This window comes from Labrys sp. LIt4 (genome assembly GCF_017813775.1).
In the GTDB taxonomy this organism is placed as follows: domain Bacteria; phylum Pseudomonadota; class Alphaproteobacteria; order Rhizobiales; family Labraceae; genus Labrys; species Labrys okinawensis_A.
The window spans coordinates 1-224,604 of the sequence record NZ_JAGIPY010000009.1; the positions used below are offsets into that span (position 1 = coordinate 1).

The following is a 224,604-nucleotide window of genomic DNA, read 5'->3' on the forward strand; positions in this document are numbered from 1 at the left end:
CTTCAGGAGGAGATCAAGACCGACGAGCTTCTCACCAAGCTCGCAGTGGCAGGCGTCAACAAGAAGGCGGCCTGATCAGCGAGCCGGATGCGTTTGCGGTACCGCTTCGTTGGCTTCGGCGATAGGCCGGAGCCATTTTGCCGAGTCCGGCCATCGCTCTCATTGCCGAGCCCGGTGATGTCGGCGATGGCGGATCGGCTGTCCAGCTCGCGACAGCCTGTCGTTATGGCGTTCTTCGATTCGATGGAGACGCCAAGCATCGCGAAGACGCGTCGACGCAAAGAGCTAGAGCAAATAAGCGTTCACATTTGAACGTATTTCGCTCTGGCGCGCCGGCGGCACGCGAGGCGAACCTCAGGTTTCAAGAAGGGCGCCGAATGCTTAAGCGAGGCCGGATGCTTGGGAAGCGCGAAGATTCAGCAACTGCGAAACCCGGGTCTCGATCTGGGCCCTGATCTGCTCGGGCTTGCCATGGACGACGACGAAGTGCTCCACGTCGAAGTACAATGTCGAACTATCGCAATCATTGCCTTCGATATAGCAGATGCGTGTCACATTCACTTCGATCGGATGTCGATCGAAACTTCGTTCGAATGCGCAGAATATCGGGATATTGGCCTTCGTTCTCGTCCCTTCCGGCTGGAACGTCGTCTCCTGCGCTTCCTGCATTCCTACCATCCCACACAAACGCGAGCGCAACGATGGCTCTTCCAGTGGCGGAATTTAACGATGGCGTTTTCGGGTTCAATACCGCCTGAAACCCTACGGTTAAAAAATTTGCCCGCCGTGCACAGGAAGCAACGAGCGGGCAAATATGGAAGGCACTTGGGTGAACTCTTGGCCGGCAGTATCGTGCGTTATCTTCAGGCCGCTACGTCCGCTGGCGGGGTTATCGACGCGCACGTTTCGATGTGGCCGCGGGTCTCGGCGAGGTTACCCCTGACGACCACGAATTCGTCCTTCGCGAAATACATCGTCGTCGTGCCGTCGTCATTGCCTTCCAGATAGAGGACAAGGTTCACGTTCACCTCGATCTGGTGACGATCGAAACTGCGTTCGAAACTGCAGAAAATCGGTTTCACCGGTCCTGCTCCTTTCGGGTTAGCAGGCCCTGTACTAGGACCGTGGACACCATGCCCACTGCGTGTCGCTTCTCGCGTTCGCGAGCGCCCTTTACGCCTTCTCCTCCCGGAAAAGAATAGCCCGCTTGCCTCTCAGGCAGCGGGCGAGTTGGGCTGTCTAAAATCGACGAAGACTCAACCGATGAGCGAAGGCTTAGTTCCACGCCGGCGTCTAACAGGATTGATGGAGGACCAGGCCAGGCCTGCTTCTCGGCCTGGGCGGTTTTCTCTGGCTTGCGTCCTGGATGCGCATGCAGACGCTGAGCGCGTTGCCGTAGACCACGATGTATTCGCCATCGTCGAAGTGGATGGACGTGGTGTGGCCTTTGCCTTCCAGATAGCGGATCCGATTTATGTTCACATCGACAGGATGAAAGTCGCGTCCCCGCTCGAAGCGGCAAAAAGCAGGCGTCATGGGCTTTTCCTTTCGCAATGCGCGTGCCCAGAAGCGAGGCAGAAGAGCACCCGAACGTCGCCGTGCGCGACCCGGCAGCTTGACCGGATAGGGACAGTAGCACCCTGCGGCTTGGCGTCTATGGTGACCAAACGGCACTTGCGGTGAAAAGAATTCCCGTCGGCCACGATGCCGAGCCTGGGCCTGCCATTGAGGAACAAAACATCCGGGCCTGAGTTCAGCCGGAGGGTCTGGGGCAGCGTGCAGTTCGAAGACGGGATGAGCACAATGGCCATATCACCGAAGGTGAGCAGTGAATTACCGATCTCTCGGGATCGTCTTGCGGAATTATTGAACGAGGATCTTTCCCGCGAATATCAGGCGATTATTGCTTATGTCGTGTACTCGCAGGTCATCAAGGGCCCCGAATATATGAGTATCGCCGCCCAGCTGGAAGCTCATGCCCATGACGAACTGAAGCATGCGCTCATCCTGTCCCGTCAAATCGATTATCTCGGCAAGGTGCCGACCGTCGTGCCGAAGCCAGTGAAGACGTCCGAGGTGGCCCGGGAATTGCTGCGATACGACCTGGATAACGAGAATGAGACAGTACGCAATTATCGGGAACGCGTGCGTCAATGCGAGGCCTTGGGTGAGTTTGCCCTCGCCGAACAGATTCGTCAGATCCTCGTGGATGAACAGGACCACCAGATCGATCTTGCCACCGCCCTTGGGGAGGAGGTTCCTGATATGAGCAATCCCGTGAAGAAGTAATGTTCTGCTCGCGCTCGTGATCGTTCTCTGCAGAATAGACGGCAGTCCCGAGAAATCTCAGGACGATGGAAATTCTCGATTTCGAGCCATATCGACTTCTCGCCCGCGATGATATTGCGGAACATGTGGCGAACTCAGCTGTTATATACGATCAAACCTTACAGGAGGACCGGCCATGGACCACAGCTCCCATATCAGGCTTGCCGCCAGCGAACTGACGCCCGAATTTCTGGAAGGCGCGACGATATACGGACCGGGAGACGAGAATATCGGCAGTGTTTCCCATGTCCACGGTGTGGGCACGGACACGATTGTCGTTATCGATGTGGGTGGCTTCCTCGGCATCGGCGCCAAGCCCGTGGCCGTGAGGGTTGCCGACCTCGATTTCATGCGGGACGAGAATGGTCAGATACACGCGGTGACGCCCTGGACAAAGGATCAGCTCAAGGCCATGCCCGAGCATCAAGACTGAGGGCCGGCTTGCCCTGGGCCGAGCAGCTCTATCTGGCGCCTGTCGATCAGGCCTGACCGTTGTGCCACTTCTCCGCCTGCAGTGCGGTCCTGCCGGCCTCGGTAATCTCCCAGTAATTGGCCGATGGCCGAGGCTTGATCGCCACGAAGCCGAGGAAGCGCAGGCGCCAAAAGGTCCGCTGCGATCGAACGCCGTCGGGCATGTCTCCGATGGGCACGCCTCCGGGCGTCATCATGACTTCGGCCCCCGCCTCGAGCGCGGTCAGTGCACGGATCTGGGCGGGGGATAGCTTCGCCATCTCAGCATCGCCGTCCTGGCATGTGAGCGCCGATTCAAGCCTTGGGATGCGGCCTCAATACGCTCGCGACATTCATTCTACATGAGATCGGGCCGAAGCAGAGAGGAATTGCCTCTGGCTGCGCCGGCGGGTTGCTTGCGCTTTCCCGACACATCACGTGGAAGATCCTCTCGGTGTTTCCATCGTCCAAACAGCGGTCCAGGCGCCAAGGACTGCGCCCTCCCATTGCCCTTCCGTCCAGATGGGGTCGCCATCCGCCGGCTTTTCCATCGGCTTCGACGCATCGCTGAGGTTGAGAACGAGGCGAAGCATCGTTTCGCTCGTGCTCCGCCAATCAACGCAGACGATCCCGTCCTGGCCGATCCTATAGCGGCCGGCCTTCGGGAGCATCGGCATGAGCGGCATGATCCTGGCGGCCCGCACCGCCAGGATCCGCCGGTACCAATCCAGCATTTCGGCATGCAGGGGGCTCTCGCGTTCCTGCCACAGCAACTTGGCCGAGAGGAAGGTCTGTTCGCTGACGGGATCGGGAATGGCGTCGCGCGCTTGTGGTTCGGCATATTCGGGAAAGCGCGAGAATTCTTCGCGCCGGCCCTTGCGCACGGCATCGGCCAGTTCACCCTCGACATCGCAGAAGAAGGTAAAAGGCGTGGAGGCAGCCCACTCCTCGCCCTGGAACAGCATGGGGATCTGCGGTGCCAGGAGATAGGCGGCCGCGGCAGCCTTCACGGCCTGGAGTGGATGGCGGTGGTGAATGCGATCGCCCAGGGCGCGATTGCCGATCTGGTCGTGATTTTGCAGGAAGGCGACAAAGGCATGCGGTGGCAAATGGGCCGAGGGTTGCCCGCGGATGCTGCCGCGATAGGGCATCGTCTCGCCCTGGAAGGCGAAGCCCTGCGCCAAGGCGCGGCCGAGCAATTCGGGCCGACGGGCATAGTCGCCATAATAGCCGGCATCCTCGCCGGTCACGGCCACATGCAGGGCGTGATGGACGTCGTCATTCCACTGCGCGGTGAAAGTGGGTGTTCCATCCGGTTGCCGGGCGAGCCATTCGGCGCTGTTTTCCTCATTCTCCAGCACGAGATGAACAGGGCGATCGTCTATGACGGCGCCGACCGCGGCGCGGATCTCGGCAAGCAGATGGCGTTCACCCGCGTCCCGTATCTCGTGCACGGCATCGAAACGCAATCCGTCGAGGCGGAACTCCTTCAGCCAGTAGAGCACGTTCTCGATGGTGAAGGCCCGGATCTCCGCGGACCCCTCGTCGTCATAGTTGACGGCCGGGCCCCAGGGGGTCCGGTGGCGTTCGGTAAAGACGGGAGCATAGAGCGGCAGATAGTTACCCTCGGCGCCGTAGTGGTTGTAGACGACGTCGAGCAGCACCGAGAGGCCGAGGCCATGGGCTTCGTCGATGAAGGCCTTCAGGTGCTCCGGCCGACCATAGGCGGCGTCCGGGGCGAAGGGAAGGACGCCGTCATAGCCCCAGTTGCGTTGCCCCGGAAAATCCGCGACCGGCATGAGCTGAATGGCGGTCACTCCCAGTTCCTTGAGTCGGCCGAGCTGCTGCGCGGCGCTGGCGAAGGTGCCCTCCGGCGTGAAGGTGCCGATATGAAGTTCGTAAAGCACCGTTTCATGCCAGGCGCGTCCCCGCCAGTTCGTGTTGCGCCAGCGATAGGCCGTCGGGTCGATCAGCTCGCTCGGACCATGGACGTCCTCGGGCTGGAAGCGGCTGGCCGGATCAGGCACCGTCATGCCGTCTTCCAACACGAAGCTGTAGCGGGCACCGAAGTCGGCGGCCACCGGCAGGCAATGCCAACCGCCATGGTTTTGCATCGAGTAGGTCTTCTGGCCCAGTTGCAGGCCGATCCGGCGCTGCTTGGGTGCCCAGAGGCGAAACAATACCTTGCCGTCGCACAGGGCGGGGCCGAAGCGTGGTTCGTAACGGCCTGGGAACGTGGTCATGGCTGGGAATGCCGGATTGCGGGCGGTGTCTGCGGCACCAGCACGGCGGCGGGCAGCTCCGCCAGCAGCATCGCAAGATCGATGCCTTCCTTGCCGGGGGTGATCTGGCGTCCGGAGAGGATATCGCCATAGACCGGGTCGTGATGGGGAAGGGGCAGGAACCCATCGATGGGACCCCGGCCCGGAAACCGGGCAGCCACGACGATGAGGGCGCAATCGCCGTGCTGGCGCGAAAAGGCGATGAAGCGATCGCCTGCCATCTCGATGGGCCGATAGTCCCCTTCGGCAAACAAGGCCTCATGCCGGCGGCGCAGCGCGAGCAGATTGGCGATGACGGCCAATTTGGCGCTTCCGTCGAGCAGATCGTCTCGCGCGATCGGCCGAAGCTTCTCCAGGCCGTCCTTGCGCCAGGCCCAGTCGACCGGGCGGCGATTGTCCGGATCGACCAGGCTGAAATCATAGGCCTCGGCGCCCTGGTAGATATCGGGAATGCCGGGCACGGTGAATTTCAACACGGTTTGCGTGAGGCTGTTGGCGGCACCGAGTTCGATGACGCGCTTTTCGAAGCCGATGAAATCGGCAAGAAAATCCTGATTCGCGAAAGCGGTTGCAACATAGTCGTGCAGGCACTTTTCATAGGCTTCGTCGGGTGCGGCCCAATTGGTATGAATCTTGGCCTCGCGCGCCGATTTCAGCATGGCGAGCTCGAGGCGCTCCTGAAAACGCTGCAGCGCGCCGGGGTCGGCAGGGACGAGGCCCGGGGGCCAGGCGCCGACGAGCAATTGGAAGAACAGGAAGATGTCGTTGCCATCAGGCCCGGCCTCAGTTCCGACGAGCATGGTGCGCCAGCGGGCGGCGGCCTCGGCGAAGTCCACGGGAATCTCGCTGAGAACGGCCAGGCGCGCCCGGCAATCTTCGCCTCGTTTGGTGTCATGTGTCGAAGTCGCCAGCATGGCACCCGCATGGCGGGCGAGATTGGCGGCATGGAAAGCCTCGACGCTGGCGCCGAGGTGGCCGGGATGGCCTCCCACCTCGTTGGCCGCAATAAAGCGGTTGTAGCGATAGAAGGCGGTGTCCTCGACCCCCTTGGCCATGATCGGCCCGGTATATTGCTGGAACCGCATGGCAAAACCCAGGACGTCCTGTCTGCTGAAGCCGCTGCCGGGCCTTGCAACGGCCTCGCCGCTGAGCAGCGCGAACAGGAAGTCGAACACCGAACGATCGATGCCGCCTCCCGAGCGCCGTGCATGGGCGAAGGCGGTTTCGAGCTCCTTGAGGTCGGCCGCCGTGGCGCCATCCATGTCGACATAAGTGCGATAGACCCGAAACCCGGCGACGATTTCCCTGAGGGCGCGCTGCAGCACATTGCGGGTAAAATCGGCGGTACGCGGATTGGAACGAGCGATGCGGGCCGCTTCGCGAGCCAGGCCGCCGAGTTCACCGGCCATCTCGTCTTCCATGATGGCCAGCTTGCACTCGCGGCTGATGGCCTTGAAGCTGCGCCGCTCGCCGCTGAAGCGGCGATAGAGTTCGTCGAGCCTCGCCTGGCCGTTCGGGTCGATCAGGAGATTGGTGAGAAGGTTGGCGAATTCGTAGCCGGTGGTGCCATCGGCTTGCCAATCCTCGCGCAGTTCCTCGCTCTCTCCGAGGATCTTCTCGACAAACAGGTAGACTGGCCGGGGCGTTTTCTCGCGCAAGCGTCGGCAATAGGTCTTGGGGTCGAGCAGGCCGTCGATATGGTCGATGCGCAGCCCGTCCAGCACGCCCTTGGCAATCAATTCGAAGACAAAGCGATGGGCGTGCTCGAACAACTCCTCATGCTCGATGCGCAAGCCGGCCAGATCGCTGATATTGAAGAAGCGGCGATAGTTGATATCGTCGGCCGCTACGCGAAAATGGGCCACGCGCCAGTGCTGGTCGGCTATCAGATGGTCGAGCCGTTTCCAGCTCTCCAAGTCGCCGGCCAGGCCGGCGAAATGCCCCAGACGTTCGGCGACGGCCGCCGCCATCTTCGGATCCGCCGCGACCAGGGCGGCAAGGTCGGCCTTGAGTTCTCCGGCCCGGCGTCGTTCATGCGGGTGGAACCCCTCGAGGTGGGAGAAGGCATCGCTCAGTCTTTCGAGCTCGGCGTGATCGTTCCCGAGGATGCGGCCATAATGCCCGGGACGGATGGGAAGCTTGTGGGCGCCATGCGCCCAAACGGCGATCTCCCCGGCCGCGGCGTCGAGGCACAGCTCCAGGCCGCCGCCGGCAAGCACCGCGCCGTACTGGTCGCCGAGCACAGGGACCAGGACCTTGCCCTCGAGATGCGACGGTTCCGGCCGCCAGTCGATATCGAACCAGCCGGCATAAGCGGACTCCTGGCCCCATTCGAGCACGTCGAGCCAGTAGGGATTGTCGGCGCCGTTCACGCCCATATGGTTCGGGACGAAGTCGAGGATGAGCCCCAGGCCATTGGCGCGCAGCGCCTGCGTCATCCGGTCGAAATCTTCCGTCGTGCCGAGCTCGGGATTGAGAGCGGAATGGTCGACGATATCGTAGCCATGGCTGCTGCCCGGCCGCGCTTTCAAGAACGGGGAAGCATAGACGTGGCTGACTCCCAAACGGGCGAGATAGCCGGCTATGGCTTCGACTGCAGCAAAATTGAAGCGGGAGTTCAGCTGCAAACGGTAGGTCGCCCGCGGCGGCGGGCAATCAGCTTTCGACATGGGACCTTCCAGATCGCGTCTCGTCCAGGAACCAGCGGCGAGGCTGAAAGTTTCGTGCTCCGGAAAATCAGGTGGAGCCGAGCAGACGGCCCACCGCGACCAGGGAGAAGTGACCGCAGGTCACGGTGTCGACCAGGGCCGCAACCTGGATCTTTTGTGCCGCTCATGGGTTGTGAGGCCAGAGGGAGTAGAAGTGATGATTTCAACGTTCGATTACGACCCGGAAGAGATCGTCAGTTTCGAAGGCCATGATGTCAGTCTGAAGGAAGCAGTGATGCGTTATCGGCAGTCGAAAGCCCATCCAGACGTGTCCGCGGACTTTTCGGCTATTCGCGATCCTGGCAAGATACCTCAGCTGTTCGAAGCCGAACACTTCGAGGTACTCGCCGCGCTTCCGGAGTTTGAGCGCGCGGACTGAGTATTGCGCAGCGACGGACATAGCCGTCCGCGCGCTTGAAGATTGACCCCGGTGTCCGGAAGGATCATATCCATGGTTTCAAACACTCCCGAACCGATCGCGGTGGGTAGCCTCGTCACGTTCTCTGCCGCGCACGGCCAGAGCCAGCCCGATTTTCACGAAGGCGCCCTGATAACGCTCGTGCCCGGAGTGGGAGATCCCGTTATCGGCCGTATTCTCGTTCATACCTCCGAGGAAGTGTCGGTCGCCGTTGGGGACGCGCAATTGGTGCTGACGCCCGTAGCGCTGACCTTGGATGAGAATGAAGGCTTCGATTATACAGGGGCTTGGGCAGTTCGATCGACAAAACCCCTAGCCTAGAGCGATGTCGCTCGTGCTGGATCGGACATTGTCCATAATAAAAACGAGACGCGCTCGCGCACGAACAGGCCCGGCTCCGAATGCAAGGCTCGATGCGATTTTAGGGAACGGTCAGGCCTCGGAGCAGTTTGGAAGGGGCGAGGTCGTTAGGTTCTTGTGTCACTCTGGATGGACCTCGCAAGTAGAGTCCGACGGTCCGGTTCCTCGTTGCTGACCTTCCCTGAGGTCCGGGAGCCGGGCCGTTCCATTTTCCTCGGGGCTCATGCAACAACGACGACAAGCTGCAGCGCGCAAAGCGGCGGCCTATCGGATGACAATCGGGAACACTGGCTTCCCGCGGTGTTGCGCGAGAGTGCGGTGACGGACTGCCCTTAGAGGACATGCATACGATCGACGCCGCGCCTCCTTCTCTTGGCCGGCTGTGGGGAAGGCTCGATGACAGGTTTGTCATCCGCCTGGGCCGGATAGTCGACGCTGGGAGGCACGAGCGGTGTTTCTTCCGGCTGGCTTTCCTTGCCGCCAGGTTCTTTGTGCTTCGGGCCGGTGAGTGGTTTCCGACGCTTGGATTCGGGCATTCGGATCTCCTTCACGGCATGAGCCACCCGCGCGCTTCTCTACAGGCTCAGACGGTCTTTCTGGCATCCTCGGCGTCATTCATGCCGGCCGCCACATCGAACGGCCGCGCCGGGACATCGGGCGGGACGGCGCCGCTATGGTTTCCATTCCGGTCACTCTTGCTTGGGATCGACCAGAGGAGGCATTTCCGGCGGATTCGGCACATCCGGCATGAGCGGCGTATTGCCCGGAGGCGGCGGTATGATCGGCACCTCGTCGGGGGGCTTGGGATTGGGCTCCGGCATCGGCGGCGGACTTTCCGTGGGAGCCGGCGACGGCGATTTCGGTTCTTTCGGATCAGGCATTCCACTCTCTCCCTCAAGGCACGACGTGCATGCCGGATTCCTCGCAGGCTTCGATAAATGCCTTCCGGGCGAGGCTGGCGGGGATCGATCCGGCCAAGGCTTCAACACAAGCGCGTCTGGCGAGGAGATGCTTGTCCCCGCCTTCGGTCGGCCAATGGTTCAGGAGGAAATCGGAAGCTTCCTCCGCCGATGCAATCAGCCGGACCTGCCCGACAGGGGTTTCGAGTTTCACGGGGACACTCCAGAGTCTGACATTCATGGCGTAGCTCAGCAAATCGATCGTCGGCAGGGCGATAGGTTCAATAATTACCGGTTCGGCTTTTCCCACCCCATTTCTCGACGACATGCATTTCGAGTTGAATGCAGGCCTCGATGAATGCGGCACGGGCATCGTCGACCGATTCTGCCCCTTCAAGGGCATCCAAGAAGCCCTGACGTCCCGAAGCAGGCGCCCCGTCCGCATCGATGGGCCAATGCTTCAGCAAGAAGATGACAGCTTCGTCTGTCGAACCAATGATGCGGTAATCTCCGATATAGGTTTGGAGTTCGACGGGGCGCTGCCAAGCACGGTTGTACATATCGGTCCTCCACCGTCTCAACCGCCGTGGCCTCATTTCGTTCCGGCAAACGGGGGTTTATCTGGCAAGGATCACCCCAGCTTCTTCCGCAGCGAGCAGGAAGGCGGCCCTGGCGTCTTCGGGGTCGCGCTTGCCCTCGATCACCTCGAGGCAGACTCGCTTTGCGAAGTCATATCGCTCGCCGCTGTCGACGGGCCAGTTGTTGAGCAGATAGTCAGCCGCCGCGTCTGCATCGCTGATGGAGATACCGTCGATATCGATCGGATGGGTGAACGCTATGGAAGCCATGTGTTACCTCCTCCTCTGGGAAAACGGAAGGAGAGGGCGATGGTTCCAAGAGGGCGAGCGGCCGGCCAAGCGTTGCGGAATCTGGCCGATCCGGCCGTTCGCCGCGAGCAGCACATACGACAAGAAGAAGGCTACCTCGCCCTCCAAAACGTCCACGATCGGGAGCAGAATGATACGAGCAAGCTGGCGGTGTAACGGAACGAGGCGTTGGCAGGATGGCGAAACGATTTGAGATTGGCGATCACGTCACATGGAATTCGGAGGCAGGCCGTGTATCGGGGACGATTATCGCGGTCCACACCCGTGATTTCGACTATAAGGGGCATACGCACCGGGCGACGGAAGACGATCCCCAATATGAAATCAAGAGCGACAAGACCAACCATGTCGCCGCTCACAGGGGTGGCGCCCTCGAGCCGGCGTGAACTCGGGTGTGTGGAGCTGTCCGGCGCAGCAAGATGAGCACTGACGACGCGATCGAGCCACGGATGTCCGGAGAGCCCTGCTTTTCGAGAGCGAACGAGCGGGGTTCCCCGTTTGAGACGCTGGTGAGCAGCATTCGCGCCTGCCGCATTTGCCGCGATCACCCTCGTTACGGCGCGCCGCTGGCTCATGAACCGAGACCGGTGATACAGGCGTCTCAGGATGCCCGCATCTGCATAGTCGGCCAAGCTCCGGGAACCAGGGTGCATAAGAGCGGGCGTCCCTTCGACGACCCATCCGGGGTACGTTTGAGGCGATGGCTCGGAATTGATGAAGCGAGCTTCTACGATCCGGCGAAGTTTGCCATTCTGCCGATGGGATTTTGCTTTCCCGGCTTGGCTTCCAACGGCGGTGATCTGCCGCCGCGTCGGGAGTGTGCAGAACTCTGGCGCGCCAGGCTGTTCTCGCAAATGCCGCGGGTGCAGCTTTTGCTGGTCATTGGGTCCTATGCCCAACGTTGGCATCTCGGGCCAGAAGCCGCGCGATGGGGCGTCAATGAGACCGTCAGACGCTGGCGGGATGTCTATCGACGCGACCCGCGGATGCGTAAGTTTCCGTTGCCCCATCCATCCTGGCACAACAACAAATGGCTCAGCCGGAATCCGTGGTTCGAAACCGATGTGCTGCCGGTACTGCAGGCGGACATACGTGATGTCCTTCTCTGACGGCGGCGTGGGCCGACGGGAAAAGGCGGCCTTCCGACGGCCTCAGCTTGCCTCCAGCTTCGCCATGAACGTCTTCAATTCATCCGGCGGCATATGCACGATGTGCTGTTCCCGAGGATAGGCATTGGTTTCCACATCCGACACATATTCGCGGAAGGCCGCGATGCGCTCGGCCTGCAGGCGATCATATTCGGCGGCGAAATTGCGATAGACCTTGGAATGCCTGGGCATGTGGCCGCGATTCATGCCGAGGATATCCTCGGCGAACAGATATTGCGCGTCGCAGCCGGCGCCCGCGCCCATCGACAGCATGAAGAGGCTGGTGCGCTGCGAGATCGCCTCGGCGACCTCCACCGGCACCACCTCGATCTCGGCCCCGAAGGCGCCGGCCGCTTCGAGCTGCTTGACGGCCTCGAACACCTGGAGGGCACTGTCGGCCGTCTTGCCGACGGCCTTGAAGCCGCCGGTCCAGGTCTTGCGCGAGGGGATCAGGCCGACATGGCCGATGACGGGAACCGCCTCATCCGCCATGCGCTTGATCGTGGCATAGGAGGCGCTGCAATAGACGGCATCGGCGCCGGCCTTGATCATGCGGAACGACCAGCGCACGAAGTCGTCGGCCGTACCGATCTCGTAGAAATTATCGCCGGGCATGGAAAACAGGCTCGGCGCGGCATCGCGATAGTGCGGGTGGAGGATCAGCTCTGGCGGAATGGAGACGATGTCGACGCCCGCCCGCTCGGCGGCCTCGGCCTCTTCCAGCGTGGTGACGCGCAGCATGGTCAGCTGCTTCTTGCCCTTGAGGGCGCGCAGATCGGCGATCGTGGGTCTGGTGCGGGTCATTCCTAGTCCTCACTCGGCGGCCGTGGCCACGGCCAATTCATGGAATTCGGCGCGATAGGGCCGGGCCGTGGGCGGCAGTTCCCGCAGCAGGAAGTAATCCTCGTTGCGAAGCTGCCGCAGCACGACGGGAAACACCTCGCGATAGGCATGCCACATCGAGGGATTGGGCGCCGGCAGATCGTGCTTGATCAGCTCATGCAGCCTGGGCAAGGCGTGATAGGGCACCATCGGGAACATGTGATGCTCCACGTGGTAGTTCATGTTCCAGTAGATGAAGCGGCTGATCGGATTCATGTAGACGGTGCGGGTGTTGAGCCGGTGGTCCGTCACATTGTCGGCAAGGCCGATATGCTGGAGCAGGCCGGTCATCACCATGTGCCAGCAGCCATAGAGCCGGGGCAGGCCGATCAGCATCAGCGGCAGCCACGACCAGGTGGCGAGTGCCGCGATGATGGCGGCAAGATAGATCGCCATATGCCAGCGCGCCGCCGTCACGGCCCTGGGCCGCTCCATCTCGGGAATGAAGCTCTGCTCGTCGGGTGTCAGGATCCCCAGCGCGTTGCGGCTGAGGGCGATCAGCGAATACCAGGCGTCGATGATGCCCACGAAGTTCAGCACCAGCCGGATCAGGTCCGGCGGCCTCATCACGGCGATCTCGGCATCGCGCCCGACGATGATGGTGTCGGTGTGGTGGCGGGCATGGCTCCAGCGCCAGGTGACGGGATTGCGCATCAGCATGAAGCTGGCGATCTGGTAGACCACGTCGTTCATCCAGCGGGTGCGAAAGGCGGTGCCGTGGCCGCATTCGTGCCAGCGCGAGTCGCTCGAGGAGCCATAGAGAACGCCGTAGACGAAGAAGAAGGGCAGGCACCACCAGCTGCCCCAGAACCAGATACCGCCTGCCGCGGAGGTAAGGATGGCGGCAATCCAGATGATGGTGTCACGGATGGCAGGCCCATCCGAGCGTTGCATCAGCTCCTTCATGACCTTGCGCGGAATATCGGTATGGTACCACTCCGCGGAGGCCAGTCCCGTCTCGATGGCCTGGCGCGTGCTTTCGCCGACCAGGCTGTAGTCCCGTTTCCTATGCATCGTCGCCATGGCCATGCCGTTCATTTCGTGTGGTTGTCGCGGCCTCAGCCCGCGTCTTCCCGGTCAGCGCCGCCCCTGTCACGAGCGTCCCTCCAGGCGCGGAAACAGCCCGGATGGCAGGGGGAAATCCTGCTGGGGCTGCCGGGCGATGCCGGTGATGAGATTTTCCGCCGCCGCGATCTCATCGCCGCCGTCGAGGATCTTGAAGCGTGCCTGGTAGCGACGCTCCTCGCCATGCTCCAGCCAGATCATCTCGCCGCGCTCGCGCGCCGCGAGATCGCCGAGAACGTGATGCGTCGAGGGCTCGATGCCGAGGACATATTCGCCGGGCTGGAAGTTCTGCCATTGATAGAGGCAGGGCAGCTGGTCCTGCCGCGTCACCACCATCAGGCCCAGGCCGATGCGATCATTGACGAGAGCCACCGGCTGTTCGCCGGCGACATCGGCGGCGAGCCTGTGCTGCCAGACCTGCTCGCGGAAGCCGGTCTGGGGGGCAGGGGCAACGCGATAGCCGACCTCCTGCCGGCGATAGGCCTCGCCGGCATGGGCGGCCCAGATGACATCCTCGATGGGGGCGAGGTAGCGCGAGCCCTCGTCAAGCACGGGATGGCCGATATTGATGTGGTAGAAATACATGTGCGGCGTGCGACGGAAGCCGTGATTGACCACGCGGTCGCTGATGCGGATCTCGTTGCCGCCGAGATCGGCCTCGATGCGTCGCAGGAGATGCAGGTCCTCGCCGAACACGGCCGATTGCTGCACGACACCCTCCGCCCAGAGCACGCAGCGCTCGCCGTCCCAGCTCTCGCCATAGCCGGTCAGGCGGGCGGGGATGGTGCCGATGCGGCCATGCAGCGAGTGCCTGATGCTCTTCTTGCCCGGATAATTGTAGCTGTCGGCCGGCGTTTCTTCCGGCCCGAGGATATGATCGAGGCCGCAGGTCACCATGAGGCCCGAGAAGGAACGAGCCCAGGCGAGGCCGTTCTCCCCCTCATAATCATGCAGGGCCGGGTGCCGGAAACCGGTGGGGGAATGCCAGCCGATCGATCGTCCCCGATACTCGCAGTCGGCGATGTCGAGAGCCCGGTCGACCAGCGCGGTGAAACGCAGGCCCGTGCCGGTGCGGAATTCCAGCATGCGGATGCCGCGCTCGACGCCGTCGCCCAGCGTCATCAGCCGCACGCCGGCGAATTGCGAGAGCATGCCGGCCCGTTCGCCGATCTGGCGGCGCGTGAGGGTGCGTCCGAACAGTTCGACCATTCTCAATGCGCCTTCGCGTCCTTGAGCAGCGCCTTGATGTCGACGCCCATGATGATGCCCTCGACGGTGAGAAGATCGGTCTCCGCCACCGTCTTCTCCGCGACGACCTCGCCGCGGCGCATCACCACCAGGCGATCGCAGACTTCGAAGACGTGGTGGATGTTGTGGGTGATGAACAGCACACTATGGCCCGCGTCGCGCATGTCTCTGACGAAGCGCAGCACGCCATGGGTCTCCTCCACGCCGAGATTGTTGGTCGGCTCGTCGAGGATGATCACCTTGGCGGCGAACTGCATGGCGCGGGAAATGGCGATGGACTGGCGCTCGCCGCCCGAGAGCGTCGAGACCAGGGCGTCGGCGTCGAGCTTCTTGGAAATGCCGACACGCTTCAGCAGCGCGGCCGCCACGCGGCGCAGCTCACCGAAATCGATGGGCGCGAACACGCCGAGCCAGCCGAGCCTCACCGGCTCGCGGCCGAGAAACAGGTTGCGCGCGATGCTCAGATCCGGGGCCAGGGAAGTGTCCTGATGGATCGTCTCGATGCCGAGATCCATCGCGTCACGTGCCGAGCGGATGGAGGCCTTGTCGCCGCGCACATAGATGGCCCCGCCATCGCTCGGATGGACGCCGGAGATCGCCTTGATCAGGGTGGACTTGCCGGCACCGTTGTCCCCGAGCAGGGCGACGACCTCTCCTTCCCGCAATGTCAGCGAGGCGCCCTTCAGGGCCTGCACGCTGCCGAAGGACTTCTGCAGGTTTTCGAGCCGCAGCACTTCTCTTTCCATCAGCGCCTCCCGCCATTCTTCTGCAGCAAGGCGTGCAGGATCAGCATCACCAGGATGATGCCGCCGAGGAAGATGTTGTAAGCCAGGCCCGGCACGCCGATCAGCACGATGCCGTTGCGGATGGCGCGCAGCATGAGCACGCCGACCACCGTGCCGAGGATGGTGCCTCGCCCGCCTGTGAGGGCGGTGCCGCCCACCACGACCATGGCGATGACCTCGAGCTCATAGCCGGTGCCGGCCACCGGGGACGCGGCGGAGATGCGGAAGGCGCTGATCATGCCGGCGAGCCCGGCCAGCACCGAGGTGAGAATGAACAGCCAGATCTTCACGGCGTCGGCCGGCACGCCGCGGGCGACCGCGGCATTGCGGTTCGAGCCGATGGCGCTGATCCAATTGCCGAGCTTGGCATAGTTCAGGAGATAGATGCACACGGCCGTGAGGCCGATGAACCACCACAGCGAGGTGTAGAGCTTGAAGGCTCCGGCCTGGAAGCTGCCGGCCAGCAGCGTCACCAAGGGGCCGGGCTGGTCCCACGACTTCAGGGGAAACCCCTGGGTGATGTAGAGCGCCACCCCCCGCAGGATCAGCAGCATGGAGAGGGTGACGAGAAAGGAGGAGATGCCGATCTTCGTCACGATCACGCCATTGACCCAGCCGATCGCGACGCAGAGGAGGAGGCCGACCAGCAGCGCCAGGCCGATATCCATCACGCCCTGCTGTACCAGCAGCATCACCAGCACCGGTGCCAGCGCGAAGACGGCGCCGACCGAAAGATCGAACTCGCCTGCCGTGAGCAGCAGCGTCATGCCGAGCGCGATGATGCCGAGCTCGGGCAGGAACGCCATCATGTTGGTGATGTTGAGCGGGGAGAGGAAATTCTCGTCGGCCACCGCGAAGCCCGCCAGGACCACGAGGAGGATGACGAGCGATGCCATCTGCGGCGAGCGCGGGAGGTTTGCCCGCAGGCCCCTTCTGGGTGCGTTGTTTTCGGCGACCAAAGCCATGACGGTCTCATTCGCTCCGAAAAGGAGGGTGCCGGCCAAGGCCAGCTCCTCCGGTTACTTGCCGGCGTAGAGCTTCAGGATCGGCTCGACGCTGGAAGCGTCGTAGAGGCTGAACGTATGCACGTCGTAGCCGATGGGCTGGCCCGAGGCGGCGAGATTGAGGAGGGCGACCGGCATGAAGCCCTGCGCCGAGGGGTATTGCCAGGCGGCGGCGTTGACATACCCGGCCTTGACCGCCTCGGCCGTCTCCCGCGAATTGCCCCAGCCGACGACGGGGACCTGGCCCGCCGAAACGCCGGCGCCCTCGAAAACGCGCTTGACGCTGGCGGCCACGGAGTCGCCGAGGGCGATGACCGCCGGCGGTTTGTTGGCGACCATGTAGTCCGTCATCTTGGCGATGATGCCGGCAGGATCGGTGCCGCAATCGACCACGTCATATTTGATGCCGAGCGGGTCGAAGACGCTGGCGATGCCTTCCGTCTCCAGCTGTTGGTAGCTGGCGCCGGGCACCTCCACGGGCAGGAACACCTTGTCGCCCTGCTTCACCAGCTTCTTGTCGACCAGATATCTGGCCCAGGTGACGCCGGCCTCCTTGAGATCGGCCCCGACATAGGCCTGGCGGCCGGTGGCGACGTCATCGGTGTTGTAGAAGACGATCGGGATGCCGGCTGCCTTGGCGGCCTTCACCTCTTCGGTCCACAGGCCCGGCTGTGCGGAGGTGGTGGCGATGCCATCCGGCTTGGCAGCGATGGCCGAGTTGAAGGCCTCCTTCTGGGCAGCCATGTCGCCGCCGCTGAAGGAAATCTTGCAGGTGACCCTGAGCTGGTCGCAGGCCTTGGTGGCACCGGCGTTCCAGTCGATCCAGAACGCGTCGGAGGGCCCGCCATGGGAGAGAAGATAGAAGGTCTTCTGCTGTTCCTGTGCCTGCGGCGCGGTGATCGCCGCTGCCAGCAAGGCCGCCGCGGCAGCCAGTTTCAGTCCGAGGTTCATCATGTTCGCCTCCCTCAACCTTCAAAGACCGTTCTGGCGGAACTTGCCGTCGAGAAATTTCTTGGCGCGGGGCACGTCGTCCTCGGACAGGTGCTCGATGATCACCGGGATGTTGGGATGCTTCTGGGAAAGACGCTGCAGGTAGAGATCGTAATTGAGCGAGCCGAGGCCGGGGGCGGGCAGCTCGATCTCGCCGACGCCGCGGAAGGTATGGCTTTCGAGAGCGTCCGCGTCGCCGATATCGGCATGTTTCTCGCTCTTGTCGTCGCCCGAGCGCTTCACGTCCTTGGCATGGGCGATCCGGATCTTGTCGCTGAGCGTGTCGAAGACCTGGTTGAGGATCTGGTCCATCCGGTCGATGTTGTGGGTCTCGAAGTAATTGGTCGGATCCATCAGCAGGCCGAGGCCGGGATGATCGACCTGGGCGAACATGCGCACGGTCTCCTCGACCGAGCCGACGACATTGTTCACATAGGTTTCGAGCAGGAAGACCGCGCCGTGGTCATAGGCTGTCTGGGCGAGGTCGGCGATCACCTTGCGGCATTCCTCGAACCCTTCCTCGGTCTTGTTCTTGGGGTGATGCACCCAATCGGACTCGGTGTTGAAGGTCCCCGTCTCGGAGATCACATAGGGCGAGCCGAAATGGCGCGCATTGCGGATGATCTCCTTGAGATAGCCGACGCGCTTCTCGCGCTCGGCTTTGTCGGGATGGATGATGTTGGTGTAGCCGGAGATGCAGCAGATCGGCAGATGGTGGTCGCGGAAGGTATCGCGCACCTTCTTTGCCTTGTCCGGGGTGATCTGGCCGGCGGAGAGATCGACATCCTTGAAATGCAGGTCGAGCTGCACGGTGTTGAAGTCGAGCGAACGGATCTTCCTTGCTGTTTCCTCCAGGCTATAGGGAAAATAGCCAGTGAAGATACCTGCCTGCATCATGGTCGATTTCCTTCCCGTATCTGTATTTTTTGATTTTCAATGGATGGGTATTTCGCTGAGCCTGACGGTGCGACTTTCCTTGATGGAGCGGTATCCCGCTTCCACCAGCGCCATCGTCCTCACGTTGTCGGCGACCGAAAGAGCCGGGGCGGTTCCGGTTTCCACCGCGTGCTGAAGCTGCTCCATCACGCCGATGAAAGCGTGCGGGAACCACATGGTCTGCCATTGCGGCGTGACCCACTCGCCGCCCGTGGCCTTGGCCGAGGCGTAGCTGAAGGTGGAGGGGGCGCCGGTGGGCCAGCCGATGCTGCCCTTGGCCACGCCCTCGGTTCCCTCCACCCGCCAGGTGATGTGCTGGTCGTCGCGATAGCCTTCCTGCCTCGGACCCGACCAGACGTCTTCGAGCGACAGGGCCAGCACTCCGGAGGCAAAGCGCAGGGTCGAGACCGTGATGCCGTCGCGATGGTCGAAGGCGGTGCGAGGGTCCTTGCGGGTGAGGGTGGTGATCTCGTCTGGTTCGCCGAACAGGAAGCGCAGCACGTCGAGGTGATGCACGCTCATATTGGCGAGCGTCAGCCGGTCGTAATTGCGCAGGAAGGGCTGCCAATGGGGGATCGCATGCATGTCGATCTGGGCGAACACCACCTGCCCGAGATCGCCTGCCTCAAGGACCTGCTTGAGCACGCGCATCGACTGGTCGTAGCGCATGTTCTGGTTGACGGAGAGGATCTTGCCGGCGGCCTCGGCCTCGTCCCGCAGCTTGATGGCTTCCGCCAGCGAGAGGGCAAGCGGCTTTTGGGCAAGGATCGCCTTGATGTGCTTTTGCTTGAGGGCGTGACGGATGAGCGCCGGCTGCTGGTCGGGCGGAAAGGCAAGGTCGAGGATCTCGACGCCGCTGTCCTCGATCAACGCCTCGGGGGTGTCATGCACGATCGGGATCTGCCAGCGAGTGGCGACCTTTTCGGCATTGGCCCTGGTGCGGGAGGCGATGGCGACGACAGGGAAGCCCGCCTCCTTGTAGGCCGCCAGATGGCATTCGGCCATGATCATGCCGGCGCCGATGCAGCCGATCGCGTAGCGCCTGGTACGCACGGGGGCATCCGGCGCGAAACGCCTGGGTTCGTTCATGCATCCTCCCAAACGGTCTGTTTGTCCGACCTTTCGGGCGATATTGATGTTGATGGATTTTGATGTCAACATCATTTGAAATCATTGTAAATCATCCGGACTGGAGGATTTGGAGGAATTGTCGAAAACGCAAGATAGAACAAGTGGATAAATAGCTGCGTGCACTGAGGGAAGCGTAGGCGCCGCTTGCGCCGGCCTCGTAAAAAATCCATCATTTTCCATCAGAATCACAAAGTAGAAGGCGAGTCCCAGATTGCGTGCCACCCTGTCAGACGTTGCGCGAGAGGCCGGTTTCTCGTCGGCAACGGTGGATCGTGTCCTGAACGGGCGCCCGGGCGTGCGCGGCCGCACCCGCGAGATCATTCTCGAAACGGCCCAGCGCCTGGGCTATGTGCTCGAGGATACCGAGGTGCAGGATGCGGGAAACGGGCGCAGCCTGCGCCTCGATTTCGTGCTGCCCTCCCATTCCAATGCGTTCATGCGCAAGCTGTGCGGGCAGATTGCCGAGCAGGCGGCTTACCGCGCTGGCGTCGACGCGCGGATCCATACGGTCGACGACTTCACGCCGGACAGGCTCGCCCGCGCGCTCTACGAGCTGCAGGGCGAAACCAACGGGGTGGGGGTCATTGCGCTGGATCATCCCACGGTGCGCGAGGCGATCCGGTCGCTGGCGGCCACCGGCATCAAGATCGTGACGATCGTTTCCGACATCCAATCCGTGCCGCGCGTGGCTTATGTCGGCATCGACAACCGGGCGGCCGGCCGCCTGGCCGGCTATCTCGCCGGCCGCTTCATGGGTGTCGGCAGGATGGGCAAGGTGGGGCTGCTGGCCGGGTCACTGTCCTATCGCGGCCATGAGGAGCGCGAGATGGGCTTTCGCCATATCCTCGCCGAGGAGAATCCCGGTCTGCATATCGTGGAGCTTCGCGAAATGGGCGACGACAACGCGCGCGCCTACGCGGAAACCAAGGCCCTGCTGCAGCGCCATCCGGACCTTGCCGCCATCTACAATATCGGCGCCGGCATCCCCGGCATCGCCCGCGCCCTGAAAGAATGCGGCCGGGCGAACTCCGTCGTCTTCGTCGGCCATGAGGTGACGGAGGACACCAAACCCTTGCTGCTCGACGGCACGCTCGATGCGGTCATCGACCAGAACCCACGGGTGGAGGCGCGCGAAGCGCTGAACACGCTGATCCACTCCTTGCGGGACCAGCCGATCATTGCCCACCCGCCGCGCCTGCAGGTGGTATTCAAGGAGAATATTCCGGAGGTCTGAGAGGCGCAGCCGCCCGGAAGGGGGTTCAGGTCAGAGCAGGCCATATTGGCGCAGGAGGCTGGCGACCTGGGCATCCTGCTCATCGTTGGGCAGCAATGCCGGCTGGCGGCTGGCGCCAACGGACGCGTCCTGCAGATAGAGCGCGCGCTTGACCATGGCGGGAGCAAATCCAAGCGCATAAAGATCGGTGCGAAAAGCGGCGAAAACAGCCTGCTGCCTTTCGGCCTCGGCAATGTTGCCGGCATTGAAGGCGCTCAAAATGCCGGCCAGGACGTGCGGCATCGCATTGCCCAGGCCCGATATGCAGCCAGCCGCTCCGTTCTGGAGTGCCCACAGCACCAGATGATCGGGCCCGGAATAGACCTGGAACCCGTCGACCTCCTTGGAGACCTGAAGATAGGCCTCGAGCGTCTCCTTTGCGCCTCCCGAATCCTTGATGCCGGCAATATTGCCGTGATTGGCCAGGGTCCGGGCGGTCTGGGGTTCGATGTGGTTTTGCGTGCGCGCCGGGATGTCGTAGAGGTAGACCGGCGTCTGCACCGCATCGGCGACGGTCGAGAAATGGCGGATGAGGCCATCCTGCGTGCAGGCGATGAAGAAGGGCGTGATCACGGCAATGCCGTCGACGCCGACGCGGTCGAATTCGCGCGCCAGCTTCGTCGTTTCGAAGGTCGCCGGCATGCCGGCATTGACGATCACCCTGACGCGGCCGCCGACCTCATCCACCACCTCTTCAGTCAACCGCACCTTTTCCTCGAAGGTGAGCGCGGTGAAATCGCCATTGGTGCCGGCGCACATGATGTTGTTGCCGGCCTCGACCTGGCGGCGAACCTGGGCGCGCGTCGCCTTGTAGTTGATGGTTTCGTCCGCATTGAAGCAGGTCACGAGGGCCACGAAGGCGTGTCTGGACATGGGGTCTTCCTTGGACTGGGGCCGGCTCTTCAGGAGGCTATGCGCAGGCGGGCGGCGCGATGAGTAGCCTGGATATCCGGATCGGGATCGAGCGCCGCCGCGAGAAGGGCGCGGGTATAGTCCTGGCGCGGGGCTTCGAACACCTCGCGCACCGTGCCGAGTTCCACGATGCTCCCCTTCTGCATGACCATGACGTGATCGGCGAAGTCGCGCACCACCGGCAGGTCATGGGCTATGAAGATGAAGGCGATCCCGAGCTGCTGGCGCAGCCTGTCGAGCAGCGCGATGACCTGGGCCTGCACCGAGACGTCGAGGGCCGACACGGCCTCGTCGCAGATGATGAGCTGGGGTTCGAGCGCGAGGGCCCTGGCGATGGCGATGCGCTGGCGCTGGCCGCCGGAGAATTGATGCGGATAGCGGCCCATATGTTCGGCTCCGAGCCCCACCTGCATCAGGAGTTCGGCCACGCGCTCGCGCCATCTCGCCTTGGGCAGGATATCGGGATGGATGGCCCATGCTTCGGAAATGAGCTGGTATACGGTCATGCGCGTATTGAGCGACTGGGTGGGATCCTGGAACACCATCTGCAGGTCGCGGCGCAGCCTGTAGAGCTCGGCGGGCGACATCGTGAAAAGATCGCGTCCCTTCCACAGCGCGCTGCCGCTATCGGGCTCGTCGAGGCGCAGCAGGATGCGGGCGAGCGTCGACTTGCCCGAGCCGCTCTCGCCGACGACCGCCATCGTCTCCCCCGCCATGAGATCGAAGGAAATGCCCTTCAGGGCCTCGAAGGCGCCATAGCGCTTGCGCACGTCGCGCACCGACAGCACGGGTTCGGCGCGGGCGGCCGGTTCGTGCATCTGGCCCTTGCCGGGGGCCGCGGCGATGAGTTTGCGGGTATAGGGATGCTGGGGGTCCTTGTAGACTTGGCCGACAGTGCCTGCCTCGACCAGCTCGCCCTTTTCCATCACCACGACCCTGTCGGCGATTTCGGCGACGACGCCGAGATCATGTGTGATGATGAGGATGGCCATGCCGGTTTCCCGCTGCAATTCCTTCAGCAGGGCGAGGACTTCCGCCTGGACCGTGACGTCGAGCGCGGTGGTCGGCTCGTCGGCGATCAGAAGGTCGGGCCGTAGCGCGAGCGCCATGGCGATCATCACGCGCTGGCGCTGGCCACCCGAGAATTCATGCGGATATTTGCCGAGCGAGAACTCGGGATCGGGGATGCCGACCCGCGTCAGCAGGCGCAGCGTCTCGGCCCGGGCAGCGGCCGCATTGGTTCCATGGGCAGTGAGGGCCTCGCGGATCTGCCAGCCGACCGTGTAGACCGGGTTGAGGTGGCTGAGAGGATCCTGGAAGATCATGGCGATGCGGCGCCCGTTCACCTCGCGCCGTTCACGCGGCGGCATCGTCAGGAGATCGATCCCGTCGAGGAGGATTTCGCCCGAGGCTATGCGTCCCGGCGGCATGTCGATCAGGTTCATGATGGCCGACGATGAAACCGACTTGCCCGAGCCGCTCTCGCCGAGGATCGCCAGTGTCTCGCCCCGGTCGAGATGGTAGGAGACGTTGCGAACCGCCTTGACCACGCCCATCGCCGTATGAAACTCGACGGAGAGGTCGCGAACCTCCAGGAGATGATCAGCCATTCTTGCGTGCCTTCATTTCCAGGCGCCAGCGTTGCGTCGGATCGAGCGCGATGCGCAGCCAGTTCGACAAAAGATTCAGCGACAGGGTCGTCACTATGATCGCCAGGCCGGGCCAGAAGGACAGCCACCAAGCATTGGTCAGATATTGCCGACCCTGCGAGATCATCAGGCCCCAGGTGATCTCCGGCGGCTGAATGCCGATGCCGAGGAAAGACAAGGCACTTTCGGCCAGCATGACATAGGCAAAATCCAGCGTGGCGAGCGTGGTCAGCGTCGGCAGGACGACGGGCAGGATATGCCGGAAGAGGATGCGCGTTCTGGAGGCTCCCATCACCCTGGCAGCCTGCACGAACATGCGTTCGCGGATCTCGAGCACTTCGGCCCGCGTGGTTCTGAGGTAGACGGGAATGCGGGTGATTGCCAACACCAGCATCAGGTTCAGGATCGAGGGGCCCAGGATATAGAGCACGATCACGGCGATCAGCAGCGACGGGAAGGACATGATGACGTCCGCCAGCCGCATGATCACCTGGTTCACGCGCGCCGAGGAAAAGCCGGCCAAAAGCCCAAGCAGGGTGCCGATACCGGCCGACAGGGCGACGGCGCCGGCGGCCACCAGCAGCGTGTTGCGCGTGGCGACGACGATGCGAGCCAACAGGGGGCGACCGAGTGCGTCGGCGCCCATCCACCACACCCAGCCGCGTTCCCAGTCGAAGGGGGCTGCGTTGCGCCCGCGGAGATTTTGCTTGGTCGCGAGGTCGCCGAGCCAGCTCGGTCCTATGACGGCGAGGACCACGACCAGGAGCAGCAGGATGGCGGCGCAAAGGGCGAATTTGTCGGCGAGCAACATGCGAACCATGCGTGTCGCGAAAGAAGGTTCGGCTGTGATCGCGGTATGGATCGTGGGGTGGGTCATGGCCGCGGTCCTCAGTGACGGATCCGCGGATCGAGCAGTGCATAGGCAAAATCGATCAGGAGATTCATGAGGAAGATCGCCAGCGCCGTGACGAGGATCGCCGCCAGCACGACATTGAAGTCACGCTGCAGAATGGAATCGATCATCAGCTTGCCGATCCCCGGAAAGCCGAAAATGGTCTCGACGATGACGGCACCGTTGAGCAGGCTCGCGGCCTGGTCGCCGATCACGGTGATGACCGGCAGCATCGCGTTGCGCAGGGCATGGATGAAGATGATCGGCCCCGATTTGACGCCCTTGGCGCGGGCCGTCTTCACATAGGCCGAGGAGAGGGCGCCGATCATCGATCCGCGTACCACCTGCACGATGATGCCGAAGGGGCGGATGAACAGCACGCAGATCGGCAGGATCCAGTGCAGAAGGGAACCCGTGCCCGAGGTCGGCAGCCAGGCCAGCTTCACTGAAAACACGACGATCGCCACGATCGCGATCCAGAAATCGGGAACCGAGGCACCGAGCAGGGAGATGAGGGAGGAGAGCCGGTCGAAAAAACCGCCGGCGCGGAAGGCGGCAAGCGAACCCACGACGATGGCGGCACTGGCAACCAGCGTCATCGTGATGGCAGCAAGCCAAAGGGTCCATACGAAGGCTTCGAGTACGACGTCGAGGGCGGGCCGGGCCTTGCGCAGGGACTCGCCGAAATCACCGACCGTCACGTCACCGACATAGCGCAGGAACTGGACCAGCAGAGGATCGTTCAATCCATGCAACTGGCGGAACTGCTCCTTCATTTCAGCCGAGGCTTCGACCGGGAGGAACAGGGCGGCCGGATCGCCGGTCAGACGCGACAGGAAGAAGACCATGACGATCAGTCCGATCAGGGAGATCAGACTGGCCATGGCGCGTTTTCGGATGAAGCTCAGCATGGCGTCCTCGAGGAGGAGGGCGGTGGGATGACCCACCGCCCCGATGGCTGGTGCGACCGGCAAGCCTGTCGTTTGCCAGGGTAAGTCCAGTCGGGACAGGTCTATTTGATCTTGATCTCGGAGAGCTGGAGCATGGAGTTGGTCGCCATGGTCGGCTTGTAGTCCAGTCGCTCGGAAACCCGCGAGAAGCCGACCATGTGGAACAGCAGCACGTCGGCGACGACGTCGTCATGCAGATAGGCGAACAGCTCCGACCATAGCTTGGCCCTGTTCTCGCCGACCGCCGAGGAAGCGCGCTTGATCAAGTCGTCGACCTTCGGATCCGAAAAGCCGGACTGGGTGCCGTTGGTCGCATATTTGAAGAACATCGAAAAGGAAGGGTCGCCCTTGGCATTGTCGTGCATGGCGGCGACGATCTGAGGCCCGCGGCCCTCCTTGAAGGGCTTGGAATAATATTGTTCGTGCTCGGCGACCTCGACGAATTTCAGGTCGACCTTGAAACCGACATCCTGCAATTGCGCCTGGATGGCCTCCATGATCTCGGTGACGTTGGGAAAATTCGCGGTGCGGGCGATGATGGTGATCGGCGTGTCGAGCTTGACGCCATCGGCCTTGGCTTCCGCCAGCAATTTCTTGGCGCCGTCGGGATCGTAGGGGAAGACCTTGACGTTCGGGTTCCAGCCGAGCGTCGGCGGGGGCACGATCGCCGTGGCGAGCAGGGCATCCTTGGGAACCAGCGTGCCGAGGAAGGCCTGACGGTCGATGGCCAGATTGAGCGCGCGGCGGATGCGGACATCGTTCAGCGGCGGGATGTTGTGATCGATGCGCAGATAGACCGTTTCGCTGTCGAGATAGGAGAAATCGGTGGCTGGATTGGTGGCGTCGAGCTGCGATATCGACGGCGACAGATCGGCTTCCCCGGTCTGGACCATGGCGGCACGGACGGAAGGATCGGCGCGGAACAGATAGGTCGCCTGCGTCACTTCCGGCTTCGGGCCCCAGTAGTCGTCGCGGCTGGTGAGGACGATCTGCTGGCCCGGCGTCCAGTTGGTCAATTTGTATGGACCCGTGCCGACCGGCTCGCGCACGAATTGGAGTGGCGTTTCCTCGGGCACGATGGTGACGAGGGACATCAGCAGCGGCAGGATCGGCTGGGCCGGGTCGGCCTTGAAGTCGATGGTGTAGTCGTCGACGATGGCGGGGGTTATCGTCATGCCGCCGAAATAGCGACGCGATTCACAGGCGTTCTTGTCGCTCATGATGCGCTCGAAGCTGTGCTTGACGTCCTTGGCATCGAACGCCGTGCCGTCGGAGAATTTGACGCCATGGCGCAGATGAAAGCGCCAGCTGCCGTCGGCGTTCTGCTCCCATTTTTCGGCGAGGCGCGGCATCAGGCCCTTGTGGTTGCGCACGTCGAGCTCGGTCAGCGTCTCGCTGACATTCTGCATGATGACGCGCCCGATATTGGAGCGGGTCGCCATGCAGGGCTCCAGCAGGTCAGCCTCCTCGGCCAGTACGATCTTGATTGGTCCGGATCCGGCGAAGGCGGGCGAGAGGGCCGAGCCCAGCATCAGCGCCCCCAAGACAAGCATTTTCTTCACGGCAGTCCTCCCTCCGACGTCCTTTCGCCGGTTGCCCAAAACCATCTCCCTTTCCTATAAATTTGTCAATTTATTTCCTAATGTAAATCTTTGTGCGGTCATTATCAGAAATTTTCCTATTTTTAATCAATAAGTTAGTATAAATAATTCTATTTTTTGATCGATGCGGTAACATTGAAAAACTTGACAACTTTGTGTTTTTGGGGATGGTGGCCTCATATTGGGAGGGAGCGAATGGACCCCGAGGAAATAGCCCGGAACATGAATGGCCGGCTCCAGGGCGTGTCGCCAGGGCGCCAGGGGGCTTTGCTGCCTTCGCCCATGGTCCAGAATCATGCGGCCTATCTGCACCTGCTTCAGGATGGTGCCCTGGTGTGCGCCTGGTTCGGCGGCACGCTGGAAGGCAAGTCCGATATTTCGATCTTCGCCAGCGTATTGCCGAAGGGGGCACCATGCTGGGGGCCGCCGCAAAGGCTGAGCTTCGATCCCGCCCATTCGGAGCAAAATCCCGTGCTCTTCACCGCCCAGGATGGAAAGCTGTGGCTCTTCCATACCTCTCAGCCTTCCGGCAATCAGGACGAATGCAGGATCCGAATGGCCGAGATTCGCCGGGACGTCTCGCAGCCGCTGGCACTGACGGCCGGGGAGGGCAACTATCTCGATCTGCCGCGCGGCTGTTTCGTGCGCGCGCCGCTGGCGGTGCGCGACGACGGAGCCTGGCTGTTGCCCATCTTTCGGTGCGTCCAGCGGCCCGGTCAGAAATGGAACGGCAGCCATGACACGGCCGCCGTCGGCATCAGCCTCGACGAGGGCAGGACCTGGCGGCTTGAGGACCTGGACCAGTCGATCGGCTGCGTGCACATGTCGCCGGTCCGGTTGGGCGAAAGACGTTTCGCCGCCTTCTTCCGCCGGCGGCAGGCCGATTGGGTCTTCAGGAGCCAGAGCGTGGACGGAGGCCGGTCATGGTCCGCCCCGCAGGCGACCGACGTGCCGAACAACAATTCTTCCATCGCCGTGATACGCCTCGGCGACGGCAGGGTCGCGATGATCTGCAATCCGGTGAGCGCGGCGCAGTCAGCGGACCGGCGCGCCTCGCTCTATGACGAACTCGGCGAGGACGACCGTCGTCCCGATGCGGATCCAACCGGCGGCTGCACGCCCATTTGGGGCGTGCCGCGGGCTCCGGTCTGCCTGTGCCTGTCGGACGACGGCGGCGAGACCTTTCCGCTGCGCCTTGTCGTCGAGGACGGGCCCGGCACCTGCCTTTCCAACGACTCGACCGATGGCCGCAACAAGGAAATGTCCTATCCCTGGCTGCTGGCGGAGCCTGACGGTACCATGCATCTGGCCTACACCTATCATCGGCGTGCCATCAAATATGTCCGGCTGGCTTCGGGCTGGGACAAGGCTGCCGTTCGGAGTTCTTCATGAGCAATATCATTGGCATCACCATGGGCGACCCCTGCGGCGTCGGCCCTGAGATTTCAGTCCGTGCGCTCGCCGGCATGTCTGCCCAGGAGCGTGAGACGATCCGCATCTACGGCAATTTGCCGACGTTGGAGGCTGCACGGGCGGCGCTCGGCCTCGATGTCGATCTTGCCGCTCACGTGGTGGATCTGCCCGTCGAGGGTGCCCCGCTGCCCTGGGGCAGGCTGAGCCCGGTCGCGGGCGATGCCGCCTTCCGCTTCATCGAGAAGGCGGTGCGCGATGCCGAAGCCGGCGTGATCGGCTGCATCGTCACCGCGCCGATCAGCAAGGAGGCCCTGAACCTCGCCGGCCATCACTATGACGGGCATACCGGCATGCTGCGCAGCCTGACGGGATCGAAGGCGGCCTACATGCTGCTCGCCTCCGAACGGCTGAAGGTCATTCACGTCTCCACCCATGTCTCGCTGCAGGAGGCGATCCGCCGTTCGACCACCGAGCGCGTGCTGGCAACCATCCGTGCCGGCGATGCCCACCTCAGGCGCATCGGTTACGCCGCGCCCAAGATCGCGGTGGCCGGCATCAATCCCCATTGCGGCGAGAATGGCCTGTTCGGCAGCGAGGACGATGACCAGATCGCGCCGGCGGTCAGGGCAGCCCGTGCCGAGGGCATCGACGTCCACGGCCCGATTTCCGCCGATACCGTGTTCCATCGCGCCTATTCGGGCGTGTTCGACCTGGTTGTCGCCCAATATCACGATCAGGGGCACATTCCGGTCAAGCTCGTCGCCTTCGATACGGCCGTGAACGTTTCGGTGGAGCTGCCGATCGACCGCACGTCCGTCGATCACGGCACGGCCTTCGACATTGCCGGCAAGGGTATTGCCAATCACGGCAACATGATTTCGGCCATCGCCTACGCCCGCAAGCTGGTGTCTGGCGCGGCCAGGCGGGGATGACGCATGACCATCGCTCCAATCGTTCTCCATCAGCCCCGCCGTCTTGTCGTGGGTGCCGGCACGGCGGCTGAGGTCGGCAACTGGGCCGGCGATGCCGGGTCGGTCCTGGTGATTGCGACGCCGATCACGGCGGGCTTTGCCGATCGTCTGAAGCTGTCCGGCCGCGTCAGCGTGTTCGATGCCATTCCCGGCGAGCCGGATATCAAGACGCTGGATGCGGCTCTTGAAGCCGCGCGTGGCAGCAAGCCGGACCTGATCGTCGGTCTTGGCGGCGGTTCGGTTCTCGATGTCGCCAAGCTGGTGGCCGTGCTCTGGGATTCGCCGCAGACGCTCGCCGACGTCGCCGGGCCGAACCGGGTGGCGGGCCGGCGCACGCGCCTCGCGCAGGTCGCCACCACCGCCGGTACCGGCTCGGAGGCCGGCATTCGTTCCTTGATCACCGATCCCGGCAAGGGCAACAAGATTGCCGTCGAAAGCCCGCATATGATCGCGGATCTCGCCGTGCTGGATCCGGAGCTGACCTATTCGGTGCCCCCGGCGGTGACGGCGGCAACCGGTGTCGATGCCATGGCGCACTGCGTCGAAGCCTTCACCAATCGCCGCGCCCATCCGATGATCGACGGTTTTGCCCGCATGGGCTTCGGGCTGGTCGGCAAATATCTGGCGCGTGCCGTCAGGGACGGCGCCGATACCGAGGCACGCGAGGGGCTGATGCTCGGCTCCTATTATGGCGGCATCTGCCTGGGGCCGGTGAACACCGCCGCCGGGCATGCCATCGCCTATCCGCTCGGCACGCGGCTCGGCCTGCCCCATGGTTTGGCGAATGCGATCATCTTCCCGCATGTGCTGGCCTTCAACCAACCCGCCGCCGCCGGCAAGACAGCTGAAGTGGCGCATGCGTTGGGATTGGGACAGGATCTTTCCAGCACCGGGCTGGTCAAGGCAGCCCATGATTTTTGCCGAGGACTCGGCATCGAAATGTCGCTTGCCGCTCACGGCGCCAGGGAGGACGACCTGCCGCTCTATGCGCGCGAGGCACATGCCAATCGTCGCCTGATGGACAACAATCCGATCGACATGAATGTCGACGACGTGCTCGCGATCTACCGGGCAGCCCTTTAGGTTCTGCTGCGATTTATCTGCTCGCCTGGAACAGGCGGTCGCGAGACCCGGTAAGATGGTCATGCATGAGCTGTCTCGCTTTCGCCCCGTCACGGGTGGCGATGGCTTTGGCGATGGCCTCATGCTCGGCGAAGACCCGGGTGAGGCCGGTCGCCTCGCGTTTGACCGAGGCGCCGTGGAAGCGCATGCCGACGGCGATGTGATCCTTCAGGGCTTCCATCGCGGTGAAGAAATAGCTGTTCTGAGCCGCTCGCGCGATGGCGAGATGGAACTGGAAGTCCGCGTCTTCCCGGTGGGACTGCCGGTTTGTGGCGTCCCGCATGAGTTCCAGGGCCTGGCGAATGGCGGCCAGATTGGCTGCGTCGTGGCGCTCCGCCGCCGCGGCTGCCGCCGCCGGCTCCACCGTGAGCCGGAACTCGTAACAGTTCAGAAGGTCGGCGACGTTTTCCAGCTGTCCGAAGCCGAGCGGCTCCCGCATGCCGACCGCGCGCACGAAGCTGCCCGCCCCTCGCCGCGAATAGATGAAGCCCTGCTCGCGAAGCCGGCGCAGCGCCTCCCGGATGATCGGGCGCGAGACCTCGAATTCGATGGCCAGATCGTGTTCGGTCGGCAGGCGTTCGTCCGGCTTGTATGCGCCGGACTTGATGGCACGATGCATGCGCTCGAAGACGAGATCGCCGAGACTCCTGCGCGCTGTTCCGTTCTGCAAACCCATCTGTCATCCCGTCTTGCGGAGGATCTGGCCGGCGATCCTGCTCAGCGTATCCGGCTGCCCGAACCCCCCCGATTTTGCAATGATGCAATGACCTCGGGCATGGGCCAAGCCCAGCCCCGGCTGGCATTCGCCCAGGAGCCGAAAACGCCCGATTTCCATTTTTTCCAGCAGGGCCTGCGCCGTTTCCCCGCCTGACAACAGCAGCGTCGATACCTGCGCGAGGCTGGGAAATACACTCTGCGCGAGGGCTTGGGAGACCTCCCGCGAGGTCACGGTCTCCTCGCCCGGCACCGCCTGCACGAGGGTGATGGCATTGCCGTCGACGAGGGGCTCGGCGAGGCGGCCATTGGGCGCCGGCAGGTAATGGGGATCGAACGCGGCCCTGAGCGCATCGACCTGGGCAAGGGTGATCGGATCATGGGATCCAATCACGAACAGGGCGGGTCCGTCCGCAATCTCGGCCAAGCTCCCGACGGCCCGCCCCGTAAGGCGTTCGGCAAGCGCTTCCGCCAAGCCTCGTGCGCCGATCAGAAGATCGATGCCCTCCTCTTCCGATCGGGCGAGCCAGACGCGCAACCCGTCCTGGTCCGGAATGTCCGGAATTGTGGCGCGCACTGCGTGCGGGCCGAGCTTCTCGACAATGGAGATCGGTGTCTCCACGCCGAACCCTTGCACGCAGCCGGCTTTAACCACCCGTCCGAAGTCGGGAATCGCCGGGGCCATCAGTGCGGCGCGAAAGGGCAGGGCATCGAGTTCGGCGGCAACATGCCCCTTGAGGCGCGAGTCCACCTTCTTGAACAGGCGGGTCCCGGCCGGCAGGGCGGCCAAGGCTGCGGCGGTCAAATGCCGCGCCGTATCGGCGCTCAGTTCGCGTGAAGCGAGATTGATCGAAACCACGTCCGGACCTTCCCGGACGGCCTCGTCAATGGCATCGATCGTCAAGGCCACCTGCGCATGCATGCCCCGCGCCGCGAATGGCGCGGCGGTGTCCAACGCGCCCGTCAAATCGTCGGCAAGAATGGCCAGCATGGTCGTTTCTCGGAATTGTTGTTATCTTAGATTTTCTCTTTATCATTGAAATGTCAACAATTTTTGTGCATACATTACAAATGTACCGAAAGTCTTTCGCCCACCCGATGCCGCAGGAATGCCGTGGTTCATATACCTCCCGGCTGATGGACCGAGACAAAACAGGGCAGGCGAGGCGATGTTCGGGATGCCGCTCACGAAGCCAACCAGGGCGTGATGGCTGACCGGTTTCGTTTGGTGTTACCCTCGACACAACAGGTCCGACGATCCGTCCGTAAGATAACAAAGAACCGACTCCGGCCCTGCCAGGGCGGCCTGAAAGTCGAACGAGCCATTAGCGGCCACCCTCACAGGGAGCAGCGCGATGGAAGACGATCCAAGATCTGCCTTTCTGGAATAAGCCGCATGGACTTCGCGGGTTGCCGGCCGCCGCCATTACGACCTGAATGGTGCTGACGGGGCCTTTCCTTGCAGGTTCCCTTGCTCCTGCCGGTTCGGTCGCGGGCCTCGTGGCCCTGTACAAGCAGTCGCCGCGATGCGGCAGGACCGCGCCGCCTGTCTTGCCGGCCGGCTTGAGCGGGACTTGCCGGAAGGTCCTGCATTCGTTTGGAGATAGCCATGATCAAGCAACGCATCCTTGCCTTTTCGTGCTGTGTCGCCATCGCTCTGAGTGACTTTTTGGTGCCTGCTGCCGCCGCCAAGGCGGAGAAAGGCCCGCACGAGGATCTCCCGGCCTATTGCGCGCGGGTCGGTACCGACGACACTGTCCGCGACTATACGCCTGACCTGCGCGATCGGACGCTGCGTGCCTACAAGACATTGCAGAGTGGGTCTGGCGCGCAGAGCACTTCCCAGGCAGATCCGGGCGAGCTCGATGTCCATTTGAAGGCCGACGCCAACTATCGCTGCATGAACGGCAGGGTGATGGTCTGTTCCGTCGGCGCGAACCTGCCTTGCGTGAAGATCAACATGGCGCGCAACATCCCTGAGATCACGAAATACTGCCGGGAGAATCCGGGCGCCGACGACGGCCATGACCTGGCTCTCGCGATTACGGGTCATGATACGGGCCATAGTTTCCAATGTCGCCATGGGCGCGCCGTTGTCACCGGCACGACCTGGGCACTCGACAAGCGCGGCTTTGCCAAGAAGATATGGTCCGTTCTTCCCGACTAGGAGCCGCCCCGTGCGGGCGGGGTCGACTGCGCACAGTCTAGAATCTGTATAAATTATTGTTATTGCAAGAGAATTCAGAGAATGGCAAAGGGGATCGGGTTCCTCCTTCATATCGGCTGTCGTCGTGCCTCAAGCTCAGCGCCTCTTTCTCTCTTGCTTCGCGACGGTCTGCTTTGATCCATGCAAGCGGGTGTCGCGGCAAGACTTACCGCATGGTGCGATGGCAGGCGGGAATTGCGTCCTCATGGAGGGGCGCTAGATGGTGCTGGATATCCGCACGCTGTTTCTGCGCCACGCCAAGGAGGTCTCCACCGCCCTGCGGCGCAAGGGAGTTACGGCCGAGAACGCCGCCGATCTGACACAGGAGACCTTTCTCAGGCTGCTTTCGGCTGAAGCGCATGCCGAGTTGAATCATGCCAATCCACAAGCCCTGATCCACCGCATCGCGCGCAATCTGCGCGTGGATCAGCAGCGCCGCGAGCGACTGGTGCTCCGGGACGACCTCGCGGACGAGGCCGTCGCCGCGATTTCGGACGACAGACCGTCTCCCGAGACCATCGTCATCGACCGTCAGCGCCTTGCGATCGTCGCAGCGGCGCTGGCGGACTTGCCGGATCGCACGCGCCAGGCTTTCCAGATGCATCGTCTGGGCGAGAAGACCATCGGCGAAATTGCGCAGGAGCTTGGCCTGTCGACGACCAGGACCTGGACACTGATCCGGGAAGCCTATCTTCATGTCCGGGCCCGGCTGCAGGAGAAGGTGTAGGCGCGGCGAAAGACATCCGGTTTGCCGGATGAAGCCAGCAGCCGGCGGGCCGCTTCGCAGGCGTTCGGAAAATTGTTTCCGCTCATCCGTTTGATTGATGTAGTCAGGAATGGCCGGCCGGTGCCCGCTCGCCTGCCCAAGGAACGTCAATGAACGATACTTCCCCACAGGAAGATCGGCTGTTCGAAGAGGCGGCCGATCTCATGATCCGTCTCCAGAATGATCCGGGCAATCCCGTGTCGAGGCAGATGGTGAAGCGCTGGCGCGCCAGGGGCCCGGCCTATGAGAAGGCATGGCTCGAAGTTTCGGAAATCCATGGCCTGACGGGCCGGGTTCTTGTTCCCGCCTATCGGGCCGAACAGCGTTCCCGGCAGGGGCTGAGCCGTCGCAGCGTCGTGGCGGCGGGAGTGGCCGGGGCAGGGGTCTTGGCCGGCGGTTATATTGCCTTGCCCGCCCTTGTTCTGCGCGCCAAGGCCGATCACCTCACCGGGACAGCCGAAATCCGCCGTATTGCGCTTCCCGATGGCGGCACGGCGACACTGGGTCCGGACAGTGCCATTGCCCTGCATTACGACGGCCGCCGGAGAGAGGTTGCCTTGCTGGCGGGCATGGCATTCTTCGAGGTTGCCAAGGACCCCTCGCGCCCCTTCCAGGCCAGGACGTCCGAAATGGCCGCGACCGCCCTCGGTACGGCCTTCGACCTCAGCAACGATGCCGGCCTGGTTTCGGTTTCGGTCGAACATGGCTTGGTCGAGATAAATGTTCCCGGTTCAGGTCCCGCTGATGGCAACCGGCTGGCGGCCGGGCAATGGGCGACCTTCGACGAACGCACCCACCTTACCACGCGCGGCAACCGGGATGCCCGCCAGATCGGTGCCTGGCGCAGCGGCCAGATTCTGGTCGAGAACGAGCCAGTGCGGGCCGTCGTGGCGAAGATCGCGCGCTGGCAGCCTGGGCGCGTGATGATCGCCGATGCGGGTCTCGGCGCCAACCGCATCAGCGGCGTTTTCGATCCCGGCAATCCCTTGCGCGCTTTGGAAGCAGTGGTTCATCCCTTCGGCGCCCGCGTTCGTTCGCTCGGCCCCTACCTCACCGTGATATCGTCGGTCTAAAGCGTTTTCCAGAAAAGTCGATAGACTTTTCAGTGAGAGAAAACGCGTCAAAACAAGGAGTTAGAGCAATATGACGCTTCGGAGCAAAGTGATCCTGCTCTAAAAAACTTCGTAGAAGAGAGAAATTTCGCGGCTCCCATTCGTCTTCACTCAAGGGGGCGGGCTTGCGACGCGGTCGTCGAGCCCTGCAGCCCCTTGGTGTCGGTGAGAGAGGAGGGTTGTCGATGGAATTGGCTCGAGGCTTTCGTGGGGGCCTTTCCGGCTGGGCGCTGAGTTCCGCCCTGATGGCTTCGAGCGTTATCGTCTCCATGCCGCTCCTTGTTCCGGCCAACGCGCAGGCGGCGCAGGTTCAATTCACCATTGCGAAGGGACCGCTCAGCCAAGCCTTGGCCGCATTCGGGCGTCAGAGCGGCTTGCAGATTACCTATCTGCCTGCGATTGCACGAGGCAAGTCCTCGCCCGGCATCGCCGGTTCCGCCACGCCGCAGCAGGCGCTGTCGCGCCTTTTGCGTGGCACGGGTCTGTCCTACACCTTCACGAATTCAAGCACGGTCGCGATCACGGCGCCCATCGTCCGGGACGAGACGGCCAGTATTCCCGGCGCGATCGAGCTCGATCCGGTCGTGGTGGAGAGCGGTGGGGATGGCAGCACCGGCTACGTCGCCCGGCGCAGCGTGGCGGGCACGAAGACCAACACACCGCTGATCGAGACCCCGCAATCGGTGACGGTGCTCACCCGCAAGGAACTGACCGACCGCAATGTCCAATCCCTGACGCAGGCCGTCGCCTACACGCCCGGCGTGCGTACGGAATCCGCGGGTTTCGACTCCCGCTTCGACTCCTTCTCCATCCGCGGCTTCGACGTCACCTATAACGGGATCTATCGCGACGGGCTGCGCCTCCCAGGCGCCAACATGGCGGTCTTCAAGGTGGACCCCTACAATGTCGAGAACATCTCGGTGCTGCGCGGCCCGAGTTCGGCTCTCTACGGTCTGGGATCGCCCGGCGGGCTCGTCGACATCACCTCCAAGCTCCCGGTCGACACGCGCTTTGGCGAGGTGGCGCTGGAAGGCGGCAACAGAGACCACATCCAGGGCAATTTCGATATTGGGGGCCCGCTCGACGCTCAGCAGACCTTGCTCTATCGCCTGACGGGAACCCTCAGGGACGGCAAGACAGCCAATGTTTTGGGCGGCGGCGATGACAAGCTCGCCAGCCTGGCGCCGGCCTTCACCTGGCGGCCGAACGACCAGACGACACTGACCATCCTCGGCGAATATCTCCAGGCCAAGACGCCAGCCGCCTTCCCCTTTTACACATGGGCGGGTTCACCCTCCAATCAGTATGCGCAAAGCGATCCCGATTATAACAGCCTCGAGCAGAGCCAATATCGCATCGGCTATCAGTTCGAGCACAAGTTCGACGATACTTTCACGTTCCGCCAGAAACTGCGTTACGGCGCCGCCGATACGGAGGTGCGCTTCACCGGGATCACCAGCGTCGATACCGATGCGATGATCGCCAAGCGCTATACCGGCTATGTCCATGACAGATTGAAGGCCTTGGCGGTCGACAATCAGCTCCAGGCCGATTTTTCGACCGGTCCCGTCGAGCACAAGATGTTGGTGGGCCTGGATTATTCCAATCTCACGCTGCGCAGCGGCGTCGGCTACGGGACGGCACCCGATCTCGACCTGACCACCGGCGCCTCGCTGGGGGCTTTCACCGATCCGCCCTTCAATTCCTCCAACATGTCCCAAAGGCAGAACCAGCTCGGCCTCTATGTGCAGGAGCAGGCCAAATATAATAACTGGGTCCTGACTCTGACGGGCCGGCAGGACTGGGTCCGAACCAAGACCTATGAGCGCCTTTCCGATTCACGCCAGAGCGCTAACGACAATGCCTTCACCGGGCGCGTGGGCCTGACCTATCTGTTCGACAACGGCCTCGCCCCCTATGTCAGCTATTCCACCTCCTTCAATCCCAATCTCGGTTCCGCCGACGGCGTCGCATTCAAGCCCACGACCGGCCGGCAGATCGAAGGAGGCGTCAAATACGCCCCCGCCTGGTTCGACGGGATGGTCACCGCGTCCGTCTTCGACATCACGCAGGATGGCGGTATCGTGTCCATCGGCAATGTTTCGACGCAGCGCGGCAAGATACGCGGACGCGGCTTCGAGCTGGAAGCCGTGGCCAATCTCGGTGCCGGCTTCAGCCTGCGCGGCGCCTATACCTTCCTGGACCTGAAGACCATCACCGGCGATGTCGGCACCGTCGGCAAGGTGCCGACCGCAACGCCGCGCAACAGCTTCTCGACCTGGGTCGACTACCAGGCGCCCGGCGATATCGCCCTGGCAGGCTTCGGCGTGGGGCTGGGCTTGCGTTACATCGGAGAAAGCTACGGCGACGCCAAGAATACCTTCAAGAACGATGCGGTCGCGCTTGTGGATGCCAAGCTCAGCTACGATCTCGGGCAGATCAGGCGGGGGCTGAAAGGCTGGGACGTGCAGGCCAATGCCCGCAACCTGTTCGACAAGAAATATGTCACCTGCGAGGCCGGTTTTTGCTACCAGGGGGCTCGCCGGGTGATGACCGCCAGCCTGCGCTATCGCTGGTGACGCCTTGCAGTTCGGCAAGGCTTCCTGTCTCTCGCCCAGCCGGCGGACTTTCCTGACCGGCGGGCTGGCCGCGCTCGCTTCAGGCCTTGGTTCCGCCTCGGCAGCGCCAACGGGTTTGCAATCGGCTCCTTATCCCACGCGCATTGTTTCGCTCGACGATGGCCTGACCGAAACCCTGCTCGGCCTGGGCGTGACGCCGATCGCCATGCCGCAAGTCGAAGCCTGGAACGACTGGGTGGTCGAACCACGCCTGCCGCCCGGCATCGTCGATCTGGGGACCGACCGAGAGCCCAATCTCGAGCTGTTGGTGCGGCTTGCGCCGGACCTCATCATCACGACGCCCTACCTGGCTGCGATCGAACCCGTGATGGCGCGTATTGCTCCCACACAGACCTTCTCCATCTACGCTCCGCCGGGGGGGCACCCCTATGAACTGAGCATCAAGGAGACACTCCGGCTCGGCGCCTTGCTTGGACGCGACAGCCAGGCACAGGCCCTGATTGCCAGGGGGGCGGCTACAATGACGCAACTGCTCTCCCGTCTTCGCAAGGCTGCCGACAGGCCGGTGCTGATCGTCAACTTCCTCGACGAGGGGCATCTGCGCATCTACGGCCAGCGCAGCCTGTTCCAGGATGTGATCGACCGCTGCGGCCTCGCCAATGGCTGGACGCGGCCGACCAACTATTGGGGTTTTTCCACCATCGGGCTGGGGGATCTGGTCGTCAGTCCTGAAAGCCGATTTTTCTATTTCGAACCGGTCGCCCCAGGCATCCTCCAAAGCCTCGAAACCAACCCCGTGTGGAACAGCCTGCCGTTCGTTCGCGCCGGGCGCATCCATCGTCTGCCTGCCGCATCGGCTTTCGGAATGCTGCCTTCCGCGATGCGCTTCGGCACGTTGCTGAGCAGCCATCTTGCAGATGTCGAAAACACCCATGGTTGAGACTGCACGTCATAGGGGAGCCACCGTTCTCACCGCGAGCCTGCTCGTTGCAGCGGGCGCCTTGAGCTGGTGGCACATTGCCGGATACCTGCCTGCGGGGTTTGGGCTCGATGCCTTATGGGCAGGAAATCCCGCCGACACCGCACAGATGCTGCTCGCCTATAATTTCCTGCCACGCCTCGTCGTCAGCCTCCTGTGCGGCGCCACGTTGGGCCTGGCCGGCGCGCTCTGCCAGCTTTCCTTGCGCAACCCCATTGCCTCACCGACCACGCTCGGCATCGAGGCCGGGGCAAGCCTTGCCCTGAGCGTGGCGATGCTATGGGCGCCATGGCTGTTCGCCTTCGGGCGGGTCTGGCCGGCCCTGGCGGGCGGCGCGCTGGCGGCAGCGGGGGTTCTGGCCCTTTCGTGGCGGCGGGGCCTCGCCCCGATTTCGGTCATTCTGGCAGGACTTGTGACGGGGCTCTTCTGTGCGGCCCTCACGGCCATGCTGACCCTGTTCAAGACGGAGTATCTCGCCGGGCTCTTCATCTGGGGCAGCGGCTCTCTCAGCCAGCAGGGGTGGACGGTGACGGCCAAGCTCGTCCCTGTCCTCCTCGCGGCCGCGCTGGCCGCCGGCATGCTCGCGCGTCCCTTGGCATTGCTGGGACTGGACGATGCCAAGGCACGAAGCCTCGGCCTTTCCGTCGCGACGGCAAGGCCGTCCGCCTTGGCGCTTGCCGTGGTGCTCAGCGTCAATGTCGTGAGCGCGGTCGGCGTCATCGGCTTCATCAGCCTCGCGGCTCCCGTGCTGGCCCGTGCCCTGGGCGCGCGACGGGCAGGGCATCAACTGGCGTGGTCGACTGTGTTCGGTGCCGGCCTGTTGTGGCTCGTGGACCAGGCCGTCCAGTCGGTGGATGCTTTATCGGGGCTGAGCCTGCCGACCGGCGCCGTCACGGCCCTGCTGGGCGCGCCTCTCCTCATCGTCCTGCTCGTACGGCAAAGGAGCGTGCCGCTGGTGCCTCCGGCCGCCGCGGTGGAGAAAGCACCGCCGTCGACCGCGATCACGAGCCGTCTCATCGCCGTGGCAGTCCTCCTGCTCATCCTCCTGGCGCTCTCCACGGCGATTGGACGCGACGGCAATGGATGGCATCTGAGCCTGGGGCAGGAACTCGACAGGGTGGTGGCGCTGCGCCTGCCGCGTGCAATTGCAGCTCTGGCCGCAGGCGTGATGCTTGGCCTCGCCGGATGCCTGCTACAGCGCCTGACGGGCAATCCCATGGCCGGCCCGGAGGTCATGGGTGTCAGCGCTGGCGCAGCCTTCGGCCTCGCCATCGCCCTGTTCTCTCTGTCGACCGTCGGCCGGGGCATGCAATTGCTTGCAGCGGCGATCGGCGCCTTCGCCGCATTGGCGGCCATCCTGGCCCTCGACCGCAAGGCGAGCCCCGACAGGGCCCTGATCGCCGGCATCGCCTTCGGGGCCATGTTCGACGCGGTGATCAACGTCTTGATGGCCGGCGGAGATCCGCGTGCGATGCTGCTGTTGAACTGGATGATGGGCTCGACCTATGCGGTGGATACCACTGCCGCGCTCGTGAGCATTGCGACGGCGCTCCTGCTCTTTGGCGGATTGTTGCTGACCGTGAGAATGCTGACCATTCTGCCGCTTGGCAGGGGCATGTCGTCCGCTCTCGGCCTCAATCCCGGCCACAGCCACGTCCTCACCCTGGCTCTCAGCGCTCTCCTTGCCGCCGCGGCGACCCTGATCGTCGGGCCGCTCAGCTTCGTGGGGCTGATGGCACCGCATCTGGCGCGCCGCCTCGGCATGCGCCGGGTCACCGCTGAGCTGGCTGGGGCGGCCCTCATAGGGGCGCTGGTCATGGTCGCCGCCGACTGGTTCGGCCGCACCATCGTTTTTCCTCGGCAAATTCCCGCCGGACTGGCGGCATCCCTGATCGGATGTCCGTCCCTGATCTGGCTCCTAGCGCGAAGGTCCCCATCGTGAGTACAGCAGCCCTCATTGCCGACACGATCCATTTCGATCTGGCGCCTGCGTCGCAAATGCCGCCCTACCGCATTTTCCTGCGCATTCCCAGGGAAGCGCCGCCGCCCCAGGGCTGGCCGATCCTCTATTTCCTTGATGCCAACGCCATTGTCGGGACGGCGGTCGACATCATGCGCGTCCAGTCGGCCTATCCGCGCGGCACCGGCATCATGCCTGGGGTGCTGGTTGGCATCGGCTACCCGACGCCGGAAGCCTATGACAGCGTGCGCCGATCCTGGGACATGGGGCCGCCGCCCGGCCAGACCTACCCGCCCCACACCGAGGGCGGCCCCGAGGTGCGAACCGGCGGAGCCGACCAGTTCCTGGCGTTCATCGAGGACGAACTCAAGCCGGTGATCGCCTCCCGAGCCCCCATCGATGGGAGGCGGCAAGCCCTATTCGGCCACTCCTTCGGCGGCCTGTTCACCCTGCATGCCTTGTTCCGCAAGCCGGAAGCCTTCTCGGCCTGGGTCGCGGCCAGCCCGGCGATCTGGTGGGAAGGCGCGGGTATCGTGGGTGAGGCCGAACGTTTCGCCGCGCGAAAGGAGGCAAACCCTCCGGGACGCGTGCTGGTGCTGGCCGGCGAGTATGAACAGCGCCTGGCGCCATTCCAGCTCGGCGCGAGCGACGCGGCCGAGCGCGAGCGGGGCTATGCGGAAAGCCGGATCGTCGACAATGCACGGGCCATGGCCGAGCGCCTGGCGAGCGTGCCGGGTCTTGCGGCATCCTTCCAATTGCTGGAAGGCGAAAACCACATGTCCGTCCTGCCTGGTGCCCTCAATCAAGCGATCCGCTTCGCCTTCGGCTCACCCTGAGATCTCTCGAACGCGCAAGGGGCATCTCGCCTCCAGGGTCGCCATCCGCGACGGTGCGGTCAGTCCGGAAGGAGAGACGGCGGCGAAGCCCTGCCGCCGAGTGGGGGGAGCCGGGCCTGTCGTCCTGGAAGATAATGCGTTCGCCGGCCCCATCGAGATCCTCATACTGGTCGCTGCTCATCGACCAGAAGAAGGCGCCCAATGCGGCGGCGCCGAGGATGAGCGCGATCGGGACGAGGAAGACGAGGCTGTTCATTTTGCTGCCGCCATGCTCATGCGCTCCACCGGTATCGAGGCCACCTTTTCGACGGTTGGACCGGCAGGGCGGAGACGAAGGGCGTTGGCGACGACGATGATCGACGAGACGGACATGGCGAGCGCGGCCAGCAAAGGCGTGACATAGCCAGCCATCGCGACCGGGACGGCGAGCGCGTTGTAGACGATGGCGATCACGAAATTCTGCCGGACCAGCCGGTTGGCCCTGTGCGCTATGTCGAGAGCCACGGGAATGGCGACGAGGCTGTCGTGCAGAAACACGAAATCGGCTGCGCTGCGTCCGATGTCCGCCGCGGTCGCGGGGGCCATCGACACATGAGCGGCCGACAGGGCAGGAGCATCGTTGAGGCCGTCGCCCACCATCAGCGTGCGGCGCCCCCCGGCTTTTGCCGCGGCCAGCCGTGCCACCTTCTCGCCCGGCATCAGGCCGGCTGCAAAATCCTCGATGTCCAGGGCCTTGGCGATGCCGGCGACGGCACTTGGCCTGTCGCCGGACAGGATCTCGACGGAGAGTCCGGCATGGCGCAGCAGCTTCACCGTTTCGGCGGCGTCCGGGCGCAGTGCCTCCGCAATTTCGAAACGAGCCATCTCCCTCCCGTCGCAGGAAAGGACCGTGCCGTCCGGGGCATCCTGCATGCCGAGAGCCCAACTCGCCCGGCCCAACCTAAATCGCCGGCCGTCGAGATGGGCTTCAAGGCCGAGCCCCGCCTGCTCGGTCACGTCGGAGGCATCGAGCCGCCGCCCTGCGCCGCCGGGTGCCGCCATCGCGATGGCCTGGGACACCGGATGGTTCGAATGCCGCGCCAGTGCGGCCGCGATCTCCAGGGCTCCGGGAGATACGCCGCGAAGATCGACGCGAGGCGTGCCGATGGTCAAGGTGCCGGTCTTGTCGAAGCAGACGGCCTCGACCTCGGCCAGGCGTTCGATGGCCGACCCATCCTTCATCATGATGCCGGCGTCGAACAGGCGGCGGGCGGCGATGACCTGGACGATGGGAACGGCGAGGCCGAGGGCGCAGGGGCAGGTGATGATCAGTACGGCGATCGCGATGCTGGTGGCGTTGTGCCAGTTTCCGCTGGCGGCCATCCAGCCGAGGAAGGTCACCAAGGCGGCGAGATGCACCACCGGTGAGTAGAGGCGGGCCGCCCGGTCGGCGATCCTGCGGTAACGCGCCCGCCCGTCTTCGGCGGCCTCCATTAGGCGTGTCATTTCAGCAAGGAAGGAGTCTCGTGCACGCGCCGTGGCCATGAGCCTGACGGGCGCACTCAGATTGAGCGCGCCGGCTTGGACGAAGGAGCCGGCCGCCACGGCCACCGGCATGCTTTCGCCTGTCGCCAAGGCGCAATCGAGGCTGGAGCTCCCGGACACGACCTGCCCGTCCACCGGTGCGCGGTCCCCCGCGGCGAGGATGATCGCCATGCCCGGCTCGATCTCGCCGATGGGCAGATAGTCGCGGCTGCCGTCGGGGCGCTCGACGGTCGCCCCGCGAGGAGAGAGCCGCAGCAAGGAGCGAACCACGCTGCGCGCACGCTGGCGCATGGCGTGGTCGAGGGTGCGGCCGATCAGCAGAAAGAAGATCAGGCTGGTCGCGGCATCGAAATAGGCCTGGTGGCCCTGGTGCAGCGTATCGTAGAGGCTGAGCCCGAAGGCAAGCGTGATGCCGATGCTGATCGGCACGTCCATATTGGTGCGACCATGCCTCAGCGCGGTCCAGGCCGAGCGGTAGAAGACGCCGCCGGAATAGAACAGCGTCGGCAGGGCCAAAGCTGCCGATATCCAGTGGAAGGCCTGCCGGGTTTCCGCCTCGGCTCCGGACCAGATCGAGACCGACAGCATCATGATGTTCATGGCCGCAAAGCCCGAGACCGCCAAGGCGCGGATGAGGTGGACCATTTCCGGATCGAAGCTCCGATCTTCAGCCTCGTCCAGATGCGCCTTGTAGCCCACTGCCGCGAGCGCCGAAATCATGTCGGGCGGCGCCGTGCCGCGCCAGGTGACGGCAACGCGGCGCGTGGTCAGGTTGGCGCGGGCGCGTTCGACATGACGAAGCTGCGAAAGCGCCCCTTCGATGCTCTGGATGCAGGCGCCGCAATGCATGTCGGGAACGGACAGGCTGGTCTGCCACGATCCGTTGCCCAGATCGCGGCTGGCCAGCGCGATCTCATCCTGGGAACTCGCCCGCCCGATGGCGGCGGCGAGTTCGACGCCATGTGCACAGCAGCTCATTCGATGGCCCGATAGCTGTGCCAGGTCGCATGGCCGAGCAGGGGGAAGATTACGATCAGCCCCAGCATTCCCGTCGCGAGGCTGGTGAGAAACAGGGCCAGAACGATGGCGCCCCACATCAGCATGACCGGCAGATTGCGGAACACCATGGAGATCGAGGTGCCCATGGCCGTGAAGGCATCGACGGGCTTGTCGAGCAGCATGGGAATGGAGAAGGTGCTGATGGCGAAAGCGAAGGCGGCGAAGACGCCTCCGACGACGGTGCCGGTCAACAGCATGGCCCAGCCGATGGGCGTGGTGAACAGCATCTCGGCGACATGGTCGAGACCCGGGAAAGGGCGATAGCCGAAAAACAGGGCGTAGATGATGACGGCCGCCCGCATCCAGACCAGCATGAGCAGACACAGGATCGCCCCGGTATAGAGCACCTGGCCGCCGGATCGGGCCCTGACGAACATCATGCTGGCGAGTGTGAACGGTTTTCCGGCCTCCAGGGCACGGCTCTTCTCATAGAGGCCGATGGCCAGCAGCGGGCCGAGCACCATGAAGCCGGCCAGCGCCGGGAAGAGGATGTAGTCGAGGCCGAGCGCGCCGAGTGTCCACACGATGACGACCGAAACCGCGAAGACGACAAGGCCATAGGCCAGGCTGGGACCAGGCCGTTGGGTGAGGTCGCGCCAGCCGGCGGCAAGCCAGCCGAAGGCGGCGGATGCCGGCAGATGCCGTCGGCGCCTTTCAGCAGCGGAGAGCAGGATGGCTTCGAGTTGGCTGTTGGATTGCATCATGGAATCCCCCTCAGCATGAGGATTGGGCGGCGCCGAACGAACCCGCATCGCGTGCCTCGCCCGTTGCCTTGTCGTGGGCGACGCAATCCGGCCGCGAGGCGAAAGCCACGTAGATCAGATGCGCATTGGCACCGGCGAACACGGCGACGACCAGCGCGCTCAGCACGATCGCCGCCAGGCGCCACGGGCGGGGCTGCGGGCCGGCGGATCGCCCGGTCATGGCTTGGCCGCCTCGAGCGTCGAGACGTAGAGCGCCAGGATCTTCCGGCTCGTCTCCGACAGGCGGCCTTCCCAATGCGGCATATACCCCTGCCGGCCTCCATAGATGGTGGTGTAGAGTGTCTGGCTGTCGCCGCCATAGATCCAGAAGCGATCGGTCAGATCCGGTGCGCCCACATCCGTCTTGCCTTTCGCATTGGCGCCGTGGCATGCGGCGCAGTTGGCGGCGAACACCTCTTGCCCCGCCTTGATCTGCGGGCTGTCGCCCTGCTTGCCGGATAGCGACTGCACATAGGCGACGACATCCTCGATCTTCGCCGCGTCGAGCACGTGCTGGCGGCCGAAGGCCAGCATCTGGGAAACCCTTGTATCGGGATGGCCCGAATTGATGCCGATGCGAATGGTCTCGGCGATGGTTTCGGGCGAGCCGCCCCACAGCCAGCTCTTCGATGTCAGATTGGGGAAGCCGGGGCCGCCGGTCGCCTTGGCGCCATGGCAGGCCGCGCAATTGTCGCGAAAGAGGGTCTGGCCGGTTTCTCTGACCTTTTGCATCAGGGCGGGATCGGCCTCGATCGCGGCGAAATCCCTGGAGGCGACCTCTGCCTCCCAGCTGCTGCGCTCGACGGCTGCCTGCTTGACCTGGTCACTCACCAATTGCTGCTGGTCGATACCGAGCAGGCCCTTGGTATAGGTCGTGACCAACGGAAAAGCCGGATAGAGCAGCCAGCAGATCAGCGAGAATGCAAAACCGAGCGCCAGAAAGACGAACACTACCTTCGGCACCGGGGTGTCGAGTTCCTCGATGCCGTTCCAATCATGGCCGGTGGTCATCCGGCCCGTGACGCTATCGCGTTTGCCTTCCTGCATGGCTCACCGTCCCGGCCGATCAGTCGTATCGAGGATGCTGTTTGCGGCCCTGTCGAATTCCGCCTTCTTGGCCGGCCACAGGGCGTAGATCGTGACCGCGATGGAAAAGCCGATCAGGTAGAAAAGGCCCCAGCTTTTTGAAAATGCGACGACGCTCTGGTGATCGAAATCCATCTCACTTCTCCGCGACGGTCGGGGCCGGCTGCGTCGCGCCAGCCGCCGGCTTGTAGGGAATGTCGGTTTGTCGGCCGAGGATCTGCAGATAGGCGACCAGCGCGTCCATCTCGGTCAGCTCGCCTGGATTGCCGTCGAAATCCCGGACATTGGTGGCCTCGCCATAACGCTCCTTCACGCCGGTGGAGGCGTCGGCATCCGGAGCAGCCTGGCCATAGGCGTCTGCTGTCGCGTTCTTGACCATGGCGTCGGTATAGGGAACACCCACCTTGCGCTGGGCTGCGAGATTGAGCGACAGGCCGTCGATCGTCAGGGCGTTGGCTGCCAGCCAGCCATATCTAGGCATGACCGATTCCGGCACCACGGCTCGAGGATTGATGAGATGGGCCACATGCCAGGCATCCGAATATTTGCCGCCGAGACGCGCGATATCGGGGCCGGTGCGCTTGGATCCCCACAGCATCGGGTGGTCGTATTTCGACTCCACCGCCAGGGAGTAGGGGCCGTAGCGCTCGACTTCGTCGCGCAGGGTGCGGATCATCTGGGAGTGGCAGGCATAGCAGCCTTCGCGGATGTAGATATCGCGCCCCGCCAGTTCCAGCGGCGTGTAGAGGCGCATATCCGGCGCCTTCTCGACCGTCTGATCGATGGTGAAGAGGGGCGCGATCTCGATGAAGCCGCCGATCGACGAGACGACGAGGATGGCGGCCAGGAAGGCGATGGAGTTGCGTTCGAGCTTGCGGTGAATTTCGGGCATGTCGTTACTCCGCCGGCATCGAGGCAAGGCTCGGCACATCCTGGGCCGGGACATCCTGGGACGGCGCATCGTGTTCGCCCTTGCGCCCGGTTTCGGCCTGGCTTGTGCGAATGGTCATCCAGACATTGAGGGAGCCCACCACGGCGCCGGCCAGGAAGAACAGGCCGCCAATGGTGCGGGCGATGTAATAGGGGTGCATCGCGACCAGGCTTTCGACGAAGGAATATTGGAGCGTGCCGCTGTCATTGTAGGTGCGCCACATCAGGCCCTGGATGATGCCCGAATTCCACATGGCGAAGACGTAGATGATGGTGCCGGAGAGGGCGAGCCAGAAGTGCAGCTCGATGAGCCTGGGCGACCACATGGCCTCGCGCTTCCACATCCAGGGCACCAGGGCGTAGATCGAGCCGAAGGTGATCATCGCCACCCAGCCCAGCGCCCCGGCATGGACGTGGCCGATGGTCCAGTCCGTGTAGTGCGACAGCGCGTTGACGGGGCGGATCGCCATGAACGAGCCTTCGAAGGTCGACAGCCCGTAAAAGACGGCGGCGACCATCATGAAGCGCAGCGTGGCGTCGTCGCGCACCTTGTGCCAAGCCCCGTTCAGCGTGGCGAGTGCATTGCCGGCCGATGCCCACGAGGGGACCAGCAGCATCACCGAGAACGTCATGCCGAGGGTCTGCACCCAATGGGGGAGGGCGGTGTAATGCAGGTGGTGCGAGCCAGCCCACATATAGAGGAAGGTGATGCCCCAGAAGCTGATGATCGAGAGCCGGTAGGAAAAGATCGGCCGGCCCGCGCGCTTGGGCAGATAGTAATACATCATGCCCAGGAAGCCGGAGGTCAGGAAGAAGGCCACCGCATTGTGGCCGTACCACCACTGCGTCATGGCATCCTGCACGCCCGAGAACAGCGAGTAGCTCTTGGTCGAGCCGAGGGAAAGCGGCACGGCGAGATTGTTGACGATATGCAGCACCGCCACGACCAGGATGAAGGCCATGTAGTACCAGTTGGCGACGTAGATATGCGGTTCCTTACGGCGCGCGAGCGTGCGGATGAAGATCAGGAAATAGACGACCCACACGATGACCAGCCAGAGGTCCGCATACCATTCCGGCTCGGCATATTCCTTGGATTGGGTCACGCCCATCAGGTAGCCGCTGGCGGCGACGATGCAGAACAGATTGTAGCCGAGCAGCACGAACCAGGGGCTGACCTGGTCCGGCAGCCGGGCGCGCGAGGTCCGCTGCAGGACGTGGAAGGAAGTCGCGATCAGCGCATTGCCGCCGAAGCCGAAAATGACCCCGCTGGTGTGAACCGGGCGAAGCCGGCCGAAACTCGCCCAGGCGGCGTCGAAGGTGAGATCCGGCCAGGCCAGGAGTGCGGCCACCCAGACCCCGACGAACATGCCGATGACGGCCCAGATCATGGTTAGGACGATGCCGACCCGGGTCGGATCGTCGTAATACTCCTCCAGGCGCGACGCCGTCGGCTCGGGATCGAAGTAATGCCCGATCAATGCGAAGGTGAGTCCCAGGGCCGCGGCCACCACGATGAAACCGTGCACCCCCAGCGGCTCGCCGCGGCCGCCAACCGCCATCGCCAGGCCGAAGATACCGACCAGGACTACAATCGCCAGCGCCAGCTGACGTTCGCTCACTGTGAGGCGGGAGATCATGCCATCGGCTCCATCGGCCTTCCACTCCGTTGCCGGACCGACAGGTCAGGCCCGAGGATTGACGATTGGCAGATCGCTGGCGGTTCTCCCTTGATTTAGATCAACGTCGAGGCCGGGAAGCGGCCGATTCACAAAATTGACGCTTGGGGACGGTTGATCGGTGGTCCGGGCGTGGCAGCCGAGCTTTCGAAGCGGCCGGCAACTGGCTCGCGCCTACCTCGGTGACATCGCCGCCGATGATCACGAGGTCCGGTTCCGGCCTGAGCGCGTTGAGCGTTTCTACCGCTAGATCGAACATGGCATTGGAATCCACCAGTCCCTGATAGAGGTGACCTTTCTCTCGCAGGTGAGGATCGGACAAATGGGCGATCAGCAATCTTGGCCTCATCAAAAGTCGTGTGTCGAGCCGGGTCACGTTTGCGAAAAGGAGTGACGGATCCTCATGCCGTGGGGCTCTCGACATCCTCGTCGGCCTGCATGATGAAGATCAGCACGAGGAGGATGGTGACATAGAATCTGAAGGCGGGATTCTGGCCGTTCCAGGTCGATGATTGCCACATGGCAAACCACTCTCCGCCGATCACCATGAAGCCGAAGAACCAGACGAGAAACCCGATCGTGGACGCGATGACGGCGTATTTCTTGGCGGCATGAAAACTCTTTGCCGGTGCGTGGCGTGCTTTCCAGAGCGAAGCGACGGCAAGCAAATACAAGATGCAGGTCACGGCTTCGCCGGCTATGATGAGAATATAGGAGGCATTCCATAGCAGTGGATTGCTGATCGACCGATACATCAGGCTATTGCCGGGAAATGTACTGTCCATGGACAGGACATGCTTCACGAATTCGTAGTTCGAGCCGTAGTCGGTGATATTGCCAAAGGTGACGAGAAAGGCGAAAGCCGCAAGGCAAAGGCACATGACGATCTTGGCGTAGCGCGTGGACATAGGCTGTATTTCCTCGATTGAGACGGATGGGCCTTGACGTGAACAACTCTCCAGCCAACCCACCACGGAGTGGCCGCATCGTTCTCACGGCCAGTGCGAAGGCTTTTGCGGACGGGGCGGGCATAGGGAAGGCCCTTCTCGCCGTGAACCTGCCACCGGAATGCGCGGTCGGCGATTGGGTGACTGTCTCCGGCTTTGATTTTGCCGTGTTACGTCGCCGCTGGATCTGCGTGGACGATGCCGCCAGCCTGGAGATCACACTCGACCATCCCGCGGGTCGCGGCCCACGCTGACAGGGCGTGCGGAACTGCCTCCGCCGTCCGGCAAAATCGCTTTGCGGCATCGGGTCTCCATCGAGAAGCTCGGACATCCGAACACCTCAGGCGGTATTGCGCATGCGATCTGGATTGCGAAGTCGTTGAACACAGGTCAGGGCGAGGGCCCGCGAGGCGTCGACCACCAGCATGCCCTCCGGCACCACATCTTCCGCCGCGATGGGAAGCTCCGTACAGGCGAGAATGACCGCTTCCAGGCCCTCGTCCCTGCAGCGCGCGAAAGCCGACGCGCAGGCATCTTTCGCCTGTTCGAGGTTCCCCAATTTTACCTGGCGGATCGCATCGTCGACGGCGTTCTGGAAGGTTGGCGCCGCGGGATTACGGCAAGTGAAGCCTGCCTCCTGCAGGCGTTTCTGGTAGAAACCCGACCGCAGGGTCCCTCGGGTCGCCATCACGGCGGCGCGGTTCCCCTTGTACCGGCGATGCAACTCGTCGATTGCCGCATCCGCGATGTGAACGATCTCGGCTCTGGAGTCGGCAGACAGGGCATCGTACCAGTGATGGGCCGTGTTGCAGGCGATGGCGATGATTTCGACGTTGAGACTGTTGAGCATCTCGACCGCTTCGAGCAGCCAGGGGAGGGGCCTGTCGCTGCCCTCGCGGATCGCTGCCGACCGGTCCGGTATCTGCGGCACGCTCAGGATCGCCATGGAGATATGGTCGGCATCGTTTTCGGCCGGAACCGCGTCGATCGTCTTGCGATAGAAATCCGCCGTGGCAAGCGGACCGAGACCGCCGACGACGCCGAGGCGTGGCCGCAGGAGCCGCCCGGTCATGCCGCGGCTTCCGCTTTGGGCACGTTGAGGGCGAAGCCTTCGCTCTCATCGATCGGATGCTGCGCCGAATCCCTGGGCGCGATCGCCGCCGTCGCCGCGGCGATGGTCGATACGACCGTCAGCGTCCGCATGGTATCGGTCAGCGCGTCGATGGTGAGAAACAGCACGAAGGGCGCCTCGAACGGCAGATTGAGATGGGCGCACAGGATCGCCATCTGCGACAGCGTGACCGCGCCGCTCATCCCGGCGGTGGTCAAGCCCACCAGGATCGAAGCACCGGCGATGTAGATATAGTCGTTCGTGCTCAGCGAACGGCCGTAGAGCTGGGCAATGAACAGCGAGCCGCACACGAACAGCATGATCGGCCCGGTGCGCAGCATGGTGACATGGAGCGGCACCAGCATCTCCACGACGATGCGGTTGAAGCGCAGGCGCTCGCCCACCAGGCTGATGATCCAGGGAATGCTTGCCGTGCTGGAGCGGGTTGCGATGGCGATCATGAACAAAGGCTGATGCGCCTTGAAGGTTGCCCACAGGGTCTCGCCGCTGCGCAGCCATACCACGAGCAGCGAGATCATGATGATGATGCCGGTTGCGATGGCGAAGGTCAGGATGAAACCAACCATCAGCATCAGAGGCTCGACGCCGGTCGAGGCGGTCTGGCTTGCGATGATCGCGAAGGACGCGAGAGGCAGGAGGACGTTGAACCAACCCGTCATGATCAGGCAGGCCCGGTAGATCGTCTCGAGGGCGTTGGCGAAGCTGACGGAGGTAGCCGCCGGCACGCGGCCGATGCCGATGCCGAACAACAGGCAAAAGACCAGCACTTGCATGGTATTGCCCACCGACAGCGAGTTGAAGATATTGCTGGGGATCAGTTCCAGCAGGCCGGAGAACGCGCCCTGGTCCGGCGCGGCCTGGCTCGGCGGGGCCAATGTCATCTGCAGGTCCGTGCCGACGGGCCCTCTGCTGTTGAGCACGGTGCCAAGCTGGATGCGTTCCTGCACGTCGGTGATGACGCCCGGCTTCAGCAGCAATGTCACCGTGCCCGTGATCGCGACGGTTGCCACCGATACCACCACGATCGCCATGACCACCTTGGAAAGATAGGCGGCCGTTTGCGGATCCCGGGTCATCGACTTGATCGCGAAGACCGTCGCCGAAACGATCAGCGGCAGGACGATCATTTTCAGGAGGTTGAGGTAAGCGTCGCTGATCGGGGCGAGGGACTTGGCGAAATCCGGCAGATAGGCGCCGCAGAGGGCGCCGAGAACCACCGATGCGATCACCGTCCAGGGCGATTGGGAGATACGCCGCAAGCCTGCATTCCAGGTCCACGATTTGTGCTCGCTCGGAAGGGACACGGAGCTCATGGGGTCAGGCCTTGCGCAAGTAGCGATCCACCAGTTCGTCGGCCGTCATGGGCTTGTCGCGTCCCGACAGTTCGAGGAACAGATTGACGAATTCCAGGAGGTGGGGAGAGTCGCGGCGTACGCCGATTGCAATGGTGTCGGTCAGATCGGTCAGAGTAACCGATCGCGCCACGATGGTGAGTGACGGATCCTCGTGCAACAGGCGCTTGATTTCCAGATCATCGCGATAGGCCGCGTCCACATGGCCGTCCCGCACGGCTGTGACCAGTTCCTGCCAGGCCAGGAAAGTCCGCACCTTCGCCTTGGTGAAATTGTTTCGCGCGTAATATTCGAACGATGATCCGGCGATCACACCCAACTCGCCGTCGAAAGAGCGCACGACGTCTTCCGGCTGCCTGCCATCGGCGAGGATCGCGAAACGAACCCGATTGATGATCAGGGCATGGCTCAACTGGGCGTAGGGACGCGAATAACTGATGTTTCGCGCCCGGCCGAGGGTGCGGCTGAGCTTGGCGACCACGATGTCGGCGCGGCCCTGCTCGATGAGCGCGACCGCGCCATCGAAAGTGGTGGGACTGCGGTCGAGCACCAGCTTGACGCCGAGGGCTGCGGCAAGTTGCTGGCTGGTGTCGGCATCGATGCCCTGCGGCTTGTCGTTGCTCCCTCCAAAGAACGGAAAGGACTGGAAACCCGGCATGGCGACGACGAGGGTTTGGCGGGCGAGAATTGCATCGATGTCCCCGGCCAGCGGCGCTGCGGAAGGCCCATCGGGCTGCTCGGGCTGCGCTGCTGCCGCAACCGGCGGAATGGCAAGAACAGGTGCTGCTAGAAAAAGAACGCGCCTGCTGATCATGATGCCGTGCAATCCCGAAAAGAAACAAGACTCACATCAAATTTGAATAAGCAACGAAACCCGGGACTTCCCTGCAGCACAACGCGTCGCCTTTCCAATCTACACTACATTCCTAGCCGCAGCTCGAAGCCCAAAGGAGACGCCCCGTTATGATTCAAGCAATGAATGGCCGTCGATCCGATCGAAACCATGTCGGCGGAGAACTGGCTGCTCATGCTCTCGGTCCGAAACTCCCAAGCCTCGCATAACATTGCAGCTAGGCGCGTTTTGTAAATTTAAATCTAGTGTAGCTGCAGTTGACCTTAGATGATGATTGAATTTTTACAAGGTAGCGCAAGGACAAAATTTCCTGTGAGTGCAGCTGCCTATGGCTTTTTACGCATGCCGCTGACGATGCGTGCCCTAGGGGTATCGTCGGATCTTTTCCTTTCGAGAAAAGAGCTCCTTTGTTCAGGCATTTAAAGTTAAAATACACGTAAAGATATATAAATATTATCTAGTAAACTAATAATTTCAAACTTATATAAAACTTGAAATTATAGTTCTTTTATTGCTTCAAAAAATCAGGATGTTTTGTAAGAAGGCTTGGATAAGGGCCATACTGTCGGTCTACCGGGCCCAGGTCAGCTTCCGAATGGCCCGCTCCCCTGGCTTGAAGGCGCCATGAGCGCCATCTTGGACGGAAGCATCGATTTTGTCGCAAATTGTGCGGCGCAGCAAAATCGGCACATCCTTCGACAAACTCTGCCCTTGGCGGGCACACTTTCAGGACAGGCTTCGAGCAATCTGGCCCGCAACGAGGGCGTTCCGCAGGCGGAACGCCGGCAGATGCAAGGCTTGGAGCTCCGAATTGAAGAATGCAAAGGCAATCATAGGGTTGGCTGGCCTGGCAATCCTGGTGGGCGCGAGCGCAGCCGGATGGAGCCTGTATCAGGCGCGAGCGGCGGTGACGCAGGCTCCCGTCCGTCCCGCACCTTCGGTCGTGGTCTCCCAGCCCCTGAAGATGCGTGTCAGCGACATGCAGGAGTTCGCCGGTCGTTTCCAGGCCAGTGCAATGGTCGAGATCAGGGCGCGGGTGCCGGGCTATCTGGATGCCATCAATTTCGAGGACGGACAGCTGGTCGAAAAAGGCCGCGTGCTCTTCGTCATCGACCAGCGTACCTATCAGGCCTCGCTCGACATGGCCAACGCTCAACTCAAGAGCGCCAGGGCGCAAGCGGAGCTGGCCGGCCAGGAACTGGACCGAGCCCGTCAACTGGCCGGCACTGCGGCCGTATCACGTGCTACGCTCGATCAGCGGCTGCAGCAGAAGGCAGCTGCCGATGCCGCGCTCGAGACCGCACGGGCCGCCCTGCGCCGGGCTGAGCTGGATCTCGAATTCGCGACCATCCGTGCCCCTATTGCCGGGCGGGTCTCCAATCGGCGACTGGATGTCGGCAGCCTCGTCTCCGACAGTGGCACGGTGCTCACCACCATCGTGGCGCTCGATCCGATCGACTTCGTCTTCGACATGAGCGAACAGGATTTTCTGCGCCATGAGCGCGCCATGAAGGCGGGAGCCATGCCGTCCATGCGCGACAAGGGCGTTGCGGTCCAGGCTCGCCCGGATGGAGAGGCGGCTTGGTCCAATGACGGTGTCATCAGTTTCGTCGACAATCGATTGGAGCCGGGTGCCGGTACCATCCGTGCCCGCGCCACGCTCGCCAATCCGAGCCTTGCCATTACGCCCGGCCAATTCGGCCGGGTTCGCATGGCCGCCTCCGCCGACTATCCGGCGTTGCTGGTCCCGGAGACCGCCATCCTTACCGACCAGGCGACCCGCATCGTGCTGAAGCTGGGCGCCGACAGCACCCTTCAGGCCACGACCGTCGGCCTCGGTCCCAGCCGGCCGGATGGGTTGCGGGTGGTGACCAGCGGGCTCGGTCCGGACGACCGTATCGTCGTCAACGGCCTGCTGCGGGCGCGGCCCGGCCAGAAGGTCGCGCCCCAACCGGGCAGCATCGCAACTCAGACCGCAGGCCTCTCGGAGTAGACGATGCGCATCGCCCACCTTTCGATCGATCGCCCGATCCTGGCGACGGTCATGTCCGTCCTCGTCGTGATCATCGGCATCGCGGCCTTTTTCACCTTGCCGCTGGCGCAATACCCGGAGATCGCCCCGCCGACGGTCGTGGTTCAGGCGCAATATCCCGGGGCTTCGGCCGAGACGGTGGGCGATACGGTTGCCGTGCCGCTCGAGCAGGAGATCAACGGCGTCGAGAACATGCTCTACATGTCCTCGCAGGCGACCGGTGACGGCCAGTTGACCCTCACCGTGACCTTCCAGCTCGGTACCGACCTGAACGAGGCCCAGGTGCTGGTGCAGAACCGGGTGGCGGTGGCCGAGCCTCGCCTGCCGGAGGAGGTTCGCCGCCTCGGTGTCACCGTGCGCAAGACCTCGCCTGACCTCTTGATGGTCGTGCAGCTCTTCTCCCCGGACGGCTCGCGCGATCCCCTCTACATGGCCAATTATGCCACGCTGCGCATCCGCGACGCCCTGCTGCGCCTGGCGGGCGTCGGCGATGTCCGTCTCGTCGCGTCCCGCGACTATGCCATGGTCGTGTGGCTCGATCCGGACAAGGTATCGGCGCATAATCTCTCGGCGGGCGAGGTGGTGGCGGCCCTTCGGGCGCAGAATGTCCAGGTCTCGGCGGGGGTTATGAACCTTTCACCGGTGCCGCGGCAAGGGGCATTCGAACTGAATGTCGAAACGCTCGGGCGGTTGACCGACAAGGAGCAGTTCGAAAACGTCGTCGTGCGCACCGACGGGGCGGGGCGCGTCATCCGCATCCGGGACGTCGCCCGCGTCGAGCTGACGGCGCAGAGTTTCCGCGGCACGGCCTATCTCAATGGCCAGCCGGCCCAGCCGATCCAGATTTTCCAGCAGCCGGGATCCAACGCCATCGAGACGGCGGAACGCGTCACCGCCGCCATGGCGCGTCTCGGCGCGGAGATGCCGAGCGGCCTGCGCTATGCCATTCCGTTCAATCCCACCGAATTCGTCGCCGAGTCGGTTCGCGAGGTCTACAAGACGATCTTCGAGGCCATCGGCCTGGTCGTGCTGGTGGTGCTCCTCTTCCTGCAAACCTGGCGTGCCGCCATCATTCCCATCCTGGCGATCCCGATATCCCTGGTCGGCACCTTTGCGGTCATGGCGGCGCTGGGCTACTCCCTCAACAACATTTCCCTGCTCGGCCTGGTGCTCGCGATCGGCATCGTGGTCGATGACGCCATCGTCGTCGTCGAGAATGTCGAACGCCACCTCGCGGCCGGACTTTCGGCACGGGAGGCGGCACACCGCTCCATGGACGAGATCGGCGGTGCCCTGATCGCCATCACCCTGGTATTGTGTGCCGTCTTCGTGCCCGCCGCCATGATGTCGGGGATTTCGGGACAATTCTTCCGGCAGTTCGCCGTCGTCGTCGCGGCGGCCACCGCCATCTCCGCCTTCGTTTCACTGACGCTCAGTCCGGCGCTGTGCGCGCTCCTGCTGAAACCGCATTCAGCCGAAGAGCCGCAGCGACGGCGCTTCCTGCCGGTGCGCGTGCTCCAGGGCTTCTTCGGTCTCTTCAACCGCGGCTTCGACCGTCTGTCCATCGCCTATGGCAGTGTGACCCGGCGGCTCCTGCGCGTCAGCGTTCTCGTCCTCGCCGCCTATGCCGGCCTCGTCGGCTTCTCGGGCTGGCAATTGGCCCGTGCACCCACCGGCTTCATTCCGGTGATGGACCAGGGATACATCATCAATGCCGTGCAGCTGCCGCCGGGCTCGGCCCTCGGCAGGACCGATGCCGTGATGAAGGAGGTCTCGCGCCGGCTCCTCGCCACGGAGGGCGTGGCGAACGTCGTGGCCATCGCCGGGCTCGACGGCGCCACCTTCACCAACGCCTCCGGCAGCGGTATCGCCTTCACCATCCTGAAGCCTTATGCGGAACGCGAGCGGCAGGGGCTGACCACCGACCGGATCATCGCCTCGCTGCAATCGCGTTTCGCCGACCTCTACGAAGCGCGCATCATCCCGATCAAGCCGCCCTCCGTGCGCGGCATGGGCAATGCCGGCGGCTTCAAGCTGATGGTGCAGGACCGCAACGGCCAGTCGCCCCAGGCCCTGGAGGCGGCGGCCCAGCAGGTGCTGGCGGCCGCGGCGCAGGCGCCCGGCATTGCCAACGCCTTCTCGCCGTTCAACACCGCCACTCCCAGGGTCTATGCCGACGTCGATCGCATCAAGGCGCAGATGCTGGGAGTGCCCGCCGGACGCATCTTCGAGGCGCTCGAAGTCTATCTGGGCTCGGCCTATGTCAACGACTTCAACATGCTCGGGCGGACCTTCCAGGTGCGCGCCCAGGCCGATGGGCGCTATCGCACCGACCTTGCGTCGATCGGCAATTTCAGGATGCGCGGCGATAGCGGCGCCATGGTGCCGCTGAGTGCGGTGGCGAGTTTCCAGGAGCGCTCTGGACCCTATCGCATTCCCCGCTTCAACCAATATCCGGCGGCGGAAATCCAGGGCGCCGCGGCGGCGGGAACCTCGACCGGCGCCGCCCTCGACCGCATGGAGCAGATCGCGCGCGACAACCTGCCGGAAGGCTTCGCCTTCGAATGGACCGAGGTGGCCCTCCAGGAGCGGCTGGCCGGCAATACCGGCCTTCTGATCTTCGGCGCCTCCGTCGTCTTCGTCTTTCTCCTGCTGGCGGCCCAATATGAGAGCTGGACGCTGCCGCTCGCCGTCCTGCTGATCGTGCCCGTATGCCTGCTCTCAGCCGTGAGCGGCCTGCTGATCTTCGCCATGGATGTGAACATCCTGGCCCAGATCGGCTTCGTCATCCTGATCGGGCTGGCGGCCAAGAATGCCATCCTCATCGTCGAGTTCGCCCGACAGGCCGAAGCGGAAGGGCTCGGCCGCGTCGAGGCGGTGGTGCAGGGCGCACGCATCCGCCTGCGGCCGATCCTGATGACCTCGCTCGCCTTCATTCTCGGCGTCCTGCCGCTGTTCCTGGCCACCGGCGCCGGTGCCGAGATGCGGCAATCGCTGGGCACGGCCGTCTTCTTCGGCATGATCGGCGTGACCGCCTTCGGCCTTGTCTGCACGCCGGTCTTCTATGTGTTGTGCCGGCTGCTCGAAGGAGGGGCCCGCCGAAGACCCGTCGCGACCCCGATCGAGGTTTCCTAGGGCTCAGCAATTAGAGTTTCACGCCGGCGCTCGCCAGGAAGCTTTCCATGCGGTTGTCGACCTCAGCCTTCGTCTCCGCCCATGCCGGGAACGACTGGAGAAGATTGTCGTGCCAGGCGATCAGGTTCGGATATTCCTCGAACGGAAACTTTGCACGACCGACCTGGGAAAAGGGAGCCGCGATATCGATATCGGCAAAGGTCAGCCCATTGCCGACCATGAACCGGCGGCCTTCAAGATGCCGGTCGAGCACCTTCGCTGCGGCGCGGATCTTGCCCTCGGCAAATTTGATGAGGGACTCGTCCTTCGCAATGCCCATGACCGTCTTGCCCACGCGCTCATCGAAGATCGTCGTGGTGAAGGTGCGCCACTGCTCGCCCGACCAGAACATCCACTGAAGCACCTGGAAGCGCTCCTCCTGCGTGGTTCCGACCAGCGGCGAGTTCACCTTGCCGGCGAGATACAGATTGATCGCAGAAGCTTCCCAGAGAATGGTGTCACCATCCTCCAGAACCGGTGTTAGACCGTTGGGATTGAGACGAGACTTGAACTCGTCCGTCTGGCTCTCGCCCTTGAAGAGGTCGACGCTAACGCGTTCGAGTTGAATGCCCATGATCTTCGCGGCGGTGGTCACGCGACGCAGGCTGCCCGAGCCGGCATCACCATAGATCTTGATTGTCATGACTGTCCCTTTCGGTTCCGAGCCCGTGAACGGGTGGCCGAACGCCAGTTCTCATATGCCTACTGAGAATGAAAGCCGTGCTTGACGAATGCCATCTATTCTTTAACGGAATTTATTGTGATGGTCGCGACGGGAGGGATACAGGGATGGATAAGCTCGATGCGATGCGGATGTTCGTGCGCCTCGTCGAAAGCGGAAGCTTTTCGAAGGCAGCGCGAGACCTGAACGTCAGCCAACCCACGGTCAGCAAACAGCTGGCCGCGCTCGAAGCGCGGCTCGGGACCCTACTCCTCACGAGAAGTTCGCGCGCTCTTGCCGTGACGCCCGCAGGGCAGGACTATTACGAGGCCGCCGTCCGTATCTTTCAGGATCTCGACTTCATCGAAGAGAGAATCCTTCAAGGGCAGTCGGCCCCTTCGGGACTGGTCCGCGTGACTCTCTCGCCGGCTTTCGGGAGGATGTTCGTCATTCCCCGTCTGGCGGATTTCAGGACCCGTTTCCCTGATATCGCGATTGAGATGGAAGTGTCCGGGCGGCACGTTAATCTTATCGAAGAGGGAATAGACGTCGCGATCCGGATCGGTCGGCTCTCGGATTCCGCACTCGTCGCCCGGCATATCGGCGACATGCAGATGATAACCCTGGCCTCCGCCGATTATCTGGCCCAACACGGCACGCCGCAAACGCTGGACGAGCTTCGCACCCACCAGCGCATCAGCTATGTCTACCAGGGAGAAATCATCGGGTGGGGTTTCCAGGTAGACGGCCGTCAGGTCGCAGTCGACGGTGGGGGAGCGTTCCGCACGAACGACGCTGAGCATATCCGCGGCGCGGTCCTTGCGGGCCTCGGCATCACCCATCATGCGAGTTGGCTATTCACGGATGTGCTGGCCTCAGGCGCGGTCGTCCGAATTTTGGACCAGCATGCCCCACCGCCTTTTCCGATCAGCGCAGCCACCGTCGCCGGGCGGCGCATGCCCTCCCGAGTGCGGCAATTCATCGATTTCCTCGCTGCGATTTGCGCCGAGGAGCCGGAATTAAGGATCGGCGGGGGCTAGAGCAAAGTGCGATTTCTCCGAACCGCACTTTGCTCTCTAATTCCTTGTTTCGACGCGTTTTCTTAATCGAAAAGTCTATCAACTTTTCTGGAAAACGCTCTAGCGCCTCATGGAGCGGTCGGCTCCGGGTAGGTTGGCCCTGCGCAGCAGGGTATCGGAGGACGCTGAAAAGGGCCTTGTGCAGCATCTCGCCCGGTCGGCAGGAAAAGTGTCGCAAGCTATGGCGTGAAATCGGCCCGATACAATTGGATACAGTTCGGGGCGATTTGCCGGGCGGGCCGGTCTACCCAGCCCACGACGACGCCATTACAATGGAGCATGGAACAGGGGGCGATCGGTGCATCGCAAGGAGCCGGTCTTGTCCCGCTCGCCCTAGGCCGGAGTGTCACGCATGGAATCGGTACCCCATATCGTCGTGGTCGACGACCATCGTGACATTCGCGACCTCGTCGGCAAATATCTCGCCCAGCATGGCTACCGCGTCAGCGTGGCCGAAAACGCTGCGGCGCTGCGGCGTCGGCTGGAGCGCAATGCGCCCGACCTCATCATCCTCGACGTGATGATGCCTGGCGAGGACGGCTTGAGCGTTTGCCGCCATCTGCGCAGCACCACGGTGGTGCCGATCATTTTCCTCACCGCCATGGTCGATGACACCGACAGGATCATCGGTCTCGAAATGGGGGCGGACGACTATCTCACCAAGCCGTTCAATCCGCGCGAATTGCTGGCGCGGATCAAGGCGGTGCTGCGCCGGGTCAACAGCCTGCCGCCCCAGCGCGGTGCCTTGAAGGCCAAGACCCTGCGCTTCGATCGCTGGCAGCTCAATGTCGGCCGCCGCGAGCTGGCCGGTTCGGACGGTGTCGCCATTCCCCTGAGCACGGCCGAGTTCCGGCTGCTGACGGCCTTCCTCGACCATGCCGGCCTGGTGCTGAGCCGCGATCAATTGCTCGATCTCACGGTCGGCCGGGCCGCCGACACATTCGACCGCAGCATCGACAACCAGGTCAGCCGGCTGCGCAAGAAGATCGAGTCCGACCCGAAAAACCCCATGCTCATCAAGACCCATTGGGGCGGCGGCTATAGTTTCACCGCGGAGGTCGAACAGGCATGATGGCCTTGTGGCGGCGCAGCCTGGCTGCCCAGATCATAACATTCATGCTGCTGGCCCTGGCGGTATCGCAGGGCATCGGCTTTCTCGTCTCCTGGGACGAGCGCGGCCAGGCCATGCGCGCGGCGGCCAAGGGCGAGTTCTTCAGCCGGGCTGCTTCGCTGGCTTTGTCGTTGAATGCGACGCCGGATGCGGTCCATGGCGACATCCTTGCCGTCAGCGGCACCATTTATTCGCGCTTCTGGTTGTCCACCCAGGAGCCAGTCGACGCGACGGCCTGGGCCAAGGACGCCTGGAAGCGCCTTCACGAGCCCCTTCCGCCCGCCAAAATGCCCGGCCATCCCAAGCCGAACCGTGGCCCGGCCATGGCGGCGGTCCCGGAAATACCAACCGGCGCCGCTTTCGCCAGCGAACCGTCCCGCTGGATGGAGATCGCACCCCAGTCCTGGCTGCTCGCCCGCCCGGCCAAGTTCCAATATCTCGACACCGCGATCGGCATGGGCCTGGCCGTCCAGCTCGACCGGGGCATGTGGCTCAACGCCGCTTACGCCAAGAACTATCATAACGCCTTCTGGACCTCGCAATCGGCCCTTTCTCTCGGCATCACGGCCCTGGTGCTGTCGGTCATTGCCGTGTTGGTGGCCCGCGGCATCGCCCGGCCGATGCGGCGCCTGGCAACCGCGGCGGAACTGCTCGGGCGAGGCGAGGCCGTGCCGCCTTTGCCGGAGTCCGGGCCTGACGACATCCGCCATACCGCCGAGGCCTTCAACCGCATGCAGGCCCGGCTGCAGCGCTTCGTCGAAGACCGCACCCGCATGCTCGCGGCCATCGGACATGATTTGCGCACGCCGCTGACCTCCTTGCGCCTGCGAGCCGAATTCGTCTCCGACCCGGAGATCCAGGACAAGATGCTCAAGACCATTGCCGAGATCCAGACCATGACGGAATCGGCGCTGGCCTTCGCGCGCGAGCAGGCCACGGCCGAGACCACTCGCACGGTCGATCTCTCCGCCCTGGTGGAAAGTCTGTGTGACGATCTGGTCGAGATCGGCCAGAACGTGGCCTTTCTCGATGGTCCGAAGATCAGTTATCGCTGTCGCCCCGATGCGCTGCGGCGGGCCGTCCGCAATCTGGTCGAGAATGCCGTGCGCTATGGCGAGCGCGCGCGGGTCACGCTGGCGCGCTCGGCCGAGAGCATCGACATCGTCATCGAGGACGACGGGCCGGGCATACCCGAGGGCGTCGGCGACCAGGTTTTCGCTCCCTTCTTCCGCCTCGAGCATTCGCGCAACCGCGAGACGGGCGGAGTAGGACTTGGCCTCTCGATCGCCCGGGCCATCGCCCGCCACCATGGCGGGGACATCCGGCTCTTCAACCAGGCCAAAGGCTTGCGGGCGGTGATCGGCCTGCCGCTCGTCACGGCCCGCAATGCCCGGGCCAGGGCTTGAGCCACCAGGCATCGGCGTCGTCTTCCCCGGCCGGCATGTGAGGCAGAATCCCTGCCTGGAGCAAAGCGCGATTCGTTGAACCGCACTTTCTCTCTATCTTTTGCTGTGGCGCGTTTTCTTCGTCGAAAAGTCCATCGACTTTTCTGGAGACGCTTTATTCGACCATCGGCAGGGACATGTGCCGCGGCATCGCCGCCGCCGGATCGGCGATTGCAGCGACCGACGTAAGATGGGCCGAGCCTTTGGCATGGGGATCCGGTCCGACGAGCAGGCTCACGGCGATGATCACCGGAATCGAGGCGATGACGAGGATATCGAAAAGCGTCCCGCCCGCGCGGCGATAGGCGATGGCGGCAGGGCCGTCCAGTTTTTCATAGGCCGGATCTCCGACGAAAGGCACCTCATCGTCGACGACCTTCGATCGCGTGGAAAAATCCGCAAAGGATGTCACGGTCTTGCCTCCAGTTGCATGGCACGACCGTAAGCACCCTTTGTCGCGGGACTTCGCCGGCTGGGTCGAAATTTGTCGAAAAGCTTGTACCCGCGCGCCCTGTGACATTTGGATACCGCTCGGGGAGCCGCCAAGCGTTGGGGCTGCAGCCCCTAGCTGCATCAGTGCGATCGCTTCTGCGCTTCGGCGTGGTTCGCCTCGGAGCTCGTCTCGGATAACGATTGCATCCCGAATCCAGCAATAGCCAAGGCGACACCCGCTTTGGCGCAACGGGGGCCTGTGACACTTTCTTACAGAACCGCGGTCTTCCCGACAAACTTGTGAGGCAGTTCCCAGCTATTATCAAAACAACGGCGACAGGAAATACGTTGCCGGATCGAGGAGGGCGATTACAGGATCGATCTTGTAACGTCCTTCGCTGCGCTGATGAGGACGGGCATCATCGGTATCTTCGGATTACTTCAAAACCGCTCTTCATTGTTGCCAAAAGACGTTCATGGGCGGAGCGAAAACACATTTTGTGAGGCAAAATGAGCGATCAGATAATTTCCGTCATTCTTCCGGCTGCAAAATATATCTATCCGCTCACGGTCATATCTTTTCTGTCGATCCAGATTTTAATCACCTATCGCTATTATACAGATTAATTCAGGCATTATTTCCATCCCCTGGTGCATTTGAGCAGGAGACGTTTCTCGGCCCGTATCGGTGATACGGGCCGAGTGCGTTTTTGGAGCTGTGACGCTCACCGCCCTTTTCCCGTCATCGAGGGCGGCACCCTCCGAGATAGTTTTTCGGGAGAGGACCTAGCGCCCTTCCGCTTCCGGCGAGAACGTCGACATGACCGGAGGAAGGGCAAAAAGCGCATTGGAGAGGCAGAACAGATCGCCTTCGGTGACGATGTAGTCGTTATAGGATGCGATGAAGCGATAGCCATGCGGGCGCAGGAGCGAGTCGATCGAGATCAGGTCTCCCCCCATGGCATTCTCCTTGGGCTGCAAGTCGTTGAACTCCACATAGATGAACCTGATGGCCCGCCGTTCGAGCATGCCCCGGCCGCCTTCGAGAACGATGCGGTCGAAACCCTCGGTGTCGAGCTTGAGAACGTCGACCGTCTCGAAGCCGTTGCGCTCGCAATAGGCGTCGAGCGTCGTCGACGGCACGCTGATGCGGTTGGCCTGCTGGGGATAGCGCAGCGCATATTGCGCCCGGTCGCTGAGACTGTTGATCTTCGAAGAGGGGTATTCGAACATGTCGACGGTGCCGTCCTGCACGCCCAGCGCCGCATTGACGCCGGCAAACCGGCGCTCCCCGCCGAGTCGCCGCATCAGAAGGGCGAATGTCTCAGGGTGCGGTTCGAAGCTGACGATTCGCGCCCCGGGGAATTTGTGCAGGGCGAGGGCCGCCGTCTCGCCATCATTGGCTCCGACATCGAAGACGGTCGCGATGGGATAGTGCCAGGCTTCGGCGAGACGGCGAATGTCGGCCCAGGGATCGTGGCCGAATTTGGCTCCGGCCCTGATCAGGAGCAGCCCGTGCCGGGCCAGCATCCCCTTTACCAGCCTGGAGATTTGCGCGCGGAGAACGCCCATCGCCGTGTTGCACTCCAAGCTCGCCCGCTTTGACCGCCGGGCGGGCATGATCGATGACGGCTTATTACGGCATTTTCCCGGGCATGGCAGCCCCGTGCGCGCCATGGCAAGGTCGGTTCGGGGCGAAAGGGCGGAAGGGCAAGGCAGGCCCGGCGACGGCGCGTGGTTTGCCGCCGGATTTGACGACTCCCGAAAAATCGATAGTTTTCTTGGTCATGACAGTCTTGAAACACAGCGTCACGCTCGCCGGAGCAACAGGAATGCGGCTGTGACCGGCGTCTTGGTGGCGGGTGGCGCTGGATTTCTCGGCTCGCATCTGTGCGAGCGCCTGTTGAGAGATAATAAAGAAGTTCTTTGCGTTGACAATTTCTTTACCGGCTCACGGCGCAACGTGGACCAACTTATCGGAAACCCCGCTTTTAAGCTACTGAACCACGATATTACGACGCCTTTGCGCGTCGAAGCCGGCGAGATCTACAATCTGGCCTGCCCGGCTTCGCCGAAACACTATCAGTTCGATCCGGTCCAGACGACCAAGACGAATGTGCTGGGTGCCATCAATGTGCTCGATCTGGCGCGGCTCCTGAAGGTCAAGGTCCTGCAGGCCTCCACCTCCGAGGTCTATGGCGACCCGCATACCCATCCCCAAGCGGAGGATTATTGGGGGAACGTCAATCCAATCGGGGCGCGCTCCTGCTATGACGAGGGCAAGCGCTGCGCCGAAACCTTGTTCTTCGACTATATCCGGCAATATGACGTCCCGGCCAAAGTCGTGCGGATTTTCAACACCTACGGCCCGCGCATGCAGCCAGACGACGGGCGGGCGGTGTCGAATTTCATCGTTCAGGCGCTGTGCAACCAGGACATCACGATCTATGGCGATGGCGGGCAGACGCGCTCCTTCTGCTATGTCGACGACCTGATCGAAGCCCTGGTCCGCATGATGGCGACGCCGGCCGACATTCACGGGCCGGTCAATATCGGCAATCCCGTGGAGATCACCGTTCGTCACCTTGCCGAGCTGATCATCGAGCTGACGGGTTCGTCGTCCCGGCTCGAATTCAGGCCCTTGCCGACGGATGACCCACGCCAGCGCCAGCCCGATATCGCCAAGGCGCGCGCGCTTCTAAGGTGGGCCCCGTCCATCGGCCTTCGCGATGGCCTCGCCAGGACGATCGCCTATTTCGAGGGTCTGCTGAGATCAGACGAATATGGGGCGCTGCGCAGTCTGAGCCCGGCTCAATGAGGTCTCGCGGTCCTCCTCCAGGGATTGGCCGCGCTCTCAATGCGATTGTTGATCGGCGGGGCTTGGTCTAACTTGCGAGGCTAACCTGACGGGACTGGCGCCGGGAGAGGGGCATGAAATTTCTGCTCAAGGCATGGGGGCCGTTGCTTCTGACATTCGCCCTTGCTGTTTCGCCAATTCTGCTCGCACAGGCCCGCGCCCAGATCATCACCAACGGCGGCTTCGAAACGACGACGGGGTGGAGTTACAGCGGAGGGTCTACGCGGACGCAAGAAGGCACGATATTTCTCAACCCGCCGGCACATAGCGGGAGTTTTTATGGCACGATTGCCACAGGCGGCGGCACGATTTCACAATCCATCACTATTCCGACCGCCGGTACCTATCAATTGAGCTTTTATCTCGCTCCACAGATTTCTCTTTCTATTGGATTTTTGAATTTTAGTGTACAAATAGGTGGAGTCACCTATAATTTGACTTATGGAATTACGATTGTTGGCTTAGGTGGATATAATCTTTACACCCTTACAGTAAATTTGCCTGCTGGTGTAACAAATCTCGTCTTCACCAACTTGCCGGGCTTGCTGACAGCGCCCCTGCGTCTGGACGACGTATCCCTCGTGCAGATCCCGGGGCCCGTGCCGGGTACGAGCACGATTTCCTATTTGGCGGTGGCGTTCCTGATCCTGATAATGGGACGAAAGAAAATGAGGGACTGGCTGCGGTGGTTCAGGAGCCTGTCAGCGACGGGCGGTTCGTAATTGTGGCTTGTTAGCCGCGCTCCATTTCCAGGTCACGCGTCAGGGCAAAAATCGAAATGCCGTCTCCGTCCATCGAGGTTTCACTGATCATTTTCGTGATCCTGATGGCGATCGGTATCGCTGGCTTCTTTGCCTCGTCGCGCCCCTATAATATTTTTGCCGAAAGCTGGCGGCAGGCAGGCATGACGATCATACGCCAGCCGGTTCTCTTCTTTGCGGCCTGGCTGATTTTCGCCGTTCAGGAACTGGTGCCGCCCATGTCCTTCCTGGTGGCGTGGCCCTCGGGTCTGGTCCAGGTCGGCCTGCTCATCGCCTTCCATGCCATGACGACCTATCTCCTGGCGCGCATTGCGCTGCGCCTGCACCGAGGCCTCATCCATGGCGAATGGCGCCCTGTATTTCCCACCGGCGGGCGGGCGCGGCGCATGGGTTTCTATGTGCTCGTGTGCTGGGCCGTCATAGGCCTGCTCAAGCATCCGCCCTTGCCGGGCGCGCCCGTCGCGCACGAACAGCTGGTACGGGGGGCGATCCTGCTCTCCTATGCGCTCGGCTTCATGGCGACAGCGGGCCTGGCCCTGGTGGGGCCTGCCGCGTCCCTTGACGAGCGTCGGCCGATCCGGACCTCCCTGCGAACGGCGCTGCGCGAACCGATCACCCTGTTGGTCATCATCATCGGCATCAGCCTGCAGATCGGCCTCGTGATGGAGGCAGCCAATCTGGCCCTCAGCCGCTATCCGCAGATCGGCGGTTTTCGCCTCCTGGCAGCGCCGGTCGTCTGGGCGTTCATGGCGCTCGTCCTGTTCATGTCGGAATTCGCGCTGGTGATATTCCTTACGCGCGTGTGGGAGGATCGCTATGAAGAAGACACACGCAACGCGGCGCACAACTTCAACTGGACCTGAGCGCAGAATTCAGGATTCGCTGAGCAGGGATGACCAGTCGGGGCCGCCGCCCCGGCATTGACGGGGCGAGAAAATGGCGAGGCCGATGGAGTCCCAGGGGTTCGACCGGTAAAGGCCGAGCATGACGCCGAGCTTGCGTTGCAGCCAGGGCCAGGCGATGTCTCGAAGATGCAGGCTGGGCACGGCCGCACCGCCATAGACCGTGATCACTTCTTCATCGGCCCCTGCCATGCCGGCAAGGATCTGCATGGCATCGCGATGGATCGTTTCCGTCAACACCGCTCGCATCGGTATGGCGCAATCGGACCGCGTGAAGGAGAGCTCCGGGCCGAGCAGGGTCCGGCGCTGGGTCGCGAGCGAAAAGCCGGCTTTGGCAAAAACCGATGCGATCTGGGCTTCCGGGGCAGGCTGGGGGGGAAGGCGAGCCTGCCGGACAGCCAAGGCAAGGGAACACACCACCAGCGCCGCAGCCAGGATGTGGAACAGGCGGATCACGCGGAGGGCTGCATCTGCCGGGGCCTGGCCCGGTAATAAGCGAGGACGAGGATCAGAACGGCATAGAACGCTGCCAGGATATTCGCGCCCGTGCCTTCATGCCAGGTGAGATATCCATCCTTCGAGGCGCAGATCAGCACCAGGCGCAGCCAATTCAAGGCAAGGGTGGCGCCGGTGACGAGCAGAAATGCCGTGGAGTCGGAACGACGGAGCGGCCCCCCGAGACCGACGGCGATGATGGCGTAGGCCATGAGGTTCTGGACCAGGGTGGTCGAGCTGGCACAGCCCCACATCACGTCGAAGCCGATCGCGTCGGCGGGACGGAGGATGTAGGTGCCGTGGCCCGATACATCCTGTCCCGCCATCTGCAGTGCGGTTCGCACGATCGCCGCATCGAGCAGGCCGACGACATTGTGAAGGACGAGAAAGGGCCAGCCCAGAAGCACGAACTGGGCAATGAAGGCCAGCAGTGCGACGGACGAGGCGCGGCAGGACGGGCGTTTACGCAGGTGCCACGCCGCAAGAAGGGCGAGCGCCAGCGCGGCGGCGAGCGGTACCTGGCGCAGTACGAGGACGCAGAAAGCCATCGCCGCGAGGGTCAGGGCGGCCTCGCTCGCCTGGAAGGGAGCGTCACGCCGCTCGCGTCCGATCAGGCGAACGATCATCGCGATCTCGATCACTTCGAGGACGGAGATCACATGGGGCAGGTCGCCGATCTGGCGCAAGGGCTGCTGGCCCAGCCGATAATACAGCCACTCCATGCAGACGAGGACGAGGCACCAGCCATACACGGCATGGCAGGAGAGCGCGCGCGAGGGCGCCGCGGCTTCAGGGGCCGGGGAGGGGATCATCGGCGGCGTGCTGGCTGTCGGGCATGGCGGCCGGCCCGGCGGTCTGCCGGCGCTGGATCAGCACCTGCCCGAGCACGAGAATGTCCATGCGCGTGCGCAGGAAGCAGTCGAGCGCCTCGCGCGGCGTGCAGACAATCGGTTCGTTCTCGTTGAAGGAGGTGTTGAGCACCATGGGCACGCCGGTCAACGCGAAAAACGCGGAAATCAGGGCATGATAGGCTGGGTTGGCCTGCCGCTGCACCGTCTGCGGCCGCCCGGAGCCGTCCACATGGGTGATGGCGGGCACGAGGGCACGCTTGTCGGGCCGGACCGGCAGGACCTCGGTCATGAATGGCACCGCATCGATATCCTCGAACCAGTCGGCGGCATGCTCGGCGAGAATGGACGGCGCGAACGGCCGGAACGACTCGCGGCGCTTTATCTTGTGGTTGAGAAGCTGCTTGATGTCCGCCCGCCGGGGGTCGCACAGGATGGAGCGGCTGCCGAGCGCGCGCGGTCCCCATTCCATGCGCCCGTCGAACCAGCCGATGACGTGGCCGGCCGCGATGGCTGATGCCGTCTCCCGGCAAAGCTCGGCTTCATCCTCAAAATGCCGGATGTCGCAGTCCATGGCGGCGAGCTTGACAGTTTCGGCCGCCAGAAGCCGATCGATGTCATCGGGACCGTAGGCCGGACCCCAATAGGCGTGGTCCATCGGGGTTGAGCGGTGGCCCCCGGACTGGTGCCAGACGGCCAGGGCGGCACCGAGCGATCCGCCGGCGTCGCCGGCCGCGGGCTGCACATAGAGGTGCCGGAAGGCCGAAGTTCGTCTGATCTTGCCATTGGCCACCGAATTGAGGGCGCAGCCGCCGGCAAAAGCGAGGTTTGGCAGGCGATATTTGTCCCAGACGGCCTGCAGGATATGGTCGAGGACTTCCTCAAAGAGGGCCTGGGCCGACGATGCGATATCGTGATGGCGTTCGGTCAGTGCCTCATTCGGCGCTCTCGCGGGGCCGAGCAGTCCCTCCAATGCATCCGAGTAGAGCGGGGCGAAGACCGGGGCTCCGCCTTGCCAGTCGAACGCGATCTTCTCGCGATGGTGCCGGAAATAGCTGAGGTCGAGCGCGAACGTTCCCCCAGCCTCGAGCCTTACGAGGCGCCGCAGCCTGTCGAGGAAGACCGGCTTGCCATAGGGCGCCAGGCCCATGACCTTGTATTCGTCGCCATAGTGCGGAAAGCCGAGATGTTGGGTGAGCGCCTGATAGAACAGGCCGATGGAATGGGGAAACAGCACCCGTTTTTCGACGGTGACCGCGCCGGCGTGCCCGCTGCCCCACGCCGTGGAGGAAAAGTCGCCGAAGCCGTCGAGGGAGAGGACGGCCGCCTCCTGGAAGGGGGAGGCGAAGAAGGCCGATGCCAGATGGGCCAGGTGATGCTCGACCTGGTGCACCGTGCCCTTGAAACGCTGCCCGGCAAAGGCGGCTGCGAGTTCATCGGCAACGGAGAGGCGCTTGCGGCGGTTGCTGAAGCGGTCGAGGACAAGAGAAAGATCGGGCCTGTGACGCGCCAGATGAGCCAGGCGCTCGAGGCGATGCACCCTGGGATCGCTGTTGACCGCGGCATGGTCGACATCCCCGAGCCCGATACCTGCCTCCCGCAGGCAATAGGCGATGGCCTGGCTGGGAAAGCCCGCCCAGTGCTTGATACGGCGAAAGCGCTCCTCCTCCGCGGCCGCAACGATCTGCCCGTCCCTGAGAAGGCAGGCGGCGGCATCGGCGTGGTAGGCGTTGAGGCCGAGGATGATCAAGCCGGAACCCTTCCTGTCATTTCGCCAGGCGCCGATCGATCAGGGCCAGCGCGATCAGGCATTCGGCGATCACGCGCTGCAGGGTGTAGTACCAACCCGCCCAGCCATCGAGGACGGCGCCTTTCCGGAACAAGGTATAGAAGAATACCAGGAGCGGTGCCGGCCATGCCTGCAGCCTGAGGCGGTCGACCCGGCTCAAGTCCTCCTTCGGGCTGGCGAGCAGGTGGTCCGCCTCGATCTGCGCATAGCGCTTCTGTGAATCGACCCATCTGAGAAGGGGCTTGCGGTCGTCGTGATAGAGGGGGGCCGCCAGGGTGCCGACCTCGCCCGCCACGGTGACGCGGTGGCCATGGCCCTCGTCGCGGTAGCGCGCGGCCTGCCGGCGATAGAGCACCGTGCGGGGCGGATAGAGGGTTCCGCGCAGGGGCCTGCCATGGATGCGGTAGATGAAGGCCGCCGAATAGCCCTGCGCCGTCCCCTCACGGAGGGACTGGATTTCGCAAACGAGATCCTCGCTCAATTCATAATCGGCGTCGAGCGAGAGCACCCAGGGCGTATCGACGAGGTCGAGGCCGAAATTGCACTGGCCGGCGAAGCTGTCGAAGGGGCGATGCACCACCTCGACATTGGCGTATCGGCCGGCAATATCGAGCGTCTCGTCCGTACTGCCGCTGTCCACCAGCAGGATACGCGGCGCCCAGCCGAGCCGATCGAGGCAGCGCGCCAGGTTGGGAGCCTCGTTGAAGCTCAGGACCAGGACCGTCGTCCGCGGTGCGATCAAGTCAGACATGCACGGCTCTTTCGGCGGGAGCAGCTTCTCCCGCCTGGGCGAGGATAGCCTCCTGGTAGACATCGATCATGGCAGCCGCAATGCCGGGCCAGGAGAATTGCTCGCGAGCCGTCTTCTCGCCGGCCTGTCCCAGCCGGGCGGCAAAGTCAGCGTCTGCCAGGAGGGAGGAGAGCGCCGCGCCAAGCGCCGCAGGGGAGCCGTCGACGACAAGGCCGCAGCCGGCGTCGGCGACCACATCGGCAAGCCCCACTTCGGGGGTGACCACGACAGGGCGGGCGCAGGCCATCGCCTCCAAGACGGCGTTGCCGAAGTTCTCCGAATGGGAGGCCAGTGCGAAGGCGGCGCAGTTGCGCAGCAGGGACCATTTCTCCTCGCCATGTACGGGGCCGACGAAGCGGATGCGGGCGTTAACCCCCAATGCTGCGGCGCGTGGCCTCAGCCGGGCGGTTTCGCCCTCGTCGTCATTGCCGGCGATGACGAGATCGGCATCGGCGACGACCTGCATGGCGTCGATCAAGCGCTCGATGCCCTTCTTCCAGCTGATCCGCCCCAGAAAGAGGACATAGGGCCGGGCATGATCCCGCGAGAGGAGACCGGCATTGAGGGGCGGCATGTCGATGCCATTGGGCACCAGGGCGAAAGCCCGGGCCGGCAATGCCAGTTTCTCGATGTCGAGGCGTTCGGATCGGCTGGTCACGTGAATGGCGGCGGCCCCGGCGAGGTTGGCGCGGTCGAAGGCCCGGATCCAGGCCGATTTCAGCAAGCGGCTTTTGCGCCGGATCAGCGGGCCAACCAGCATTCCCCTGGGCGCCAGCAGATAGGGAATGCCGTTTCGCCGTGCGAATCGTGCCGCAGCGGTGGTCGGCCACAGGAAGACGGAATGGAGATGCACGATATCGAAGGAGGCGATGTTCTGCGCCAGCGCGCGGCCCATCGCCGGGGAGCGATAGAGGCGACGTCCGAGCCCGGCCGGAAAATAGTGGACGTTCACCCCATCGAGTTGCACCGGCCGATCGGTCGGGACCGGCAGGACACCGTTACCGTCGACATTCGTGGTGTAGACCTGAACGTCGCAGCCGCGGCCTGCCAAGGCGCGGCACAAGCCGTGCACGGCGTGAATAGGCCCGCCATAGCGCAGCGCCGGCAGATAGGTCGGCACCACATGGAGGCAGCGCAGGCTCAAGGCGTCAGACCTGCGGTGGTGCGGATCCGCATCTTGACCCGATGTGCCAGCGAATAGCCTTCGCGCCAGCCCAGCGCCTTCCAGGCGCGGCCGGCCATCGCCCGGCCGCCGGCCTCGTGAGGAAGCGCAACCAGCGTGGCGAGCAGGCGGTCGAGGAAGATCTCGGGTGCGAAATGCGCCGCGAAGACCCGGCGCGCGCGTTCGCCCATGGAAGCGGCCTTCCCGCGAGCCTCCTCCAGGATCTGCGGTATGCGCATGATGTCCTTTTCGGCCACAAAGAGGCTGAACTCCCGCCAGTCGATATCAGGGGGCGGCAGCCAGGCATCGGCAATGATCACCGGTGCACAGCCGAGGGCTATCGCCTCGAAAAGGCGGATGCTGGAGGCGCCGAAGCCGCGGGGGCAAAGGGCGAATTGCGAGCGGAGCAGCAACTCGCGATAGGTCCTGCGATAGTCGAAATCGGCGAAACGAGCCGGTGCTGCCGCCAGATCGAGGCACGGCGTATCCGGGCTGTCGAGGGCCAGGAGGCGCTCTCGTATCGGATGGGTACTGGTCCGGCCGAGAAAGGAGAAGAGATGGGCCGGTTCCTTCCGCGGTAGGAAGGCAGCAGCGGCGGGGTGGTCGGGGTCGGGGAGGTAGCTCCAGCTCCGCGCCCAGGGAAGGGCCTTGGTGAGGGACGGATAGGCCCCTGGCAATATGGCGTAGGGCCAGTCGGATTCCGAGAACAGGAAGTGCCGGGCCGTCGGGTGCTTCGTGATCTGTCGCCGCAATTGCAGCAGGTCCGCAAGGCCGATATAGCCGCTGTCGAGATGCAACACGATGTCGGGGGCCTCGTCGTCGGCGGCGATCCGGAAGGCCGAGGGCGGATGCAGCGCCGCCAGTCTGCGGGCTTTCGCGAGAGCGGGGTTTTCCCGTAGGGCCGTCAGGAGAACGCAGGGGCGCATGGCGTCGCGTCGATCGTCTTGTCAGCGCCCGACCGGCCGGGTTTCCAGCCAGGAGCGCAGGCGTGGCGCCGCCAGCCGGACGAACAGGGCGGTGAGGAGGACCGAAACCATCACGCCGCCCACCAGTTTGGCCAGGCTGACTTCCAGCAGGGCGGCCTGGGCCAGGATGGCGCAGGCCGAGGTAAAGCCGAGCAGCGGTCCGGCTCGCGGAGAATGCACCAGCCAGCGGTAGATGCGGCCATAGAGCCAGCCGAACAGCAGGATGACGGCCATCATCGGTAGGGGACCGAAATCGATATAGAGTTCGGCCATATAGCCCAGACTGATCGAGGTGCCGCGATAGGTGCCCGACAGGCCTCCCGTGTAGTAATTGGTGCGGCGGGTGTCGTCGACCTGGCTCTTGTCGGCAAACAGGATGCGCGGCATGAAGGGCCGGCTCGTCGCATCCAGGAGGAGCGCGCCCTTCTCATGGGGAATGGTCTGCGGCACGCGGGCGAGAACCACGGCGAACAATTCGACATAGGAGATGCGGTGGAGCATCTTCCCGGTCGCCTCCGATATCGAGGCGCCGTCCAGCCTGCCGAGGAGCTGGGCTATGGTGCCCAGCCGGTCGCCGAGGTCGAGCGTGACGGCCTGTGAGGCCGAGCCGCCGGAGGCCGCGTTGCGATAATCTTCCTTGATGGCCGTCCACAGGATCCCGCTGACGACGATCAGGCAGACCAGGATCGCTCCGCCGATGACGTGAAGCCCGCGCAGGCGCGTTCCGGCCATGGCCGTTGCAAACAGCGTGAAGAACATCACCGTCTTGAAATCGGAGAAATACCCGCCCGTGCTCATGGCCAGTTCGGCAAGAAAGGCACAGGAAAACAAGGGGTTGCCCAGCTGGTTTCGCACGAAGGATGCATAGGCGAACATCATGAAGAACGCCCATTTCAACCCGGCCAGAGCGAGGAGCGGCTGCGCCAGCCCGGGACTGAGCGCGGCGGCCTGGAGGGCGCCGACAGCGACGATCGAAGCCACGAGATACAGGGAAAACCAGGTGGCAAGCGGCCGGGCCAGTACCGCTTCCCGCGCCTGCCGGCTCGCGGCCCTGTCGGGCGGGCCGCTGCCGAGCTGCATGCCCAGCGCCAGGAAGAGCAGGCCGGCCAGGGTCAGCAGGATCGCCGACTTGTTGTCCCCGCCATAGATCGTATAGGCGCCGACGTCGATGCCGAGCCAATTGGCATGAAAGGCCGATATCGATGCCTGCAGCCATTGATAGGCGAAAATGAACAGCCCGATCGGCGGCTCGCCAGGCCGCCACAGCAGGGCGACGCCGGCGACGAGAACGACCAGGCTGAAGGTGGTGAGCAGGGCGTTCTCGGCCGGCAGGTTCAGGATGGCGAGCAGCACCGCGCCGACGATCACGACCCCTGGCAACGGGGCCGACGAGCGCGGAGAGGTGGCTGACATCGGCATCAGGTCAGCACCTCTGATGTCCGGCGATGGTCGGCGGTTCTCTTTGAGCAAGAAGCCAAGCCAGCCTCGATGCCGTCGGCGGCCGCACCGACGCCATAGCGGCAAGCGAGCGCGGCAAGGGCGCTCCTCGTGGCAGTGCCCGTCGGCAAATCGGCGAGGGCCGCGGCGAGCGCCCCGACATTGCCGGTTTCGAAGACGCGACCGGTGTCACGGTCCGCGGCGAGGTCGGGAGCGCAGCCGCACTGGTCCGATACGATGACGGGTCGCCCGCAGGCCTGTGCCTCATTGGCCACCAGGCCCCAGGTTTCCTGCCCCGAGGAGGCCAGCGCCAGGCCATCGCAGGCCGCATAGACGGCCGGCATTTCGCTCTGGTTGCGAAAGCCGAGGAAATGCAGCCGCACCCCGAGCTGCGTGGCGCGTGCCTGCACCGCCTCGCGCAGCGGGCCGTCGCCGGCAATCACCACCTCGATCTCGCGCCCCCCGGCACCGCACAGGGCGGCGGCCTCGATGAGGTCGAGGGGGCGCTTGCGCTCGACGAGTTTGCCCACGAACGCGATGGCCCGGCTTGCCTCGCCGATGGACAGGCTGGAACGCAGGGCCTGGCGCGCCTGCGTCGTCGCCCGTGCGGCAAACCAGTCCGTGTCGACGCAATGCGGTGAAAAATGCAGCCGCTCCGGCGGATAGCCATAGTGGCGGTAATAGGCTAGGGAGTTCTGTCCGACATAGAGCGCGGCATCGAAGAAGCGCAGCAGGCGGGGATAGACTGCCCGCTTGGTCCAGGCCTTCAGCCGCCGGCGCGGTGTCAGCAGGTGGCTGTCCCCCCTCACCAGGACGGGCATGGCGAGGCGCCGGGCGGCGGCAATGGCCTGCAGATAGGATTTGAGCGCCCAGCCGCAGACGAGCAGGGCATCGAAACTACCTTCCCGCAACGCCTGGGCGATGGCCGGCGTGTCGCAGCCGAAGAAATTGTCCACGCCTGGATTGCTGGCCTTGTTGGCGAGGAAGCGGTTGGGATAGCCGGCGAGGAGGTCGATATCCCAGTCGAACGCAACTCCGAAGCCGGCATCGGCCTGCTGCCGGGGTGTGGGGCGGTGCGCGAAGAAGACCTCCAGATCCATGCGCCTCGCAAGTTCCCGGAAGATCGGCGCCTGGTACTGGATGGGATGGGAGGTAAGGATCGCCAGGCGCATGGTCAGCGCAGCCCATCGAAAATCGCGGCGTAGCGGCCGGCGATCGCCCTGGCCGAGAAGGGTTCCAGGCGATCCTGCCGGGACTGACCGAGGCTGGCGGGGTCGAGGGCCAGGCGCTCCAATCCGGTGGCGATGTCCTGCGGCAGTCCGGCCAGGCCGTTCGCGTCGGTGAAGGAGAAATGGATGCCGCCGCCGGCTGCCGCCAGAAGGGCATGAGCGCCGGACAGGCGATGAAACAGCGAAAGATAGGGGCGCTTTGTCAGCAAGGCGGGATAGATCTTGGACGCAGTGTAGTGGGCTTCGTCCGAGCCGACCAGCAGCAGGCCGTGCGACCCGGCCATCAGCCCCAGCGCTTCGGCATAGGCCAGGCGCCGAGGGATCTCGGCGACGAGATCGGCGACCCCTTCCGCTTCGGCGAGCGGAAGAATGGAGAACGTTTCGCTGTCGTTGGCCTGGTTGCTGGTGCCGATGAAATGCAGACGAAGGCGCGCGGCAAGACCCGGCTGGCGTGCCCTCATTTCGGCAAGACCTTTGAAAAGGACCCGGAAAAGCCCCTGGGATCGCGGCAGGGCCGTGCCGACATAGCTCAGATTGATCATCGCCGGATCGAGCCGGCTCCGGCGGATGTCCGGCATGGCCCGAAGGAGGTCGAGATCGCCGGGATCCCCGCCGATGGGCAGCGCCGCCATGCGCGAAGCGTCGAGCCAGGAATGGCGCGCGGCCAATTCCTCGTTCTGGCGTGTTGAGACCGATGTCACGAAGCGGGCCTTGCGCAAAGCCGGCCCTTCCAGGCGAAGCGCGAGCTGGTGGGATAGCCCGGCCTTGCTCAATGGTTTCTGGTCCCTGCCCCAGGCCGATACCCAGGGGTCCTGGAAATCGAGCACCACCGGCACGCCGAATTTCGGCTCGATCCAGCGCGACATCAGCATGGGGTAGAAGGGCGATCCCGTGATCAGCACGGTGTCGATCCGCCTGGCCGAGAGCAGGTCGGCTGCTCGGCTGGAAAGGGCCGACCAGGCCCGCAGGCTGAGATCCCCAATGCCGAAACGGCGCGTCATGCGGGCCTGCAGGGCGGGAACCCTGACGATCTCCAGCTCCGGCGAGACCAGGCTGCCGAGCAGGGGATCGGGGTCCTGCTCGTAGAAGCGGTCGTCCACGCAGAGGATGATGGGTGTCCAGCCCGCGGCCGGCAGATGATTGGCCAGATGCCGGGCTCGATGCACGCAGGCCAGGTTGGACGGCGGGAAATAGGGGGAGACGATCAGAACGGTACGCGGCACGGTCAAGCCCGCCTCCGCGACGAACCGTCCAGGGATTGACGCACCAGATCGACCACGATCGTGCTTTCCCGCTCCCAATTATAGGTTTGCTGCGCGAGATCGAAGGCATTCGCACGTGCCTGCGCCAAGCGCGCCGGCTCCTGCAGCAGGCTGTCGAGGCTCGCAGCCAGGCTCACGGCGTCCTCGACGGTGAAAAGCGCGGTGGCAAGCGGATGCGAACCGGCGAATGCCTTTTGAGCCGGCGTATCGGAGAGAACCGCAGGGACCCCGGCCATGAGATAGGCGAACAGCTTGTTGGAGAGGGCGAACGCATTGTTGGCCGTGTGCCCCGGTTCGGCGCACAGGCCGAGATCATGGCTGGCGGCCAGGCGGACGAGCTCGCCGGGGAGCGCGGAGGGCAGGAAATGCAGGCGTTCCGGCACGCCCTCCTGTTGCGCGAGGCTCCGCAATTGGCCGGCATATTGCTCGCTTACATGGCCGCGCAGATAGAGATGAGGTCTGGCTGCGGCCCTCGCTATGGCCTTGATCGCGCATTCCAGGCCGCGATCGGGGCCGGTCACCTGCGAGAACCAGTAGAGCGAGGGACCCGGGGCCGCCGTGCCCCTGACGGTCGCGGCCTCCGGGGCCTGCGACAGCGGAAAGCTGTTCAGCACGACGTACGGGCGGGGCATTCCATAGGCCTGCGCATAGGCGCAAGCAATCTCGGGAGAGGCGGCGGTGATATAGCGGCACCCTGGCAGGGCGGCCGCCTCGATGGCGCGCAGATGCGAGCGGTTCGCCTCGGCTGCCGGGCCCTCGCGCCATTCGCCGAGATGGAAATCCTCGGCGTCATAGGCATAACCCGCGCCGAAGCGCTGGGCCGCGGCCCTGGCCGCCGGCAGGGCCGGCGGATAATGGGCGATGTAGAGATCCGCCGTGATGCGGCTGGCCGCGGCCATCAGGGGAGGCGTGAACACGCTGAACGCCCGGGAACCGAAAAGGCGCCTGCCGCTCGCGGCGTGCGCCGCGCCCGCGAGTTCCTGGCCGAGCCGGCGCAGGCGCCAGCCCGCCCGCGAGCGCAGGTCGAGGCGCTCGATCCGGAACGGTGCCTCGCGCAGGATGGATTGGTCGCGCGGCTCCACGCCCTCCAGCATGCGGGTGGCGACGACGGTGACGGTAAAGCCCGCCTCGTGCAGGGCATGGGCCTCCTTGACCACGCGGGGATTGGATCCGAGCTGGCCCGGCGTGAGGATGCAGATATGCGCCCCTGGGCGGCGGCCCGTCATGTCCGCTCCATCTGCGGTGCGGAGGCACCCTGACCGGGGCTGCCCAGGCGCTGCCCGAGCCCGCCGGCCAGGGCGGTGCGATAGGCCGGCCATTGATGACGGCGGGCCGTCTCGAGCGCGGCGGTGCGCATGGCCTGCAGGCGCTCCCGATTGTCGAGGCACCAGGCAAGGGCCTGGGTCAAAGCTTCTGTATCGGCCGAGGGAATGACCAGCCCGTTCTCGGGCGTGACGAGATCGGCCGCCCCTGCCATATCCGTGACGATCACCGGCAGGCCATGGGCCATCGCCTCGGCGACGACCATGCCGAAGCCGTCGGCAAGGCTTGGAAACACCAGGATATCGGCCTGTTCGAAGGCCCGGAACAGTTCAGCACGTGGCCGGGCTCCATGAAAGCGGATCGCGTTATCCGCCGGGGCGAGAAGGTCGGCAGGCAGCCCGATCCAGCCATAGATGTCCAGCCTGGCATGGGCGGCGGCCGGCAATCGGCGCCAGGCTTCGAGCAGATAGGGCACACCCTTGCCCAGGGTGACGTTGCCGGCATAGACCACCCTTAAAGGGCCCGTTGCCTTACCGTCCTGAGGTTGGGCGCGATCGAGGACGGGGGGAGCGCCGAGTGGCACGACCAGCATTTTCGCCGGATCCGCGCCCCCGGCGATATGGGAGCGGGCGGTGAGGGCGGAATTGGTGACGATGAGATCGGCGAGCCCGATCTCCGCATCGCGCCGCGCCTGCCGTCGGGCAAAACGATCCGAAAAATAGGCGGCGTTGGCGTCGTCGAGCTGCTTCCACCGCGCCAGTTCGCGCCGGCGGATGCTCTCGAAGTGCCGGCTGCTGAGCGAGGGCAGGTGCAGGATCCGCGCCGCCCCCTCCTGAGCGGCGCGCTGGAAGCTCGCCAGCGCCGTATATTCGAAGGCATGGATGGCGTCCGCGCCGGGCACATGGCGGCTGGCGACGGCGGCATCGAAGCGGTGGCTCGTCAAGTCCCAGAGGCGATCGACGATCAGCGGTCCGGCACCGCCCCTGGCCGCGATGCTGCGCAGGATTTCCCAGGCCGGATAGGCTTGCACCAAGTTGGGGGGAACCGTCTCGATCGAACGACGCAGCAATTGCTGCCTCAGCGCGGCGACCTGGCTCGAGGGCAGGGCGCGCAGCAGGCGGTCGCCCCAGCCTTGCGCGGAATAATGGAAACTGGTCACGAAGGCCTTCAGCCAGCCCTGTTCATGCAAGGCCAGGGCGATCTGCTGGGCATGCGGCATAGTGCCGGGATAGCTCAGCACCGATCTCATGCAGGACACCCCGAAGCCCGGCCTGCGATCATGGTCTCGTAGATCTGCAGATAGCGATCGGTGACCGCATCCTCGCTATAGAGCGTTTCGACCCGCTGCCGGCACGCGGCCCGCGAGATCGCCTCGAGCTTGGCAATGGCGGCCGCCATCTCCTCGACGGTGTCGACGACATAGCCGGTGCGGCCATGCTCGACCACTTCGGGGACGGCGCCGCGCCTGAAGCCGATGACGGGCGTGCCGCACGCCATCGCCTCGGCCATCACGATGCCGAACGGCTCTTCCCACAGGATGGGCATCAGGAGAGCCGCGGCGCCGCCGAGCAACTCGTCCTTCTGCCAATCGTCGACGGGCCCGACATAGTCGATGTCGCCGTCATGCAGATGGGGAGCGACGTGAGCCTCGAACCAGGCCCGGTGTTCCCCGGCCAGATTGCCGGCGATGACCAGCCGCCGGCCCGCCAGCCTGGCCGCTGCGATGGCCAGATGCGGTCCCTTGATTTCCTCCAAGCGCCCCAGGAACACCAGCGGCGCGTCTTCCGGAACTTCCTGCCTGAAGGTGTAGGTCTCGCTCGGCACGCCATTGGGAACGATGTGCCAGGCGCCGATATGCCTGACATGGCGCACCATATGCTCGCTGATGGCGGAAAATTGCAGCGTGCCGCGCGACAGGCGCTGTGCCAACCCGGTGGTGCGCGGGCTGATCTCGCGCTGATAGGTCATCAGTTTGGGGATCGCGCGCGGCAGGAGGGGCGCCAGATAGGCCAGTCGGGAGAAGCTGTGGATGATGTCGAAGCGCTGCCCGGCGCTCGCCCTCGCCAGTTCGCCGGCATTCCTGAGCGTGTCGAAACGAGAAAGGCTGCTCGCGCCCGGCCAGGGCCGTTTCGGCACCGGACATTGCGAGGAGGGATGCGCGAACAAGGTCAAGTCATGGCCACGCGCCATGAGGCGGCGCGCCAGCATGTCGACCACGCGTTCGATGCCGCCATAGAACCGCGGCGGCACCGGCAGCTCGGGATCGCAGGTCAGGGCAATCCTCATGGCGCGATTTTCACGAGCCGGTTTTCCCCGCCGAAGGCGGGTGGCAGCGACCGGTAGAGACGGATCATGTCGTCTGCGACATCGGCCTGGCTGCGCAGATGGCCCTGGAATTTCGGGAGGGGGCCCCGGGATTTGCGAGCGACGAGCTGCTCGATCGCCTTGGCCCAGTCCGGCACGGCGCCCGGCCGGAGCAATTCGCCGGCACCCGTCCCGGCCAGGAGTTCGGCGATGCCGCCGAGATCCGATCCCAGCACGTAGAGCCCGGCCGCCTGCGCTTCCAGCACGACCAAAGGACCGGTTTCCAGCCAGAGCGAGGGCACGACAAGGACATCGTGCGCAGCCAGGGTATCGGCGATCTCCGCATGAGGCCGGGGCGGGTGGAACCGGATGCGCGGATCGCCCGCGGCCAGGGCCCGCACTTCAGCCTCATAGCCATCGCCCTCAGCGGCGCCGATGGCATGGATGGCGAGTTCGACGGGCGTCTCCGCCGGCAGGCTGCGGAGTGCGGCGACCGCGACATGAATGCCCTTGGCCCGATCCCATCGTCCGAGATAGAGGAGCCGCAGCCCGGTACCCTCGGATCTCTTTCGAGCTGACGCCTGCTGGGTCTCCGCCAGATAGGAGGCGGCGAGGCCATGGCGGCTGAGCGCGAGCTTGTCGGGCGGCGCGCCATTGCGCGTCAGCGTGTCGGCAAGCCACCGGCAGACGGCGACAAGCTGGTCACTCAGTTCGAAGGCTTCGTCCAGCTCCTGCCCCTTCCCGATGGCGAGCGCCCTTGCCGAAAGCGCTGTGGCAAGGCGCGTGCGACCCTGCCAGGCCCTGGCGGCAAGGGCGCGGGGCAGCCGGCCGACCGCCCAGGCAGCAACGCGGGGGGCGCCGCGGCTCTCGGCCCAGCAGGCGCCGCAGCGGATCTCCTCGACGAGGCCATCGCAAGGCGCCTCTCCAAAGCGCAGCAAGGTACCGCGCAGGCACACGGTTCCGGCGACGTGAAAGGTCAGAACGGTTCTCAGCCCCTGTGCGCGGGCGGCGCGCAGATGGTCGAGACCGCATCCGGTTGTCCAGGAATGCTGGTGATAGATGGCGCGTGGATTCTGCCGGAGCAAAGCCTGGAAACGATCGAACTGGCCATGCCTGCGCGTGCCTGGTCCCGGCTGTCTCGCCTCGGGCAACTCGACCGGATAGGTCCACACCGTCGTGCCCAGGTGTTCGTAGCGGTCCGGCGCGCCCGGCGCTCGCGGCACGAGCACGGCACATGTCAGGCCTTTGTGCGAGAGTTCCTGCACCAGCCCTTCCAGATAGACTTCGGTGCCGCCGAGATCATATGGCGGATACCAGGCGGTCGCCATGACGACATCGGCTGGCTTCTCGCTCATGGCCGCCCCATCATCGACAGCAAGCCATACGCGGCGCGCAGCCCCAGCAGGCGGGCGAGCGGCGTTGCGATACGCGTATGCCGCGATTGGCGAAGGCCGAGCGTACGGCTTGCGGCGCTCGCTTCGAAAAAGCCCTGGTCCCGGCAGCGCAGCAGGCCACGCCCGGCATTGTCGTAGAGGTCGCACAATGTGGCGATGCGGTCCGAAGTGAGGGTGCCGCGCTCGCGCCACAGCGCCTCGATCTGCCGCCCATTGCGGAGTACGTCGCGCCAGAACTGCACCGGCTCACGCCGCGACAGGCTCTGTGCCGTGATCCGGTAGCGGGCGCCAATATGGGGGCTGGGCACGAAGCGCGCCCCGTGAAAGGCAGCATCGAACATGAAGCGGGCATCCTGGGTTACCGGCAGATCGGGGCGAAAGCCGCCGATCGCCTCGACCAGGTGCCGGCGATAGAGCAGAGCACCGGTGGTGACCCAGACGTGGCTGGCGATCGCTCTTTCCGCGTCCTGGCGCAGCGCCGGCCAGTCGATGCCGCGGGCCTGCGAGGGCATGGCAGCGCCCTGCTCGTCCGTGCCGAATTCCTGATAGTCGCAGGCGACCACATCGGCTTCCCCGGCGACGGCAAGGCGCCGTTCGATGGTGCCGGGCGTGAGCAGATCATCCGCATCCAGGAACAGCAGCCATTCGGAGGAGGTTTCGGCGATGCCGCGATTGCGCGCCGCCGAGACCCCGCGATTGGGGCCCTCGATGACGTGATCGGCAGGCAGATAGCGCCGGGCGATCTCGGCCGAATCGTCGCTCGAGCCGTCGTCGACGACGACGAGTTCCGTGAGGCCGGGCTGGCCGATGGCGCTTTCGAGGGTCTCGCTCAAGGTGCGGCCGGCATTGTAGCAGGGAATGATGACGGCAACGCCCGGCAGAGGTGACGGCATGTCAGCTTGCCCCTCCGCCGGAAGACGGCACATGGGCAAGGAGGGGCGAGCGCGCTGCGTAAATCAGGGCCACAGGAAGCGAGACGCCCAGGGCCGCGGCCCTCGTCAGGTGCGTGCCGCCGCGCAGATAACCGGGCCGGCGCGTCTCGCTGACGATCACGCGCAACAAGGCGATGAGCACATCCGGCCAGCTTCGTCCGGTCTTGCGGCGGAAATAGGCGGTCTGCCGCATCAGGCGCGCGGCCGCTTCCATCAGCGAACGGGAATACCAGGTACCGTTTTCCTGCCGGTCGTGGTGTTGAGCCTGCAGATCAGGATGACGGACGAGACGCAGCCCCTGTCGCTTGAGGCGATGGGAGAATTCGGCGTCCTCGAAATTACGATCGAGCCGCTCGTCGAACCCGCCCGTCGCCAGGAAATCACGCCTGTGCATGGCCAGTGCGCAGGTGGGCAGGAAAATCAAAGGGTCATCGCCACGCCCGGTCAACGGCCTGCCGTCCGCCCGTCCTATCACGCCCTGACCGGGCCAAACCGCGCCAAATACGCCCAGGGGCATCTCGCGCATCAGCGAGAGCACACGCGGAATGTAGGATCTTTCAAGTTCCATGTCGTCATCGAGGAACAGCAGGATGTCGCAGGACGCTGCTTTTGCGCCGATATTCCGAGCCCCGGAGACATTGGCGCGAGCGAGGCTGATGAATCTCAGGGAAGCGAAATGCTCCGAAAAGCCCTGCAGCGTCGAAAGGTCGGCTCCCGGCGTCTGGTCGACGATGATTACATCGAGATCGCAGGCCTGGTCGATCACTGACAGTCCTGCGAGCAGAGTGGGCAGCCGTTCGACGCGGCGGAAGGTCGGCACCACCACGGAGACGAGCGTCGGCCGGGGCATCCGCTTCAAGCCGATATCCGCCGCGCCCAAAGGTTCTCCTCCGGCACGTCCTGCTCGGGCGTGTAGGCAATACCGTCGATCGTCAGCAGTTCATATCCGAAGTCTGCAAAATACCCTGCCAGATGGGGGCTTGAGATCGCGTAGTCGAAGCGGGAGGGAAGATACTCAAACAGGATATGCCGCGGCCGAAGAATGGAACTGCGGAACATGTCGTCGATGACAGAGAGGTCTTGACCCTCGATATCGATCTTCATCACGGCAATGGCGTCGATCTCCAACCGTTCGGCGAGTTCTCGGATTCTGACGCCCATGGTGAGGAGGCGCCGCGTTTCATCCGGTCTCCTCGGCCTCATGGTGCCAAGCGCTCCGGCTTCCGGAAGGCCGAATTCGATGAAGCCGGTCGTACCGGCAAGCGGGGAGGTGACCGGCAGGACGCGATCCTGGACCTTGCTCAACCGGATATTGTCGAGGAGCCGGGCACACACGCCCGGATGGGGCTCGATGGCAATGACACGTCCGGCCGGTCCCACCATGCGTGCGGCTGCAACAGTGTATTGGCCGACATTGGCGCCGAGGTCGATCACCGTTTCACCGCTGCCGATCAGGGATTGAAACAGGGCGAGGCTCTTTGGTTCGTAGGAGCCGTGCAGGAACATGGCATGCTGTACATAGTCGACGAGGTCCAGCTTGAATGTCCCGAAGGCGAAGCGGGCCGTGACATGGCGGAAGAGGCGGCTGGCACGCAGCCAATCGTATAGCCGCAGTTTCATCGGATGGTCCGGCATGTGCCAGTAGCAGCGTAGAAGCCGGGCGTGCGGCGGCATCGAGGGGGCCGTGGTCATTCCTGCCTTTCAAAGGTGATCGGGACGGCCACGCATCCGCGTTCATAGGATTGCTGAAAATCGAAGCCCACACGCCCCGGATCGGACTGCACGACATCGAAGCAGATGGGTTGGGACAGGCGATGAAATTCTTCGACCCAGGGCTTGGACAGCCACAGGTGAAGCTCATAGCTTCCCCGTGCCAGCGGCAGGGCCCCAATCTCAAGCATCAAGCGATTGGTGCCGGGATAGATGTCGAATTCCTGGCCGTGCATGGGGGCCGTCGATGAATAGATCAGCTTGCGCCCCAGTCCGTCGTGGATCTCGACCTCGATCGCGGCGCGGCGTCGGTCCGGGGACTGGATCATGCAGGTCACGGCAAGCTTCTCGCCGAAGAGGATCTGGTTGGTGGCCAAGGTTGCGCTGGCAATATGCGGCCCCAAGGGGGGCCTGTCCTCGACCACGACACCATCCTCGCCCCGGAAAAGACCGGAATAATGCGCGATGGTGTCCGCGGCGGCGCCGTGATGGAGAATGCGTCCGCCGTCCAGCAGGATGGCATTCTGGCACAGGGCGCCGATCGCGCTGAGATTGTGGCTGACGAGCAGGACCGTACGGCCCTGGCCGGCGATCTCGTTCATCTTGCCCAGGCATTTCTTCTGGAATTCCGCATCGCCGACGGCAAGGACCTCGTCCACGATCAGGATTTCCGGCTCGAGATGGGCCGCGACGGCGAAGGCCAGGCGCGTATACATCCCGCTGGAATAGTGTTTGATCGGCGTATCGATGAATTTCTCTACCTCCGAAAAGGCGACGATTCGATCGAATTTGCGGGCCACCTCGCTGCTCGTCATGCCGATGATGGCCCCGTTCAGCCGGATGTTCTCCCGTCCCGTCAGCTCGGGATGAAAGCCGGTGCCAACCTCCAGGAGGCTGGCAATGCGGCCTCTCACTTCGATACGGCCCGCCGTCGGCGCCGTGATGCGCGAGAGGATCTTGAGGAGCGTGGATTTTCCGGCTCCGTTCCGCCCGATGATCCCCATCACTTCGCCGGGATGGACGTCGAATGAGACGTCGGACAAGGCGAGGAAGCGATCGTCCCTGGGGGCCGGCCTTGCCGAGGGGCGAAAACGCCCGGTGACGGCGCCGGCCAGTGCCTCTCGAAAGGTACGCAGGGACGGGTTATGGCCGCCCCTGACATATTCCTTGCTGACCCCGAGGGCCCGGATGCTCGGCGCGCTCATCGTGAACGAGCTCTTCGTTGGGCCTCAGAGGATATCCGCAAAGCGCCTCTCCACCCGTTCGAAGTACCACACGCCGAGGACGAAGAGCCCGAGCGACAGGAGCAGCGAAAGGCTGATCGACAGCCAATCGAAGGGGTGCCCGAGAAACGCCGAGCGAAAACCTTCCACCAGCCCGGCCATGGGGTTGAGGAACAAGAGCCAGCGCCAGGGTTCGGGCACCAGGCTGGCCGGATAGACAACCGGGGTGGCGAACATCCAGAACTGCAGCAGGAAGGGCACGACAAAGCGGAAATCGCGATAGGTTGCCGTGAGGGCCGAAAGCCCGATGCCGACGCCGAGCGCGCAAAGGATGGTCCCGGCCATCAGCAGAGGGGCCGCGAGAAGATTGATGCTCCAGCCGACGCCATAGACCAGCATCATCGCCAGCAATATGGCGGTCGTGACCAGGAAGTCGACCAGGCCTGCTCCCGTGGACGCGAGCGGGATGATCAGGCGCGGGAAATAGACCTTGCTGATCAGGTTGACGGAACCGATCAGCGATCCGGCTGCCGCGGCCAGGGCATTGGAGAAGAAGACCCAGGGCAGAAGGCCGGCATAGACGAAGATCGGATAGGGCGAGCCATCGGTAGGGATCTTGGCGAGATGCCCGAACAGCACCGAGAAGATCAGCATCAGCAAAACGGGCTGGATGATCGCCCAGGCGAAGCCCAGCACGGTCTGCTTGTAGCGGACCTTGATATCGCGCTCCGTCAGCACCCACGCGAGGTCACGATAGCGCCAGATCTCGTAAAGGTCGGCAAAGCCCCACAGCCGGTCCGGGCCGATGATCGTGACCGCCGGCGTTGGCTCCGGCCGGGGCCGGTCGGCTCCGACTGGATCAGAATCGGCTCGAAACAAGATGGTCGACCTGTGCGGCGAAATGGGAGAAGGCAAAGCGGCTGGCGCGCTCCGGCGTGGGCCTGTCTCGATCGAGGCTGGCGATGATCGCTTCGGCGAGGGAATGGGGCGCGTCGGGGTCGATGAGGGCGCCCAGTTTTCCGTCCGCCAGGGCATCGGTGCTGCCGTCCCCTCTGGCCGCGACGATCGGCAGTCCCGTGGCGGCCGCCTCCAGAAAGACGATACCGAACCCCTCTCCGGTGCTGGGCATGGCGAAGACATCGGCCAGGCGATAGATATCCGGCAGTTGGGCCTGTGAAACCGGCCCGGTGAAGCGGATGAGGTCCGATACCCCCAGCCGCTGCCCGACCCGGGCGAGGCGGTCGCGGTCATCACCGTCGCCGGCGATGAGGTAGAGTATCTCCGGATAACGGCTTCTGATCCGAGGCAGGGCCTCGATGACGCGGTCATGGCCCTTGTAGCGTTCCTGCGAGGACAGGCGGCCCACGGTGAGGATCACCCTGCGCCCCTGTGTGCCCAGGCGATCGGCAAGTGCGGCAGGCGGCGTGCCGGGCGAGAAGCGCTCGTCGACGGTGTTCGGCAGGACCCGCACGCACTCGGGTTCGCAGTCGAGCCAGGCCAAGGCGCGGCTTCGGGTCGCCCGGCTGACGGCGGTGATCAGACGGGCCCGCCGCGCAGCCTGCCGGATGGCGAGGCTCGGCCTGGCCCAGCTCTCAATGCCGTGCAGCTGCAGCCAGAGCGGCATGCGAGCCAGCCTGGAAAGCGCGGCCGCAAGCGGCGCCATGAAGAGGTGGCCGCAGAAGATCAGATCGTAGCGACGTGAAAGCGCCTGCTTGCAGGCAGCTACGCTGTAGCTGCCTCGGTCGGGGCGCGGCGCCAGCTGAACGAGACGGGCGGGCAGTCCTGCGGCGGCGTCATTGGCCCACCGGGGCAGCACCACGACATCCCCGACCGTGACGCTTCCGGCCAGAGCGGTGAGAAAATCCTGGTTGTAGCGGGCAATGCCGCCGGCCATGCCCCAGCCGTCGGTCAACAGGACCAATATCCTCAGAGGCCGCGAAGCCATGTCAGGCGAACTGGCGGTGGACAAGGCGGCTCCAGTCTCGGGCCCAGCCGTGCCGGTGGGGCTTGCGCGGGGCGGGCGCTGAACCAAAGGAGGGCGCCGGCATCCACTCGGCGATCGGCAGGGCGAAACCGGTCTTGGGACGGTCGAGAACGGCCTGCGGCAGGGGCTGGGCCGGCGACCGGGCAAGGACCGTTTTGCCGGCGATGCCCCGCAGATCGAGCCGGGCTGAACGCTCGAGCACTTCGCTGTCGACCAGGGGTGTCCTGATCTCGACCGAATGCGCCATGCCGGCCCAATCGGCGTCGCGGAGCAATTGGTTGCGCAGATAGAGGCTCGACTCCAGCGTGGCGATACGGGCGAAGGGCTCCCTCGGGCGTCCGTGCAGCTGGGCCTTGATCAGCTTCAAGGGCTGGAGGCGGCGCAGGCCCGCCTCGATGGTGTCGCGGTCGAGGACCTCGCCGAGCTCCCAGGGCAAATAAAGCCCGCGCTTGAGGAGATAGGCACCCGCATAGGATCCGCCATATTCGGGCAGGCCGGCGAGCTTGGGATGAAGGCGCAACCGCTCGGAGAGGGGCTTGCCGAGCCGGCGCAGACCTTTGCCGAGCAGCGGGATGCGCGAAGGCAGCTGCAAGGTTCTCACCCAGCGGGGAATGTCCCGGAAGGACGGGTAGCCGCCCAGAAGCTCGTCGCCGCCCAGTCCCGACAACACCGCCTTCAGGCCGAGCTCACGGGCCGTCTTGGCGGCAAACCAAGTATTGAGGCCATCGATGCTGGGCTGGTCCATGGCCTCGAAGAAATGCGGCAGATCGGCCTCGAACTCGCTTCTGGTGATCATGCGCGTGACGTGGCGCGTACCATAGAAGCGGGCGATCTGCGCGGCCGTAGACGTCTCGTCCGCCGGCGTGTCGGCGAATTCCTCAAATCCGATGGTGATCGTCCTGATCTGTCCGGCGCCGGCATCGCGCATGAGGCCGACAAGGGCAGCGGAATCGACACCGGCTGAAAGAAAGGCACCGACCTCGACATCGCCGGCCAGATGATGCCGCACCGAGTCCAGGGCGATGTCGGCAAAGGTCGCGGAACTATCGCGCTCTTCCCCCGGATCATGCTCCGCGGCGTCATAGACCAATGCCACCCGGTGATAGCTGCGCGGCACCTGGGCGCCGGCACGGTCGACCAGCATCGTCGAGCCCGCCGGCAGGGCCCGAACCTCACGGAAGCAGGTAAAGGGCTCGGGCACGCTGCCGAACAAATAGAAGCCGACATCGCCGGCCGGATCCCGGTCGCGGGAGACTCCGCCTCCAGAAATCAGGGTCTTGACCAGGCTGGCGAAGCGGAACACCCAGCCGTCATCGCTGTAATAGAGCGGCTTGATGCCGTAGGGATCGCGCGCCAGAAACAAGGTATGGGCGAGCGTATCGTAGATGGCGAAGGCGAACATGCCGCGCAGCCGCGTGACCATCGCCCCGCCGCAGCGGGCGTAGAGCTGCAGCAGCACTTCGGTGTCGGACCGGGTCCTGAATTCGGCGCCTTCTTTCTGCAGGGCTTCGCGCAAGGCGAGGTGATTGTAGATCTCCCCGTTGAAGACGATGACGTGGCGGCCATCGACGCTCGCCATCGGCTGTAAGGCGCGATCCGCGAGGTCGATGATCGCCAGGCGGCGATGGGCCAGACCCAGGCGCTCCGAGGGATCGAACCATTCGCCGCTGGCGTCGGGTCCGCGCCGTGCCATGTGACGGCTCATCGCGCTCAGCTCAGGGCGGCTGATGGCGTTGGCCGCATAATGATAGGCGAAGATGCCTGCCACGCCGCACATCAGGCAGGCAACCATGGGCTGGTGTGGGCGGCAGCGTTCATCATGGAGCCGCCCCCTCGGGCTGGGCAGGGGCGGCCGGGCCAAGACCGAGATCGTCGAGCCTTGCCTGGTCCATGCCGTCTGCCTGGCGCAGCAGCGGTGCGAGTTCGCTGCGCATGGCGGGGGCTGTCGACAGCGTCAGGCGCATGACCAGCTTGTCCGAAGTCTCCAGGCGCTCCCAGCCGCCGGCGATGTCCTGCGCTGTGCGACGGCGAAGGTCGCCGGGAAGCGCGGTCCACAGCGGCAAAGCGAAGAGGGCGCGGCTTGCCATCAGGACAGATTCATTCGGTCCCGTCAGGGCCGACATGCGCAGGGCCTTGACGACCTCAACCATGCCTTCTCCGGCGGCGAGCCGGGCAGCGGCCAGGTCGAGCCAGGCGCTGCTCGACAAGGGCCGGCGCGTCAGCAGCCGGATATCGGCCTTGATCGTGTCCGAGGATTGGCCCTGCGCGATGGCGGATTGCAGGCTTGCCTCCGCCAGGGCGCCCGTTTCCAGTATCGCGGCAAAGGGTCTGAGAGGAGTTATGTCGCCACTTTCTCCAGCCTCGCGCTCGGCGAGCGCAAAGCCGAGCACCGGCACCGAGCGCCAGACGGCAAAGCCGGCCACGGCCATGCAGAGGACAGCCGTGCCGATCCGCGCAAGCCGAGCGCTCATTTTTCGTAATATTTCCGGTAGTAGCGGCTGCCATAATAGTAGCCATAGGCAAAGCGGCCATATTTCTTGGCCTTGTCGTCCATGATGTGATTGAAAACGATGCCGGCCACCTTCTTCTGGCCGGCAATCTGGCGTAGCGATTGCTGCACCATTTCGCGGGCCGTCGCGGCCCAGCGCACGATATAGATCACCTTGTCGACGAGGTTGGACACGATCACGGGGTCGATCACCGGTCCCATCGGCGGCGTATCCACGATTACCACGTCAAACCGGCTGCGCACCTTTGCCATCAGCGCCTTCATGCGCTCGGAGGCCAGGAGATCGGGCTGGTTCTTGCTCTCGCCGCCCGCACATAGCGCCCAGATCCGGAACTTCTCGCTGTAGAAGAGCGCCTGTTCGAGTTCGATCTCGCCCAGCAGGCATTCGATCAGACCGGGACCCCGCTCGGTTCTCAGCTGCGCGGAGGCCGAGGGGTGGCGCAGGTCGCAATCGATGAAGAGCACATTCTGACCGGACTGGGCCGCCGAGGTCGCCATCATCAGGGCGATCGTGGTCTTGCCTTCGCCCGGCAGGGTCGACGTTACCTGCACCACCTTGGGCGGGCTGTCGACGTCGCTCATCTGCACGGCGCTGCGCAGGGAACGGATGGCCTCCGAGCTGCGCGCCAGAGGCATTCGCAGGGGATATTCGGGCAGGCTGAGGAGGCGGCCGTTTTCGTCCTTGGTGCGCGGCGAGAAGCGGGAGATCGAGGCGAGCAGCGGCATTTCAAGCAATGTCTCGATCTCGCGCGGCGTGGTGAAGCCGGCATTCAGCGCCTCCTTCAGATAGGCCGCGCCGATGCCGACGATCAGCCCGAGAATGAGCGAGGTCAGGATGATCTGCGTGCGCTTCGGGGAAGAGGGAACGCCGGGCGCCACGGCGGGCGTGATGATCCGCGCATCGCGTGCCTCGAAGGTCGACTGCTCCTGTGTGAGGCGTGCGCGCTGCAGGAAATCCTCGAACAGGCTCTTGTTGACGGCGGCGGTGCGCTCGAGCTCGCGCAGGCTGATCGTCTTGGAGGCGTCGAGGTCGGATTGGCCGGAGGCCTCCTTCAAGGCCTGCTCGGCCGCCTCCTGGCGGGCCAGGGCCAGATTGTAGTTGTTCCTGACATCGCTGGCGATCTGGCGCAGGGTGTTGGCGATGCTGCGGCGGACATCCGACAATTGCGCCCTGACATTGACGACCTGGGGATGGGCCCCGGTGTAGCGGGCCAGGAGATCCGCCTCCTGGCGGGACAGGTCGTTTTCCTGCCGCCGAAGATCCGCCAGCACGCCGGAACTGGCCGCCTCGGGCAAGGCGTCGAGCTTGCCGCGTTCGGCCTGGATCTTGTTCAGGAGATCCAGATGCGACTTTCTCTCGGCCGTATCGGCGCGTGCCGCCACCAGCCTGCCGTTCAATTGCGTGAGCTGCTCCTGGTTGAGCGTCGCGCCGGGCACGGCCTGCGCGAGGTTGTTGTCGGCCCGGAACTTGGTCACCGCTTCCTCGGAAAGGCGCAATTGCTGGCGTAGCTCCACCAGCCGGTCGTTCAGCCAGTTCGAAGCGCGCTTGGCCGCCTCGAAGCGGGCGTCGAGTTTGTCGACGACATAGGCATCGGCAATCGCATTGGCCAGTTGCATGGCCTTGGCCGGGCTATCGGAGGTGTAGGAAACGTTGATCACATAGGCCTGGCCGGCCCGCGAAATCGCCACCGCATTCTTGAGGTCTTCCACCGCGGCTACCATGGCCGGCGACATGGCGTCGTCGGCATCCCCGGCAGGAGCCGGCGATGGCGATGGCGGGGAGCCGGCGCTGTCCCGGGATGATCGGGCGGCCTCGCCGCTGCCATTGAGCAGGGCCTCCTTGAGGACTACGCGCTTGAGCAGGACCGTGGAGCGCATCACGGCGATCTCGCTCTCGACCACGGAGAGATCGAGGGCGGTGTCGGTATAGATGGAATCCGGACCGGCGGCCTTTTCCTTGCGGGGATCGAGCAGCAACTGGGTGGTGGCTGTGTAGAGGGGCGTCTGCCTGGCGATGTAGATCGCCCCCAGCAGCGCAGCCAGGATAGTCCAGGCCAGGATGAAGGCCCATTGGCGCCAGACGAAGTTGACGGTGTCGCGGATATCGAAACCGCCGCCCTGGGCTTCGCCGTCGTCCAATCCGCGCAACCTCGTGTCGAGACGGTTCAACATCTGGCGCAGCTCCGATCGTGATCAGGGATCCATCTGCAGGTCATGACAGCGCTAATCCGACAGGTTCACGCCGGAACTGGCCCATTGGGACACGCCGGCTCCGAGCAAGGCCATGAAGGTCAGGGAGATTGCCTGGATCTGCAGGCTGAAATCGACGAGCGCATGCACGCCCAGCATTATGCCGGCACCGATGGCGCAGACCAGCGGAGCCCTATGCCGGCGCCGGCGCAAAGTGCCGGTCACGCACAGTCCGAGCAGCCATGCCACCAAGGCTATCAACATGGTTCCGAATGCCAAGCCAAGTCCTTGTAAAGCCTCGAGATAAGTGTTGTGGGCCTTGTCCCATGCACCGGTCGTCGATATGGATTGATCGCGATAGATCGGAAAAATGTCGGTGAAGGTGCCGTAGCCGAAACCCGTCAGGGGAGCATCCCATAGGGAACGGACCATGATGCCGTTGACGGCCGCTCGGCTCGTATCGGTCAGGCCGGAAGCCGCGATGCGCCCGAAAACGATGTCGCCCATGAAGGCGACCGCGGCCCCAAGAGCCAGCAGGGGCAGGAGGAGCATAGAAATCCGCTGGAGGACGGATCCGTCAAATCGCGCGAACGACAGGGCCAGCACGCAGGCAAGACCGGCCGCCGTGGCGATGACACCGCCGCGCGAACCGCTCGCCATGAGCGCGCCGAGCGCAAGCAATCCCGCGCCGATCTCCGCCCAATGGAACCGGGCGGGCAGGCCAAGGAAACGGTCCGGCCGGTGAGCGCCGGGCGTGGACGCAGCCCCGGCCCTCAGCGCCCTCAGCCACAGGGTCACTGCGATGATGACGCCGATGCCGGCATAGGCTGCCAGGCTGTTGCGGTTGATGAAGGTCGATCGCACCAGGCCGGGCGCGGGACCGTCGAGATAGGGAATTCTCGAAGCCTCGAAACCCGCAAGGTAGAGCCCCAACCCTGCATAGGCTGCGATGATGGCCATGATCGCATAGAGCAGCAGATGCGCTCGGGGAGCGGAGCGGCAAAGCTGGAGCGCCAGCCAGAACACGCTGGCATCCGTGATCAGGCGCAGGAGGCCGAGCGCGCTCGCACCGGGATCGACGCTGATCGTGCCGGGAACGGGTTCGCCCAACGCCTGCGACGCCAAAGGCCAGATGGGATGAACCAATATTGGCGGCATCCAGGGGGAAATCTGCAGCAGGATCCAGCCGGCAACACATGTGAAGAGACCTATGGGCACGAGGAGGTGGCGTGCGGCGATTTGATGCGGCCGGTTCAGGACGATCCGGCTGAGTTCGTAAGCGATGACCAGCCCGGGGAACAGGATGCCGTTTACCCCCCAGGCCAGCATCCGGTTACTGCCGAGCCAGGCCGGAACCCAGGCAAGGCCGAGGATGAGAGCCGCCAGGAGAAGTCGCTCGATCAAGCCTGCCGCCGTTCTCGCGCCGGCAGGAGAGGTCGGGCGTTCATCTGCAAGCGTGCCGCTCGCCAATTCCGCCTGCCCCGATCTCGACATTGTCCGTTCTTGCCATGCTACCGCCGTTAGGGTGAAACGGCGTCTCACCCTTTTTCCGACATCTGATGGCCGGCATGAGCCGGCCAGCGTCAAACCGCCTCCAGCGCTCGCCTGGGCAGAGTGATCTCTACGGCCCGGCCCATGATCTCCAGCAGCACGCGGGCACGTTCATTGGGATCGAGGCGCATCAACGGGCCGATGCTTTCGGTAAACGGACCCAGCGTCACGCGAACGGTCTGCCCTTGGGCAAGATCGCAATCGAGCCGCGCAATGCCCTCGGCATCGACATAGGTCAGGATGGATTCGACCACGCCATCGGGTACCGGGAGCGGCAGGCTGGAGCCCATCACCACCTGCACCACGCCGATGGTGCCGTTGATCGAGCGCCAGCGTTCGCGTTCCAGATCGAGACGCACGAACAGATAGCCGGGAAAGAGAGCGTTCATCGCGGTCCGGCGCCTGCGCGCATGCAGGACGGTGCGAAGCGTGCGAGGCAGGAAGACCTCGAATCCCTGGGCTTCCAGATTGAAGCGCGCGGTTTCCTCCGAGCGGGCGCGTGTCTGCACGACATACCAGCGCTGCCCGTTTGCATTGACCCGGCGCAAGCAGGACTGGGACCGCCTCATCATGGCGTTCGGCTCAGGAGAGTGTTCGGAACCGGGGCCGCGATCGGGGCGCCGGGAATAGCAAGCGCGTCGGTGACGAGCGCATGGTTGTTGGACAACATGACCTCAAGCTCGCGGAAAAGAAGGGGGCTGGCAACCATCAATTTCGACTTATCGGCAGGTTGGAGGGGGCGGAAAGGGTCCAGCCCGCAGCGTTGTGAGGGCTTTGATAGACGGGCGCAAAACAGCCTCTGGGACGGCCCGAGGGCGTGGCAAGTGTTGCGAATTGCTGGCGGGCAAGCGCCGTCAGGAGGGAGGTGAGCGCGAGGTCGGCGCATTGCATCGCCGCCCTGACCGGCATGCCGCAGCTCGGTGAATATGGTTTGAGCCCGACCTTCTCCGGCGTGCAATCCTTGCGCACGGCATGAGGGGTCGTTGAATGCAGGCCGCGCAGCATCATGATCTTCTGCAGCCTGTCCATGCATCCCGCCCGGCACTGCGGACTGGAGTCCGCCAGTTCGTCGAAGGCGCGCAGCAAGCCGCGGGCGATCGCCGCCATTTGCTCGGGATTGGAGCGGTTGGCCAGGGCGACCAGCGCGAAAGCCTGCTCAGGCTGGGTGACGGCCGTTCGATAGGCGGTTTCCTCCAGGGTCTGTCCGCCATGCGGATAGGCCGAAAGTAGCCTGAGCATCTCCGGCGACAGGTTTTCCCGGGCCTGCTCGCAGCCAAGCGGGTCGGCTTCGGGCGCACAGGCCGACACCCGGGTCGATTGCGCCTGGGCAGCCGCGACAAGCCACAGGCAGGTAAGAATTGGCAGCGTGAGCCTCGCCAGCATGGTTGAGGGCTCCCTAGTAATGATAAGTCAATCCGGCTGAGACGACGTTCTGGCTGAACGCACTGGTGGAATTGGGAAGGACCGCCTGCCTGTATTTTGAGGTCGAATGGTTGAACTGATATTCCAGGGTCAAGGCCATATTGCGCCATAGATCATAGCGAATTCCGGCGCCGGCGGACCAGACCTGTGTTTGGGTGAGATTGGATGCGGCGCTGTAGCGCGTGTGGCCATAGCCGCCCTGGACATAGGCGGACCAGAGCTGGGACAGCGCGTAGTCGACCTGGATGCGGGACTGGAATGTCCGGCCCGAGGCCGATTGCGTGGCCGACGAGACGTTGCCGTTGCCCGTGGGCAGCAGAACGGGGGTCTGCGAGAAGGAGAGCGACTGATCGACCGAAGCGGCAATGGTGATGTATTGGGTCGGATAGTATGAAATTCGGCCGCCGAACGCCGGCTGGTTCGTCGAACCGGAAATGCGGCGCGATCCGCTGCGGGCCTGATAACCCACATAGATTTCGCCGCGCACGAGCCGGATGAGCTCCGAGCCGAGGCCTGTCGTCACGTGGTAGACGGAGTCGCCCTTGACGTTCCGGTCATAGCGATGGAAATCGGCGCCGCCCTCGACGAAGGCGTAGATCTGCGGGGTCAGCATGGTGGTGGCGCGAAGCGCCATATAGTAATCCGTGCCGTTGAACGGCATGGGGAAGCCGCTCTTTGCCGCGGCCTTGTCATCGGGGCGATCGAAGCTGGCATAGATGACGCCGCCGGACAGGCGGATGGAGGTTTGATCGGTTATTCTCTTTTCGACCGCGACACCGGCCTCATAGGTGTTGGTGAAAATCGAGGAATCGGTAAGTACGGCGCCCGGCCGCTGCCAGGTTTGGTAGGGCGATGACCAGAAGCCCGGGCTGAACATGCCGTTGGCGCGGGTGAAATCGCCGTGAAGCCTAATGGTAAGATCCGGCAGGGGCGAATAGGTCCATGCCCCCCCAGCCTTGGCGGTGATGCGGCTGCTGTCCTGATGCGACGGGTAAAGCTGGAAATCACCATTGGCATAGACCGCGAGGCGATGAATTCCGTCTTCCCATGCCGCGTCCAGGCGGGGCTGGATTTGCAACCCCAGGGATGATCGGCGTTGTCGGTCCTGGCCGTCGATATTGTCGTTGTAGACCGCGCCGAGGAACAGGGAGGGGTAGACCAGCCAGCCGCCGAAGGGCAGTCCTTCGACGAAACTTGGGCTGGCGCTGATGCCCAGGGTTTCGGCCGTAGCCTGGCTGGGGGTGGCGTCGAGCGCCGATGCAGGCTGCAGGCCGAAGCCCGGGATGAGCGTCGTCACCGATGCCAGGAAAATCAGTGACGATATGCGCAGCATGAACACCCCCGGCTCTCAGCTTCGAGCGGCTAGAAGTAGCGCATGGGGACGCGAATAAGATCGCCCGGCAGAACGGGAATATTCGATGAAATCGGGTATTTCTTGAACCCGCTTTCGCCGACATGCTGAATATCGATATTGGAGGTGCTGGCCCTGTAGGTCGTGCCGCCGGCCACGGCCAGAGCACTCACGATATTCAGACCGCTCTTGTAGTCGTATTCCCCCGGCTTGTTGACCTCCCCCAGAATATAGAAAGGCCTGAAACTGGCGAGGTCCACGGTGACCTTCGGGTCGCGCAGATACTCGCCGCTGAATTTGGAGGCGAGGGTCTTTTCCATTTGCTGCTTGCTCAGGCCCGCGGCCTTCACGGTGCCGGCGAGCGGCAGGGAAACGAAGCCGGCCGGATCGACCTGATATTCGCCGGTAAGACGGTCCTCCCCGAAAACCGTGACCCTGATCTTGTCGCCGGCCTGGATATTCGGAGCTGCGACCGCTGCTTTCTGGATAAGGGCTTCCTGGTCGGCTTTCGAGGCGACGCCGACCGTGTCGTTCGCACACGATGCCAGTAGCAGAGAGGAGACCAGAACGAGTGCCGAAAATGGTCTCGACTGAATACCCATACGCGACACTCGCAACCCCTCGCGCCTGAGATCGAACACGTAGACGCCGTAAAGATAGGCGTAAGCGTATTTTTTTGTCCAATAATTTCTCTCACTAGCCATATACTTTAGTTAGTTTCTTTAATTAACAAATTCGACCGGATTAACAAATTTGCGCTATCGATAAAGAATGATGTTGATAGTTCAAGCATCCAACAAAAATGTTTACACCTTTTGCTTATATCTCGTGTTGGTTATAGTTCACGGCGTCAGCAAGGGCGCGGGCGAGGGAGAAAGCGTGCCGGAAATGTCGCCTGGAATGAGAGTTTACGCCGTCGGCGACATTCATGGGCGGCGGGATCTGCTGTTGCGCATGGAGCGGCGGATTTTGGCCGATCTCGATCAGGAGACCGCCGAACCTCTCGTGATTTTCCTGGGAGATTATGTCGACCGAGGCCCTGACTCGGCTGGCGTGATCGAGCATTTGTCCTCGAGCCGGTTCGGCCCCCCCTTCAAGGCCCTGCGTGGCAATCACGAGGATCTGCTGCTGTCCTTTCTCGACGACCCCTCGGTTCTCGATCGCTGGCGCGGGGTGGGCGGCTTGGAAACGCTGCACTCCTACGGGGTCGACGTCAGCGAAGCCTTGCGCGGGCGCGGCTATCGCCAGGCCCGCGAGCAATTCGCCGAAAAACTGCCTGCCTCTCACCGGCGGTTCGTGGAAGACACGGTCCTCAGCCATACATGCGGCGATTATTTCTTCTGCCATGCCGGGGTGAAGCCGCATGTCGGTCTCGATCGCCAGGCAAGGGAAGACCTGCTGTGGATCCGGGACGAGTTCCTGTTATTCGAGGGCAGCTTCGGCAAGGTCGTGGTGCACGGCCATTCGCCGGTATCCGTGCCGGAAATGCGCGCCAATCGGATCAATGTCGATACCGGCGCCTTTGCAACCTCGCATCTCACCGCCGTCGTGCTGGAAAAGGCGGGCCGGCGCTTCCTGAGTGTCACGCCATGAGGAATGGCGGGACTAAACACCCCGGTTCATGTTTGCAGGGCCGCAAACCAGGGACACCGGGCAGAGGCAGCGATGTTTCATCGGAATTGCGTCAGAACTGCCTGTCGTATTTGTGGGGTGGCGGCATGGCTTCGTTGCGGTCATATCTATTGCCGGTCTGCAAGGAACGTTGAATGCGATCTCGTATCCCTACGTCATACAGTCCACGTAAGTTACGCCTATCGTTTTTTGACGTGATGTGGGTGATCGCTGCGCCGATATTGACGCTGGCATTGCGGGATATTGACCTTCTCGCCTGGCCGAACATGCCCTTCGATCTGCCGGGCCCGTATCTGTTCGTTTTCGTTACGATCGCATTCGCAGTCCCGGCCCTGCTCATCTGCCGTGCCGCGGACGCCATCCAGAACACTTTTTCGGTTCCCGATCTCTACGCGATCGGCGCGGTGATAGCGTTGACGATCGGCGCCAGCGGCCTGGTGCTCTTCGTGCTCACGCGGCTCGATGGCATACCGCGCTCGACCCCGATCATCTACTCGCTTGTCCTGGGAGCGGGCCTGGTGGGAGGGCGGGCCTTCTCGAGGCTGGTGTCCCACGAGCGCGCCAGGGTCAGTGCCAAACGCAACATCACCGATCTTCGCAAGGTCATCCTCATCGGCACGGACCAGTTCGCCTTGCTGGTGATCAAGCTGATCGAAAGTCAATCACCGGTCACCACGCAGATCGTGTCGGTCCTCGACGAGGGGCCGGCCGCGACAGGGCGGTCGCTCAATGGTGTCCGCGTGGCCGGGCGCGTGGGCGATCTCGGGCGGATCATCGATGAATACGCTCTGCACGGCGTGACCATCGATGCGGTGTGGCTGTCCATGGAGCCCGGCCAGCTGGAGTGCGCCAGCCTCCGGTTCGTCACGGAAGAATGTCATCGCCGAGGCATCGCGCTCAAGAGCGTCGCGCAGGCGCTCGAACTCATGCCCAAGGGCCTGGCAGGGGCACAGGCCCTGCCGATGGGGGCAGCCCGGGATGAGCAGGCGCAACCCGCGGCCGCGTTGCGACGCTATTTCGGCGTGAAGCGCTGCATCGACATCCTGGCCTCGATCGTTCTCATGGTTCTGCTGGCGCCCGTCTGGCTGCTGGTGGCACTTCTCGTGCTCTTCGACGTGGGGCGCCCCCTGCATTTCTGGCAGCAGCGGATGGGACGGGGCGGGCGGCATTTCTTCATCTACAAGTTCCGGACCTATCACGCGCCCTACGACGCCAACGGGCACGTCGTTCCCGGGCCCGAGCGTCTGTCGCCGATCGGGCGGTTCATCCGCAAGATGAGGCTCGACGAGATCCCGCAATTGCTGAATGTCCTGACGGGCGAGATGTCCTTGATCGGTCCGCGTCCGCTCCTGCCGGCAGACCAGCCGGCCAATCCCGGGCTCCGCCTGGCCGTGCGGCCCGGCATCAGCGGCTGGGCCCAGGTCAATGGCGGCAATCTCGTTACCCGCGAGGAGAAGGATGCTCTCGACGAATATTACATCGACAACGCATCCCTTGCCCTGGACCTCAAGATCACCGTCATGACCGTGATGTTCGTGTTTGGCGGCGAGCGCAGAGGAAGCGCCGCGCTCCGCCGCGCCATGGCCGCGCGCAGGGGCAGAAAGGCTCTGGCGCGGAGCTTGGCGGAGCAACACACTCCCCCGAATTACCGACGTTGATCGGAACGGCAGCGCTCCCGCATGGCTTCGAAACAGCGCCGCGTCCTCCTGGTCAATCGCTATTTCCACCCCGATACGTCCGCGACCAGCCAGATCGCGTCGGATCTGGCCGCCTTCCTGGCCGGGCAGGGCTGGGAGGTCGTCGCCATCACCGGTGCTGGCCGTTATGACGATCCCACCCGCAGGCTGGACCCCGAGGCGGTCCTGCCCGGCGTTTCGATCCACCGCGTCGGTCCCCTGGTGGAGGCCGGCCCGTCGCTGCTGCGGCGCGCTGCGGCTGCGCTCGCCATGCACGCGGCCCTGGCCTTCGAGGTCTGGCGGCGCGCGCGGGCCGGCGATCTCGTCGTGGTCAAGACCGATCCGCCGCTGCTGAGCGTTTCCCTGCTGCCGGTCGTCCTGGCGAGGCGTCTCAGGCAGGTCAACTGGCTGCAGGACATCTATCCGGAGGTTGCGGCAGAGCTTGGCGTAAAGGCGGGCAGGGGCCTGCTCGGGGGCGTTCTGCGCAGCCTGCGGAACGCCAGTCTCCGCCATGCCGTCATGAATGTGGCGGTCGGCGACGGGATGAAGACGAAGGTCGCGGGATTCGGCGTGCCGGCCTCCAGGATCGCCACGATCTGCAACTGGTGCGATGACCGGCGCATCCAACCGGCCGACACCGAACCCAACCGCCTGCGCCGTGACTGGGGGCTGCAGGACAAGTTCGTGATCGGCTATTCGGGCAATCTGGGCCGGGCGCATGAGATCGACACGCTCATTGGCGCCGCCCGCCTGCTCCGGGACGAGCCCGGCATCGCGTTCCTGTTCATCGGGAACGGTTATCTGATTCCCTGTCTCAAGCGGGCCGTCGCCGACCAGGGGCTGGAGACGATGTTCCGGTTCCGACCCTATCAGGACGCCGGCACATTGCCGCAGTCCCTGACGGTGCCGGATATTCACTGGCTCTCGCTCAATCCCCGCCTGGAAGGCCTGATCGTGCCGAGCAAGTTCTACGGTATCGCCGCGGCCGGCAAGCCGATGATTGCGGTCATGGCGCGGGACGGTGAGATATCGAGCCTGATCCGCCGGTCCGATTGCGGGGCTGTCGTCGCTCCCGGAGACAGCGTGGGCTTTGCCACGATCGTCCGTGAATGGCGCAGCCGGCCCGACCTCTTGGCGGAGAAGGGCCGCAACGCGCGTGCCCTGATCGATAGTGGGCTCGACCGGCTTTCCAGCCTGCACGGCTGGCAGGAGCTGTTGCTGTCCGTTGAAGGCCCGGCGAAAAGCCGAGCGCCACGGCCATAGATGAGCGGCGCGGTGCGGTTGCCCCGCACCTTCGAGTTGGGAGCTGCCGTACCCAATTGTCAATGTGACTGAACAATACCCGCGCCGCGGGCTGTTGCCTCGCCCGTTCGGGCCATGCTAGTCCTTCGTAGGGGGATACGACATCTTTCACCAGACTGGATAGCGCAATGCACCAGAGTCGTAGCCTTTTTCTTACCATTACTTGGATTGTCTTTGCGATAATCGGTTTGGCCCTCGGCGGTGGAGGAATCTGGCTGCTGCTGCTGGGCGGCTCCCCCTACTATGTCGTCGCCGGCCTTTTGATGCTGGTGACGGCCTTTCTGCTCGCCCGGCGACATTCCTCCGCGCTCGTCGTCTATGCCGTGCTTCTGCTCGGCACGCTCATCTGGGCGGTATGGGAATCCGGCTTCGATTTCTGGCTGCTGGCGCCGAGGGGCGACATCCTCGCCCCGCTCGGCCTGTGGCTGCTTCTGCCCTTCGTCACCCGCCCCCTGCGCTCGCCGGCGACCGGCGAGCTGAGCCTGGCGGCTCGCATGCCGCTCATCGTCGCGCTGCTCGCCTGCGCCGGTGTCCTCGGCTATTCGCTCACGCAGGATCCCCAGAGCCTTGCCGGCAATCTGCCGCCGGCCGCTTCACCCGCCCCGGTCGCAGCCGACGCCACCAACCTGCCCGAGGGCGACTGGCCGGCCTATGGCCGAACCCAGTTCGGCAATCGCTATTCACCGCTGGCCCAGATCACCCCGCAAAACGTCTCGCAGCTGAAAGTGGCCTGGACCTTTCGCACCGGCGATCTCAAGGGGCCGAACGATCCCGTCGAGCTGACCAATCAGGTCACGCCGATCAAGGTCAAGGACACGCTCTATCTGTGCTCGCCCCATCAGATCCTGTTCGCGCTCGACGCGGCCACCGGCAAGCAGAAATGGAAGTTCGATCCCAAGATCGCCTATGACAAGACCTACCAGCACATGACCTGCCGCGGGGTCTCCTATTTCGAGACCAAGGCCGATGCCCGCACCTCCGACGGCAATCCCCCGCCGGCGGAATGTCCGACGCGCATCTTCCTGCCGACCAATGACGGAAGGCTGTTGGCGGTCGACGCCCAGACGGGCACGCCCTGCGCACAATTCGGCAAGAACGGTTCGATTGACCTGATGGAAGGCATGGGCGTCACCCAGCGTGGTTTCTACTATGTGACCTCGCCGCCCGTGGTGACCGACAAGATCGTGATGGTCACGGGTTCGGTGATCGACAATTACTCCGCTACCGTGCCATCAGGCGTGTTCCGCGGCTTCGACGTGCATACCGGCAAGCTGGTCTGGGCCTTCGATGCCGGCAATGACGATCCAAACCAGATGCCGTCGGCGACGCATAAATTCGTCGACGCCTCGCCTAATTCCTGGATCGTGTCGTCCTACGATCCCAAGCTGAACCTGGTCTATATCCCGACCGGCGTGCAGACGCCGGACATCTGGGGCGGCAATCGGACACCGGCGAGCGAGCGCTACGCCTCCTCCATCGTCGCGCTCAACGCCGATACCGGCAAGCTCGCCTGGTCCTACCAGACGGTCCACCACGATCTGTGGGACATGGACGTGCCGGCCCAACCAAGCCTCGTCGACCTCGCCAGGCCCGATGGCAGCACGGTGCCCGCCCTCTACGCGCCGACCAAGACCGGCAATATCTTCGTGCTCGACAGGCGGGACGGCAAGCCGATCGTCCCGGCCCCCGAAAAGCCGGTACCGCAGGGTGCCGCCCCGGGCGACTGGGTCTCGCCGACGCAACCCTTCTCCGAGCTCACCTTCCGTCCCGAAAAGAAGCTGACCGATGCGGACATGTGGGGCGCGACCATGTTCGACCAGCTCGCCTGCCGGATCATCTTCAACCGGCTGCGCTATGAAGGGACCTTCACGCCGCCTTCGCTGCAGGGCACGCTGGTCTTTCCCGGCAATCTGGGCACCTTCGAATGGGGCGGCATCGCCGTCGATCCGGTACGCCAGGTCGCGATCGCCAACCCGATCTACCTGCCTTTCGTGTCCAAGCTGATCCCGCGGGGACCGAACAACCCGGCGGCGCCGGATGCCAGCCTGCCCTCGGGAACGGAGCAGGGCGTGCAGCCGCAGTTCGGGGTGCCCTTCGGCGTGACGATCAATCCCTTGCTGTCGCCCATCGGCTTTCCCTGCAAGCAGCCGTCCTGGGGCTTCATCGCCGGTATCGACCTGAAGACCAACAAGATCACGTGGATGCACCGCAACGGCACCATCCGCGACGTCTCGCCGATTCCGCTGCCCCTGAAGATCGGCATGCCGGGGCTCGGCGGCCCCATCGTCACGGGCGGCGGCGTGGCCTTCATGACCTATACGATGGACAATTATATCCGCGCCTATGACGTCACCACCGGCAGCCAGCTCTGGGAGGACCGCCTGCCGGCCGGCGGGCAGTCCACGCCGATGAGCTATGAGATCGGCGGCAAGCAATATGTCGTCACCATGGCCGGCGGTCACGGCTCGTTCGGCACCACGATGGGAGACTATCTGATCGCCTACAGCCTGCCATGATGCCGGTGGAACCCTGAACCCGTCAGGGCGGTGATCCCGCTATCCTGCGCCATGGCCGTGAAAGGGTGCGCGGTGCCACCGCCCCGTGCTTCCAAATTACGGGCTGGCGGGAGCCCCGGAAAGGGCGGCCCACGTCAGCCTTCGCGATAGTAGTAGCTGTAGCCGTTCAAGGCAGGCGCACCGCCGAGATGGGCATAGAGCACGCGCGAGCCTTCGGGGAAGAAGCCCTTGCGCGTCAGGTCGATCAGTCCCTGCATCGACTTGCCCTCATAGACCGGGTCGGTGATCATCGCCTCGGTGCGGGCGGCGAGGCGGATTGCCTCGTTGGTTTCGTCCGACGGCACCCCATAGGCCGGATAGGCATAGTCCGGGTTGATGACGATCTCGTGCTCGCCGATCTTGCGGCCGAGGCCGACCAGTTCCGCGGTATTGTCGACGATGGAGCGCACCTGTGCCCGCGTTTGCTCGAGAGTGCCCGAGGCATCGATGCCGATCACCCGATCCGCGCGCCCCTGCGCAGCAAAGCCGACGATCATGCCGCCCTGGGTCGAGCCGGTGACGACGCAGACCACGACATAGTCGAAGCTGAATCCCAGCTCGGCCTCCTGCTTGGCGACCTCCTCGGCAAAGCCGACATAGCCCAAGGCGCCGAACTTGTGCACCGACGCGCCGGCAGGGATCGGATAGGGCTTGCCGCCGGCCGCCTCGACCGACTGGATCGCATCCTGCCAGCTCTTGCGGATGCCGATGTCGAAGCCTTCGTCGACGAGCCGGGAATCCGCGCCCATCAGCCGGGTCATCAGGATGTTGCCGACGCGGTCATAGACGGCGTCGTAATGCGGCACCCATTTTTCCTGGATGACGACGCATTTCATGCCGATCTTGGCCGCTGTCGCGGCCACCATGCGGGTGTGGTTGGACTGAACGCCGCCGATCGACACCAGCGTATCGGCACCCGAGGCGATGGCGTCCGGCACGATATATTCGAGCTTCCTGAGCTTGTTGCCGCCCATGGCAAGGCCGGAGTTGCAGTCATCGCGCTTGGCATAGATCTGGACCTTGCCGCCAAGGGCCTGGGTGAGACGCGGCAGGTGCTCGATCGGGGTTGGACCGAAGGTGAGCGGATAACGCTCGAATTTTTCGAGAAGGGACATTGAACGGGCTCCATGAGACGGAACGGAGCCTAGTCGAAAAGCCCTGGAGGGTGCTTTCGAATTTGGCCTTCATCTTTTACGAAAGATCGAACCGAGTTCCTGCTTGGATGCCATTTGCTCCATCGAGAAGGGATAAAATGAAAGAACCTTCCATCTCCGATCTCGATCGCATCGATATCAACATCTTGCGGGCCCTCCATGCCGACGGCCGGCTGAGCAATGCCGAACTCGCCGCGCGGGTGAATGTCAGCCCGGCCACCTGCCACAGGCGCACGCAACGCCTGTTCGACGAAGGTTTCATCACCGGTGTTCGTGCGGAGGTCGCTCCCACCTCCGTGGCTCTCGGCGCTCTCGTAATGGTCGGTGTGGTGCTCGACCGTTCGACGCCCGAGAGCTTTGCGGCCTTCGAGGGCGCGGTTCTCAAGCTCAAGGAGGTTCTGGACTGCAACCTGGTTGCAGGCGATTTCGATTATCTGCTGAAAATCCGTGTCCGCGACATGGCGGATTTCAACAAGCTGCACGGGCAAAAACTGATCGCATTGCCGGGCGTCAGGCAGACACGCACCTTCTTCGTCATGAAGCAGGTCAAGGACAATGCACGCCTGCCGTTCTGACGGCAGGGCTTCGACGCATCAAGTACCGGCCTCCGCCGGCGGTCTGGTTCGTCGGTGACGGGTTCAGGCGTCAGGCCTGGACGAGCCGCATAATGGTATCGACGTTGAAACGGATCCGCTCTTCGAGGGCTTCCGGGGTCATCAGGTCGCGCTGAAAGACAATCGAACCGGTATAGCGGTTGGTGAAATAATAATATCCGATCGCCGCAATCGTTATGTTCAGTTGAACGGGATCGATGCCCGATCGGAATTCGCCGGTCGCGACGCCACGATCGAGCAACTTGCCGACCATGTCGACGAAGCGCGTGCTGACCTGCCGGACGACCTCGGATTTCTTTATGTGCTTGGCCTTGTGCAGATTGGCGCTGTTGACCAGCGTCAGGAATTCGGGGTTCTTGAGGTAATAATTCCAGGTAAATCGCACCAGGCGCTCGAGCGCCTCCCTGGGAGGAAGTTGTTCCAGGTCGAGTTTTTGCTCCGCCGTCCGTATGTCGGAATAGGCATCTTCCAGGACGCGCTGGAACAAATCTTCCTTGCTCTGGAAGTAATGATAGATCATGCGCTTATTGGCCTTGGCGCGTTCGGCGATGATGTCGACCCTTGCGCCGCCAAGTCCGTTCTTCGAAAATTCCTTTTTCGCGGCGGCCAGGATTCTCGCCTGGGTGGCTTCGGCGTCTCTGATCCGAGGGCGCTTGGGGGGCTTGGTGAGCATTCCTACCTCATTGGGCGTGGTCTGACGCGCCGCCATCCGTAATCCTATTCGGGGTAACGCGCCTCTTTCCAGTTGCATTTTGTCGGCTGCTCGCCGGATTCGCTCCAGAATTTTGGTAACTTACTGGTTACTTTGGCGCGGCGCCAGTGCCGCATGCACTTTCCCACTCTCCCTTGCTGCAAGGACTTCAGGCTGGCTTCCCGCGTCAGGCGGCGTTGACACGTCATCGATAACGAAGTAACTAGATAGTGCAATATCGGGAACGCGGCGGCGTCCAGTGACGCTCAGAAGCGCGGCGCGATGCGCAGGTCCGCAGGGAGGAAGACATGTCGTTCATCAAGAAATTCATCGAGCAGGAGACGGTCAATCGCCGCAATCTGCTGCTGGCATCGGCCTATGGCCTGGGAGGCCTGGCGGCACTCGGCGCGCTGGGGCCGAATGCCGTGCGGGCGGCGGCCGCCAATCCGACGATAGCCTGGAGCTATCGCGACAGGACCAATCCCTACTGGAACTACATCGTCTCGGGCGGTGAGGCCTTCGTCGAAAGCCTGGGGCTGCCCAAGACCGCCTTGGTCAATCTCATCAACGAGGGCTCCAGCGAAAAGTCGCTGGCGGACGTCAAGGCGCTGCTCGGCAAGAACGGCAGCAAGGTCGCGCTGGCGATCGATGCCAACGATGCGCCGAACTGCCGCCCCGTGGTGGAGGCCGTTGCCGCTGCAGGCGCCTATGTCTCGACCATCTGGAACAAGACCGACGACCTGCATCCCTGGGATTTCGGCGACCACTACGTCTCCCACATGACCTGGTCCGACGAAGGGCCGGCCGAGCAGACGGCCCGCATCCTCATGGACGCCATGGGCAAGAAGGGCGGCGTGGTTCACCTGGGCGGGATCGCCTCCAACAATCCCGCCATCGAGCGCCTCAACGGGCTCAAGAAAGCACTCAAGGATTATCCTGACGTCCAGTTGCTCGACGCGCAGCCGGCCGACTGGGATACCCAGAAGGCAAACCAGGTCATGGCCGGCTTCATCACGCGCTATGGCGACGAGATCAAGGGCGTTCACTGCGCCAATGACACGATCGCCTATGGCGTGCTCGAGGCGCTGCGCGCCGAAGGCATCGAAGGGATGCCCGTCGTCTCCTATGACGGCAACCAGCAGGCCGTGGAACTCGTTGCCAAGGGCCAGATCCTGGCGACGGTCTTCACCAATCCCTATTGGGGCGGCGGCATCAGTGCGGCGCTCGCCTATTATGCCGCGACGGGGGCGTTCAAGCCCTCGAACGAACCCAAGGAGCACCGTGAATTCTACGGGCCGACGATCCTGGTCACGCCTAAGGACGCCCTGGAATTCAAGGCTAAATATCTCGACACCAATCCCAAATATGACTGGAAGGACTTCTGGGGCCCGAGCAAGGGACAGATTCAGTACAAGTCCTGATCCTTTCCCTCCGCATCGGCCGCACGCCGCCCTCCAGAGCAAAGCGCGTTCAAGCATGAGCGCTTGTTTGCTCTGGTTCCCTGTTTCGACGCGTCTTTGCGTTTCTTGGTGATCCCGCCAAACCGCAAAACGCCATGGGGAGGGCGTGGGCCTGCGTCCCATTCCCTCTGATGCAAGAGCGCGACATGGATAGCCTGCTCACCAAGGACAATATTCAGAAATGGGCGCCGGTCTTGGTGCTCCTGGCGCTGGTATTGTTCTTCTCCTTCGTCAATCCCAACTTCCTCTCGGTGCGCAATTTCGCCCGCATCGCGATTTCGTCGACGCCGGCGCTGATGGTTGCGGTGGGGGTGACGTTCGTCATCCTGATGGGCTCGATCGATCTGTCGATGGAAGGCTCGGTTGCCGTGTGCGCGGTTCTGTTCGCCACGCTGTTCGGCGCGTTGGGCGGCTCCCTCGCGGGCTGGGGCTGGCTGGCGATTCCGGGCGCCATGGCGGTCGGGGCGATCTTCGGCGCCGTGACCGGCCTCATCCATGTCCGCCTGAAGATTCCCTCCTTCATGGCCAGCCTGTCCATGGGGTTCGTCGGCATCGGCCTTTCGCTGCTGATCACAGGGGGTGACCGCATCCTGGTCGAGGATCCTCTTTTCCGTTCGCTGCTCACCTATCGGCTCGGGGGTTTTCCGCTGATGGCCTATGTGGCGCTCGCGGCCTTGGTCGCCGGCTGGTTCATCCAGACGCAGACCACCATCGGGCGAAACTTCTATGCCGTCGGCGGCGGCGAGGACCTTGCCCACGCATCGGGGCTCAACGTCTCCAGGGTGCGGGTCATCTGCTTCATGATCGCCGGCGTCTTCTATGCCCTCGGCGCAATTCTCGCCGTCGCCCAGATCGGCATCGCCGAAACCGTGACCGGCCGCAACTTCATGTTCGTCTCGATCACGTCGGTCGTCGTCGGCGGCACTGCGCTGTGGGGCGGCGCCGGCGGCGTCTGGAACACGCTGGTCGGCGTGCTGATCGTCAACGTCATCGGCAATGGCATGGTGGTGATCGGCCTGCCGAGCTACGTCCAGGACGGCGTCCTCGGCCTCCTGGTCATCACCGCAGTCTATCTGTCCACCGATCGTCGATCGCTGGCCTTCGTGAAATAGGCGCGCCATGTTCGAACTTCGAAACGTCGAAAAACGCTTCCCCGGCGTCCATGCGCTGAAGGGCATCAATTTCCAGATCGACCGCGGCGAGATCGTCGGGCTCGTCGGGGAGAACGGTGCCGGCAAGTCCACGCTGATGAAGGTGATCTACGGTGCCGTCCAGCATGACGGCGGCGAGGTTCTCGTCGACGGCAAGGCGGTCCGTTTCCAGAACCCGCGCGAGGCCATGGATCGCGGTGTCGGCATGGTTTTCCAGGAGCAGTCGCTCATTCCCAACCTGACCGTGATGGAGAACATCTTCCTCGGCTTCGAGAAGCAGTTCGCCCGTTTCGGCAAGATCGACTGGAAGCGCATGGCGAAGGCGGCGGGCGAGCAGCTAAGGAAGGTCAAGCTGCAGATCGACCCCCGGACGGTCACTTCGAAGCTCTCCTTCGCCCAGCGCCAGCTCGTCGAACTGGCGAAGGTGCTGACGCTCGAGGAACGCGTGCATGGCCATTTGGTGATCCTCCTCGACGAGCCGACCTCGGTGCTTTCGAAGGAGGAGATCGGGCTTCTGTTCAGCCTGGTGCGGGACCTGCGCAAGCGGGCCTCCTTCATCTTCGTCTCGCATCGCCTCGACGAGGTCATCGAACTGTCCGATCGCATCTATGTCTTGAAGGACGGCGCGGTGGTCGATGTCGTCAAGGGCGCCGAGGCCAAGGCCGAGAGCATCCAGCAGCGCATGGTCGGCCGCGACATCAACCAGGAATATTACCGGGAAGAAAAGCAGCGCCCCTACGATGTCCAGAGGCTGCTCCTGCAGGCGGACCGGATCAGCCTGCCCGGCCATTACAAGGATATTTCCGTCAAACTGCATGCCGGCGAGGTCCTGGCGCTCGTCGGGGTCGAAGGGTGCGGAAGTGAGGCGATCCTGCGCACGATCTTCGGGCTCGAGAGGATGCAATCGGGCACCCTGTCGCTCCATGGCAGCCCGGTGCACGATTTCGGTCCTTCCCAAGGCGTCGCCCGCGGCATCGGCTATGTTCCCAGGGAGCGCAAGATCGAAGGCATCGTGGGCGGCATGAACGTCTTCGAGAACATGACGCTCTCGCAGCTCGGCAACTATGCCCGGGCCGGCGTTCTGGACATCGGCTCCGAGCGCAAGCTCGCCCGCGACTGGATCAAGCGTCTGTCGATCAAGGCCTCCTCGGAGAATGCCGATTGCGGAAACCTCTCTGGCGGCAATCAGCAGAAGGTCGTGCTCGCAAAATGGCGCAGCGGCGGCTCGACCATCATCCTCCTCGACCATCCCACGCGCGGCCTCGACATCGGCGCCAAGGAGGACGTCTACGAAATGATCCGTGAGATGTCGGCCGACGGGGTGGGCATCGTGCTCATCGCCGATACGCTCGAAGAGGCCATCGGCCTCAGTCACACCATAGCCGTTGTCAAGGATGGCGAGATCCAAAAATGGTTCAACTGTCAGCCAGGCGCAAAGCCCTCCCTCTACGACCTGCTTCATCACATGACGTGAGTGCCAGGGTGATGAGCCTCCACCAGCTGAAACGCCACTTCCCGTGGATCACGCTCGTCGTGCTGATCCTGCTCGTCGGGGCCATGGACCCCACCTTCCTCAGGCCGCAGAACCTGATGGAACTGGGCGCCGACATTGCGCCCCTGTTCATCATGGCGCTCGGCATGACGCTCGCCATCTATATCGGCGGCATCGATCTTTCGGCCCAATCCGTGGCGAACATGACCACGGTGCTCGCCACCTTGTCGCTGCCTTATCTCGGCGTCTTCAGCGCGCTCCTGATCGCAGTGGTCGGTCTGCTGTTCGGCGCCGTTTCCGGTCTGGTGACGACGAGGCTCAAGGTACCCTCCTTCATCGCCACTTTGGCGGTCGGCGGCCTTGCCCTTTCGGTCGGCCAGTTCGCTTCGGGCCAGCGCGCCTTGCACATGGATGTGGCTGCAAGGGACCAGGCGTTCGGATGGATGTTCGGCAGAACCGCCGGAATTCCCCACGAACTCGTCGTTTCCCTGGGGCTGCTTGCGATTGCCTGGTTCATTCAAAGCCGGACAACCGCCGGGCGTACGCTGAAGGCCGTGGGGGCCGGCGAGCTTGCCGCCGTGGCATCGGGCATCCGCGTCGAGCGCTACAAGGTCCTGGCCTTCGCCCTTTCGGGGCTGTTTGCGGCGATCGCGGGGCTGATGTTCTCGGTCAAGTTGTCGGGCGGCTCGCCGACCCTGGCCGAGGGCTTCCTCCTGCCGGCCATCGTCGCGGTGCTGGTCGGCGGCACCCCGCTCACGGGTGGCGTCGGCGGTGTCGTCAACACGCTCATCGGCGCGATGATCGTCGCGGTCGTGCGCGCGAGCATGCTCTATCTCAACATCCCCGCGACGGGGCAGCAGATTTTCTTCGGGATCGTGCTGATCGTCGCGATCGCCCTCACCATCGACCGCTCGAAGATGCGGATCGTGAAGTAGGGGAGAGCGACATGGAAACCATGCGAGCCGCCGTGCTCACCCGCCCCGGGGCATTCGAAGTCCGGGAGGTTCCCATCCCCTCTATCGGCCCGGATGATGCTCTCATCAGGGTCGAGCGCTGCGGCATCTGCGGCACCGACATCCACATCTTCAAGGGCCACTACGCTGCCGACACCCTGCCTTTCATTCCGGGGCATGAGTTCACCGGCACGGTGAGCCGCGTGGGGGACAGGGTCGAGGGCCTGCAGGTCGGGCAGCGCGTCGTCGCGGATGTCAATATCGGCTGCGGACATTGCTACTTCTGCCGCCGCGGCGAGGTGCTCAACTGCCAGGCGGTCAGCCAGATCGGGATCCATCGTGATGGCGGTTTTGCCGAGTTCGTCGCGGTCCCCGCGCGGCTGGTCATTCCGGCGCCCGGCGAGGCCAGCCCTGAGCTGCTGGCGCTGACGGAGCCGGTTGCCTGTGTCGTCAGGGCAGCGCGCAAATCCGGCATCGGTTTCGGCATGTCGGTCGTCGTGCTCGGCGCCGGGCCGATCGGCAACCTGCACATCCAGATGATGCGTCTCGTCGGCGCCGCTCCGATCATTGCCGTGGAGCCCTCGCAACCTCGCGCGGCGCTCGCCGAAAAGGCCGGCGCCGATCTCGTCGCCACCGACCCCAGGCAGGCCCGCAGGCTCGTCGCCGAGATGACGCAGGGGCGCGGAGCGGACGTGGTGATCGAAAGCGTTGGTGCCACCGCTCTCTATGCCGAGGCTTTCAGGCTCATCCGCCCTGGCGGCCATGTCGCCGCCTTCGGCATCACGGGACCCAATGACAGCGTGCCGCTTCCCTTGCTCGAAACGGTCCTGCGGGAAAACTCGGTCAAGGGCTCGGTGGCCGGCATCGGCCAGGACATGCACGATGCCCTGACGCTGCTGAGCCATGGGCGTTTCCAGGTCGAGCCCTTCATTGGCTCGGTCGTACCGCTGAGCGCGATTCAATCGGCATTCGAGACGATTCAGGACCGTCCGGCCGTCCTGAAAACGCAGATCGACACGACCGCATGACGGCGCCGATCGTTCGCGCCGCACCGACGAAATAACTTGCGCCCCGGCGCACTCACACGATTGCTCATCACTCGAGAGGATTCACGACATGGATCAGGTCGTCGCCAGACAGTCGCTTCCCGACACGCCCCGGACGTTTGGCTTTTTTGTCGACGGAAAGCGGATGGAGGCCGGAGAACGAGCTTATTTCGAGCGCCGCAGCCCGGGCCATGACGTGCCGGTGACGCGCATTCCAAAATGCACCAGGGAAGACCTCGACCTTGCCGTGAAGGCGGCGCGTCGCGCTTTCGAGGACGGGCGCTGGTCGAGGATCCCGGCCGTCGAGCGTGCGGATGTCCTGCTGCGCGCGGCGCAGATCCTGCGCAGCCGCGCCGGGGAACTGGCCTATTGGGAGACCCTGGAGAACGGCAAACCCATCAGCCAGGCGCGGGCGGAAGTGGATGGCTGCGCCGGCATGTTCGAATATGCCGCCGGCCTGGCCAGGACGCTGCATGGCGATGCCTTCAACAATCTGGGGGATGGCATGTTCGGCCTGGTCACCCGGGAGCCGATCGGCGTGGTCGGGCTGATCACGCCGTGGAACTTTCCTTTCCTGATCCTCTGCGAGAGGGTGCCCTATATCCTCGCTGCCGGCTGCACCATCGTCGCAAAGCCTTCCGAGGTGACGTCTGCCACGACTCTCATGCTGGCCGAGATCCTGTCGGAAGCGGGGCTCCCCGATGGCTGCTACAATGTCGTCACCGGTTCGGGCAGCGTCATCGGCCAGGCCATGACCGAACATCTGGATATCGACATGGTGTCCTTCACCGGCTCGACCGCGGTGGGGAGGCGCTGCGTCGAGGCAGCCGGCGGCAATTTCAAGAAACTCGGCCTGGAACTCGGGGGCAAGAATCCGCAGATCGTCTTCGCGGATGCTGATCTGGAGGATGCCGCGGATGGTGTGGCGTTCGGCATCGGGTTCAACACCGGCCAATGCTGCGTGAGCGGCAGCCGCCTGATCGTAGAACGCTCGGTGGCGAGCGAGTTCGAAAAGCTGGTTGCCGCCAAGCTGGCCAAGGTCAGGATCGGCGATCCGCTCGATCCGGCCACGCAGATCGGTGCCATCACGACGACGGCCCAGAACAGGACCATTCTGGACTATATCGCGAAGGGCAGGGAGGAGGGGGCGCGGCTGGTCTGCGGCGGGGGAGCGCTCGACTTCGGCCGCGGCCAGTATATCGCACCCACTCTGTTCGCAGACGTCACCGGCGCGATGGCGATCGCCCGCGAGGAGATTTTCGGTCCCGTGCTGGCGGTCATGCCCTTCGACAGCGAGGCCGAAGCGATCGCCATGGCCAACGACACCGTCTATGGCCTGGCCGCGAGCGTGTGGACCAAGAATATCGACAAGGCCCTGAACGTCACGCGCCGTGTTCGCGCCGGCCGTTTCTGGGTCAACACCACGCTGGCCGGCGGCCCGGAACTTCCGCTGGGCGGGTTCAAGCAGTCGGGCTGGGGACGCGAAGCTGGCTCCTACGGCATCGAGGAGTATACCCAGATCAAGTCCGTCCATATCGAGATTGGCAAGCGCGAGCCTTGGGTGCGCTGATGAAGGAACTCGGCTACGACTATGTGATCGTCGGCGGCGGCTCGGCGGGCTGCGTGCTTGCCGCGCGCCTCAGCGAGAACCCCGCCGTGCGCGTATTGCTGCTGGAGGCCGGCGGCCGTGACAGCAATCCCTACATTCACATGCCGGTCGGCTTCGCCAAGATGACGGCGGGCCCCCTGACCTGGGGACTCAAGACGGCTCCCCAGCGCCATGCCTGCGGCCGGGAGATTCCCTATGCCCAGGCGAAGGTGATCGGGGGCGGCTCCTCGATCAATGCGGAGATCTATACCAGGGGCCATGCCGCCGATTTCGACCGCTGGGCGGGCGAGGAGGGAGCCGCCGGCTGGTCCTTCAAGGAGGTGCTGCCCTATTTCATCCGCTCCGAGGGCAACACCATTCTATCGGGCGAGATGCACGGGGCGGATGGGCCGCTGGGCGTCTCCAACCTGCCCGATCCCCAGCCGATGTCGCGCGCCTTCGTCCAGGCCTGCCAGGAATTCGGCATGCCCTATAATCCCGACTTCAACGGCAGGGCGCAGGAAGGCGCGGGTATCTACCAGACCACCATCCGCAATGGGCGGCGCTGCTCGGCCGCCGTCGGCTATCTCAGGCCGGCGGCGAAGCGGTCCAATCTCACCGTCGAGACCGGCTGTCTGGTCCGGCGCATTCTGTTCGAGAAGGCGCGCGCCATCGGCGTCGAGTTCGTCAGGAATGGTCAGCTCGTCACCGCCAGAGCGGAGAGCGAGGTTCTCGTTACGTCAGGGGCGATCGGATCGCCCAAGATCATGATGCTGTCGGGCGTCGGTCCCGCCGATCATCTTAGGAAATTGGGAATCGAGGTGGTCGAGGACCTGCCCGGTGTGGGCGAGAATCTCAACGACCATTTCGGCGTCGATATCGTGGCGGAGCTGAAGGGACCGACCAGCCTGGACAAATACAACAAGTGGCATTGGATGCTGTGGGCTGGGCTCCAATACCTGCTCTTCAAGTCCGGGCCGGTGACCTCCAACGTCGTCGAGGGCGGGGCCTTCTGGTATGGCGATGCCGATTCCGCGATACCGGACCTGCAATTCCACTTCCTGGCCGGTGCGGGCGCCGAAGCCGGCGTGCCCACGGTGCCCTCCGGCTCCGGCATCACGCTGAACTCCTACACCCTTCGCCCCAAGAGCCGCGGATCAGTCCGGCTGGCGTCGTCGGATCCTGCCATCAATCCGATCGTCGACCCGAATTTCCTGGCGGAACCCGATGACGTTCGCGTTTCCGCCGAGGGCGTGCGGATCAGCCGGGAGATCTTCGCCAAGCCTTCCCTGCAGAAGTTCATCAAGCGCCTGCACCTGCCGGAAGACGATATCAGGACCAATGCCCAGTTCGCAGACTATGCCCGCCGCTATGGCAGGACCTCCTATCACCCCAGCGGCACCTGCAAGATGGGCATCGATGCCATGGCCGTGGTCGATCCGCAGCTGCGCGTGCGGGGCCTCGACCGCATCCGCATCTGCGACAGCTCGACCTTCCCCAGCCTCATCGGCTCGAACACCAATGCGGCGGCGATCATGGTCGGCGAGAAGGCGACGGACCTGATCCGCGGGAATATGTAAGAGACGGGTTTCCCGGGAGTGCGGACGTCCTCGTCCGCTCTTCTATCGGCAAGCGGAGTGCTTCCAAGTGCGGACGAGGACGTCCGCGCTCCCAGGAAGAGCCGGCAGCCACCTCAGTCCCATTCCGGCGCCCAGGGGATGAGGTCGCGTCCGACGATGCGCAGGTTCTTCTGGGTCTGCGCGTCGATCCGCGCCATGTCGATGCTCGACAGGGTGAAATCCATGATGTCGAAGTTCGAGCGGATGTTCTCCGGCTTGGTCGACATCGTGTTCAGCGGCACGCCTTTTTGGAGAATCCAGCGCAGGACGATCTGCCCCGCCGTCTTCCCATAGGCCTGGCCGATCTCGGCGAAGAGCGGTTGTTCGAAGACCTTTCCTCGGGCGACAGAGCAATAGGATGAGAGCGGGATGCCGGTCTCGTTGGCGGCGGCCAGCAGGATATCCTGATTGAGGAAGGGGTGAAACTCGACCTGGTTGGCGACGAGGGGGGCGTCGGCGATCGATCTGGCCTGCCGCATCATGCCCGCCGTGTAGTTCGAGACGCCGATGTGGCGGGCGAGCCCTAGTTCCCGTGCCTTTTGCAGGAGCCCGAGCGAGGGGGCGATATTGCCGTCGGCCGGCGCCCAGTGCAGCAGCAGGACGTCGACGAAGTCGACACGAAGGTCCCGTAGGCTTTGTTCGACCGATGGGAGAAAGCGCTCATCGGAGAAATTGTGGATGCTGACCTTGGTGGTGATGCAAAGCTCGTCCCGCTTCACGCTGCCATTGGCCAGGCTTTCGCCGACCTCGGCTTCGTTCTCGTACATCTGTGCGGTATCGAAGGCGCGGTATCCTGTGGCCAAGGCCGTCTCGATCGCCTGCCGGCAGGCGTCGCCGCGCAGGGGGTAGGTGCCGAACGAGCGCTGGAACGTCCGCGCGAAATAGATGCTCATCCTTGTCGTTTCCTTTTTTATCGCACTATCTAGTTACTTATATAACGTGTGCCGGCGGCCGGCAAGCCGTCGAATTCGGCCGGCGGATAAAAGGAGTTGAAGGCGCTAGCGCTATAAGGTACTAACCATATAGTTACTTACAAGAATCCTCGCGAGGAGACGATGTCCAAGATCAAGAGCGCGCTCGAGGCGGTGCGGCGCATCGGCGACAAGGCGGTCGTTGCCGTGAATTCCTCCAGCGGGCTTTGCTGCCCCGACCTGGTTCTCCAGGCGCTGGGAGAGCGCTATCGCGAAGAGGGCCATCCCCGCCAGCTCACCATGATCCACCCGATTGCCGCGGGCGACATGTTCGGCACCAAGGGCGTCGACCATCTGGCCCAGGACGGTCTCATCGATACGGTCATCGGCGGGTCCTATCCATCCGGGCCCTCTTCGGCAGAACCGCCGCTGATCTGGCAGATGCTCGGCGAGAACAAGATCAGCGCCTACAACGTGCCCAGCGGCATCCTGTTCGACATTCTCCGGGAGGCGGCCGGAAAGCGCCCTGGCGTCCTGACCAAGGTCGGGCTCGACACCTTCGTCGATCCGGCGCTCGATGGCTGCGCCATGAACGATCGCGCCCGGTCGCGGCCGATCGTGCGCAGGGTCCAGTTCGAGGGCGACGAGTGGCTCTATTTCCCGGCGATCGCGCCGGATGTCGCCATCATCCGGGCCTCGACGGCGGACGAGCGCGGCAACCTGACCTTCGAGCATGAAGGCGCCTATCTCGGCGCCATGGAACTGGCGCTGGCTGCGCACAATTCCGGCGGTACCGTCATTGCGCAGGTCAAGCGGATCGCCCAAGCGGGCACGCTGCGTCCGCATGACGTGCGAGTGCCCGGCATCCTCGTCGACATCATCGTCGAGGCGCCGGACCAGTTGCAGACGACGGCGACGGCCTATGATCCCGCGATATCGGGCGAGCTGTTCCGCCCCCTCGATACCTTCACGATCCCGGCCTTCGACGCGGCCAAGGTGATGGCCCGGCGCGTGGCGATGGAGCTCGAGAGGGGCTGGGCCGTGAACATCGGCTTCGGCATTTCGGCGAATGTCCCGCGCATCCTGCTGGAGGAAGGCAGGCACGGCGAGATCACCTGGGTGATCGAGCAGGGGGCTGTCGGGGGAATCCCGCTGCTCGACTTCAAGTTCGGCTGCTCCTCCAATGCCGAGGCGTTCGTCGCCTCGCCGCATCAGTTCACCTATTTCCAGGCCGGCGGCTTCGATGCCTCCCTCCTGTCCTTCCTGCAGATCGGGCAGGATGGCTCCGTCAACGTCTCCAAGCTGGCGGTGCGCCCGCATGTGACGGCCGGCGCCGGAGGTTTCGTCGACATCACCGCCCGCGCCAGGAAGATCGTGTTCTCGGGCTATTTCAATGCCGGTGCGAAACTGTCGGTGGCCGATGGCAAGCTGAGGATCGACAGGGAAGGCAAAGTCGCCAAGCTCGTGCCCGAGGTCGACCAGGTCTCGTTCTCCGGCAAGCGCGCCACGCTGCAGAACCAGGACGTGACCTATGTCACCGAGCGTTGCGTGCTGAAGCTGATCGAAGGCCGGCTGACCGTCACCGAGATTGCGCCCGGCGTGGATCTCAAGCGCGACATCCTCGACCAGGCCGCCTTTCCGCTCGCCGTTGCCGAGCCCCTCCTGTCGATGCCGGCCGACCTCTTCCTGCCCGATCGCCGCGGCCGGCCGGCGGTCACCAGAGAGGCGGCCGAGTGATGGGCGAGGATGGCGTCCGCCTGAGGGTCGAGGGACCGGTTGCGACCATTGTCATCGAACGCGAGGGCAAGCTCAACGCCTTCGATGCTGCCATGGTGGCGGAACTCCAGCGTCTGTGCGCCCTCATCGAGCGCGATGCGGCCATCCGCGTCGCTGTCATGACCGGAGCAGGGGCGAAGGCGTTCTCGGCGGGCGGCGACATCGAGGCCTGGAGCCGGGAGACACCGGAGGATTTCGGCCGGTTCTGGGTGCGCGAGGGGCACGCCGCCTTCGATGCGCTAGCCCGTCTGCGCCAGCCCCTCATCGCCGTGCTGAACGGCCATGCCTTGGGTGGCGGCCTGGAGCTTGCCGCCTGCGCGGACTATCGCATTGCGGAGGCTCACGCCAAGATCGGGCAGCCGGAGACCGGGCTCGGCATCATTCCGGGATGGTCGGGTACGCAGCGCGCGACACGCCGCTTCGGTGCCCAGGCCGTCCGGCGCATGGCGATCTTCGGCGAGATTCTCACCGCCGGGGAAGCGCGCGAACTCGGCATCGTGGACGAGGTGGTGGACACCGGCCAGGGGTTTGCCCGGGCGACGGTGCTTGCCGAAAAGGTGTGCTCGCGCGCGCCCCTGGCAACCGAGATCGCGAAGATGCTGGTGAATGCCGCCGAAACGGAAGAGACGGAGCGGGTTTTCGACTGCCTCGCCGGCATGGCCGCCGCGCAATCGAGCGAGTTGCAGGCCGGCCTTGCCGCGTTCCGCCAAAGGCGGCCGCCGAAATTCTGACAAGGCAATGGCGTCGGGTTAACACCACCCCACAGAATAGGTGATACCAACGGTATTGATGCTTGACCGATGAAGCACCGTCATTGCGAGCGCAGCCGTTGGCCCAGAATTCCCTTCCCGCCGCTTTCGGGGGCGCCGGAATGACAGCGGTCCATCTCAACGCACCGGTTCAGACCGGCAGCTTGTTCTGCTTTCGCAGGGCTTTGTCAAAGGCGGATTCTGGAACGAGACGGCGCAAGAAACTGATCCGGCGCGCCATTTTCCCCGCTGCATAGCGCCTTCTCGGCACAGCGACGGTCGCGGCCTCCACAACCGTCTTGGCGACGACTTCGGGGGCATCCCCTGTTTCGATGGCCTTGCGCATGACCTCGCCCACGCCAGCCCGTGCCGAGGCATAAATGTCGAGCGCTCGATCCGGCCTTGTGAGATTTTCCTCGAACGACGTCCGCGTATAGGCGGGCTCGACCAACACGACCCGAATTCCGAATGAGCGCAGCTCGTGATCGAGCGATTCGGAATAGCCTTCGATGGCATGCTTGGTCGATGCATAAAGCGCGGAATAGGGAGCAGGAATGAAGCCGAGAACGGAGCTCAAATTAACGATTCTGCCGCTTCCCTGCCGGCGCATGATGGGCAACACGGCGTGGGTCACGCGCAAGACACCGAAGACGTTTACGTCAAACAGGGCCTGCGCCTGCGCAGTCGAAGAGTCTTCCGCGGCGCCGAGCAGGCCAATGCCGGCATTGTTGACGAGCAAATCGATACGGCCGGCCTCGCCTAGAACCGTGTTGATCAGTTCCGCGACGGATTCCTCGTCGGTCACGTCACAGGGCAGCATTGTAATGCCGTCCACGTTTTCGGCGCCGGGGCGACGGCTGGTTCCAAATACGCGAAAGCCCGCCTGCTGCAGAGCTTTGGCTGTTGCACGCCCGATGCCGGTGGATGCACCAGTCACCAGGGCGATGCCGGGTTTGGTCGTGGTCATGGTAATGGTATCTTTCTTGAGGTTGTAAGGGCCGTTGCACGGTCCTGCGCGGCAGTTCATCGAGACCCTGACGTGCCCGTCAGCCTGCTGCCGCCGTGGCCGACAGCGGTCTCCGTCATCGTTCACCGTCATTGTTCACTCTAGCGACGGTCTCACGGATCTGACGCTCAGCCGCGGTCAGAAAGCCTTGTGCCAGTTCGGGGTCGTTGACCACGCGAGACAGCGTCAATGCGCCGAGCATCGTGGAAAGAATGGCCATTGCCTTGTCCTTGGTTTCCTTGCCCTGCGGCGCGGGAATCATGGTGGCGAGCGTGTCGAGATAGGCCCTGATCCCTGTTTCGAACGACGCCTTCACGGTGCTGCTCTGTCTGGCAGCATCCGAGCCCAGCGCCGCAACCGGACAGCCGTCCATCCTCTCCTCGCGATGTCCCATGCTGAGGTAAAAGCGGAGCACGGTGCCCAGGGGGTCATCAGGATTTTCTGCGATGGCGGCGGCCCATATTTGCGCGGCGCTCTCCATCGCCCGTTTGGACGCCTGCGCCGCCAAGTCTTCCTTCGATGCGAACTGCTTGTAAAAGGCGCCTTGCGTCAGCCCTGCACCCTTCATCAAGTCCTTAAGCCCGATGCCGTCAAAACCGTGCTCGCGGAAGAGGCGGCCTGACACGTTGATCACGGCTTGGCGGTTTTCCTCGGCTTGAACGCGACTGACCCGCATCATTGATCCTCGTATTTAGATTGCATTCGAAATCTATATCACTTATAGAGGTCGAACGCAATCTATCTCTCGATGAGGGCACGGACATGAAACTCAAACCCATTCTGGTGGGGGGAAGCGCGCTGATCGCAGTACTGGCCGCGGCCGGGTTCGTCGTGCTTGTCGCGCGCCCTCACCAGGCTTCGGCCGAAAGCGATCCCAGGCAGGAGCCACCTCTGGTCAAGGTGATGGCGGCAAGCGCCATGGCCGGCAACGAGCGCAGCTTTACCGGTCTCGTCGGCGCCAGGGTGCAGAGCAATCTCGGTTTTCGGGTTGCCGGCAAAATCCTGGAACGGCTGGTAAACGCCGGACAACACGTCAAGGCCGGTCAGCCCCTGATGCGGATCGACGAGACGGACCTGCGCCTTGCATTGACAGCAAAGCGCAACGCCGTTGCGGCGGCACGGGCGGTCCTGGTGCAGGCAAGTGCGGACGAGAAGCGGTATGCAGCGCTTGTCAAGAGCGGACTGGCCGCGACCCCGCAGCGTTACGAACAGGCCAAGGCGGCGTTGGACACGGCCACGGCGCAGCTTGCCGCGGCAGAAGCAGAAGCGAAGGTTGCAGAGAACGAGGCGACCTATTCCGTTCTGGTGGCGGATGCGGACGGGATGGTGGTCGAAACACTCGGCGAGCCGGGGCAGGTTGTCTCTGCCGGCCAGCCGGTGGTTCGGATCGCGGAGGCCGGCCCTCGCGAAGCCGTGGTGGCGCTGCCTGAAACAATCCGGCCGGCGATCGGCTCGGCGGCCGAGGCGGGCCTGTATGGGGCCGATGGGCGGCGCTATGCCGCCCATCTGCGGCAGTTGTCGGATGCCGCCGATGCCCAGACCCGTACCTACGAGGCCCGTTATGTGCTCGACGGCGAAGCCGCTGCGGCACCGCTCGGCGCGACGGTAACCATTCGGCTTGCGAACCAGGCGAGCCAGCCGGAAGTCGAGGTGCCGCTTGGTGCGGTGCTCGATGATGGCAGGAAGACCGGCGTCTGGGTCTTGGACAATGCCGCTTCGACCGTGCACTTCCGGCCCGTCAAGCTTGTGCGCGTGACCGGCGAAACCGCCATGATCTCCGGCTTGAATTCAGGGGATCCTGTCGTTTCGCTCGGCGCCCATCTGCTGCAGGAGGGCGTTCGCGTCCGCATCGCTTCTCAAAGCGGGGGCGACCGATGAGCCTCAATCTTTCCGCGATCGCCGTCCGCGAGCGGGCGGTCACTCTGTTCTTCATCCTGTTGCTGGTGGCCGGCGGCGCCTATGCCTTCCTCATGCTCGGACGGGCGGAGGACCCGAACTTCACCATCAAGACGCTCACGGTCACAACGGCATGGCCGGGCGCGACGGCGCGCGAAATGCAGGATCTCGTCGCGGAGCCGTTGGAGAAACGGATTCAGGAACTGACCTGGTATGATCGGGTCGAGACGACCACGCGGCCAGGTTATGCGTATATGACGGTCACGCTGAAGGACAGCACACCGCCATCCGCCGTGCAGGAAGAGTTCTACCAGGCTCGCAAGAAGCTTGCCGACGAAGCCCGCAACCTGCCTTCCGGCGTCTACGGCCCCTTCGTCAATGACGAATATTCGGATGTGAGCTTCGCCCTCTACGCGCTCAAGGCCAGGGGCATGCCGATGCGCGAGCTGGCCAGGCAGGCCGAGGTGATCCGCCAGGACCTTCTGCACGTGCCCGGTGTCAAGAAGATCAACATTCTCGGTGAACGTCCCGAACAGATATTCGTCGAATTCTCCTACGCCAGGCTGGCGACCCTCGGCGTGTCGGCACGAGATATTGTCGCCGCCTTGCAGCGGCAGAACACCGTCACCCCGGCGGGCTCGATCGACACGCGCGGGCCGCAGGTCTTCATCCGGATCGATGGTGCTTACGACAGCGTCCAGGCGATCGCCGATACGCCGATCATCGCCGCGGGGCGAACACTGAAGCTTTCCGACGTGGCCGAGGTTCGCCGCGGCTATGAGGACCCGCCCGGCTACCTCATCCGCCATCAGGGCGAACCCGCCGTCATGCTGGCGGCGGTCATGCAGGAGGGCTGGAACGGCTTGGCGCTCGGCAAGGCGCTGGAGGAGAGGACGGCGGCGATCGCACGGACCCTGCCGCTCGGAATGACGCTCGACAAGGTGACCGATCAGGCCGTCAATATCAGCTCGGCGGTCGACGAGTTCATGATGAAGTTCGCCATGGCGCTCGGCGTGGTGCTGCTCGTGAGTCTCGTCAGCCTGGGCTGGCGCGTCGGCATCGTGGTGGCGGCCGCCGTACCCCTGACGCTTGCCGTCGTCTTCCTGATCATGCTCGAGACCGGCCGCTTCTTCGACCGCATCACGCTTGGCGCCCTTATCCTGGCGCTCGGCCTTCTCGTCGATGACGCCATCATCGCCATCGAGGCGATGGTGGTGAAGATGGAAGAGGGCATGGACCGCATCAAGGCGGCCGCCTATGCCTGGAGCCACACGGCGGCGCCGATGCTGTCCGGCACGCTCGTGACGATCGCCGGCTTCCTGCCGGTCGGCTTCGCGCCTTCGACGGCCGGTGAATACGCCGGCAACATCTTCTGGGTCGTTGGCTTCGCCCTTATCGTCTCCTGGGTCGTCGCGGTGGCCTTTACACCCTATCTCGGCGTCAAGATGCTGCCCGAGATCAAACCGGTCGAAGGCGGTCATCATGCGATCTATGGTTCGCCGAATTATCGGCGCCTGCGAAGGCTGATCATCTTCGCTGTGCGCCATAAATTCCTGACCTGCGCCATCGTCGGCGTTGCGTTTCTGCTTGCTGGTGCCGGCATGGGCGCCGTCAAACAGCAGTTCTTCCCGACATCCGACCGTCCCGAGGTGCTGGTGGAGGTTCGCCTGCCGGAAGGCACCAGCATCGAGACCACCACCGCGGCCGTCGAAAAGCTCGAACATTGGCTGCGTGAACAGCCGGAGGCCAAGATCGTGACGAGTTATGTCGGCCAGGGCGCTCCGAGGTTCTTCCTGGCGCTGTCGCCCGAGCTGCCCGATCCCGCCTTCGCCAAGATCGTTGTGCTAACACCGGATGCCGAGGAGCGCGAGCGCCTGAAGCACCGGCTTCGGCAGGCGGTGGCGCAGGGGCTCGCGCCGGAGGCCTATGTACGCGTCACGCGGTTCGTCTTCGGTCCTCCCTCGATCTTTCCGGTCGAGTTCCGGATCATCGGGCCCGATCCCGCACAGCTCTACGCCATTTCCGACAAGGCGCTCGAAATCATGCGGAGCGTGCCCGACGTGCGGGAGGCAAACCGCGACTGGGGCAATCGTACGCCCGTGCTGCGCTTCGTACCGGATCAGGATCGGCTGAACCTCATCGGCCTGTCACCGGCCGAGGTGGGCCAGCAACTCCAGTTCCTTCTCACCGGCATTCCCGTCACGCAGGTCCGTGAGGACATCCGCAACGTTCCCATCGTGGCGCGCAGCGCCGGGGCTGAGAGGCTCGATCCGGCGCGTCTCGCGGACTTCTCCCTCACCACGCGCGATGGACGTTCGATCCCCCTCGACCAGATCGGTCATTCGGAAATCCGTCTGGAAGAGCCGATCCTCAAGCGCCGCGATCGCATGCCGGTCATCACCGTCCGCTCGGATCTCAATGAGGCCACGCAGCCTCCGGAGGTCTCCAAGCAGGTCATGCAGGCCCTGCAGCCGCTGATCGCATCCCTTCCGTCCGGCTATCGCATCGAAATGGGTGGCTCGATCGAGGAGGCGGCCAAGGCCAATGCGGCGCTTGCGAAGATCTTCCCGGTCATGATCGCCGCCACGCTGATCATCATCATGCTGCAGGTGCGCTCCTTCTCGATGATGGCGATGGTCTTGCTGACGGCGCCGCTTGGCCTCGTCGGCGTGGTGCCGGCGCTGCTCATCTTCAACCAGCCTTTCGGGTTCAACGCCATTCTCGGCCTGATCGGATTGGCCGGGATCCTGATGCGCAACACGCTGATCCTTACCGAGCAGATCAAGGAGAACCGTGCGGCAGGGCTTGATGACTATCACGCCGTCATCGAAGCCACGGTGCAACGCACACGTCCCGTGATCCTGACGGCGCTCGCCGCGGTACTCGCCTTCATCCCGCTGACGCATTCCGTCTTCTGGGGATCGATGGCCTATACCCTGATCGGCGGCACGGCGGTCGGTACGGTGCTGATCCTGCTCTTCCTCCCCGCCCTCTACGCCGCGTGGTTCCGGATCAAACCGACGGCCGATGAGATCGACATGTCAGCTTCTTCCGACGAACCCATGAAGCTGCATGCCGTAAGGGCTGCCGAATAGAGCGGGATCGCCGCGGCCGTCCGTCCGGGTTTGCGGTCCGGAGCAAGTGCGATCTTTCTGACCCGCACTTGCTCCGACTCATTGTTTTGACGCGTTTTCTCAATCGAAAAGTCTGTCGACTTTTCTGGAAGACGTTCGAACGGCGACCGGTGTCGGGTAGGGCCTCGGTCATGCCGGGATCGGCGCGTCCTCGCGCAGCAACTGCTTGCTTTTCAGTTCGGCCCAGAAATCCGAGGGAATGGGGTGGCTGAACCATTCCAGGTTCTGGTCGAGCTGCTCCACCGTGCGCGTTCCCGCGCAGAAGGCCGGGATGGCCGGGTGGGCGACCACGAATTGCAGCGCCGCGGCGGCAAGCGGCACCTTGTGGTCACGGCACACCGCCTCGATCCTGGCGACCTTTTCCATCACCGCGGCCGGGGCGGGGGCGTAATTGTATTTCGCGCCGGGTATGGCTCCGGTTGCCAGGATTCCGGAATTGAAGCCGCCGCCGACCAATACGGCAGCGCCGCGCTCCTGGCAAAGCGGCAGGAAGCCGTCGAGGGCCTCCTGTTCGAGAAGCGTGTAGCGACCGGCGAGGAGGAAACAGTCGAAGTCGCGCTGCTTGAGCGCCTCGTGGCAGACTTCCCATTCGTTGACACCGACGCCGATCGCCTTCACCGCGCCTTCCGAGCGCAGGCGTTCCAGGGCACGCCAGCATCCGTCCATGGCCTGCCTGAACACTTCCGGCTGATCGTCGCCACGCGTGAAGCGGTCGATGTCGTGAATGAACAGCATGTCGATGCGTTCGAGCGCGAGCCGCTGCAGGGAATCCTCGAAGGCCCTCATCGTGCCGTCATAGCTGTAGTCGAAGCTCATCGTATTCGGCGCCGCATTGACCCAGGGCGCGAAGTCGATGTCGGCACGCCTGGCCGGGTGCAGGACGCGCCCTACCTTCGACGCGACCACGAAGTCGTCGCGCCTCTTCCAGCGCAGCGCCTGCCCCAGGCGCAGTTCCGAAAGGCCGTGCCCGTACATCGGTGCCGTGTCGTAGAAGCGTACGCCGGCATTCCAGGCGTGCTGCACCATTTCGTCGGCAACGGCCTCGCTGATCTCGCGCTGGAAATTCCCGATCGGCGCCGTCCCGAAGGCAAAGGCGGTGACCTCGATGTTGCTGCGGCCGAATTTCCGCTTTTCCGATGGCTTCATGGCTTCCTCCGTTGTCATCGTTCTTCTCTGGCCTGCCCGACCCGGCCTCTCTTCGATCGCACGTCGACCGATCGGTTCCGAGGGGCTCGTCAGGCTTGACCCATTTGATCCACGTGCGTTATAGCAGTAACTAGATAGTTACAAAAGGGGAGAAGCGCATGTATCCGAGCGAAACGCAGATGCAGGTGCGCGACATGGCGCGGCAGTTCGCCGACGAGGTCGTCAAACCGCTGGCAGAGGGGCTCGATCGCGAGGAACGTTTCCCCCACGAGATCTATGAGCAGATGGGCGAGCTCGGGCTGTTCGGCATCGGCGTTCCCGAGGCCATGGGCGGCCCGGGCTTCGACACCCTGACCTACGCGCTCGTGATGGAAGAGCTTGCAAGGGGCTATGCCTCGGTTGCCGATCAATGCGGCCTGGTGGAGCTCATCTCCACGCTGCTGGTCAGGCATGGCACGCCGGCCCAGCGTGAGACCTGGCTGGCTCCGGCGATGCGCGGAACCAAGCGCGTGGCTTATTGCATTACCGAGCCGGAGGCCGGAACGGATGTTTCCGGCATCAGGACCACGGCGGAACGGGACGGGGAGGGCTGGCGCCTCAACGGCGGCAAGATCTGGATCCACAACGCGCCGGTCGCCGATGTCGGCTTCGTGCTGGCCCGGACGGATAGGGATGCCGGCCATCGCGGCATGAGCATCTTCATCGTCGATCTCAACGCCAAGGGCGTCGAGCGCGGTCCCAAGGAGCACAAGATGGGGCAGCGCGCCAGCCAGGTCGGCGCGCTCAATTTCACCGATGTGGCGCTCGGGCCGGATGCCCTGCTGGGAGAGCTCGGCAAGGGGTTCCACATGATGATGAGCGTGCTCGACAAGGGCCGCGTCGGCATCGCGGCGCTCGCCGTCGGCATCGGCCAGGCCGGCCTCGAGGCGGCCGTCGACTATGCCCGCCAGCGCAAGCAGTTCGGAAAGGCGATCGCCGAGTTCCAGGGCGTGCAATGGCTGATTGCCGACATGGCCAAGGACATCGAGGCGGCCCGTCTCCTGGTGCACAGCGCGGCGGTGAAGATCGATCGCGGGGACAATGCAACGAAGGCCTGCTCGATCGCCAAATGCTTCGCGGGCGACATGGCGGTTGCCCGCACCGCCGATGCCGTGCAGGTCTTCGGCGGTTCCGGCTATATCCGCGGCTTCGAGGTGGAGCGCCTCTATCGCGACGCCAAGATCACTCAGATCTATGAGGGCACCAACCAGATCCAGCGCATGATCATCGCCCGAGAGCTGTTCAAGCATGGGGCGCTGGCATGAGTGCGCCACTCCGTCAGGCGGCTTTCATCACCGGCTCGAGTAGGGGCATCGGCCTGGCAGCTGCCGTCGAACTGGCCAGGCACGGCTTTGCGATCGCCTTGAACGGGCCTGTCGACGACGCGGAACTGCGGCACGCCGAGGAGCGCGTGCGCGCCCTCGATGTACCCGTCACGCGCGTCGCCGGCGACATAGCCGACATCGGCGCGCATGAGGCGATGCTCGACCTGGCCGAAAAGGCGCTGGGGCCGCTCTCGACCCTGATCAACAATGCAGGCGTATCGGTCCTGAACCGCGGCGACCCGCTCGATGTCAGCGAGGAAAGCTATGACCGCTGCCAGGCCGTCAATGCCAAGGCGCAATTCTTCCTGTGCCAGAAATGGGCGAGGCGCGTTCTTGCGCGGGACCGCAATGACGGCCGCTTCTATTCGATCGTGAATGTGTCGTCGTCGAATGCCGATGCGGTCGCCGAGCCGCGGGCGGAGTACTGCGTCTCGAAGGCCGGCTCGGCCATGGTGAGCAAGGTGTTCGCCGTGCGCCTGGGCCGCGAGAACATCGCCGTCTACGATATCAGGCCGGGCCTGATCGAGACCGCGATGACGCAGTCGGTGACGAGCCTGTATCAGCGGCGCATCGACGAGGAGGGCCTGACGCTGATGCGGCGCCTGGGCCGGCCCGAGGATGTCGGCGCGGTGATGGCGACGCTCGCCACCGGCAGGCTCCCCTATACGACAGGTCAGGTGATCGCCGTGGATGCCGGCATGCTGGTGCCGAGATTTTGAGGAAACTGCAATGATCCGTCTTCCCGACACCAATGGCGCTTTCTCCGACTATCGGCTCAGCGGCAAGGTGATCCCGGCCGCCCGCTTGCCCGCCGGCGCGGCGCGCGTCGTGTTTTCGGCGGCCCATGTCGTGGCCGATCCTTTCACGGCCAATGATCCTTCCGGGCCTGCCACCATCGACTGGAAGGCGACGATGGCGTTTCGCCATCATCTGAACGATCTCGGCCTCGGCATTGCCGAAGCGATGGATACCGCCCAGCGCGGTATGGGCCTGGACTGGCCGGGGGCCCTCGAACTCATCCGGCGCACCCGCGAAGAGCTTCCGCAGGCGCTGATCTTCAACGGATGCGGCACCGACCAACTGGAACCGAGCCGGGCGCGGAGCCTGGACGACGTCCGTCGCGCCTATCTCGAACAGGTGGAAGCCATCCAGGCCCTGGGAGGGCGCCTCATCCTGATGGCGAGCCGCGCCCTTGCCGCGGTGGCCGGTTCACCGGACGATTATGTGAAGGTCTATGGCGATGTCCTGGCTCGCTGCGACCGGCCCGTCATCCTTCACTGGCTCGGCGACATGTTCGACCCGGCGCTCAAGGGTTACTGGGGCAGCGGCAGCTTCGAGGCCGCCATGGAGGTGGCGCTGCGCGTCATCGAAGAGAACGTGGCGAAGGTGGACGGCATCAAGATTTCGCTCCTGGACAAGGCCAAGGAAATCGCGATGCGGCGGCGCCTTCCTGCCGGCGTCAAGATGTATACGGGCGATGACTTCAACTATCCGGACTTGATTGCCGGCGACGAGGTCGGCTTTTCGCACGCCCTTCTCGGGATCTTTGATCCCCTCGCGCCGGCTGCGGCCTTCGCCATCCAGAAACTGGGGGAGGGCGACATCAGGGCCTTCCATGCGGTGCTGGATCCCACCGTCCCGCTGGCCCGGCTCATCTTCCGGGCACCCACGCAGTTCTACAAGACGGGCGTCGTCTTCCTCGCCTGGCTCAACGGCTTCCAGGAGCATTTCGTCATGCTAAGCGGGGCGCAGGCGATGCGGCCGCTGCCCTATTTCGTCGAACTCTTCAAGCATGCCGATGTCTGCGGCCTGCTGCGCGCCCCGGACCTGGCAGCCGATCGCATGCGCAAGCTGCTCGCGCTCTACGGCGCCTGAGCCCCCGCGATGCGCGATTTCTCGACGGATCATTCGGCGCTCGCCCTGAATACCGCGACGCTCGGGCATAATCTGGATGGCCATGGCGCCGGCTGGCCGGTCGAGCGGGTCATCGATGCCTGTGCCGAGCGCGGCTTTGGCGGGATCGTGTTCTGGCGCCGGGAAATCGGGGATCGAGCCATCGAGATCGGCAATCGTGCCCGCAAGGCAGGCCTCACGGTGGCAGGTCTCTGCCGCAGCCCCTTCCTGGTGGGTCCGATGGCGCCACGGCCTTCATCCGCTCTGCGCGACGACTTCCAGGCCTCGATCGACATGGCGGCAGGGCTCGGGACCTCGATCCTGACCATCGTCGTCGGCGGGGTCGAGCCGGAAAGCCGGGGGGTGGAGGACAGCCTGAAACGGGTGGCCGAACGGGTCGCCGAGGCCGCGCCCTACGCGGCGCAGCGGGGCGTGGGCCTGGCGCTCGAACCGCTCAACCCCGTCTATGCCGGCAACCGCTCCTGTCTCGTCACGGTGCGGGACGCCATCGATTTATGCGAAGCCATCGACGCGGCCAATGTCGGCATTGCGGTCGATGTCTATCACGTCTGGTGGGACACCTCGCTTGCGCGCGAACTCCGGCGCGCCGGCAAGGACCGCATCCTGGGATATCATCTGTGCGACTGGCTCGCCGAGACGCGCGATGTGCTGCTCGATCGCGGCATGATGGGGGACGGTGTCGCCGATCTCAAAGCGCTGCGTGCAGCGGTGGAGGCCGCGGGCTATCGGGGTTTTTGCGAGGTCGAGGTCTTCTCCGCCGAGAACTGGTGGAAGCGCGATCCGGCGCAGGTGCTCGACGCCTGCGTCGAGCGCTTTCGCTCCGTCTGCTGAAGCGTCCGACAAGATGGCAGTCGTCGATCATAAATCGTCGAGCGGCTGATCTTCGAGAAGCCTTCCGGCGATGGCCAGGCGAAGCCCTCATGACCGTTCGGCACTTCGCATCGCAGTGGCGACCAGGCGATAGCGGGCCTGGATCACGCGATAATCGCGATACCAGTTCACGAGGTCACTCCAGGGATCGTTGATCTTGGCGAGCCCCGAGACGAAGGCGACGACCGTGCCGATTTCCGTCTGGCCCTGGACGACGAGATAGCCGCCAATGCCCAGAATGATTGCCGTGCCCAGGGAATTGAGCCAGTTCATCGCGAAGTTGAGCGCGAATTTGAGCCGGTAAATGCTCATGTTCAGCCGAAAGACCTGGTCGACGCGCCTGGACTGGGAATGATTGGTCTTTTCGTCGCGCTCGACCGTGTCGACCAGCATCACGCTGATCTTGCGCAGCACCCAGATGCGGGCTCCCACCCGCCGGTTTATCGCGCCTTGCAGCAGCGGTACCAGGAAACATTGCGGCAGAAAGACGAGAATGCCGACAAGCGCCATCAGTGGCTGGAGATAGGTGAGATAGCCAAATACAGAGAGCAATATGCCGATCTGGAGGATTGGATCGGAAAGGCTTGCGCCGACAAAACCGCCGATCGGATCGACCTCGGCGACGACGATGGCAATTTCAACGCCGCCGGCCTTGCCGGAGGGCAGCACCGAGTCGGGCCGCTGCGCGACATGCGAGATCTCGTTTCGAAGCCATCGTACCGCCGACTCGCCGATCCAGTTGCGATAGAGATTGAGTCCGATCTTGATCAGGCCTTGCAGCAAGGTGAGAGCGGCGAAGGCGATCGCCAGGGTCAGCACGACGTAGAGATCGCCTCCCTTCACGGCGGAATTGACCAGCCGCCGCTGCACCTCGAGCGGCACGGTGTCCGCGATGAACAGCAGGACGGCCCCCAGAGCGATCCAGATCTGATGTCGGCCTGAAACCCAGATGATGAAGCCGATCAGGGTTTCCGGCATTGGGGCATTAGGCGAGGTATGCGGGCTCTCATGCGGGCCCACCTGCGCCGTAACCAGTCTGTAGGCTGCCGCCAGGAATTGTCGAAGCACTGCTCTGCGACCTGAAAATGTTGCGCCTTTCAACGTCGGCCGGAGGCTAGCTGTTCCAAGGCAAGGCAGCACTTCGTGATCAACGCCCTCCAATTCCGGTCAGGCGCTGGCCATCGAGGAGGGCAGCCGGAATCGAGGCCCGGAGCCATGAAACCCCGGACCAAGGCTTCCGTGGCAAGGCCTCAGTAATAGGCCGTGCACACCCTGTTGCCATATTCGTCATAGCCGACCCGTGCGCATGAACGCCCGCCGTCGGGGGGCGCCGTCGCGGCGCCTACTGCGGCACCTCCCACGGCGCCGACGGCACCGCCGATGAGCGCGCCGCGTCCAGGGTGCCGGTTCGAGACGGCAGCACCCACCGCAGCGCCGCCAATGCCACCGATAACCGCTCCGCCAGCGGCGCGATCGCCGGGACTGTCACTCGCACAGGCTGCGACGGACATGGCGATACCGGCCGCCGCGAGGATTCTAAGCAATTCAGCCATGATCGTTATCCCTGGTTGCAATAGTGCAAGAACCCCGCACTGTAGGGATCGTTCCATTTCGAAACAGCGATGTAGGGACGCTTGAGCTCGGCGGCTTACCCGATCAAAGCAAGCAGGCAAGGCAAGCAGGCAGGTCAGACCTGCACGGGCGGGAACAAAGCTCGGTTGACGAGGTTTGATAGCACCACAGTAAAGAGGTGCCGCCATGCTTCACTGGATCCTCATTCTATTGATCATTGCCGCCGCGGCCAGCTTGCTGGGACTGCCGGCACTCGCGGGGGCTGCCGCAACGGGAGCCCGGGTCCTGATCGGGATCGCGCTGATCCTGTTCCTGCTCGTGCTGCTGGGTGTCCTCACCGTTGCCTAGGGCAAAGCGCGCTTAGGCGTGAACCCTGGCTGCTCTGACGTTTTGTCTCGTTTTGACGCGTTTTCGGAATATCTATCAGCTCTTCTGGAAGAACGCTTTCGGCGCGCCTACCGCCCCGCGTCCAGCCACATCCCCCAATGCCTGGCGCGGGTCTCGGGGCGTCATGGCACCGCCTCCGTTGCACCGCCGGCCGCACCGATGTTTCGATGGCCATGTCTGTTTTCAATGGCCATGTCTGTTTTCAATGGTCGTGCCTGTTGACGCGTGTGCGCCGCCCAATCAAACATCGGTGGGACGCAATCGTTCAAACGGACGGTTGCAGGCCTTTGGATTGCTGCCGACGTGGTCGCATATCCGCCTGACACTGCGCGTCGAGAAGTCACCGATGCCCAAGAAAACGGGACCACCTCGACCGAACAGACCTTTGTCCGCGGGAACGAACCCACCGTCGGGCGGGGCCGGCATCGGTGGCCTTCTGCTGGTCATCGAATATCAGGATGCCGCCGGCCGCCGGCGGTTTCGGCCGGTCACGCTCTGGTCGATCAAACCAGGACGGGACGGCGTGCCCCGTCTTCTCGGCTACAGCCACGATCAGGGGGACCTTCGTTCCTTCCGGCTCGACAGAATCCTGTCGATCGCCGACGCCGATGGCGTGCTTCAGGAGCCCCTGGACGTGTTCTACAGGCAGGTGCTCGGCGTATCCTGGTCACCGGCGCGCGCTGAAATCTCCGCAGCCGATCGGGCAGGGGAACGTTGGGCCGTGATCCGCAGGGTCGCGCGGGAGAATGGCCTCGTTCTCGCCGTCGCTGTCGCGAGGGCCGACCTGCAAATGTCGGGCGAGGAGGTGACGGTCATGCTCGATCGTGTCGAAGCCGCCTGCGCCGCCGGGGGTATCGACCTGAGTCCGGACGACTTGGAGCGGGCCGGCCGGTGGATCCGGCGTATGCGCCCGTCGGCGGATGCCGTGGGCAAGAACCTGCGCGAGCTCGATGCGGCTGCGCCAGCGGTGAAGGCCAAGCTGATCGAATTTTGCCTGGCGGTGGCCGACAGCGATGGTTTTCGTCATCATCGGGAGCTTACGCTCATCGACCAATTCTCGCGTGCCCTTCTCGGGGAAAGCCTCGCGTTGCGCCGCGCTTTCGGGGGCGACGGCCAAGCCGGCTGAACATCGGATCGCTGCCGAACTTGCCGACGAACTCCACAGCTTGAAATTTTGATGGGTTAGTCAAGAATTGCGAAGGCTTTTCCAGCCGGTCTGGTGAGCAGTCCTGGACACAAAGAGTTGCTCTAGTGCCGTTTGAAATACTGGATCTCGCGTTCGTGTTTTTGGGCGGCTTCCTTGGATTGGAACGTGCCGAGATTGCGTCTTTTGCCGGTCTTGGAATCCACCTTTCGCGAGTAGATGCGATATTCCCCTGATTTCAATTTTCGGATCATCGCGCGAATTCTCCCGTCTGTCTCGAAGATATCCGTCGGCGATCTGCTCCCAAACACTGGAGCGACCGCTGCGGCAGCCGAACGGCCCGACCCCGGGGATCTCGGGTCGATCTGTAGGGGCCGAGCCGCCACGGCCGATGCTGCATCGGCCGAACGAAGCCTGGAGCGCCGGGCGTTCCGTGCTTCGCCCTTTCCCAACCCGATTTTGGCCGCATCGTTCCATCTTGGGTTTCCCGACATGCCGGCATCCGGGGATCGACCGAATGTTCATGTGGACGCGGACCGGAACGAATGTCCTTGGCTTGCGTTCAAAGTCCACGCGGCAATTTGGCCTGGAGGGACTGGAAATGATCACCGGCAGCCTGAAATGGTTCAACTACGACAAGGGCTATGGCTTCATCGCGCCCGATGACGGCAGCGTCGACGCTTTCGTGCATATCAGGGAACTCGAACGCAGCGGCATCGGCACGGTGCGGGAGGGCCAGCGCATGAGCTATGACCTGGTGGTCGATTCAAAGACCGGCAAGTCGAAGGCCGGCAATCTCAAGATCCTGCCCTCCGAGGGAATGGCAGGAGTCTGAGCGGCGATTGCCGGCGGCTCGGCGCTATGAGGCGATGACCAGCGTCACTTCGTCCGTGTCGTCGAACGTCATGGCGATCACCGAGGACGGCGCCGACCCGTACTCTTCCAGTGCGGCTTGCAGGCGAGGCGTCTCGGCGATCACCTTTCTCATATGCCGCAGCTCGCCCGGGCCCGTTTCGGCGATCTGCTGATTGGCGGCGATCCGCTGCGGGATCGACAGCTCGTCGAAGGTGGCGACAGAGACCGTCCGGATCTCTCCGGGTGCACGCTCGATTACCCCGTCACTGGCCGAGCCCGCCGGATTGGTCAGGGGCTGGGCGAGGCCAACGGCACCGCCATAAGCCAGGATGATCGCTGCGAATGTCGCAGACAGAAACTTGCGCATGATGTCTCCTTTCCCGATCGTGGTCAGGGATCATCATTGGAGAGCTTCGCACAGCATCGGTTCGATCATTTGCCGTCCGGATGGCGATTTTGTGGGATCGACTCCGCTGCGGGCGGCTCGGGTCAGGCCTCGCCTCGCCGTGGCGCAGTCCCGGCATGCCAGCCGGGCGTTTCCGGGGCGGTTCAGCGAGGTGCGGTGCCACCGGCTGGAAAGGACGGATTCTTGCGGATGCCGTGGAGCAATTCAATCGCGGCGTTGAGTTGCACATCGTCCTTTTCGTCAACGGGGACATAGGCAGACGAGCCCCCCTGCTCGGTATCGCCCTGCCCGCCGAGATGTCCCTTGAGGCCGGCTTCACCGCCGGCGGCATCCTGGATCTTCGTATTGGCCGGAATATTCTGCTTCACCACGATTTCCGGATCGATGCCCTTGGCTTGGATCGATCGGCCCGATGGCGTGTAGTAGCGGGCGGTCGTCAAGACGAGAGCGCCATTGTCACCAAGCGGAAAGACGGTCTGAACCGATCCCTTGCCGAAAGAACGCGTCCCCAGAATTGTCGCGCGGCGGTGATCCTGCCACGCACCTGCCACGATTTCGGCGGCAGAAGCCGAGCCCCCGTTGATAAGCACGATGATCGGCTTGGTATGAACGAGGCCACCTTCCGTGGCGCTATAGCGCAGGGAATCGTCGGCTCCCCGTCCGCGCGTGGAGACGATTTCTCCCCGCCCGACCAGGGCACCGGCCACCTCGACGGCCTGGCTGAGCAGGCCGCCTGGATTGTTGCGCATGTCGATGATGTAGCCGGCAGGAGTCCGGCCTCCCTTGTCGGCCCCGGCTTGCGTCATGGCTTTCAGGAAGTCGTCGGATGTGTTGCCGCTGAATTGGGCGATGCGGATATAGGCGATGTCGCCGCCGATCTTCCTGGTCCGTACGGAAGACAGCTTGATGGTATCGCGGATGAGCTTGACGTCTACCGGCTGGGCATCGCCGCCGCGCCGGACCGTGAGGGTGACCGTGCTGTTCTCGGGCCCGCGCATTTTCTGGCTGGCTTCCTGCAGCGGCATGCCCTGTGTGGATTTGCCGTCGATCGCCGTGATGATGTCGCCGGAAAGAAGGCCGGCCTTTGCCGCGGGCGTATCGTCGATGGCGGAGACCACCTTGAGCCGTTCACCCTCGAGGGTGACTTCGAGCCCAATTCCCGAAAAGGCGCCCGAAGTCTGGGTCTGCAAGTCCCGAAAACCGGCGGCATCGACGTAGCGCGAGTGCGGATCGAGGGCGGACACCATGCCGTTGATGGCGCCTGCGACAAGCTGGGCGTCGTCAGGCTCGGTCACGTAATTGGCGCGCACCTGCTCATAGACATCGCCGAAGCGATTGAGCTGCCGATAGGCGTCATCGGCGGAAGCGTTGGCGTTGCCGAGCAGACCGGAATGCGTGAGGGCGAATGCGGTTGTCGCGCCCATTGCGATGCCACCCAGCAGGAGCGAAACTCTGCCATACATTTGCGCACCTCTTCCCGAAGACGCGAAAGCTATCCGCTTCGCAAACAGCCGAGCTTAAACGGCGGGATGAAGCAGGCCGGCCGCACCGGCCTGTCGCGAAATTGGCGCCGGTATCAAGCCCGGAACATCCTATCTCAGGCTGCCTTGCTCAACATGACCACGGTGTCGGTCTGCTGCGGCAGCTGCGGCACCAGGCTGGAATGATATTCATCGCGCCAGTGGGCGAGCCTCACCAGCCGAGCCACTTCCATCTTCTGGGCGCCGTCCTTGTCCGATGCCATCGGCTCAACGATGTTGAGCCCTTCGTCGTCGACAAAGAAAGTATGCTCTCCGAACAGTCGGGCGAACTGGTTGTATACGGGATGATTTTCGGCGACGGGCTCAGCCCTGATCTGATTCAGTGCTTGCGTCACATGAGTGGGCGACAGCTTCATTGGAACAACTCCCAGGCTGCAGCCACCATAAAGGCGACCAATCGGATGTCTGCCGACGGCCAGGGAACGTCATAACGCCCTTCAAAGCCTAAGGCCTCGCACGACGAGGCAATGCAGTTCCCCAAGCGCCAGGACAGACCTCACGCTCTATTCCACAAAGCTGCCACATCAATCCGGCCATATTCTGGCCGCTGGAAGGCAATTGCATGAAGGGACAATACTCGGAGTTTGAGTTCCAGCATTTCGAGAGAAGAAGACGGCAAGCGGCCTGTCTAACCCGCTTTCTTGGCGTCCCTCAGGGCTCTTTGGAGCTTGAAGGCAAGTTCGAGCAAACGTTGCGGAATGGGTTCCCGCTCGACGCGGGCCAGGATACGCGCCACTTCCTTGTCTGCGGATGTTGCCTTATCTTCCTTGTCTGCAGGTCTAGCCTTGCCGCTCTTTTGATCGTCATTCACTGGACTGCTCGTCTCGCCGTTGGTCAGGGGCAACTTGCACGAGCCGAAGAACGTCAAGGAGCGGTTTCCCCGGTCGCCTGCCAACAGACTAGGAGGTTTGTGCTGGGAAGTCACTTGCAAAGGTCCTGTCGCATTTGCCGCCCGCGCATGGCCGGTCCGGAATCGATATGGCCTTGCTAACCATCCTCCCTCGACAATGTTCCCAGCATGGGGAACAGTCCGCCTCCAGCGGGCGAGGAAGAACGACGCGTCCGCGATTATGGCGGGCACGTCGTGATGCCGGGAGGATTCAAGTAGTCGGCGGGTATTATCTCAATCGGATGGCCCTTTGACTTTCACGCCCTGGTTTCCAATCGTAATCTCTACGGTATTCTTGTTCCTTTCATGGTAGACATAGGCACCGATTCCGGCGGCTGCCACGATTATGACTACCAACAAAATAAGAGTGTTGCGGCTCATATCTTCTTCCGATGCGATTGACTGTCGGACACTAACGCATCGTCACCCGCTACGGTTCCGCTACCCTCGCGGCCGCCAGCCCTGGGTCGAAACTCCCGGTGAAAAATTCAGGTCACGCATTCAGTCGAGCAACTGGTGACCCACAACCGTAAAGGTCCTGTCCAGGATGTCGCAAAGCCATGGAAGCGTATCCTGGTCCGGTGGCTTGCTGTCCGCCAGGTCGATGGCGGCCAGCAGTGTTTGCTCGACCAACCGGTCGGCGGCCGCCTTGCCGTGAAGATGTCGGCGTGCTCTGAGCCTGAGTTCGGGAAGGAAGCCGGCGACGTCCGTGGTCGGGTCCGCCGCGGCGGTTTCGTTTTCGTCCTGCGCCCTGCGGCGCGCCACGAACAGGGTCTCCAGCAGGGCGTGACGCCCTCCCGACTTGCCAACCTTCTCGACATGTCTGAGATGGGTGGGAATGACGTCTTCGTCGTAGCTGCTGAAGAAGACGAACGGAATACCCAGCGCCAGCAGGCGGTCTGCGATGGGAAAGACCATCTTGCCATTGATGTTGACGTCGAGAATGGCTGCGTTGGCCGAGGTCACATGATCTTGCGCGGCCTCGATCGTCGGTGCCGGCCCGAGGATGACAGCCCCTTTCTCTTCGAAATAGTCAGCCAGATCGCCGGCGAGAAATATCTCGTCCTCGACGATCAGGAGACGCATGCCATGGAGTTGTTGCATGGGTCGTCACTCACTTTGAGGCAGTTAGGCAGAACGCGGATGTCGTATTTTCCAACGTGGCGAAGCTGTCCTTTCGGACCGGCCTTCGTTCCGCGTTCCGCTCACCCGGTACTCGTGTGTAACGATGCAAACTTGCACATGTTCCCCGTGACGATCGGGGACGGTTACAGTACCGTTACGGTAGGTTGTTACTCTCTGGTCAGACGCGCAATGGTTTCGAGCAAGGCCTGATGCTGGACGGGTTTGCTCAGCACCGGCGCGTCGGGAACCTTTTGCCGCAGGGTGTCGGGGAGCATCTTGCCCGTGCAGAAGGCGATAGGAATGCCGCGGGCTGCAAGCAGATCGACCACGGGCTCGCTGGTGTCGTTGCCGAGGCTGATGTCCAGGACAGCCGCCGTGATGGCCTGCTGTTCGGTGACTTCCAACGCCGAGGCCAGGGTCAGACACGGGCCGGCGATGCGGGCGCCGGCCGACATCAGCGTATCTTCGATGTCGAGCGCGATGATGATTTCATCGTCGGCGACCAGGATCGTGTGGCCCTCCAGGATACCGCCGGGGACTGTCTCGGTCGTGGTCATGGCATTTTCCTCCCGCCGGCCCGCATGGATTCGCTCAATTTCCTGTGGCTCGACGAACAAGGCAATTCGAAAAATGGTGCGGCTATGGCGATGCCTGAGCCATCGCGGCTTCTTCCCACCTCTTCCCTCCATATAAGTGTGACCGCCGGCACAGGCAGGCCGGCGGCGTGAGGCACAAGGAGGACCTAGAACGTCGCCTGGCTGTGTTCGCCGCCCGGGCGGGCAATCTCGCTGAGAGCGGCCCCAGCCTTGTCGGTTTCGTGGGTGCGCGCGAGATCGCTCAGGGAGACGATGCCGACCAGGCGCTTGTCACGATTGACCACGGGAAGTCTGCGCACCTGGATCTCGCCCAGATTATCAAGGACATCCTCTATCTCTTCATCGTCAAAACAATATTTGACGTCCGCGGTCATGACATCCCGGACAAGGCTCTCCGCGCCCCGCCCTGCGGCGACGCCGCGGACGGCGATATCGCGGTCCGTGATCATGCCCACCAGCCGATCGGCGTGCGCGACGGGAAGCATGCCGATGTCGAGGCCAAGCATGAGCTGCGCCGCTTTCTGGATCGTCTCGTCCGGCGTGGCGACGCAGACTTCGGTCGTCATGGCTTGCCTGATTTTCATCATAACCTCCTTTGCCGTTCTAGCGTCCGCCCGGCTCACTCCCCGTGCCGGCCGAACTGTCGAATTGAGCGCGCTGTTGCGCGGGCTCGGAGCCGGTCGCAAGGGCCTCGGTATCTTCCGGGCCTTCCGGAAATTCGACGGAGATGTTGACGTTTCGGCGTTCCTTGAGGTCCAGCGAGGCCGCGGCCACAGCGGTTTCGAAAGCTGCCTCCGGAAGCTCGTATCCGCCGCCACGCTTGCCATCGTGTTCGATGACCCAGCCATCGGCTCTGCCAATGATGCGATAGGATGCTTGAGACATCATCGATCTCCCTGTCGGATCGGTTGCGATACAGACGAAACGCGGGCCTGCGGATCCCTATCGAGTACCTGCGGCCGTTCCGATACCTGCTTGCCTATCAAACGACACCCGCGGAGGAGGGTTCCATCGCCGGGAGCCCTTTTTGCCAGCCTCGGGGCTGCGATGACGGTATCGTGCGGGTTGTGGCGGAACCTTCGGAGCGCGAAATGGTTGTCGCCAGCAATGGAATACCGAGGGGATCGACAGGTACAGGATGAACGACCAAACGGGTTGGCAATTTCTCAATCACGGCGGCGATATGCTGCCCTCCGTCCGCGTCGACGGATACAATATCGGCCTGCGCGACAAGGAGGGTTTTGTCGGCGACAGGGCTAATACGGGTGCTTTTCTCGAAAAGCTGGAGGAATTGCGCCTGCTTTACCGCAAGGCCGGCGAAGATCCCCTGGGCGAGGAAGCCACCGAGGAAATCAAGCGCAAGCAGATCGACGAGATGTTGACAGGCGACGATCTGAACAGCGCCGCGCTGGTGCATGGAGCGCTGGAGGAGTTTGCCCGCTCGCTGTCGAGCGTGATCCGCCGTTTCCTGCGAACCGCCTCCTGGCAGCGCACCGAGCGGATCGTCATCGGCGGAGGTTTTCGGGAAAGCCGTGTCGGACGGCTGGCGATTGCGCGGACCCAGGCCCTGCTCAGCGGGGAGGGGATCAAGGTGGAAGTGGTGCCGATCGCCAATCACCCCGATGAAGCGGGACTGATCGGCAGCCTGCACATGCTGCCGCCCTATGTGCTGGCCAATCATGACGGCATGCTGGCGGTGGATATCGGCGGGCGCAACATCCGCGCCGGAATCGTGCTGAGCCAGGTGGACAAGCAAGCCGACCTTGGCCGGGCCAAGGTGGAAAAACTGGTGATCTGGCGTCATGCCGATGACGAACCGGCGCGGACGGCGGCGATCGGCCGTCTTGGCGAGATGCTGCAGGACCTGCGTTCCCGCGCGGAGAAGAACAAGATCAGGCTTACCCCTGTAATCGGCGTCGGCTGTCCGGGCGCTATCAAACCCGACGGTTCCATCGCGCGAGGGGGCCAGAATCTGCCGGGTTCCAACTGGGAAGGCGCCAATTTCAATCTGCCGGCCGCCTTGCTCAAATTCGTGCCGAAGATCGGCGGGCAGGCGACCCACATCGTTCTTCACAACGATGCGGTCGTTCAGGGCTTGTCGGAGGTGCCCCGCATGGGCGACGTCAAGCGCTGGGGCATATTGACCATCGGCACCGGGCTGGGCAATGCGCGCTTCACCAACAGGCAGACGGAAAAGGGCAAAGGCTCCGCCCGGTGATGCCCCCGCAAGGCCTAGGCCCCATTGGAACCGAATTGCTACCGGACCGTTCAGGAAGTCCGTACCTCAGCGGAGTGGAGCACGATGTCCGAGAAAAAGATCAAGACGAAGGAGCCTCTGGGACGCCCCAACGACAACGGGCGGAACGAAGAGGCGGAAAAGCTCAAACATGGCGAAACGCCGAAGGATCAGACCGGAGCGCCCAAGGGCAGAAACCGCAGCAATGCCGGCGAGACCACTTCGTGAAAAGGCCTGGCCGGACCAGGGGTGCTGACCGGCTCCGATTTCCATGCCGGTGAACCGCGGTGTCTGCCCCTGCCGGAGCTGTCGAAGACTTGGCCGCCTGTGTTTTGGATTGTATTTATCCGAGCCGCTTGGCTATTGTGCTCGCCATATTGCAGCGCGCTTCGAGGCAGGGTGGATGCATTTCCTCCGCCAGCCGGTTTCGGAGCGGATATTAAGCGATAGTTCTGGGTCTTTGAGGCAATTGAGGCTGTGTCGGCGTTGAAAACCGGAAAGGAGCCGAGCGGCAGGCCGGCGCTCGCGTTTGGCGTAGCGGATCCTGCCCAGGATGAACCTGTGCCGCTGGCGCATCGCGTGCTTCAGCAAAGCGCGGTTTTTCAATTCACCGATCTGCTGTATCGCGCGCGCAGCCTCGACCAGATCTACGACGCCGCTTTCGATGCCATCAACGACATGCTGGGCTGTACACGCGCAGCGATCATGCGCTTCGATGACAGGACCGCTCTGCGCTTTGTGGCCTGGCGAAGACTATCGGAAGACTATCGAGCCGGTGCCCAGGGCCATTCGCCGTGGCAATCCGGCGAGAAGGAGCCGGCGGCGATTTATGTGGACGACATCGGCAAGGCCGACCTTCCGCCCGACCTTATCGCCCTGATCCGGCACGAGGGTATCGGCGCACTGGCCTTTATTCCGATCATGGTCGGCCAAGACATGGCCGGCAAATTGGTGTTCTACTACGACACGCCCCATCCCTTCACGGATGAGGAGCGTGGAATGGCGCTCATCATTGCTCGCCAACTGGGCTTTGCGATCGAGCGCTATCATAACGACCAGACCGCCCGCCGCTTTGCAGCGCTGGTGGAATCCTCAGACGATGCGATCATCTCCAAGAGTCTCGAAGGGGTCATCGTCAGCTGGAATGCCGGGGCCGAGCGTCTGTTCGGCTATACCGCCTCCGAGGCGGTCGGCCGATCGGTGATGATGCTGATTCCGCCCGACCGACATAATGAAGAGCCGGCGATATTGGCACGGATTCGGGCGGGTGAGCGGATCGATCACTACGAGACCATCCGCCGGCGCAAGGACGGCAGCCTGGTCGATATCTCGCTGAGCGTGTCCCCGATCAAGGATGCCGGAGGCGTGATCATCGGGGCCTCCAAAATCGCCCGTGACATCACCGAGCGTCGCAGGGCCCAGGAGCAGCAGCAGCTTCTCCTGCATGAGATGAATCACCGGGTCAAAAATCTGTTTGCCCTTGCCACCAGCATCGTCAATTTGAGCGTGGCTTCCGCCGAAACGCCGGCCATGCTCGCCTCGATCGTGGCCGATCGACTGGGCGCGCTGTCGAGGGCGCATGCGCTGACCCTTGCGTCGAGAACCGCCGATAACGGCTTCAGGAAAACGGCGACGCTGCATGCACTGATCGAAGCGATCCTGGCTCCCTATGTGGAAGGCCCGCAGGGGGAGCGCAGGCGGTTTACGGTCGAAGGGCTGGATATCGAACTTGCGGAGAACGTGGTGACGCCGGTTGCGCTTCTCCTGCATGAGTTCGCGACGAATGCTGCCAAATATGGCAGTTTTTCCACGCCGACAGGCCGCGTGGCCATCGAGTGCCGGCGCCGGGGCGGCGATGCCGTGATCGTATGGCGCGAGACCGGCGGTCCACAGGTACAACCATCGGACGCCGAGGGTTTCGGCAGCCGTCTCGTGCGGCTGGCCGCCAGCCAGTTCGGCGGATTTTCACGCGAATGGCATCCTGAAGGACTGGTCATCGAACTGACGATGGACCTGAGCCGGGTCGGCCCCTGAGTCCGGCCGGGCATACCAGGGGAACCTAAAGCCTTCTGCTTGGTTCTTGTTGCGCATTCGGAACATGAGGGATGCGCGATGGGAAGAATAGTCGGGGCCCTTGCCGGCCTTTTGCTTCTTGCTGGTGTGGCGAGTGCGCAGACCACCAGCACCGCTCTACCCCCACAGGGCAGTCTGAAATTGTCGCAGATCATCGCCAAGGTCGAAGCTCGGGATGGCTTCGCCTATATTTCTGAGATCGAGTGGAGCCAGAGCGGCTATTATGAGGTCACCTATATGACCACCGACAAGGCCAAGGTCGAGCTGCATCTCGATCCCATGTCCGGCGCGACGCGATAGGGCACTCCCCCGCCTGAGAGCGGGCACCGGCCGCGCCTGGCTGAAGAACATGCCGGGACCGGCCGGTGTCATGCAGCGACTTGCCAGCGGGGTGATTGCTCGGCGCGAGCCCCCTCACCAACAAGGACATTGGCGCGATGGAAGAGCGGATCATCGATGGCGAGGGGGTGCGGATCCGGACTCAGGCCTTTGGGCATCTGGACGATCCACCCGTCCTCCTGATCGCCGGCGCGTTCGCATCGATGGTCTGGTGGCCGGAAGATTTCGTGGAATTGCTTTCCTCGGGCGGGCGCTATGTCATCCGTTACGACAACCGGGACACCGGCGGGTCGACGGCGTATGCACCCGGAACGGCGAAGTACACGATTGGAGACATGGCCAAGGATGCCATGGCCGTGCTCAGCGGCTACAACCTCCAGGCGGGTCATCTGGTCGGCATGTCGATGGGCGGCGTCATCGCCCAAATGGCGGCCCTCATCAGGCCGCATCGTGTCAGGACGCTGACCGTCATCAATTCCACGCCGCTCGGCGTCGAGTGGCTGCCGCCTCCCCGAGAGGACTACAGGCAGCACATGGCTGCCCTCGGCCATCTCGATTGGAACGACAGGGATCAGGTGGCGGATTTCCTCGCCCGCGACGCCGCGGCTGCTGCCGGCAGCCGCCACCCGCATGATGCCGATGCAACCCGTCGTCTGATCGAAAGGGATCTGGCCAATTCGCCGTCCTTTTCGAGCCTGCAGAACCATTTGGCGGTGGCGGCGCCATCGCCTGTTCAGGCCAGGGCGGCCGATATCCAGGTCCCCACTTTGATCGTGCATGGCACGGCCGACCCGGTGTTTCCGATCGCCCATGCCGATGCCATGGCGACGGCGGTCAAGGGCGCCCGCCTCGTCGCCATCGAGGGTGGCGGCCACGACCTGCACCGCGAGGACTGGCCGCAAATCGTGCGGGAGATCATGCTCCACACCAGCATCATTCACGTCGGAAGGTTGTGAGAGCCGGGCTTGCTCCCCGGGGTCCGGTGCTGAATGCCGTCTGAACGCTCCTCGCTCAGCCGCTTGTGGCGATGCCACAGAGGCAGGACATACCACAGCCCCAGCAGCAACGCGGCCGAGAGGCCGGCAAGCAGATGAGCGAGCCCGTCGCTTCCGGTGATCTTCTGCACGACGACATGGATATCCGCGCACAAGCCGAGAGCCAGAAAGACGGTGGCGGCCAGGACGAGCCGGCTCGCCATCCTGTGAAACTCTTCGGTGTCGCGTCCCCGATAGCCCAGCCGATGGTAGGCCGCCGGAGCCATCAGCAGGATGGTGGACAGCGTGATCAGACCAAGCGCCAGGCCATGCAGGAGCTTGGCGTCCGGCGGGAGGCGTTCGAAGCCCTCGGTCAGGACGATGGCCAGTTGGAAGCCCAGGAGCGCCTGCGCGCCGGGCAGGACCACGCGCGCCTCAGTGAGGACGTGCTCGACCTTGGTGCCGATGGAAGTTTCCTTGGTGGCCGCCATGGGTCGTTCTCGCTGTTGCCTGGATTGAAGGAGCGGCAAGCCGTACCAGAAGCCCAATGCAACGATGGTTGCAGCCGTCGCCGCCGCCACGCCGGTTGTGAAACCGATGACGCGATTTCCGGCTATGTAGAGGTCCAGCCCCAGCGCCGCTGCAAAAGGCAGCAAGCTCGCACCCGTGGCCCATCTGACCGTTTCCTCGACGCCCGGAGCCGCATGCCCTCCATAGGCGATGCGATGATGCGCACTGGGAAGGACGAGCAGACCCAGGACCAGCACCATGATGCAGAGCACGACGATCTCGATGGTCTTCTCACTGGGGGTGAGATGCTCGAATGCATTCTGGAAAGGAGCCTGCAATTGGAACCCGATCAGGATTTGCGCCCCGAGCATTAAGGTACGGGATTCGTCGAGAGCTGCCTTGATCTTGCCCATCTGTGCCTCGCAGCCCGATCGGCAGGCTCATCCGGTGGCGATCGCCAGGGTGGCCAGGCAGAAGGCCAGCACGGCGGCTCCGGGCTTCCAGTCCAGGCCCGGGACCGCAGCGCCGATCACGGCGGCCACGATCGACAATCCCAGTTCCAGACAGGCCAAAAACCACATATGGGCCACTCCCCCTACGGCGAGCGCGACAAGATGGGAAAGCAGCAGAAAGACTGCGATCAGCGTCAGCCTCACGAAGCCTTCGTAAGCCTGACGATGCTCGGCGAAGTCGAAGGATTTTCTCTCCGGTTGCATCATTGCAGCCTCCGTCGTCCACGTATGAAATCTGGGCCCGATCCTCTCCGGCAGCCGGAGGCCCATACTGCTTCCAGGGTCATGGCGGGCCGGGCCCCGGGCATAGCTGGTGATGGCGGTTGCCGATCGCTTTTCTAAGCCGGCTACGGCACGTTTGTTCCCCGCGCATCGACAGATTGTCTGAAGGCAGGGTCGTCGGGGCGTTTGCGATCCGGCTGCATCTCGGCGATCGCCTTATTTCCCGAGCACGCCGTGGATCTTGCGCAAATCCTCGATGAAGGCAGCGCGTGCGCGTTCGGCCGCATCGGAGTCAGGAATACGCAGCAGGTAGCTGGGATGGACGGTCACGAGGATCTGAAGCCCGTCAGGACCGGGCAGGATTTGGCCGCGCTGCTTCATTACGCCCACGGCCCGCCCCAGTAAGGCCCGCACGGCCGTCGCGCCAAGGGCCACTGCCAGGCGGGGCTTGAGGATCTTCAATTCCTTGTCGAGCCACCATTTGCAGGCCTGGACCTCACCGGCATTGGGTCTTTCATGGATCCTGCGTTTGCCTCGGCGCTCGAATTTGAAATGCTTCACGGCGTTGGTGACGTAACATTCGTCGCGGTCGAGTTCCGCTTCCTGGAGGCATTGGTCCAGCAGGCGCCCGGCCGGCCCGACGAAGGGGTGCCCCTGGCGATCCTCCTGATCGCCCGGCTGCTCGCCGACCAGAACCAGCCGGGCGTGGTCGCTGCCTTCTCCCGTCACCACCTGGGTGGCATGTTTGTAAAGGTCACAGCGCTGGCACCCGGCAGCCAGCCGACGGATTTCGGCCAGCGTGGCGATCTCTCCCGGATCGCCATCCCGGGATTCCGCCGCGGTTGGGGAAGGCGTAGACGCGTCCCTTCGAGCTTGCCGAGCCATCAGCGATCCGAACCATCCGCAGGGCGGGGGGGAGGCCCTTTGTCCGGTGCTCGTTTGACGCCTCCGCCGGGTTTGCTATGGGCGCGACGTTCCTCCGGATCGGTCGGGGGTTTCACCTTGTCGAACCGATATTCCTCACGCTCGGTGCTGTAGGGCTGGTCACGTTCCCTGTCCGTATGCTTCGGCCGTCGGGTCATGATGTCTTCCTCACACGTCAGACACGGCATCAGGCATTGTGGGCTTCATGGCGCTTGCGCGTGGCAGCGGCCTTCTTTGCGGATGCGGAGCGCTCGGCCGCCGACCGGGAGGCGGAAGCTTCCCCTCCCGCCTTGCCGCCCTTGCGGGACGCCGGATGGCTGGTGGATTTGCCGTGTCCCGAGCCGCCTGCTTTCTTGCCGCCGCCATCATCCTTGTTGACGGTGGCCCAGGCGCGCCTTTCGGCCTCCTTTTCGGACACGCCGCGTGCTTCATAGCCTTCGGCGATATGATCGGCCTTGCGTTCCTGCTTGTCGGTATATTTCGATTTGTCTCCACGGGGCATGATGCGCCTCCTTTATGCGGACCTTTCTAACCGGCACGGCCGTGCCTGGTTCCCGATTCTGCTCGGCATAGTGGTCATCGCGGCTTGCGCGGGATGGCGGCGGATGGAGGAACCGGCGCCGCCATCGGCGGTTCGGACATCATGTGCAAGCCCGCCGAAAGGAGATTTCCATGCCCGATATCAGGCAAGCTCGGATCCTCATTCTCGCCACGCATGGCTTCGAACAATCGGAACTCGTCGAACCGCGTGATCAACTGCGCAATATCGGGGCCGAGGTAGACGTCGCCACGCCCGATGGCCTGCCTATTCGTGGCTGGAATGCGACCGATTGGGGGGAAACCGTCGAGGCGGATCTCAAGATAGGGGAGGCCAGCCCGGAAGACTATGACGCTCTCGTGCTGCCCGGCGGCGTGATGAACCCGGATAAGCTCAGGACGGACGACACGGCCATCGACACCGTCCGCAATTTCATCGATACCGGCAAGGTCGTCGCGGCCATCTGCCACGCGCCCTGGCTTCTGGTCCAGGCCGATGCCATTCGAGGCCGCGACGTGACATCCTATCAATCCATCCGGAGGGATGTCGAGAATGCCGGCGGTCTGTGGATGGATCGGGACGTCGTCGCGGATAACGGCATCGTCACCAGTCGCGGACCACAGGACATTCCGGCTTTCGTGGCGAAGATCGTCGAGGAAATCCAGGAAGGCCTACATCACCGGGCACGGGCGATCTGATCAGACTGTCTGCTCCTTGGTCACCAGAAGATGCAATGCCGCTTCGGCGCGGCGCCGATAGCTGCTCGAACGGGCTTTCGTGAAGGCGTCGTGCAGCCGGCCGGTCTTGAAGGAGTCGATGATCAGAGCCGGCACGTAGCTCTTGCGGGCGACCGCCGGCGTGTTGACGAGATGACCTGATACCTGCCGCATGACGGCGGCGATCTGGCGTTTCCGGCCGGCTATGCTGTTGGCCGGCGTCAGGGCCGCCAGTTCCTGAACGGCCCATTTGCTAGCGCCGAGCAAACGCAGATCCTTTGCCGTAACGTCGAGGCCGGAAATGCTGCGCAGATAGGCGTTGATGTCCTCGGCCTCGATGGGATGGCGGGTACCGTCTGCATCGACGAACTGAAACAGCCTGGGGCCGGACAGGGTCCGCATGCGATTGAGAGCACGGGCGAGGGCGGGATCTTCCGTCCTGCGGCGTATGGGCTTGCCGCCCTTGCCGCGAAAATTCAGTTCCACCCGGCTTGCCGTGATGGTGACATGCCGTTTGAGCAAGGTAGCGGCGCCATGGCTGCCATTGTCCCGGGCATAGGCGGCGCCCCCGACCCGGATATGCGTGCTGTCTATCAGGGCGACCGCACAGGCAATGGCCTTGTTCCGATCGAGTTTCGGGGAGGCGAGATCGCGGCGGATGGCGGCGCGGATCCTGGGAAGCGTGCGCACCAGCTTCATCATGTTCAAGACTTTGCGGTTTTCTCGCCGGCGTTCCCACTCGGAATGATAGCGATATTGCAGCCGGCCTGCTTCATCCCGGCCGATCGCCTGGATATGGGCCCATTCGTCCGAAGCGATGCGCACCTGGGAATAGGCCGGCGGAATCGCCAGGGCGCGAAACCGTGCCAGGGCCGCCTCGTCCGTAATGCGCCGGCCCGCCGCGTCGACATACAGGAACCCACGCCCGCAACGGCGCCGGCGCACGTCGAGCCGATCGGGCGAGACGATCTTCAATCTTGGCATCGCTTCCTCCACGCAGCAGGTCAACGGCAGAAAAGGGATGGGCTCCGAATGCTGCGGACGGAGCAAGGCCTCCGCTGCGCCGGGAACTCACATGGTCATAAGAGGTTGGGAAAGGAATGCCGCGCCATGGCGCGGTTCAGGCTCTAATGCGAAGGAGCGACTCATGAGGTCCAAACAGGACGGAACCGGCATGCCCCCCTATGCAGCCGAGACCCGGCGTGAAGTCCGTACACTCGGCCCCGGCGGAAGGGGAAATGCTGAAAATCTGGCGGATTCCATCCGGCGCGGCGTTACGCCGGCACGCGTCGGAGAGGCTGCCGAAAGATCGGTCCCCAAACCGGGCGATGCGGAAGAAGGCGGCGCGAACCGCAAGGGGGCGCCGTCGTCTTCCCGGCCGCGCTAAATCATAATCGGCCGAGCAGGAGGAGCAGAAGCAGAATGACGACGACAAGGCCGAGACCGCCGCTGGGCCAATACCCCCAACTGGCCGAATAAGGCCATGTCGGCAAGGCGCCAAGCAGTGCAAGTATAAGTATGACGAGGAGAATTGTGTATAGCATGGCGATCTCCTTTCGATTGGCAGCATATAACTGTCTCTCGTGGGAGATGGTTCCATCGCTGATGTAACTACTGATAAGTTTCTGAATTTTAATTCGGAAACCTTGAAGGCTGTTGGGTGTTCCTTGTGTAGTCTGGCGGAGGTCGGTACCCATTGAGGGCGAGGCCTTGAACACAGGCCGATAATCGGCTCGTCAGTATCTCTCTAAGTGAGGAGAATGCCATGTCCGGTCTTCGTCTTCTGGTGTCGCTGGCGGGTGCTTTCACCATCGCCAAGCTCCTGGATGAAAATCGCCGCTTGCGGATGGAACTCGATGGTCGAATCGCCCGCGAAGCCGCCTTGGATGAGAAGGCCAAGCGCGGATTGGGCGGGGAGCGCCATGCCGGAACCGAGGCGATGCGCTATCCTCCCCGGCAATGGGACGAAGTGGATGAGGCGGCCGATGAATCCTTTCCCGCCAGCGATCCTCCCGCCTTCACTGCCCGCAGCACGACATAGCGGGGCTGCAGAACATTTCGGCTCCTGGAGAGTTTGGTGACGGTCTGGACTATAGGAGGACGACATGGATTGGAATCGTGTGGAAGGAAACTGGAAGCAGCTCAAGGGCCAGGTGAAGGAGCAGTGGGGCAAGCTCACCGACGACGACCTTGATGTCATCGCGGGTCGGCGCGACCAGCTCGAAGGCAAGCTCCAGGAGCGCTATGGCCTCACCAAGGACAGGGTCCGTTCGGAGATCGATTCCTGGTACGCCAACCAGAAATGGCAGTAGACCAACCGCCCCGGCTCACTGCTCGCGTGAGCCGGGGCGTTTTCATGTCTTGAGCGAAGTCAGTGCCCTGGGGTGCGGACCCGTCAATCCACGACATAGATGAAGCGGGTCCGACCCCGCCCGTCGCGGCACCACCAATAGCCGCGCAGCGTATCGTAGCCGCGATCACCCTCGGACGCTTCGATTTCCTTGCTGGCGCGGCTGCGCGCTTCCTCGAGCGTCTCATAACTTTTCTCGTGCACGATCCGCTCATTCGAACCGGGGCCGAGTTGGATGATGTGAAATGCCATGACCTGCTCCTTTCGGGTCAGCGCGGCAGCTGTGGCCTCAAGCCGCGGAAGTGAGGCGCCGGACCGGCTGCCCCAACCGCTCCATCAAGGCCTGAGCGTCATGCGGCGCCTGCAGCTTGTCGGTATTGTCGAAGAAGACGAAGACGTCGCGCCGCTGCGATATGTCCCTGGCCGGCCCTATGAACCGGCTTTCTGGGGGCTTCCTGCCTTGAGCCCATGCCTTGGCCCGTCTTGCCCACAGATCGAGTGCCTTGGCGCCATAGGCACTGCGATAGAGTTCCGTCGACCCATGCAGCCGGCAATAGGTGAAGCTTGACGTGGCGTCCATGGCAAGGGGCCACTCCACGCTGTCGGCACAGACCAGCGCCACGTCGGCGTCCCGCAGCAGGGTGATGAAATCGTCGACGAGGAAACTCTCGTGTCTGATTTCGAGAGCATGCCGTATCGGCTGCCTGGCCGGCGCCTTCAGCCATGGTTCGACGCGAAGCTTGTCGTCATGCTTCCTCGCGGCGTGCAAGGCTGCGTCGGTGTCCCGAGGCAGCTGTTTCAGGAAGGCTGCAAGCAGATCCCGATCGAAGCGGAAATTGGGCGGCAGCTGCCACAGGATCGGCCCCAGCTTATGCCCCAGCCGCAACAGGCCGGAGGCGAGGAAATTGGCGAGCGGCGCCGAAATGTCGCGCAGTCGCTTGACATGGGTGATGAAGCGCGGGCCCTTGACGGCGAATACGAAATCTTCTGGGGTTTGGTCGAACCATCGCCCGTAGGTCGGCGGGGTCTGCAGGCGATAGAAGGTGCTGTTGACCTCTATCGTCCTGAAGACGCGGCTGGCATGGGCAAGCTCTTCCCTGTGCGGCAATCCTTCCGGATAGAAGTCGCCGCGCCAAGGCGCATAGTTCCAGCCCGATATGCCGATACGAATATTTCCCTGGCCCATGCAGCGCCTCCGATGCCTCCGGCCTCGTCAACCAAACCTGCATCGGCCCATGCTGTTCCGGCCTGACGGAGCGGATTCATCGCCTCCGGCGACATGACCCTATGAAGTTCGACATAGGTACGGAACAACCACCGCGATCTTCGCGTTGAACCGGAACATCCCACCATCTCTGCTGTCAAATGAAGGGGATTTTCCTTGTTGGACAATCACGTGACCGAGAACGCGGAGCGGGCTGACATCGTCAAGCTGATCCCAGCCTTGCGGGCCTTTGCGCGCACCTTCTGTCAGGAACCCTCTGACGCCGATGACCTGGTTCAGGAAACTCTTCTTAAGGCTCTCGCCAATATCGACCAATTCGAACCGGGAACCCGTTTGAAGTCCTGGCTCTTTACGATCATGCGCAACAGCTATTGCACAAGAGCCAAGAAGCGCAGCCGCGAGGTGCTGCGTGGGGACGACACGCTATTCGACAGTGCGGCAGTACCCGGCGAGCAGGAATGGAATGTGAGGGTCGGCGAAGTGGGCCGCGCGTTCCAGAGTCTGCCGGACAAATACAAGGAGATCATCGCCCTGATCGTGATCCTGGGCGAGTCCTATGAGAGCGCGGCTGTGATCTGCGGCTGTGCCGTGGGCACGGTCAAGAGCAGGCTCAACCGGGCGAGGGCTCGCCTGAGCTGCGAAATGGGCGAGGTGGATTATAGACAGGCAAGCTAGCGGTGCCCCAGGAGTTTGCTTGGCCCAGCCATGTCGATCCACCCGCTTCCGGCGGGTGGAAACAAGGCCGTGACATGGGTCTCCTTCAGGGCAGGACGCCGATTTCGGCTTCCTTGCAGGCCTCGAGGAAGGCGGCTCGAGCATCGTCGGGCCCCCCGATGCCGGCCATAACATCCAGGCAGGTACGCTGCGCTTCGATGAATTTCGGCCCGATATCGACGGGCCAGTCATTCTGCAGATAGTAGGATGCCTCCTCGGTCGAAGTCAGAATTTTGACGTCTCCGCCCGCAGTTTCGAACTGAACCGGGCGGCTCCAGGGCTGGGTGTCCATGTCATACCTCCTGGTCAACAACCCAAGCAGGGTCGGATGGTTCCGATGAGGCAGGAACGGGGATTGACCCGGCTGCAGCGGAGACGCCTGGGTGGCGCCAAAGGCATCGGGCGGGGCTGCGCTTTTGAGGAACGTATGCGTCAGAAAAAAGTTGGACCGAGAGGCAGATGGAGAAAAGGAGGCTGACATGACCCCCACGGTCGAAAAGGATAATGTCCAGCCGGCACCGCCCGAGGGGCGCGATACGCAAAACATTACGACGGATACCGTCCGGCAGGGGCCGGCGGGATGGCGGGTTCTCTATGTGCTGGTCCTGGGATCGATCGGTGCGGCCCTGGCCTGTTTCGTTGCCTACCTCATCTGGACCTATGTCCGATAGGAGCGGGTTCCACGGCCCTTTCGCTGTGTCGCAGGAGGGCTGCCGTTTGGCGCGGCCCCGACATCGGTGGCCTGCTGGAACAATCGCGCCGACGCCCGGTTGAGGGACGGTTACGAGCGTCGGCTCAAAAGTCTCTCACAACCTTCATCGTCGAGCCCGGAGGTCGATCCATGGCACCACGAGCGAATTGGAAGGGGTTCTTGAAAATCGCGGAGGTCGCGTGCCCGGTTGCGCTCTATACGGCGGCATCGGCTTCCGATCGCATCGTGTTCCACACGCTCAACCGCGCAACCGGCCATCGTGTCCACCGCGTCTTCATCGATGGCGAGAGCGGCAAGACCGTACCACGGGAGGAACAGGTCAAGGGCTATGAGACGGCACCGGGGGAGTATGTCGTGCTGGAGGCCGAGGAAGTCGCCTCGGCGGTGCCGGAAAGCGACAAGACGCTCGCCGTCGAGGCTTTCATTCGATGCCGTGAGATCGACGACGTCTATTTCGACAATCCCTATTATCTCGCGCCAGCCAACAGCGAGGCCCAGGAAGTTTACGCCGTGATCCGCGACGGCATGAGGGCCAGCCAGGTTGCGGCACTGGCTCGAACGGTGCTGTTTCGACGGGTCCGGACAGTACTGATCCGGGCGCACGGAGCGGGGCTGATCGCGACCACGCTCAATTTCGATTATGAGGTGCGCCCGGCCGAGGAGATTTTCGACGAGGTGCCGGATCTCACCATCAAAGGCGAGATGCTGGAGCTGGCCGAGCATATCATCCGGACCAAGTCCGGCAGGTTCGATCCATCGAAATTCGAGGATCGTTATGAAGAGGCCCTCGCCGATCTGGTCAAGGCCAAGATCGAAGGAAAACCGGTCCCGATCCGCAAGGAGCCTGTCCGCGAGAAAGTAGTCGACCTGATGGCCGTGCTGCGGGAGAGCGCCGGACTGGCCGGACGCAAGCCGGCACGCCGGTCTTCGACGCCCGCCAAGGTCGCGCGCAAGACGCCCGCGCGCAAGCCCCGCACCGCCCGGCGCAAGGCGAGCTGACATGGGCACGCTCGAGCCCTATCACCACAAGCGCGATTTCAGGGTGACGCCCGAACCGAAGGGACGGGCGGGGCGCAAGCGCGGCAACAGCTTTGTGATCCAGAAGCACGACGCCAGGCGGCTGCATTATGATTTCCGGCTCGAAATGGATGGCGTGCTCAAAAGCTGGGCGGTGACCAAGGGGCCCAGCCTGGTCCCCGGCGAAAAGCGCCTCGCCGTGCATGTGGAGGACCATCCGCTCGATTATGGAGATTTCGAAGGCACCATTCCCAAGGGGGAGTATGGCGGCGGCACCGTGATTGTCTGGGATCGCGGGACCTGGCAGCCGATCGGGGATCCGCATCGGGGTTACGACAAGGGGCATCTGGAATTCGAGCTGAAGGGCGAAAAGCTCGCCGGCCACTGGCACCTGATCCGCATGCGCGGCAAGCCGCGCGAGAAACGCGAGAACTGGTTGCTGATCAAGGGCGAGGATGAAGCCGCGCGTCCGCCGGACGCTCCTGACATTCTGGAGGAGCGGCCGGAATCGGTGAAGACGGGGCGCGAGGTCGCCGAGGTCGCTGGCGAAGAGCCGGGTTGGTCATCCAAGACGGGCAGGATTGCGCCCAAGCGTAAGGCCAGCCGGCGGTCGGGAGGTCGCCATCAGCCCGGCGCCGTTTCCGACCCGGCCTCCATCAAGGGGGCCAAGAAGGCGCCGATGCCGGACTTCGTCGAGCCGACGCTCGCGACGCTGGTTGCCAAGGCCCCGACGGGTTCCGACTGGATTCACGAGATCAAATTCGATGGCTATCGCCTCCAGGCGCGCATCGAGGCGGGACGGGTCAAGCTTCTGACCCGCAGCGGGCTGGATTGGACCAGAAAGTTCGGCGAGCCGGTACGGGCTGCGCTGCAGGCCTTGCCGGTCGGCTCGGCGCTGCTCGACGGCGAACTGGTGGTCGAGGCTGCGACGGGCGCCTCGGATTTTTCCACCCTGCAGGCGGATCTGAGCGAGGGGCGCTTCGACCGCTTCGTCTATTACGGCTTCGACCTCCTCTATCTCGACGGCTATGACCTCAGGGCGCTGCCGCTCATCCGGCGCAAGGCGCTCCTGCAGGAATTGCTGGCTCGGGCCGCAAAGGAAATCCGCTTTTCCGATCATTTCGAGGAGAGCGGTGCCATGGTCCTCCGCCATGCCTGCCGGCTGAGCCTCGAAGGCGTCGTCTCCAAGCTTCGCGTCGCGCCCTACCAGTCGGGGCGGGGCCGGAGCTGGGTGAAGTCAAAATGTTCGGCACGCCAGGAATTCGTGGTCGGCGGCTATGTGCCGTCCACCACCTCCCGAACGGCGATCGGATCGCTCGTTCTCGGCGTCTACCAGGGGGACGACCTGGAGCCGGTCGGCCGCGTCGGTACCGGCTTCACCCGTTCGGTCGCCGAAGACTTGTATCGGCGCCTGGAGGGCATGCGGGTCAAGCAAAGCCCGTTCGGCCGGCCGCTCACGGCGGAGGAGGGCCGGCAGGTGCGCTTCACGCGCCCCGAACTGGTGGCCGAAGTGGAATTCCGGGCCTGGACGGCCGATCGTCATCTGCGCCATGCTGCCTTTCGCGGCCTTCGAGAGGACAAGCCGGCGAAAGAAGTCGTCAGGGAGACCAGGAAAAAGGCAGGGACCATGGCTGGAGTACCGCGCCGAACCGTGAAGCTCACCCACCCAGACCGGCTCTACTGGCCGGAGCAAGGCGTGACGAAGGAAGGACTTGCCGATTATTACGCCGATGTGTGGCGCGTCGTGGCGCCCTTCGTAGTCGGCCGGCCTCTGGCCTTGCTGCGCTGCCCCGATGGGATAGAGGGACCTCGTTTCTTCCAGAAACATGCCTGGAAGGGCCTGAACGAGCATATTCTCGAGGTGAACGATCCCAAGGACCGCGACGGCCAGCCCCTGATCGCGATCGAGGATCTCGACGGCCTGATCGGTCTGGTCCAGGCGGCTGTCCTGGAGATACACCCCTGGGGATCGACGCTTGCCGACTGGGAGCGGCCCGACATGATCACCATGGACCTCGATCCCGGTGACGACGTCGCCTGGACCGAGGTGATCGCGGCCGCCGAAGAGGTCAAGGAACGTCTCGAACAGGCGGGGCTCGCCGCCTTCGTGAAGACGTCGGGCGGCAAGGGGCTGCATGTTGTCGCCCCCCTCAAGCCGAAAGCCGGCTGGCCGAAGGTCAAGGCCTTCACCAAGGGCCTTGCCGACGCCATGGCGGCTGACAGTCCGGATCGTTTCGTCTCCACCATCACCAAGGCGAAACGCCATGGCAAGATCCTGATCGATTATCTGCGCAACCAGCGCGGCTCCACGGCGGTCGCGCCCTATTCGACGCGGGCGCGCCCTGGCGCGGCCGTCTCCATGCCTGTCGCCTGGGAGGAACTGGCGCCCGCGATCGGGCCCGCCTATTTCACCGTGACGAATACGCCGACGCGGCTGGCGGCTCTTGCCGCCGATCCCTGGGCGGATTTCCGCGAAGCGGCCGTGCCACTCGAGACCCGCGCTGCGCGCAAGGCGGCTTGAGAAGGGTACGCGGCCGCGATCGGCGCGGGATCAGTGCCGTGCCTCGCGCGCCAGGCTCTTGCGCAGGGCATCCATGATGCTGACGACCTTGCCGGGGGCTTCGCTCTTGGGCCGGGCCGCGGCCCGAGGCCGTCCTTTTTTCTTGGCGGCGATAATTTCGAGGAGGCGCTCCTGCACAGGGTCGCGGACCATGCTCCGGTTCCAGGGCCTGGTGCGCCCGTCGATCAGTTTTTGCATGAGCTGCATCGTGGGGCGATCGGGGCTGACATCGCCGAGATTGCCGAAATAGGCGTCCGGGTTGCGCACCTCGTCACCGTAACGCAGGGTCCACACCACGATGCCCTTGTCGCGAGGTTCCAGCATCACCGCGCGTTCGCGCCGGTACATCACCAGGCGGGCAATGCCGACCATCTGCGTCGTCGCCATGGCGTCGCGAATGACCGCGAAAGCCTCCTCGCCGACAGGATCGTCCGGCGTCAGATAATGAGGCTTGTCGAGCCAGATCCATTCGATCTCGTCACGCGGCGTGAAGAGATCGATGTCGATGGTGCGGGTGCTCTCCAGGGCGACGGCCTCGATCTCGTCGTCATCGAGCATGACATAATCGTCCTCACCGCGCTGATAGCCCTTGATCTCGTCTTCTTCGTCCACGCGTTTGCCGGTGACCGCATCGACATATTGGCTGACGATGCGATTGCCTGTCGCCCGGTTGAGGGTATGGAAACGCACCTTTTCGCTTTCCGAGGTCGCCGGCGTCAGGGCCACCGGGCAGGTGACCAGTGAGAGCTTGAGGTAACCTTTCCAGAACGCGCGAGAAACCATGGGGTTTTCTCCTGGGGCCGAACAAATGTTTAGGCCTGAATGCCTGTTTGTGCCTGCACTGTGTTGCGATCGATCCTCACGGCGGCTTCCCCTATGGCTCCCGCAGGAAGGTTTCGGCGTTCGTCGTCACCGCATGCGGCCAGGCACGCTCGGTGATGCGTGCTTCCGGATCGAGCTGGCCATCGGAGATGACGTGCCAGACCGTGTTGAGGCGGTCGCCGCGCAACAATCCGCTGTAGGAACACAGAAGATCCCCGCCGACGGTCGAGGCCGTGAAGGCAAAGCTGATGCAATGTCCCAGATGGGTGCCGCAGACAGCGATTTCGGTGCCGTAGAAGCCGCTCTCGAGGAGTGCCGTCTTGAAAGTGCCGGCGATCCTGCCATCCGCGTCCTCGGTCACATTGAGGACCGATCCATATTGGTTCTTCCATCTGCCGACCCAACCCATTCCAGTCCTCCTGATCAGCTCTCCGACGTCGCCGGCGCCGTCCCGCCGGGCAAATGAGGCGATGGCACCGATGGGATGGCGTGCTTTGGGCACGTTCGCCAAAGATATTCCTGAAGAAGAACGAGCTTCGGCGAGGATTGTTTCATGCCGCGGCGGACGCCCGGGGCGCTTGGGAGGAGCAGCGGCAAGGCCAGATACGCTTGCCTCTGGCGACGGCCGGGAACTTCACCTCCATCGGGTGGTTAGAACCAGGCTTTCACGTGAGTGCACCGCAATGATGGATATCCGCGAAAATATGGAAGTCGTCGATGCCAATGATCAGCATGTCGGCATCGTCGAAAAAGTCGAAGGCACCATGATCAAACTGAGCAGCGAGGAGATACTGGATCCCAGGAAACCTTTCCTAGACATCTCCCAGGTTTCCGCCGTCGAGGGAAACAAGGTCAAGCTGCGGCAGAAGGTGTCGGCCGTCGCGACGCGTGCCTTCCTGTCTCCCGAGGAATAGGCGCTGAAAGGCCGATCTTCCGGCAATCGGCCTGGAGGCGGGGCCATGCTCCAACCACGTGCTCTCCTCCAGGTCGTTGCAGCAGCCATCTCGCTGCAGCAGGCATCGGCAAACGGAGCAGATGAAGTCAGGAGCGTTTTCCGCCTACCCTGAGAGCGCAAGGTACAAGGAGAGCGTCGCGACGGACAAGACGGTCGTTGCCAGGACGACACGGCTGGTGACCAAGGCTTGCCGTCCGTAGAATTCGGCGAGCATGAAGGGGCCCGTGCCGGTCGGCAGGGCCGCGAGAAGGACCGCGATGCGGACCGCCTCCGGTGCCAGGCCGAGGATGGGCGCCGCAATCACCCAGGTCACGACGGGGTGGGCTACCAGCTTCAGTCCGATCAGCAGCGCCTCGACCCTTTGTCCCGCCTTCGCACTTCGGCCGGCGCTGTCCGCCAGGAAAAGCCCGAGCGCGATGAGCGCACATGGGGAAGCGGCGCCGCCCAGCAATTTCAAAAATTTATCGAGGGTCTGAGGAAGCGGCCAGCCCGAAACCATCACCATCGCTCCGAGAGCCGGCGCGACCAGCAGGGGATTGCGGATCAAGGCGAGCAGCGTCTTGCGGGCGATGTCCCGCCGGCGCGCCTGGGACTGGAGGCTGGCCTCGATCAGCACGATGGCCACGGCAAACAGGACACAGACGGTCACGATGGTCGCGACCAGGGTCGGCGCCATGCCGGATTGCCCGACGACCGTGAGGATCAGCGGGAAGCCCATGAAGCCGGTATTGGCGTAGCCGGCGTTGAGGCCATCGATCGCCGCATCGGCCAGATGGGAGCCCTGCCTCAAGCGGATCCCCAGCGCGAGGACGAAGATGAGGGCGCAGCCCAGGGCAAAGGCCAGAATGAAGCCGGGCTGCCAGATCTGGGCCGGATCTGCATTTGCCATGATGTCGAACAGCAGTGCCGGCAGCGCCAGATAGACCACGAGCCGGTTCACCTCGCGCGTGGCATGCGGACCAAGCGCGTTGCTGCGCCGCGCGAGCCAGCCCGCGAGGATCAGCGCAAAGACGGGCAGGACGATGAGAAGATTGGAAAGCATGGCATGCCCGATCAGGGTGCCTTCTTTCATAGGAGCGGCAATCGATATAATCCAATCCAATCCGAGGCCCCTATCAATGCGTTGGAGGTATCGATGGATTCGCGCCAGATGCGCTATTTCGTGGCACTCGCCGAGACCTTGCATTTCGGCCGGGCGGCCGCCCGATTGCATATGACCCAACCGCCTTTCAGCCGGCAGATCGCCAATCTGGAGCGCGAGCTCGGCGTGCAGCTGGTGGAACGAAGCTCGCGCCATGTCACCCTGACGCAGGCCGGGGAAAGGTTCCTGGCGGATTCCCGCGCGGTCCTTGCCCGGTTCGAGGATGCCTGCCGCGACGCCAGGCTGGTGGCGGAAGGCCAGAAGGGCGAATTGCGCCTGGGCTTCATGATGCATGCCGCCCATCGCATCGTGCCGCAGATCGTCAGTTCCTATGCCAGGCTGAGGCCGGAGATTCGCGTCGTTCTCCTGGAGACGACGCCCGCCGAGATCGAGCACAGGCTGCTCGGCGGCGAGCTCGACGCCGCCATCACCTTTGCCGGCCGGCCATTTCCCCGATTGCGCACGGTGCCCGTCATCACGGACCATCTGTGCCTCATCGTTCCCAGCGGACATCCTCTCGCCGGGCGGGATTCCATCGTTCCTCACGATTTGGAGACCGAGGAATTGATCGCTGCTCCCGCAACCGTGGCGCCGATACTGCGCGAGGCCATCGCGGGCTATTTCGAGAAGGCCGGCATCGTTCCGCGATTTCGCTATGAACCCCAGTTGCAGCACACCATCGTCCGCCTCGTGGCGGCTCGACTGGGCGTGGGCCTGGTGCCGGCATCAATATGCGACGAAGCGGTCGTGGACGTTGTACCCCGAGCCCTTGTGGCTGCGCCGACCTTGAAGGTGGTTCTCTCGGTTCCGGTTGACTCCGACAATCCCGCCATCGCACCCCTGATCGACATCGTCCGGGATCGGAAGGAGCCGGCGGCTGCCGAAAGGCCCGTGACCCGGTCGAGGCGCTGAGCTGAATGCCCTATGACGGTAGTCGTCACTACAATCGCGACACCGTTTCCTTCGTCATTGCGAGCGCAGCGAAGCAATCCAGTCTCGGTAAAATGCGTGGCTCGTGGCTCCTGGATTGCTTCGCTGCGCTCGCAATGACGCGACCCCAGGGTCTCTGCCACATCACGACAATAGGGCTATGCGGCCAGGCCGCCTTGCCGCTCGATGAAGGCGATGACGTCGTCGAGCCCGATGCGCCGGCGCATGTCGGTGAACACGAAAGGCCGCTGGCCGCGTTGCTTCTCGGTATCCGCGCGCATGACATCGAGGTCGGCGCCGACATGGGGGGCAAGATCCATCTTGTTGATGATCAGGAGATCGGAGCGCGTGATACCGGGGCCGCCCTTGCGCGGGATTTTCTCGCCTGCTGCGACGTCGATGACGTAGAGCGTGATATCGGCGAGGTCCGGCGAGAAGGTCGCCGCCAGATTGTCGCCGCCGGATTCGATGAAGACGACGTCGAGGTCGGGAAAACGCCGGCGCATTTCGGCGATCGCCGCCAGATTGATCGAGGCGTCCTCGCGAATGGCGGTATGGGGGCAGCCGCCTGTCTCGACACCGATGATGCGGTCCTGGGGAAGCGCCTGCACCCGGTTGAGGATGAGCTCGTCTTCTTTGGTGAAGATGTCGTTGGTGACGACGGCGACCGAATAGCTTTCGCGCATCGCCTTGCACAGCATTTCGGTGAGGGTGGTCTTGCCGGCGCCGACCGGGCCGCCGATGCCCACCCGCAAGGGACCATTGACCGAATTGGGACCGTTGCTGGCATTCATGAGCGGAAAATCCTTGAATATTGGGTTTCGTGCCGCATCGAAACGATGTCGGACATCAGGGTGCAGGCGCCGAGGTCGTCGAGCGTCGCCAGCGAGGCGCGTCGTGCCGTCGTCAGGATGATCGGTTCGAGCGCCGCGAGTGACAGGACCCCGTCGCGCTGTCCGAGCGGAACCAGCCGGATGGCGGCCTGGATCAGATTGGCGGTGAAGGCGTGAAGGAAGCCGGCCAGCGCCTGGTCGAGCGCGATGCCATGGCGCGCGGCGGCCTGGCCGATGGCGACGGCATAGGGAGTGGGTCCGATTGCCTCGCCGGTCCAGTGGGCGACGGCTTGCCCGAAGGCCTCGCCCTGCAGCATGGTTTCACGATGGCGCTCGCGCGTGCCGGCCATGGCCTCGGCGAGTTCCGCGATGGCGGCGCAACTCTCTCCTCGCGAGGCCAGGCGCCAGGCCTCGGCCAGGAGTATGGCGTCGTTCCAGCCGGAGCCCGACTGGACGATTTCGCTCAGCCAGTCGGTGAGCGCGGATCGGTCCTCGATCAGGCCATCGTGGACCGCTCGTTCCAGGCCATGGCTGTAGGCGAAGGCACCGACCGGGAAGGCCGGCGACAGCCAGCTCAGCAAGCGCACCAGATGCGCCGTGCCGTCAGTCATGACGATGCCCGTGGTCGTGATGGTGGCCGTGGGCGTGACCGTGGTAGGCGCCGTGCACGGGCTGGAAGCCGGCGACCACCTCCTGGATTTCGGCTCCGAGGCCTTCCAGCATGGACCGGATCACGCGGTCGCGTTCGATCAGGATGACGTCGGCGCCGATTTCGGCGGCGAGATGGCGGTTGCCGAGGTGCCAGGCCAGATGGGCAAGCGGACAGTGCCGGCCGGGCCTGACCGCGTAGAGCTCCTCGGGCGCTGCGAGGATGGTCAGGGTGCGTCCGTCTTCCAGCACGAGGGCGTCGCCATCGGCGAGCAGCACGGCTTCAGGCAGGTCGACCATGACGATATCGCCCTGATCGGTGATGAGCCGCTTGCGCCGCAGATGGCGGCCCCTGTGGTCGAGCGTGAGGGTGCCGACGGGGAGCCGGCTGTCATGGCGGCAGTGGGATGTGGCGTGCAGCATGGTCAGAACAGGAAATAGCGTTGGGCCATCGGCAGTTCGGTTGCCGGCGGGCAGGTCAGGAGTTCGCCATCGGCGCGGACTTCATAGGTCTCGGGATCGACTTCCATGTGCGGCAGGGCATCGTTCAGCACCATGGAGCGCTTGGAGATGCCGCCGCGCGTGTTCTCGACCGCCGCCATCGGCTTGGCGACGCCAAGCCGTTCCTTAAGTCCGCCGGCAAGCGCCGCTCTGCTGACGAATGTCAGGGAAGAGGCGGCCGGAGCACCGCCGAAGCTGCCGAACATCGGGCGGTAATGCATCGGCTGCGGCGTCGGGATCGAGGCGTTGGGATCGCCCATCGGGGCCGCGGCGATGGTGCCGCCCACCAAGACCATCTCCGGCTTGACTGCGAAGAAGGCCGGGTTCCACAGGACGAGATCGGCGCGCTTGCCGACTTCGATCGAGCCGACATAGGCCGACAGTCCCTGGGCGATGGCCGGGTTGATGGTGTATTTGGCGATATAGCGGCGCACCCGGAGATTGTCGTTGTCGCCGCTCTCGCCGGGCAGGCGCCCGCGCTGCAGCTTCATCTTGTGGGCGGTCTGCCAGGTGCGGATCAGGACCTCGCCGACGCGGCCCATCGCCTGGCTGTCGGACGAAATGATCGAGAAGGCGCCGATGTCGTGGAGGATGTCCTCCGCCGCGATGGTCTCCTTGCGGATGCGGCTTTCGGCAAAGGCGATGTCCTCGGCTATCGCCGGCGACAGATGATGGCAGACCATCAGCATGTCCAGATGCTCGGCGATCGTGTTGTGGGTATAGGGCCTGGTCGGGTTGGTCGAGGACGGCAGCACGTTGGGCAGGCCGCAGACCTTGATGATATCGGGCGCATGGCCGCCGCCGGCGCCTTCGGTGTGGAAGGCATGAATGGTGCGCCCCTTGAAGGCGGCGACCGTATCTTCCACGAAGCCGCTCTCGTTGAGCGTGTCCGTGTGGATCATCACCTGCACGTCGTAGTCGTCGGCCACGCCGAGGCAATTGTCGATGGCCGCCGGCGTCGTGCCCCAGTCCTCATGCAGCTTGAGCGCGCAGGCGCCGCCCTCGATCATCTCGACCAGGGCCTCCGGCCGCGAGGTGTTGCCCTTGCCAGACAGCCCCAGATTGATCGGGAAGGCGTCGAAGGAGCGGATCATGCGGGCCAGGTGCCAGGGGCCGGGCGTACAGGTGGTGGCGAGCGTGCCGTGGGCCGGGCCGGTGCCGCCGCCCAGCATGGTGGTGACGCCCGACATCAGCGCTTCCTCGATCTGCTGCGGGCAGATGAAATGGATATGCGCGTCGACGCCGCCGGCCGTGAGGATCTTGCCTTCGCCGGCAATGATCTCGGTGCCGGGCCCGATGACGATGGTGACGCCGGGCTGGATGTCGGGATTGCCGGCCTTGCCGATCGCCACGATCAGGCCGTCCCGCAGGCCGACATCGGCCTTGACGATGCCCCAGTGATCGAGGATCAGCGCATTGGTGATGACAGTGTCGACGGCGCCGGCGGCCCGGCTCGCCTGGCTCTGGCCCATGCCGTCGCGGATCACCTTGCCGCCGCCGAATTTCACCTCCTCGCCGGGTATGGTGAAGTCCTTTTCCACCTCGATGAAAAGCTCGGTATCGGCCAGCCTGACGCGATCGCCGACCGTCGGCCCGTACATTTGCGCATAGGCGGCGCGGGAAAGAGAAACGGGCATCACAGGGCTCCCATGATCTTGCTCTGAAAGCCGAAGATGACGCGCTTGCCGCCGATCGGGATCAGCCGCACCTGCCGCTGCTGTCCCGGCTCGAAGCGAACGGCCGTGCCGGCGGGAATGTCGAGCCGCATGCCGCGCGCCGCGTCCCGGTCGAACAGCAGCGCCGCATTGACTTCGAAGAAGTGATAGTGGGAACCGACCTGGATGGGCCGGTCGCCGGAATTGGCGACCACCAGAACGCTCGCCTGTGCGCCGGCGTTCAGCTCGATGTCACCCGCCATCGGCAGGACTTCGCCCGGGATCATGGTCTAGCCTCCCACCATCAGGGCCAGGCCGGCGAGGGCGGTCAGCCCCCCGGCGAAGCGCGTGACGAGCCTGCCGGCCTTGTCGCCGGCGAGGCGGGCGATCGCGGGCCCGAGCAGCACGCCGGCCGCATGCAGCAGGGCCGTCGCCAGGGCAAAGCCGACAAGGAAGGGCGTGGCGCTTGCTTCACCCAGTTCGCTGCCATGAGCGAAGCCGTGGAACAGGGCGAAGAATCCGACGACGATCATGCCCATCGGCATCGGTACCTTGAATGCCGTCAGGGCGAGCAGGCCGAGCACCACGACCGAGGCGGCGATCGCCGGCTCGATGAAGGGCAGGGGCATGCCGGTGAGGGACGCGCCGAAGCCGGCCATCATGACCAGGACGAAGGTCGCCGGCACCGCCCACAGCGCCCGCCCGCCGAGCTGGGCAGCCCACAGGCCGACTGCGACCATCGCCAGCACGTGATCCGCGCCCGAAAGAGGATGCAGGAAACCGGTGGAGAAGGAGGCATGCTCGGCCGGATTGATATGGGCCATGGCCGGCGTGGCACTGAGCATGGCGGCGAATGCGATGAGATATTTCTTCATTCTAGCCTCTGAAGCGTTGCCCTTGCCATGCCCGGGCTTGAACTGGGCATCCAGGGATTTGGGTCGTCATTGCCCGAAAGAGGGGCTGAATTGCCGGGTCAAGCCCGGCAATGACAAAGATCGAGTTTGTTCGGTTCACCTGTCCTCCGGCGACCTATCGGATGGGTTCGTGCACAGTGACCAGCTTTGTCCCGTCCGGGAAGGTCGCTTCCACCTGCACGTCGTGGATCATCTCGGCGATGCCGGGCATGACCTGTTCGCGCGTCACCACATGGGCACCCGCTTCCATGAGATCGGCGACGGTACGGCCGTCCCGCGCACCCTCGACCACGAAATCGGTGATGAGGGCGATCGCCTCGGGATGGTTGAGCTTGACGCCGCGTTCGAGGCGCCGGCGCGCCACCAGGGCTGCCATGGCTATCAGGAGCTTGTCTTTTTCGCGGGGCGTGAGGTTCATGCGGGGTCCGGTGGTTGGAGGCAGAGCGGGCGCTCACCTTGCAGGCGGTGGCGCTGGGTTGGAGTGTCGATCTTCAGATCGACATCCCTTTCTTGCAAATGTGAGGTTTTCGAGAATGTCGATCTGAAGATCGACATTCCACCTTCCGTGCGTTTTCGATTGAGGGAACGGCATCATGGCCTCTAGAGCTGCCACACTTTCGGCAGGGGACGGCCGGCGAGCAGAAACGACAGAAGGGGCTCGAGGCGACGCCGGAGCGCCAGGCTGTCTTCGGCCAAAAGGCGCACCAGGAGCTTGCCGCCCCAGGCGCTGGCGCCGCCATGGCTGCCGATGATCTCGCGCACCTCTTCGACCCGCTCCTCGGGCTCCGGGCAGATGGCGAGAACCGTGGCCATGGCTCGTTTTCCTCCCAGCGTCGCGGAGGCGGCAAGGCGGCTGGCGATATCGCCCTCGATGCGGAAATCATCGGCGAAGATCGGCTTGCCGCTGTGGCGCACCCGCCAGCGATCCTTGAGCGCGCCGCTGCGCACCACTTCGCCCATGGCGGCGCGGCCGAACAGCACGGCCTCGACGGCGAGCAGTTCGGCGCCGTCGGCCAGATCGATCTCGAGACGCCGGACGAGGCGGCCGCCGTCGAACAGGATAGTCTCCTGCGGCAGCCATGCCAGGCGGGCGCCGGCCTCGGCGACCAGCCGGTTGACCACCACCGCGTCCTCGCCCGTCGAGCGGTAGATGCGTTCGCAGGCTTGGGTTGTGATGGTGGCCGAACTCCCCGGTCCGGCCACGACCTCGAAGGAAAGACTATCGCCACCGGTCAGCCCGCCCGCCGTGTTGATGAGGATGGCCTCCGGCTGTGCTCCAGGCAGCGGTTGCGGCAATCTTACCTTGGCGCACCCCTCCTGATAGAGGGTCGCGAGCCTGGTAGCCCCGGCACGCCGGCGAAAGGCGAGGCGCGCGACGCCTTCGGCCCGTTCGAGGCGGGGCGAAGCCTTCCTGAGCTCAGAGCAGGAGATGTCGGCGTACATCTGGCTTGTCCAGGTCGGCGGCATCGCCAGAAAAGACGATCTCGCCGCGATCCATGATGACGATACGATCGGCCAGTTCGCGCGCGAAGTCGAGATATTGCTCGACCAGGAGGATCGTCATGCCCATTTTGTCGCGCAGGAACGCGATGGCCCGGCCGATATCCTTGATCACGGAGGGCTGGATGCCTTCCGTCGGCTCATCCAGCAGCAGGAGCTTGGGCCGGGTCACCAGCGCCCGGCCGATGGCGAGCTGCTGCTGCTGGCCTCCCGAAAGGTCGCCGCCCCGGCGCTGCAGCATCTGGGCGAGCACCGGAAACAGGTCGAATATATGGGCCGGAATGCTGCGATCGGCACGTTTGAGCGGGGCGAAGCCGGTCTGAAGATTTTCCTTCACCGTCAGCAGGGGAAAGATTTCACGGCCCTGAGGCACGAGGGCGATGCCGAGCCTGGCCCTGTCATGGGCGGGGCTGCGGCCGAGTGGCTTGCCTTCGAAACTGACGGTACCGGCGCTCGGCCGGTGCTGGCCGGCGATGGTGCGCATCAGGCTGGTCTTGCCGACCCCATTGCGGCCGAGGATGCAGGTGACCTTGCCGGCGTCGGCCTGCAGCGACACGCCGCGCAGCGCCTGGGCGGCACCATAGTGAAGAGTGAGATCACTGACGGACAACAACATCTGCCCTATCTTCCCAGATAGACTTCGACGACCCGCGGGTCCGCCGAGACATGGTCGAACCGCCCCTCGGACAGCACACTTCCCTCGTGCAGGCAGGTTACCTTCACACCGAGTTCGCGCACGAAATGCATGTCGTGCTCGACGACGACGACCGAATGCGAGCGGGCGATCTGCCGGAGTAGATCGCCGGTCTGCGCGGTTTCGGCGTCGGTCATGCCGGCTACGGGCTCGTCGATGAGCAGGAGCTTGGGGTTCTGGGCCAGCAGCATGCCGATCTCCAGCCATTGCTTCTGGCCGTGCGACAGAGCGGCAGCCTTGTCGTTCCGCCGCTGCTCCAGGCGAACGGTGGCAAGGATCTCCTCGATGCGCTCGGTCTCGGACCGCGAGCGCTGGTCGAAAAGGGCGGCGAAGATGCCGCGCCGGCCCTTGAGGGACAAAGCGATATTGTCCTCGACCGTATGTGTTTCGAACACCGTCGGCTTCTGGAATTTGCGGCCGATGCCGAGATTGGCGATATCGGTTTCGTCGAGCCGGGTCAGGTCGTGCTCGCCATCGAAGAAGACCTCGCCGGTATCGGGCCGGGTCTTCCCGGTGATGATATCCATCATCGTGGTCTTGCCGGCCCCGTTCGGACCGATGATGGCGCGCATCTCACCGGGCTCCAGGATCAGCGAGAGATTGTTGATGGCCTTGAAGCCGTCAAAGCTGACGCTGACGCCGTCGAGATAGAGGATGCTTTGCGGATGCTGGATCACGATATGCCATCCTGCGCTGCTTCGCTTCGGGGGGCCGCCTGGACCGTCGCAAGCGTCTGAGGCGCTGAAGTCTTGCGCGGCCGCCTCGAGCCCCGCCACTGGTCGAGGGCGCCGACCAGGCCTCGCGGCAGCAGGAGCGGCATGGCGACGAAGAGGGCGCCGAGGGCGAACAGCCACAGATCGGGCAGGGCGGCAGTAAACCAACTCTTGGCCCAGTTGACGCCGATGGCGCCGATCACCGGTCCGACCAGGGTGCCGCGGCCGCCGATGGCGGTCCAGATCACCACCTCGATGGAATTGGCCGGCGAGAACTCGCCGGGATTGATGATGCCCACCTGCGGGACATAGAGCGCGCCGGCGATGCCGGCCATCACCGCCGAGAAGGTGAAGGCGAACAGCTTGATGTTCTCGGGCCGCCAGCCGAGAAAACGGGAGCGATATTCGGCGTCGCGCACGGCGACCATGAGCTTGCCGAGCTTGGAAGCGGTGATCATGGCGGTGAGCGCGACGAACAGGGCCAGCATCAGGGCGCTGGCGGCGAACAGGCCCGCGCGCGTGCCCGGCGCCTGCAGGGAAAAGCCGAGCACATCCTTGAAGTCCGTCAGCCCGTTATTGCCGCCGAATCCCATGTCGTTGCGGAAGAAAGCGAGCATGAGGGCATAGGTCATCGCCTGGGTGATGATCGAGAGATAGACGCCGTTGACGCGGCTGCGAAAGGCGAACCAGCCGAAGGCGAAGGCGAGCAGGCCGGGTACGGCCATCGCCATCAGCGCGGCGAACCAGAACCGGTCGAAGCCGTACCAGAACCAGGGCAGTTCCTGCCAGTTCAGGAAGACCATGAAGTCGGGCAGGACGGGATTGCCATAGACGCCGCGGTCGCCGATGCCGCGCATCAGATACATGCCTATGGCATAGCCGCCCAGCGCGAAGAAGGCGCCGTGGCCGAGCGACAGAAGGCCGCAATAGCCCCAGACGAGATCGAGGGAGAGGGCGAGCAGGGCATAGTTGAGATATTTGCCCATGAGCGCCACGACATAGCTGGGAATGTGGAAGGCGCTGCCCTCCGGCACGGCCAGGTGCAGGAGCGGCACCAGCACCGCCGCCGCTACCAGAATGGCGATCAGGATGGACAGGCGGCGATCGAGACCGTTCTTGAGGAGGGTTGCGAGGATCATGCTTCCACCGCCCGCCCCCGGGGCGCGAACAGGCCGCGCGGGCGCTTCTGGATGAAAAGGATGATGAAGACGAGCACGATGATCTTGCCCAGGACCGCACCCGCATAGGGTTCGAGGAATTTGTTGGCGATGCCGAGCGTCAATGCGCCCAACAGCGTGCCCCAGAGATTGCCGACGCCGCCGAACACCACGACCATGAAAGAATCGATGATGTAGCCCTGGCCCAGATTGGGCGAGACATTGCCGATCTGGCTGAGGGCGACCCCGGCGATGCCCGCGATGCCGGAGCCGAGGCCGAAGGTGAGCGCGTCGATCCTGGGCGTGCGGATACCCATCGAGGATGCCATGCGCCGGTTCTGGGTGACGGCGCGCATCTGCAGGCCCCAGCGGGTGCGATTGAGGATGAGGCGCAGGGCGATGAACACGGCGATCGAGAAGGCGAAGATCCACAACCGGTTGGCGGTCAGGGTCAGTTCGCCGACGCTGATGCTGCCGGACATCCACCCGGGATTGGAGACCTCGCGATTGCTCGGCCCGAAGATCACGCGTATGGCCTGCTGCAGGATCAGCGATACACCCCAGGTCGCCAGCAGGGTCTCCAGCGGGCGGTCATAGAGAAAGCGGATGATGCCGCGCTCGATGACGACACCGACGGCACCCGCAACCAGGAAGGCGAGGGGCAGGGCGATCAGCAGGGACATGTCGATGAGGCCGGGCGCATAGGCGCGCACCGCCTCCTGCACGACGAAGGTGGTGTAGGCGCCGATCATCACCATCTCGCCATGCGCCATGTTGATGACGCCGAGCACGCCGAAGGTGATGGCAAGGCCGATGGCGGCCAGCAGGAGCACCGAGGCCAGCGAGATGCCGTACCAGACGTTCTCCGCCAGATCCCACAGTTTCAGGCGCGCATCGATGGTGCGGATGCCCGCGGCGGCTTCATCCTTCAAGGCGCCGTCGGCGCCGCCCGCGAAACGGCCCAGCAGCGCGGCGGCTTCGCGGGTGCCCAGGGATGCCACCAGCCCGATGGCGGCACTCTTGTCGGCCTGGGGTTTGTTGGAGAACAAGGTCGCCGCGGCGCGCGCCGTCTCCAGCCGGGCCTTGACGATCGTATCGGTCTCCTTGGCGATGGCGCTGTCGAGAGCCGGCAGCGCAGCTGGATCGGGGGTCTGGGTCAGGGCGGCGGCGGCGGCGAGGCGGGCCGCCCTGTCGCTGGAAGCCAGCGTGAGCGAGCCGCTCGCCTCTTTTATCGCCCGTCTTATGGCGTTGTTGACCTTGATCCTGACGAGTTCGGTCTTGGCTGCTTTGCCCAGGTCGGCGCCGGTGAGCGGATCGGCGATCGTGAGCGGATCGCCGCTGCCGGAGGCGATCAGGATCGCCTTGTCCGACTGACGCCAGCAGAGATTGCCATCGGCCAGCGCCGCGAGCGGGCGGGCTGCCAGCGCATCCCCGCTCCCGGCCAGTTCGCGCACCACCGCCTCGACCTGCTGGAAGTTTGCAGCACCGGCCAGCTTGGCCAGGCCGGCTCTGGTGCCGGCTTCATCGGCGTGGACGAGGCCGGGCATGAGCAGGCAGGCCCATAGGGCCAGGATGAGGAAACGGCACCCACCCATGGCGGAGCGCAAGCGGAGACGGGAGGGTTCGCGGGAGAACATGCCAGCGCCTAGTTCGTGCCCTGGCCGCCGCATTTGCCGGTGGCGACGTTGAAATTGCCGCAGGACAGCGGCTTGCGCCAATCGGCGATCAGATCCTTGGAGTCCGGCAGGTAATCGGACCATTCATCGCCCACCACCAGTCCCGAGCTCTGCCAGACGGTCTGCATCTGGCCGTCGGCCTGGATCTCGCCGATCAGGACCGGCTTGGTGATGTGATGGTTGGGCATCATGGTCGAGTAGCTGCCCGAAAGATTGGGCACGGACACACCGACAATGGCATCGATCACCGCGTCGGGATCGGTGGTGCCGGCTTTCTCCACCGCCTTCACCCACATGTTGAAGCCGATATAATGGGCTTCCATCGGGTCGTTGGTGACGCGCTTGTCGTTCTTGGTGAAGGCGCGCCAGGTCTTGATGAACTGGGCATTGGCCGGCGTGTCGACCGACTGGAAATAGTTCCAGGCCGTGAGGTGGCCGACCAGCGGGCCGGTGTCGAGGCCTGCCAGTTCCTCCTCGCCCACGGAAAAGGCGACGACGGGAATGTCCTCGGCCTTGATGCCCTGATTGGCGAGTTCCTTGTAGAAGGGCACGTTGGCGTCGCCGTTGATGGTGGAGATGACGGCGGTCTTCTTGCCGGCCGAGCCGAATTTCTTGATGTCGGAGACGATGGTCTGCCAGTCGGACTGGCCGAAGGGCGTGTAGTTGACCATGATGTCGTCCTTGGCCACGCCCTTGGATTGCAGATAGGCCTGCAGGATCTTGTTGGTGGTCTGAGGGTAGACATAGTCCGTTCCGGCCAGCACCCAGCGCTTCACGCCTTCTTGGCTCATCAGATAGTCGACGGCCGGGATGGCCTGCTGGTTCGGCGCGGCGCCGGTGTAGAACACATTGCGCTCGCTCTCCTGGCCCTCATATTGCACCGGGTAGAACAGGAGGCCGTCGAGCTCCTTGAAGACCGGCAGGACGGATTTGCGGCTGACCGAGGTCCAGCAGCCGAACACCGCCGCCACCTTGTCCTTGCCAAGGAGGTCGCGGGCCTTCTCGGCAAAGAGCGGCCAGTTCGAGGCGGGATCGACCACCACGGCTTCCAGCTTGCGCCCGAGCACGCCGCCTTTCTTGTTCTGCTCGTCGATCAGCATCAGCATGGCGTCCTTGAGCGTCGTCTCGGAAATCGCCATGGTGCCGGACAGCGAATGCAGGATGCCGATCTTGATGGTGTTCTCTTCGGCCCGGGCCGCGCCGCAGACCATCAGCATCGCCACGATGCCGCCCGACAGGTAATGCCCGAATTGTCCTCGCTTCGACATGACGCCTTCCCTTTTGCTCTTGGATCCCAAAGGGAGGACTAGCAAGCGGCGTGCCAATCGCGGCGGAGCGGTCTCCGACAACGCCGGGCCTGCCGCACGGCATAATGGAAAGGCGATGACTTCCGGACTTGCCGGCGCCGGACCACAGGAGCCGGCGCCGGCTTGAGGCGGACAAAAATTTATGCATGCTCAATAATTAGGCGAACTGCTGCCTTTCGGGGCCGTTCCCTCGCGGAAGGCGCTGTTCCGCTATCGCGCAGGCTTGTAGGTCACGATTTCACTCGCCGCATTTTCGACTGCGGATCTGGAATAGAGCAGGGGTACATAGCGCCCGTTGGCCCACAGCGGCGCCAGATCGCGATAATGAGGGCTGAAGGGATTGCCGGATTGCCCCGGCGTGTTGATGGCGCGGCTGGCGTCCCAATTGCCGACATCCAGCACCATGCGGAAGGAGGCGCCGGAGGTCAGGCGAAAGTCCGAGCTGCGATAGCTTGCGGCATGGGGCACGTTGCTGGCGCCGCCGAGCTCGAGCGGGCCGACGCGCATCTGCGCCTGCGTCGAGGGGTCGGCGAGTGGCAGCAGCGCGTGATCGAACTGGGCATGGTGCAGCCTGCCCCAGCGCCACTGGCTGGTATCCTCGCCGAGAAGCTTGGAGACATCCGCGACCGCGGCGCCGATGCTCTGCAGCAGCAACGTGTCCCGCGTCTTGGCCGGGTCGGCGCCGAAGGAGGCGTCCGGCTTCTCCAGAAGGTCGAACATCGCGCCGACGCTCGGCTTGGGAATGAGGGAACGAGCGGCTTGCGGCACGGTGGCGTTCACCAAGGCAGGGCCGATATGCTTGCTGATCCACACCTCGAACAGAGCCGCGGCGGCGCTGTCGCGGTCGTCGCTCGCATTCCAGTCGCACAGGAGCTGGAGCCCCTTGGCGATTTGGGGATCGTCCGATCGCAGGGGTTTGAGCAGCGCGATCAGCCGGCGTCCCAGCATGCTGGTGTCGTCGTTCTGCAGGTCCATCGCGTCGGCAAGGCTGAATTTCTTTTTGTCCTGCAGCACCTCGACGATGCGGTCCCAGCGGGCAGGGTTGGCCCAGGAATCGAAGCCGATGCGCCGCTGCTCGATGGGGTAGCCCGGCGGCAGATTCATCTGGTTGGCGGTGGCGAAATAGCCGGCCTTCGGGTTGAAGACGCTCGGCAATTCGTCCAGGCGCAGGAAACCCTGCCATTCATAGCGCCCGTCGCCCGGCACGGGGAGGAGCCCGTCATAGCTCAGGCGGCGCGGCGCCATCCCGCCCGGCTGCCAGCCGATATTGCCCTTGGTGTCGGCATAGACCTGGTTTTCCGAAGGGGCGCCCCAGCGCTTCATGGCGGCCTGGAATTGCGGCCAGTTCTTCGCCGTCATGTAGTCGGACGAGCCGAAATAGGCCGAGGTTCCCGGCTCGAACCACACGGAGCGAAGGGTGAAGGCGAGATTTCGCTTGGTATCGGTGGCGAGCACCGGCCCGTGCCGGGTGAACCGCATTTCGATATCCTGCGGGGTGCCGCCCCTGACCTCGACCTTTTCGCGCAGGATCCGGACCGGCTCCCAGTTCCCGCCGAACCTGACCTGATCGGGGTTGCCTGGATTGAGCGTCTCGACATAGAGATCTTCCTGATCCATGCCGAAGATCGTCAACCCGAAGGCGATGCGGCCATTATGGCCGATCGAAATGCCGGGAAGCGCCGGTTCGCCGGCGCCTATCACGTTCATGCCCGGTGCGATCAGGTGAACGATATAGCGCAGGGACGGCACGCTGTGGTCGCGATGCGGGTCATTGGCCAGGATCGAGCGGCTGGTTGCGGTGCGCCTGCCGGAGACGACCCAATTGTTGGAGCCGATTGTGTCGACCTTGGCCTGTGCCTGCGCCAGCAGGACATCAGGGTCATAGGCCTGCGCCGCCTTCTTGCCCGCGCCGAATTTAACCGGATCGGTCGCGAGCGTGTAATCCTTGAGCACCTCCCGCGGTATGGAACAGGGGTCGAGGCCGTCTGGCAGCTTCGCGGTCCATTCGGGTTCGAGCTTGGCCTGGAGCCTGCCGGCATCGAGCCCGGCGGCGCAGGCAATTTGCGCACGCTGCACTTCGAGCTCGACATTGCGTGTCAGGCCATGGCTGCGGATGCGCACGATATCGTCGACATGCCACTGGTCCGGACGCGATCCGGCGATCTTGAACTCCTCGGGCAGGGGCTGCGTGCCGTCCCGCGTTTCCTGGACATAGGCATTGACGCCGTCGATGAAGGCGTTGGCATAGTCTTTGGCATTGGGACCGTAGGATTGCCATTCCTTGTCCATGTCGCCGCGATAGAGGAACAGGCGTGCCGCGCGGTCCTGTTCGACATAGGCCGGGCCGAAATCCTTGGCCAGAAGTCCGAGGCCGCGCTTGCGCCACAGATCGATCTGCCACAGGCGGTCGCGCGCGGCATTGTAACCTTGCATGAAGAATGCATCGCGCCGGTTGGCGGTATAGAGATGTGGGATGCCCCAATGATCGAGGATCATCGTAGCGGGCTGTTGCAGACCGCGGATATCATGGCTCTGTTGCCGCACACCAGATGAGATTTCGGCAAGAGCAGGCGGAACCCAGGCGACCAACGCAACAGAGCTGAGAAAGATTGCCAGGCTACGAAGCATATCAATGACCTTATTTTTCTATACGGTACACTTTTGAAAATTATGGTTATTTTTGACGTGACCCGGATAGTGCAGCGGTTTCAGGCGCCCGACAAGAAACTTGTCTTCATGATCTCGCAGAATGTTCACCGCAGGCTCTGCGCATTGCTGGGAGTGGGGACAGCGAGATCGGCGGGGAGAGCAATTACAATCTAAATTACCAAAAAGACTATAATATCAGTTACTTATGAAATAATACTAAACTTATATATCACCTATTGTGCAAGTCGCCATTCTTAAGCGTACTGCCTTCTTTGGAACCGTCCGCGACCACGAGGAAGCGTGCCGATAGCGGCAGGCTGGCGCCGCCGAGCACGCGGGCATGGATGCCCACCGTTCCCTCGCGCACATGGGGTGTTCTCAATCCTTCCACATCGATCCGGCCGAGTGCGTCGCGCACGGCGCCGACCAGGCGCGCCCTGACCTCGGCCGGCATCCAGCCATCGATGACGGCCGCTTCGAAGTCGATCACGGCGCAGGATGAGACGATGGCGTAGGCCAGGGCACCGGCCGCCCTGCCGATCCAGATGTCGACGTCCTCGCCCAGCTCGCCCCACGCCTCGGGCGAGGTCCAAAGATGCGCGGCGTCGATGCCGCGTGCCTTAAGGGCCTTTTCCAGCATGGCGATGGAGGCGACGTCGATGAGCTGTGTCGGCTTGCCGTCGGGGCCGGGGACCGGCATGGAGCCGAGCGCGCCGGCATTGCCGGTCTGCCCGCCGAACAGGCGGCCATTCAACACGATGCCGCCCCCCGCAAAGGCCCCGATATAGAAATAGACGAAGTCGCGCACCCCCGAGAACTGGCCGAAGACGAGCTCGGCGCCACAGGCGGCGGTGGCGTCATTCTCCAGATAGACCGGAAAATCGCAGTTCGACTGGAGGTCGGCCTGGATGCTGCGATGACGCCATTCGTCCAGGATGTCGGGAGGAGCGCCGGCGGCATCCGCCCAGTTCCACAATTCGAAAGGCATGGCGATGCCGAGCCCCGCAATGCGCTTGTTCTCGGCCGGGCTGAGCGTCGCCCTGACGGAGGCGATGCCGTCGAGCGCGAAGCGGATCGTTTCGCCGGGGGCGGGGTAGAGGTAGGACTTGTGCAGCATCGAGCGCACATTGCCGAGGAAATCGATCAGCACGAGGTCGGCACTGCGCCGCCCGATCTTCAGGCCGAGGAAGAAGGCGCCTTGCGGATTGAGCGCCATGGGAATCGAGGGCTGGCCGATGCGTCCGCGCACCGGCTCCTGGCGCGTCAGCAAGCCCGCTTCCTCCAGCTCGCGCATGATGACGGATACGGTCTGCAGCGACAGGCTGGTCATGCGGGCGATGTCGGATTTGGCTAGGGCGCCGTGTTCGCGCACGAGCGAGAGCACGATGCGCTCATTGTGGTCGCGCATGCCGCTCTGATTGGTGCCGCGATGATGGCGGCTCTCGGCCAGTTCCGGCGAACCGGCCTTCTGGGTGCCAGCCTCCATCCCATTTCCTCCCCTCGAGCAAAACGCGCCCATTTGTGGCGCGCATTTTCTCTAACTCTTTGTTTTGACGTGTCTTTGCGAGTCTGGATGATTCCGTCTCATCCCAACGCTATAGGGCGATATTCTTCCTTCCGCCAGAATGGGCGCTTCGTGCAAGGACGTCAACAAATTACTAAATAAGACTTATTTATTTATTGACACGGCGGGCAGGTGTGGTGTTTTTTAATGCAGGCGCCGCGGCAATGAAGGCGCCCCGAAAGCGAGGCCGGGAAGCCGGCCTGGCGTTCCAAAATGGGAGGAATATGATGAAGAAACCCGTTCTGAAGTCGGCTTTGCTCTGTGCCAGCGTCCTGTCGCTGGGCATCTTCGCCACCCCAGGTTTTGCCGCCGATGTCGGCGCCTGCCTGATCACCAAGACCGACACCAACCCCTTCTTCGTGAAGATGAAGGAAGGTGCGACCGCCAAGGCCAAGGAACTGGGCGTCAACCTCAAGGCCTATGCCGGCAAGATCGACGGCGACAATGAGAGCCAGGTCTCGGCCATCGAGTCCTGCATTGCCGACGGAGCCAAGGGCATCCTGCTGGTGCCTTCCGATTCCAAGGCCATCGTCGACTCCGTCAAGAAGGCGCGCGCCGCCGGCATCCTGGTGATCGCGCTCGATACGCCGCTGGAGCCGATCGACGCGGCCGACGCCACCTTCGCCACCGATAATTTCAAGGCCGGCGAATTGATCGGCCAGTGGGCCAAGACGACGCTGGGCGACAAGGCCAAGGAGGCCAAGATCGCCTATCTCGACCTCAATCCGAGCCAGCCGACGGTCGATGTCCTGCGCGATCAGGGCTTCATGAGCGGGTTCGGCATTTCCAAGATCGAAAATCCGACCAAGATCCAGGATTGGGGCGATGCCCGCAACGTCTGCCACGACGTCACCAACGGCAATGAAGAGGGCGGCCGGGCCGCCATGGAGAACTGCCTCCAGAAGGACCCGATGATCAATGTCGTCTACACCATCAACGAACCGGCAGCCGCTGGTGCCTATGAGGCGCTCAAGGCCGTCGGCCGCGAGAAGGACGTTCTGCTCGTCTCCGTCGATGGCGGCTGCCCGGGCGTGAAGAACGTCGCCGAAGGCGTGATCGGCGCGACCTCGCAGCAATATCCGCTCAAGATGGCCGCCATGGGCATCGAGGCCATCAAGAAATTTGCCGATGGCGGCGAGAAGCCCAAGCCGAGCGAAGGCAAGGCGTTCTTCGATACCGGCGCCACTCTCGTCACCGACAAGCCGGCCTCCGGCGTCGAATCCATCGACACCAAGAAAGGCAAGGATCTGTGCTGGGGCTGAGCTGAGGCCAGCCCGAACGTTCAATCTTTTTCCTAGGGAGCGGCCGCCGCGCCGCTCCTTTTACGAGGGGCGACCACCCCACGGGAGGAGACCAAAGATATGACCGATCCTTCGGCCAATGTCGGACGTCCGCAGGACTTCGAGAAAGTCCTCTCGGGCAGCGACACCAGCGTAGCCAGCTTCGACGTTCACAACAAATCGGCGCTGGAGAAGGCACAGCATTTCCTGCACGGGAACCCGGCCATGGTGCCGCTGATCGTGCTGGTGCTGTCCACCGCCATCTTCGGCGTCATCCTGGGCAGCAAGTTCTTTTCCGCCTTTTCATTGACTCTCATCCTGCAGCAGGTGGCCATCACCGGCATCATCGGTGCCGCCCAGACCCTCGTCATCCTGACGGCCGGCATCGACCTGTCGGTCGGAGCGATCATGGTGCTGTCATCGGTGGTGATGGGCCAGTTCACCTTCCGGTACGGCCTGCCGGCTCCGCTATCGATCTTGTGCGGCTTCGCCTGCGGGGCTCTCTGCGGCTACATCAACGGGCTGCTTGTCTCCCGCATGAAGCTGCCGCCTTTCATCGTCACGCTGGGCAGCTGGCAGATCATCCTGGCCGCCAATTTCCTCTATTCGGCCAATGAGACGATCCGCAGCCAGGACATCGCGGCTCAGGCCCTGCTGCTGCAGCTCTTCGGCGCGAGCTTCCGCTTCGGCGGAGCGGTCCTGACGGCTGGGGTGGTGGCCATGGTGCTGCTGGTCGCGGTCCTGTGGTACGTGCTCAACCACACCGCCTGGGGCCGGCATGTCTATGCCGTCGGCGACGATCCCGACGCCGCCGAGCTCTCGGGCGTCGGCACCAACAAGATGCTGCTCCAGGTCTACACGCTCTCCGGCATCATCTGCGCCCTGGCGGGCTGGGTGCTGATCGGCCGTCTCGGCTCGGTTTCGCCGACCTCCGGCCAGTTCGCCAATATCGAGTCGATCACCGCGGTGGTCATCGGCGGCATCTCCCTGTTCGGCGGCCGAGGCTCGATCCTGGGCATGATCTTCGGCGCCCTGATCGTCGGCGTGTTCCAGCTCGGCCTCAGGCTGGTGGGCACCGACCCGCAATGGACCTACCTGCTCATCGGCGTTCTCATCATCGGCGCCGTGACCGTCGACCAGTGGATCAGAAAGGTTGCAGGCTAATGGCACAGGAACCCATTCTCAGCGCCCGCGGCCTGGTCAAGCGCTACGGCCGGGTCACCGCTCTCAACAATTGCGAGTTCGACCTCTATCCCGGCGAGATCCTCGCCGTGATCGGCGACAACGGCGCCGGCAAGTCCTCGCTGATCAAGGCCCTGTCTGGCGCGATCACGCCCGACGAGGGGGAAATCAGGCTCGACGGCAAGGCCGTCAGCTTCAAATCCCCCATCGATGCCCGCGAGGCGGGGATCGAATGCGTGTACCAGAACCTGGCCCTGTCGCCGGCCTTGTCCATCGCCGACAACATGTTCCTGGGGCGCGAGATCCGCAAACCCGGCATTCTCGGGCAATGGTTCAAGATGCTCGACAGGCCGGCCATGGAAAAGCGGGCCCGCGAGAAGCTGACCGAGCTCGGCCTGATGACCATCCAGAATATCGGCCAGGCGGTCGAGACCCTGTCCGGCGGGCAGCGCCAGGGCGTTGCGGTGGCGAGGGCGGCCGCCTTCGGCTCGAAGGTGGTGATCATGGACGAGCCGACCGCCGCTCTCGGCGTCAAGGAAAGCCGCCGCGTGCTCGAGCTCATCCTCGACGTCAAGCGGCGCGGGCTGCCGATCGTGCTGATCTCGCACAACATGCCGCATGTGTTCGAAGTGGCCGATCGCATCCATATCCACCGGCTCGGCCGCCGGCTCTGCGTGATCAATCCGCGCGACTACACGATGTCCGATGCGGTCGCCTTCATGACCGGCGCCAAGGCCCCGCCTGAGGAACTGGTCGCGGCCTGACGGGATCGGAAGGCCGTCTCCTCGACGAAGCCAATGGGAGGACGATGTGTCGTGCAAGCGGCGGCATCGTCCTCCAACGAATGAAAGGCTGCCAAGGTGCTGAACTCGACGCTCGCACGGGTCACCGATCGGATCGCGGCGCGATCCGCCGCCCTTCGCCGTCCCTATCTCGAGCGCATGGCCCGCGCCCGCGCGGCCGGCACCGTCCGCGCCCATCTGTCCTGCGGCAACCAGGCCCATGCCTATGCGGCCATGCCGGCGGACGACAAGGCGGCCCTGGTCAAGGGCAGCGCCGGCAATCTCGGCATCATCACCGCCTATAACGACATGCTCTCGGCCCACCAGCCCTATGAGAGCTACCCCGACCTGATCCGCGCGGCGGCGCGCGCCGCCGGCGGCACGGCGCAGGTGGCCGGCGGGGTGCCGGCGATGTGCGACGGCGTCACCCAGGGCCAAGCCGGCATGGAGCTGTCGCTGTTCTCGCGCGATGCCATTGCCATGGCGGCCGGAATCGCGCTCAGCCACAACACTTTCGATACCACGGTCTATCTCGGCGTCTGCGACAAGATCGTGCCGGGCCTCGTCATCGCGGCGGCCGCCTTCGGCCATCTGCCGGCGATCTTCGTGCCGGCCGGGCCGATGGCGAGCGGCATCGCCAATGACGAGAAGTCCAAGGTGCGCCAGCTCTTCGCCACCGGCCAATGCGGGCGCGACCGGCTGATGGAAGCGGAGATGGCGGCCTATCACGGGCCGGGCACCTGCACCTTCTACGGCACGGCCAACACCAACCAGATGCTGATGGAGTTCATGGGCCTGCATTTGCCGGGTTCGAGCTTCGTCAACCCCCATACGCCGTTGCGCGACGCGCTCACCGTGGAAGCCGCCAGGCGCGCCCTGGCGATCTCGGCGCTCGGCAACGAGTATACACCGGTTTGCGACGTGCTCGACGAGCGCGCCTTCGTCAACGGCATCGTCGGGCTCAATGCCACCGGGGGCTCCACCAACCTGCTCATCCACATGATCGCCATGGCGCGGGCGGCGGGGATCGTGCTCGACTGGCAGGATTTCGCCGATCTTTCGGATGTGACGCCGCTGATGGCGCGGGTCTATCCGAACGGACTTGCGGATGTGAACCATTTCCACGCCGCCGGCGGCCTCGGCTTCATGATCGGCGAACTTCTCGAAGCCGGGCTTCTCCACCCCGACACGCGCACCGTGGCCGGGGAGGGGCTCGCACGCTACACCAGGGAACCCAAGCTCATCCACGGCGCCCTGGTATGGTCGGAGGGGACGAGCAGGTCGCTGAATCCCAAGGTTCTGCGGCCGGCCGGAGAGCCCTTCCAGCCGACGGGCGGGCTCAAGCGGCTCCAGGGCAATCTCGGCACCGGCGTGATGAAGGTCTCGGCCGTGGCGCCGGAGCGCCATCTCGTCGAGGCGCCGGTCCGCGTCTTTGCCGACCAGGAAGCGGTCAAGCAGGCCTTCCGTGCCGGTGAATTCACCGGGGACACCGTGGTGGTGGTGCGCTTCCAGGGGCCGAAGGCCAACGGCATGCCGGAACTGCATAGTCTGACCCCGATGCTTTCCGTCTTGCAGGACAAGGGGCTGAAGGTCGCCCTGGTTACGGATGGGCGGATGTCGGGCGCCTCCGGCAAGGTGCCCGCGGCGATCCATGTCAGCCCGGAGGCTCTCGACGGAGGGCCGCTTGCCAGGCTCAGGGATGGTGACCTCGTGCGTGTCGACGCGGTTGCGGGCACCATCGACGTCCTGACGCCGGGCGCACTCGAGCGTACCGATGTCCAGCCGGATCTCGCCGACAACGAATTCGGTGCCGGCCGCGAGCTCTTCGGCCTGTTTCGCCGGCAGGTCTCGGCCGCGGAAAACGGCGCCTCGCCCTTGTTCGGCTGATAGGAGCTGCATCGCGGAAGGCGCGCCGGCGCGAGCACGGATGGCGGGCACGTTTTCGCGCTCGGTGCATTCGCGTCGTTTGTCCGCTCGGTGAAGGCCGGCGAATATTGGCTGTACAGCTTGGCAAGTCTGGTGTGCGTATTGGAATAATTTTGTTTCGCCATCCAAAATCCTTCGCCAGGATCGGCGGCGTTCGAGTAGGGGTGCGAGGAACAGATGCCGGATGCCGCAGAAAAACCGACCGTATCCGAAACGCCGTCCCCCGGGCGTAGCCTGCGGTCGCGCTGGCTCTATCCGGCCTTGCGTGTCGGCTTCCTTCTGCTTGCGGCGTGGCTGGTCTGGTATGTTGCCGGCAACTGGAACCGCTGGACCGGCGCCGCCCGCCTCGCGGAGACCGACAATGCCTTCATCGTGGGCGACGTCACACCCTTGTCGGCCCGTGTCTCGGGCTACATCAAGGACGTTCCGATCCACGACTACCAGGCGGTTGAAGCCGGCGACCTGATCGCCGAGATCGACCCGTCCGACTACCAGGCCCAGCTCGCGCTGGCGCAAGCCAATCTCGCCGCCGCCGAGGCCAGCCTCGCCAATGTCGCCAATCAGAAGAACGTGCAGAATGCCCTGATCCGGCAGGCCGGTGCCAATATCGATGCGGGCAGCGCGGATGTGCGGCGCTACCAGCTCGAAGCCACCCGCCAGCGCGACCTGCTCAAGACCGGCACGGCCGGTACGCAGCAATCGGTCGAGCAGGCCGATGCCAATGCTCAGCGCGCCTTGGCGCAGAAGGCGCTCTACGAGGCCCAGCTCGATCAGCAGAAGGCCCTGCTGGCCGGGCTCGACGTGCAGGAGCAGCAGGTCCAGGCCCAGATCAAGGCGGCCGAGGCCCAGGTCACGCTCGCCACCAACAATCTGGGCTACACCAAGATCCGTTCACCGGCCAAAGGGCTCGTCGGCCAGCGCCAGGTTCGCCCGGGCCAGTTCGTCAATGTCGGCACGCAGGTGATCGCGGTGGTACCGCTGCCCAACATCTGGGTGGTGGCGAACTACAAGGAAACGCAGATGACCAATATCCGCCTTGGTCAGCCGGCGCATGTCACCGTCGATGCCTTTCCCGACCTGGTGCTGACCGGACGGGTCGAAGCCTGGTCTCCCGGCACCGGCAGCACCTTTGCCTTGCTGCCGCCCGACAATGCCACCGGCAACTTCACCAAGGTCGTGCAGCGCGTTCCGGTCAAGATCGCCCTCGATGCCAATCCGGCGCTGGGAACCCTGATCCGACCGGGCATGTCGGTGGTAGCGACTGTCGATACCGGCGACCGATCAGGTGCCGCGGCGGCAGCGGCGCCATGACCACGGCAACGGCAACCTCAGCCGCGCCGCTGACGGCGACCGGCGCGGCCCTCGAGCCGGCGACCCAAGCGCCGCCGCGGTTTCGCGCCGATACGCTGCGGCCCTATATCGGCATCCTTGGCGTGCTGCTCGGCTCCATCATGTCCACGCTCGGCAGCCGCGTCACCAGCTTCGGCCTTGCCGATCTGCGCGGCGGGCTGCATCTGGGCTTCGACGAGGGGGCGTGGATGACCACCACCTTCGCCGTCGGCCAGATGCTGATCGGGGTGGCCTGCCCCTATCTCGGTGCCATTTTCGGGGTCCGGCGCATGCTGCTGCTGGGCATCGTCCTGCTTTTCGTCGCAAGCCTGCTCGCGCCCCTCTCTCCCAATCTCGAAGCCTTCCTGGCCGCACAGTTCCTGGCGGGGCTCGGTTCGGGAACGTTCATTCCGCTCACCATCAGCTTCATCGCCCGCAGCCTGCCGCCGCGCCTGATCATCTATGGCATCGCGGTCTACGCCATGAATTCGGAGCTCTCGCAGAATGTCGCGGCCTCGCTGGAAGGCTGGTACGCGGACAATCTTTCCTGGCGCTGGATCAGCTGGCAATATTGCGGCCTGCTGCCGCTGATGTTCACCTGCGTGTGGTTCGGCATTCCGCGCGAGGATGTGAAGACCGAGCTCCTGCGCCATTTCGACTGGCCAGGCCTCGTCTATGCCGGGGCCGGCTTCAGCCTGCTCTATGCTGGGCTCGACCAGGGCAACCGGCTCGACTGGACCAATAGCGGCCTGGTCAACGGCCTGCTGATCGCCGGCGGCTTGGTGACGGCAGCCTTCGTCGTGCGCGAGCTATGGGTCAGCCGCAGGCCCTTTCTCAATCTGCGGCTCCTGGTGCAGCATCACCTCCTGCTGTTGCTGCTCCTGCTTGCGGGCTTTCGTTTCATCATCCTGTCGACCGCCTATATCATTCCCAATTACCTGCAGACGGTGCAGAACTTCCGCGAGCTGCAGGTCGGCGCCGTGCTCTTGTGGATCGCCTTGCCCCAGCTCATCATCGTGGTGCCGCTCGGCTATGTCCTCAAGCGCGTCGACGGACGATGGGTCCTGGCGACAGGCACCGCCCTGATCGGCATCGCCTGCCTGATGGCGGCCCAGCTCACCAGCGCATGGGCCACCGACGATTTCCTGCAATCCCAGATCCTGCAGGCCCTCGGCCAGTCCTTCGCCCTCACGGCGCTCATCGTGCTGGCGGTGCAGTCGATCAATCCGGCCGATGCGCTGACGATCGGTGCCTTGCTGCAGATCAGCCGCATGTTCGGCGGCGAGATCGGCACGGCTTTCATGCAGACCTTCGTGCGCGTGCGCGAACAGGTCCATTCCAATCTCATCGGCCTGCATGTCGACAGCCTTGCCGGTGCAACGGTCGACCGCCTCGCGGCCTATCGCAATGCCGTCGGCGCCCATACGGCGGATGTGGCGATCGCCAGCGCCCGGGCGACGAGCCTGTTGTCCTCGGCCATCGCCAAGCAGGCGGCGGTGCTGTCCTATATCGACGGTTTCCTGGCCGCTGCAGGCGGCGCTTTCGTCTGCCTGCTGCTGATCGCACTGCTGCCCAGGCCCAACCGCCTTCCCGTCTGAAGAATAATTCAATTCTCCTAGAGCAAAGCGCGTTCAAACGTGAACGCTAATTTGCTCTAACTCATTGTTCTGACGCGTCTTTGCGATTCTAGGTGACTCCGTCTAATCGCAAAACGCTATAGTTTTGTTGGGCTTATCGGAATAGCCTGGCCTTTTCTGTCAACTCAGAACTTCCAAACGAAGTTTCCCCTGACGCTCTGGTCGATGGCCTTTTCGCCGAATTGCCCGCTATAGGACACGCCGAGGCTGGCCGCGTGCGACAGCGCCACGCTGATTCCGGTATCGACCACCACGGCGTCGCGCGCAATCGGCGTGCCGCTGGCGGTGAAGGCGGAGCCATTGGCCAAGGCGAGGGCGGCCGTCGGCCTGACATCGCCAAAGGCATGGCGCCAGCCCAGGGTGGCCTGGAGGGTGGCGCTGGTGCCTTCGGTGAGATCGAAGCTGGTGGCTGCACGCAGCCCCAGAGTGGTGAAGCCCAGATTGCTGGTGTCGCCTCTGCCGGTCAAAGCCGCATCGCCGCCGGTCTCCCGGAAGCCGTCGGTGTGCAGGTTGAGATAGGCGGCATTAATGAAGGGCTCGAGGCGGAAGGCCTGGCTGTCGATGCGATAGCCGAGTTCGCCGAAGAGCTGGGCCGTGCCGGCATCGTAGCTGGTGCTGAGCCTGTCGGCAAAGCCCGGCAGCGCCACGGCGCGGTCGCTGTCGATGTCGTGCCAGGTGTAGGTTGCGCCCAGCCGCAGGGCGAGGGCGTTCCACTGCCGGCCGGCATAGAGGCCGACATGATAATTGTCGGCGGTGCCGGAGGCGGCGCGGGCATCGACGTCGAAGCTGGAATGGCTGTAGCCGGCCAAGGCGCCCAGGCGCCAATCCTGCAGGAACGAGCCTTGGACCAGCGTGTCGAAGCCGATGAGGAAGCCGCCGGTGTCGTGATCGATCCGGGCATCGCGGCCGCCGCCGCCGAGATGCCCCCAGGACCCGAAGCCCTTGGCCCAGAGGCCGGACAGGGCTGTCGGCGTGGCCGAGCCGAACGGCGCCGGCGCGGCCGCCGGCATGTTCCCGGCATAGGCCGTCGGGCCTGGGAGCATGGCTGCGGGTATGATGGCATCGAGATCGGCGCTGTAGAGCCGGTTCAGCACCGCATCGCGGATGAGGCCGCTGTCCTGGACCAGCACGCTGCGGGCCGAGGCATGGACGTCGCCGGACAGGGTCGCGAAGGCCTGGCGGGCGCTGGCGATATCCGGCGCCTTGGCGACGGCCTGATAGAGCGCGTTGCCGCTCGCCAACGTCTCCACGCTGTCGGCGACGGCGTGCTGGCTCTGGCTGGCGGCCACCGTGTCGAAGGCGACATCGTTGCGCGTCACCTTCAGATAGATGTTGTTGGCATTCTGGGACAGGCCGAGATCGACGAAGGGGGCGTTGTCGACCACCTTGGAGAACTGGCCGGTGATGCCGCCATTGGCGGTGAGAATCTTATAGGTCTGGCCGATCGTATAGGTGCCCGTGGCGGGAATCACCGAAACCGTTCCGCCGTTGATGGTGGCGGTGCCGGTGGCGTGAATGAAATCGTTCTGGCCAGCGGCATTGATGTTGACCTGGATGGTGCCGCCGTCATTGACGAAGTTGCGCACCGTCAGCGTGGTCGGCCCGCCGGCCTGGAAAGCGATCTTGCCGGCGTTCCTGACCGTGCCGGTCACGGTGGAATTGCCGCCGCCGGGGATTGCCCACAGGGCCGCGGCAGAGCTCAGCACGACGGTTGTCGCATTGCTCGCCGAGCCGATCCAATGGGCAGAATCGGCCAGGGTCACGCTGCCTCGCGAAGTACCGTTCACCGTCAGATTACCGGTCCATGTCGTGGTGCCGCGCAGACTGGCCGACAGGGTGTTTGGCCCATCCGCGGCGGGCGCCTCCACCGCCATGTCTCCGGAGAGCGTGGAATCGATCACGCTCAGGCTGAGCGCGCTGGGCAGATGGAAGATCCGGCCGGTTCCGACATTGGCGAGCAAGCCGCCGCTGCCTTTGAAGGCCGTCACGTCCGAGCCGGTCAGGCGCACCGTGGCTCTTCCGCCATCGGCATAGATGGCCGCTCCGGCCGAGTTCATCGTGAGCTTGCTATCGTCCAGAACGACGGTCGCATTTTCCGTCACGGCATTCGAGACGTGGATGGCCGAGATCGTACCCCCGGAATTGGCGCCGTCCAGCTCGCTGTGGGAGATCCTGATGGTGCTCGAACTGCCGGCGCTCAGCAGCGAGGTGCCGCTGCTCTGGTTGGTGTCGGCATGGATCGTCATGCCGGTCGCCGTCAAAACTCCGTCGGCGGCGGCCGAAAAAACACCCTGGCCTGCTCCGGTCAGCGAAATGGTTCCGCCGCCTTTCAAATCGACCCGGCTGCCATCGCTGCTGTTTGCGATGTAGAGCCAGGCACCACTGGCATTGATCGGGCCATTCACGGTGATAGTGCTGCCGGACTGGGCAGAAAGGCCGTCCGACCAGGCACCGTGGCCCACCAGGGTGGTTTGGCCGCTGAACGTCATGCGGCTGCTGCGGGAAGCTATCGCACCCCTGGCAACGTCCGCGACGTCGAGGCTCAGATCGGTCGCATAGATCGTGGCCCCCGCTACGTCGCCCCAATTGGCTTGGAGTCCGGTCGAACCCCCGCCAACGCGAACAATCCCCCCACCCTTCAGATTGATGGTGGCCCCATCCTCGGCGAAGATGCCGATATCGTAGTCATCGCCATTCAAAGCGGGTGGCACCGTGACATCGATGGGGGTGTCGGCATTGCTGTAGAGCAATGAGCCCGGGTCGATGGCATGAAAGCAGATCTCGTTCTTGCAGGTGGCCTGGGCAGGTGTGATCCGCACCGTCTGTCCGCCGCTGGCTGTCACCTGTGCATATGCGGATTGCCACAGCATGACGGCGCCGGTTGCCAGAAGAAAGCTCAGGGGCGAGCGCCGGGGCTTCCCGGAAGGAAGCGGCGCGTTTCCGATCGGCGTCATGGGGTTCCTCCTTCCACATTGCCGCGTCAATTCAGGTCTGCGCAACCGCCTGACGAGCCTGTCCGATGCCCTTGGAGAAGACATGCCGAACAGCGGGACAATGAGATATATCCCATGATTCCTTAGAATATGAATCAAAATTATCTTGATGTATTGATACTGAGAAGTGTGTGATTTTTTCTGATAAGTCGATATTCAAGAATTGGCTGGAATTGGTATAATAGTAGTCTCAAATTGAATTGATACAATCGGCGGCCACCGTCGAATCGTTTGCCGATCGTGGAAATTTTGTTGAAATTCGGCGTTTGGCAGGTGTTATCGTCACCGCGCATCGACGCGAATGCTGAATGGTTGGTTTTGCGCATCCGCGAGGAAAAAGCTGGGCTCCGGATGGCTTTGGCCGAGCGGTGAGACGGGCGGTTCCCGGTATCGCCCATCGAGAAGGGTGGCCCCGCCACCGGACGCAAGGGTGGACGGACCGCGGAGCGTACCTGCTCGCCCCCTGCTCAGGAGGCCGATTTTTCGAAGTGAAGGCGGTGGCGAGCCGCGAGAAGCGCCCGCGTTTTTGCCAGTTCTTCGTCGCGTCGAACCGCATCCCAGCCGAGAGCCGTGGCCAGGATATCGGCGATCGTCGCCAGGTCGCGGCCGCTGAGGCGGCCGGTGATGGCCAGGGTGCTGCGCCGCATCACGATATCCTCGAGCGCCACCACCTGTTCGTGGCGCGCCAGCCAATCGATTTCGGCCAGGGAATAGTCCTGGGCATCCGCCAGCCGGACCGCCTGCGGCCCCTCATGGGCGAGTATGGCCTGTGCCGTCGTGCCATAGCGTCCCAGCAGTTCGGCGGTGCGCACAGTCGATGCACCCGTTGCCTTTGCTGTCTGTTCGATCCAATGCGCGCGGGCGGCCGGATCGGCCGGATAGTCCCGTCCGCCGCCGATGGCGAGGTCTCGTGTGCCGCGCCGGCGCGCCTGGCCAAGGCGGCGCAGGATGAGATCGCTGACCTCTTCGGCAAAGCCGCGAAAGGTCGTCCACTTGCCGCCCACCAGCGAAATGATCGGATAGGCCCGGTCCTTGGCGGGCTCCAGCACGGGCGCCGAATGGTCGCGGCTGATCAGTCCGGCCGCCGTATTGCCGGAGGCGGGCAGGGGACGGATACCGGAATAGGCATAGACGATCTGGTCGCGCGAAAAGGCCAGGCCGGGCAGGAGATCGCGCAGGCTCTGCAGGAAATAGTCGATTTCCTCGTCTTCGCAGCGGACGGTGTCGGGATCATCGGCGCGGATGTCGGTCGAGCCGACCAGGGCCCGGCCGAGATAGTCGTAGACCAGGCAGATGCGCCCGTCATTGGCCTCGAAATAGATCATGCGACCGTTGAGGGCTTTCAGAAGATCGGGATGGTCGAGCAGGATATGCGAGCCCTTGGTGCCGCCGATCATCCGGGTGGGCGATCCGAGGGCCTGGTTGACCTGGTCGATCCAGGGGCCGGCCGCATTGACGACGATCCTTGGGCGAACGCTCCGCTCGGTGCCGTCGGCCCCACGCAGGCTTATGCTCTCGTTCTCGGCCGACACCAGGCTCGTATAGTTCAGGGCCTCGGAGGCCGGGCTGGCCGCCATGCCGTCCTGCAGCAGTTCCAGCACCAGCCGCTCCGGACAGGTGACCTTGGCATCGTAATAGGTGCCGGCGGCGACGATCTTCGGCGTCATCGGCGCGATTTCGGTGAGCGCGCGACCGCGGGACCACAGGGCATGTTTGGGCATGACGCGATGGCGGGCGCCATAGAAATCATAGAGCGCCAGGCCGATCTTGATGAGCACGGCGCCACGGTTGCGCGGCGCCGTGGTCGAGCCGAACAGCGTGCGCAGTGCGGCCGGTATGCCCTGCAGCCAGGAGAAGATCGGGATCACGGTCGGCAAGGGCTCGACCAGATGCGGCGCATTGCGCAGCAGGAGGTTGCGTTCCAGCGTCGACTGCGCGACGAGCCGCAATTCCCCCGTCTCCAGATATTTGATGCCGCCATGGATGAGCCGCGACGGGGCGGCGCTGGTGCCCGAGCCAAAATCGGCCTTGTCGGCGATCAGGCAGGTCAGGCCCTGCTCGCAGAGATCGCGAAACAGGCCCGCACCGTTGATGCCGGCGCCAAGAATGAGAACGTCAATGTCTTTGGTCATGTCAAATACCGATAGGACTGTGCCGAGCGAGCCAGGGTGCTAGGCCGTCTGCGAGGCCAGGGCCTCGATGCGCGGCCAGAGGGGCGCAAGCTGCGCGGCGATGTCGCAATGCAGGGCATAGCGCTCCTGCAGCTGCCGGCTGCGCGCGGGATCCGGCCGGTAATGCCGGGCGAGAGCTGCGAGATCGCGCGGATCGTCCGTCGGTGACGCATAGAGGCCCGCACCGGCGCCGGCGCACAGGGCAGCGCCCCAGGCGGCGGCCTCTTCCGTCTCGTTCACGGTCACCGGCAGGCCAAGCGCGTCGGCGAAGATCTGGGCGTAGAGGGGCTTCCTGGAAATGCCGCCCGTGAGGCTGATGGTGTTGGGAGAAAAACCTTCGCGCAGGGCGTCGACATGCACCCGATGGTTGAAGGCGATGCCCTCGATCACGGCGCGCAGCATGTCGCCGCGGTCATGCCAGCCGCGCAGGCCGAGAAAGCCGGCGCTGGCGGTCGCGCCGTGCGGCGAACCATAGAGATAGGGGTGAAAGAGCACGGTGGAGGGCCGGGCGAGCGCGGCCTCGATCTCGGCGCCGACAGCCGAGTGGATGGAGCTGTTCGTCTCCTCGGCCGTGCGGCGTTCGACGGCACACAGCGTATCCAGGAACCAGTCGTAATTGGCGGCCGACGCCGGCGATATGCTCATATGGTTCCATTCGCCCGGCTTGATGCCGTTGCGGCAGAACCATCGTGCATCGGTCTTGGGCGTGCTGGCGATCGTCTCGTTGATGGAGTAGGTCCCCGCCACGATCGCCACCGTGCCCTCGCGATGTCCGCCGATGCCGAGGGCGGAAGCGACCACGTCGTGCACCCCGGCCACCACCGGGGTCCCGGCCGCGAGGCCCGTCGCGGCGGCCGCGGCCTGGGAGACCGTACCGATGATCTCGTCCGGCCGGGTCACAGTGGGCAGGGCGCCGGCAAGGCCCTCGAGGCCGAAGATCGACAGGACGTCCGGCTCATAGACCTGGCTTTCCACCGCCGTGAACGACGTGCTCGCCTCGGTGAGATCGGTGCCGAGCGTTCCGGTCAGGCAAAAGCGCAGCCAGTCCTTGCAGGCCAGGACATGGCCGATCCGCGCGAAACGCTCCGGCTCGTGCCGTTTGATCCAGGCCAGCAGCGCCGAGGGGGCGGAGGCATGGGCGACCTGCCCGGTGCGGGCGAGCGCGGTGGTGGAGGTGCCGTCCCCGTCCCATTCGGCGACGATGGCGGCCGCCCGGCTGTCGAGCGAAAGGATGCCGTTGCCGAGCGGCCGGCGCTCCGCATCGAGAAGGTAGACGCCGTCGCCATGGGCGGTCGCGGCAACCGCCGCCACATCGCCGGCAGGGCGCCCCGCCTTTTCGAGTGCTTCGGCGATGGCCTCGGCCGTCGCCTGCCAGAGGACCGCCATGTCGCGTTCGACATGGTGGGGATGCGGGATGATCTGGGGAATGCGCCGGCGGGCAACCGCCAGCAGCGTGCCGTTTTCATCGAAGACGGCTGCCTTGGTCACCGTCAACCCATTGTCGATTCCTATGAGGGTCGGCATCGGCAGGCACTCCGTCGCGAAGGGTTGTTGCAGACAATGCGAGACCGCCGGACGAAATGCCTGGTCATGTCACGCGGTATGGGATGCGCGCTGCTTGAGCGGCGCTATCACGATGTTGATGCCGCGCGAGCGCAGCAATTCGATCTGGAGCGGGGCCATGCCGTCATCGACGATGATGGCATCGAACTCGCTGAGATTGCCCATGGCGTGCAAGGCGCGGCGTTCGAACTTGGTATGGTCGGCGAGCAGGATCCGCTTGGCCGCGCTGTCGAACATGGCCCGCTTGGTCTCGACCATCTCCGCGGACTGGTGGAACACCATGTCGTCGGTGATGGCGGACATCGACAGGAAGACGCAGTCGGCGCGAAGGCGGCGGATCTCGGCCGTGGTGGCCGGGCCCATGAAGGCGTTGCACCAGTTGTAGTAGCGCCCGCCGAGGCCGAGCAGGGTCACATCGTTTATTTCCTTCAACTCGTTCATCAGGGGGATCGAGTTGGTGATCGCGGTCAGCGGAACGCGGGCCGCGATATGGGGCGCCATCTGCAGCACGGTGGTCGAATCGTCGAAGAAGACGGCCTGTCCGGCTTCCAGGAACTGGGCGGCGACCTGGGCGATGGCGCGCTTTTCCACGGCCTGGCGCATGGAGCGGTAGACATCGCTCGACTCGACCAGGCTGGTGGGCGTGGCCGATACGATCCCCCTCGACTTGCGCAGCAGGCCGCGATTGATCAGTTCGTCGAGATCGCGGTGCACCGTCATCAGGCTGATGGCGAAGCGTTCGGCCAGTTCCTCGATGCGCATCGTGCCTTCGGCCATCACCGCCTGCATGATGAGCTGGCGGCGGGCAAGCTGCCTGGCATGGCGGCTGTCACTCGGCACCTGATCGGCGATGATCTGGTCCAGCGTTTCTTCCTGCGTGGCTCTCGTCGATGTCATGTCGGTCAGTTTCCGGATTGAGCGCGGACAGGATATCCCGAAGTGCCGGAATATGCCTGCCTGCGGCAATCACCGCTGTGGAAGGACGCGTCATCGACCTCCGGGCGTATCGTAAGTCATGGTTTGGAGCCATAATTGGCGGTACGCCCCGGGGAGCCGGGATAGCCACAAGCCATCCCGGCGTCGTCATTACTTGGCGAGCGTGAAGGCCGAGACATACTTGTCGACATTGTCCTTGGTGATCAGGACGCAGTCGAAGAGCTGCTTCTCGGAGGACGCGCCGGTCTTGCCGGTCTTGATGAAGTTGTCGGCCTGGACGACCGCTTCCTTGGAGAAGACCGCGACCGGCTGCAGGACGGTGTATTGCAGTTCGCCGGCCTTGATGGCGGCGACCGCGTCGGGCGAGCCGTCGAAGCCGCCGACCTTGACCTGCTTGAGCTTGCCGGCCTCCTTCAGCGCCGCGATGGCGCCCAGGGCCATCTCGTCATTGCCGGAGATCACGCCGACGATGTCGGGATGGGCCTGCAGCATCGACTGCATCTTCTGATAGCCCTGGGCGCGGTCCCAGTTGGCGACCTCCTTGGCGGCCTTGGTCAGGTCGGGATATTGCGTCAGCACGGTTTCATAGCCGTTGGAACGCGTGGCGGCGTTGTTGTCGGCGGGGTTGCCGAACAGCTCGACATATTTGCCGGACTTGGCGACCGAATTCACCCACTGCTCGGCACCGACGGCGGCGCCCTGCGCATTGTTGGAGACCAGCTGGGCCTTGGCGAGGCCTTCCTTGTTGATCTCGGCATTGACGAGGAACACGGGAATGCCGGCATCCACGGCCTTCTTCACCGCGCCGACCGAGCCGTCGGCATTGGCGGGGTCGAGGATGATGGCGGCGGACTTGTTGGTGATGGCGGTGTCGATCAGCGTGCTCTCGGTGTTGGTGTCGCCCTTATGGGCGGCGACCGAGGCGGTGTAGCCGAGCTGCTCGGCGGTCTTCTTGGCCACCTCGCCTTCGGTGTACCAATATGGATTGGCCGGATCGGTGACGATGATCGAGATCAGGCCGGCCGCCGAGGCCGATCCGATCAGCAGTGGGGTCACGGCGGCGGCCGCGACCAGCAAACGCATGCCTTTTTTGAACATTGGGCATCTCCCTTGATTGGTGAAGTAGTCTGCCGTCGCAAGACGGCAACGTTCCCACTGCAGATCTGTTGTTGTTGCCGAAATGGGAAAGTTTCTGTCCGAAGTCCCTAACCTTGCCGGCCGCGGGCCTTGTACTGGATCGAATTGAGCAGGACGGCGAGCACGATCACCGTGCCGGTGAAGACGGTCTGCCAGTAGGAGGACACGCCGATGATCACCAATCCGTCCGACAGGAAGCCGATGACGAAGGCGCCGAGCATCGTGCCCTGCACCGTGCCCCGTCCGCCGGTGAGTGCGGCGCCGCCGATCACCACCGCCGCAATGGCCGTGAGTTCATAGGTGGTGCCCGCCGTGGGGCCGGCGGAGGTCAGCTGCGAGGACAGCACCAGCCCTGCGATCGCCGACAGGATGCCGGAGACGGTATAGACGGTGATCTGCACGCGCTTGACCGGCACGCCCGACAATTCGGCGGCCCGCGCATTGCCGCCCGAGGCGTAGAGCCAGCGGCCGAAGGCGGAGCGGCCGAGCACCAGCGCCGTGACGATGGCGAGCGCCGCCAGGATCACAACCGAGATCGGCACGCCGAACAGGCGATTGAAGCCGAGCCATTCGAAGCCGGTATTGCCGAGATCGTCATGGCCGGAGAGATTGTTGTAGGTGAGGCCATTGGTCATCAGCAGCGCCACGCCGCGGGCGACATACATCACGCCCAGCGTCGCCACGAAGGCAGGCACGCGGAACCAGGCGATGAGCACGCCGTTCAGCGCGCCGACCAGACCCCCCACCACCAGGGTCAGCACCACGATGGCCCAGACCGGCGGATAGAGGATGACGCCGGCCACTTGCAGGGTGACGCCTCCCATCAGGAAGCCGGCGACGCAGCCGGACAGCGCCAGCACGGAACCCACCGAAAGATCGATGCCGCCATTGAGGATCACCAGCAGCATGCCGAGTGCCAATACGCCGTAGATGGCCACGTGCGAGGCCATCGTCAGGAAATTGCCGACTGTGAAATAGTTCGGCGACAGGAACGAGAAGACCGCGACGATGAGGATCAGCGCGAAGAAGGCCCGTCCTTCGAGAAGCAGTCGGCCGAGGCCGGGGCCTGATTTCTGCCCCTTGGCGCTCGTACTTGCAGTGGTGTGCGACATGGGCAGGCCTCCTAAAAGCCTAGGGCGCTCTGCGATGTGCCGGCATCGGCAGCGCTCGCAAAGTCGCGTCGAAACGAAGAGTTAGAGCCAGGATGCGATTTCATGCGAATGCGCCTTGCTCCGGAGGATCCATCAATGGACCACGGCTTCGCCGGAGGCGGCCATGATCTCGTCCTTGCTTGCGGTGGAGCCGAATTCGGCGACGATACGGCCCTTGCGCATGACGATGATGCGATGCGCGACCGAGAGGCATTCGCCGACTTCGGAGGTGGAGTAGACGACGGCGAGGCCGCGGCGCGCGCCCTCGGCGAGGAGCCGGAACACCTCGGCCTTGGCGCCGATGTCGATGCCGCGGCTTGGCTCGTCGAGGAGGATCACCTTGGGATTGGTGGCCAGCATCTTGCCGATCACCACCTTCTGCTGGTTGCCGCCGGAGAGCGAGCCGATAGGCGCTCCGCCTCCCGCGGTCTTGACCGTGACCTTGCGGATGGTGTCGTCGATCAACTGCTGTTCGATCCTCAGGGAGGTAAACAGGCCGCGGGTGAAATCGGCGATCGAAGCCAGGGAGAGGTTCTGGCCCACGCTCATGGTCTGCACCAGGCCATCGCGCTGCCGGTCCTCGGGAACCAGGGCCAGGCCGGCCCGGATGCGGCGGGCGATGGTCAGGCCCGAGACCTCGTCGCCTTCCAGCAGGATCTGGCCGGAGGAGGCCTTGAGGCGTCCGGCCAGGGTCTCCAGCAATTCGGTCCTGCCGGCGCCCATCAGGCCGTAAATGCAGACGATCTCGCCGGCCTTGACGTCGAGCGACAGCTTGTCGACCACATTGTAGCCGCCGCCGGCGGGATCCGGCACCGTGAGTTCGCGCACCGACAGCGCCGTGGCGCCGAAGTCGTAGCCCTCCGGCGGGGAGCCGAGATCATAATTCTCGCCCACCATGTTGCGCACGATCCATTTGAGGTCGATCTCGGAACGCGGGGCATAGGCCGTCATGGTGCCGTCGCGCAGGACCACGGCATGATTGGTGATTTCGAGCGCCTCTTCGAGATGATGCGAGATATAGACGATCGACACGCCCCGGCTGGTGAGGTCGCCGATGACCTTGAACAGCACGGCCACCTCGCTCGCCGAAAGGGCGGAGGTTGGCTCGTCCATGATCAGGATGCGGCTGCGGACCGAGAGCGCGCGCGCGATCTCGACGATCTGCTGCTGCCCGAGCCGCAATTCGCCGACCGGGGTGAGAGGGTCGATGTCCTCCTCCAGTTCGGCCATCAGAGCCCGCGTCTCTTCTTCCTCCCGGGCGAAGTCGACGCCGGTGCGGCCCATGATCTCGCGCCCCATGAAGATGTTGTCGCGGACCGACAAATTCGGCGCGAGGGAAAGCTCCTGGTGGATGATCGAGATGCCGCGGTCGCGGGCGTCCGACGCCGAGGAAAATACGACGGGCTCACCGTCGAGAAGGATCTCCCCGGATGTCGGGGTCACGATGCCCGACAGGATCTTCATCAGCGTCGATTTGCCGGCGCCATTTTCGCCGAACAGGGTCGTGACCTGACCGCGATGAATGTCGAAGTTCACGCCTTTCAGGGCGTGCACATTGCCGTAGGACTTGGCCACGTTGCGCGCGGCCAGCACGACCTCGGGTGCCTGAGCGCCGGAAGGGGAGGATTCGCCGCTCATTTCACCGTCACCGCCACGGGTGTGATCAGCCAGTTTTCCGGGTTCACCAGCCGGAAGGCACCGACGATCTCCAGGGTCTTGCCGGTGAGATTGGCGGTGTCGATGCCGGCGAGAACCTGCTTCTTCATCTCGCGGTTGATGGCCGAACCGGCGTTCTGGTACTCGATCTGGTTCTTGAACTGGCCGAAGGCGATATCGCCCGGCGCATCGCGAAGATCGGTTCCGTTGATGGCGGGCCCGGTCTGCACGCGCACGCCGATGGAGGCCGGCAGCCCGTCCACGGTGAGCTTGTAGATGCCCGCCTTCTGCTCGCCGGCAACGCCGGTCAGGCGGACGGGGATGATCGAGCCCGTCGAGGCCGCGGTTCCGTATTTCGCGGCGGCCGCGGCCTTGTCGGCCAGAATCTCCGGTGCGAGGGTCTTGGCCTCCACGGCGCGCTGTTCGATGGCCGCCTTGATTTGCGGGAAATGCTCGGCGCCATAGGTGTCGGGTGAAAAGGCGGCCTGGCGCACGTCGTCCTTGGAACCGATCTGCACGATCCGGGTATCGAAGGCGATTCCCGCGGCGACGAGAACCGCCAGTGCCGGCACGATCAGCCGGGCACGCCGGCCGGTGTTGGGCGCCCTCACGGATGCACCATGACTATTGCTCATGACGAAACCCACCCTGTTCGCTGCGAAGGAGCGGGATGCATGGGTGAGGGGTCGCCCGGCCGAGGCTAGCCCCGGCTTGCGCCGCAAGCACGGGCCCGGTGCGCGGATTGCGCAGCATGGCTCCTCCCATTCTGCCGTTGATCGGACCCGCTTTCACGGGCCGGAAACGGCTCTCTCGCTGATCATTGAGATATGTTATATATGTGTTTTATAAAACGTCAACAGAGTTATAATCTCGACTCGTGGATTTGACGAAAAACTTTCCTAAAAAGGATACTCTCCCGATGCGGGGGCTTCGATGGTGCAGTGTGTCCTCCAACGCGCCGCGTGCGTCCTTGCAGAGTGGGCGGCCGGGCGAACTGGCGGGACCAAAGAATCGTCAATATTGAAGTTTATATATTTAAATCAAAGAGATAGTACGATTTTTCTGACCGGTAGGGCGGGGTGCCCGGCGATTTTTTCTTGCTTCCCGCTAGGAGGGGCTGGTTGGCGGCCGCAGCTTTTTGGGCGCAACGTCCTTTCCCGTTAATCGACGGGGTCGCCTGAAATAATATCTTGTCTCAGCAATAAATTACGTGACGTATGATATCTTTGTGATATATAGGTCGCAGAGATCACAGATCGATCCGCACGGCGTATACCGCCGGCGATGAGTGGGAGGCCTGGCCCTGCCTGGGAGGTGGATCATGCGCGGAACTGTCGACCTGTCCTTTCGCGAGGGATTTTGCGATGCCCGCTGATCTGCTGATCGGGGTGGATGCCGGAACGTCGGTGATCAAGGCGGTCGCTTTCGATTTTGAAGGCCGTCAGATCGGAGCCTCCTCGGTACCCAATCGATATCTGCGCGGGGACGACGGCTCGGCGACCCAGTCGCTGGAGACGACCTGGGCCGATTGTGTCGCTGCGCTGCGCGGACTCGCCGGCAAGATCGAGAACCTGGCGGCGCGCACCGCAGCCCTCGCCGTCACCGCCCAGGGCGACGGCACCTGGCTGGTCGGAACAGACAATGCACCCGTGGCCGATGCCTGGCTGTGGCTGGATGCGCGGGCGGCGCCCACGGTGCGCAGACTGGCGGCCTCCCCGATGAACCGGGCGCGTTTCGAGGCCACCGGCACGGGGCTCAATACCTGCCAGCAGGGCTCGCAAATGGCCCATATGGACAGTCACGACCCGTCCTTGCTCGACAGGGCCGAGGTGGCACTGCATTGCAAGGATTGGCTCTATCTGAACCTGACGGGCGTGCGCGCCACGGATCCGTCGGAAGCCAGCTTCACCTTCGGCAATTTCCGCACCCGCCATTACGACGATGGCGTCGTGGAGGCTCTCGGCCTGACCCGCCGGCGCAAATTGCTGCCAGAAATCATCGACGGCAGCCAGGTCACCCATGCCCTCACGACGCATGCGGCGGAGCAGACGGGATTGCTGGCGGGCACGCCGGTGAGCCTCGGCTATGTCGACATGGTGATGGCCGCCCTGGGGGCGGGCGTCTATGGCGGTTCCGGTGATGCGGCATGCTCGACCATCGGCTCGACCGGCGTCCACATGCGGGCCAAGAAGGCAGCCGAGGTCCATCTGAACGCGGAAGGAACCGGCTATGTCATCGCGCTGCCGGTGCCGGATGTCGTCACCCAGGTGCAGACCAATATGGCGGCCACACTCAACATCGACTGGGTCCTGACCATCGCGGCCGACATTCTCGCCCAGATGGGCCAGAAGGTCACGCATCAGGAGCTGGTGAAGCGCATCGACGGCTGGCTGGCCGACAGCCGGCCGGGATCGCTGCTCTATCATCCCTATATTTCCGATGCCGGCGAACGCGGTCCCTTCGTCGACGCCGATGCCCGGGCCGGCTTCATCGGCCTCTCCGCCGGGCATCGCTATGCCGATCTGGTGCGCGCCGTCGTGGAGGGGCTCGGCATGGCCATGCGCGACTGCTATGCAGCCATGGGCGACCTGCCGGCCGAACTGCGCCTCGCCGGCGGCGCCGTGCGCTCGCGCGCTTTGCGCAGCGTATTGTCGGCCGCGATCAACGCCCCGCTGCGCGTCTCCTCGCGTGAGGAAGCCGGGGCCGCCGGCGCGGCCATGATGGCGGCGGTCGCGGTCGGCGCCTTCAAGGACATGGATGCCTGCGTCGCCCAGTGGGTGACGCCACTGCTGGGGGCTCCCGAGCCTCCGGATGCGGCGCTGGCCGCTCTCTATGACCAATTATTCCCCGCCTTCAGGGCCGCGCGCCTCGAATTGACCCCAGCGTGGAATGCGCTTGCGACCGCCCGGCACGGTGCCGCCGGCGGAGCGGGCGCTTCGCCGGCTGCGGGAAGGAGCCTTGCAGTATGAGCGATATGATCGACCTCCTGGTGATCGGTGGCGGCATCAACGGTGCCGGCATCGCCCGCGACGCGGCAGGCCGTGGCCTGTCCGTCACGCTGGTGGAAAAGGACGATCTGGCCCAGGGCACGTCCTCGCGCTCGGGCAAGCTGGTGCATGGCGGCCTGCGCTATCTGGAATATTACGAGTTCCGCCTGGTTCGCGAAGCGCTGATCGAGCGGGAGGTCCTCCTGAACTCGGCGTGCCACATCATCTGGCCGATGCGGTTCGTGTTGCCGCACAGCCCTCAGGACAGGCCCGCCTGGCTGGTGCGCCTCGGCCTCTTCCTCTACGACCATCTGGGCGGCCGCAAGAAGCTGCCGGGCACGCGCGTGCTCGATCTCAGGCGCGATCCGGTCGGCGCGCCCATCCTCGATCAGTATGCCAAGGGCTTCGAATATTCCGACTGCTGGGTGGATGACGCACGCCTCGTCGCGCTCAACGCGCTCGGGGCCGCGGAAAAGGGCGCCACGATCCTCACCCGCACGGCGGCGGTTTCGGCCCGGCGGGAAGAGGGGGCCTGGACGGTCACCACCCGCAATACCGTATCGGGCGAAATCCGCACGCATCGGGCGCGCTGCATCGCCAACGCGGCGGGACCCTGGGTCTCCGACGTCATCGCGCAGGTGGCGGGCTCCAACTCCACGCGCAATGTGCGCCTGGTCAAGGGCAGTCACATCATCGTGCCGAAGTTCTGGGAGGGGCAGCAGGCCTATCTGGTGCAGAACCACGACAAGCGGGTGATCTTCATCAATCCCTATGAGGGCGACATGGCGCTGATCGGCACCACGGATATCGCCTATCAGGGCGCGGCCGAGGACGTTGCCGCCGACGAGAAGGAAATCGACTACCTGATCACGGCGGTAAACCGCTATTTCAAGCAGAAGCTGCGCCGGCAGGACGTGCTGCACGCCTTTTCGGGCGTCCGGCCGCTCTTCGACGACGGCAAGGGCAATCCGTCCGCGGTCACGCGCGATTACGTCTTCGATCTCGACGAGACCGACGGGGTGCCGTTGCTCAACGTCTTCGGCGGCAAGATCACGACCTTCCGCGAGCTTTCCGAACGGGCCATGCACAGGCTCGGCAAGTTTTTCCCGAAAATGGGCGGCGACTGGACGCGAGAGGCCCGGCTGCCGGGCGGCGAGATCGAGAATGCCGATTATGTGAGCTTCGTCGAGAGCCTGCGGACGGCCTATCCCTGGATGCCCAACCGGTTGCTTCAGCATTACGGCCATGCCTATGGCGCGCGGACGTCGCAGGTCGTGGGCACGGCGGCCGGCATCGCCGATCTCGGCCGTCATTTCGGCGGCTGCCTCTTCGAGGCCGAGGCGCGCTATCTCGTCGCCAAGGAGTGGGCGCGCACCGCCGAGGACGTGCTGGTGCGCCGGACGAAGCACTATCTCCATCTGAGCGATGCCGAAAAGGCGGCTTTCACCGCCTGGTTCGAGCGCGAGGTCGCTGCCTTGGGCGCAGCGGCATCGACGTCCTACTCCAACGCTTCTGCCTGAGGGTCCGATGCCTCTGACGCTGTCCCTCAATACCAACCCGCTGGTGAACCGCTTTGCCGATCCCGACGATCTGATCGACACGGTGGCGCGCGATCTCAGGCTGCGGGACCTGCAGCTCACGCACGAATTCATCAATCCGAGCTGGCCCGCGCCGACCATAAGGCGCCTGGTGCGCCAGATGAGCGGCGCCCTGGCCCGCACCGGCGTGCGCGTGACCAGCGGCATGACCGGACCCTATGGCCGGCTGAATCATTTTGGACATCCCGATAAAGATGTGCGGCGCTACTATGTCGACTGGTTCAAGACCTTCGCCGACATCATCGGCGACCTTGGCGGTTCATCGGTCGGTACCCAGTTCGCCATTTTCACCTTTGCCGATTATGACGATACTGCCCGGCGCGAGGAGCTGATCCGCATTGCCATCGACTGCTGGGCCGAGGTCGCCGAGCACGCCAAGGCTGCCGGCCTTACTTCCGTTTTCTGGGAGCCGATGAGCATCGGCCGCGAGTTCGGCGAGACCATCGAGGCCTGCCTGTCGCTGCAGCGGCGGCTGACAGCCGCCAATATGGCCGTGCCCATGTGGATGATGGCCGATATCGATCATGGCGACGTCACCTCACCCAACCCCGACGACTACGACCCTTATGCCTGGGCGCGGGCCGTGCCGAAGGTTTCCCCGATCATTCACATCAAGCAGAGCCTGATGGACAAGGGTGGCCATCGCCCCTTCACGGCGGAGTTCAATGCCAAGGGCCGCATCCAGCCCGAACCGCTTCTGGCGGCGCTGGCCGAGGGCGGGGCTGAAGACAACGAGATCTGCCTGGAACTGAGCTTCAAGGAGCGCGAGCCCAATGACCGCCAGGTGATTCCCCAGATCGCCGAAAGCGTCGCCTTCTGGGCGCCTTTCATCGAGACGGGTGCGAGGGATCTCCATGTCTGACGCGGCACTGATGGCACGGCAAGGCGGGGCCGGACGAACCGTCACGGAGAACGAATTGGAGGAGTCTCTGGCTCGCCGCGCGGCCTGGCTGCATTATGTCGGCGGCCTCACCCAGGCGGCGGTCGCCAAGCGGCTCGGCCTGCCCTCGGTGAAGACCCACCGCCTCATTGCGCGTGCGGTGGCGAGCGGGGCGGTCAAGGTCTCCATCGACGGCGACATCATCGAATGCGTCGAACTGGAAGAAGAGCTCTGCCGGCGCTTTCACCTCGATCATTGCGAGGTCGCCCCCGATCTCGGCGAGGAGGGCATTCCGCTGCGCGCGCTCGGCCAGGCCGGGGCCGGGTTCCTGCGGCGCGAGATCGAGCGTGGCGACCATCGCACCATCGGCCTGAGCCACGGGCGCACCCTGACATCGGCGGTCGCCCACATGGCCCGCATCGCGGCCGGCGAGATGCGGTTCGTCTCGCTGCTCGGCGTGCTCACCCGCAATTATGCGGTCAACCCGCATGACGTCATGCATTCGATCGCCGAGAAGACCGGTGCCCAGGCCTATGTGATGCCGGTGCCGTTCTTTGCCAACTCCGCCGAGGACAAGGCGGTCCTGCTCGCCCAGCGCGGCATCAGCGAAGTGCTCGCCATGGCCAATGGCGCGGCGCTGAAGGTGGTGGGCATCGGCTCGGTCGATGCGGATGCCCAGCTCGTTTCGTCCGGTATGATGCATCCGCAGGAGATCCGGGAGATCAAGGCCGAGGGCGGTGTGGGCGAAATGCTCGGCTATTTCTTCGATGGCCAGGGGCGCGTGCTCGAAAATTCGCTGACCTCGCGGACATTGGGCGTGGCCCTGAACGGACGGGCCGACGATCACATCGTCGGCATTGCAGGCGGGGCGCACAAGCTCGGGGCCATCCGGGCCGTGCTGCTCAGCGGCCGCCTGAGGGGGCTGATCACCGACGAGGCCACGGCGCGGGCGCTGCTCGGTTAGGCCTGTCTGAAACACGGATTTGCAAGCCGGCCGGCAGGGTCGGCATGGAGTTACAGGGAAAATGACACGTCATTGGGTCGGCACCAGCTGGAAGATGAACAAGACCCTGGAGGAAGGGTTGGCTTTTGCAAACGCCCTGGCCCGAGCGCTGGGCTCGGTCGACGATCGCCTACAGCCTTTCGTCATCCCGCCCTTCACCTTGGTCCGCGAGGTCAAGCAGGCATTGGCCGCCACGCGCGTGAAGGTCGGCGCGCAGAACATGCACTGGGCCGACGCAGGAGCCTGGACCGGCGAAATCTCGCCGCTGATGCTCAGGGATTGCGGCCTGGATCTGGTCGAGCTCGGGCATAGCGAGCGGCGCGAACATTTCGGCGAGACCGACCGCACCGTCGGCCTCAAGACGGCGGCGGCGATCAATCATGGTCTGATTCCGCTGATCTGCGTCGGCGAGACCCTGGCGGAACGCGAGAGCGGCAAGGCCGAGGAGGTGCTCTCGGCCCAGGTCGAGGGGGCGCTCTCGCAGCTCGGCAGCGGCAAGCCTGGCGTCGAAATCATTTTCGCCTATGAACCGGTCTGGGCCATCGGCGAAAACGGCATTCCAGCCAGTGCCGACTATGCCGACCGCCAGCAGGCGCTGATCAAGAAGGTGGCGGCGAACCGGCTCGGGGCCGCTCCTCCGGTTCTCTATGGCGGCAGCGTCAACCCGGCCAATGCCGCCGACCTCATCGGCCAGCCCCATATCGACGGGCTCTTCATCGGGCGCTCCGCCTGGCAGGCCGAAGGCTATCTCGACATCCTCGAACGCACGGCCCGCGCCCTGTCGGCATAGCCGCCAGTGCAACCGATCACACCCATAGAAGGAAGGAAGAGCGTCATGAAAATCGCACTTGGAGCCGACAGCGCAGGCAAGCCCCTGCTCGACGTCATTGCCGCGCATCTGGCCAATCGCCCGGACCTGGAGGTCACGGATCTCAGCCAGTCGGGCTATTATGCCGATCTTGCCGCCAAGGTCGGCCAGGACGTCGTCGATCACAAGCATGATCGCGCCATCCTGTTCTGCGGCACCGGCATCGGCGTGTGCATCTCCGCCAACAAGGTGCCGGGCATCCGCGCGGCCCTTACCCACGACACCTATTCGGCCGAACGCGCCGCCAAGTCGAACAACGCCCAGATCATCACCATGGGAGCCCGCGTCATCGGTCCGGAACTCGCCAAGGCCATCGTCGATAGCTGGCTGTCGTCGAATTTCGACCCTGAGGGACCTTCCGCCGGAAATGTGGAAGCCATCAATCAGCTCGACGCCAGAAAGTGACCAACCACCCGGCGGGCGCGGGAGGTTTTACCCGCCCAGCGCCCGTCCCCCCAGCTTCGGAAACAGCCGGCGCGCGGAGCCATGGGCGACCGCCGCGCGAGTGCGGTCGTCTACGAGCGGAGAGCATGCCAGCTGGCTGATCGAAAGCGCGGCCGCCGGCACCGTCCCGAAAGGCAGGTCCGATCCGAACAGAAGCTGCGAGGGCGCGGCCAGGGACAACAGGGCCGCCAGAGGCTCCGGCGTGGTGGCGAAGGCGGTGTCATAGTAGAAGCGGCTGAGATAGTGGCGCACGGGGTGGGCAAGCTCGAGGCCGGGAATGCGCTGGCCCATATCGAGGCGGAAGGACAGGAAAGGCAGCGTTCCCCCGCCATGGGCGAGGATGACCGGGATGTCGGGGTACCGGTCGAGCGTGCCGCTATAGATGAGATGCATCGCGGCCCTCGTGGTGTTGAACACGAATTCCAGGATCCAGGGGAAATAGGCGAGCGGCGCGTCATAGGCAGGCATCGCCGGATGAAGGAAGACGGGCAGCCGCCGCCGCGATAGCTCGGCGAAGAGCGGATCGAAACGCGCATCGCCGAGATAGGCATCGCCATAGTTCGACAAGAGGGCGACCCCGCAGAGACGCAGCCGGTCGGCGGCATGGTTCAGTTCGGCGAGGGCGTCATCGACATCCGGCAGGGGCAGCACGGCGAGGGCGCCGAAGCGGCCATGGGCCTGTGCGGCTAGGCCGGCCAGGTATTCGTTGCATTCCCGGGCAAGTTCGCGCCGGAACCCGGGATCGCCGATCGAGGCGCCGGGGTCGGAGAAGGATAGCAGGGCGGCGGCGATGCCGAGTTCGTCCATCTGGCCGAGCGCGCCTTCCGGACTCCATTGCAGGCTCGGCTCGTCCGGCGAGCGCCCGCCGAGCTTGGCAAGGCCGGCATCGGCCAGCCTTGCCAGATACCAGCGCGGCAGCGGATGCTGATGAACATCGATGATCTGGCATGTGTCGCCCATTGGAATCCCGCTCCTTGCCGATAGGGACTTGCCGGACAAAACCTAGAGCAAAGCGCGTTCAAGCGTGAACACTTATTTGCTCTAACTCATTGTTCTGACGCGTCTTTGCGATTCTTGGTGAGTCCGTCCAATCGCAAAACGCTATAGGGCTGGCAGGCTGCGCCCCACAGAGGGATAGTGCGCAACGGCGTGTCCGATTTTTTGGACGATCGGGCAGGGTATGTTGCGATCCGGCGGAACCGCTCGAAATCGCCGAGATGGATCGACAGGAGTTGAGAGCTGCGGCGTTCCGGCCTGAACGCGCTGGGTTCTCCCGATGCGGGGCGTGACGATGATCTATGAAGACATGGCGATATTCGCCGCCGTAGTCGAGACCGCCGGCTTTGCCGCCGCCTCCAGGCGCCTGCGCATGTCCAAGTCCACCGTCAGCCATCGTGTGGCGGAGCTGGAGGCCCGGCTCGGCGCCCGCCTTCTGCATCGCAACACCCGGACGGTGCGCCCCACCGATATCGGCCTGTCCTATTACGAGCGCTGCGTGCGGATCCTCGCCGAAATCGAGGCGGCCGAAGCGGAGGTCCGGGACCAGCAGGGCCAGCCCACCGGCGTTCTCCGCCTGTGCCTGCCCATCGAACTGGGCATGCACATCATCGGCCCGGCCATTGCGCGATACCGGCGCGAAAACAGCCAGGTCGACATCGATGTCGAGGTGACCAGCCGGCATATCGACCTGATCGAGGAGCGCTTCGACCTGGCCTTCCGGGTCGGCATATTGGCCGATTCACGCTTGATCGCCCGCAAATTCCTGACGGTTCCGCGTGGCGCCTATGCAAGCCCCGACTATGTGGCCGCGCGCGGTGCGCCCACCCGGCCGGCCGACCTCGCCGAGCACGACTGCCTGCATTTCTATTCGCCCTATGTCCCGGCCGACTGGACCTTTTTCCGGGGCGGGGAGCAGGCCATCGTTTCTCCCCATGTGGTCGTCCGCATGAACAATCTGACGATGCTGCGCGACATGGCGCTGGAAGGCCAGGGCATCGCGGTGCTGCCACGCTATATGTGCGCCTCGGCCCTGCGCAAGGGAACGCTGGTGCCGCTCCTGCCCGAGTGGCAGCCGCCCGGCGCCGACGTCTACGCGCTTTATCCGAGCGGGCGGCATTTGCCGCTCAAGGTGCGCAGCTTCCTCAAATTCATCGAACGCCAGTTGCGTGCCACGGCCAGGCAGATCGTCGAGATGGCCGATGTCTCGCTCGACATCGAGGACAGGATTCCGGCCGGCCCTGCCGGGGCCGTATCGCTTCGTCGGACGGAAGGATGAGCCTTCGGCGTTCTCCCGTCAGTCGACGATGAAGGCCAGGGCGACGAAAGCCTGGCCGTCATGGCTGAACTCGCCGACCGGTGCCATGCCGAGCTGGTCGATATGGGCCGCAAGGGAACGGGGATTGTCCTTGGCCACGAAGGCCGTGCCGGCCTGGTAGCGTTGCCGGACTTCCGGCAGCATGGTGGTGAAGAGCCGGCGCAGAACTCCCTTGCCGCGGGCCGGGACATCGATGCAGACCGGCCCATAGGCGAAGCAGCGCCACGCCGACAGCGCCCTGCCACGGAAGAGCCACGCATCGAAATGGGCGCTCATCGTGCGGTAGGGCGGCGGCAGGGCGGGCGAAGCGCTGTCGTAGCAGCACAGGCAGGCGAGGACCTGCCCCCGCGAAACGGCGACGAAAACCCCGATTTCCTCGGCCATCTCCCGCAGCTGGGCCGGTGTGAACAGGGCAGAGATGAAGCCGTCCCGACGTTGCTCGGGGCCGAGCCGATCGACATGATAGCGGTTGAGAAGCTCGCTTGCGGGGCCGAAATCCTCCTGGCGGGCCTTACGGCAAACGATTTCGGCTTCGGCGGCAAGCTGGTCCTGCATGACGGACTCCGTGGTTGGAGGAAGCATCTCGATACAACGGATCGAGGGCCTGAAGCGTCCAGATTTCTGGACACGCCATTCCGCCGGCGCGGCTTCCGTCCCCGGTCCGATGCCGATACCCAAGCCGGCAGTGCACTCGATGGCAAGGACGGCCGGGCATGCACCACGAGGCGGCTGCGAGATCGAGGGGCTCGGCCTGCTCGTCAATCCGGTCCGCGCGGCGGCCTGATCGGCGCTCCCGCATAGATGCAGGCGACTTCCACGACAGGAGACGGAGATGGCCAGAACGAGAGTGGTCCGCAATGGCGAAGGGGCAGTGGTCGCTCCCTGGCGGGTCAAGTCGTCAGGCGACTTGAGCGACGGGCGCTTCGACCTCATGGTGGGGGAGGTGCCCTATCGCAGCGGTCCGCCCCTTCATCGGCACGAGGACCAGGAGGACACCTTCTACGTGCTCGAAGGCGTCCTCACGGTCCAGGGCGACGACGAGATCTTCGAGGCGGGGCCCGGCGACTTCGTGACCTTTCCGCCCGGTGTGGCTCACACCTTCGACAATCTCGAGCCCGGCCAGCCGCCGGTCAGGGTGCTGAACATCATGACGCCCGGCGGCTATGACCGCGCCATCGCTGCCTTCAACGAGCTGGGCGCCCAAATGGCCGATCTTGCCAAGGCGCAGGCCGCCGGCAAGCGCTTCAAGGTGGAGATCGTCGGGCCGCCGATCCATGAGAAACTGAGCTGAGGCGCCCTAGCCAGTGGTTGCGACGAAGGAACATGGCTGCGAAGAATGACAGGCCCGTCGATGACATTTCCGCAAGCGGGCTTAAATGGAACAGACGTCCCTTCCCGGCGCCGGGCACCCCGGCCGGAACGTTGTTCTGAAACAGGTGGAACGGCGGCTGGCTCGATCATGACGACGTCAACTCTCATCAATCGGCGAATTGTGCTCGCCTCCCGGCCAGTCGGAGCGCCTTCCCCTGACGATTTCAGGTTCGAGGATGGGCCGGTCAGCGAGCCCTCGGACGGTGAACTCCTTCTTCAAATCCTCTATCTCTCGCTGGATCCCTATATGCGCGGCCGCATGAGCGACGCCAGATCCTATGCCAAACCCGTCGCGATCGGCGATGTCATGGAAGGCGGCACCGTTGCCCGTGTGATCCGCTCGCGCCATCCCGGGTACCGGGAGGGCGATATCGTGCTCTCCCATTCCGGCTGGCAGAGCTTTGCGCTTTCCGACGGCACGGGGTTGCGCAAGCTCGACGCCCAGGCGGCGCCGGTTAGCACGGCGTTGGGCGTGCTCGGCATGCCCGGCTTCACCGCCTATGCGGGCTTGCTGACGATCGGTCAGCCCAAGCCCGGCGAGACCGTCGTCGTCGCCGCTGCGTCTGGCGCCGTCGGTTCGGTTGTCGGCCAGATTGCCAGGATCAAGGGCGCCCGTGCCGTGGGCATCGCCGGCGGCGCCGACAAATGTGCCTTCGTGCGCGATGAACTCGGCTTCGACGCCGTGGCCGACCATCGCGCTGCGGATTTTGCCGCCCAACTCGCTGCCGCCTGCCCGGAGGGGATCGACATCTATTTCGAGAATGTCGGCGGCCGCGTATGGGATGCGGTGTTTCCACTGCTCAACGATTTCGCACGTATCCCCGTCTGCGGCTTGATCGCGCAATACAATGCCGGCCCCGATGCCTATCCCGGCCCCGACCGCCTGCCGTCGATGATGCGGGGTGTCCTGAGCAGGAGCCTTCTCATTCGTGGCTTCATTCAGCGCGAATTCGTCGACCAGCGCCCGGCCTTCTATCGCGAGGCCGCGGAATGGATCGCCACGGGACGCCTTCGCTACAAGGAGGATTTCGTGGACGGCCTGGACAGGGCGCCGGAAGCCTTTATCGGCCTGCTGGAAGGGCGCAATTTCGGCAAGCTCGTGGTGCGTGTCGCCCCCGAATAGGCGCGGGTTCCTGGGTGCGAAGACGTCTCGTTCGCCTTTTCCGGCAAACCAGCCGCAGCGATTCCAAGAGCGGACGAGACCGCCGCGCGTCCGCAGGTCCGTCCGACATATAATTGACTAATTCAATAGACTTTCTATAGTTGGGAGGAATTTGCACAACAAGCAGGTGTTTGATGAAGCGTCATTTGCGGGCGGTTGCTGGTCTTCTGGCCGGCGCAGGATTGCTGATCGCCTCGGCGGCACAGGCTGAAGAGGGCAAGCTGCGTATCGCCCAGCAATTCGGGGTGGTCTATCTCACGCTCAATGTCGCGCAAGCGCAGAAGCTGTTCGAAAAGCACGGCAAGGCTGCGGGCGTCGACATCGATGTCGAATTCGTCAAGCTCTCGGGCGGCGCGGCGGTGAACGATGCGCTGCTGTCGGGCAGCATCGACATTGCCGGGGCAGGGGTGGGACCATTGTTCACCTTGTGGGATCGCACCCATGGCAAGCAGAACGTCAAGGGCGTCGCCTCGCTCGGCAATTTCCCCTATTACCTCGTCACCAACAACGCCAATGTGAAGACGATCGCCGACTTCACCGACAAGGACCGCATCGCGCTGCCGGCTGTCGGCGTGTCGGTGCAGTCGCGCATCCTGCAATGGGCCTCGGCCAAGCGTTGGGGCGATGCCGATTATGCCAGGCTCGACAAGATCTCGGTCGCCTTGCCGCATCCGGAGGCTGCCGCGGCTGTGATCAAGGGAGGCACCGAGATCACGGCCCATTTCGGCAACCCGCCCTTCCAGGACCAGGAACTCGCCGAAAATCCCAAGGCGCACGTGGTTCTCAAATCCTATGATGTGCAGGGCGGGCCGGCTTCCTCGACGGTGCTTTACGCCACGGAGACATTCGTCAAGGAAAGCCCCAAGACCTACAGGGCCTTCCTCGACGGCCTTGACGAGGCCGCCAAGTTCATCCGCGACAATCCCGAGGCGGCGGCCGATATCTATCTGGCGGTGACGGGCGCCAAGACCGACCGCAACCTGCTGCTGCAGATCATCAGGAATCCGGAGGTGAGCTTCAAGATCGCGCCTGACAACACGCTGGGGCTCGGCCAGTTCCTGTACCGCGTCGGTGCCATCAGGAACGAGCCGAAAAGCCTGTCGGACTATTTCTTCGACGAGCCTCGCATATCCGGCGGCAGTTGAGCGCTTCGTTCCGAGCATAATTCCGAGATAGGTGATCGGTAGACCGCATGACGGACAGCCTCCTGCATGGTTTTTCCAAGCCTGCTTTTCCCGGGCCTGCTTTTTCCAGGCCGCATGACGGTCCGCATGCCCTGCATCCTGCAGCGGCCTTGCCGGCCCCTTTGCTGCAGGCGCGTTCGGTGACCCTGGAATATGCGACCCGCCATCGGGTCGTCCGGGCCACCCACAGGGTGGATCTCGATGTCTACGAGGGCGATCGCTTCGTCCTGCTGGGGCCTTCGGGCTGCGGCAAGTCCACGCTGTTGAAGGCGGCGGCAGGGTTCATCCAGCCGGTCGAAGGGGATTTCGTGCTCAGGGGAAGGCCGATAAATGCGCCGGGGCCGGACCGTATCGTTGTCTTCCAGGAATTCGATCAGCTGCCGCCCTGGAAGACGGTGCTGCAGAACGTGGCCTTCCCGCTGGTCGCCTCCGGACGCCTGCCGCGCCACCAGGCGCGGGAGCGGGCCCTGCATTATCTCGACAAGGTCGGGCTCGCCGCCTTTGCGGACGTCTTCCCCCACCAGCTTTCGGGAGGCATGAAGCAGCGGGTGGCAATCGCCAGGGCGCTTGCCATGCAGCCGGAGATCCTTTTGATGGACGAGCCCTTCGCGGCGCTCGATGCCTTGACGCGGCGCAGGATGCAGGAGGAGCTGCTGCGGCTGTGGGACGAGGTGCGCTTCACCCTCCTGTTCGTCACCCACTCCATCGAGGAAGCCCTCGTCGTCGGCAATCGCGTGGCGCTGCTCTCGCCAAGGCCGGGCCGGGTGCGCGCAGAGATCAACAGCCATGAGTGGGACCTGGCCAGCATCGGCGGGACGGCCTTCCAGGCCGCAAGCCAGCATATCCACCGCCTGTTGTTCGAAGAGGAAACCGAAGAGGTGCGGGCATGAGCACGGCCGTGAACGGGTCGCTCGTTCCGCCGGTCCGCCCGGAATTCGAGCGTGACCTGCCGCCCTTCGTCGAAATGGCGCTGGAACGCCGGCTGCCATTGGCGACCCGCGCGTGGCGGCAGGGCTGGCTGCGCAAGAGCCTGATACTCGTTGCCCTCGCGTTGCTGTGGGAGGTCCTCGCCCGATACCAGGACAATGACCTGCTGCTGCCGACCTTCACCGCGACCGCGCGAGCCTTCGTCGCCGACATGGCCAGCGGCGAGCTGCCAGAGCGTGTAAGGCTGTCGCTTCTCGTGCTGGTCCAGGGATATCTGGCCGGCATCGTGCTCGCCTTTGCCCTGACTACGCTCGCCGTTGCGACCCAACTGGGCCGCGACCTGTTGTCGACGCTGACGGCCATGTTCAACCCGCTGCCCGCCATCGCCCTCCTGCCTCTGGCGCTGCTATGGTTCGGGCTTGGCGCCGGCAGCCTGATCTTCGTGCTGATCCATTCGGTGTTGTGGCCGCTTTCCCTCAACATCTTCGCCGGTTTCCAGGCCGTACCCGAGACGCTGCGCATGGCGGGCCGCAATTACGGCCTGCGGGGCGTGCGTTACGTCTTCCAGATCCTGGTGCCCGCCGCATTGCCGGCGATCCTTTCGGGACTGAAGATCGGCTGGGCCTTTGCGTGGCGGACGCTGATCGCGGCGGAACTGGTGTTCGGCGCCTCGTCCGGCAAGGGCGGGCTCGGCTGGTTCATCTTTCAGAACCGCAACGAGCTCTACACCGACCGTGTCTTCGCCGGCCTCGCTCTGGTGATCCTGATCGGCCTCGTCATGGAGAATGTGGTGTTCGCGACACTGGAAAGGATCACCATCCGCCGCTGGGGGCAGGTGCGCTGACCCGGCTCACCGTCCCGGAGGCAGGTCCTCGGCGGGCGGGTCGCCTTCAAGGACATCAGGAATGCTTACGGAAAGACCGATCATGTCGAGTAGCAATGCGCGGCACGCCGACAATCATGACGGCTTCGCAGCCGCGGGCAATGGCGGGCCGAAGCCATGAGCGGGACCGGCGAATATCTGTGGTACATCCCCAACGACGTCAGGGCCGGCCATCGCGGCGACGCGGCAGCCGAAGATCACAACAGCCTGGAAACGCTGACCGCCCATGCCCGGGCCCTGGAGGAATACGGCTGGAAGGGGGCGCTGATTGGAACCGGCTGGGGCCGGCCCGACACCTTCACCCTTGCCACCGCCCTTACCGTGCGGACCTCCACCTTCGAGCCGCTGATCGCCATCCGGCCCGGCTATTGGCAGCCCGCCCAGTTCGCCTCCGCCGCGGCCACGCTCGATCATCTGAGCGGCGGGCGGGTGCGCGTGAACGTCGTGTCGGGCCTGGACAATCTAGCGGCCTATGGCGATGCAGAGGGAGAGCAGGCACATCGCTATGCCCGCACCAGGGAATTCATGCGCCTGGTGCGCAGGCTGTGGACCGAGGAGAACGTCACTTTCGAAGGCGAGCACTTCCGGGTTGCCGGCTCCACCGCGGCGCCGCGCATTCCTCCGCGCGGCGGGCGGCGGCGCCCCAGGCTCTATTTCGGCGGTGCCTCCGAGGCGGCGGAACGCGTGTCCGCCACCGAGGCCGATGTGCAGCTCTTCTGGGGAGAACCGCTCGGCGGCGTGCGCGAGCGGATCGAACGCCTCAAGGCCTTGAGCAAGGCGCTCGACCGTGATCTTCCGCCCCTGGAGTTTGGCCTGCGGATCACCACACTGGTGCGTGACACCAGGGAACAGGCCTGGGCCGACGCAGAGGCGAAGGTCGCCGAGATGGCCAGGACCAACGGCGCCGGCTGGCATGATCATCGCCAGGCCGTCGCCGAGGGCCAGCGCCGGTTGCTCGATCTCTCCTCGCGTGGCGACGTGCTCGACGACAATCTCTACACCGCCCCCGGCAGGTTCGGCGGAGGCGGAGCCGGTACGACCTGGCTTGTCGGCTCGGCCGCCGACGTCGCCAATTCGCTGCGCAAATACCGTGAGCTCGGCATCATGCATTTCGTGCTTTCCGATACGCCCTATCTCTCCGAGATCAAGCGGCAGGGCAAACAATTGCTGCCACTGCTGCACGATTGATGCCGGCAGCGAACAACTTGCCATAGCTCGTTGTTTTGGCGTGTTTTTCCATCGGCATAACGATCAATCTGGGCACGCTCTAGAACAGCCTGAACTGGCCGACATCGGCATCGGCATCGAGATCGGTTATCAGCATATGTCCAGGCGTGTTGGTGATGAACATCTCCGGCGTCGAGCATTTCAGCACGCTTTGCGCCGTCAGGCCGGAAGCCCAGAACACGGGAATCTCGTCGCGATGGACCTCGACGGCATCGCCCCAGTCGGGGTTGTCGACGTCATCAATGCCGATCTCGGCGGGATCGCCGACATGGACCGGCGAGCCATGGGCATGCGGAAAACGCGCCGTCATGGCCCGGACCCTGTCGACGAGATCCTTCCGGATCGGCCGCATCGAGACGACCATGTAGCCACCGAACACGCCCACGCTCTGGGTGCGGATGGAAGAGCGATAGAGGGGTACGTTCTGGCTCATGGCGACATGGCGCACCTCGATGCGGTTCTGCTGGAGCATATGCTCGAAGGTGAAGGTGCCGCCGAGCGCGAAGGCGACCAGATCGTCGCGCCACAGGCTGATGATGTCGCTTCTGCTCCAGGTCCGCGGGCCGGCATGGAAGACGTCATATTGCGGCAGGTCGGTGCGCACGTCGATGTCGCCGAGCGTCGGCAGGCTGGGGTCTCCGGCCTGGTTGACCCCCACCAGGGGCAGCGATTTGGGATTGCGCATGCAATATTCGAGGAAGTCGTCGGCGAGGCCGTTCGGCAGGATGACCACGTCCGCCTGCAGCTTGCCATCCGCCAGGCCGGCGGTGTGGCCGCGATAATGGCCGAGCCGGATCGCTTCGCGCAGACTGGTCGCGCCGACCATGCGGAATTCTTCGTACCTTGTCGCGATATGTGGACGTCCCATTGGTCTCTATAGCCCCCAGCTTGCCGCAGGAATGGAGGAATCCTGGGCAAGCATCTAGAATTATTATATTTTTTGGTTCTCTCATTGGATGGAACGGCTCTTTGTTGTTCGGCTGCCGGCCCGAGCGCTTGCACAGGTTCCATATGACCGGGCAGTCTGTTTTTGTCTTTGCGACCATCGCTACCTCGCTCCACCGACAAGCGCCTTGAGGTCGTTCACGCCCTGATTCAGGAAGGCGAGGTCGCCGGTCATGTAGTGAACGAGGAAGGCGGCGTAGAGCACTGAGACCAGGCTGAAGACGAGGGTCTTCACCACCAGCGACAGGGCGAAAATGTTGAGATGCGGCGAGGCGCGGGCGAGAAAGGCCAGCACGACGTCCGAAAGCAGCAGGCTGACAATCAGCGGCGCCATCAGCGTCAACGCCATGCCCAGGATTCTCGTCAGCAGGGTCAAAAGAATGGCGCCGGCATCGCGGCTGAAGATCGGCGAAAGGCTGTCGATCGCCCACAGCGCATAGCTGTCATAGAGCGCGCTCAACGTGTGGTGGAGCCCGCCGGCGGCCAGATAGATGCCTACCATGACGATCATCAGAAGCGTGCCCGTGGCGCTCGTCTCATGGGTCATCATCGGATCGATCAGCGTGCCCATGGTCGAGCCGCGCTGCAGGTCGACGATGTTGCCGGCCGCCTCGGCCGCCCAGAACGGAATACCGAGCACGAAGCCGAGCAGGGCACCGATCACCACTTCCTTCAGCATCAGCATGAGCATCATGGGCGCATCGACATGGCCGCGCCCGGCAATGTCGACGGTCATCGGGATCACCGGCAGCGCCAGCGCGAGCGCCACGCCGGTGCGCAGGATCCCCGCCAGCCGGGTTCGGGAAAACAGCGGCATCAGCGCGACCAAGCCGACGATGCGCGCCGTGGCCAGCGCACCGGCCAGTACCAGGGTTTCCAGCCCCTTGAGCGATGCGAACAGGTTTTCCATCACCGGCGCGTCACGACAGGAAACTCGTCCATGACCTTGGACGCCTCATTGGCGATCTGGTAGCCGAGGAGCGGGCCGACCAGCAGGATGACCACGAGCACCACCACCAGCTTGACGGTCTGCGGCAGGCTCTGGTCCTGGATCTGGGTCAATGCCTGTGCGAAGCCGATGAGCAGGCCGACCACCAGGGCCGCCACGATGGCCGGGCCGGAGAGGATCAGCACCATCCACAGGGCGCTCTGGACCTTGGCGAGAATGAAATCATTGGCCATCGGGCGGTCCTTGCGGTGCAACCTTCAATTGTAGCTGAGGATCAGGCCGTGCATCAGGCGCGACCACCCGTCGATCGCCACGAACAGCAGCAGTTTCAGCGGAATGGATATCAGCGTCGGCGAGACCATGATCATCCCCAGCGTCATCAGCACATTGGCGACGACCACATCGATGATGAGAAAAGGCAGATAGAGCAGGAAGCCGATCTCGAAGGCCCGCGTCAGTTCGGAGGCGACGAAGGCCGGCACCAGGATCTGCAGGTCGTCATCCCGGACCTCGGCGCGTGCCTGTTCGGGCCATAGCCGCTTGGTGCCGTCCAGGAAGAACTGGCGTTCCTGGGGCTGGGTGTAGCGCAGCAGATGCTGCTTGAGCGGTTCGCGTGCCAGTTCGCCCGCGCGCGTCAGGTCCTGCGTGGTCTGGAACTGGATGTTTTCCTGCTGCAGGCGTCCCGAGATTTCGCCGATCAGGGGCGTCGTCACATAGACCGTCAGCACCAGGGCGATGCCGTAGATCACCAGATTGGGCGGTGTCTGCTGGACGCCGAGCGCATTGCGGATGAGGAAGAGGACGACGGAAATCTTCAGGAAACCGGTCATGGTCACCACGGCCAGCGGCAGAATGCCGACCAGGCCGACCGCGACGAGAAGGCCGAGAAGATTGGGCGAACCCTCAAGCATCGGCGGAGATGCGAACGATGCGCACTCCCATGCCGTCGCCGACCTTCACGATCTCTCCGCGGCCGATGCGCCTGCCATTGGCCACGAGATCGACCGCGGGCTCGGAAAGCTCGGGAAGCGGCACGATGGATCCGGCGGCGAGCCGGCTGACCTCACGCAGGGGCATCGTCATGCGTGCGAGTTCGAAGACGACCGTCACCGGCAAATCCTCCAGGCCCGTATCGTCGGGTTGCCCGTTTGCCGATTGTGGTTCTTCCATGATCCATCCCCATCTCGTTTTGCTGAGCGGCGTCGGCGCCGAAACAAGTCTGCCGCTCTGTCCGATCGGCTCCGCCAGCGCTGCCCGGCGCTCGGCCAGCACCACCAGGACCGTCTGCGCGCCGCGGGTCCAGCCATCGGTCATGACGACATCGCCGGGCTGGAGCGAACGCAGTTCCCCTAGGGAGAGGCTGGTCGCGCCCCACCAGAGGCTGACGGGCAGCGGCAGTTCGAGCCGGTGGGCGGCAGGCCTGCCCGATGCGTCGTCGAGGAGGCGGCCGATCCTGGCGGCCAGCGCGGCGTCGGCCTGCAGGAGGCAGATGTTTTCGGCCTGGCCACTGCGGAGTACGAAGGCGAAGGGCATTTCGGCCGCGCGGTCGAGCGGTGTGGCCGCAATCAGCTCGATCGTCCCGTCCAGCTGGCGTTCCAGCCAGGCGATCTCTTCGCGCAGGAACGATTCCAGCAGGAGGGCGGCATGTCCGGGGGCGGGCGGGCCGGCGGTGGCGCCGGGATTGGCCCGTGCCAGCCAGCCCTCGAACAATGCATGCGTGAGGCAGAGCCGGCCCGTTGCTGCCCCGACCTTGAAGTCGATGGCGGTGGCCGTGCCTTGATCGATCACCGGCTGCCACAGGACGGACAGCGCGAACGCCTCGCCGGCAAGGCGGATCTTCACCGGCGGACGATGGCGGTAGAAGGCGTTGAACGCCGCGGCATCCGCGGGCGTGATCGCCCGCAGTCGTGCCGCCGAGACCGTGGGTTCGGCCGCACGGCGCTCTCGCGTTTTTCCAAGTGCCGCTAGTCTCTGATGCATGCGAAAATCACACTCTTCCTGGCTTGGGCTTCGACGCGGCCGCGAGTGTTGCTTCCTCCTCGATCATCATTTCCTCGATTGTCTCCAGCCGCCGCCTGCCGCGCGATCTCATCTCGTCGACGAGTTGGGTCAGTTTCTCGACGGCTTTGCGCCGGACGTGATGGTCTTCGCGCGCATGAGCCAGCTTTTGCTGCAGCCCGGCTTCAGCCTGCCTTGCCTCTTCGCTTGCCTGCCGCAGCTGCTCCACTTCGCTTGCGGTCATCTCGAAGCGGCCGCGCAGCGCCAGCAGGCTTTGGGCCGTGAGCGGCTGGCCCATGAGGCCGGCGAACGAGGCTCGTTCGTCGGACGCGGCCCGTTCGAGCCGGCTGTCGAGAGCGGCAGCCGCCGATTGTGTCTGGCCCTGCGCTTCGCGGACGAGGCGTTGCTGGCGGACAACCGCTTCCGAGGCGCGCTGCTCGCGCAAGCTGCGGATCCTGTGGAGCTGGGAAATCACCGTCTGCCTAGCCATTGACGATGTCCCGCAAGCGCCTGGTGGTGTGCTCCATGCTTTCGTGCTGGTCGGAGGACTGGCGCAGGAAAGCGTTGATCCTGTCGATCTTGGCGACGGCCTCGTCGGCGACGGCGTCGCTGCCCTTCTGGTATTCACCGATGCGCACCAGCAGTTCCACCTCGGCGTGACGCGACATCAGCTCGCGTATATGCGTTGCGTCGGCCCGATGCTGCTGCGAGATCACCGCATTCATCAGGCGGCTTCTGCTGCGCAGGATGTCGATCGCCGGGAAATGGTCGCGCCGGGCAAGGTCGCTCGACAGGAAGACGTGGCCGTCGAGCAGGGCCTGCAGTTCCTCGGCCACCGGGTCGAGCGTGCCGTCGCCTTCGAGCAGCACGCTGTAGAGGCCGGTGATGGTGCCGGTCTGACCGGGGCCGGCCCGCTCGAGCAGGCGCGGCAACGCCGCGAACAGGGAGGGCGGAAAGCCGCGCCGTGTCGGCGGTTCGCCCGAAGCCAGGCCGATTTCGCGCTGGGCCCGGGCGAAACGGGTGATGTTGTCCATTGCCAGCAGGACGTGCTGGCCCCGATCGCGGAAATATTCGGCGATGGTGGTAGCGACAAAGGCGGCCTTGACGCGCTCGATGGCCGGTCTGTCCGAGGTTGCGGCGACGATGACGGTGCGCGCCATGCCTTCGGGACCGAGTGCATGCTCGACGAATTCGCGCACCTCGCGGCCGCGCTCGCCCACCAGAGCGACGACGGCGACATCCGCATCGGTGCCACGCACGATATTGGCGAGCAGGGTCGATTTGCCGATACCCGGCTCGCCGAACAGGCCGATGCGCTGGCCGCGGGCGCAGGTGAGCATGCCGTCGAGCGCGCGGATGCCGAGCTGGATCGGCTCGCTGATCATCCCCCGGGAGAGCGGCGAAGGGGGAAAAGCGTGCACGGGGCGCCGGTCATCGAGAGTGCCGGCGTGAAGAGGCCGGCCGTCGAGCGGCTCGCCGAGGGCGCTCACCACGCGGCCGAGCAGGCCCGGGCCGACGCCGATCTGCAACTGGGCGGCCACGGGAATCACTTCGGTCAGGCTCGACAGGCCTGCGAGGTCGTCGAGCGGGACCAAGACGGCCGAACCATCGGCAATGCCGACGACCTCCGCTCTGACGCGGCGGCCCGTTTTCGGGTCGACGAGGTCGCAGATTTCGCCGAGCCGTGCCTCTTCTACCGTGGCATGGATGATGACGCCGACGACTTCGCGCACCCGCCCGCTGCGGCCCCGCTGATTTTCCTCGCGCAGCCGCTTGCCAAGGCGCGGCACGATATCGGCGAGCTTCGCATCGATGTCGAGGGGGGCGCCGGTCATGACGCTGCCTTTCTCGCCGATCCGAGCGCGGCGGCGATGGCATCGAGCTGGGTGCCGACGCCGGCATCGATCACGGCGGCTTCGCTCGCCACGATACAGGCATCGCGCGCGAGGGTGGGATCGGCCTCGATCTCGAGGGCAAAGCCGAATTGCCGCTCGCGTGCGAGCGTATCCAGTTCCGCGCGAACCCTGTCTTGCGCGTCGGGATGAACGGTGAGCCTGAGATATTTGGCCTGCCGGACCTCGGTGACGGCCTGGCGGGCGATCTTGGCGACGAGTTCGTCGAGGTCGAAGCTGCCCAGCAGGCGCCGGGTGACTTCCAGCACCAGCTCGCCAACCTCGCTTTCGACGCCCTCGAAATAGCGGTCGAGCTTGGCCGTCGTCTCGGCGACGAGGCGGGCGGCTTCCCGCTTGCCTTCGGCAATCCCGTCCTCATAGCCCTGCGCATATTCGGCGGCATAGGCCCGGCGGCCGGCCTCGCGCAGGCGTTCGGCGTCCTGCCGCGCGGCTTCCAGAAAGCCATAGCCGTCCTGCCAGGCCTTTGCCTCCGCCGCGCGCAGGATGCGCCCGGTCGGGCGCTTGGGTCGATCGGCCAGGGGCCCTGTGTCCTGCCCTGCCATTCCCCTACCTCGAGCCAGCGGCCCGCCGCACGATCGGCGGGCCCAATTGTGCAAAAGGCGCGGGTGCCGTGCCGTCGAGGTCGGGACTGGGCGGCAGCTTGAGGCGGACCCGCACACCGACACCTGCCGGCATGGCGTCGCACCAGGCGCCGAGGCAGCGCCAGCCATCGGCCGCAACCCGCTCCGCGAGATCGGCGATCGGCTCGAGGACCTGTTCCGGGCCGGCGAGGTCGCGGTTGAGCACCGCGTATTCGCACAGCGCTTCGCCGAGTCGGGCATGCAGCGCCGCCGTCGTCTCGCGGCGGATCACGCCGGCAAACGATGCCGCCCAATAGATCGCGCCGGCTTTCAGCGCGAGATCGGCCAGCCGCTCGGCATCGCAGAGTGCGATCGCCCGGTCCTCTTCGTCGACCTGCGCCTCACCAGCGGAAAAGCCGTAATGCTCGCCGATCAGGCGCGAAAGCCTGGGCTCCAGCCGCTCCGCGGTGAGCATATGCGCGCAGGCCTCGTCACCTAGGGTGCCGCCGAAACACGGAGCCAGGCGGGAGGCAATCGTATGAAGGGCCGGCTTGTGCACAAAGGACCGCCAAGCCTCGGCGGCATCGATTTTGCCGGTCATGGCGCCCTCTTCACGGGGCGAAGAGGGGGTGATCCGTCGAGGGCGTAGACGTCGCGTCGCCGCCGCCAGTGAAGATAGGCCAGGCGCCCGGCCAGAAGCACGACCATGGCGGCGAGCCCATAGACGATCCACATGGCACGCGCGAGGTCGTCGGGATGCAGCCAGATGCCCAGGAAATTCGTGAGGCCAGGCTCGCTCGTCGTCGCCGGCTCGACCGGTGCCGCGACCGGCACGAGAATGACGGAGACATTGTCATAGGTCAGCCCGGCCACGCCGTTGGCGACCAGCATCTTCACCTGCGGCACCAGTTCCTTCATGTCGACCGAGGTGCGATGACGGATGAAGACCGATGCCGAGGACGGCACCAGCTGCTGCTTGAGCGGATCGTTCTCCGGCAGTACCAGATGCACGCGCGCGGACAGGACGCCGTCAATGTCGGAGATGGTTTGCGAAAGCTCCTGGCTGAGGCCGTAGATCATCGCCGCGCGTTCCTCCACCGGGGAGGAGACGAGCCCGTCACGCTTGAACACCTGGCCGAGGGTCGCGAATTTCTCCTTGGGCAGGCCGATCGCATCGAGCACGGCCATGGCTTCGGCGAAGCGGGCCTTGTCGACGAGAACGGTCACCGTGCCCTCCTTGTCGATCTGGCGCTGGGCGGGAATGCCCCGTCGCACCAGTGCGGCAACCACCTCGTTGCCCTGGCGCTGGCTGAGCCCTGTGTAGAGTTCCACCGTGCAGGCCTGCAGGAACAGCACGCCGACAAGGGCAAAGACGGTGCCGAGCCGGCGCAGCCAGGCCGGCAACCGATGCATCGATACTGGCCTCACGGAGCCCCCGCCACGCACTATTGCTGTTTGATCAGCGTGTTGACCGAGCCAGTCGCGGCCGTCACGCTGTTGATGGCGACGGAGACATTGGCGGCCGCCCACATGAAGGAAATGGCGCGATCCAGCGTCAGATCCGTGTTCGGCTGTCCCGGTGCCCGTTCATTGCCAGCTGCGGCATTGCCGCTCCCCTCACTGGCTGGCGAGGCGAGACCTGCCTGCGGGCCGTTCTTGGCAAAGGCCGACTGGGCCTGCTGCACCACCCCTTCGAGCGAATGCAGCGCACCGCCGACGAGAGCGGCGGGATCATTGGGCAGCCCGGCCTTCCCGACGCTCTTTTCCATCTCCACGAGATAGTCGAAGAGCTGATGCTCGACATTCGCCTGGGGCTGGGGCGGCTGGAACTGGGTCGGTGCCGCCGAAACCGCACCTATGGCAGCGTCTGCAAGCTGCATTGTTCATTCCTCATCGATCGCCGATTGGGTGCCTGCCTCCCGGTTCCGGCTCAGCCTTCCTCGTTGCGGGCCTGCTGCATGCCTTCCAGGGCCCGGTCACCCTGTTGCTGGGCCATGCTCACCGCGAAATTGGCGAGGGTTTCTTCCATCTGCTTCTGCAGGGCCGCTTCCTGGCTTTCCTTGCTCGGATCGGGCTGACTGGTCGGGCTGATTCCGTTGCTCTCGATCTTCATTTGCTCTCTCCTGGATGCTTGGCGGTGGGCGGGGTCTCGACCTCGGCGCGCCGGCCTCGGAAAACACGAACCGGCACGACATTTTCAGCCGAACCGTCGACTTCACGCGCCCGTGCCGGGCCGGACGGCCCGGTCAACACGCCGAGCGCCTTGCGCACGGCGTCGATATAGGCGGGCGGGCCGGAAACCGAGACGACCCGCTCGTTCTGGGCGATCTTGATGGGGTAGCGTGCGTCGGCGATGCCGAGTTCGCGCAGCCGGCCGGGAATGCCGGGCAGGGTGGCCGCGTCGACCTTGAACATGTCGGTGCGCATTTCGGCTTCGGTGGCCACGGCCAGGCTGGCGCCATCATAATACCAGACCAGGCCATAGCGGTCGCAGACCCATTGCAGGAACTCGCGCGCCGTTCCCATCGGCATGCCGGCACTCAATCGGCCCTTCACCCCATCGCTGAGCTTGACCGGAACGTGGATGTTTCGGCCGAATTCGGTCAAGGCGTCGCGTACCGACTGGTCGATGGTGATGTATTTGTACGGGCCGGCGGGCCAGTCGGGCTCCGCTGCGCGCACGGGCAATGCCGCCATGCCCAGGCAAAATCCGATTGCGAAGCCGAGAATGGCGGGAGACCGTCGATGCGTCCCCATGGCCACCCTGCTGGTCTCAAATTCCATGCCCCTTACCTGTGCAACGACGCATTCGCTCTTCGAGCGTTGAGTCCCGGGCGGCGTGATTTGCCTGCCAAATCGTGCAGCACATTATCGTGATCGTCGCTGAAATGAAAGTCCAATTGGATTATAGAGCCATGAGCAAGTGCCAAATGCTTCAGATTCGCATCGGCCTTGGAGGTATCTTGTTACAGTTTTCAAACGAGGCTGCGAACAGGGGGAGCACCGGGAATGGCGGTTGATGCAGGACGTCTTCATGCGTGTCGCTCGCTGCGGGGCAAGCGCGTGATCCTGCATTCGCTCCTGCGCAGAGCCGGGATGGCGGCCGGCATCGTCGGCATGGTCTCAGTGTCGATGACGGGTATCGCCGCGGCCCAGGCGGATGGCTACGATCCACGGACCTGGACCTATGACGGCGAGCAGGACATCGTCATCGCGCCTTCGGGCAATCCGCAGGGGGACGTCGTCGACGAGCCTGCCACGGGCCCGGCCCGCCTGCCCGCAACAAGGCGTGCGCCGCCGATCGCCCGCCAGATCGTGGCATTCGCCGAACCCCATCCCAAGGGATCGATCGTCGTCGATACCCGCGAGCGCCGGCTCTACTACGTGCTCGGCGAGGGCAGGGCGCTCAAATATGTCATCGGCGTGGGGCGCGAGGGCTTTGCCTGGTCGGGCCGGGATCGCATCCTCGACAAGAAGGAGTGGCCCGATTGGCGCCCGCCCGCTGAAATGCGGGAAAGAGAGGCCGCACAGGGGCATTATCTGCCGGTAAGGCTGGCTGGCGGCCCAAACAACCCCCTCGGCGCACGCGCGCTCTATATCGGGAACACGCTCTATCGCATCCACGGCACCAATGCGCCCTGGACCGTCGGCACGGCCAATTCTTCAGGCTGCATCCGCATGACGAACGAGGATGTGATCGATCTCTATCAGCGCGCTTCGATCGGAGCCGAGGTCGTCGTGCGATAGGGCTGCGCGTTTGGGTGTGGGGCGCCGCTTCGATGTCATTCTCCGAGGCGGTCTGCCGTCGCGATTCCGGCGTGAGCCGGGCCCATCGCATGCCGATCTGCTGGAGGTATAAAAATACTGAAGAATTCCTGCAGAAATTGTCGGCGAAGGCCTGCCGCAACCGTTCCGGGTGGCCCGTCGGTCTCCGGCCGGAACGGTCCATGGGCCGCGGGGTATTCAATCAGAGGGCTGCCTTCTCCTGGGATGACTTGTCCTAACTCGTTGTTTCGACGCCAGGTTTGGCAGTTCTTCCGCGGATCTCGACCGGAAGAATCAGGTCTTTTTGCCTCCGGCCCAGAATGCGGCGACGACGCCAATGGCGATGAAGATCATCATGGCGAAGAACACCTGGGCGATCTGGAAATTCAGGGAATCCCTGGCCACGAAAAGGGCGGCGACGGGCGCCGCCACGAACAGCAACAGTCGGATAATCAGGCTCATCGGCACCCCCACCGCTCACATCGAAGCTATGGGAGCGCAGATTGGCTCTGTCGCGGGCGTCCCGCATTGACCTGAATCAAGGCGGAACGGGCTTGCGCGGGAGGCGGGCGCTTCCGAGCTCAGATCATGCCGTCCCACCGGGCAGATAGATGCGATCCCCGGCAAAGATGATGTCGGGGATAGCGATGTGGCCCATGTTCAGCAGCACCGTTTCCCGGACATCGGCAGAATGGCTGCGTGCGATGCCGCCCATCGTGTCGCCATCGCGGGCGATGATCGGCTGGTAGCCCTGGCGTTCGAGTTCGGGATTGAGGCGTCCCTGGCCATCCTGCGCGCCGGTCGGATGCGCCTGCACGAAGCTGGCCTCGACCCAGCCTTGTTGCTCGCTCCCGTCCGCTCCACGGGCGCTGACGGGAATCCAGGTCTTGCCGGATCCATCGGATTTGGAAACGCCCGTTTCCTTAATCAGGGAGCCGGGCTCGATCACTGTGACGACATTCGAATCGCCTGCCGGTTCTCGCCTCAGATTGAGGCCGTCATCAGCCGAGACGACGAACTGGGCCGGCGTCGCCTCGGGGTTGCCGGGTTCTTTGGGCCGGGGCTTGTTCGGGCTCGTCTTGGTGGTGGTCGGCGAGGGCGAGGGGGTCGAGGAGCTCGTGGCCGAGGGGGAGGCCGTCGGTGTCGGCGCCGTCTTTGACGGCGTCGGGGTTGGAACTGTCGTCGTCGGCGTCGGTGTTGTCGGCGTTGGCGTGGGATTGTTGTTGCCCGGGGGCTGCATCCCGGGAGCATTGGCCTTGCTCTGCTGATCGAGCCAGTTCGCGACCACGATGCCGCTGAACAGGATCATGCCGCCGCCGAAGGTGACACCGAAGACGACACGATCGAAGCCCGACATTTTGGG

At 64.0% G+C, this 224,604-nt stretch carries 219 protein-coding genes and 1 pseudogene (1 of these 220 only partly in view); 83 read left to right on the forward strand and 137 right to left on the reverse strand.

Annotated features, from left to right (window positions below):
• Positions 1-381: 381 nt before the first annotated feature.
• From J8I29_RS17350 to J8I29_RS17360, 3 genes are all read right to left on the reverse strand, one after another.
• Complete coding sequence (locus J8I29_RS17350) at positions 382-669, reverse strand: hypothetical protein (RefSeq protein WP_209432616.1); 288 nt, start codon at positions 667-669, stop codon at positions 382-384.
• 194 nt (positions 670-863) lie between these two features.
• Positions 864-1,082 carry a hypothetical protein gene (locus J8I29_RS17355; protein ID WP_105860125.1) on the reverse strand — a complete coding sequence of 73 codons (219 nt, stop codon included), beginning with the start codon at positions 1,080-1,082 and terminating at the stop codon, positions 864-866.
• A gap of 211 nt (positions 1,083-1,293) precedes the next feature.
• Positions 1,294-1,536 carry a hypothetical protein gene (locus J8I29_RS17360; protein WP_105860126.1) on the reverse strand — a complete coding sequence of 81 codons (243 nt, stop codon included), beginning with the start codon at positions 1,534-1,536 and terminating at the stop codon, positions 1,294-1,296.
• Between the two features lie 267 nt (positions 1,537-1,803).
• Here J8I29_RS17360 and J8I29_RS17365 point away from each other — a divergent pair, with 267 nt between their 5' ends.
• Positions 1,804-2,289 carry a ferritin-like domain-containing protein gene (locus J8I29_RS17365; RefSeq protein WP_209432617.1) on the forward strand — a complete coding sequence of 162 codons (486 nt, stop codon included), beginning with the start codon at positions 1,804-1,806 and terminating at the stop codon, positions 2,287-2,289.
• Between the two features lie 175 nt (positions 2,290-2,464).
• Positions 2,465-2,761, forward strand: a complete 297-nt coding sequence (locus J8I29_RS17370) for a PRC-barrel domain-containing protein (RefSeq protein ID WP_209432618.1) — start codon at positions 2,465-2,467, stop codon at positions 2,759-2,761.
• A 46-nt stretch (positions 2,762-2,807) separates the two neighbouring features.
• Here J8I29_RS17370 and J8I29_RS17375 read toward each other — a convergent pair whose 3' ends face one another.
• The 3 genes from J8I29_RS17375 to treY form a co-directional block, all read right to left on the reverse strand.
• Complete coding sequence (locus tag J8I29_RS17375) at positions 2,808-3,059, reverse strand: hypothetical protein (protein WP_209432619.1); 252 nt, start codon at positions 3,057-3,059, stop codon at positions 2,808-2,810.
• A gap of 153 nt (positions 3,060-3,212) precedes the next feature.
• Entirely contained in the window at positions 3,213-5,021 is a 1,809-nt protein-coding gene (gene treZ, locus J8I29_RS17380; protein ID WP_209432620.1) for a malto-oligosyltrehalose trehalohydrolase, read from the reverse strand.
• The gene (treY, locus tag J8I29_RS17385) at positions 5,018-7,729 is read right to left on the reverse strand and encodes a malto-oligosyltrehalose synthase (RefSeq protein ID WP_209432621.1); all 2,712 of its coding nucleotides are present in this window, start codon (positions 7,727-7,729) and stop codon (positions 5,018-5,020) included. The genes treZ and treY overlap by 4 nt, the downstream gene beginning before the upstream one ends.
• A gap of 196 nt (positions 7,730-7,925) precedes the next feature.
• On the opposite strand from treY, the gene J8I29_RS17390 reads away from it, so the two are divergent.
• Positions 7,926-8,147: a hypothetical protein gene (locus J8I29_RS17390; RefSeq protein WP_209432622.1), complete on the forward strand. Its 222-nt coding sequence runs from the start codon at positions 7,926-7,928 to the stop codon at positions 8,145-8,147.
• Positions 8,148-8,219: 72 nt separating this feature from the next.
• On the forward strand, positions 8,220-8,507 hold the full coding sequence (locus J8I29_RS17395; RefSeq protein WP_105860132.1) for a hypothetical protein: 288 nt from the start codon (positions 8,220-8,222) through the stop codon (positions 8,505-8,507).
• 371 nt (positions 8,508-8,878) lie between these two features.
• Here the strand turns inward: J8I29_RS17395 and J8I29_RS17400 are convergent, their stop codons facing one another.
• From J8I29_RS17400 to J8I29_RS17420, 5 genes are all read right to left on the reverse strand, one after another.
• Positions 8,879-9,082: a hypothetical protein gene (locus tag J8I29_RS17400; protein ID WP_209432623.1), complete on the reverse strand. Its 204-nt coding sequence runs from the start codon at positions 9,080-9,082 to the stop codon at positions 8,879-8,881.
• A gap of 153 nt (positions 9,083-9,235) precedes the next feature.
• Entirely contained in the window at positions 9,236-9,427 is a 192-nt protein-coding gene (locus J8I29_RS17405) for a hypothetical protein (RefSeq protein ID WP_209432624.1), read from the reverse strand.
• 13 nt (positions 9,428-9,440) lie between these two features.
• Complete coding sequence (locus tag J8I29_RS17410; RefSeq protein WP_209432625.1) at positions 9,441-9,755, reverse strand: DUF982 domain-containing protein; 315 nt, start codon at positions 9,753-9,755, stop codon at positions 9,441-9,443.
• Complete coding sequence (locus tag J8I29_RS17415; protein ID WP_209432626.1) at positions 9,727-10,005, reverse strand: DUF982 domain-containing protein; 279 nt, start codon at positions 10,003-10,005, stop codon at positions 9,727-9,729. Before J8I29_RS17415 ends, J8I29_RS17410 begins: the two co-directional genes overlap by 29 nt.
• A gap of 57 nt (positions 10,006-10,062) precedes the next feature.
• Positions 10,063-10,293: a DUF982 domain-containing protein gene (locus J8I29_RS17420; RefSeq protein WP_105860137.1), complete on the reverse strand. Its 231-nt coding sequence runs from the start codon at positions 10,291-10,293 to the stop codon at positions 10,063-10,065.
• A gap of 215 nt (positions 10,294-10,508) precedes the next feature.
• Here J8I29_RS17420 and J8I29_RS17425 point away from each other — a divergent pair, with 215 nt between their 5' ends.
• Together J8I29_RS17425 and J8I29_RS17430 are read left to right on the forward strand one after the other, a co-directional pair.
• Positions 10,509-10,718 carry a DUF2945 domain-containing protein gene (locus J8I29_RS17425; RefSeq protein WP_209432627.1) on the forward strand — a complete coding sequence of 70 codons (210 nt, stop codon included), beginning with the start codon at positions 10,509-10,511 and terminating at the stop codon, positions 10,716-10,718.
• A gap of 123 nt (positions 10,719-10,841) precedes the next feature.
• Entirely contained in the window at positions 10,842-11,441 is a 600-nt protein-coding gene (locus tag J8I29_RS17430; protein ID WP_348536060.1) for a uracil-DNA glycosylase family protein, read from the forward strand.
• Positions 11,442-11,483: 42 nt separating this feature from the next.
• Here J8I29_RS17430 and J8I29_RS17435 read toward each other — a convergent pair whose 3' ends face one another.
• The 8 genes from J8I29_RS17435 to J8I29_RS17470 all read right to left on the reverse strand — a co-directional run bounded on the left by J8I29_RS17435 (position 11,484) and on the right by J8I29_RS17470 (position 19,479).
• On the reverse strand, positions 11,484-12,284 hold the full coding sequence (locus J8I29_RS17435; protein WP_105860139.1) for a 3-methyl-2-oxobutanoate hydroxymethyltransferase: 801 nt from the start codon (positions 12,282-12,284) through the stop codon (positions 11,484-11,486).
• Between the two features lie 9 nt (positions 12,285-12,293).
• Complete coding sequence (locus tag J8I29_RS17440) at positions 12,294-13,385, reverse strand: fatty acid desaturase family protein (protein WP_209432628.1); 1,092 nt, start codon at positions 13,383-13,385, stop codon at positions 12,294-12,296.
• Positions 13,386-13,454: 69 nt separating this feature from the next.
• A complete protein-coding gene (locus tag J8I29_RS17445) occupies positions 13,455-14,636 on the reverse strand; it encodes an aldose 1-epimerase family protein (protein WP_209432629.1) in 1,182 nt (393 codons plus the stop codon).
• Between the two features lie 2 nt (positions 14,637-14,638).
• Positions 14,639-15,421 (reverse strand): ATP-binding cassette domain-containing protein, encoded by a 783-nt coding sequence (locus J8I29_RS17450; protein ID WP_209432630.1) that lies wholly within the window; start codon positions 15,419-15,421, stop codon positions 14,639-14,641.
• Positions 15,421-16,425: an ABC transporter permease gene (locus J8I29_RS17455; protein WP_105860143.1), complete on the reverse strand. Its 1,005-nt coding sequence runs from the start codon at positions 16,423-16,425 to the stop codon at positions 15,421-15,423. The genes J8I29_RS17450 and J8I29_RS17455 overlap by 1 nt, the downstream gene beginning before the upstream one ends.
• A 54-nt stretch (positions 16,426-16,479) precedes the next feature.
• Entirely contained in the window at positions 16,480-17,418 is a 939-nt protein-coding gene (locus J8I29_RS17460) for a substrate-binding domain-containing protein (protein WP_209432631.1), read from the reverse strand.
• A gap of 18 nt (positions 17,419-17,436) precedes the next feature.
• Positions 17,437-18,351 (reverse strand): sugar phosphate isomerase/epimerase, encoded by a 915-nt coding sequence (locus J8I29_RS17465; protein ID WP_209432632.1) that lies wholly within the window; start codon positions 18,349-18,351, stop codon positions 17,437-17,439.
• Between the two features lie 36 nt (positions 18,352-18,387).
• On the reverse strand, positions 18,388-19,479 hold the full coding sequence (locus tag J8I29_RS17470; protein WP_209432633.1) for a Gfo/Idh/MocA family oxidoreductase: 1,092 nt from the start codon (positions 19,477-19,479) through the stop codon (positions 18,388-18,390).
• A 253-nt stretch (positions 19,480-19,732) separates the two neighbouring features.
• Between J8I29_RS17470 and J8I29_RS17475 the strand changes: the two genes are divergently transcribed.
• Complete coding sequence (locus tag J8I29_RS17475; RefSeq protein WP_209432634.1) at positions 19,733-20,755, forward strand: LacI family DNA-binding transcriptional regulator; 1,023 nt, start codon at positions 19,733-19,735, stop codon at positions 20,753-20,755.
• A 30-nt stretch (positions 20,756-20,785) separates the two neighbouring features.
• On the opposite strand, the gene J8I29_RS17480 is transcribed toward J8I29_RS17475, so the two are convergent.
• From J8I29_RS17480 to J8I29_RS17500, 5 genes are all read right to left on the reverse strand, one after another.
• The gene (locus J8I29_RS17480) at positions 20,786-21,667 is read right to left on the reverse strand and encodes a dihydrodipicolinate synthase family protein (protein WP_209432635.1); all 882 of its coding nucleotides are present in this window, start codon (positions 21,665-21,667) and stop codon (positions 20,786-20,788) included.
• A gap of 29 nt (positions 21,668-21,696) precedes the next feature.
• Complete coding sequence (locus tag J8I29_RS17485; RefSeq protein ID WP_209432636.1) at positions 21,697-23,316, reverse strand: ABC transporter ATP-binding protein; 1,620 nt, start codon at positions 23,314-23,316, stop codon at positions 21,697-21,699.
• Complete coding sequence (locus tag J8I29_RS17490) at positions 23,309-24,232, reverse strand: ABC transporter permease (RefSeq protein WP_105860150.1); 924 nt, start codon at positions 24,230-24,232, stop codon at positions 23,309-23,311. Before J8I29_RS17490 ends, J8I29_RS17485 begins: the two co-directional genes overlap by 8 nt.
• A gap of 11 nt (positions 24,233-24,243) precedes the next feature.
• Positions 24,244-25,158 (reverse strand): ABC transporter permease, encoded by a 915-nt coding sequence (locus tag J8I29_RS17495; RefSeq protein ID WP_105860630.1) that lies wholly within the window; start codon positions 25,156-25,158, stop codon positions 24,244-24,246.
• A 101-nt stretch (positions 25,159-25,259) separates the two neighbouring features.
• On the reverse strand, positions 25,260-26,759 hold the full coding sequence (locus J8I29_RS17500; protein WP_209432637.1) for an ABC transporter substrate-binding protein: 1,500 nt from the start codon (positions 26,757-26,759) through the stop codon (positions 25,260-25,262).
• Between the two features lie 234 nt (positions 26,760-26,993).
• Between J8I29_RS17500 and J8I29_RS17505 the strand changes: the two genes are divergently transcribed.
• Genes J8I29_RS17505 through J8I29_RS17515 form a run of 3 tightly spaced genes read left to right on the forward strand, consistent with a single transcriptional unit; the run spans position 26,994 to position 30,265 of the window.
• On the forward strand, positions 26,994-28,190 hold the full coding sequence (locus tag J8I29_RS17505; RefSeq protein WP_209432638.1) for an exo-alpha-sialidase: 1,197 nt from the start codon (positions 26,994-26,996) through the stop codon (positions 28,188-28,190).
• A complete protein-coding gene (pdxA, locus tag J8I29_RS17510) occupies positions 28,187-29,143 on the forward strand; it encodes a 4-hydroxythreonine-4-phosphate dehydrogenase PdxA (RefSeq protein ID WP_209432639.1) in 957 nt (318 codons plus the stop codon). Before J8I29_RS17505 ends, pdxA begins: the two co-directional genes overlap by 4 nt.
• A 3-nt stretch (positions 29,144-29,146) precedes the next feature.
• The gene (locus J8I29_RS17515) at positions 29,147-30,265 is read left to right on the forward strand and encodes an iron-containing alcohol dehydrogenase (protein WP_105860154.1); all 1,119 of its coding nucleotides are present in this window, start codon (positions 29,147-29,149) and stop codon (positions 30,263-30,265) included.
• Between the two features lie 13 nt (positions 30,266-30,278).
• Here J8I29_RS17515 and J8I29_RS17520 read toward each other — a convergent pair whose 3' ends face one another.
• Complete coding sequence (locus J8I29_RS17520; RefSeq protein ID WP_105860155.1) at positions 30,279-30,980, reverse strand: FadR/GntR family transcriptional regulator; 702 nt, start codon at positions 30,978-30,980, stop codon at positions 30,279-30,281.
• A gap of 3 nt (positions 30,981-30,983) precedes the next feature.
• A complete protein-coding gene (locus J8I29_RS17525) occupies positions 30,984-32,009 on the reverse strand; it encodes a four-carbon acid sugar kinase family protein (RefSeq protein ID WP_209432640.1) in 1,026 nt (341 codons plus the stop codon).
• Positions 32,010-32,627: 618 nt separating this feature from the next.
• Between J8I29_RS17525 and J8I29_RS17530 the strand changes: the two genes are divergently transcribed.
• The 7 genes from J8I29_RS17530 (at position 32,628) to J8I29_RS17560 (ending at position 41,456) form a co-directional block, all read left to right on the forward strand.
• A complete protein-coding gene (locus tag J8I29_RS17530) occupies positions 32,628-33,185 on the forward strand; it encodes a hypothetical protein (RefSeq protein WP_209432641.1) in 558 nt (185 codons plus the stop codon).
• A gap of 259 nt (positions 33,186-33,444) precedes the next feature.
• Positions 33,445-33,951 (forward strand): sigma-70 family RNA polymerase sigma factor, encoded by a 507-nt coding sequence (locus J8I29_RS17535; protein ID WP_209432642.1) that lies wholly within the window; start codon positions 33,445-33,447, stop codon positions 33,949-33,951.
• Between the two features lie 149 nt (positions 33,952-34,100).
• Positions 34,101-35,063, forward strand: a complete 963-nt coding sequence (locus tag J8I29_RS17540) for a FecR domain-containing protein (RefSeq protein ID WP_209432643.1) — start codon at positions 34,101-34,103, stop codon at positions 35,061-35,063.
• A gap of 224 nt (positions 35,064-35,287) precedes the next feature.
• Positions 35,288-37,681, forward strand: coding sequence for a TonB-dependent siderophore receptor (locus J8I29_RS17545; protein ID WP_209432644.1), 2,394 nt, complete (start codon positions 35,288-35,290; stop codon positions 37,679-37,681).
• A gap of 4 nt (positions 37,682-37,685) precedes the next feature.
• The gene (locus J8I29_RS17550; RefSeq protein WP_209432645.1) at positions 37,686-38,621 is read left to right on the forward strand and encodes an ABC transporter substrate-binding protein; all 936 of its coding nucleotides are present in this window, start codon (positions 37,686-37,688) and stop codon (positions 38,619-38,621) included.
• Positions 38,614-40,602, forward strand: coding sequence for a Fe(3+)-hydroxamate ABC transporter permease FhuB (fhuB, locus tag J8I29_RS17555; protein WP_209432646.1), 1,989 nt, complete (start codon positions 38,614-38,616; stop codon positions 40,600-40,602). Before J8I29_RS17550 ends, fhuB begins: the two co-directional genes overlap by 8 nt.
• On the forward strand, positions 40,557-41,456 hold the full coding sequence (locus tag J8I29_RS17560; RefSeq protein ID WP_209432647.1) for an alpha/beta hydrolase-fold protein: 900 nt from the start codon (positions 40,557-40,559) through the stop codon (positions 41,454-41,456). The genes fhuB and J8I29_RS17560 overlap by 46 nt, the downstream gene beginning before the upstream one ends.
• 112 nt (positions 41,457-41,568) lie before the next feature.
• Here J8I29_RS17560 and ccoS read toward each other — a convergent pair.
• The 10 genes and pseudogenes from ccoS to J8I29_RS17610 form a co-directional block, all read right to left on the reverse strand.
• Positions 41,569-41,712, reverse strand: a pseudogene (ccoS, locus tag J8I29_RS30055) (cbb3-type cytochrome oxidase assembly protein CcoS); the annotation flags it as partial.
• Entirely contained in the window at positions 41,709-43,958 is a 2,250-nt protein-coding gene (locus J8I29_RS17570; protein ID WP_209432649.1) for a heavy metal translocating P-type ATPase, read from the reverse strand. The gene J8I29_RS17570 and the pseudogene ccoS, both read right to left, overlap by 4 nt.
• Positions 43,955-44,740, reverse strand: coding sequence for a DUF2189 domain-containing protein (locus J8I29_RS17575; RefSeq protein WP_209432806.1), 786 nt, complete (start codon positions 44,738-44,740; stop codon positions 43,955-43,957). The genes J8I29_RS17570 and J8I29_RS17575 overlap by 4 nt, the downstream gene beginning before the upstream one ends.
• Before the next feature lie 13 nt (positions 44,741-44,753).
• Positions 44,754-44,963, reverse strand: a complete 210-nt coding sequence (locus J8I29_RS17580) for a hypothetical protein (RefSeq protein WP_209432650.1) — start codon at positions 44,961-44,963, stop codon at positions 44,754-44,756.
• The gene (gene ccoP, locus J8I29_RS17585) at positions 44,960-45,829 is read right to left on the reverse strand and encodes a cytochrome-c oxidase, cbb3-type subunit III (protein ID WP_209432651.1); all 870 of its coding nucleotides are present in this window, start codon (positions 45,827-45,829) and stop codon (positions 44,960-44,962) included. The genes J8I29_RS17580 and ccoP overlap by 4 nt, the downstream gene beginning before the upstream one ends.
• Positions 45,830-45,832: 3 nt before the next feature.
• Positions 45,833-46,003 (reverse strand): cbb3-type cytochrome c oxidase subunit 3, encoded by a 171-nt coding sequence (locus J8I29_RS17590; protein ID WP_105860168.1) that lies wholly within the window; start codon positions 46,001-46,003, stop codon positions 45,833-45,835.
• A gap of 1 nt (position 46,004) precedes the next feature.
• On the reverse strand, positions 46,005-46,760 hold the full coding sequence (gene ccoO / locus J8I29_RS17595) for a cytochrome-c oxidase, cbb3-type subunit II (protein WP_209432652.1): 756 nt from the start codon (positions 46,758-46,760) through the stop codon (positions 46,005-46,007).
• A 4-nt stretch (positions 46,761-46,764) separates the two neighbouring features.
• Positions 46,765-48,438 carry a cytochrome-c oxidase, cbb3-type subunit I gene (ccoN, locus tag J8I29_RS17600; RefSeq protein ID WP_209432653.1) on the reverse strand — a complete coding sequence of 558 codons (1,674 nt, stop codon included), beginning with the start codon at positions 48,436-48,438 and terminating at the stop codon, positions 46,765-46,767.
• A gap of 100 nt (positions 48,439-48,538) precedes the next feature.
• Positions 48,539-48,814, reverse strand: coding sequence for a metallophosphoesterase (locus J8I29_RS17605; protein WP_209432654.1), 276 nt, complete (start codon positions 48,812-48,814; stop codon positions 48,539-48,541).
• Positions 48,815-48,878: 64 nt separating this feature from the next.
• Positions 48,879-49,385 carry a DUF2165 domain-containing protein gene (locus J8I29_RS17610; RefSeq protein ID WP_209432655.1) on the reverse strand — a complete coding sequence of 169 codons (507 nt, stop codon included), beginning with the start codon at positions 49,383-49,385 and terminating at the stop codon, positions 48,879-48,881.
• Positions 49,386-49,411: 26 nt separating this feature from the next.
• Between J8I29_RS17610 and J8I29_RS17615 the strand changes: the two genes are divergently transcribed.
• Complete coding sequence (locus tag J8I29_RS17615; RefSeq protein WP_209432656.1) at positions 49,412-49,678, forward strand: hypothetical protein; 267 nt, start codon at positions 49,412-49,414, stop codon at positions 49,676-49,678.
• Positions 49,679-49,764: 86 nt separating this feature from the next.
• Here the strand turns inward: J8I29_RS17615 and J8I29_RS17620 are convergent, their stop codons facing one another.
• From J8I29_RS17620 to J8I29_RS17630, 3 genes are read right to left on the reverse strand one after another with little or no spacing between them, the layout of a single operon-like run.
• Positions 49,765-50,496, reverse strand: a complete 732-nt coding sequence (locus J8I29_RS17620; protein WP_209432657.1) for an amino acid racemase — start codon at positions 50,494-50,496, stop codon at positions 49,765-49,767.
• Positions 50,493-51,815: a cation:dicarboxylase symporter family transporter gene (locus J8I29_RS17625; protein WP_245197105.1), complete on the reverse strand. Its 1,323-nt coding sequence runs from the start codon at positions 51,813-51,815 to the stop codon at positions 50,493-50,495. Before J8I29_RS17625 ends, J8I29_RS17620 begins: the two co-directional genes overlap by 4 nt.
• Before the next feature lie 58 nt (positions 51,816-51,873).
• Positions 51,874-52,722 carry a transporter substrate-binding domain-containing protein gene (locus J8I29_RS17630; RefSeq protein WP_209432658.1) on the reverse strand — a complete coding sequence of 283 codons (849 nt, stop codon included), beginning with the start codon at positions 52,720-52,722 and terminating at the stop codon, positions 51,874-51,876.
• Positions 52,723-53,599: 877 nt separating this feature from the next.
• Here J8I29_RS17630 and J8I29_RS17635 point away from each other — a divergent pair.
• On the forward strand, positions 53,600-54,754 hold the full coding sequence (locus J8I29_RS17635; RefSeq protein WP_245197108.1) for an efflux RND transporter periplasmic adaptor subunit: 1,155 nt from the start codon (positions 53,600-53,602) through the stop codon (positions 54,752-54,754).
• Positions 54,755-54,757: 3 nt separating this feature from the next.
• Positions 54,758-57,928, forward strand: coding sequence for a multidrug efflux RND transporter permease subunit (locus J8I29_RS17640; protein WP_209432659.1), 3,171 nt, complete (start codon positions 54,758-54,760; stop codon positions 57,926-57,928).
• Positions 57,929-57,938: 10 nt separating this feature from the next.
• Here the strand turns inward: J8I29_RS17640 and J8I29_RS17645 are convergent, their stop codons facing one another.
• On the reverse strand, positions 57,939-58,562 hold the full coding sequence (locus tag J8I29_RS17645) for a glutathione S-transferase family protein (protein WP_348536062.1): 624 nt from the start codon (positions 58,560-58,562) through the stop codon (positions 57,939-57,941).
• Positions 58,563-58,756: 194 nt separating this feature from the next.
• On the opposite strand from J8I29_RS17645, the gene J8I29_RS17650 reads away from it, so the two are divergent.
• The 3 genes from J8I29_RS17650 to J8I29_RS17660 all read left to right on the forward strand — a co-directional run bounded on the left by J8I29_RS17650 (position 58,757) and on the right by J8I29_RS17660 (position 62,224).
• Positions 58,757-59,668: a LysR family transcriptional regulator gene (locus J8I29_RS17650; RefSeq protein WP_209432660.1), complete on the forward strand. Its 912-nt coding sequence runs from the start codon at positions 58,757-58,759 to the stop codon at positions 59,666-59,668.
• A 391-nt stretch (positions 59,669-60,059) separates the two neighbouring features.
• The gene (locus J8I29_RS17655; RefSeq protein ID WP_209432661.1) at positions 60,060-60,779 is read left to right on the forward strand and encodes a response regulator; all 720 of its coding nucleotides are present in this window, start codon (positions 60,060-60,062) and stop codon (positions 60,777-60,779) included.
• Positions 60,776-62,224 carry an ATP-binding protein gene (locus tag J8I29_RS17660; protein WP_209432662.1) on the forward strand — a complete coding sequence of 483 codons (1,449 nt, stop codon included), beginning with the start codon at positions 60,776-60,778 and terminating at the stop codon, positions 62,222-62,224. Before J8I29_RS17655 ends, J8I29_RS17660 begins: the two co-directional genes overlap by 4 nt.
• Positions 62,225-62,378: 154 nt before the next feature.
• Here the strand turns inward: J8I29_RS17660 and J8I29_RS17665 are convergent, their stop codons facing one another.
• The gene (locus tag J8I29_RS17665; RefSeq protein WP_209432663.1) at positions 62,379-62,675 is read right to left on the reverse strand and encodes a hypothetical protein; all 297 of its coding nucleotides are present in this window, start codon (positions 62,673-62,675) and stop codon (positions 62,379-62,381) included.
• A gap of 806 nt (positions 62,676-63,481) precedes the next feature.
• Positions 63,482-64,267, reverse strand: a complete 786-nt coding sequence (locus J8I29_RS17670; protein WP_209432664.1) for an FkbM family methyltransferase — start codon at positions 64,265-64,267, stop codon at positions 63,482-63,484.
• Positions 64,268-64,535: 268 nt separating this feature from the next.
• Here J8I29_RS17670 and J8I29_RS17675 point away from each other — a divergent pair, with 268 nt between their 5' ends.
• From J8I29_RS17675 to J8I29_RS17685, 3 genes are all read left to right on the forward strand, one after another.
• The gene (locus tag J8I29_RS17675) at positions 64,536-65,513 is read left to right on the forward strand and encodes a UDP-glucuronic acid decarboxylase family protein (RefSeq protein WP_348536063.1); all 978 of its coding nucleotides are present in this window, start codon (positions 64,536-64,538) and stop codon (positions 65,511-65,513) included.
• 113 nt (positions 65,514-65,626) lie between these two features.
• Complete coding sequence (locus J8I29_RS17680) at positions 65,627-66,274, forward strand: hypothetical protein (protein WP_209432665.1); 648 nt, start codon at positions 65,627-65,629, stop codon at positions 66,272-66,274.
• Positions 66,275-66,330: 56 nt separating this feature from the next.
• On the forward strand, positions 66,331-67,176 hold the full coding sequence (locus J8I29_RS17685) for a hypothetical protein (protein ID WP_209432666.1): 846 nt from the start codon (positions 66,331-66,333) through the stop codon (positions 67,174-67,176).
• Positions 67,177-67,185: 9 nt separating this feature from the next.
• Here J8I29_RS17685 and J8I29_RS17690 read toward each other — a convergent pair whose 3' ends face one another.
• From J8I29_RS17690 to J8I29_RS17820, 27 genes are all read right to left on the reverse strand, one after another.
• The gene (locus J8I29_RS17690; RefSeq protein WP_209432667.1) at positions 67,186-67,671 is read right to left on the reverse strand and encodes a hypothetical protein; all 486 of its coding nucleotides are present in this window, start codon (positions 67,669-67,671) and stop codon (positions 67,186-67,188) included.
• Positions 67,668-68,522 carry a hypothetical protein gene (locus J8I29_RS17695; RefSeq protein WP_209432668.1) on the reverse strand — a complete coding sequence of 285 codons (855 nt, stop codon included), beginning with the start codon at positions 68,520-68,522 and terminating at the stop codon, positions 67,668-67,670. Before J8I29_RS17695 ends, J8I29_RS17690 begins: the two co-directional genes overlap by 4 nt.
• Positions 68,500-70,308, reverse strand: coding sequence for a carbamoyltransferase C-terminal domain-containing protein (locus tag J8I29_RS17700; protein ID WP_209432669.1), 1,809 nt, complete (start codon positions 70,306-70,308; stop codon positions 68,500-68,502). The genes J8I29_RS17695 and J8I29_RS17700 overlap by 23 nt, the downstream gene beginning before the upstream one ends.
• 16 nt (positions 70,309-70,324) lie before the next feature.
• A complete protein-coding gene (locus J8I29_RS17705; protein WP_209432670.1) occupies positions 70,325-71,098 on the reverse strand; it encodes a glycosyltransferase family 2 protein in 774 nt (257 codons plus the stop codon).
• On the reverse strand, positions 71,091-72,281 hold the full coding sequence (locus J8I29_RS17710) for a glycosyltransferase (RefSeq protein WP_209432671.1): 1,191 nt from the start codon (positions 72,279-72,281) through the stop codon (positions 71,091-71,093). The genes J8I29_RS17705 and J8I29_RS17710 overlap by 8 nt, the downstream gene beginning before the upstream one ends.
• Positions 72,278-73,225, reverse strand: a complete 948-nt coding sequence (locus J8I29_RS17715) for an exostosin family protein (RefSeq protein ID WP_209432672.1) — start codon at positions 73,223-73,225, stop codon at positions 72,278-72,280. Before J8I29_RS17715 ends, J8I29_RS17710 begins: the two co-directional genes overlap by 4 nt.
• Positions 73,226-73,246: 21 nt before the next feature.
• Positions 73,247-74,683, reverse strand: a complete 1,437-nt coding sequence (locus J8I29_RS17720) for a hypothetical protein (RefSeq protein WP_209432673.1) — start codon at positions 74,681-74,683, stop codon at positions 73,247-73,249.
• On the reverse strand, positions 74,683-75,873 hold the full coding sequence (locus tag J8I29_RS17725; RefSeq protein WP_209432674.1) for a glycosyltransferase family 4 protein: 1,191 nt from the start codon (positions 75,871-75,873) through the stop codon (positions 74,683-74,685). Before J8I29_RS17725 ends, J8I29_RS17720 begins: the two co-directional genes overlap by 1 nt.
• Positions 75,874-75,875: 2 nt before the next feature.
• Positions 75,876-77,153: a glycosyltransferase gene (locus J8I29_RS17730; protein WP_348536074.1), complete on the reverse strand. Its 1,278-nt coding sequence runs from the start codon at positions 77,151-77,153 to the stop codon at positions 75,876-75,878.
• 2 nt (positions 77,154-77,155) lie between these two features.
• Positions 77,156-78,418: a glycosyltransferase gene (locus tag J8I29_RS17735; RefSeq protein WP_209432676.1), complete on the reverse strand. Its 1,263-nt coding sequence runs from the start codon at positions 78,416-78,418 to the stop codon at positions 77,156-77,158.
• Positions 78,415-79,704 (reverse strand): glycosyltransferase family 4 protein, encoded by a 1,290-nt coding sequence (locus J8I29_RS17740; RefSeq protein ID WP_209432677.1) that lies wholly within the window; start codon positions 79,702-79,704, stop codon positions 78,415-78,417. Before J8I29_RS17740 ends, J8I29_RS17735 begins: the two co-directional genes overlap by 4 nt.
• The gene (locus tag J8I29_RS17745; protein WP_209432678.1) at positions 79,701-80,741 is read right to left on the reverse strand and encodes a glycosyltransferase family 4 protein; all 1,041 of its coding nucleotides are present in this window, start codon (positions 80,739-80,741) and stop codon (positions 79,701-79,703) included. Before J8I29_RS17745 ends, J8I29_RS17740 begins: the two co-directional genes overlap by 4 nt.
• Positions 80,738-82,114, reverse strand: coding sequence for a glycosyltransferase (locus J8I29_RS17750; protein WP_209432679.1), 1,377 nt, complete (start codon positions 82,112-82,114; stop codon positions 80,738-80,740). Before J8I29_RS17750 ends, J8I29_RS17745 begins: the two co-directional genes overlap by 4 nt.
• Positions 82,111-83,046: a glycosyltransferase gene (locus J8I29_RS17755; RefSeq protein WP_209432680.1), complete on the reverse strand. Its 936-nt coding sequence runs from the start codon at positions 83,044-83,046 to the stop codon at positions 82,111-82,113. The genes J8I29_RS17750 and J8I29_RS17755 overlap by 4 nt, the downstream gene beginning before the upstream one ends.
• A gap of 1 nt (position 83,047) precedes the next feature.
• The gene (locus tag J8I29_RS17760; protein ID WP_245197124.1) at positions 83,048-83,935 is read right to left on the reverse strand and encodes a glycosyltransferase; all 888 of its coding nucleotides are present in this window, start codon (positions 83,933-83,935) and stop codon (positions 83,048-83,050) included.
• 5 nt (positions 83,936-83,940) lie between these two features.
• Positions 83,941-84,777, reverse strand: a complete 837-nt coding sequence (locus J8I29_RS17765) for an FkbM family methyltransferase (protein WP_209432682.1) — start codon at positions 84,775-84,777, stop codon at positions 83,941-83,943.
• Positions 84,774-86,000 carry an ABC transporter ATP-binding protein gene (locus J8I29_RS17770; protein ID WP_209432683.1) on the reverse strand — a complete coding sequence of 409 codons (1,227 nt, stop codon included), beginning with the start codon at positions 85,998-86,000 and terminating at the stop codon, positions 84,774-84,776. The genes J8I29_RS17765 and J8I29_RS17770 overlap by 4 nt, the downstream gene beginning before the upstream one ends.
• Before the next feature lie 24 nt (positions 86,001-86,024).
• Positions 86,025-86,897: an ABC transporter permease gene (locus J8I29_RS17775; RefSeq protein WP_209432684.1), complete on the reverse strand. Its 873-nt coding sequence runs from the start codon at positions 86,895-86,897 to the stop codon at positions 86,025-86,027.
• Positions 86,878-87,930 (reverse strand): glycosyltransferase family 4 protein, encoded by a 1,053-nt coding sequence (locus tag J8I29_RS17780; RefSeq protein ID WP_209432685.1) that lies wholly within the window; start codon positions 87,928-87,930, stop codon positions 86,878-86,880. Before J8I29_RS17780 ends, J8I29_RS17775 begins: the two co-directional genes overlap by 20 nt.
• Before the next feature lie 34 nt (positions 87,931-87,964).
• Positions 87,965-89,779, reverse strand: coding sequence for an asparagine synthase (glutamine-hydrolyzing) (asnB, locus tag J8I29_RS17785; protein WP_209432809.1), 1,815 nt, complete (start codon positions 89,777-89,779; stop codon positions 87,965-87,967).
• A gap of 40 nt (positions 89,780-89,819) precedes the next feature.
• Entirely contained in the window at positions 89,820-90,473 is a 654-nt protein-coding gene (locus tag J8I29_RS17790; protein WP_209432686.1) for a hypothetical protein, read from the reverse strand.
• On the reverse strand, positions 90,470-92,683 hold the full coding sequence (locus J8I29_RS17795) for a polysaccharide biosynthesis tyrosine autokinase (RefSeq protein ID WP_209432687.1): 2,214 nt from the start codon (positions 92,681-92,683) through the stop codon (positions 90,470-90,472). The genes J8I29_RS17790 and J8I29_RS17795 overlap by 4 nt, the downstream gene beginning before the upstream one ends.
• 51 nt (positions 92,684-92,734) lie before the next feature.
• The gene (locus J8I29_RS17800; RefSeq protein ID WP_209432688.1) at positions 92,735-94,195 is read right to left on the reverse strand and encodes an O-antigen ligase family protein; all 1,461 of its coding nucleotides are present in this window, start codon (positions 94,193-94,195) and stop codon (positions 92,735-92,737) included.
• Positions 94,196-94,284: 89 nt separating this feature from the next.
• Positions 94,285-94,824, reverse strand: coding sequence for a transcriptional activator RfaH (locus J8I29_RS17805; protein WP_209432689.1), 540 nt, complete (start codon positions 94,822-94,824; stop codon positions 94,285-94,287).
• A 136-nt stretch (positions 94,825-94,960) separates the two neighbouring features.
• The gene (locus J8I29_RS17810) at positions 94,961-95,635 is read right to left on the reverse strand and encodes a hypothetical protein (RefSeq protein ID WP_209432690.1); all 675 of its coding nucleotides are present in this window, start codon (positions 95,633-95,635) and stop codon (positions 94,961-94,963) included.
• A 13-nt stretch (positions 95,636-95,648) separates the two neighbouring features.
• Positions 95,649-97,007: an outer membrane beta-barrel protein gene (locus J8I29_RS17815; protein WP_209432691.1), complete on the reverse strand. Its 1,359-nt coding sequence runs from the start codon at positions 97,005-97,007 to the stop codon at positions 95,649-95,651.
• A gap of 29 nt (positions 97,008-97,036) precedes the next feature.
• Positions 97,037-97,627, reverse strand: coding sequence for a polysaccharide biosynthesis/export family protein (locus tag J8I29_RS17820; protein ID WP_209432692.1), 591 nt, complete (start codon positions 97,625-97,627; stop codon positions 97,037-97,039).
• Positions 97,628-97,925: 298 nt separating this feature from the next.
• On the opposite strand from J8I29_RS17820, the gene J8I29_RS17825 reads away from it, so the two are divergent.
• The 4 genes from J8I29_RS17825 (at position 97,926) to J8I29_RS17840 (ending at position 104,151) form a co-directional block, all read left to right on the forward strand.
• On the forward strand, positions 97,926-98,618 hold the full coding sequence (locus tag J8I29_RS17825; RefSeq protein ID WP_245197110.1) for a metallophosphoesterase family protein: 693 nt from the start codon (positions 97,926-97,928) through the stop codon (positions 98,616-98,618).
• A gap of 272 nt (positions 98,619-98,890) precedes the next feature.
• Positions 98,891-100,315: a sugar transferase gene (locus J8I29_RS17830; protein WP_209432693.1), complete on the forward strand. Its 1,425-nt coding sequence runs from the start codon at positions 98,891-98,893 to the stop codon at positions 100,313-100,315.
• A 21-nt stretch (positions 100,316-100,336) separates the two neighbouring features.
• Positions 100,337-101,596 (forward strand): glycosyltransferase family 4 protein, encoded by a 1,260-nt coding sequence (locus tag J8I29_RS17835; protein WP_209432694.1) that lies wholly within the window; start codon positions 100,337-100,339, stop codon positions 101,594-101,596.
• A 167-nt stretch (positions 101,597-101,763) separates the two neighbouring features.
• A complete protein-coding gene (locus J8I29_RS17840; RefSeq protein WP_209432695.1) occupies positions 101,764-104,151 on the forward strand; it encodes a glucose/quinate/shikimate family membrane-bound PQQ-dependent dehydrogenase in 2,388 nt (795 codons plus the stop codon).
• Positions 104,152-104,285: 134 nt separating this feature from the next.
• On the opposite strand, the gene J8I29_RS17845 is transcribed toward J8I29_RS17840, so the two are convergent.
• On the reverse strand, positions 104,286-105,305 hold the full coding sequence (locus J8I29_RS17845) for a 1-aminocyclopropane-1-carboxylate deaminase (protein WP_209432696.1): 1,020 nt from the start codon (positions 105,303-105,305) through the stop codon (positions 104,286-104,288).
• Positions 105,306-105,442: 137 nt separating this feature from the next.
• Here J8I29_RS17845 and J8I29_RS17850 point away from each other — a divergent pair, with 137 nt between their 5' ends.
• Positions 105,443-105,919: an Lrp/AsnC ligand binding domain-containing protein gene (locus J8I29_RS17850; protein WP_105860226.1), complete on the forward strand. Its 477-nt coding sequence runs from the start codon at positions 105,443-105,445 to the stop codon at positions 105,917-105,919.
• A 70-nt stretch (positions 105,920-105,989) separates the two neighbouring features.
• Here J8I29_RS17850 and J8I29_RS17855 read toward each other — a convergent pair whose 3' ends face one another.
• Positions 105,990-106,667: a TetR/AcrR family transcriptional regulator gene (locus tag J8I29_RS17855; protein ID WP_245197112.1), complete on the reverse strand. Its 678-nt coding sequence runs from the start codon at positions 106,665-106,667 to the stop codon at positions 105,990-105,992.
• Positions 106,668-106,957: 290 nt separating this feature from the next.
• On the opposite strand from J8I29_RS17855, the gene J8I29_RS17860 reads away from it, so the two are divergent.
• The 7 genes from J8I29_RS17860 to J8I29_RS17890 all read left to right on the forward strand — a co-directional run bounded on the left by J8I29_RS17860 (position 106,958) and on the right by J8I29_RS17890 (position 115,919).
• A complete protein-coding gene (locus J8I29_RS17860; RefSeq protein WP_209432697.1) occupies positions 106,958-108,070 on the forward strand; it encodes a sugar ABC transporter substrate-binding protein in 1,113 nt (370 codons plus the stop codon).
• A 185-nt stretch (positions 108,071-108,255) separates the two neighbouring features.
• Complete coding sequence (locus J8I29_RS17865; protein WP_209432698.1) at positions 108,256-109,221, forward strand: ABC transporter permease; 966 nt, start codon at positions 108,256-108,258, stop codon at positions 109,219-109,221.
• Positions 109,222-109,228: 7 nt separating this feature from the next.
• Complete coding sequence (locus J8I29_RS17870) at positions 109,229-110,734, forward strand: sugar ABC transporter ATP-binding protein (protein WP_209432699.1); 1,506 nt, start codon at positions 109,229-109,231, stop codon at positions 110,732-110,734.
• Between the two features lie 11 nt (positions 110,735-110,745).
• The gene (locus J8I29_RS17875) at positions 110,746-111,687 is read left to right on the forward strand and encodes an ABC transporter permease (RefSeq protein ID WP_209432700.1); all 942 of its coding nucleotides are present in this window, start codon (positions 110,746-110,748) and stop codon (positions 111,685-111,687) included.
• Between the two features lie 11 nt (positions 111,688-111,698).
• Positions 111,699-112,733 carry an alcohol dehydrogenase catalytic domain-containing protein gene (locus J8I29_RS17880; RefSeq protein ID WP_209432701.1) on the forward strand — a complete coding sequence of 345 codons (1,035 nt, stop codon included), beginning with the start codon at positions 111,699-111,701 and terminating at the stop codon, positions 112,731-112,733.
• A gap of 88 nt (positions 112,734-112,821) precedes the next feature.
• The gene (locus J8I29_RS17885; protein WP_209432702.1) at positions 112,822-114,321 is read left to right on the forward strand and encodes an aldehyde dehydrogenase family protein; all 1,500 of its coding nucleotides are present in this window, start codon (positions 112,822-112,824) and stop codon (positions 114,319-114,321) included.
• Positions 114,321-115,919: a GMC family oxidoreductase N-terminal domain-containing protein gene (locus J8I29_RS17890; RefSeq protein WP_209432703.1), complete on the forward strand. Its 1,599-nt coding sequence runs from the start codon at positions 114,321-114,323 to the stop codon at positions 115,917-115,919. The genes J8I29_RS17885 and J8I29_RS17890 overlap by 1 nt, the downstream gene beginning before the upstream one ends.
• 113 nt (positions 115,920-116,032) lie before the next feature.
• Here the strand turns inward: J8I29_RS17890 and J8I29_RS17895 are convergent, their stop codons facing one another.
• On the reverse strand, positions 116,033-116,851 hold the full coding sequence (locus J8I29_RS17895) for an aldo/keto reductase (RefSeq protein WP_209432704.1): 819 nt from the start codon (positions 116,849-116,851) through the stop codon (positions 116,033-116,035).
• A gap of 162 nt (positions 116,852-117,013) precedes the next feature.
• Between J8I29_RS17895 and J8I29_RS17900 the strand changes: the two genes are divergently transcribed.
• Together J8I29_RS17900 and J8I29_RS17905 are read left to right on the forward strand one after the other, a co-directional pair.
• Positions 117,014-118,606, forward strand: coding sequence for an acyl CoA:acetate/3-ketoacid CoA transferase (locus tag J8I29_RS17900; protein WP_209432705.1), 1,593 nt, complete (start codon positions 117,014-117,016; stop codon positions 118,604-118,606).
• Entirely contained in the window at positions 118,606-119,376 is a 771-nt protein-coding gene (locus J8I29_RS17905) for an enoyl-CoA hydratase/isomerase family protein (protein WP_105860236.1), read from the forward strand. The genes J8I29_RS17900 and J8I29_RS17905 overlap by 1 nt, the downstream gene beginning before the upstream one ends.
• Positions 119,377-119,545: 169 nt before the next feature.
• Here the strand turns inward: J8I29_RS17905 and J8I29_RS17910 are convergent, their stop codons facing one another.
• Together J8I29_RS17910 and J8I29_RS17915 are read right to left on the reverse strand one after the other, a co-directional pair.
• On the reverse strand, positions 119,546-120,361 hold the full coding sequence (locus J8I29_RS17910; RefSeq protein WP_209432706.1) for an oxidoreductase: 816 nt from the start codon (positions 120,359-120,361) through the stop codon (positions 119,546-119,548).
• 115 nt (positions 120,362-120,476) lie between these two features.
• Entirely contained in the window at positions 120,477-121,076 is a 600-nt protein-coding gene (locus J8I29_RS17915) for a TetR/AcrR family transcriptional regulator (protein ID WP_209432812.1), read from the reverse strand.
• Between the two features lie 86 nt (positions 121,077-121,162).
• Between J8I29_RS17915 and J8I29_RS17920 the strand changes: the two genes are divergently transcribed.
• Positions 121,163-122,278, forward strand: a complete 1,116-nt coding sequence (locus tag J8I29_RS17920) for an efflux RND transporter periplasmic adaptor subunit (protein WP_209432707.1) — start codon at positions 121,163-121,165, stop codon at positions 122,276-122,278.
• Complete coding sequence (locus J8I29_RS17925; protein ID WP_209432708.1) at positions 122,275-125,391, forward strand: efflux RND transporter permease subunit; 3,117 nt, start codon at positions 122,275-122,277, stop codon at positions 125,389-125,391. Before J8I29_RS17920 ends, J8I29_RS17925 begins: the two co-directional genes overlap by 4 nt.
• A 168-nt stretch (positions 125,392-125,559) precedes the next feature.
• On the opposite strand, the gene J8I29_RS17930 is transcribed toward J8I29_RS17925, so the two are convergent.
• Positions 125,560-126,576: an aldo/keto reductase gene (locus tag J8I29_RS17930; RefSeq protein WP_209432709.1), complete on the reverse strand. Its 1,017-nt coding sequence runs from the start codon at positions 126,574-126,576 to the stop codon at positions 125,560-125,562.
• A 158-nt stretch (positions 126,577-126,734) separates the two neighbouring features.
• Between J8I29_RS17930 and J8I29_RS17935 the strand changes: the two genes are divergently transcribed.
• Genes J8I29_RS17935 through J8I29_RS17950 form a run of 4 tightly spaced genes read left to right on the forward strand, consistent with a single transcriptional unit; the run spans position 126,735 to position 130,685 of the window.
• Complete coding sequence (locus J8I29_RS17935) at positions 126,735-127,880, forward strand: acyl-CoA dehydrogenase family protein (RefSeq protein ID WP_209432710.1); 1,146 nt, start codon at positions 126,735-126,737, stop codon at positions 127,878-127,880.
• Positions 127,877-128,659 (forward strand): 3-ketoacyl-ACP reductase, encoded by a 783-nt coding sequence (locus J8I29_RS17940; RefSeq protein ID WP_209432711.1) that lies wholly within the window; start codon positions 127,877-127,879, stop codon positions 128,657-128,659. The genes J8I29_RS17935 and J8I29_RS17940 overlap by 4 nt, the downstream gene beginning before the upstream one ends.
• 10 nt (positions 128,660-128,669) lie before the next feature.
• The gene (locus tag J8I29_RS17945; protein ID WP_209432712.1) at positions 128,670-129,815 is read left to right on the forward strand and encodes a dihydrodipicolinate synthase family protein; all 1,146 of its coding nucleotides are present in this window, start codon (positions 128,670-128,672) and stop codon (positions 129,813-129,815) included.
• A gap of 9 nt (positions 129,816-129,824) precedes the next feature.
• Positions 129,825-130,685, forward strand: coding sequence for a sugar phosphate isomerase/epimerase family protein (locus J8I29_RS17950; RefSeq protein ID WP_209432713.1), 861 nt, complete (start codon positions 129,825-129,827; stop codon positions 130,683-130,685).
• An 87-nt stretch (positions 130,686-130,772) separates the two neighbouring features.
• On the opposite strand, the gene J8I29_RS17955 is transcribed toward J8I29_RS17950, so the two are convergent.
• Together J8I29_RS17955 and J8I29_RS17960 are read right to left on the reverse strand one after the other, a co-directional pair.
• Positions 130,773-131,702 (reverse strand): ABC transporter ATP-binding protein, encoded by a 930-nt coding sequence (locus J8I29_RS17955; RefSeq protein WP_105860244.1) that lies wholly within the window; start codon positions 131,700-131,702, stop codon positions 130,773-130,775.
• Between the two features lie 272 nt (positions 131,703-131,974).
• On the reverse strand, positions 131,975-132,277 hold the full coding sequence (locus tag J8I29_RS17960; RefSeq protein ID WP_105860245.1) for a YMGG-like glycine zipper-containing protein: 303 nt from the start codon (positions 132,275-132,277) through the stop codon (positions 131,975-131,977).
• A 205-nt stretch (positions 132,278-132,482) separates the two neighbouring features.
• Here J8I29_RS17960 and J8I29_RS17965 point away from each other — a divergent pair, with 205 nt between their 5' ends.
• From J8I29_RS17965 to J8I29_RS17975, 3 genes are all read left to right on the forward strand, one after another.
• Complete coding sequence (locus tag J8I29_RS17965; RefSeq protein ID WP_105860246.1) at positions 132,483-132,644, forward strand: DUF1328 family protein; 162 nt, start codon at positions 132,483-132,485, stop codon at positions 132,642-132,644.
• Positions 132,645-132,888: 244 nt separating this feature from the next.
• Positions 132,889-133,809: a TerB family tellurite resistance protein gene (locus J8I29_RS17970; protein WP_209432714.1), complete on the forward strand. Its 921-nt coding sequence runs from the start codon at positions 132,889-132,891 to the stop codon at positions 133,807-133,809.
• Between the two features lie 619 nt (positions 133,810-134,428).
• Complete coding sequence (locus J8I29_RS17975; protein ID WP_105860636.1) at positions 134,429-134,662, forward strand: cold-shock protein; 234 nt, start codon at positions 134,429-134,431, stop codon at positions 134,660-134,662.
• A 24-nt stretch (positions 134,663-134,686) separates the two neighbouring features.
• Here J8I29_RS17975 and J8I29_RS17980 read toward each other — a convergent pair whose 3' ends face one another.
• The 8 genes from J8I29_RS17980 to J8I29_RS18015 form a co-directional block, all read right to left on the reverse strand.
• The gene (locus tag J8I29_RS17980; protein ID WP_209432715.1) at positions 134,687-135,049 is read right to left on the reverse strand and encodes a hypothetical protein; all 363 of its coding nucleotides are present in this window, start codon (positions 135,047-135,049) and stop codon (positions 134,687-134,689) included.
• A gap of 182 nt (positions 135,050-135,231) precedes the next feature.
• The gene (locus tag J8I29_RS17985) at positions 135,232-136,551 is read right to left on the reverse strand and encodes a S41 family peptidase (protein WP_209432716.1); all 1,320 of its coding nucleotides are present in this window, start codon (positions 136,549-136,551) and stop codon (positions 135,232-135,234) included.
• A 134-nt stretch (positions 136,552-136,685) separates the two neighbouring features.
• Complete coding sequence (locus tag J8I29_RS17990; RefSeq protein WP_209432717.1) at positions 136,686-136,985, reverse strand: hypothetical protein; 300 nt, start codon at positions 136,983-136,985, stop codon at positions 136,686-136,688.
• 272 nt (positions 136,986-137,257) lie between these two features.
• The gene (locus J8I29_RS17995; protein ID WP_245197113.1) at positions 137,258-137,497 is read right to left on the reverse strand and encodes a hypothetical protein; all 240 of its coding nucleotides are present in this window, start codon (positions 137,495-137,497) and stop codon (positions 137,258-137,260) included.
• Positions 137,498-138,019: 522 nt separating this feature from the next.
• Positions 138,020-138,622, reverse strand: a complete 603-nt coding sequence (locus J8I29_RS18000; protein WP_209432718.1) for a response regulator — start codon at positions 138,620-138,622, stop codon at positions 138,020-138,022.
• Positions 138,623-138,810: 188 nt separating this feature from the next.
• On the reverse strand, positions 138,811-139,200 hold the full coding sequence (locus tag J8I29_RS18005; RefSeq protein ID WP_105860253.1) for a response regulator: 390 nt from the start codon (positions 139,198-139,200) through the stop codon (positions 138,811-138,813).
• Positions 139,201-139,385: 185 nt separating this feature from the next.
• Complete coding sequence (locus J8I29_RS18010; protein ID WP_105860254.1) at positions 139,386-139,823, reverse strand: CBS domain-containing protein; 438 nt, start codon at positions 139,821-139,823, stop codon at positions 139,386-139,388.
• A 19-nt stretch (positions 139,824-139,842) separates the two neighbouring features.
• Positions 139,843-140,124, reverse strand: coding sequence for a hypothetical protein (locus J8I29_RS18015; protein ID WP_209432719.1), 282 nt, complete (start codon positions 140,122-140,124; stop codon positions 139,843-139,845).
• Positions 140,125-140,377: 253 nt separating this feature from the next.
• Here J8I29_RS18015 and J8I29_RS18020 point away from each other — a divergent pair, with 253 nt between their 5' ends.
• From J8I29_RS18020 to J8I29_RS18040, 5 genes are all read left to right on the forward strand, one after another.
• Complete coding sequence (locus J8I29_RS18020; RefSeq protein WP_209432720.1) at positions 140,378-141,457, forward strand: ROK family protein; 1,080 nt, start codon at positions 140,378-140,380, stop codon at positions 141,455-141,457.
• A gap of 84 nt (positions 141,458-141,541) precedes the next feature.
• Positions 141,542-141,703: a hypothetical protein gene (locus J8I29_RS18025; RefSeq protein ID WP_181160965.1), complete on the forward strand. Its 162-nt coding sequence runs from the start codon at positions 141,542-141,544 to the stop codon at positions 141,701-141,703.
• A gap of 249 nt (positions 141,704-141,952) precedes the next feature.
• Complete coding sequence (locus J8I29_RS18030) at positions 141,953-143,509, forward strand: PAS domain S-box protein (protein ID WP_105860257.1); 1,557 nt, start codon at positions 141,953-141,955, stop codon at positions 143,507-143,509.
• Between the two features lie 78 nt (positions 143,510-143,587).
• Positions 143,588-143,848, forward strand: coding sequence for a PepSY domain-containing protein (locus tag J8I29_RS18035; protein ID WP_068290161.1), 261 nt, complete (start codon positions 143,588-143,590; stop codon positions 143,846-143,848).
• A 137-nt stretch (positions 143,849-143,985) separates the two neighbouring features.
• On the forward strand, positions 143,986-144,843 hold the full coding sequence (locus tag J8I29_RS18040; protein ID WP_209432721.1) for an alpha/beta hydrolase: 858 nt from the start codon (positions 143,986-143,988) through the stop codon (positions 144,841-144,843).
• Here J8I29_RS18040 and J8I29_RS18045 read toward each other — a convergent pair.
• The 4 genes from J8I29_RS18045 to J8I29_RS18060 form a co-directional block, all read right to left on the reverse strand.
• The gene (locus J8I29_RS18045) at positions 144,825-145,784 is read right to left on the reverse strand and encodes a DUF6328 family protein (RefSeq protein ID WP_105860258.1); all 960 of its coding nucleotides are present in this window, start codon (positions 145,782-145,784) and stop codon (positions 144,825-144,827) included. The genes J8I29_RS18040 and J8I29_RS18045 overlap by 19 nt on opposite strands.
• A 27-nt stretch (positions 145,785-145,811) precedes the next feature.
• Positions 145,812-146,090 carry an aa3-type cytochrome c oxidase subunit IV gene (locus J8I29_RS18050; protein ID WP_105860259.1) on the reverse strand — a complete coding sequence of 93 codons (279 nt, stop codon included), beginning with the start codon at positions 146,088-146,090 and terminating at the stop codon, positions 145,812-145,814.
• A gap of 231 nt (positions 146,091-146,321) precedes the next feature.
• Positions 146,322-146,990 carry a UdgX family uracil-DNA binding protein gene (locus J8I29_RS18055; RefSeq protein ID WP_209432722.1) on the reverse strand — a complete coding sequence of 223 codons (669 nt, stop codon included), beginning with the start codon at positions 146,988-146,990 and terminating at the stop codon, positions 146,322-146,324.
• A gap of 226 nt (positions 146,991-147,216) precedes the next feature.
• On the reverse strand, positions 147,217-147,531 hold the full coding sequence (locus tag J8I29_RS18060) for a plasmid stabilization protein (protein WP_105860261.1): 315 nt from the start codon (positions 147,529-147,531) through the stop codon (positions 147,217-147,219).
• Between the two features lie 170 nt (positions 147,532-147,701).
• Between J8I29_RS18060 and J8I29_RS18065 the strand changes: the two genes are divergently transcribed.
• On the forward strand, positions 147,702-148,265 hold the full coding sequence (locus J8I29_RS18065) for a type 1 glutamine amidotransferase domain-containing protein (RefSeq protein WP_209432723.1): 564 nt from the start codon (positions 147,702-147,704) through the stop codon (positions 148,263-148,265).
• On the opposite strand, the gene J8I29_RS18070 is transcribed toward J8I29_RS18065, so the two are convergent.
• Positions 148,266-149,267, reverse strand: coding sequence for a DNA topoisomerase IB (locus J8I29_RS18070; protein ID WP_209432724.1), 1,002 nt, complete (start codon positions 149,265-149,267; stop codon positions 148,266-148,268).
• 404 nt (positions 149,268-149,671) lie between these two features.
• Positions 149,672-149,827 carry a DUF3309 family protein gene (locus J8I29_RS18075; RefSeq protein ID WP_105860264.1) on the reverse strand — a complete coding sequence of 52 codons (156 nt, stop codon included), beginning with the start codon at positions 149,825-149,827 and terminating at the stop codon, positions 149,672-149,674.
• A gap of 221 nt (positions 149,828-150,048) precedes the next feature.
• On the opposite strand from J8I29_RS18075, the gene J8I29_RS18080 reads away from it, so the two are divergent.
• Both J8I29_RS18080 and J8I29_RS18085 read left to right on the forward strand, forming a co-directional pair.
• Positions 150,049-150,324 carry a hypothetical protein gene (locus J8I29_RS18080; protein WP_105860265.1) on the forward strand — a complete coding sequence of 92 codons (276 nt, stop codon included), beginning with the start codon at positions 150,049-150,051 and terminating at the stop codon, positions 150,322-150,324.
• A 64-nt stretch (positions 150,325-150,388) separates the two neighbouring features.
• Complete coding sequence (locus tag J8I29_RS18085; protein ID WP_105860266.1) at positions 150,389-150,595, forward strand: CsbD family protein; 207 nt, start codon at positions 150,389-150,391, stop codon at positions 150,593-150,595.
• A gap of 83 nt (positions 150,596-150,678) precedes the next feature.
• Here J8I29_RS18085 and J8I29_RS18090 read toward each other — a convergent pair whose 3' ends face one another.
• Positions 150,679-150,885 carry a hypothetical protein gene (locus J8I29_RS18090; RefSeq protein ID WP_105860267.1) on the reverse strand — a complete coding sequence of 69 codons (207 nt, stop codon included), beginning with the start codon at positions 150,883-150,885 and terminating at the stop codon, positions 150,679-150,681.
• A gap of 37 nt (positions 150,886-150,922) precedes the next feature.
• Positions 150,923-151,819 carry a DUF72 domain-containing protein gene (locus J8I29_RS18095; protein ID WP_209432725.1) on the reverse strand — a complete coding sequence of 299 codons (897 nt, stop codon included), beginning with the start codon at positions 151,817-151,819 and terminating at the stop codon, positions 150,923-150,925.
• Positions 151,820-152,029: 210 nt separating this feature from the next.
• Between J8I29_RS18095 and J8I29_RS18100 the strand changes: the two genes are divergently transcribed.
• On the forward strand, positions 152,030-152,533 hold the full coding sequence (locus tag J8I29_RS18100) for a sigma-70 family RNA polymerase sigma factor (protein ID WP_105860639.1): 504 nt from the start codon (positions 152,030-152,032) through the stop codon (positions 152,531-152,533).
• An 85-nt stretch (positions 152,534-152,618) separates the two neighbouring features.
• On the opposite strand, the gene J8I29_RS18105 is transcribed toward J8I29_RS18100, so the two are convergent.
• Positions 152,619-152,864: a DUF982 domain-containing protein gene (locus J8I29_RS18105; protein WP_209432726.1), complete on the reverse strand. Its 246-nt coding sequence runs from the start codon at positions 152,862-152,864 to the stop codon at positions 152,619-152,621.
• 187 nt (positions 152,865-153,051) lie between these two features.
• On the opposite strand from J8I29_RS18105, the gene J8I29_RS18110 reads away from it, so the two are divergent.
• From J8I29_RS18110 to ligD, 3 genes are all read left to right on the forward strand, one after another.
• Positions 153,052-153,243: a hypothetical protein gene (locus J8I29_RS18110; protein WP_209432727.1), complete on the forward strand. Its 192-nt coding sequence runs from the start codon at positions 153,052-153,054 to the stop codon at positions 153,241-153,243.
• A 170-nt stretch (positions 153,244-153,413) separates the two neighbouring features.
• Positions 153,414-154,283: a Ku protein gene (locus J8I29_RS18115; protein ID WP_209432728.1), complete on the forward strand. Its 870-nt coding sequence runs from the start codon at positions 153,414-153,416 to the stop codon at positions 154,281-154,283.
• Position 154,284: 1 nt separating this feature from the next.
• A complete protein-coding gene (ligD, locus tag J8I29_RS18120) occupies positions 154,285-156,822 on the forward strand; it encodes a DNA ligase D (RefSeq protein WP_209432729.1) in 2,538 nt (845 codons plus the stop codon).
• A gap of 30 nt (positions 156,823-156,852) precedes the next feature.
• Here ligD and J8I29_RS18125 read toward each other — a convergent pair whose 3' ends face one another.
• Complete coding sequence (locus J8I29_RS18125; RefSeq protein WP_209432730.1) at positions 156,853-157,644, reverse strand: Ku protein; 792 nt, start codon at positions 157,642-157,644, stop codon at positions 156,853-156,855.
• A 91-nt stretch (positions 157,645-157,735) separates the two neighbouring features.
• Positions 157,736-158,092 (reverse strand): avidin/streptavidin family protein, encoded by a 357-nt coding sequence (locus J8I29_RS18130; protein WP_209432731.1) that lies wholly within the window; start codon positions 158,090-158,092, stop codon positions 157,736-157,738.
• Between the two features lie 85 nt (positions 158,093-158,177).
• Here J8I29_RS18130 and J8I29_RS18135 point away from each other — a divergent pair, with 85 nt between their 5' ends.
• Positions 158,178-158,597 (forward strand): DUF2171 domain-containing protein, encoded by a 420-nt coding sequence (locus tag J8I29_RS18135; RefSeq protein WP_181160968.1) that lies wholly within the window; start codon positions 158,178-158,180, stop codon positions 158,595-158,597.
• Between the two features lie 144 nt (positions 158,598-158,741).
• Here the strand turns inward: J8I29_RS18135 and J8I29_RS18140 are convergent, their stop codons facing one another.
• The gene (locus J8I29_RS18140) at positions 158,742-159,680 is read right to left on the reverse strand and encodes an AEC family transporter (RefSeq protein WP_209432814.1); all 939 of its coding nucleotides are present in this window, start codon (positions 159,678-159,680) and stop codon (positions 158,742-158,744) included.
• 93 nt (positions 159,681-159,773) lie between these two features.
• Here J8I29_RS18140 and J8I29_RS18145 point away from each other — a divergent pair, with 93 nt between their 5' ends.
• Positions 159,774-160,691, forward strand: coding sequence for a LysR substrate-binding domain-containing protein (locus J8I29_RS18145; RefSeq protein ID WP_209432732.1), 918 nt, complete (start codon positions 159,774-159,776; stop codon positions 160,689-160,691).
• A 176-nt stretch (positions 160,692-160,867) separates the two neighbouring features.
• On the opposite strand, the gene ureG is transcribed toward J8I29_RS18145, so the two are convergent.
• From ureG to J8I29_RS18220, 15 genes are all read right to left on the reverse strand, one after another.
• On the reverse strand, positions 160,868-161,503 hold the full coding sequence (ureG, locus tag J8I29_RS18150; protein WP_209432733.1) for an urease accessory protein UreG: 636 nt from the start codon (positions 161,501-161,503) through the stop codon (positions 160,868-160,870).
• Positions 161,500-162,153: an urease accessory protein UreF gene (locus J8I29_RS18155; protein WP_209432734.1), complete on the reverse strand. Its 654-nt coding sequence runs from the start codon at positions 162,151-162,153 to the stop codon at positions 161,500-161,502. Before J8I29_RS18155 ends, ureG begins: the two co-directional genes overlap by 4 nt.
• Positions 162,146-162,613 (reverse strand): urease accessory protein UreE, encoded by a 468-nt coding sequence (locus J8I29_RS18160; RefSeq protein WP_209432735.1) that lies wholly within the window; start codon positions 162,611-162,613, stop codon positions 162,146-162,148. Before J8I29_RS18160 ends, J8I29_RS18155 begins: the two co-directional genes overlap by 8 nt.
• A 2-nt stretch (positions 162,614-162,615) precedes the next feature.
• On the reverse strand, positions 162,616-164,328 hold the full coding sequence (ureC, locus tag J8I29_RS18165; RefSeq protein WP_209432736.1) for an urease subunit alpha: 1,713 nt from the start codon (positions 164,326-164,328) through the stop codon (positions 162,616-162,618).
• A complete protein-coding gene (locus J8I29_RS18170) occupies positions 164,328-164,633 on the reverse strand; it encodes an urease subunit beta (RefSeq protein WP_105860281.1) in 306 nt (101 codons plus the stop codon). Before J8I29_RS18170 ends, ureC begins: the two co-directional genes overlap by 1 nt.
• Positions 164,634-164,636: 3 nt before the next feature.
• Entirely contained in the window at positions 164,637-165,221 is a 585-nt protein-coding gene (locus J8I29_RS18175) for a HupE/UreJ family protein (protein ID WP_209432737.1), read from the reverse strand.
• 154 nt (positions 165,222-165,375) lie between these two features.
• Positions 165,376-165,678 (reverse strand): urease subunit gamma, encoded by a 303-nt coding sequence (locus J8I29_RS18180; protein WP_209432738.1) that lies wholly within the window; start codon positions 165,676-165,678, stop codon positions 165,376-165,378.
• Between the two features lie 182 nt (positions 165,679-165,860).
• Positions 165,861-166,703, reverse strand: a complete 843-nt coding sequence (locus tag J8I29_RS18185; protein WP_105860284.1) for an urease accessory protein UreD — start codon at positions 166,701-166,703, stop codon at positions 165,861-165,863.
• Positions 166,678-167,373: an urea ABC transporter ATP-binding subunit UrtE gene (gene urtE / locus J8I29_RS18190; protein ID WP_209432815.1), complete on the reverse strand. Its 696-nt coding sequence runs from the start codon at positions 167,371-167,373 to the stop codon at positions 166,678-166,680. The genes J8I29_RS18185 and urtE overlap by 26 nt, the downstream gene beginning before the upstream one ends.
• 8 nt (positions 167,374-167,381) lie before the next feature.
• Complete coding sequence (gene urtD, locus J8I29_RS18195; RefSeq protein WP_105860640.1) at positions 167,382-168,134, reverse strand: urea ABC transporter ATP-binding protein UrtD; 753 nt, start codon at positions 168,132-168,134, stop codon at positions 167,382-167,384.
• Complete coding sequence (gene urtC / locus J8I29_RS18200; protein ID WP_209432739.1) at positions 168,128-169,306, reverse strand: urea ABC transporter permease subunit UrtC; 1,179 nt, start codon at positions 169,304-169,306, stop codon at positions 168,128-168,130. Before urtC ends, urtD begins: the two co-directional genes overlap by 7 nt.
• Positions 169,303-170,871 (reverse strand): urea ABC transporter permease subunit UrtB, encoded by a 1,569-nt coding sequence (gene urtB / locus J8I29_RS18205; protein WP_245197128.1) that lies wholly within the window; start codon positions 170,869-170,871, stop codon positions 169,303-169,305. The genes urtC and urtB overlap by 4 nt, the downstream gene beginning before the upstream one ends.
• Before the next feature lie 98 nt (positions 170,872-170,969).
• Positions 170,970-172,217, reverse strand: a complete 1,248-nt coding sequence (urtA, locus tag J8I29_RS18210) for an urea ABC transporter substrate-binding protein (RefSeq protein ID WP_245197130.1) — start codon at positions 172,215-172,217, stop codon at positions 170,970-170,972.
• Between the two features lie 300 nt (positions 172,218-172,517).
• Positions 172,518-174,803 carry a penicillin acylase family protein gene (locus J8I29_RS18215; protein WP_245197114.1) on the reverse strand — a complete coding sequence of 762 codons (2,286 nt, stop codon included), beginning with the start codon at positions 174,801-174,803 and terminating at the stop codon, positions 172,518-172,520.
• 382 nt (positions 174,804-175,185) lie between these two features.
• Entirely contained in the window at positions 175,186-176,442 is a 1,257-nt protein-coding gene (locus tag J8I29_RS18220; protein ID WP_209432741.1) for an ROK family transcriptional regulator, read from the reverse strand.
• Between the two features lie 305 nt (positions 176,443-176,747).
• On the opposite strand from J8I29_RS18220, the gene J8I29_RS18225 reads away from it, so the two are divergent.
• The 6 genes from J8I29_RS18225 (at position 176,748) to J8I29_RS18250 (ending at position 184,617) form a co-directional block, all read left to right on the forward strand.
• A complete protein-coding gene (locus J8I29_RS18225) occupies positions 176,748-177,782 on the forward strand; it encodes a sugar ABC transporter substrate-binding protein (protein WP_105860289.1) in 1,035 nt (344 codons plus the stop codon).
• Between the two features lie 99 nt (positions 177,783-177,881).
• Complete coding sequence (locus tag J8I29_RS18230; protein WP_209432742.1) at positions 177,882-178,964, forward strand: ABC transporter permease; 1,083 nt, start codon at positions 177,882-177,884, stop codon at positions 178,962-178,964.
• Entirely contained in the window at positions 178,964-179,746 is a 783-nt protein-coding gene (locus J8I29_RS18235; RefSeq protein ID WP_105860291.1) for an ATP-binding cassette domain-containing protein, read from the forward strand. Before J8I29_RS18230 ends, J8I29_RS18235 begins: the two co-directional genes overlap by 1 nt.
• A 96-nt stretch (positions 179,747-179,842) precedes the next feature.
• Complete coding sequence (gene edd, locus J8I29_RS18240; RefSeq protein WP_209432743.1) at positions 179,843-181,651, forward strand: phosphogluconate dehydratase; 1,809 nt, start codon at positions 179,843-179,845, stop codon at positions 181,649-181,651.
• 216 nt (positions 181,652-181,867) lie between these two features.
• Positions 181,868-183,001: an HlyD family secretion protein gene (locus tag J8I29_RS18245; protein ID WP_209432744.1), complete on the forward strand. Its 1,134-nt coding sequence runs from the start codon at positions 181,868-181,870 to the stop codon at positions 182,999-183,001.
• Positions 182,998-184,617, forward strand: a complete 1,620-nt coding sequence (locus tag J8I29_RS18250; RefSeq protein ID WP_209432745.1) for an MFS transporter — start codon at positions 182,998-183,000, stop codon at positions 184,615-184,617. The genes J8I29_RS18245 and J8I29_RS18250 overlap by 4 nt, the downstream gene beginning before the upstream one ends.
• A gap of 164 nt (positions 184,618-184,781) precedes the next feature.
• Here the strand turns inward: J8I29_RS18250 and J8I29_RS18255 are convergent, their stop codons facing one another.
• From J8I29_RS18255 to J8I29_RS18290, 8 genes are all read right to left on the reverse strand, one after another.
• Positions 184,782-187,610, reverse strand: coding sequence for an autotransporter domain-containing protein (locus J8I29_RS18255; RefSeq protein WP_209432746.1), 2,829 nt, complete (start codon positions 187,608-187,610; stop codon positions 184,782-184,784).
• Positions 187,611-188,116: 506 nt separating this feature from the next.
• Positions 188,117-189,781 (reverse strand): glycerol-3-phosphate dehydrogenase/oxidase, encoded by a 1,665-nt coding sequence (locus J8I29_RS18260; RefSeq protein WP_209432747.1) that lies wholly within the window; start codon positions 189,779-189,781, stop codon positions 188,117-188,119.
• 39 nt (positions 189,782-189,820) lie between these two features.
• Entirely contained in the window at positions 189,821-191,344 is a 1,524-nt protein-coding gene (locus tag J8I29_RS18265; RefSeq protein ID WP_209432748.1) for an FGGY-family carbohydrate kinase, read from the reverse strand.
• A 69-nt stretch (positions 191,345-191,413) separates the two neighbouring features.
• Positions 191,414-192,280, reverse strand: coding sequence for a DeoR/GlpR family DNA-binding transcription regulator (locus tag J8I29_RS18270; RefSeq protein WP_209432749.1), 867 nt, complete (start codon positions 192,278-192,280; stop codon positions 191,414-191,416).
• A 189-nt stretch (positions 192,281-192,469) separates the two neighbouring features.
• Positions 192,470-193,417: a D-ribose ABC transporter substrate-binding protein gene (locus J8I29_RS18275; protein WP_105860298.1), complete on the reverse strand. Its 948-nt coding sequence runs from the start codon at positions 193,415-193,417 to the stop codon at positions 192,470-192,472.
• Between the two features lie 107 nt (positions 193,418-193,524).
• Positions 193,525-194,568: an ABC transporter permease gene (locus tag J8I29_RS18280; protein WP_105860299.1), complete on the reverse strand. Its 1,044-nt coding sequence runs from the start codon at positions 194,566-194,568 to the stop codon at positions 193,525-193,527.
• Between the two features lie 132 nt (positions 194,569-194,700).
• A complete protein-coding gene (locus tag J8I29_RS18285) occupies positions 194,701-196,245 on the reverse strand; it encodes a sugar ABC transporter ATP-binding protein (protein WP_209432750.1) in 1,545 nt (514 codons plus the stop codon).
• On the reverse strand, positions 196,242-196,898 hold the full coding sequence (locus tag J8I29_RS18290) for a DUF2291 domain-containing protein (RefSeq protein ID WP_105860301.1): 657 nt from the start codon (positions 196,896-196,898) through the stop codon (positions 196,242-196,244). Before J8I29_RS18290 ends, J8I29_RS18285 begins: the two co-directional genes overlap by 4 nt.
• 729 nt (positions 196,899-197,627) lie before the next feature.
• Here J8I29_RS18290 and J8I29_RS18295 point away from each other — a divergent pair.
• The 6 genes from J8I29_RS18295 to J8I29_RS18320 all read left to right on the forward strand — a co-directional run bounded on the left by J8I29_RS18295 (position 197,628) and on the right by J8I29_RS18320 (position 204,004).
• Positions 197,628-199,232, forward strand: coding sequence for an FGGY-family carbohydrate kinase (locus tag J8I29_RS18295; protein ID WP_209432751.1), 1,605 nt, complete (start codon positions 197,628-197,630; stop codon positions 199,230-199,232).
• Positions 199,229-200,770 carry a glycerol-3-phosphate dehydrogenase gene (locus tag J8I29_RS18300; protein WP_209432752.1) on the forward strand — a complete coding sequence of 514 codons (1,542 nt, stop codon included), beginning with the start codon at positions 199,229-199,231 and terminating at the stop codon, positions 200,768-200,770. The genes J8I29_RS18295 and J8I29_RS18300 overlap by 4 nt, the downstream gene beginning before the upstream one ends.
• 7 nt (positions 200,771-200,777) lie before the next feature.
• Positions 200,778-201,710, forward strand: coding sequence for a TIM barrel protein (locus tag J8I29_RS18305; protein ID WP_209432753.1), 933 nt, complete (start codon positions 200,778-200,780; stop codon positions 201,708-201,710).
• 10 nt (positions 201,711-201,720) lie between these two features.
• Positions 201,721-202,692, forward strand: coding sequence for a sugar-binding transcriptional regulator (locus J8I29_RS18310; protein WP_209432817.1), 972 nt, complete (start codon positions 201,721-201,723; stop codon positions 202,690-202,692).
• A gap of 61 nt (positions 202,693-202,753) precedes the next feature.
• Positions 202,754-203,521, forward strand: a complete 768-nt coding sequence (locus J8I29_RS18315) for a triose-phosphate isomerase (protein WP_209432754.1) — start codon at positions 202,754-202,756, stop codon at positions 203,519-203,521.
• A 45-nt stretch (positions 203,522-203,566) separates the two neighbouring features.
• On the forward strand, positions 203,567-204,004 hold the full coding sequence (locus J8I29_RS18320; RefSeq protein WP_209432755.1) for an RpiB/LacA/LacB family sugar-phosphate isomerase: 438 nt from the start codon (positions 203,567-203,569) through the stop codon (positions 204,002-204,004).
• Between the two features lie 27 nt (positions 204,005-204,031).
• On the opposite strand, the gene J8I29_RS18325 is transcribed toward J8I29_RS18320, so the two are convergent.
• Positions 204,032-205,003, reverse strand: coding sequence for an amidohydrolase family protein (locus tag J8I29_RS18325; RefSeq protein WP_209432756.1), 972 nt, complete (start codon positions 205,001-205,003; stop codon positions 204,032-204,034).
• A 331-nt stretch (positions 205,004-205,334) separates the two neighbouring features.
• Here J8I29_RS18325 and J8I29_RS18330 point away from each other — a divergent pair, with 331 nt between their 5' ends.
• Positions 205,335-206,318, forward strand: coding sequence for a LysR family transcriptional regulator (locus J8I29_RS18330; protein WP_245197134.1), 984 nt, complete (start codon positions 205,335-205,337; stop codon positions 206,316-206,318).
• A gap of 18 nt (positions 206,319-206,336) precedes the next feature.
• Here the strand turns inward: J8I29_RS18330 and J8I29_RS18335 are convergent, their stop codons facing one another.
• Complete coding sequence (locus J8I29_RS18335; RefSeq protein WP_209432758.1) at positions 206,337-206,912, reverse strand: hypothetical protein; 576 nt, start codon at positions 206,910-206,912, stop codon at positions 206,337-206,339.
• 277 nt (positions 206,913-207,189) lie between these two features.
• Here J8I29_RS18335 and J8I29_RS18340 point away from each other — a divergent pair, with 277 nt between their 5' ends.
• The 6 genes from J8I29_RS18340 (at position 207,190) to J8I29_RS18365 (ending at position 213,072) form a co-directional block, all read left to right on the forward strand.
• Positions 207,190-207,648, forward strand: a complete 459-nt coding sequence (locus J8I29_RS18340) for a cupin domain-containing protein (protein ID WP_209432759.1) — start codon at positions 207,190-207,192, stop codon at positions 207,646-207,648.
• Positions 207,649-207,816: 168 nt separating this feature from the next.
• A complete protein-coding gene (locus J8I29_RS18345; RefSeq protein ID WP_209432760.1) occupies positions 207,817-208,851 on the forward strand; it encodes an NADP-dependent oxidoreductase in 1,035 nt (344 codons plus the stop codon).
• A gap of 173 nt (positions 208,852-209,024) precedes the next feature.
• Positions 209,025-210,035 (forward strand): ABC transporter substrate-binding protein, encoded by a 1,011-nt coding sequence (locus J8I29_RS18350; RefSeq protein ID WP_209432761.1) that lies wholly within the window; start codon positions 209,025-209,027, stop codon positions 210,033-210,035.
• A 47-nt stretch (positions 210,036-210,082) separates the two neighbouring features.
• Positions 210,083-210,964, forward strand: coding sequence for an ABC transporter ATP-binding protein (locus J8I29_RS18355; protein WP_209432762.1), 882 nt, complete (start codon positions 210,083-210,085; stop codon positions 210,962-210,964).
• The gene (locus J8I29_RS18360; RefSeq protein ID WP_209432763.1) at positions 210,961-211,845 is read left to right on the forward strand and encodes an ABC transporter permease; all 885 of its coding nucleotides are present in this window, start codon (positions 210,961-210,963) and stop codon (positions 211,843-211,845) included. Before J8I29_RS18355 ends, J8I29_RS18360 begins: the two co-directional genes overlap by 4 nt.
• A gap of 156 nt (positions 211,846-212,001) precedes the next feature.
• The gene (locus J8I29_RS18365; protein ID WP_209432764.1) at positions 212,002-213,072 is read left to right on the forward strand and encodes an LLM class flavin-dependent oxidoreductase; all 1,071 of its coding nucleotides are present in this window, start codon (positions 212,002-212,004) and stop codon (positions 213,070-213,072) included.
• Between the two features lie 79 nt (positions 213,073-213,151).
• On the opposite strand, the gene J8I29_RS18370 is transcribed toward J8I29_RS18365, so the two are convergent.
• The 13 genes from J8I29_RS18370 to J8I29_RS18430 all read right to left on the reverse strand — a co-directional run bounded on the left by J8I29_RS18370 (position 213,152) and on the right by J8I29_RS18430 (position 222,260).
• On the reverse strand, positions 213,152-213,937 hold the full coding sequence (locus tag J8I29_RS18370) for a putative hydro-lyase (RefSeq protein WP_245197115.1): 786 nt from the start codon (positions 213,935-213,937) through the stop codon (positions 213,152-213,154).
• 222 nt (positions 213,938-214,159) lie between these two features.
• Positions 214,160-214,966, reverse strand: coding sequence for a type III secretion system export apparatus subunit SctT (gene sctT / locus J8I29_RS18375; protein ID WP_105860316.1), 807 nt, complete (start codon positions 214,964-214,966; stop codon positions 214,160-214,162).
• Positions 214,966-215,238, reverse strand: coding sequence for a flagellar biosynthetic protein FliQ (locus J8I29_RS18380; RefSeq protein ID WP_209432766.1), 273 nt, complete (start codon positions 215,236-215,238; stop codon positions 214,966-214,968). The genes sctT and J8I29_RS18380 overlap by 1 nt, the downstream gene beginning before the upstream one ends.
• Positions 215,239-215,262: 24 nt before the next feature.
• The gene (gene sctR / locus J8I29_RS18385; RefSeq protein WP_105860318.1) at positions 215,263-215,916 is read right to left on the reverse strand and encodes a type III secretion system export apparatus subunit SctR; all 654 of its coding nucleotides are present in this window, start codon (positions 215,914-215,916) and stop codon (positions 215,263-215,265) included.
• The gene (sctQ, locus tag J8I29_RS18390; RefSeq protein ID WP_209432767.1) at positions 215,909-216,985 is read right to left on the reverse strand and encodes a type III secretion system cytoplasmic ring protein SctQ; all 1,077 of its coding nucleotides are present in this window, start codon (positions 216,983-216,985) and stop codon (positions 215,909-215,911) included. The genes sctR and sctQ overlap by 8 nt, the downstream gene beginning before the upstream one ends.
• Before the next feature lie 7 nt (positions 216,986-216,992).
• Positions 216,993-217,493, reverse strand: coding sequence for a YscO family type III secretion system apparatus protein (locus J8I29_RS18395; protein ID WP_280870779.1), 501 nt, complete (start codon positions 217,491-217,493; stop codon positions 216,993-216,995).
• Positions 217,486-218,838 carry a FliI/YscN family ATPase gene (locus J8I29_RS18400; RefSeq protein ID WP_209432769.1) on the reverse strand — a complete coding sequence of 451 codons (1,353 nt, stop codon included), beginning with the start codon at positions 218,836-218,838 and terminating at the stop codon, positions 217,486-217,488. Before J8I29_RS18400 ends, J8I29_RS18395 begins: the two co-directional genes overlap by 8 nt.
• On the reverse strand, positions 218,835-219,458 hold the full coding sequence (sctL, locus tag J8I29_RS18405) for a type III secretion system stator protein SctL (RefSeq protein ID WP_209432770.1): 624 nt from the start codon (positions 219,456-219,458) through the stop codon (positions 218,835-218,837). Before sctL ends, J8I29_RS18400 begins: the two co-directional genes overlap by 4 nt.
• A gap of 4 nt (positions 219,459-219,462) precedes the next feature.
• A complete protein-coding gene (locus tag J8I29_RS18410) occupies positions 219,463-220,077 on the reverse strand; it encodes a hypothetical protein (RefSeq protein WP_209432771.1) in 615 nt (204 codons plus the stop codon).
• Positions 220,074-220,889: a type III secretion inner membrane ring lipoprotein SctJ gene (gene sctJ / locus J8I29_RS18415; RefSeq protein WP_105860324.1), complete on the reverse strand. Its 816-nt coding sequence runs from the start codon at positions 220,887-220,889 to the stop codon at positions 220,074-220,076. Before sctJ ends, J8I29_RS18410 begins: the two co-directional genes overlap by 4 nt.
• Positions 220,890-220,921: 32 nt before the next feature.
• Positions 220,922-221,356, reverse strand: a complete 435-nt coding sequence (locus J8I29_RS18420) for a hypothetical protein (protein WP_209432772.1) — start codon at positions 221,354-221,356, stop codon at positions 220,922-220,924.
• 50 nt (positions 221,357-221,406) lie between these two features.
• On the reverse strand, positions 221,407-221,589 hold the full coding sequence (locus J8I29_RS18425; protein WP_105860326.1) for a hypothetical protein: 183 nt from the start codon (positions 221,587-221,589) through the stop codon (positions 221,407-221,409).
• On the reverse strand, positions 221,586-222,260 hold the full coding sequence (locus J8I29_RS18430; RefSeq protein ID WP_245197116.1) for a type III secretion protein: 675 nt from the start codon (positions 222,258-222,260) through the stop codon (positions 221,586-221,588). Before J8I29_RS18430 ends, J8I29_RS18425 begins: the two co-directional genes overlap by 4 nt.
• 225 nt (positions 222,261-222,485) lie before the next feature.
• Here J8I29_RS18430 and J8I29_RS18435 point away from each other — a divergent pair, with 225 nt between their 5' ends.
• On the forward strand, positions 222,486-223,223 hold the full coding sequence (locus tag J8I29_RS18435) for a L,D-transpeptidase (RefSeq protein WP_245197117.1): 738 nt from the start codon (positions 222,486-222,488) through the stop codon (positions 223,221-223,223).
• A 312-nt stretch (positions 223,224-223,535) separates the two neighbouring features.
• On the opposite strand, the gene J8I29_RS18440 is transcribed toward J8I29_RS18435, so the two are convergent.
• The gene (locus J8I29_RS18440; RefSeq protein ID WP_181160972.1) at positions 223,536-223,703 is read right to left on the reverse strand and encodes a hypothetical protein; all 168 of its coding nucleotides are present in this window, start codon (positions 223,701-223,703) and stop codon (positions 223,536-223,538) included.
• A gap of 124 nt (positions 223,704-223,827) precedes the next feature.
• On the reverse strand, positions 223,828-224,604 hold the 3' end of the coding sequence (locus J8I29_RS18445; protein ID WP_209432773.1) for an SH3 domain-containing protein. The gene runs 6,831 nt beyond the window's last position; 777 of the gene's 7,608 nt are visible here — the last part of the coding sequence; its start codon lies beyond the right edge, outside the window; its stop codon occupies positions 223,828-223,830.

Bases quoted from the DNA above. Each gene is read 5' to 3' on its own strand.
- J8I29_RS17620 (WP_209432657.1), bottom strand. From the start codon at position 50,496: ATGACCGGGCGGCTCCTGCGGCCACGCCTCGGCGTCGTCGGCGGTCTC.
- treY (WP_209432621.1), bottom strand. From the start codon at position 7,729: ATGTCGAAAGCTGATTGCCCGCCGCCGCGGGCGACCTACCGTTTGCAG.
- J8I29_RS17870 (WP_209432699.1), top strand. From the start codon at position 109,229: ATGTTCGAACTTCGAAACGTCGAAAAACGCTTCCCCGGCGTCCATGCG.
- J8I29_RS18360 (WP_209432763.1), top strand. From the start codon at position 210,961: ATGAGCACGGCCGTGAACGGGTCGCTCGTTCCGCCGGTCCGCCCGGAA.
- J8I29_RS17350 (WP_209432616.1), bottom strand. From the start codon at position 669: ATGCAGGAAGCGCAGGAGACGACGTTCCAGCCGGAAGGGACGAGAACG.
- J8I29_RS17405 (WP_209432624.1), bottom strand. From the start codon at position 9,427: ATGCCTGATCCGAAAGAACCGAAATCGCCGTCGCCGGCTCCCACGGAA.
- J8I29_RS18140 (WP_209432814.1), bottom strand. From the start codon at position 159,680: ATGCTTTCCAATCTTCTCATCGTCCTGCCCGTCTTTGCGCTGATCCTC.
- urtC (WP_209432739.1), bottom strand. From the start codon at position 169,306: ATGATCCTCGCAACCCTCCTCAAGAACGGTCTCGATCGCCGCCTGTCC.
- J8I29_RS18290 (WP_105860301.1), bottom strand. From the start codon at position 196,898: ATGAGCAATAGTCATGGTGCATCCGTGAGGGCGCCCAACACCGGCCGG.
- J8I29_RS17910 (WP_209432706.1), bottom strand. From the start codon at position 120,361: ATGACCACGACCAAACCCGGCATCGCCCTGGTGACTGGTGCATCCACC.
- J8I29_RS18440 (WP_181160972.1), bottom strand. From the start codon at position 223,703: ATGAGCCTGATTATCCGACTGTTGCTGTTCGTGGCGGCGCCCGTCGCC.
- sctL (WP_209432770.1), bottom strand. From the start codon at position 219,458: ATGGCAGGGCAGGACACAGGGCCCCTGGCCGATCGACCCAAGCGCCCG.
- J8I29_RS17680 (WP_209432665.1), top strand. From the start codon at position 65,627: ATGAAATTTCTGCTCAAGGCATGGGGGCCGTTGCTTCTGACATTCGCC.
- J8I29_RS18260 (WP_209432747.1), bottom strand. From the start codon at position 189,781: ATGACCAAAGACATTGACGTTCTCATTCTTGGCGCCGGCATCAACGGT.
- urtA (WP_245197130.1), bottom strand. From the start codon at position 172,217: ATGCTGATGGTCTGCGGCGCGGCCCGGGCCGAAGAGAACACCATCAAG.
- ccoN (WP_209432653.1), bottom strand. From the start codon at position 48,438: ATGATCTCCCGCCTCACAGTGAGCGAACGTCAGCTGGCGCTGGCGATT.
- J8I29_RS17885 (WP_209432702.1), top strand. From the start codon at position 112,822: ATGGATCAGGTCGTCGCCAGACAGTCGCTTCCCGACACGCCCCGGACG.
- J8I29_RS17990 (WP_209432717.1), bottom strand. From the start codon at position 136,985: ATGAAGCTGTCGCCCACTCATGTGACGCAAGCACTGAATCAGATCAGG.
- J8I29_RS17360 (WP_105860126.1), bottom strand. From the start codon at position 1,536: ATGACGCCTGCTTTTTGCCGCTTCGAGCGGGGACGCGACTTTCATCCT.
- J8I29_RS18075 (WP_105860264.1), bottom strand. From the start codon at position 149,827: ATGCTATACACAATTCTCCTCGTCATACTTATACTTGCACTGCTTGGC.
- J8I29_RS18435 (WP_245197117.1), top strand. From the start codon at position 222,486: ATGGCGGTTGATGCAGGACGTCTTCATGCGTGTCGCTCGCTGCGGGGC.
- J8I29_RS17950 (WP_209432713.1), top strand. From the start codon at position 129,825: ATGCGCGATTTCTCGACGGATCATTCGGCGCTCGCCCTGAATACCGCG.
- J8I29_RS18050 (WP_105860259.1), bottom strand. From the start codon at position 146,090: ATGATGCAACCGGAGAGAAAATCCTTCGACTTCGCCGAGCATCGTCAG.
- J8I29_RS18020 (WP_209432720.1), top strand. From the start codon at position 140,378: ATGAACGACCAAACGGGTTGGCAATTTCTCAATCACGGCGGCGATATG.
- J8I29_RS17670 (WP_209432664.1), bottom strand. From the start codon at position 64,267: ATGGGCGTTCTCCGCGCGCAAATCTCCAGGCTGGTAAAGGGGATGCTG.
- J8I29_RS18090 (WP_105860267.1), bottom strand. From the start codon at position 150,885: ATGGCATTTCACATCATCCAACTCGGCCCCGGTTCGAATGAGCGGATC.
- J8I29_RS18265 (WP_209432748.1), bottom strand. From the start codon at position 191,344: ATGCCGACCCTCATAGGAATCGACAATGGGTTGACGGTGACCAAGGCA.
- J8I29_RS18215 (WP_245197114.1), bottom strand. From the start codon at position 174,803: ATGATCCTCGATCATTGGGGCATCCCACATCTCTATACCGCCAACCGG.
- J8I29_RS18355 (WP_209432762.1), top strand. From the start codon at position 210,083: ATGACGGACAGCCTCCTGCATGGTTTTTCCAAGCCTGCTTTTCCCGGG.
- J8I29_RS17450 (WP_209432630.1), bottom strand. From the start codon at position 15,421: ATGGAAAGAGAAGTGCTGCGGCTCGAAAACCTGCAGAAGTCCTTCGGC.
- J8I29_RS18045 (WP_105860258.1), bottom strand. From the start codon at position 145,784: ATGGGCAAGATCAAGGCAGCTCTCGACGAATCCCGTACCTTAATGCTC.
- J8I29_RS18380 (WP_209432766.1), bottom strand. From the start codon at position 215,238: ATGGCCAATGATTTCATTCTCGCCAAGGTCCAGAGCGCCCTGTGGATG.
- J8I29_RS18155 (WP_209432734.1), bottom strand. From the start codon at position 162,153: ATGACTGACGGCACGGCGCATCTGGTGCGCTTGCTGAGCTGGCTGTCG.
- J8I29_RS17590 (WP_105860168.1), bottom strand. From the start codon at position 46,003: ATGGATTTCGATCACCAGAGCGTCGTCGCATTTTCAAAAAGCTGGGGC.
- J8I29_RS17975 (WP_105860636.1), top strand. From the start codon at position 134,429: ATGATCACCGGCAGCCTGAAATGGTTCAACTACGACAAGGGCTATGGC.
- ureG (WP_209432733.1), bottom strand. From the start codon at position 161,503: ATGAATGCCAGCAACGGTCCCAATTCGGTCAATGGTCCCTTGCGGGTG.
- J8I29_RS18040 (WP_209432721.1), top strand. From the start codon at position 143,986: ATGGAAGAGCGGATCATCGATGGCGAGGGGGTGCGGATCCGGACTCAG.
- J8I29_RS17840 (WP_209432695.1), top strand. From the start codon at position 101,764: ATGCACCAGAGTCGTAGCCTTTTTCTTACCATTACTTGGATTGTCTTT.
- J8I29_RS18245 (WP_209432744.1), top strand. From the start codon at position 181,868: ATGCCGGATGCCGCAGAAAAACCGACCGTATCCGAAACGCCGTCCCCC.
- J8I29_RS17695 (WP_209432668.1), bottom strand. From the start codon at position 68,522: ATGATCCCCTCCCCGGCCCCTGAAGCCGCGGCGCCCTCGCGCGCGCTC.
- J8I29_RS17825 (WP_245197110.1), top strand. From the start codon at position 97,926: ATGAGAGTTTACGCCGTCGGCGACATTCATGGGCGGCGGGATCTGCTG.
- J8I29_RS17985 (WP_209432716.1), bottom strand. From the start codon at position 136,551: ATGTATGGCAGAGTTTCGCTCCTGCTGGGTGGCATCGCAATGGGCGCG.
- J8I29_RS18070 (WP_209432724.1), bottom strand. From the start codon at position 149,267: ATGCCAAGATTGAAGATCGTCTCGCCCGATCGGCTCGACGTGCGCCGG.
- J8I29_RS17365 (WP_209432617.1), top strand. From the start codon at position 1,804: ATGGCCATATCACCGAAGGTGAGCAGTGAATTACCGATCTCTCGGGAT.
- J8I29_RS18295 (WP_209432751.1), top strand. From the start codon at position 197,628: ATGCCCGCTGATCTGCTGATCGGGGTGGATGCCGGAACGTCGGTGATC.
- J8I29_RS17900 (WP_209432705.1), top strand. From the start codon at position 117,014: ATGTCCAAGATCAAGAGCGCGCTCGAGGCGGTGCGGCGCATCGGCGAC.
- J8I29_RS18275 (WP_105860298.1), bottom strand. From the start codon at position 193,417: ATGTTCAAAAAAGGCATGCGTTTGCTGGTCGCGGCCGCCGCCGTGACC.
- J8I29_RS17865 (WP_209432698.1), top strand. From the start codon at position 108,256: ATGGATAGCCTGCTCACCAAGGACAATATTCAGAAATGGGCGCCGGTC.
- J8I29_RS17880 (WP_209432701.1), top strand. From the start codon at position 111,699: ATGGAAACCATGCGAGCCGCCGTGCTCACCCGCCCCGGGGCATTCGAA.
- J8I29_RS17530 (WP_209432641.1), top strand. From the start codon at position 32,628: ATGATCAAGCAACGCATCCTTGCCTTTTCGTGCTGTGTCGCCATCGCT.
- J8I29_RS17760 (WP_245197124.1), bottom strand. From the start codon at position 83,935: ATGCCCCGGCCGACGCTCGTCTCCGTGGTGGTGCCGACCTTCCGCCGC.
- J8I29_RS18000 (WP_209432718.1), bottom strand. From the start codon at position 138,622: ATGCAACAACTCCATGGCATGCGTCTCCTGATCGTCGAGGACGAGATA.
- sctT (WP_105860316.1), bottom strand. From the start codon at position 214,966: ATGGAAAACCTGTTCGCATCGCTCAAGGGGCTGGAAACCCTGGTACTG.
- J8I29_RS17520 (WP_105860155.1), bottom strand. From the start codon at position 30,980: ATGGGTTTGCAGAACGGAACAGCGCGCAGGAGTCTCGGCGATCTCGTC.
- J8I29_RS18340 (WP_209432759.1), top strand. From the start codon at position 207,190: ATGGCCAGAACGAGAGTGGTCCGCAATGGCGAAGGGGCAGTGGTCGCT.
- J8I29_RS17745 (WP_209432678.1), bottom strand. From the start codon at position 80,741: ATGAGGATTGCCCTGACCTGCGATCCCGAGCTGCCGGTGCCGCCGCGG.
- J8I29_RS18145 (WP_209432732.1), top strand. From the start codon at position 159,774: ATGGATTCGCGCCAGATGCGCTATTTCGTGGCACTCGCCGAGACCTTG.
- J8I29_RS17790 (WP_209432686.1), bottom strand. From the start codon at position 90,473: ATGAGCGCTCGGCTTGCGCGGATCGGCACGGCTGTCCTCTGCATGGCC.
- J8I29_RS17370 (WP_209432618.1), top strand. From the start codon at position 2,465: ATGGACCACAGCTCCCATATCAGGCTTGCCGCCAGCGAACTGACGCCC.
- J8I29_RS17615 (WP_209432656.1), top strand. From the start codon at position 49,412: ATGGGCCTTGACGTGAACAACTCTCCAGCCAACCCACCACGGAGTGGC.
- J8I29_RS17755 (WP_209432680.1), bottom strand. From the start codon at position 83,046: ATGCCGTCACCTCTGCCGGGCGTTGCCGTCATCATTCCCTGCTACAAT.
- J8I29_RS17740 (WP_209432677.1), bottom strand. From the start codon at position 79,704: ATGAGATCGGTGCTGAGCTATCCCGGCACTATGCCGCATGCCCAGCAG.
- J8I29_RS18250 (WP_209432745.1), top strand. From the start codon at position 182,998: ATGACCACGGCAACGGCAACCTCAGCCGCGCCGCTGACGGCGACCGGC.
- J8I29_RS17935 (WP_209432710.1), top strand. From the start codon at position 126,735: ATGTATCCGAGCGAAACGCAGATGCAGGTGCGCGACATGGCGCGGCAG.
- J8I29_RS17970 (WP_209432714.1), top strand. From the start codon at position 132,889: ATGGTCGTGCCTGTTGACGCGTGTGCGCCGCCCAATCAAACATCGGTG.
- J8I29_RS17965 (WP_105860246.1), top strand. From the start codon at position 132,483: ATGCTTCACTGGATCCTCATTCTATTGATCATTGCCGCCGCGGCCAGC.
- J8I29_RS18335 (WP_209432758.1), bottom strand. From the start codon at position 206,912: ATGCAGGACCAGCTTGCCGCCGAAGCCGAAATCGTTTGCCGTAAGGCC.
- J8I29_RS18320 (WP_209432755.1), top strand. From the start codon at position 203,567: ATGAAAATCGCACTTGGAGCCGACAGCGCAGGCAAGCCCCTGCTCGAC.
- J8I29_RS18395 (WP_280870779.1), bottom strand. From the start codon at position 217,493: ATGGCTAGGCAGACGGTGATTTCCCAGCTCCACAGGATCCGCAGCTTG.
- J8I29_RS17800 (WP_209432688.1), bottom strand. From the start codon at position 94,195: ATGTCGAGATCGGGGCAGGCGGAATTGGCGAGCGGCACGCTTGCAGAT.
- J8I29_RS17470 (WP_209432633.1), bottom strand. From the start codon at position 19,479: ATGAACGAACCCAGGCGTTTCGCGCCGGATGCCCCCGTGCGTACCAGG.
- J8I29_RS17770 (WP_209432683.1), bottom strand. From the start codon at position 86,000: ATGAGCGCGCCGAGCATCCGGGCCCTCGGGGTCAGCAAGGAATATGTC.
- J8I29_RS17490 (WP_105860150.1), bottom strand. From the start codon at position 24,232: ATGACCCACCCCACGATCCATACCGCGATCACAGCCGAACCTTCTTTC.
- J8I29_RS18160 (WP_209432735.1), bottom strand. From the start codon at position 162,613: ATGCTGCACGCCACATCCCACTGCCGCCATGACAGCCGGCTCCCCGTC.
- J8I29_RS18185 (WP_105860284.1), bottom strand. From the start codon at position 166,703: ATGTACGCCGACATCTCCTGCTCTGAGCTCAGGAAGGCTTCGCCCCGC.
- J8I29_RS18255 (WP_209432746.1), bottom strand. From the start codon at position 187,610: ATGACGCCGATCGGAAACGCGCCGCTTCCTTCCGGGAAGCCCCGGCGC.
- J8I29_RS18410 (WP_209432771.1), bottom strand. From the start codon at position 220,077: ATGACCGGCAAAATCGATGCCGCCGAGGCTTGGCGGTCCTTTGTGCAC.
- J8I29_RS17720 (WP_209432673.1), bottom strand. From the start codon at position 74,683: ATGCCGATGTCAGCCACCTCTCCGCGCTCGTCGGCCCCGTTGCCAGGG.
- ccoO (WP_209432652.1), bottom strand. From the start codon at position 46,760: ATGCCCGAAATTCACCGCAAGCTCGAACGCAACTCCATCGCCTTCCTG.
- J8I29_RS17545 (WP_209432644.1), top strand. From the start codon at position 35,288: ATGGAATTGGCTCGAGGCTTTCGTGGGGGCCTTTCCGGCTGGGCGCTG.
- J8I29_RS17540 (WP_209432643.1), top strand. From the start codon at position 34,101: ATGAACGATACTTCCCCACAGGAAGATCGGCTGTTCGAAGAGGCGGCC.
- J8I29_RS17835 (WP_209432694.1), top strand. From the start codon at position 100,337: ATGGCTTCGAAACAGCGCCGCGTCCTCCTGGTCAATCGCTATTTCCAC.
- J8I29_RS17480 (WP_209432635.1), bottom strand. From the start codon at position 21,667: ATGTCCAGACACGCCTTCGTGGCCCTCGTGACCTGCTTCAATGCGGAC.
- asnB (WP_209432809.1), bottom strand. From the start codon at position 89,779: ATGTGCGGCGTGGCAGGCATCTTCGCCTATCATTATGCGGCCAACGCC.
- J8I29_RS17855 (WP_245197112.1), bottom strand. From the start codon at position 106,667: ATGGCGGCGCGTCAGACCACGCCCAATGAGGTAGGAATGCTCACCAAG.
- J8I29_RS18005 (WP_105860253.1), bottom strand. From the start codon at position 139,200: ATGACCACGACCGAGACAGTCCCCGGCGGTATCCTGGAGGGCCACACG.
- J8I29_RS17660 (WP_209432662.1), top strand. From the start codon at position 60,776: ATGATGGCCTTGTGGCGGCGCAGCCTGGCTGCCCAGATCATAACATTC.
- sctR (WP_105860318.1), bottom strand. From the start codon at position 215,916: ATGCTTGAGGGTTCGCCCAATCTTCTCGGCCTTCTCGTCGCGGTCGGC.
- J8I29_RS17875 (WP_209432700.1), top strand. From the start codon at position 110,746: ATGAGCCTCCACCAGCTGAAACGCCACTTCCCGTGGATCACGCTCGTC.
- J8I29_RS18370 (WP_245197115.1), bottom strand. From the start codon at position 213,937: ATGGTCGGCGCGACCAGTCTGCGCGAAGCGATCCGGCTCGGCCATTAT.
- J8I29_RS18025 (WP_181160965.1), top strand. From the start codon at position 141,542: ATGTCCGAGAAAAAGATCAAGACGAAGGAGCCTCTGGGACGCCCCAAC.
- J8I29_RS17945 (WP_209432712.1), top strand. From the start codon at position 128,670: ATGATCCGTCTTCCCGACACCAATGGCGCTTTCTCCGACTATCGGCTC.
- J8I29_RS18130 (WP_209432731.1), bottom strand. From the start codon at position 158,092: ATGGGTTGGGTCGGCAGATGGAAGAACCAATATGGATCGGTCCTCAAT.
- J8I29_RS18125 (WP_209432730.1), bottom strand. From the start codon at position 157,644: ATGGTTTCTCGCGCGTTCTGGAAAGGTTACCTCAAGCTCTCACTGGTC.
- J8I29_RS17460 (WP_209432631.1), bottom strand. From the start codon at position 17,418: ATGATGAACCTCGGACTGAAACTGGCTGCCGCGGCGGCCTTGCTGGCA.
- J8I29_RS18035 (WP_068290161.1), top strand. From the start codon at position 143,588: ATGGGAAGAATAGTCGGGGCCCTTGCCGGCCTTTTGCTTCTTGCTGGT.
- J8I29_RS17820 (WP_209432692.1), bottom strand. From the start codon at position 97,627: ATGGGTATTCAGTCGAGACCATTTTCGGCACTCGTTCTGGTCTCCTCT.
- J8I29_RS17515 (WP_105860154.1), top strand. From the start codon at position 29,147: ATGACCATCGCTCCAATCGTTCTCCATCAGCCCCGCCGTCTTGTCGTG.
- J8I29_RS17735 (WP_209432676.1), bottom strand. From the start codon at position 78,418: ATGACGGGCCGCCGCCCAGGGGCGCATATCTGCATCCTCACGCCGGGC.
- J8I29_RS17535 (WP_209432642.1), top strand. From the start codon at position 33,445: ATGGTGCTGGATATCCGCACGCTGTTTCTGCGCCACGCCAAGGAGGTC.
- J8I29_RS18235 (WP_105860291.1), top strand. From the start codon at position 178,964: ATGGCACAGGAACCCATTCTCAGCGCCCGCGGCCTGGTCAAGCGCTAC.
- J8I29_RS17850 (WP_105860226.1), top strand. From the start codon at position 105,443: ATGAAAGAACCTTCCATCTCCGATCTCGATCGCATCGATATCAACATC.
- J8I29_RS17570 (WP_209432649.1), bottom strand. From the start codon at position 43,958: ATGAGCTGCTGTGCACATGGCGTCGAACTCGCCGCCGCCATCGGGCGG.
- urtB (WP_245197128.1), bottom strand. From the start codon at position 170,871: ATGCCCGGCCTCGTCCACGCCGATGAAGCCGGCACCAGAGCCGGCCTG.
- J8I29_RS17905 (WP_105860236.1), top strand. From the start codon at position 118,606: ATGGGCGAGGATGGCGTCCGCCTGAGGGTCGAGGGACCGGTTGCGACC.
- J8I29_RS18330 (WP_245197134.1), top strand. From the start codon at position 205,335: ATGATCTATGAAGACATGGCGATATTCGCCGCCGTAGTCGAGACCGCC.
- J8I29_RS17580 (WP_209432650.1), bottom strand. From the start codon at position 44,963: ATGACCGGGCGATCCGCCGGCCCGCAGCCCCGCCCGTGGCGCCTGGCG.
- J8I29_RS17435 (WP_105860139.1), bottom strand. From the start codon at position 12,284: ATGACCCGCACCAGACCCACGATCGCCGATCTGCGCGCCCTCAAGGGC.
- J8I29_RS18345 (WP_209432760.1), top strand. From the start codon at position 207,817: ATGACGACGTCAACTCTCATCAATCGGCGAATTGTGCTCGCCTCCCGG.
- J8I29_RS17575 (WP_209432806.1), bottom strand. From the start codon at position 44,740: ATGCAATCCAACAGCCAACTCGAAGCCATCCTGCTCTCCGCTGCTGAA.
- J8I29_RS18225 (WP_105860289.1), top strand. From the start codon at position 176,748: ATGAAGAAACCCGTTCTGAAGTCGGCTTTGCTCTGTGCCAGCGTCCTG.
- J8I29_RS18105 (WP_209432726.1), bottom strand. From the start codon at position 152,864: ATGGACACCCAGCCCTGGAGCCGCCCGGTTCAGTTCGAAACTGCGGGC.
- J8I29_RS18065 (WP_209432723.1), top strand. From the start codon at position 147,702: ATGCCCGATATCAGGCAAGCTCGGATCCTCATTCTCGCCACGCATGGC.
- J8I29_RS17485 (WP_209432636.1), bottom strand. From the start codon at position 23,316: ATGGCTGATCATCTCCTGGAGGTTCGCGACCTCTCCGTCGAGTTTCAT.
- J8I29_RS17955 (WP_105860244.1), bottom strand. From the start codon at position 131,702: ATGCCGGAAACCCTGATCGGCTTCATCATCTGGGTTTCAGGCCGACAT.
- J8I29_RS17525 (WP_209432640.1), bottom strand. From the start codon at position 32,009: ATGCTGGCCATTCTTGCCGACGATTTGACGGGCGCGTTGGACACCGCC.
- J8I29_RS17795 (WP_209432687.1), bottom strand. From the start codon at position 92,683: ATGTTGAACCGTCTCGACACGAGGTTGCGCGGATTGGACGACGGCGAA.
- J8I29_RS18325 (WP_209432756.1), bottom strand. From the start codon at position 205,003: ATGGGCGACACATGCCAGATCATCGATGTTCATCAGCATCCGCTGCCG.
- J8I29_RS18230 (WP_209432742.1), top strand. From the start codon at position 177,882: ATGACCGATCCTTCGGCCAATGTCGGACGTCCGCAGGACTTCGAGAAA.
- J8I29_RS17375 (WP_209432619.1), bottom strand. From the start codon at position 3,059: ATGGCGAAGCTATCCCCCGCCCAGATCCGTGCACTGACCGCGCTCGAG.
- J8I29_RS18115 (WP_209432728.1), top strand. From the start codon at position 153,414: ATGGCACCACGAGCGAATTGGAAGGGGTTCTTGAAAATCGCGGAGGTC.
- J8I29_RS17940 (WP_209432711.1), top strand. From the start codon at position 127,877: ATGAGTGCGCCACTCCGTCAGGCGGCTTTCATCACCGGCTCGAGTAGG.
- J8I29_RS18400 (WP_209432769.1), bottom strand. From the start codon at position 218,838: ATGACCGGCGCCCCCCTCGACATCGATGCGAAGCTCGCCGATATCGTG.
- J8I29_RS17465 (WP_209432632.1), bottom strand. From the start codon at position 18,351: ATGATGCAGGCAGGTATCTTCACTGGCTATTTTCCCTATAGCCTGGAG.
- J8I29_RS18055 (WP_209432722.1), bottom strand. From the start codon at position 146,990: ATGGCTCGGCAAGCTCGAAGGGACGCGTCTACGCCTTCCCCAACCGCG.
- J8I29_RS17960 (WP_105860245.1), bottom strand. From the start codon at position 132,277: ATGGCTGAATTGCTTAGAATCCTCGCGGCGGCCGGTATCGCCATGTCC.
- J8I29_RS17640 (WP_209432659.1), top strand. From the start codon at position 54,758: ATGCGCATCGCCCACCTTTCGATCGATCGCCCGATCCTGGCGACGGTC.
- J8I29_RS18310 (WP_209432817.1), top strand. From the start codon at position 201,721: ATGGCACGGCAAGGCGGGGCCGGACGAACCGTCACGGAGAACGAATTG.
- J8I29_RS18430 (WP_245197116.1), bottom strand. From the start codon at position 222,260: ATGGAATTTGAGACCAGCAGGGTGGCCATGGGGACGCATCGACGGTCT.
- J8I29_RS17895 (WP_209432704.1), bottom strand. From the start codon at position 116,851: ATGAGCATCTATTTCGCGCGGACGTTCCAGCGCTCGTTCGGCACCTAC.
- ureC (WP_209432736.1), bottom strand. From the start codon at position 164,328: ATGCCCGTTTCTCTTTCCCGCGCCGCCTATGCGCAAATGTACGGGCCG.
- J8I29_RS17685 (WP_209432666.1), top strand. From the start codon at position 66,331: ATGCCGTCTCCGTCCATCGAGGTTTCACTGATCATTTTCGTGATCCTG.
- J8I29_RS17845 (WP_209432696.1), bottom strand. From the start codon at position 105,305: ATGTCCCTTCTCGAAAAATTCGAGCGTTATCCGCTCACCTTCGGTCCA.
- ligD (WP_209432729.1), top strand. From the start codon at position 154,285: ATGGGCACGCTCGAGCCCTATCACCACAAGCGCGATTTCAGGGTGACG.
- J8I29_RS18300 (WP_209432752.1), top strand. From the start codon at position 199,229: ATGAGCGATATGATCGACCTCCTGGTGATCGGTGGCGGCATCAACGGT.
- J8I29_RS18270 (WP_209432749.1), bottom strand. From the start codon at position 192,280: ATGACATCGACGAGAGCCACGCAGGAAGAAACGCTGGACCAGATCATC.
- J8I29_RS18010 (WP_105860254.1), bottom strand. From the start codon at position 139,823: ATGAAAATCAGGCAAGCCATGACGACCGAAGTCTGCGTCGCCACGCCG.
- J8I29_RS17810 (WP_209432690.1), bottom strand. From the start codon at position 95,635: ATGCTGGCGAGGCTCACGCTGCCAATTCTTACCTGCCTGTGGCTTGTC.
- J8I29_RS17915 (WP_209432812.1), bottom strand. From the start codon at position 121,076: ATGCGGGTCAGTCGCGTTCAAGCCGAGGAAAACCGCCAAGCCGTGATC.
- J8I29_RS18080 (WP_105860265.1), top strand. From the start codon at position 150,049: ATGTCCGGTCTTCGTCTTCTGGTGTCGCTGGCGGGTGCTTTCACCATC.
- J8I29_RS18175 (WP_209432737.1), bottom strand. From the start codon at position 165,221: ATGAAGAAATATCTCATCGCATTCGCCGCCATGCTCAGTGCCACGCCG.
- J8I29_RS17445 (WP_209432629.1), bottom strand. From the start codon at position 14,636: ATGGTCGAACTGTTCGGACGCACCCTCACGCGCCGCCAGATCGGCGAA.
- J8I29_RS18285 (WP_209432750.1), bottom strand. From the start codon at position 196,245: ATGAGCGGCGAATCCTCCCCTTCCGGCGCTCAGGCACCCGAGGTCGTG.
- J8I29_RS18220 (WP_209432741.1), bottom strand. From the start codon at position 176,442: ATGGAGGCTGGCACCCAGAAGGCCGGTTCGCCGGAACTGGCCGAGAGC.
- J8I29_RS18315 (WP_209432754.1), top strand. From the start codon at position 202,754: ATGACACGTCATTGGGTCGGCACCAGCTGGAAGATGAACAAGACCCTG.
- J8I29_RS18425 (WP_105860326.1), bottom strand. From the start codon at position 221,589: ATGAAGATCGAGAGCAACGGAATCAGCCCGACCAGTCAGCCCGATCCG.
- ccoP (WP_209432651.1), bottom strand. From the start codon at position 45,829: ATGCAGGAAGGCAAACGCGATAGCGTCACGGGCCGGATGACCACCGGC.
- J8I29_RS17630 (WP_209432658.1), bottom strand. From the start codon at position 52,722: ATGATCAGCAGGCGCGTTCTTTTTCTAGCAGCACCTGTTCTTGCCATT.
- J8I29_RS17860 (WP_209432697.1), top strand. From the start codon at position 106,958: ATGTCGTTCATCAAGAAATTCATCGAGCAGGAGACGGTCAATCGCCGC.
- J8I29_RS18060 (WP_105860261.1), bottom strand. From the start codon at position 147,531: ATGCCCCGTGGAGACAAATCGAAATATACCGACAAGCAGGAACGCAAG.
- J8I29_RS17715 (WP_209432672.1), bottom strand. From the start codon at position 73,225: ATGCGCCCCTGCGTTCTCCTGACGGCCCTACGGGAAAACCCCGCTCTC.
- J8I29_RS17390 (WP_209432622.1), top strand. From the start codon at position 7,926: ATGATTTCAACGTTCGATTACGACCCGGAAGAGATCGTCAGTTTCGAA.
- J8I29_RS18015 (WP_209432719.1), bottom strand. From the start codon at position 140,124: ATGTCTCAAGCATCCTATCGCATCATTGGCAGAGCCGATGGCTGGGTC.
- J8I29_RS17495 (WP_105860630.1), bottom strand. From the start codon at position 25,158: ATGCTGAGCTTCATCCGAAAACGCGCCATGGCCAGTCTGATCTCCCTG.
- J8I29_RS17560 (WP_209432647.1), top strand. From the start codon at position 40,557: ATGTCCGTCCCTGATCTGGCTCCTAGCGCGAAGGTCCCCATCGTGAGT.
- J8I29_RS17920 (WP_209432707.1), top strand. From the start codon at position 121,163: ATGAAACTCAAACCCATTCTGGTGGGGGGAAGCGCGCTGATCGCAGTA.
- J8I29_RS17765 (WP_209432682.1), bottom strand. From the start codon at position 84,777: ATGACCACGGCCCCCTCGATGCCGCCGCACGCCCGGCTTCTACGCTGC.
- J8I29_RS17750 (WP_209432679.1), bottom strand. From the start codon at position 82,114: ATGAGCGAGAAGCCAGCCGATGTCGTCATGGCGACCGCCTGGTATCCG.
- J8I29_RS18110 (WP_209432727.1), top strand. From the start codon at position 153,052: ATGACCCCCACGGTCGAAAAGGATAATGTCCAGCCGGCACCGCCCGAG.
- J8I29_RS18305 (WP_209432753.1), top strand. From the start codon at position 200,778: ATGCCTCTGACGCTGTCCCTCAATACCAACCCGCTGGTGAACCGCTTT.
- J8I29_RS17455 (WP_105860143.1), bottom strand. From the start codon at position 16,425: ATGGCTTTGGTCGCCGAAAACAACGCACCCAGAAGGGGCCTGCGGGCA.
- J8I29_RS17930 (WP_209432709.1), bottom strand. From the start codon at position 126,576: ATGAAGCCATCGGAAAAGCGGAAATTCGGCCGCAGCAACATCGAGGTC.
- J8I29_RS17890 (WP_209432703.1), top strand. From the start codon at position 114,321: ATGAAGGAACTCGGCTACGACTATGTGATCGTCGGCGGCGGCTCGGCG.
- J8I29_RS17925 (WP_209432708.1), top strand. From the start codon at position 122,275: ATGAGCCTCAATCTTTCCGCGATCGCCGTCCGCGAGCGGGCGGTCACT.
- J8I29_RS17980 (WP_209432715.1), bottom strand. From the start codon at position 135,049: ATGCGCAAGTTTCTGTCTGCGACATTCGCAGCGATCATCCTGGCTTAT.
- J8I29_RS18420 (WP_209432772.1), bottom strand. From the start codon at position 221,356: ATGCAGCTTGCAGACGCTGCCATAGGTGCGGTTTCGGCGGCACCGACC.
- J8I29_RS18180 (WP_209432738.1), bottom strand. From the start codon at position 165,678: ATGAACCTCACGCCCCGCGAAAAAGACAAGCTCCTGATAGCCATGGCA.
- J8I29_RS18095 (WP_209432725.1), bottom strand. From the start codon at position 151,819: ATGGGCCAGGGAAATATTCGTATCGGCATATCGGGCTGGAACTATGCG.
- J8I29_RS17440 (WP_209432628.1), bottom strand. From the start codon at position 13,385: ATGGCGACGATGCATAGGAAACGGGACTACAGCCTGGTCGGCGAAAGC.
- J8I29_RS17415 (WP_209432626.1), bottom strand. From the start codon at position 10,005: ATGTACAACCGTGCTTGGCAGCGCCCCGTCGAACTCCAAACCTATATC.
- J8I29_RS17400 (WP_209432623.1), bottom strand. From the start codon at position 9,082: ATGCCCGAATCCAAGCGTCGGAAACCACTCACCGGCCCGAAGCACAAA.
- J8I29_RS18170 (WP_105860281.1), bottom strand. From the start codon at position 164,633: ATGATCCCGGGCGAAGTCCTGCCGATGGCGGGTGACATCGAGCTGAAC.
- J8I29_RS17610 (WP_209432655.1), bottom strand. From the start codon at position 49,385: ATGTCCACGCGCTACGCCAAGATCGTCATGTGCCTTTGCCTTGCGGCT.
- treZ (WP_209432620.1), bottom strand. From the start codon at position 5,021: ATGACCACGTTCCCAGGCCGTTACGAACCACGCTTCGGCCCCGCCCTG.
- J8I29_RS18365 (WP_209432764.1), top strand. From the start codon at position 212,002: ATGAGCGGGACCGGCGAATATCTGTGGTACATCCCCAACGACGTCAGG.
- pdxA (WP_209432639.1), top strand. From the start codon at position 28,187: ATGAGCAATATCATTGGCATCACCATGGGCGACCCCTGCGGCGTCGGC.
- J8I29_RS18280 (WP_105860299.1), bottom strand. From the start codon at position 194,568: ATGTCGCACACCACTGCAAGTACGAGCGCCAAGGGGCAGAAATCAGGC.
- J8I29_RS18350 (WP_209432761.1), top strand. From the start codon at position 209,025: ATGAAGCGTCATTTGCGGGCGGTTGCTGGTCTTCTGGCCGGCGCAGGA.
- J8I29_RS17815 (WP_209432691.1), bottom strand. From the start codon at position 97,007: ATGCTGCGCATATCGTCACTGATTTTCCTGGCATCGGTGACGACGCTC.
- J8I29_RS17650 (WP_209432660.1), top strand. From the start codon at position 58,757: ATGGATAAGCTCGATGCGATGCGGATGTTCGTGCGCCTCGTCGAAAGC.
- sctJ (WP_105860324.1), bottom strand. From the start codon at position 220,889: ATGCATCGGTTGCCGGCCTGGCTGCGCCGGCTCGGCACCGTCTTTGCC.
- J8I29_RS17805 (WP_209432689.1), bottom strand. From the start codon at position 94,824: ATGATGAGGCGGTCCCAGTCCTGCTTGCGCCGGGTCAATGCAAACGGG.
- J8I29_RS18085 (WP_105860266.1), top strand. From the start codon at position 150,389: ATGGATTGGAATCGTGTGGAAGGAAACTGGAAGCAGCTCAAGGGCCAG.
- J8I29_RS17725 (WP_209432674.1), bottom strand. From the start codon at position 75,873: ATGCGCCTGGCGATCCTTACCTCCCATCCCATCCAGTACCAGGCGCCG.
- J8I29_RS17705 (WP_209432670.1), bottom strand. From the start codon at position 71,098: ATGTCTGACTTGATCGCACCGCGGACGACGGTCCTGGTCCTGAGCTTC.
- J8I29_RS17420 (WP_105860137.1), bottom strand. From the start codon at position 10,293: ATGGCTTCCATAGCGTTCACCCATCCGATCGATATCGACGGTATCTCC.
- J8I29_RS17425 (WP_209432627.1), top strand. From the start codon at position 10,509: ATGGCGAAACGATTTGAGATTGGCGATCACGTCACATGGAATTCGGAG.
- J8I29_RS17655 (WP_209432661.1), top strand. From the start codon at position 60,060: ATGGAATCGGTACCCCATATCGTCGTGGTCGACGACCATCGTGACATT.
- J8I29_RS17505 (WP_209432638.1), top strand. From the start codon at position 26,994: ATGGACCCCGAGGAAATAGCCCGGAACATGAATGGCCGGCTCCAGGGC.
- sctQ (WP_209432767.1), bottom strand. From the start codon at position 216,985: ATGCATCAGAGACTAGCGGCACTTGGAAAAACGCGAGAGCGCCGTGCG.
- J8I29_RS17395 (WP_105860132.1), top strand. From the start codon at position 8,220: ATGGTTTCAAACACTCCCGAACCGATCGCGGTGGGTAGCCTCGTCACG.
- fhuB (WP_209432646.1), top strand. From the start codon at position 38,614: ATGGTTGAGACTGCACGTCATAGGGGAGCCACCGTTCTCACCGCGAGC.